The 195,617-nt window shown below is 67.5% G+C and carries 178 protein-coding genes; 104 read left to right on the top strand and 74 right to left on the bottom strand.

Annotated features, from left to right (window positions below):
* Nucleotides 1-139 precede the first annotated feature (139 nt).
* Together BMY69_RS00880 and BMY69_RS00875 are read right to left on the bottom strand one after the other, a co-directional pair.
* Nucleotides 140-2,194 carry a putative bifunctional diguanylate cyclase/phosphodiesterase gene (locus BMY69_RS00880; RefSeq protein ID WP_090175000.1) on the bottom strand — a complete coding sequence of 685 codons (2,055 nt, stop codon included), beginning with the start codon at nt 2,192-2,194 and terminating at the stop codon, nt 140-142.
* 90 nt (nt 2,195-2,284) lie between these two features.
* Nucleotides 2,285-2,725, bottom strand: coding sequence for a nuclear transport factor 2 family protein (locus BMY69_RS00875; RefSeq protein ID WP_090174999.1), 441 nt, complete (start codon nt 2,723-2,725; stop codon nt 2,285-2,287).
* Between the two features lie 263 nt (nt 2,726-2,988).
* Here BMY69_RS00875 and BMY69_RS00870 point away from each other — a divergent pair, with 263 nt between their 5' ends.
* Nucleotides 2,989-4,305, top strand: a complete 1,317-nt coding sequence (locus tag BMY69_RS00870) for an ABC transporter permease (RefSeq protein WP_090174998.1) — start codon at nt 2,989-2,991, stop codon at nt 4,303-4,305.
* Between the two features lie 10 nt (nt 4,306-4,315).
* On the top strand, nt 4,316-5,575 hold the full coding sequence (locus tag BMY69_RS00865; RefSeq protein WP_090174997.1) for an ABC transporter permease: 1,260 nt from the start codon (nt 4,316-4,318) through the stop codon (nt 5,573-5,575).
* 15 nt (nt 5,576-5,590) lie between these two features.
* Here BMY69_RS00865 and BMY69_RS00860 read toward each other — a convergent pair whose 3' ends face one another.
* On the bottom strand, nt 5,591-6,565 hold the full coding sequence (locus BMY69_RS00860; protein WP_090174996.1) for a GlxA family transcriptional regulator: 975 nt from the start codon (nt 6,563-6,565) through the stop codon (nt 5,591-5,593).
* Between the two features lie 355 nt (nt 6,566-6,920).
* Between BMY69_RS00860 and BMY69_RS00855 the strand changes: the two genes are divergently transcribed.
* On the top strand, nt 6,921-8,171 hold the full coding sequence (locus BMY69_RS00855) for a sensor histidine kinase (protein ID WP_090174995.1): 1,251 nt from the start codon (nt 6,921-6,923) through the stop codon (nt 8,169-8,171).
* Here BMY69_RS00855 and trxC read toward each other — a convergent pair.
* Nucleotides 8,168-8,608: a thioredoxin TrxC gene (trxC, locus tag BMY69_RS00850; protein WP_090175542.1), complete on the bottom strand. Its 441-nt coding sequence runs from the start codon at nt 8,606-8,608 to the stop codon at nt 8,168-8,170. The two genes, BMY69_RS00855 and trxC, sit on opposite strands and share 4 nt — an antisense overlap.
* A 71-nt stretch (nt 8,609-8,679) precedes the next feature.
* Nucleotides 8,680-9,291 carry a CGNR zinc finger domain-containing protein gene (locus tag BMY69_RS00845; RefSeq protein ID WP_090174994.1) on the bottom strand — a complete coding sequence of 204 codons (612 nt, stop codon included), beginning with the start codon at nt 9,289-9,291 and terminating at the stop codon, nt 8,680-8,682.
* Nucleotides 9,292-9,435: 144 nt separating this feature from the next.
* On the opposite strand from BMY69_RS00845, the gene BMY69_RS00840 reads away from it, so the two are divergent.
* From BMY69_RS00840 to paoC, 4 genes are all read left to right on the top strand, one after another.
* Entirely contained in the window at nt 9,436-10,290 is an 855-nt protein-coding gene (locus tag BMY69_RS00840; protein WP_090174993.1) for an alpha/beta fold hydrolase, read from the top strand.
* Nucleotides 10,291-10,462: 172 nt separating this feature from the next.
* Complete coding sequence (gene paoA / locus BMY69_RS00835; RefSeq protein WP_090174992.1) at nt 10,463-11,101, top strand: aldehyde dehydrogenase iron-sulfur subunit PaoA; 639 nt, start codon at nt 10,463-10,465, stop codon at nt 11,099-11,101.
* Complete coding sequence (locus tag BMY69_RS00830; RefSeq protein ID WP_090174991.1) at nt 11,098-12,054, top strand: FAD binding domain-containing protein; 957 nt, start codon at nt 11,098-11,100, stop codon at nt 12,052-12,054. The genes paoA and BMY69_RS00830 overlap by 4 nt, the downstream gene beginning before the upstream one ends.
* Complete coding sequence (gene paoC / locus BMY69_RS00825; RefSeq protein ID WP_090174990.1) at nt 12,051-14,249, top strand: aldehyde oxidoreductase molybdenum-binding subunit PaoC; 2,199 nt, start codon at nt 12,051-12,053, stop codon at nt 14,247-14,249. Before BMY69_RS00830 ends, paoC begins: the two co-directional genes overlap by 4 nt.
* A gap of 132 nt (nt 14,250-14,381) precedes the next feature.
* On the opposite strand, the gene BMY69_RS00820 is transcribed toward paoC, so the two are convergent.
* Nucleotides 14,382-16,148: an FAD-binding protein gene (locus tag BMY69_RS00820; protein WP_090174989.1), complete on the bottom strand. Its 1,767-nt coding sequence runs from the start codon at nt 16,146-16,148 to the stop codon at nt 14,382-14,384.
* A 183-nt stretch (nt 16,149-16,331) separates the two neighbouring features.
* Here BMY69_RS00820 and BMY69_RS00815 point away from each other — a divergent pair, with 183 nt between their 5' ends.
* Nucleotides 16,332-17,405: an NAD(P)H-dependent flavin oxidoreductase gene (locus BMY69_RS00815; protein WP_090174988.1), complete on the top strand. Its 1,074-nt coding sequence runs from the start codon at nt 16,332-16,334 to the stop codon at nt 17,403-17,405.
* A gap of 12 nt (nt 17,406-17,417) precedes the next feature.
* On the opposite strand, the gene BMY69_RS00810 is transcribed toward BMY69_RS00815, so the two are convergent.
* Nucleotides 17,418-18,218 (bottom strand): glycosyltransferase family 2 protein, encoded by an 801-nt coding sequence (locus BMY69_RS00810; protein WP_177191038.1) that lies wholly within the window; start codon nt 18,216-18,218, stop codon nt 17,418-17,420.
* 47 nt (nt 18,219-18,265) lie between these two features.
* Here BMY69_RS00810 and BMY69_RS00805 point away from each other — a divergent pair, with 47 nt between their 5' ends.
* The 7 genes from BMY69_RS00805 to BMY69_RS00775 all read left to right on the top strand — a co-directional run bounded on the left by BMY69_RS00805 (nt 18,266) and on the right by BMY69_RS00775 (nt 26,668).
* Nucleotides 18,266-19,297, top strand: coding sequence for a CDP-glycerol glycerophosphotransferase family protein (locus BMY69_RS00805; protein WP_090174987.1), 1,032 nt, complete (start codon nt 18,266-18,268; stop codon nt 19,295-19,297).
* Nucleotides 19,298-19,450: 153 nt separating this feature from the next.
* Complete coding sequence (locus BMY69_RS00800) at nt 19,451-20,464, top strand: HlyD family secretion protein (protein WP_255364427.1); 1,014 nt, start codon at nt 19,451-19,453, stop codon at nt 20,462-20,464.
* Nucleotides 20,461-21,999: a DHA2 family efflux MFS transporter permease subunit gene (locus BMY69_RS00795; protein ID WP_090174986.1), complete on the top strand. Its 1,539-nt coding sequence runs from the start codon at nt 20,461-20,463 to the stop codon at nt 21,997-21,999. The genes BMY69_RS00800 and BMY69_RS00795 overlap by 4 nt, the downstream gene beginning before the upstream one ends.
* 22 nt (nt 22,000-22,021) lie before the next feature.
* The gene (locus BMY69_RS00790) at nt 22,022-22,600 is read left to right on the top strand and encodes a TetR/AcrR family transcriptional regulator (protein ID WP_090174985.1); all 579 of its coding nucleotides are present in this window, start codon (nt 22,022-22,024) and stop codon (nt 22,598-22,600) included.
* Between the two features lie 35 nt (nt 22,601-22,635).
* Nucleotides 22,636-23,295, top strand: coding sequence for a M24 family metallopeptidase (locus BMY69_RS00785; protein WP_090174984.1), 660 nt, complete (start codon nt 22,636-22,638; stop codon nt 23,293-23,295).
* 167 nt (nt 23,296-23,462) lie between these two features.
* Nucleotides 23,463-25,571, top strand: a complete 2,109-nt coding sequence (locus tag BMY69_RS00780; RefSeq protein WP_143070364.1) for a TonB-dependent siderophore receptor — start codon at nt 23,463-23,465, stop codon at nt 25,569-25,571.
* 104 nt (nt 25,572-25,675) lie between these two features.
* Entirely contained in the window at nt 25,676-26,668 is a 993-nt protein-coding gene (locus tag BMY69_RS00775; RefSeq protein ID WP_090058189.1) for a glycoside hydrolase family 43 protein, read from the top strand.
* Here the strand turns inward: BMY69_RS00775 and BMY69_RS00770 are convergent, their stop codons facing one another.
* Complete coding sequence (locus BMY69_RS00770) at nt 26,669-27,670, bottom strand: zinc-dependent alcohol dehydrogenase family protein (RefSeq protein ID WP_090174982.1); 1,002 nt, start codon at nt 27,668-27,670, stop codon at nt 26,669-26,671.
* Between the two features lie 101 nt (nt 27,671-27,771).
* Here BMY69_RS00770 and BMY69_RS00765 point away from each other — a divergent pair, with 101 nt between their 5' ends.
* The 5 genes from BMY69_RS00765 (at nt 27,772) to BMY69_RS00745 (ending at nt 33,607) form a co-directional block, all read left to right on the top strand.
* Nucleotides 27,772-28,608, top strand: coding sequence for a LysR family transcriptional regulator (locus BMY69_RS00765; protein WP_218143102.1), 837 nt, complete (start codon nt 27,772-27,774; stop codon nt 28,606-28,608).
* 185 nt (nt 28,609-28,793) lie between these two features.
* Entirely contained in the window at nt 28,794-29,288 is a 495-nt protein-coding gene (locus tag BMY69_RS00760; protein WP_090174980.1) for a (2Fe-2S)-binding protein, read from the top strand.
* A complete protein-coding gene (locus tag BMY69_RS00755) occupies nt 29,285-31,558 on the top strand; it encodes a xanthine dehydrogenase family protein molybdopterin-binding subunit (RefSeq protein WP_090174979.1) in 2,274 nt (757 codons plus the stop codon). The genes BMY69_RS00760 and BMY69_RS00755 overlap by 4 nt, the downstream gene beginning before the upstream one ends.
* Entirely contained in the window at nt 31,555-32,859 is a 1,305-nt protein-coding gene (locus BMY69_RS00750; RefSeq protein WP_090058199.1) for a cytochrome c, read from the top strand. Before BMY69_RS00755 ends, BMY69_RS00750 begins: the two co-directional genes overlap by 4 nt.
* A gap of 163 nt (nt 32,860-33,022) precedes the next feature.
* Nucleotides 33,023-33,607 (top strand): TetR/AcrR family transcriptional regulator, encoded by a 585-nt coding sequence (locus BMY69_RS00745; protein ID WP_090058200.1) that lies wholly within the window; start codon nt 33,023-33,025, stop codon nt 33,605-33,607.
* On the opposite strand, the gene BMY69_RS00740 is transcribed toward BMY69_RS00745, so the two are convergent.
* Entirely contained in the window at nt 33,608-34,531 is a 924-nt protein-coding gene (locus tag BMY69_RS00740; RefSeq protein ID WP_090174978.1) for a patatin-like phospholipase family protein, read from the bottom strand.
* Nucleotides 34,532-34,641: 110 nt separating this feature from the next.
* Nucleotides 34,642-35,667: a class 1 fructose-bisphosphatase gene (locus tag BMY69_RS00735; protein WP_175472898.1), complete on the bottom strand. Its 1,026-nt coding sequence runs from the start codon at nt 35,665-35,667 to the stop codon at nt 34,642-34,644.
* A 131-nt stretch (nt 35,668-35,798) separates the two neighbouring features.
* On the opposite strand from BMY69_RS00735, the gene BMY69_RS00730 reads away from it, so the two are divergent.
* The 6 genes from BMY69_RS00730 to BMY69_RS00705 all read left to right on the top strand — a co-directional run bounded on the left by BMY69_RS00730 (nt 35,799) and on the right by BMY69_RS00705 (nt 41,001).
* A complete protein-coding gene (locus tag BMY69_RS00730; RefSeq protein WP_343124086.1) occupies nt 35,799-36,560 on the top strand; it encodes a glutathione S-transferase family protein in 762 nt (253 codons plus the stop codon).
* A gap of 69 nt (nt 36,561-36,629) precedes the next feature.
* On the top strand, nt 36,630-37,331 hold the full coding sequence (locus BMY69_RS00725; RefSeq protein WP_090058207.1) for a helix-turn-helix transcriptional regulator: 702 nt from the start codon (nt 36,630-36,632) through the stop codon (nt 37,329-37,331).
* A 50-nt stretch (nt 37,332-37,381) separates the two neighbouring features.
* Nucleotides 37,382-39,106 (top strand): DUF885 domain-containing protein, encoded by a 1,725-nt coding sequence (locus BMY69_RS00720; RefSeq protein ID WP_090058210.1) that lies wholly within the window; start codon nt 37,382-37,384, stop codon nt 39,104-39,106.
* 69 nt (nt 39,107-39,175) lie between these two features.
* Nucleotides 39,176-39,577 (top strand): MbcA/ParS/Xre antitoxin family protein, encoded by a 402-nt coding sequence (locus BMY69_RS00715; protein WP_090058212.1) that lies wholly within the window; start codon nt 39,176-39,178, stop codon nt 39,575-39,577.
* Complete coding sequence (locus tag BMY69_RS00710) at nt 39,574-40,275, top strand: RES family NAD+ phosphorylase (protein ID WP_090174976.1); 702 nt, start codon at nt 39,574-39,576, stop codon at nt 40,273-40,275. Before BMY69_RS00715 ends, BMY69_RS00710 begins: the two co-directional genes overlap by 4 nt.
* An 18-nt stretch (nt 40,276-40,293) precedes the next feature.
* Complete coding sequence (locus tag BMY69_RS00705) at nt 40,294-41,001, top strand: SGNH/GDSL hydrolase family protein (RefSeq protein WP_090174975.1); 708 nt, start codon at nt 40,294-40,296, stop codon at nt 40,999-41,001.
* An 813-nt stretch (nt 41,002-41,814) separates the two neighbouring features.
* Here BMY69_RS00705 and BMY69_RS00700 read toward each other — a convergent pair.
* Both BMY69_RS00700 and phhA read right to left on the bottom strand, forming a co-directional pair.
* Nucleotides 41,815-42,063 (bottom strand): hypothetical protein, encoded by a 249-nt coding sequence (locus tag BMY69_RS00700; RefSeq protein ID WP_090058218.1) that lies wholly within the window; start codon nt 42,061-42,063, stop codon nt 41,815-41,817.
* A gap of 71 nt (nt 42,064-42,134) precedes the next feature.
* On the bottom strand, nt 42,135-43,022 hold the full coding sequence (phhA, locus tag BMY69_RS00695) for a phenylalanine 4-monooxygenase (protein ID WP_090174974.1): 888 nt from the start codon (nt 43,020-43,022) through the stop codon (nt 42,135-42,137).
* Nucleotides 43,023-43,158: 136 nt separating this feature from the next.
* Between phhA and BMY69_RS00690 the strand changes: the two genes are divergently transcribed.
* From BMY69_RS00690 to BMY69_RS00645, 10 genes are all read left to right on the top strand, one after another.
* A complete protein-coding gene (locus tag BMY69_RS00690) occupies nt 43,159-43,638 on the top strand; it encodes an Lrp/AsnC family transcriptional regulator (protein WP_090174973.1) in 480 nt (159 codons plus the stop codon).
* Between the two features lie 83 nt (nt 43,639-43,721).
* On the top strand, nt 43,722-44,522 hold the full coding sequence (locus BMY69_RS00685) for a lysophospholipid acyltransferase family protein (RefSeq protein WP_090058226.1): 801 nt from the start codon (nt 43,722-43,724) through the stop codon (nt 44,520-44,522).
* Nucleotides 44,519-45,520 (top strand): YheT family hydrolase, encoded by a 1,002-nt coding sequence (locus BMY69_RS00680; protein WP_090174972.1) that lies wholly within the window; start codon nt 44,519-44,521, stop codon nt 45,518-45,520. The genes BMY69_RS00685 and BMY69_RS00680 overlap by 4 nt, the downstream gene beginning before the upstream one ends.
* Nucleotides 45,521-45,599: 79 nt before the next feature.
* Nucleotides 45,600-46,241 carry a YbhB/YbcL family Raf kinase inhibitor-like protein gene (locus BMY69_RS00675; RefSeq protein WP_090058231.1) on the top strand — a complete coding sequence of 214 codons (642 nt, stop codon included), beginning with the start codon at nt 45,600-45,602 and terminating at the stop codon, nt 46,239-46,241.
* Between the two features lie 109 nt (nt 46,242-46,350).
* A complete protein-coding gene (locus BMY69_RS00670) occupies nt 46,351-46,509 on the top strand; it encodes a DUF1328 domain-containing protein (RefSeq protein WP_046965775.1) in 159 nt (52 codons plus the stop codon).
* Nucleotides 46,510-46,637: 128 nt separating this feature from the next.
* Nucleotides 46,638-47,027: a DUF883 family protein gene (locus tag BMY69_RS00665; protein WP_139206129.1), complete on the top strand. Its 390-nt coding sequence runs from the start codon at nt 46,638-46,640 to the stop codon at nt 47,025-47,027.
* Between the two features lie 25 nt (nt 47,028-47,052).
* On the top strand, nt 47,053-47,532 hold the full coding sequence (locus BMY69_RS00660) for a phage holin family protein (protein WP_255364426.1): 480 nt from the start codon (nt 47,053-47,055) through the stop codon (nt 47,530-47,532).
* Nucleotide 47,533: 1 nt separating this feature from the next.
* On the top strand, nt 47,534-47,851 hold the full coding sequence (locus BMY69_RS00655; RefSeq protein ID WP_177191037.1) for a hypothetical protein: 318 nt from the start codon (nt 47,534-47,536) through the stop codon (nt 47,849-47,851).
* Entirely contained in the window at nt 47,848-49,011 is a 1,164-nt protein-coding gene (locus BMY69_RS00650) for an AI-2E family transporter (RefSeq protein WP_254779417.1), read from the top strand. Before BMY69_RS00655 ends, BMY69_RS00650 begins: the two co-directional genes overlap by 4 nt.
* Before the next feature lie 104 nt (nt 49,012-49,115).
* Complete coding sequence (locus BMY69_RS00645) at nt 49,116-49,631, top strand: Imm21 family immunity protein (protein ID WP_090174970.1); 516 nt, start codon at nt 49,116-49,118, stop codon at nt 49,629-49,631.
* 182 nt (nt 49,632-49,813) lie between these two features.
* Here BMY69_RS00645 and BMY69_RS00640 read toward each other — a convergent pair whose 3' ends face one another.
* From BMY69_RS00640 to BMY69_RS00625, 4 genes are read right to left on the bottom strand one after another with little or no spacing between them, the layout of a single operon-like run.
* Nucleotides 49,814-50,587, bottom strand: a complete 774-nt coding sequence (locus tag BMY69_RS00640; protein ID WP_090174969.1) for an SDR family NAD(P)-dependent oxidoreductase — start codon at nt 50,585-50,587, stop codon at nt 49,814-49,816.
* Nucleotides 50,584-52,017, bottom strand: coding sequence for an efflux transporter outer membrane subunit (locus tag BMY69_RS00635; protein WP_090174968.1), 1,434 nt, complete (start codon nt 52,015-52,017; stop codon nt 50,584-50,586). Before BMY69_RS00635 ends, BMY69_RS00640 begins: the two co-directional genes overlap by 4 nt.
* 3 nt (nt 52,018-52,020) lie before the next feature.
* Nucleotides 52,021-55,212, bottom strand: a complete 3,192-nt coding sequence (locus BMY69_RS00630) for an efflux RND transporter permease subunit (protein ID WP_090174967.1) — start codon at nt 55,210-55,212, stop codon at nt 52,021-52,023.
* A gap of 7 nt (nt 55,213-55,219) precedes the next feature.
* Nucleotides 55,220-56,425, bottom strand: a complete 1,206-nt coding sequence (locus BMY69_RS00625) for an efflux RND transporter periplasmic adaptor subunit (RefSeq protein ID WP_090174966.1) — start codon at nt 56,423-56,425, stop codon at nt 55,220-55,222.
* A 193-nt stretch (nt 56,426-56,618) separates the two neighbouring features.
* On the opposite strand from BMY69_RS00625, the gene BMY69_RS00620 reads away from it, so the two are divergent.
* Nucleotides 56,619-57,605 carry a LysR family transcriptional regulator gene (locus BMY69_RS00620; RefSeq protein ID WP_090058245.1) on the top strand — a complete coding sequence of 329 codons (987 nt, stop codon included), beginning with the start codon at nt 56,619-56,621 and terminating at the stop codon, nt 57,603-57,605.
* Nucleotides 57,606-57,702: 97 nt separating this feature from the next.
* Nucleotides 57,703-58,824: a serine hydrolase domain-containing protein gene (locus BMY69_RS00615; RefSeq protein ID WP_090174965.1), complete on the top strand. Its 1,122-nt coding sequence runs from the start codon at nt 57,703-57,705 to the stop codon at nt 58,822-58,824.
* Nucleotides 58,825-58,833: 9 nt separating this feature from the next.
* On the opposite strand, the gene BMY69_RS00610 is transcribed toward BMY69_RS00615, so the two are convergent.
* Both BMY69_RS00610 and BMY69_RS00605 read right to left on the bottom strand, forming a co-directional pair.
* Nucleotides 58,834-60,381 carry a winged helix-turn-helix transcriptional regulator gene (locus tag BMY69_RS00610; protein ID WP_090174964.1) on the bottom strand — a complete coding sequence of 516 codons (1,548 nt, stop codon included), beginning with the start codon at nt 60,379-60,381 and terminating at the stop codon, nt 58,834-58,836.
* A gap of 9 nt (nt 60,382-60,390) precedes the next feature.
* Complete coding sequence (locus BMY69_RS00605; protein WP_217642670.1) at nt 60,391-61,185, bottom strand: undecaprenyl-diphosphate phosphatase; 795 nt, start codon at nt 61,183-61,185, stop codon at nt 60,391-60,393.
* Between the two features lie 158 nt (nt 61,186-61,343).
* On the opposite strand from BMY69_RS00605, the gene BMY69_RS00600 reads away from it, so the two are divergent.
* From BMY69_RS00600 to BMY69_RS00590, 3 genes are read left to right on the top strand one after another with little or no spacing between them, the layout of a single operon-like run.
* Nucleotides 61,344-62,861, top strand: coding sequence for an efflux transporter outer membrane subunit (locus BMY69_RS00600; protein WP_090174962.1), 1,518 nt, complete (start codon nt 61,344-61,346; stop codon nt 62,859-62,861).
* Complete coding sequence (locus BMY69_RS00595; protein ID WP_090174961.1) at nt 62,858-64,273, top strand: HlyD/EmrA/EmrK family protein; 1,416 nt, start codon at nt 62,858-62,860, stop codon at nt 64,271-64,273. The genes BMY69_RS00600 and BMY69_RS00595 overlap by 4 nt, the downstream gene beginning before the upstream one ends.
* Nucleotides 64,274-64,276: 3 nt before the next feature.
* Nucleotides 64,277-65,824, top strand: a complete 1,548-nt coding sequence (locus BMY69_RS00590; RefSeq protein ID WP_090174960.1) for a DHA2 family efflux MFS transporter permease subunit — start codon at nt 64,277-64,279, stop codon at nt 65,822-65,824.
* A gap of 126 nt (nt 65,825-65,950) precedes the next feature.
* Here the strand turns inward: BMY69_RS00590 and acpA are convergent, their stop codons facing one another.
* On the bottom strand, nt 65,951-67,633 hold the full coding sequence (acpA, locus tag BMY69_RS00585; protein WP_090174959.1) for an acid phosphatase: 1,683 nt from the start codon (nt 67,631-67,633) through the stop codon (nt 65,951-65,953).
* Nucleotides 67,634-67,696: 63 nt separating this feature from the next.
* Nucleotides 67,697-69,517, bottom strand: coding sequence for a family 43 glycosylhydrolase (locus tag BMY69_RS00580; protein WP_090174958.1), 1,821 nt, complete (start codon nt 69,515-69,517; stop codon nt 67,697-67,699).
* Between the two features lie 244 nt (nt 69,518-69,761).
* Here BMY69_RS00580 and glnA point away from each other — a divergent pair, with 244 nt between their 5' ends.
* The 3 genes from glnA to BMY69_RS00565 all read left to right on the top strand — a co-directional run bounded on the left by glnA (nt 69,762) and on the right by BMY69_RS00565 (nt 73,311).
* On the top strand, nt 69,762-71,174 hold the full coding sequence (glnA, locus tag BMY69_RS00575) for a type I glutamate--ammonia ligase (protein ID WP_090058267.1): 1,413 nt from the start codon (nt 69,762-69,764) through the stop codon (nt 71,172-71,174).
* A gap of 85 nt (nt 71,175-71,259) precedes the next feature.
* Nucleotides 71,260-72,039: a glutaminyl-peptide cyclotransferase gene (locus BMY69_RS00570; protein ID WP_090174957.1), complete on the top strand. Its 780-nt coding sequence runs from the start codon at nt 71,260-71,262 to the stop codon at nt 72,037-72,039.
* A gap of 99 nt (nt 72,040-72,138) precedes the next feature.
* Nucleotides 72,139-73,311 carry an OprO/OprP family phosphate-selective porin gene (locus tag BMY69_RS00565; protein WP_090174956.1) on the top strand — a complete coding sequence of 391 codons (1,173 nt, stop codon included), beginning with the start codon at nt 72,139-72,141 and terminating at the stop codon, nt 73,309-73,311.
* A gap of 34 nt (nt 73,312-73,345) precedes the next feature.
* Here BMY69_RS00565 and BMY69_RS00560 read toward each other — a convergent pair whose 3' ends face one another.
* From BMY69_RS00560 to BMY69_RS00520, 8 genes are all read right to left on the bottom strand, one after another.
* Nucleotides 73,346-73,747 (bottom strand): alpha/beta hydrolase, encoded by a 402-nt coding sequence (locus BMY69_RS00560; protein WP_177191035.1) that lies wholly within the window; start codon nt 73,745-73,747, stop codon nt 73,346-73,348.
* Nucleotides 73,748-73,931: 184 nt separating this feature from the next.
* Complete coding sequence (locus BMY69_RS00555; protein WP_090174954.1) at nt 73,932-74,708, bottom strand: 3-hydroxybutyrate dehydrogenase; 777 nt, start codon at nt 74,706-74,708, stop codon at nt 73,932-73,934.
* Between the two features lie 93 nt (nt 74,709-74,801).
* Nucleotides 74,802-76,499: an alpha/beta fold hydrolase gene (locus BMY69_RS19200; protein ID WP_177191034.1), complete on the bottom strand. Its 1,698-nt coding sequence runs from the start codon at nt 76,497-76,499 to the stop codon at nt 74,802-74,804.
* A 22-nt stretch (nt 76,500-76,521) separates the two neighbouring features.
* Nucleotides 76,522-78,021 (bottom strand): alpha/beta hydrolase, encoded by a 1,500-nt coding sequence (locus BMY69_RS00540; RefSeq protein ID WP_177191033.1) that lies wholly within the window; start codon nt 78,019-78,021, stop codon nt 76,522-76,524.
* A gap of 277 nt (nt 78,022-78,298) precedes the next feature.
* Entirely contained in the window at nt 78,299-79,960 is a 1,662-nt protein-coding gene (locus BMY69_RS00535; protein WP_090174951.1) for an alpha/beta fold hydrolase, read from the bottom strand.
* Nucleotides 79,961-80,182: 222 nt separating this feature from the next.
* The gene (locus tag BMY69_RS00530; RefSeq protein WP_090174950.1) at nt 80,183-81,868 is read right to left on the bottom strand and encodes an alpha/beta hydrolase; all 1,686 of its coding nucleotides are present in this window, start codon (nt 81,866-81,868) and stop codon (nt 80,183-80,185) included.
* Nucleotides 81,869-81,985: 117 nt separating this feature from the next.
* Nucleotides 81,986-84,163, bottom strand: a complete 2,178-nt coding sequence (locus tag BMY69_RS00525) for a glycoside hydrolase family 3 N-terminal domain-containing protein (RefSeq protein WP_090174949.1) — start codon at nt 84,161-84,163, stop codon at nt 81,986-81,988.
* 164 nt (nt 84,164-84,327) lie between these two features.
* On the bottom strand, nt 84,328-85,137 hold the full coding sequence (locus BMY69_RS00520; protein WP_090174948.1) for a BUD32 family EKC/KEOPS complex subunit: 810 nt from the start codon (nt 85,135-85,137) through the stop codon (nt 84,328-84,330).
* A gap of 330 nt (nt 85,138-85,467) precedes the next feature.
* Here BMY69_RS00520 and BMY69_RS00515 point away from each other — a divergent pair, with 330 nt between their 5' ends.
* From BMY69_RS00515 to BMY69_RS00490, 6 genes are all read left to right on the top strand, one after another.
* Nucleotides 85,468-86,232, top strand: coding sequence for an ABC transporter ATP-binding protein (locus tag BMY69_RS00515; protein WP_090174947.1), 765 nt, complete (start codon nt 85,468-85,470; stop codon nt 86,230-86,232).
* Nucleotides 86,233-86,270: 38 nt separating this feature from the next.
* A complete protein-coding gene (locus BMY69_RS00510) occupies nt 86,271-88,622 on the top strand; it encodes an ABC transporter permease (protein WP_177191032.1) in 2,352 nt (783 codons plus the stop codon).
* A 37-nt stretch (nt 88,623-88,659) separates the two neighbouring features.
* Nucleotides 88,660-90,039: a sigma-54-dependent transcriptional regulator gene (locus BMY69_RS00505; protein WP_090174945.1), complete on the top strand. Its 1,380-nt coding sequence runs from the start codon at nt 88,660-88,662 to the stop codon at nt 90,037-90,039.
* Between the two features lie 7 nt (nt 90,040-90,046).
* On the top strand, nt 90,047-91,393 hold the full coding sequence (locus tag BMY69_RS00500; RefSeq protein WP_177191031.1) for a sensor histidine kinase: 1,347 nt from the start codon (nt 90,047-90,049) through the stop codon (nt 91,391-91,393).
* A gap of 498 nt (nt 91,394-91,891) precedes the next feature.
* The gene (lanKC, locus tag BMY69_RS00495; RefSeq protein ID WP_090174943.1) at nt 91,892-94,585 is read left to right on the top strand and encodes a class III lanthionine synthetase LanKC; all 2,694 of its coding nucleotides are present in this window, start codon (nt 91,892-91,894) and stop codon (nt 94,583-94,585) included.
* Nucleotides 94,586-94,748: 163 nt separating this feature from the next.
* Nucleotides 94,749-95,771 (top strand): L,D-transpeptidase, encoded by a 1,023-nt coding sequence (locus BMY69_RS00490; RefSeq protein ID WP_090174942.1) that lies wholly within the window; start codon nt 94,749-94,751, stop codon nt 95,769-95,771.
* A gap of 43 nt (nt 95,772-95,814) precedes the next feature.
* On the opposite strand, the gene BMY69_RS00485 is transcribed toward BMY69_RS00490, so the two are convergent.
* A complete protein-coding gene (locus tag BMY69_RS00485; RefSeq protein ID WP_090174941.1) occupies nt 95,815-96,717 on the bottom strand; it encodes a LysR family transcriptional regulator in 903 nt (300 codons plus the stop codon).
* Between the two features lie 233 nt (nt 96,718-96,950).
* Here BMY69_RS00485 and BMY69_RS00480 point away from each other — a divergent pair, with 233 nt between their 5' ends.
* The gene (locus tag BMY69_RS00480; RefSeq protein WP_090174940.1) at nt 96,951-98,789 is read left to right on the top strand and encodes a tetratricopeptide repeat protein; all 1,839 of its coding nucleotides are present in this window, start codon (nt 96,951-96,953) and stop codon (nt 98,787-98,789) included.
* A gap of 13 nt (nt 98,790-98,802) precedes the next feature.
* Here the strand turns inward: BMY69_RS00480 and BMY69_RS00475 are convergent, their stop codons facing one another.
* Together BMY69_RS00475 and BMY69_RS00470 are read right to left on the bottom strand one after the other, a co-directional pair.
* Nucleotides 98,803-99,567, bottom strand: a complete 765-nt coding sequence (locus tag BMY69_RS00475) for an SDR family oxidoreductase (protein ID WP_090174939.1) — start codon at nt 99,565-99,567, stop codon at nt 98,803-98,805.
* 90 nt (nt 99,568-99,657) lie between these two features.
* On the bottom strand, nt 99,658-100,560 hold the full coding sequence (locus BMY69_RS00470) for a hypothetical protein (RefSeq protein WP_090174938.1): 903 nt from the start codon (nt 100,558-100,560) through the stop codon (nt 99,658-99,660).
* A gap of 261 nt (nt 100,561-100,821) precedes the next feature.
* Between BMY69_RS00470 and BMY69_RS00465 the strand changes: the two genes are divergently transcribed.
* The 4 genes from BMY69_RS00465 to BMY69_RS00455 all read left to right on the top strand — a co-directional run bounded on the left by BMY69_RS00465 (nt 100,822) and on the right by BMY69_RS00455 (nt 103,300).
* Complete coding sequence (locus BMY69_RS00465) at nt 100,822-101,178, top strand: carboxypeptidase-like regulatory domain-containing protein (protein WP_090174937.1); 357 nt, start codon at nt 100,822-100,824, stop codon at nt 101,176-101,178.
* Between the two features lie 60 nt (nt 101,179-101,238).
* Entirely contained in the window at nt 101,239-102,507 is a 1,269-nt protein-coding gene (locus BMY69_RS00460; protein WP_090174936.1) for a flavin monoamine oxidase family protein, read from the top strand.
* 73 nt (nt 102,508-102,580) lie between these two features.
* Complete coding sequence (locus BMY69_RS19475; protein WP_175472906.1) at nt 102,581-102,739, top strand: hypothetical protein; 159 nt, start codon at nt 102,581-102,583, stop codon at nt 102,737-102,739.
* Between the two features lie 9 nt (nt 102,740-102,748).
* Complete coding sequence (locus BMY69_RS00455; protein ID WP_090174935.1) at nt 102,749-103,300, top strand: GNAT family N-acetyltransferase; 552 nt, start codon at nt 102,749-102,751, stop codon at nt 103,298-103,300.
* Here BMY69_RS00455 and BMY69_RS00450 read toward each other — a convergent pair.
* Nucleotides 103,297-104,184 carry an alpha/beta fold hydrolase gene (locus tag BMY69_RS00450; protein ID WP_090174934.1) on the bottom strand — a complete coding sequence of 296 codons (888 nt, stop codon included), beginning with the start codon at nt 104,182-104,184 and terminating at the stop codon, nt 103,297-103,299. The two genes, BMY69_RS00455 and BMY69_RS00450, sit on opposite strands and share 4 nt — an antisense overlap.
* A 52-nt stretch (nt 104,185-104,236) precedes the next feature.
* The gene (locus BMY69_RS00445) at nt 104,237-105,169 is read right to left on the bottom strand and encodes a PNPOx family protein (protein WP_090174933.1); all 933 of its coding nucleotides are present in this window, start codon (nt 105,167-105,169) and stop codon (nt 104,237-104,239) included.
* Nucleotides 105,170-105,332: 163 nt separating this feature from the next.
* Between BMY69_RS00445 and BMY69_RS00440 the strand changes: the two genes are divergently transcribed.
* Entirely contained in the window at nt 105,333-106,232 is a 900-nt protein-coding gene (locus tag BMY69_RS00440; RefSeq protein WP_090174932.1) for a LysR family transcriptional regulator, read from the top strand.
* Nucleotides 106,233-106,307: 75 nt separating this feature from the next.
* Here BMY69_RS00440 and BMY69_RS00435 read toward each other — a convergent pair whose 3' ends face one another.
* Nucleotides 106,308-108,446 carry a hypothetical protein gene (locus tag BMY69_RS00435; protein ID WP_143070362.1) on the bottom strand — a complete coding sequence of 713 codons (2,139 nt, stop codon included), beginning with the start codon at nt 108,444-108,446 and terminating at the stop codon, nt 106,308-106,310.
* Between the two features lie 213 nt (nt 108,447-108,659).
* Here BMY69_RS00435 and BMY69_RS00430 point away from each other — a divergent pair, with 213 nt between their 5' ends.
* The 3 genes from BMY69_RS00430 (at nt 108,660) to BMY69_RS00420 (ending at nt 112,822) form a co-directional block, all read left to right on the top strand.
* On the top strand, nt 108,660-109,127 hold the full coding sequence (locus BMY69_RS00430; RefSeq protein WP_090058331.1) for a hemerythrin domain-containing protein: 468 nt from the start codon (nt 108,660-108,662) through the stop codon (nt 109,125-109,127).
* Between the two features lie 133 nt (nt 109,128-109,260).
* Nucleotides 109,261-110,751, top strand: a complete 1,491-nt coding sequence (locus BMY69_RS00425; protein ID WP_090174930.1) for an ATPase domain-containing protein — start codon at nt 109,261-109,263, stop codon at nt 110,749-110,751.
* Complete coding sequence (locus BMY69_RS00420; RefSeq protein WP_090174929.1) at nt 110,720-112,822, top strand: hybrid sensor histidine kinase/response regulator; 2,103 nt, start codon at nt 110,720-110,722, stop codon at nt 112,820-112,822. Before BMY69_RS00425 ends, BMY69_RS00420 begins: the two co-directional genes overlap by 32 nt.
* 27 nt (nt 112,823-112,849) lie before the next feature.
* On the opposite strand, the gene BMY69_RS00415 is transcribed toward BMY69_RS00420, so the two are convergent.
* Both BMY69_RS00415 and BMY69_RS00410 read right to left on the bottom strand, forming a co-directional pair.
* Nucleotides 112,850-115,219, bottom strand: a complete 2,370-nt coding sequence (locus BMY69_RS00415; protein ID WP_090174928.1) for a DNA polymerase II — start codon at nt 115,217-115,219, stop codon at nt 112,850-112,852.
* A 96-nt stretch (nt 115,220-115,315) separates the two neighbouring features.
* Complete coding sequence (locus tag BMY69_RS00410) at nt 115,316-115,738, bottom strand: universal stress protein (RefSeq protein ID WP_177191029.1); 423 nt, start codon at nt 115,736-115,738, stop codon at nt 115,316-115,318.
* Nucleotides 115,739-115,888: 150 nt separating this feature from the next.
* Between BMY69_RS00410 and BMY69_RS00405 the strand changes: the two genes are divergently transcribed.
* From BMY69_RS00405 to BMY69_RS00395, 3 genes are all read left to right on the top strand, one after another.
* A complete protein-coding gene (locus tag BMY69_RS00405) occupies nt 115,889-116,788 on the top strand; it encodes a universal stress protein (RefSeq protein WP_090174926.1) in 900 nt (299 codons plus the stop codon).
* 40 nt (nt 116,789-116,828) lie between these two features.
* Nucleotides 116,829-117,395 carry a GNAT family N-acetyltransferase gene (locus BMY69_RS00400; RefSeq protein WP_090174925.1) on the top strand — a complete coding sequence of 189 codons (567 nt, stop codon included), beginning with the start codon at nt 116,829-116,831 and terminating at the stop codon, nt 117,393-117,395.
* A 61-nt stretch (nt 117,396-117,456) separates the two neighbouring features.
* Nucleotides 117,457-118,836, top strand: a complete 1,380-nt coding sequence (locus tag BMY69_RS00395) for an MBL fold metallo-hydrolase (protein ID WP_090174924.1) — start codon at nt 117,457-117,459, stop codon at nt 118,834-118,836.
* A 3-nt stretch (nt 118,837-118,839) separates the two neighbouring features.
* On the opposite strand, the gene BMY69_RS00390 is transcribed toward BMY69_RS00395, so the two are convergent.
* The 4 genes from BMY69_RS00390 to BMY69_RS00375 all read right to left on the bottom strand — a co-directional run bounded on the left by BMY69_RS00390 (nt 118,840) and on the right by BMY69_RS00375 (nt 123,246).
* Nucleotides 118,840-119,721 (bottom strand): universal stress protein, encoded by an 882-nt coding sequence (locus BMY69_RS00390; protein WP_090174923.1) that lies wholly within the window; start codon nt 119,719-119,721, stop codon nt 118,840-118,842.
* A gap of 8 nt (nt 119,722-119,729) precedes the next feature.
* Nucleotides 119,730-120,185, bottom strand: a complete 456-nt coding sequence (locus BMY69_RS00385; RefSeq protein ID WP_090174922.1) for a universal stress protein — start codon at nt 120,183-120,185, stop codon at nt 119,730-119,732.
* A 72-nt stretch (nt 120,186-120,257) separates the two neighbouring features.
* Nucleotides 120,258-120,680 carry a universal stress protein gene (locus tag BMY69_RS00380; protein ID WP_090174921.1) on the bottom strand — a complete coding sequence of 141 codons (423 nt, stop codon included), beginning with the start codon at nt 120,678-120,680 and terminating at the stop codon, nt 120,258-120,260.
* Nucleotides 120,652-123,246: a cation-translocating P-type ATPase gene (locus BMY69_RS00375; protein WP_177191027.1), complete on the bottom strand. Its 2,595-nt coding sequence runs from the start codon at nt 123,244-123,246 to the stop codon at nt 120,652-120,654. Before BMY69_RS00375 ends, BMY69_RS00380 begins: the two co-directional genes overlap by 29 nt.
* A 121-nt stretch (nt 123,247-123,367) precedes the next feature.
* Between BMY69_RS00375 and BMY69_RS00370 the strand changes: the two genes are divergently transcribed.
* Both BMY69_RS00370 and BMY69_RS00365 read left to right on the top strand, forming a co-directional pair.
* The gene (locus BMY69_RS00370) at nt 123,368-124,264 is read left to right on the top strand and encodes a universal stress protein (RefSeq protein ID WP_090174919.1); all 897 of its coding nucleotides are present in this window, start codon (nt 123,368-123,370) and stop codon (nt 124,262-124,264) included.
* Nucleotides 124,265-124,336: 72 nt separating this feature from the next.
* Nucleotides 124,337-125,188, top strand: coding sequence for a universal stress protein (locus BMY69_RS00365; protein ID WP_177191026.1), 852 nt, complete (start codon nt 124,337-124,339; stop codon nt 125,186-125,188).
* Between the two features lies 1 nt (nt 125,189).
* Here the strand turns inward: BMY69_RS00365 and BMY69_RS00360 are convergent, their stop codons facing one another.
* A complete protein-coding gene (locus tag BMY69_RS00360) occupies nt 125,190-125,627 on the bottom strand; it encodes a universal stress protein (RefSeq protein ID WP_255364455.1) in 438 nt (145 codons plus the stop codon).
* 158 nt (nt 125,628-125,785) lie between these two features.
* On the opposite strand from BMY69_RS00360, the gene BMY69_RS00355 reads away from it, so the two are divergent.
* Nucleotides 125,786-126,457, top strand: coding sequence for a Crp/Fnr family transcriptional regulator (locus tag BMY69_RS00355; protein WP_090174916.1), 672 nt, complete (start codon nt 125,786-125,788; stop codon nt 126,455-126,457).
* Between the two features lies 1 nt (nt 126,458).
* Here the strand turns inward: BMY69_RS00355 and BMY69_RS00350 are convergent, their stop codons facing one another.
* Together BMY69_RS00350 and BMY69_RS00345 are read right to left on the bottom strand one after the other, a co-directional pair.
* Nucleotides 126,459-128,477 carry a PAS domain S-box protein gene (locus tag BMY69_RS00350; RefSeq protein WP_090174915.1) on the bottom strand — a complete coding sequence of 673 codons (2,019 nt, stop codon included), beginning with the start codon at nt 128,475-128,477 and terminating at the stop codon, nt 126,459-126,461.
* The gene (locus BMY69_RS00345) at nt 128,474-129,205 is read right to left on the bottom strand and encodes a response regulator (protein WP_090174914.1); all 732 of its coding nucleotides are present in this window, start codon (nt 129,203-129,205) and stop codon (nt 128,474-128,476) included. The genes BMY69_RS00350 and BMY69_RS00345 overlap by 4 nt, the downstream gene beginning before the upstream one ends.
* A 188-nt stretch (nt 129,206-129,393) precedes the next feature.
* On the opposite strand from BMY69_RS00345, the gene BMY69_RS00340 reads away from it, so the two are divergent.
* Together BMY69_RS00340 and BMY69_RS00335 are read left to right on the top strand one after the other, a co-directional pair.
* Nucleotides 129,394-130,422 carry a zinc-dependent alcohol dehydrogenase family protein gene (locus tag BMY69_RS00340; protein ID WP_255364424.1) on the top strand — a complete coding sequence of 343 codons (1,029 nt, stop codon included), beginning with the start codon at nt 129,394-129,396 and terminating at the stop codon, nt 130,420-130,422.
* 13 nt (nt 130,423-130,435) lie between these two features.
* The gene (locus BMY69_RS00335; protein WP_090174913.1) at nt 130,436-131,197 is read left to right on the top strand and encodes an SDR family NAD(P)-dependent oxidoreductase; all 762 of its coding nucleotides are present in this window, start codon (nt 130,436-130,438) and stop codon (nt 131,195-131,197) included.
* On the opposite strand, the gene BMY69_RS00330 is transcribed toward BMY69_RS00335, so the two are convergent.
* The 4 genes from BMY69_RS00330 to BMY69_RS00315 all read right to left on the bottom strand — a co-directional run bounded on the left by BMY69_RS00330 (nt 131,194) and on the right by BMY69_RS00315 (nt 135,136).
* Entirely contained in the window at nt 131,194-132,459 is a 1,266-nt protein-coding gene (locus BMY69_RS00330) for an MgtC/SapB family protein (RefSeq protein WP_090174912.1), read from the bottom strand. The two genes, BMY69_RS00335 and BMY69_RS00330, sit on opposite strands and share 4 nt — an antisense overlap.
* 6 nt (nt 132,460-132,465) lie before the next feature.
* Nucleotides 132,466-132,903: a CBS domain-containing protein gene (locus BMY69_RS00325; RefSeq protein ID WP_090174911.1), complete on the bottom strand. Its 438-nt coding sequence runs from the start codon at nt 132,901-132,903 to the stop codon at nt 132,466-132,468.
* Between the two features lie 82 nt (nt 132,904-132,985).
* Nucleotides 132,986-133,777 (bottom strand): universal stress protein, encoded by a 792-nt coding sequence (locus BMY69_RS00320; protein ID WP_090174910.1) that lies wholly within the window; start codon nt 133,775-133,777, stop codon nt 132,986-132,988.
* A 72-nt stretch (nt 133,778-133,849) separates the two neighbouring features.
* Nucleotides 133,850-135,136, bottom strand: a complete 1,287-nt coding sequence (locus BMY69_RS00315; protein ID WP_090174909.1) for an arsenic transporter — start codon at nt 135,134-135,136, stop codon at nt 133,850-133,852.
* A gap of 89 nt (nt 135,137-135,225) precedes the next feature.
* On the opposite strand from BMY69_RS00315, the gene BMY69_RS00310 reads away from it, so the two are divergent.
* Nucleotides 135,226-135,591, top strand: coding sequence for an ArsR/SmtB family transcription factor (locus BMY69_RS00310; RefSeq protein ID WP_090058339.1), 366 nt, complete (start codon nt 135,226-135,228; stop codon nt 135,589-135,591).
* Between the two features lie 4 nt (nt 135,592-135,595).
* On the opposite strand, the gene BMY69_RS00305 is transcribed toward BMY69_RS00310, so the two are convergent.
* Both BMY69_RS00305 and BMY69_RS00300 read right to left on the bottom strand, forming a co-directional pair.
* On the bottom strand, nt 135,596-136,123 hold the full coding sequence (locus BMY69_RS00305) for an arsenate reductase ArsC (protein WP_090058340.1): 528 nt from the start codon (nt 136,121-136,123) through the stop codon (nt 135,596-135,598).
* A gap of 70 nt (nt 136,124-136,193) precedes the next feature.
* Nucleotides 136,194-136,832, bottom strand: a complete 639-nt coding sequence (locus tag BMY69_RS00300) for a DUF2238 domain-containing protein (RefSeq protein WP_090174908.1) — start codon at nt 136,830-136,832, stop codon at nt 136,194-136,196.
* Between the two features lie 167 nt (nt 136,833-136,999).
* Here BMY69_RS00300 and BMY69_RS00295 point away from each other — a divergent pair, with 167 nt between their 5' ends.
* The 3 genes from BMY69_RS00295 to BMY69_RS00285 all read left to right on the top strand — a co-directional run bounded on the left by BMY69_RS00295 (nt 137,000) and on the right by BMY69_RS00285 (nt 139,227).
* On the top strand, nt 137,000-137,206 hold the full coding sequence (locus BMY69_RS00295) for a dodecin family protein (RefSeq protein ID WP_090174907.1): 207 nt from the start codon (nt 137,000-137,002) through the stop codon (nt 137,204-137,206).
* A 19-nt stretch (nt 137,207-137,225) separates the two neighbouring features.
* Complete coding sequence (locus tag BMY69_RS00290; protein WP_090174906.1) at nt 137,226-138,344, top strand: hypothetical protein; 1,119 nt, start codon at nt 137,226-137,228, stop codon at nt 138,342-138,344.
* A 100-nt stretch (nt 138,345-138,444) separates the two neighbouring features.
* On the top strand, nt 138,445-139,227 hold the full coding sequence (locus BMY69_RS00285; protein WP_255364423.1) for an alpha/beta hydrolase: 783 nt from the start codon (nt 138,445-138,447) through the stop codon (nt 139,225-139,227).
* Between the two features lie 35 nt (nt 139,228-139,262).
* Here the strand turns inward: BMY69_RS00285 and BMY69_RS00280 are convergent, their stop codons facing one another.
* Both BMY69_RS00280 and BMY69_RS00275 read right to left on the bottom strand, forming a co-directional pair.
* The gene (locus BMY69_RS00280; RefSeq protein ID WP_090058344.1) at nt 139,263-139,553 is read right to left on the bottom strand and encodes a hypothetical protein; all 291 of its coding nucleotides are present in this window, start codon (nt 139,551-139,553) and stop codon (nt 139,263-139,265) included.
* Nucleotides 139,554-139,687: 134 nt separating this feature from the next.
* Nucleotides 139,688-140,494: an SDR family NAD(P)-dependent oxidoreductase gene (locus tag BMY69_RS00275; protein ID WP_090174903.1), complete on the bottom strand. Its 807-nt coding sequence runs from the start codon at nt 140,492-140,494 to the stop codon at nt 139,688-139,690.
* Nucleotides 140,495-140,575: 81 nt separating this feature from the next.
* Here BMY69_RS00275 and BMY69_RS00270 point away from each other — a divergent pair, with 81 nt between their 5' ends.
* Nucleotides 140,576-141,160, top strand: a complete 585-nt coding sequence (locus BMY69_RS00270; RefSeq protein ID WP_090174902.1) for a TetR/AcrR family transcriptional regulator — start codon at nt 140,576-140,578, stop codon at nt 141,158-141,160.
* Nucleotides 141,161-141,163: 3 nt separating this feature from the next.
* Here BMY69_RS00270 and BMY69_RS00265 read toward each other — a convergent pair whose 3' ends face one another.
* A complete protein-coding gene (locus tag BMY69_RS00265) occupies nt 141,164-142,012 on the bottom strand; it encodes a tetratricopeptide repeat protein (RefSeq protein WP_177191024.1) in 849 nt (282 codons plus the stop codon).
* A 196-nt stretch (nt 142,013-142,208) separates the two neighbouring features.
* Between BMY69_RS00265 and BMY69_RS00260 the strand changes: the two genes are divergently transcribed.
* Nucleotides 142,209-142,745, top strand: coding sequence for a hypothetical protein (locus BMY69_RS00260; protein ID WP_090174900.1), 537 nt, complete (start codon nt 142,209-142,211; stop codon nt 142,743-142,745).
* A gap of 35 nt (nt 142,746-142,780) precedes the next feature.
* Here BMY69_RS00260 and BMY69_RS00255 read toward each other — a convergent pair whose 3' ends face one another.
* Nucleotides 142,781-143,683 carry a helix-turn-helix transcriptional regulator gene (locus BMY69_RS00255; RefSeq protein WP_177191023.1) on the bottom strand — a complete coding sequence of 301 codons (903 nt, stop codon included), beginning with the start codon at nt 143,681-143,683 and terminating at the stop codon, nt 142,781-142,783.
* Between the two features lie 158 nt (nt 143,684-143,841).
* Between BMY69_RS00255 and BMY69_RS00250 the strand changes: the two genes are divergently transcribed.
* The 16 genes from BMY69_RS00250 to BMY69_RS19190 all read left to right on the top strand — a co-directional run bounded on the left by BMY69_RS00250 (nt 143,842) and on the right by BMY69_RS19190 (nt 157,016).
* The gene (locus BMY69_RS00250) at nt 143,842-144,387 is read left to right on the top strand and encodes a hypothetical protein (protein WP_143070360.1); all 546 of its coding nucleotides are present in this window, start codon (nt 143,842-143,844) and stop codon (nt 144,385-144,387) included.
* 72 nt (nt 144,388-144,459) lie between these two features.
* Entirely contained in the window at nt 144,460-144,834 is a 375-nt protein-coding gene (locus BMY69_RS00245) for a BlaI/MecI/CopY family transcriptional regulator (protein ID WP_090174897.1), read from the top strand.
* Nucleotides 144,831-146,393 carry a M56 family metallopeptidase gene (locus tag BMY69_RS00240; RefSeq protein WP_090174896.1) on the top strand — a complete coding sequence of 521 codons (1,563 nt, stop codon included), beginning with the start codon at nt 144,831-144,833 and terminating at the stop codon, nt 146,391-146,393. The genes BMY69_RS00245 and BMY69_RS00240 overlap by 4 nt, the downstream gene beginning before the upstream one ends.
* A gap of 40 nt (nt 146,394-146,433) precedes the next feature.
* A complete protein-coding gene (locus BMY69_RS00235) occupies nt 146,434-147,927 on the top strand; it encodes a serine hydrolase domain-containing protein (protein WP_090174895.1) in 1,494 nt (497 codons plus the stop codon).
* Between the two features lie 99 nt (nt 147,928-148,026).
* A complete protein-coding gene (locus BMY69_RS00230) occupies nt 148,027-149,217 on the top strand; it encodes a zinc-dependent alcohol dehydrogenase (RefSeq protein WP_090174894.1) in 1,191 nt (396 codons plus the stop codon).
* Nucleotides 149,218-149,449: 232 nt separating this feature from the next.
* Nucleotides 149,450-150,070: a MotA/TolQ/ExbB proton channel family protein gene (locus BMY69_RS00225; RefSeq protein ID WP_090174893.1), complete on the top strand. Its 621-nt coding sequence runs from the start codon at nt 149,450-149,452 to the stop codon at nt 150,068-150,070.
* Nucleotides 150,067-150,489 (top strand): ExbD/TolR family protein, encoded by a 423-nt coding sequence (locus BMY69_RS00220; RefSeq protein WP_177191022.1) that lies wholly within the window; start codon nt 150,067-150,069, stop codon nt 150,487-150,489. Before BMY69_RS00225 ends, BMY69_RS00220 begins: the two co-directional genes overlap by 4 nt.
* Before the next feature lies 1 nt (nt 150,490).
* Nucleotides 150,491-151,726, top strand: a complete 1,236-nt coding sequence (locus BMY69_RS00215) for a hypothetical protein (RefSeq protein ID WP_090174891.1) — start codon at nt 150,491-150,493, stop codon at nt 151,724-151,726.
* A 140-nt stretch (nt 151,727-151,866) separates the two neighbouring features.
* The gene (locus tag BMY69_RS00210; RefSeq protein WP_090174890.1) at nt 151,867-152,169 is read left to right on the top strand and encodes a putative quinol monooxygenase; all 303 of its coding nucleotides are present in this window, start codon (nt 151,867-151,869) and stop codon (nt 152,167-152,169) included.
* Nucleotides 152,170-152,273: 104 nt separating this feature from the next.
* Nucleotides 152,274-152,735, top strand: coding sequence for a phosphate-starvation-inducible PsiE family protein (locus BMY69_RS00205; protein WP_090174889.1), 462 nt, complete (start codon nt 152,274-152,276; stop codon nt 152,733-152,735).
* Between the two features lie 420 nt (nt 152,736-153,155).
* Nucleotides 153,156-153,734 carry an ABC transporter ATP-binding protein gene (locus BMY69_RS00200; RefSeq protein WP_218143099.1) on the top strand — a complete coding sequence of 193 codons (579 nt, stop codon included), beginning with the start codon at nt 153,156-153,158 and terminating at the stop codon, nt 153,732-153,734.
* Complete coding sequence (locus tag BMY69_RS00195; protein ID WP_090174888.1) at nt 153,731-154,531, top strand: ABC transporter permease; 801 nt, start codon at nt 153,731-153,733, stop codon at nt 154,529-154,531. The genes BMY69_RS00200 and BMY69_RS00195 overlap by 4 nt, the downstream gene beginning before the upstream one ends.
* A gap of 136 nt (nt 154,532-154,667) precedes the next feature.
* Nucleotides 154,668-154,865 carry a phosphate-starvation-inducible PsiE family protein gene (locus BMY69_RS00190; RefSeq protein ID WP_090174887.1) on the top strand — a complete coding sequence of 66 codons (198 nt, stop codon included), beginning with the start codon at nt 154,668-154,670 and terminating at the stop codon, nt 154,863-154,865.
* A 251-nt stretch (nt 154,866-155,116) separates the two neighbouring features.
* Complete coding sequence (locus BMY69_RS00185) at nt 155,117-155,614, top strand: hypothetical protein (protein ID WP_090174886.1); 498 nt, start codon at nt 155,117-155,119, stop codon at nt 155,612-155,614.
* Between the two features lie 639 nt (nt 155,615-156,253).
* The gene (locus tag BMY69_RS19195; RefSeq protein WP_143070359.1) at nt 156,254-156,604 is read left to right on the top strand and encodes a hypothetical protein; all 351 of its coding nucleotides are present in this window, start codon (nt 156,254-156,256) and stop codon (nt 156,602-156,604) included.
* A complete protein-coding gene (locus BMY69_RS19190; RefSeq protein WP_143070358.1) occupies nt 156,591-157,016 on the top strand; it encodes a hypothetical protein in 426 nt (141 codons plus the stop codon). Before BMY69_RS19195 ends, BMY69_RS19190 begins: the two co-directional genes overlap by 14 nt.
* Before the next feature lie 270 nt (nt 157,017-157,286).
* On the opposite strand, the gene BMY69_RS00180 is transcribed toward BMY69_RS19190, so the two are convergent.
* Together BMY69_RS00180 and BMY69_RS00175 are read right to left on the bottom strand one after the other, a co-directional pair.
* Nucleotides 157,287-157,766, bottom strand: a complete 480-nt coding sequence (locus BMY69_RS00180) for a hypothetical protein (RefSeq protein ID WP_090174885.1) — start codon at nt 157,764-157,766, stop codon at nt 157,287-157,289.
* A gap of 208 nt (nt 157,767-157,974) precedes the next feature.
* Nucleotides 157,975-158,559, bottom strand: coding sequence for a hypothetical protein (locus BMY69_RS00175; protein WP_090174884.1), 585 nt, complete (start codon nt 158,557-158,559; stop codon nt 157,975-157,977).
* A gap of 189 nt (nt 158,560-158,748) precedes the next feature.
* Between BMY69_RS00175 and BMY69_RS00170 the strand changes: the two genes are divergently transcribed.
* Genes BMY69_RS00170 through BMY69_RS00160 form a run of 3 tightly spaced genes read left to right on the top strand, consistent with a single transcriptional unit; the run spans nt 158,749 to nt 161,591 of the window.
* Nucleotides 158,749-159,759, top strand: a complete 1,011-nt coding sequence (locus BMY69_RS00170) for a two-component system sensor histidine kinase NtrB (RefSeq protein WP_090174883.1) — start codon at nt 158,749-158,751, stop codon at nt 159,757-159,759.
* On the top strand, nt 159,752-161,137 hold the full coding sequence (ntrC, locus tag BMY69_RS00165; RefSeq protein ID WP_090058391.1) for a nitrogen regulation protein NR(I): 1,386 nt from the start codon (nt 159,752-159,754) through the stop codon (nt 161,135-161,137). The genes BMY69_RS00170 and ntrC overlap by 8 nt, the downstream gene beginning before the upstream one ends.
* A gap of 4 nt (nt 161,138-161,141) precedes the next feature.
* Complete coding sequence (locus tag BMY69_RS00160) at nt 161,142-161,591, top strand: GNAT family N-acetyltransferase (RefSeq protein WP_090174882.1); 450 nt, start codon at nt 161,142-161,144, stop codon at nt 161,589-161,591.
* Nucleotides 161,592-161,691: 100 nt separating this feature from the next.
* Here BMY69_RS00160 and BMY69_RS00155 read toward each other — a convergent pair whose 3' ends face one another.
* A complete protein-coding gene (locus BMY69_RS00155; RefSeq protein ID WP_255364422.1) occupies nt 161,692-163,821 on the bottom strand; it encodes a putative bifunctional diguanylate cyclase/phosphodiesterase in 2,130 nt (709 codons plus the stop codon).
* Nucleotides 163,822-163,903: 82 nt separating this feature from the next.
* The gene (locus BMY69_RS00150; RefSeq protein WP_090058395.1) at nt 163,904-165,031 is read right to left on the bottom strand and encodes a hypothetical protein; all 1,128 of its coding nucleotides are present in this window, start codon (nt 165,029-165,031) and stop codon (nt 163,904-163,906) included.
* 188 nt (nt 165,032-165,219) lie between these two features.
* Here BMY69_RS00150 and BMY69_RS00145 point away from each other — a divergent pair, with 188 nt between their 5' ends.
* Both BMY69_RS00145 and BMY69_RS00140 read left to right on the top strand, forming a co-directional pair.
* Nucleotides 165,220-166,506 (top strand): acetyl-CoA C-acetyltransferase, encoded by a 1,287-nt coding sequence (locus BMY69_RS00145; protein WP_090174881.1) that lies wholly within the window; start codon nt 165,220-165,222, stop codon nt 166,504-166,506.
* Between the two features lie 42 nt (nt 166,507-166,548).
* Complete coding sequence (locus BMY69_RS00140) at nt 166,549-167,094, top strand: energy transducer TonB (protein ID WP_090174880.1); 546 nt, start codon at nt 166,549-166,551, stop codon at nt 167,092-167,094.
* A gap of 25 nt (nt 167,095-167,119) precedes the next feature.
* Here the strand turns inward: BMY69_RS00140 and BMY69_RS00135 are convergent, their stop codons facing one another.
* The 5 genes from BMY69_RS00135 to BMY69_RS00115 all read right to left on the bottom strand — a co-directional run bounded on the left by BMY69_RS00135 (nt 167,120) and on the right by BMY69_RS00115 (nt 171,111).
* Nucleotides 167,120-169,060 (bottom strand): phospholipase D family protein, encoded by a 1,941-nt coding sequence (locus tag BMY69_RS00135; RefSeq protein WP_177191021.1) that lies wholly within the window; start codon nt 169,058-169,060, stop codon nt 167,120-167,122.
* A gap of 58 nt (nt 169,061-169,118) precedes the next feature.
* Nucleotides 169,119-169,673: a YceI family protein gene (locus tag BMY69_RS00130; protein WP_090058405.1), complete on the bottom strand. Its 555-nt coding sequence runs from the start codon at nt 169,671-169,673 to the stop codon at nt 169,119-169,121.
* Between the two features lie 9 nt (nt 169,674-169,682).
* On the bottom strand, nt 169,683-170,156 hold the full coding sequence (locus BMY69_RS00125) for a SixA phosphatase family protein (RefSeq protein WP_090058406.1): 474 nt from the start codon (nt 170,154-170,156) through the stop codon (nt 169,683-169,685).
* 63 nt (nt 170,157-170,219) lie between these two features.
* The gene (locus BMY69_RS00120; RefSeq protein ID WP_090174878.1) at nt 170,220-170,852 is read right to left on the bottom strand and encodes a ParA family protein; all 633 of its coding nucleotides are present in this window, start codon (nt 170,850-170,852) and stop codon (nt 170,220-170,222) included.
* A 61-nt stretch (nt 170,853-170,913) separates the two neighbouring features.
* Nucleotides 170,914-171,111, bottom strand: a complete 198-nt coding sequence (locus BMY69_RS00115) for an antitermination protein NusB (protein WP_090058410.1) — start codon at nt 171,109-171,111, stop codon at nt 170,914-170,916.
* A gap of 175 nt (nt 171,112-171,286) precedes the next feature.
* Between BMY69_RS00115 and BMY69_RS00110 the strand changes: the two genes are divergently transcribed.
* The gene (locus BMY69_RS00110; protein WP_090174877.1) at nt 171,287-172,318 is read left to right on the top strand and encodes a hypothetical protein; all 1,032 of its coding nucleotides are present in this window, start codon (nt 171,287-171,289) and stop codon (nt 172,316-172,318) included.
* A 50-nt stretch (nt 172,319-172,368) separates the two neighbouring features.
* Here BMY69_RS00110 and speE read toward each other — a convergent pair whose 3' ends face one another.
* Nucleotides 172,369-173,223 carry a polyamine aminopropyltransferase gene (speE, locus tag BMY69_RS00105; RefSeq protein WP_090058416.1) on the bottom strand — a complete coding sequence of 285 codons (855 nt, stop codon included), beginning with the start codon at nt 173,221-173,223 and terminating at the stop codon, nt 172,369-172,371.
* A 316-nt stretch (nt 173,224-173,539) separates the two neighbouring features.
* Between speE and speA the strand changes: the two genes are divergently transcribed.
* Nucleotides 173,540-175,429 carry an arginine decarboxylase gene (gene speA, locus BMY69_RS00100; RefSeq protein WP_090174876.1) on the top strand — a complete coding sequence of 630 codons (1,890 nt, stop codon included), beginning with the start codon at nt 173,540-173,542 and terminating at the stop codon, nt 175,427-175,429.
* Between the two features lie 60 nt (nt 175,430-175,489).
* Nucleotides 175,490-176,350: an NAD(P)-dependent oxidoreductase gene (locus BMY69_RS00095; protein WP_090058420.1), complete on the top strand. Its 861-nt coding sequence runs from the start codon at nt 175,490-175,492 to the stop codon at nt 176,348-176,350.
* Nucleotides 176,351-176,398: 48 nt separating this feature from the next.
* Here the strand turns inward: BMY69_RS00095 and BMY69_RS00090 are convergent, their stop codons facing one another.
* The 7 genes from BMY69_RS00090 to radC all read right to left on the bottom strand — a co-directional run bounded on the left by BMY69_RS00090 (nt 176,399) and on the right by radC (nt 183,022).
* Entirely contained in the window at nt 176,399-177,007 is a 609-nt protein-coding gene (locus BMY69_RS00090; protein ID WP_090174875.1) for a hypothetical protein, read from the bottom strand.
* A gap of 171 nt (nt 177,008-177,178) precedes the next feature.
* Entirely contained in the window at nt 177,179-177,787 is a 609-nt protein-coding gene (locus tag BMY69_RS00085) for a hypothetical protein (RefSeq protein ID WP_090174874.1), read from the bottom strand.
* Between the two features lie 171 nt (nt 177,788-177,958).
* On the bottom strand, nt 177,959-178,495 hold the full coding sequence (locus tag BMY69_RS00080; protein ID WP_143070357.1) for a hypothetical protein: 537 nt from the start codon (nt 178,493-178,495) through the stop codon (nt 177,959-177,961).
* Nucleotides 178,496-178,690: 195 nt separating this feature from the next.
* Nucleotides 178,691-179,203, bottom strand: coding sequence for a hypothetical protein (locus BMY69_RS00075; RefSeq protein WP_090174872.1), 513 nt, complete (start codon nt 179,201-179,203; stop codon nt 178,691-178,693).
* 178 nt (nt 179,204-179,381) lie between these two features.
* A complete protein-coding gene (locus tag BMY69_RS00070) occupies nt 179,382-180,131 on the bottom strand; it encodes an SPOR domain-containing protein (RefSeq protein ID WP_090174871.1) in 750 nt (249 codons plus the stop codon).
* Entirely contained in the window at nt 180,132-181,820 is a 1,689-nt protein-coding gene (gene argS, locus BMY69_RS00065; RefSeq protein WP_090174870.1) for an arginine--tRNA ligase, read from the bottom strand.
* A 446-nt stretch (nt 181,821-182,266) separates the two neighbouring features.
* A complete protein-coding gene (gene radC / locus BMY69_RS00060) occupies nt 182,267-183,022 on the bottom strand; it encodes a RadC family protein (RefSeq protein ID WP_090174869.1) in 756 nt (251 codons plus the stop codon).
* A gap of 158 nt (nt 183,023-183,180) precedes the next feature.
* On the opposite strand from radC, the gene coaBC reads away from it, so the two are divergent.
* The 3 genes from coaBC to BMY69_RS00045 are packed head-to-tail and all read left to right on the top strand — an operon-like array spanning nt 183,181 to nt 187,204.
* Complete coding sequence (gene coaBC / locus BMY69_RS00055; RefSeq protein ID WP_090174868.1) at nt 183,181-184,386, top strand: bifunctional phosphopantothenoylcysteine decarboxylase/phosphopantothenate--cysteine ligase CoaBC; 1,206 nt, start codon at nt 183,181-183,183, stop codon at nt 184,384-184,386.
* Entirely contained in the window at nt 184,383-184,838 is a 456-nt protein-coding gene (gene dut / locus BMY69_RS00050) for a dUTP diphosphatase (RefSeq protein WP_090174867.1), read from the top strand. Before coaBC ends, dut begins: the two co-directional genes overlap by 4 nt.
* Before the next feature lie 56 nt (nt 184,839-184,894).
* A complete protein-coding gene (locus BMY69_RS00045) occupies nt 184,895-187,204 on the top strand; it encodes a phosphomannomutase/phosphoglucomutase (protein WP_090174866.1) in 2,310 nt (769 codons plus the stop codon).
* 6 nt (nt 187,205-187,210) lie between these two features.
* Here the strand turns inward: BMY69_RS00045 and BMY69_RS00040 are convergent, their stop codons facing one another.
* Together BMY69_RS00040 and pyrE are read right to left on the bottom strand one after the other, a co-directional pair.
* Nucleotides 187,211-187,864 carry a DUF4124 domain-containing protein gene (locus tag BMY69_RS00040; protein ID WP_090174865.1) on the bottom strand — a complete coding sequence of 218 codons (654 nt, stop codon included), beginning with the start codon at nt 187,862-187,864 and terminating at the stop codon, nt 187,211-187,213.
* Between the two features lie 99 nt (nt 187,865-187,963).
* On the bottom strand, nt 187,964-188,611 hold the full coding sequence (pyrE, locus tag BMY69_RS00035; RefSeq protein ID WP_090174864.1) for an orotate phosphoribosyltransferase: 648 nt from the start codon (nt 188,609-188,611) through the stop codon (nt 187,964-187,966).
* A gap of 111 nt (nt 188,612-188,722) precedes the next feature.
* On the opposite strand from pyrE, the gene BMY69_RS00030 reads away from it, so the two are divergent.
* From BMY69_RS00030 to BMY69_RS00020, 3 genes are all read left to right on the top strand, one after another.
* Nucleotides 188,723-189,493: an exodeoxyribonuclease III gene (locus BMY69_RS00030; protein WP_090174863.1), complete on the top strand. Its 771-nt coding sequence runs from the start codon at nt 188,723-188,725 to the stop codon at nt 189,491-189,493.
* Between the two features lie 77 nt (nt 189,494-189,570).
* Nucleotides 189,571-190,794 carry an AmpG family muropeptide MFS transporter gene (locus BMY69_RS00025; protein WP_090175531.1) on the top strand — a complete coding sequence of 408 codons (1,224 nt, stop codon included), beginning with the start codon at nt 189,571-189,573 and terminating at the stop codon, nt 190,792-190,794.
* 117 nt (nt 190,795-190,911) lie between these two features.
* Nucleotides 190,912-191,184 (top strand): hypothetical protein, encoded by a 273-nt coding sequence (locus BMY69_RS00020; protein WP_255364421.1) that lies wholly within the window; start codon nt 190,912-190,914, stop codon nt 191,182-191,184.
* Here the strand turns inward: BMY69_RS00020 and BMY69_RS00015 are convergent.
* Nucleotides 191,181-192,308: an anhydro-N-acetylmuramic acid kinase gene (locus BMY69_RS00015; RefSeq protein WP_090174861.1), complete on the bottom strand. Its 1,128-nt coding sequence runs from the start codon at nt 192,306-192,308 to the stop codon at nt 191,181-191,183. The genes BMY69_RS00020 and BMY69_RS00015 overlap by 4 nt on opposite strands.
* 3 nt (nt 192,309-192,311) lie before the next feature.
* Nucleotides 192,312-193,805, bottom strand: coding sequence for an OapA family protein (locus BMY69_RS00010; protein WP_090174860.1), 1,494 nt, complete (start codon nt 193,803-193,805; stop codon nt 192,312-192,314).
* Nucleotides 193,806-193,986: 181 nt separating this feature from the next.
* Between BMY69_RS00010 and tyrS the strand changes: the two genes are divergently transcribed.
* Nucleotides 193,987-195,192: a tyrosine--tRNA ligase gene (tyrS, locus tag BMY69_RS00005; protein ID WP_090174859.1), complete on the top strand. Its 1,206-nt coding sequence runs from the start codon at nt 193,987-193,989 to the stop codon at nt 195,190-195,192.
* Nucleotides 195,193-195,617 lie beyond the last annotated feature (425 nt).

Genomic DNA, 195,617 nt, shown 5'->3' with positions numbered 1-195,617 from the left:
CCACAGCGCGTTGTAGGAGCGGCCCTGGCCGCGACAGCTGTTCGCGTCAGTGGTGAAGCTGGCGCGCGAAGTTGGGAACCGGGTCGAGAAGCCGTGGTGGCCGGGTCCGCTCCCACAGCACAGCGGAGCGTGCGTGGGATCAGGCCATTGCCGCGGCGCTCCGCACGAGCTGGTGCGCGGGGACGGGGCTGCCGAGGAGGTAGCCTTGCAGGGCGTTGCACCCCAGGCGCGTGAGCAGCTCCTGCTGCTCGATCGTTTCGACGCCTTCGGCGACGATCTTCAGGCCGAGCGTCTTCCCGAGTCCGATGATCGCGGCGACGATCGCTTCGTCGTCGTTGCCGTGCGTGAGTTCGGTGATGAAGCCACGGTCGATCTTCAGTTCGTCGGCGGGAAGCTGCTTGAGGTAGAGCAGGCTCGAATAGCCTGTGCCGAAGTCGTCGATGGAAATGCCGACGCCGAGGGCGGCGACCTGGTTGAGGATGGCGAGGCTCGCCTCCGCGTCGCGCATGGCCGTGGATTCGGTGACCTCGAGCACGAGGTGGCGCGGATCCAGGTCATGTCGGTCGAGGGTCTCCTTCAGCACGTCGACGAGACCCGCGTGCGTGAGCTGCACCGTGGAAAGGTTCACCGAGACCGTCCAGTCCCCGTGGCCTTCGGCCTGCCATTCACGCATCTGGCGGCAGGCTTCGTCGATCACCCAGTTGCCGATGGGCACGATCAGCCCCGTGCGCTCGGCCACCGAGAGGAAGGCGTCGGGCGGCATCAGGCCGACACCGGGCTTCTGCCAGCGCAGCAAGGCCTCGACGCCGACCATCGGACCTTTCGGCGAGACGAGCTTCGGCTGGTAATGCAGCAGGAACTCGCCGCGATCGACGGCCCGGCGCAGGTCCTGCTGCAGCTGGAGCTGCTGGTGCACGTTGGCGTTCATCGCGCTTTCGAAGAAGCAGTAGCCGTTCCGGCCCTGCTCCTTCGCGTGGTACATCGCGGCGTCCGCGTTGACCATCAGTTCGTGCGTCGTGCGGCCGTTCTCGGGATAGATCGCGATGCCGACGCTGGCGGAGACGTGCACCGTGTTGCCGTCGATGTCGTACGACGCCATGAGCGAGTCCACCAGGCGCTGCGCGTGAAGCGCGGCGTCCTCGGGACGCGCGACGTCCAGCACCATGACGAACTCGTCGCCGCCCAGGCGCGCGACCGTGCCCTCGTCGGTCTGGGTGGCGAGGATGCGCGCGGATACCTGTTTCAGCAGCAGGTCGCCGATGTGGTGGCCGTAGACGTCGTTCACCGCCTTGAAACCGTCGAGGTCGATGAACAGCACGGCAAGCGGGGTCCGTTCCCTCGAAGCCTTCTGGATGGCCTGGTCCATGCGATCGCCCAGCAGGACCCGATTCGGCAGGCGGGTCAGGTTGTCGTGGAGGGCAAGCTGCACGAGTTCGCTGTTGGCGCGATCGAGCGACGTGGCAAGCGCGTCGGCACGGACGTCGAGGAGCGACACCACGAGCGCGATCGCGAAGACCGCCAGGCTGACGAGGATCACCACCACGGCCAGCCACTTGGGATCGATGCCGGTGTTGGCCGCGCCGCACCAGCTGCCCAGCGGAAACTGCGAGGCGGCCATGCCGGTGTAGTGCATGCCGACGATGGCGCAGCCCATCACGAGCGACGCGCCGAGGCGGGCGAACGCGACGCGCTCGCCGTCGCGGCGCAGGCGGAACGCGATCCACAACGCGGCGCCGGAGGCGATCACGGCGATCACGATCGACGCGGCGAACAGCCAGGGGTCGTAAATCACCCCGGGCTCCATCTTCATCGCCGCCATGCCCGTGTAGTGCATGGCGGCGATGCCTGCGCCCAGCAGCAGGGCACCCCCCGCGAGGCGGCGGCGCGGCAGCGCCTCCAGGCAGACCAGCCACAACGCGAAGGCCGAGGAGACGATGGCGATCACGAGCGACAGGACGGTCAGGCCCAGGTCGTAGCCCACCTGGATCGGCAGGCGGAAGGCCAGCATCCCGACGAAGTGCATGGACCAGATGCCGAAGCCCATGGCGACGGAGCCGCCCACGAGCCAGAGCGCAGACGCGCGCCCACGGGTGCTGGCCACGCGGCCGGCCATGTTCAGCGCCGTATAGGACGCCAGGACGGCCACGATCAACGAGAACACGACGAGGATGCCGCTGTAGCTGCTTGCGAGCATGGTGAACCTGCCAGGACCTGCCGACCGGCGGAGGCGGTCGTTCTGAGGATTTCGGCAGATTCGTCAAATTCTTGAGGTGGCGGCCGCTCGTCAGTGGCTGGGCGGCTTGGGCCGGTAAGGCGTGTACTGGGCGGAAAGCAGCCGCCAGCCGTCCTTGTCCTGCACGGCGACCAGGCCGACGGTGAGCTGCATCGTCCGGCCGGATGCGTCGAAGCTGACCCGGGTCGTCATCGCCGCGGTCGTACCGTCACTTTGCGTGGCGATGTCTCCGACCTTCACGACGGGCGCCGGGGCCTTCTTCTCGGGTGCGTAGAACGACAGCACGGCATCGTGCGCGTCGACCTCGCCCAAGGGACTGACTTCCACGAAGCGAGGATGCAGCACATCGGCCAGCGCCTTCTGATCGAACGTGTTCTCCGCCTGGAAATAACGGCGGGCCGCTTCCTCCGCGCTCGGCGCGGCGGCGAACGCGGCGGGAGCGAGCAGGAACATGGGCAGTGCGAGGACGAGCGGGCGAAGGTGCGACGACATGGCGTGATCTCCCCTGGGTTCGCAGGACAGTAGAACGTCGCCGCGATCCGGGGTATCGGCCGGAAGTCATCGGGTGTCCGTGCAAAGGGCCCTGTCCGGACAGGTTTGTCCGCGGACAGTCGACATGGCGCAGGCCGACCGCCGTGCCGGGCCGCGATCGGGTTGGCACGCTGCGTGCAGAGCCATGCTTCGGCCGCGCGACGCGGAGGATCCCGCGGGGTGTGCGGGTGGCAGGTGGATTCACCGATCGAAGGGAGCGTTGCATGTTCGGCTATTACCTGGAACTGGCCGTGCGCAGCCTGAAGCGCAGCCGGGGCCTCACCGTGCTGATGGTGTTCGCCATCGGTTTCGGCGTGGCGGCGTCGATGACGACGTATTCCGTCTTCCGCGCCGTATCGGGCGATCCCATTCCGTGGAAGTCGTCGCGGCTGTTCGTGCCGCAGATCGACGCGTGGGGGCCACGCAAGGGGCGCGAGGTCGCCGACCTGCAACAGGCGCTGACTTATACCGACGCCATGGCGCTGATGCGCGATCATCGCGCGAAGCTGCAATCGCCGCTCTACATGATCGCTCCGGCGATCATGCCGACCCGAGCCGGCGAGCATCCGGTCAACGTCACCGGCCACGCCGTGTCGAGCGAGTTCTTCCCGATGGTCGAGGCCCCGTTCGCGCATGGCGCCGGATGGACGACCGACGACGACCGCCGCCGTGCCGCGGTCGCCGTCATCAGCGAACGGCTGAACCGGAAGCTCTTCGCCGGCCAGGACAGCGTCGGCAGGACGATACGGATCGCCGGCAAGGATTATCGCGTCGTGGGTGTTCTGGGCGACTGGAATCCGCAGCCGCGCTACTACGACATCTACAACAGCAACGGATTCTCGACAGACCGGGACGACATCTTCATCCCCTTCGACCGGGCCATCGAATCGGCGGTGACGCGGGACGGCAGCAACAGCTGCTATGTCGTGCCGAAGGACACGGGCTTCGAGGGCCTGAAGAAGTCGTCCTGTGTATGGGTGCCCTACATGCTCCAGCTCGACGACGCGGCCGCGGTCGCGTCGTTCCGCCGTTACCTGCACGACTACGCCGGCGAACAGCAGCGTGCCGGCCGCTTCAACTGGGCGCCCAACGTCCGCCTGAGCGATATCCCCACTTTTCTGGTGTCCGAGGAAGTCGCGCCGCGCGACACGAAGATCTCCCTGATCGTCGCCATCGGGTTGCTGGTCGTCTGCCTCGTGAACACCGTCGGGCTGCTGCTCGCGAAGTTTCTCCGCCGCAGCGGGGAGATCGGCATCCGTCGCGCGCTCGGAGCGCCGCGGACGGCGATCTACGCCCAGTTCCTCACCGAGGCGGGCATCGTCGGGCTCGCCGGCGGCGTGCTCGGCCTCGTTCTGACGGGCCTGGGCGTGCTCGCCATGGGATGGCTGCTGCCCCGGCACATCGCCGCGCTGGCGCGGCTGGACATGCCGCTGCTCCTGCTGACCCTCGCGGTGGCCATCGCCTCGACGATCCTCGCCGCTCTCTATCCCACGCTACGCGCATCGCAGGTGCAGCCGGCGTGGCAACTGAAGTCGAACTGAGGAGTCGTCCATGAGGCTGCATCCCATCTTCGCGGCGCTTCGTCGGCACAAGGCGGGCGTGGTGCTGATCGCCCTGCAGATCGCACTCACGCTGGCGATCGTGTGCAACGCGATCTTCATCATAGGGCAGCGCGTGCAGATCATCGGCCGGCCGAGCGGCATGGACGAAAGCGACCTCTTCGTCGTCAGCCAGCAATGGGTGGGCGTCGACAACGTCGAGGACCCGGCCAGCGTCGAGAAGCTGGACGCGCTCCAGCGCGAGGACATCGCGGCGCTGCGCAACATGCCGGATGTCGCGGCCGTCACGCCGGCGAACTCGCTGCCGCTATACAACAGTTCCTGGACGGGCGCGGTGAGCGCGAATCCCGGCCACGGCGAGTACGACGGGTCGAGTAACGGCACGGCGCTGGTCTCTTATTACTACATGGACGAGCAGGCGCTGGCCGTCCTGGGCGCGAAGCTCGCCGAGGGGCGCTTCTTCCGCGCGGACGAGGTCGCGCACATCGGTCCGAAGGACCGGGCGCCATCCGGTGTGACGGTGATCTCGAAGCAGCTCGCGCAGAAACTGTTTCCCGGCGAGAGCGCCCTCGGCAAGCCGCTCTACATCGACGGCGCGACGAAGCCGTCGACGATCGTCGGCGTGCTCGACCGTCTCCAGTCTCCCGCCGTGGTGAGGAAGGTGCCCTGGGCGACCGTGGTGATTCCCGCGCGGCTGAACAGCCTTTTCTCCCGATACGTCGTGCGCGCGAAGCCCGGAAGGCTTGACTCCGCGATGAAAGCGACGCCGGGCGTGCTCTACCGGACGAACCCGATGCGCATCCTGGATGAGGACAACGGCCTGAAGACCTTCGCCACGATTCGCGGCGAGGCCTACCAGGCCGACCTCAGCATGGCGATCCTCATGGGCGCCGTATGCCTGATCCTCATCGGCGTCACGGCCGCCGGCATCGTGGGTCTCACCAGCTTCTGGGTCGGGCAGCGGCACCGGCAGATCGGCGTGCGGCGAGCGCTCGGCGCACGCAAGGTCGACATCCTCATCTACTTCCAGATGGAGAACCTCGCCATCGCGAGCGGCGGCGCGGCGCTCGGCACCGTGCTGGCGGTCGGCGTGAACTTCTGCCTGATGCGCGAGTTCGACATGGCGCGCCTGCCGCTGGCGTGGATCGCGGTGGGCATCGTCGCGGTGCTCGTTCTCGGCCAGGCCGCCGTGCTCGCGCCGGCGCGCCGCGCCTCGAACGTTCCACCCGTGGCGGCGACGCGCGGGAGCTGACGCCGGCGTTGGCCGTCACCGCCGGGATTCGCGCTCCTTCGTAGCGGGCGCGTCGTCCTGGTCCTTCGCGCGCCGGCGCAGCCGCAGGGGCGTTTCGCCGACCAGGCGGATGAACGCGCGGCGCATGCGCTCGGTATCGCCGAAGCCGCTGTCGCGGGCGACCGCCTCGACCGCGAGGCTTCCCTGTTCGAGCATCGCGCGCGCCTGTTCCAGGCGCAGCATCGCGATCGCGCGGGCGGGCGTGTGTCCCGTTTCGCCGCGGAACAGACGGGTGAACTGGCGGGGGCTGAGATTCGCGACGCCGGCGAGCTCCGGCAGCGAAAGCGGCCGGCGCAGGTTGCGCCGCGCATAGGCCAGCACCGTCTGCACCCGGTCGCTGCGGGCGTCGAGATCGAGCAGCGTCGAATGCTGCGACTGGCCACCGCCGCGGCGGTGGTGCATCACCATCCCGCGCGCGATGTGGCGCGCGAGATCGCGGCCGTGATCCTCCTCGACCAGCCCGAGGGCGAGATCCGTGCCGGCCGACATGCCGGCGGACGACCAGATCGGGCCGTCCTTGACGTAGATGCGGTCGAGTTCGACCTGGCACGCCGGGTACCGGCGGCGCATCTCGTTGCCGAAATTCCAGTGCGTCGTCGCCTTGCGGCCGTCGAGCAGCCCGGCGTCCCCCAGCACGAAGCTGCCGAGACAGATCGAGGCCAGGCGGCGCGTGGTGCGGGCGGCGTCGACGAGGAACGCGCTGACCGTGGGCGACGTCTCCGGAATCTCCATGCCCACGCCGATCATCAGGGTATCCAGCGCGTCCGCGCGCAGCGGCGCGCACGAGATCGCCTGTCCCATCGACGAGCGCACGGTGCCGGGCGACTCGGAGAGCAACTCGATGTCGTACAGGCGGGCGCCCGCTTCCTTGTTCGCCACCTCGAACACCGACAGCGCGGCGAAGCACATGATCTGGAAATCGGGGTAGACGAGGAGTCCGACGCGACGCATGGAACAGGCTCTGATCGTTGTGGGAGCGGGAAAGGTGCGGCCGTGATGCGGGCCATTCCAGCTTGCGGCGGCGGGAAATGTCCGGATTCGCGGCCTCTATGACCGTCGGTCCGTGAAGAGGTCGTATAGCCTGACCAGCTTACCGCCGAATGGTCCCGTAAAGCGCAGAGCGGACCTTCGTCACATTGGCGCCGCACGACGTGCTTGAAATCGCCAATCCGACGCCAGTGTGCAAGAACCGCCGGACCGGGACACGGCACGATCCAGATCGCGGGCGCGTGGAAGGCGCCGTCCGACCGGTGCCGTCGCTCGACGGCACGCCGCCCGCACGAACCGATGCACGGGATGGAGAACGATGACGACGAATGCGCGCCCGTCGGGCGACGGTTGCGCGGACGCGCTGGAGGCGCGACGCTTCCGCGAACTGTTCGATGCCACGCCCGCGGCGATCGTGGAGCTCGATTGCACGGGGCTCCACGCGATGCTGGACGAGCTCAGGAAGGACGGGGTCGTCGACATCCGTTCCTACATCGACGCGCACCCGGCGTTCGTCCTGGCGGCGCTGGAGCGGACCCGCGTCGTGGCGACGAACGAGCACTTCCTGACGCTGATGCGGGCCTCCACGCTCGCCGATGCCTGCATCCCGCTCATCGGTTACTGGTCGCCGTCGCCGCACGTGTACCGGCAGTTCATCGAGGCGCGTTTCGACGGCAAGCCGACGCACGAAGCCGAGACACGGATGCTGCGTGTCGACGGAACGACCATCGACTGCCTCGTCTCGTCGGCCTATGGCGCGGTGGCATCCCGTCCGTATTCGACCATCTCCGTCCTCGTCGACGTCGGCGCGCGGCTCGTCGCCGAGCGTGAGCTGGCGCGCGTCCAGGCCGAACTCGCCCATGCCGCACGCGTGACCGTGCTAGGCCAGCTCACCACGTCGATCGCGCACGAAGTGAGCCAGCCGCTGTCGACGATCGCGCTCACCAGCGAAGCGATGCTTCGATGGCTGGAACTGGACGAGCCCGATCTCGACGAACTTCGTGCGCTCGCGCGGTCGACGGCGGAACAGACGGCGCGGGCCGCCGACGTCGTCGGGCGCATCCGCCGCATGGCGCGACGGGCCGAGCCCCTGATGCGTCCCGTCGCGCTCAACGCGCTGGTGCAGGACGGTTGTCGCTTCCTCCACCACGAGTTCCTCCGTCGCGACGTTCAGGTCGAGACCCGGCTCGACCCAACGTCCCCGATGGTGCTGGGGGACGCCGTCCAGTTGCAGCAGGTGTTCATCAACCTCGCGCTCAACGCCATCCAGGCGATGACGAGCGCGCTGAGCGCCGTGCGGCGCCTGCGCGTCACCACGCGACTCACGGCGGGCGACTGGGTCGAACTATGGATGGAGGACACGGGACCGGGCGTCCCCGCGTGCGACGAGGCGCGACTCTTCCAGCGCTTTCACACCACCAAGCCGGACGGCATGGGCATGGGCCTGCCCATTTCGCAGACGATCGTGCAGGCGCATGGCGGCATGCTCCGCCTCGCGGAACGCCAGGAAAGCTGGGGCTGTCGCTTCGTGATGGAGGTTCCGGCGCACACGCGCGGCACGCCGGCCTAGGAGAGGTTGGCCCTCACCCATCCGACGATCTGCGAGGTGGAGACGGCGCCCGACTGGCGCGCGACTTCGCGCCCGCCCGCGAAGAGGATCATCGTGGGGATGCTGCGGATCCCGAAGCGCGCCGACAACGCGGGCTCCGCGTCCGAATCGACCTTCGCCAGGCGCACGCGCGGCTCGAGCTGCCTTGCCGCGGCCTCGAACTGCGGCGCCATCGCCACGCAGGGCCCGCACCAGGTCGCCCAGAAGTCCACCACCAGCGGCAGCTCGCCGCGCGTCGCGTAGGCATCGAAGACATCGGTCTTCAGCGCGACCGGGTGACCGGTGAACAAGGGCTGGTGACAGCGGCCGCACTTTGGACCTTCGCCCAGCCGTTCGGCGGCGACGCGGTTCATCGAGGCGCAATGGGGACAGGCGAAGACGATGGGAGCGGGGGACATGGCGACCTCGGCGGTGGGTTCCATGTTGCGATATCGGTTCGCCCGGCGCCTTGGACAAGACCGCTGTGGGCTCAGCCCCTTGCCTTGACCCGCTCGCGATGCGCGGCTTGTTTCGCCCGGTTGCCGCAGGACGCCATGCTGCACCAGCGCCGCGCGCGGCCGCGGGTGTGATCGGCGAACAGCAGCGTGCACGACGGCCCTTCGCAGGCCTTCACGTGCGAGAAGTCCTCGCCAGTCACCAGACGCGCCATCGCCTCGCCGATCGGCAGGAGCAACGACTCGGGGGACGACCAGCGGCGGCGGCGGACGAACGCGAGCCCGCTTTCGCCAGCGGTGACCTCGATGAACCCATCGTCGCGCGACAGTAACCGGTTCAGTGGCTCGAGATCGCTCAGGACCCCCGGCGCCAGCGGGCGCCCCATGTGGGCCCGCACGAACGCGGCGAACCAGTCGCGAAGGCTACGCGCCTGGTCAGCGAGCCGATCGAGCTCGCCCGGCATTGCCCGTTCGCGCAGGTCCGCGAGCACCTCCGCCGGCACCCATCCCGCCTGGGCAAGCCAGTCGACGAGCCCGTCGCCGTCCGCGATCCAGTCGACGGGAGCGTCTACGGGCGTGGCGACGGAATTGAGGAAATCGAGCCCGGGTGCGTCGGCGACGAACAGGGCGGGAGCGGAGCGGGTCATGGGCAAGGCATCCGGGAGCATGGGCAGACAGTAACCTTCAAAACGCCTGTTGACAAGTTACGTAGGCACACCTAACCTGAAAAACAACCGCTGTCCGGTTACTGGCGGCGGTCGCTCCGTGACCCCCATCCCGAGGAATCTCCCATGGCCGCCATCCATTACCGCACCGCCGACGTCGACGGATTCAACATCTTCTATCGCGAGGCCGGTCGCCCCGGCGCCCCGAAGCTCCTTCTGCTGCATGGTTACCCGAGCTCGGGTCACATGTTCCGCGACCTCATCCCCCTCCTGGCCGAGCGCTTTCACATCGTCGCGCCCGATCTTCCCGGCTTCGGCCAGTCGGACATGCCATCGCGCGACACGTTCGCCTATACGTTCGACAACCTCGCCGATGTCATCGACCGCTTCACCACCACCGTGGGGTTCGATCGCTTCGCGCTCTACGTGTTCGACTACGGCGCGCCCACGGGATTCCGCATCGCCAGTCGCCATCCCGAACGGATCACCGGCATCGTGTCGCAGAATGGCAACGCGTACCTCGAAGGACTCAGCGACGCGTGGAACCCGATCCAGGCCTACTGGCAGGATCCGACGCCCGAGAACCGGAGCGTGCTCCGCGACATGCTCAAGCCGGAGACGACGCGCTGGCAGTACGTGCACGGCGTCGCGGACGAATCGCTCGTGTCCCCGGACGGGATCGCCCTGGACAACCATTACCTTGCGCGCCCGGGAGCCGACGAAAGCCAGCTCGACCTCTTCGGCGACTACCGCACCAACGTCGCCCTCTATCCGACGTTCCAGGCGTATTTCCGCGAGCACAAACCCCCGTTCCTGGCGATCTGGGGCAAGCACGACCCGTTCTTCCTCCCGGCGGGCGCCGAAGCCTACAAGCGCGACATGCCCGACGCCGTCGTGCGGTTGCTCGATACGGGGCACTTCGCGCTGGAGACCCACGCGGCCGAGATCGCGGAGGCGATCATCGACCAGTTCGGCCGCTGAGGCGCCCATCGCTGCCGCTATCACGTGGCGTACATAACGCCGGCAGATGAAGAAATCGACATGATTTCTTCGGCATCGTGGCGACCTCTGCACACATGGCATGGCCTACTCTCGTCGGGCAAGACCAGCCCCGCCTGTCCAGGCCGAACCCAACAGTGCCGAGGTCTCCACGATGGACTTATCGAACGACTGGAAATTCACGCGTCGCGACGTGCTCAAGCTGGGCGCCGTCTCGATGAGCGCCCTCGCGATCCCGCGCATCGTCGCCGCGCCGGCGACCGAGGCCGCGCGGCCCCCCGTGGTGGCGAAGGTGGCGATGGAGGTCAACGGGAAGCCGCAGGCGCTCGACCTCGACACGCGCACCACGCTGCTCGACGCGTTGCGCGAGCACATGCACCTCACCGGCACGAAGAAGGGCTGCGACCACGGCCAGTGCGGCGCCTGCACCGTCATCGTCGACGGGCGACGCATCAATAGCTGCCTCACCCTCGCGGTGATGCACCAGGATTCGAAGATCACGACGATCGAAGGCCTGGGCACGCCGGAGAAGATGCACCCGATGCAGGCGGCGTTCGTGAAGCATGACGGCTACCAGTGCGGCTACTGCACGCCTGGCCAGATCTGCTCGGCCGTGGCCGTCCTCGACGAAATCGAGCGCGACATCCCCAGCCACGTGACCGCCGACCTCGGCAAGAAGGCCGCACTGAGCCGCATGGAGGTGCGCGAGCGCATGAGCGGCAACATCTGCCGGTGCGGCGCGTACTCCAACATCCACGACGCCATCGCCGATGTCGCGGGAGGTGCCGCATGAAGCCCTTCGGATACGAGCGCGCGGAAACACCCGCGGCCGCCGCCGCGAGCGCGGTCAGCCATCCCGGCGCGAAGTTCATCGCCGGTGGCACCAACCTGCTCGACCTGATGAAGCTCGGCATCGAGGAGCCGGCGTACCTGATCGACGTCAACGGCCTCAAGCTCGACGCCATCGAGACCGACGGCGACGGCGTGCGCATCGGCGCGCTCGTGCGCAACACCGACCTCGCCGCCGACGCGCGCATCCGTCGCGACTATCCGCTGCTTTCCCGCGCATTGCTCGCCGGTGCGTCGGGCCAGTTGCGCAACAAGGCGACGACGGCGGGCAACCTGCTCCAGCGCACCCGGTGTCCGTACTTCTACGACACCAACCAGCCGTGCAACAAACGCCTTCCCGGCAGCGGCTGCGCCGCGATCGGTGGTGTCAGCCGCCAGCACGCGATCGTCGGCGTGAGCAAGGCCTGCATCGCGACGCATCCCAGCGACATGGCGGTGGCGATGCGCGCCCTGGACGCGACGGTCGAAACGGTGAAGCCCGACGGGAGCAAGCGTCGTATTCCCATCGCGGACTTCCACACGTTGCCCGGCAACACGCCGCACATCGAGACGGTGCTCGAACGCGGTGAGCTCATCACCGCGGTCACCTTGCCGAAACCGGTCGGCGGCACGCAGCTCTATCACAAGGTTCGCGACCGCTCGTCCTACGCGTTCGCGCTGGTGTCGATCGCGCTGATCGCCCAGCCGGACGGCACGGGTCGTGTCGCCGTCGGTGGCATCGCGCACAAGCCATGGCGGGTCGACGCGGCGGATGCCGAACTGCCCAAGGGCGCGAAGGCCGCCTCGGCCAGGCTGCTCGCCGGCGCGCAGACGACGCATGACAACGCCTACAAGGTCACCCTGACGGAGCGCGCCCTCGCGGCGACGCTCGCCGAAGCGAAGGAGCGGAAGGCATGAAGTTCGATACCCCCGCCACCACCAATCCCATCGATCGGCTCAAGGTCGTCGGCCACCCCATCGACCGCGTCGAAGGCCCGCTGAAAACCACGGGCACGGCGCGATACGCCTACGAGCGCCACGACGTCGCCCCGAACCACGCCTACGGTTACGTGGTGGGCTCCGCCATCGCGAAGGGGAAGATCGTCTCCATCGACACGAGCAAGGCGCAGCGCGCGCCCGGCGTGCTAGCCGTGGTCACGGCGCAGAACGCCGGCAAGCTCGGGAAAGGCGACTACAACACGGCGAAGCTGCTCGGTGGTCCCGACATCCAGCACTATCACCAGGCCGTTGCGATCGTCGTCGCCGAGACGTTCGAGCAGGCACGTGCGGCGGCACAACTGATCAAGGTCGACTATGCGCGGACGGGCGGCGCGTTCGATCTCGCGTCGGAGAAGGACAAGGCCATCAAACCGAAGGACGGCGATCCGGACAGCGCCAAGGGCGACTTCGCTTCGGCGTTCGCCGCCTCGGCGGTGAAGCTCGACGCCACGTACACCACGCCCGACCAGTCGCACGCGATGATGGAGCCGCACGCGACGATCGCGGCATGGGAAGGCGACAAGCTGACCCTGTGGACCGCCAACCAGATGGTCGACTGGAGCCGCGGCGACGTGGCCAAGACGCTGGGCATTTCGAAGGACAACGTACGTCTCGTTTCGCCGTACATCGGTGGCGGATTCGGCGGCAAGCTGTTCGTGCGTGCGGATGCCATCCTCGCCGCGCTCGGCGCCCGCGCGGCGGGCCGTCCCGTCGCGGTCGCCCTGCAGCGTCCCTTGATCGTGAACAACACGACGCATCGCCCGGCGACGATCCAGCGCATCCGCATCGGCGCGTCGAAGGACGGAAAAATCGACGCGATCGCGCACGAGAGCTGGTCGGGCGACCTGCCGGGTGGCGGCCCGGAGACCGCCGTGCAGCAGACGCGCCTGCTCTACGCCGGCGCGAACCGCATGACGGCGACGCGCCTCGCCGTGCTCGATCTTCCGGAAGGCAACGCGATGCGCGCGCCGGGTGAAGCGGCCGGGTTGCTGGCGCTGGAAATCGCCATGGACGAGATGGCGGAGAAGCTCGGCATCGACCCGGTCGAGTTCCGCATCCTCAACGACACGCAGGTCGATCCCGAGCATCCCGAACGGCCGTTCTCGCAGCGCCGGTTCGTCGAGTGCCTGCGCACGGGCGCGCAGCGGTTCGGCTGGGACAAGCGCGCCGCGCGGCCGGGCAGCGCGCGCGACGGCCGCTGGCTGAAGGGCATGGGCGTGGCGGCCGCTTTCCGCAACAACCTCGTCCAGAAATCGGCGGCACGCGTGAGGCTCGAGCGAAACGGCCGGATCACGGTCGAAACCGACATGACGGACATCGGCACGGGCAGTTACACGATCATCGCGCAGACAGCCGCCGAGATGCTCGGCGTGCCGGTCGAGCGCGTCGACGTGCGCCTCGGTGATTCCAGCTTCCCGGTCTCGGCCGGTTCGGGCGGGCAGTGGGGCGGCAACAGTTCGACGGCGGGCGTGTATGCCGCGAGCATGAAGCTGCGCGAGGCGATCGCACGCAAGGTGGGCGTCGACCCGTCGAAGGCGTCGTTCGAGAACGGCGAGGTGGTGGCCGACGGCAAGCGGACTTCGCTCGCCAGGGCGGCGGCGGACGGCGAGCTCGTCGGCGAGGACGCGATGGAATACGGCGATCTCGCCAAACGGTTTCAGCAGTCGACGTTCGGCGCGCACTTCGTCGAGGTACGCGTGGACGCCGCGACGGGGGAGATCCGGATCGAACGCATGCTCGCCGTGTGCGCGGCGGGGCGCATCCTCAATCCCAAGACCGCGCGGAGCCAGGTCATCGGCGCGATGACGATGGGCGCGGGCGCGGCGTTGATGGAAGAGCTCGTCGTCGACAAGCGGCTGGGCTTTTTCGTCAATCACGACCTCGCGGGCTACGAGGTGCCGGTGCACGCGGACATCCCGCATCAGGACGTCGTGTTCCTCGACGAGACCGATCCGGCGTCCTCGCCGATGAAGGCCAAGGGTGTCGGCGAGCTGGGCATCTGCGGCGTCGGCGCGGCGGTGGCGAATGCGGTCTACAACGCGACGGGAGTGCGGGTGCGCGACTACCCCGTCACGCTCGACAAGATCATCGACAAACTGCCGCCGCTGGCCTGACGATCCACCGAGACGGGTAGGAGCGCGCCCTGCGCGTTTATGCCCTTTGGGTACGACAGCTTTTCGCGGAAAAGCTACAGGCCTTGTGGCTTTTGGCGAAAAGCTGTCGCGCCCAGGTGCGCTCCCACACGATCAGACGTTGGTTCCTTCGCTTCCGACCCCGTGGTGCACGACGAACACGCGCTCGGGGTCGTGCTTTCGTTTGATCGCGAGCAGCCGGGCATAGTTCGTTCCCCAGAAGGCGTCCTGCCAGTCCGGTTGGAAATAGTCGCTCTCCGATACGTAAGACCCCGCGCGTGGCGCGGCCCGGCGCAGGCGCCGATAAGCGGCATTCACATCATCGGCCCCGCGACGGGCCACGGCGGCGTCGACGTGCGCGGCCGGTAGCCCTTCATAGTTCGGCGCGCCGCTGTGGCCCACGATGGCGAGGGCGAACGCGTCGAGCACGGCGGGATTCGTGGCGGTGTCGCGGGAGGCGGCGATGGCGTCGGGCGGTGCGCCGTAGAGGCCCTTGTTGACGTGCAGTTCGACGCTGGAGTGTCCGGCGGCCTCGGTGATGGCGGTCGCGAGGCTGCGCAGGGCGTCGTCGCGCAGCAGCGCCGAAGGCAGCCACGCCGACGCGTAACCGTGGATGTACCAGCCGATCTGGTCCTGGTCGCCCTTCCAGACGAAGTGCGATGACGGTGCCCCCGGACGCCCATCCGGCACGATCAGTTGTGGCGCGTGCTCACGGAAGAACGCGGCGTCCCAGAAGTGACGGGCCTCCACGTCGAGCGCGCGAAGCGGACGACGCACCGCGTACGCCGGACGCGCGTTCACCCAGGCGACGAACGGTGCCCACGCCGCCTCGGCGGCGGCCTTGTCGATGCCCTGGAAGACCATGGACACGACGAGCCGTCGGTCGTGGGTGAAGCGGAGTTGTTCGCCCCAGGTCGGGTTGCACAGCGTCTCCCGGTAGAAGCGCAGCACCTCGTGCGTGAGCGCGAGGAAGGACGCGTCCGAGTCGGCAGCGATCTCGCCCGAGAGGCCGCCGAAGCGGTCGGGCAGGTCGTGCGTGCGCAGCGTCAGGCGGGTCACGACGCCGACGTTCCCGCCTCCGCCCCCCTTGAGCGACCAGAACAGATCGGGATCGGTGTGCGCGTTGACGACCCGGATCCGTCCGTCGGCGGTGACGAGCTCCGCTTCGAGCAGGTTCGACGCGGCGCTGCCGAAGCGCTTGGAGAAGCTGCCGAAGCCGCCACCGGTGACGAGCCCGGCCACTCCGACGGTCGTGCAGCCGCCGCCCTGGACGTAACGGCCGCCGCGGGTGGTCACGGCATCGTACGCGTCGATCCACATGGCGCCCGCGCCGAGGCTCACGGCGGGTTGCGGCGCCGTGCCCGGTCGGGCGCCCTCGGGGACGAACGCGTCGTGCAACTCGACCCGGTTCATCCGCCGCGTCCAGACCAATAGGGAATCCGGGGCGCACGAGGTGCCCTGGTAGCTATGGCCGCCACCCTTCACCACCAGCCGCACGCGATGCCGGCGGGCGAAGCGCACGGCGGCCGCGACGTCGTCGGCGCTTTCCGCGGCCAGGGCCCAGGCGCTCGGCCGCGAGTCCCATGCGCCGAACCAGCCGCTGGTCTGCGTGAGCGCCGGCTGGTCACCGATGTAGAACGCGTTGCCGCGTTGGGCGACGGCTTCGGCGCGGCTCGCCGCGTCGCCGAGAAACGGCGACGCCGGAACCGAAAGTCGGCCGCCGACCTCGCGGTTCAGGGCGTCCCACTGCTCGGCCGATGGCCATCCGGTGCCACCGGGACGGACTCGCGCGAACGGCGGGGCGGCGAACGCGTCGACTTTCAGCGTCCAGGGGAGGAGGGGCAGGGTGAGTGCGGCTTTGAGGAGGGTGCGGCGGTCCATGGGTGCCTCGGAGGTCGGGTGGGGTCCATCCTGCGCTGCGACGCGGCCTCCGTTGCGGATGCGGGGCCGAACCGACGTCTTCCGGGGACGAAGCGAGGCCCGGCCGGGCCGGGATGTCGGCGCGGCGACCGTCCGCGGATTATCCTTGGCCCGTCCCCGTTTCCTTTCCATCGTGAGATCGCCGTGCACGCCTGGACCGACCGCCGCCTCATCGACCTGCTCGCGATCGAGCATCCGCTGCTCCTCGCGCCCATGGCGGGCTCGGGCCTATCGGACCTGGCCATCGGTGTGGCACGTGCCGGTGGTCTCGGTGCGATTCCTTGTTCGTCGATAAGCACCGGGACGGCGACCGCCGAGGTCGCCGTGTTCCGGGCGAAGGTGCGTGCCCGGATCAACCTCAATTTCTTCGCGCATCGGCCGCGGGTGCCCACCGCCGAGGAGGCCACGCGGTGGCGGGAACGGCTGGCCCCGTACTACGCCGAGTTCGGTATCGAGGCATCGGATCTCCCGCCGGCGGGCGGGCGGGCGCCTTTCGACGAGGCGATGTGCGCCATGGTCGAGGCGGTACGGCCCGAGGTCGTGAGTTTCCACTTCGGGCTGCCGGACGAACCGCTGCTCGCCCGCGTGAAGGCGACCGGCGCCATCGTGCTTTCCTCGGCGACCACCGTGGCCGAAGGCCGCTGGCTCGAGGAGCGCGGCTGCGATGCCATCATCGCGCAGGGCTACGAAGCAGGCGGCCACCGCGGCAATTTCCTCACGGACGAGATGTCGGAGCAGCCGGGCACGCTCGCCCTGGTGCCGCAGCTGGTCGACGCGCTCCATGTGCCGGTGATCGCGGCGGGCGGCATCGGCGACGGGCGCGGCATGGCGGCCGCGCTGTGCCTCGGCGCGTCGGCGGTGCAGATCGGCAGCGCGTTCCTGCTTTCGCACGAATCCACCAGCGTCGACGTGCACCGGCAGGCGCTGCGCACCGCGCGCGACGACAACACCGCGATCACCAACGTGCTCACGGGGCGCCCGGCGCGCGGCGTGGTCAACCGGATCATACGGGAGATCGGGCCGATGTCGCCCGACGCCCTGCCGTTCCCCCTCGCGGGCGGGCCGCTGGCGCCGCTGCGCAAGATCGCCGAAGCGCAGGGGCGCGGCGACTTCCAGCCACTCTGGGCCGGTCAGGCGGCCTCGATGGCGCGCGAGTTGCCCGCCGAGGAGATCGCGCGCGGCATCGTCGACGAGGCGGCGCGCATCCTCAGGCTCTGACGCGGCGCGGTGTCAGGCCTTCTGGCCGTGCTGCAACAGCCAAAGCTTCACGTACTTCCGGCGCACGTACTCGACGCGTAGCAGCGCATAGACGATGCCGCGCCAGCCGTCGAGGAAGCCCGCGCGAAGCACGTAGCCGCGAAAGAAGCGCCACATCGGGCTGACGACGATCTGGCCGAGCGTCGCGCGCTTGCCGGCGGCGAACTCCTCGGTGGCCATCATGTGCGCGTAGCGTTCCTGCTTGGCCATCAGTTCGGACAGCGAACGGTACGGGTAGTGATCCAGGAAGCCCGGCAGCATGCGGACGTCACCATCGAGACTCACCGATTCGTGGATCTCGCGCGGCCCGCGCCAGCCGCCCTGGCGGCGATCGAACAGACGCAGCACCTTGTCCGCGCCGGCGTTGCCGTGGCGCATGAATCGACCGAAGAAGTCGTTGCGCCGGTGGAAGCGGTAGCCCGCCGCTCCGAAACCGGCATCGGCGACCTGCTCGATCGCGGCACGAAGGTCCGCGCCGACGCGCTCGTCGGCGTCGAGGCAGAGCACCCAGTCGTTCTTCGCCTGCGCGACGGCGAACGCCTTCTGGCTGCGGAAGCCGTCGAAGGGACGATGGATGACGCGCGCGCCCGCCGCCTCCGCGATGGCGACGGTGTCGTCGGTCGAGCCACCATCCACCACCACCATGTCGTCGCAGAACGGGGCGGCGGAAAGCAGGCAATCCCGGATGCGGTCGGCCTCGTTCTGGGTGATCACGCAGAGGGAAATGGGCCGTCGGGTCATCGGGATGCGGAAGAAGGGGTAGCGAGCCGTCATAATGCCACGTCACCCACCGCGGAGTGCCGCCCTTGGCCGCGTGCCTGATGTTCGCCACCGAAACCTACGCCCTGCCCATCCTGCGTCCGCTCGCGGCGGCCGCGCGTGCGCGAGGCATCGACGTGGGCTGGGTGGTGCCGGCCGCCATGGCGGCGAGCCTCACGCCCGACGAACGCCGCATCCGCAGCCTGCGCGACGCGCGCGCGATGAAACCCGAGGCCGTGTATTGCGCCGCCAACTGGGTGTCGCCGGCGCTGCCCGGCATCAAGGTCCAGGTGTTCCACGGGTTCAACGCGCAGAAGCGCGAACCGGACCGCGGCCACTTCGCGATCCGCGGCTTCTTCGATCTCTACGCCACCCAGGGACCGTCGACGACGGCACCCTTCGCCGAGCTGGCGCGCGAACACGGTTACTTCGCCGTGCGCGAAACCGGATGGCCGAAGCTCGATCCGCTGTTCGGCCCGGCACCCGCCGAAAGCGACATGCCCGCACGCGATGGCCGTCCCATCGTGATGTACGCGTCCACCTTCAGCCACCGGCTCAGCAGCGCGCCGGCGATGGTCGAACCGCTGCGCGCGATGATCGCGCGGGGCGACCGGCAGTGGCTGCTCACGCTCCATCCGAAGTGCTCCGATGAGCTGTTCGATGCGTACCGCGGACTCGAAGCGCCGAACGCGCGCTTCTTCACGTCCGAGCGGCTCGTCGAGATGGAGCGGGCCGCCGACGTGCTGGTATGCGATACCTCGTCCGTGATCCACGAATTCGCGGTGATGGGCAAGCCGGTCGTGACGATCGCCAACCGCGTGCCGCAGCCTTTCATGCTGGACGTCCCGACACCCGCCGACGTCGATGCCGCCATCGATCGCGCCCTGTCGCACCCACCGGAACTGATGGCGGCGATTCGCGCGCACGGCGACGACATCCATCCCTACCGCGACGGTCGTTCCAGCGAGCGCGTGCTCGACGCCGTGGCGGCGTTCCAGCGCGGCGAATTCGGCACGCTGAAACGCAAGCCGCTGAACCTGATCCGCCGCTTCAAGGCCCTGCGCGACATCGGCCAGCTCCTCGACCTGCGCTGAGCGCGTACCCGCTTTCCACAGGCGCCCTCGGCCGAGGCACTTGAAATGACGCGCATCATCCATAAAAGTATGATCGTAATTCATCTTGTCCCCAGGTGCCCCGTGTCCACCGTCGCCGAAGTCGCAGCCCCCGCCACCGGGCGCAGAAAGCCGTTGAAAATCATCGCCATGGCGGCGGTCGTCGTGGCCGTGGCGTCCTACGCCGGCCACTGGTGGACCACCGGGCGCCACATCGAGGACACCGACGACGCGTACGTCGGAGGCGACATCACGGTCATCGGGTCGAAGGTGTCCGGCTATGTGCAGACGATCGCTGTCGCCGACAACCAGCATGTGAAGAAGGGCGATCTGCTGGTCAAGCTCGACGACCGCGACTATCGCGCGGCCGTGGAAAAGGCCGACGCCGCGGTGGCGGCTCAGGAGGCCGCGCTACGCAACCTCGACGCGACGGTGACCCTCCAGCACAGCCAGATCGCCCAGGCACGGGCGGGCCTCGACGCGGCGCAGGCCGAGGCGACACGCTCCGAGCTGGACGACAAACGCTATCGCGATCTCGTCGTGCGTTCCGCCGTGTCCGTGGAAAGCGCGCAGCGCGCGACCGCCACGTTCCAGACCGCGCGTGCCGATACGCAGCGCGCGCTCGCGGCGGTGCATGCGTCGCAGCAGCAGCTCGACGTGATCGACACCCAGAAACGCCAGGTGCTCGCGGCCCTGGCGCAGGCGCGGGCCGAGGCCGACGTCGCCCGACTCAATCTGTCGTATACCGAAATGCGCGCGCCGGTCGACGGCGTGGTGGGAAACCGGCGTGCGCGCGTCGGCAGCTACGTCACGGCCGGGAGCCAGGTGCTCGTCGTCGTGCCCTCGCACGGGCTCTGGGTCGATGCGAACTTCAAGGAAGATCAGCTCGCCCACATGCGCGTCGGCCAGGGTGTCGACGTGCGCGCGGACGTCATGCCCGGCAAGGTGCTCAAGGGCCACGTGACCAGCCTCGCGCCCGCGACCGGGTCGCAGTTCAGCGTGCTGCCGCCGGAGAACGCCACCGGCAACTTCACCAAGATCGTCCAGCGCGTCCCCGTCCGGGTGACGCTCGACGGCAGCGATGGCGACCTCGGCCTCCTCCGCCCGGGCCTTTCGGTGACGGCGCGCATCGACACCAGGGCGCCATGAGCCCCGTCGCGCACCTGTCGCCGGGGCAGAAGATCTTCGCCTTCGCGTCCATGTGCCTGGGCATGTTCATCGCGCTGCTCGACATCCAGATCGTTTCGGCTTCGCTGCGCGACATCGGTGGCGGCCTTTCGGCGGGTGCCGACGACACCGCCTGGGTGCAGACGAGCTACCTCATCGCGGAGATCGTGGTCATCCCGCTCTCGGGCTGGTTGAGCCGCGTTTTCTCGACCCGCTGGCTCTTCGCGGCGTCGGCGGCGGGGTTCACGCTGACCAGCCTGCTGTGCGGCATGGCATGGGATATCCAGAGCATGATCTGGTTCCGTGCCGCGCAGGGCTTCCTCGGCGGCTCGATGATCCCGATGGTGTTCACCACGGCCTTCGTGTTCTTCGAGGGGAAGCAGCGCGTGATCGCCGCGGCGACCATCGGCGCGATCGCCTCGCTGGCGCCCACGCTCGGCCCGACGCTCGGTGGCTGGATCACCGACAACTATTCGTGGCACTGGCTGTTCTTCATCAACCTCGTGCCGGGCGCGTTCGTCACCGTGGCCGTGCCGATGCTGGTGAAGATCGACGATCCGGACCTCTCGTTGCTGAAGACGGGCGACTGGGCCGGCATCGCGCTCATCGCCATCTTCCTGGGCTGCCTCGAATACACCCTCGAAGAAGGGCCGCGCTGGAACTGGCTCGAGGACGACACCATCCGCGCCACCGCCTGGACGAGCCTGGTCGCGGGGCTGCTGTTCGTCTGGCGCGGCCTCACCGCCGCGCACCCGGTGGTGGACCTGCGCGCACTGCGCGAACGCAATTTCGCGCTGGGTTGCTTCTTCTCGTTCGTCACCGGTATCGGTCTGTTCGGCACGATCTACCTGACGCCGCTCTTCCTCGGGCGCGTCGAGGGCTACAGCGCGCTGCAGATCGGCAAGGCGGTGCTTTCCACCGGGATCTTCCAGATCCTCACGATTCCGGTGTATTCGATGCTGGCAAACCGCGTCGACCTGCGCTGGTTGCTCATGTTCGGGTTGCTGCTTTTCACGATCTCGATGTTCGAGTTCACGCCGATCACGCACGACTGGGGCGCACCGCAGCTGCTGCTGCCACAGGCGCTGCGAGGCATGGGCCAGCAGTTCGCGGTGGCGCCGACCGTGACGTTGACGCTCGGCAGCCTGCCGCCGGCCCGATTGAAACAGGCATCGGGCCTGTTCAACCTGATGCGCAATCTCGGCGGCGCCATGGGCATCGCGGCGTGCGCGACGATCCTCAACGACCGTACCAACCTTCACTTCTTCCGGCTGGCCGAACACCTCACCCCCGCGAGCGAGCCGATGAACCGGTTGCTGGACGGTCTGGCGCCGGACTCCGACGCCTATACGGCGGCGCTGAAGTCGCTGTGGCAACTCACGTTCCGCGAGGCGCAGACGATGACCTACAGCGACGCGTTCTACGCGATCATGCTCTGCTTCATCGTGGCCACCGTGATGGTGCCGCTCATGCGCAAGGTGCAGCCGCCGAAGGCGCCTTCCGCAGACGCCCACTGACCTGCGCCACAGAGGATCCGGCATGCGTTACGACAAAGAGCACAAGGAGCAGACGCGGCAACGCATCGTCGAGACGGCGTCGCGGCGTTTCCGGGAGCACGGCATCGAAGCGGAGGGCGTGAAGTCGCTCATGTCCGCGTCGGGGCTCACCAACGGCGCGTTCTACAACCACTTCGCCTCCAAGGAAGATCTCGCGCGGGAAGCGGTGACCGCGGCGATGGACGAACGCGTGGCCTACCTGCGACGCTGGATCGCCTCGGGCGAGGGGTTGCAGGGGATGATCGAAAGCTATTTCTCCATCCGCCATCGGGACAACCCTGGCCGAGGCTGCCCCACCACGGTGCTCGCCGCCGAAATCGCGCGGCATTCGGACGATGTGCGAACCGCGTACACCGAAGGGATGCTCGCGTTCGTGGAACTCGCGGCCACGCAGTGGCCGGCCCTTCCGGCCGACGAAGCGATGTCCCGCGCGATGTCGCTCTATGGCCTGATGGCCGGCACGATGCAGCTGGCGCGCGCGACGAGCGACGCGCGACTATCGGATCGGATCCTCGAAAGCGGCCGGCGCGCGGCGCTGGCGATGGTGGGCAGCCCGCCGTAACCGCCGTTACCATGAGGCATCCACGGGATTGAATCATGCCATCCTCGACCGCCCAGAACGTCGGTGCCTCCTTCTCCCACGAGCGCATGCTCGCCGCGCGCGAACGCTCATGGGCCGCGCTGGCCGCCATCGCCTCACGCATTATTCCCGGCATGACCGAGCCCGAAGCGGGCGAGATCGCGAAGGACCGGCTCGCCGCCGCCGGCATGCAGCGCATCTGGCACCCGAGCATCATCCGGTTCGGACCGAACACGCTGAAGACGTTCCGCCAGCGTTCGGCGCCGGACACGCGACTCGGCGAGGACGATATCTTCTTCATCGACCTAGGCCCGGTGTTCGACGGCCACGAGGGCGACGTCGGCGACACCTTCGTGACGGGCCACGACCCACAGATGAAGGCATGCGCGCAGGCGGCGCGCGACCTGTTCGACATCACCGCAAGGCGCTGGCGCGAAGGCGTGACGGGCGCCGATCTCTACGCCTTCGCCGACGACCAGGCGCGCGCGATGGGCTGGCGCCTCAACCACGCGACGAAGGGTCACCGCGTGGGCGATTACCCGCACGCCGTGCACAAGGCGGGCAACCTCGGCGACTTCGACGCGACACCGGTGCCGGGCCTCTGGATCCTGGAGATCCAGATCGCGCATCCGGACCGAGCGATCGGTGCGTTCTACGAGGACCTGCTGGTCGCATAGCTGCGGCGCGGGCACGGCGAGAGCGAGCCCGACGGGCAAAAGCAAATGCGAGTTATTCGCAATATTGCGCGGGGCGATGCTTCTGGGGCATCATGAAATGAGATTCATTCGCAATGGCGGCGCGGCGTAAGGGCGCCACGCCGCTGCCCCAGCCCCAGGAAAACGCCATGCTTCTCCGCAGGAAGACTCTGCCGTTGCTGCTTGCCAGCGCGTCGCTCCCGCTCGTCGCCTCCGCCCAGGAGACGGCTTCCGCCCAGCAGCAGGGGGGCGACAAGGCCGTGCAGCTCGCCCCGGTGGACGTGCGCGGGGTCAGCGTCGATGCCGGCTACACGCGCACCGACGCCAGCAGCGCGACCAAGACCGACACCCCGATCATCGAGACGCCGCAGGCCATCTCGGTCATCTCGAACGCGCAGATGCTCGACCAGGGCGTGCTGACCATCCAGGACGCGCTGCGCTACTCGGCCGGTGTGCGCGCCGACGCGTACGGCGTGGACAGCCGCGGCGACGACGCGTTCCTGCGCGGCACGTCGTTCGTGCAGTACCTCGACGGCCTGCGCCAGGCGTTCGGCTATTCGTATGCCCGCACCGAGCCGTACTTCATCGACCGCATCGAGATCGTCCGCGGCCCGTCGTCGGTGCTGTACGGGCAGGGCACCACGGGCGGACTCATCGCCCTCGCTTCGAAGCGCCCGCAGTTCACGGCATCCCACGAGATCGATGCGCAGTTGGGCAACAACGCCCGCAAGCAGGTCGCGTTCGACTTCACCGGCCCGCTCGACACCGCGGGTCACTGGGCCTACCGCCTCATCGGCGTCTATCGCGATTCCGACTCGCAGATCGACTACGTGCCCGACGATCGGAAGGCCATCGCGCCGTCGATCACCTGGATGCCGGACCAGGACACGCGATGGACTCTGCTTGCGAACCTCCAGTTCGACCACAACGGGACGTCGCTGAACTTCCTGCCGCACTCGGGCACGCTGCTGCCCAACCCGAACGGCCGCATCCCGACGCAGCGATTCGTCAGCGAACCGGGCTTCGACCGCTACGACACCGACCAGCGGTCGCTCACCTCGCTGTTCGAGCACCGATTCAACGACACGTGGAAGTTCGAGCAGAACATGCGCTACTCGCATGACAACGTGAACTACCGCTCGCTCTATCCGGACGTCTACTCGAACCCCGCTTACCCGTTCCTCGACGACACGGCGAGCACCGTCAACCGCTACAGCTACATCTCGATCGACCGGCACAAGCGCTTCGTCACGGACACGCACGCGCAGGCGGATTTCGACCTGGCCTCGATGCACCATCGCGTGCTCGTCGGGCTCGACATCGGCTACTCGCATACCGACAGCCGCCAGGGCTACGGTTTCGACGACGTGCCGTTCAACCTCTACGATCCCGTCTACCGCAACGGTTTCACACCGCCGGACGTGGCTCCGATCGCGTCCAGCCGCACGCGCCAGACGGGCCTGTACGTGCAGGATCAGATCAACTGGGGCGAGCACTGGATCGGCACGGTGGGCGTGCGCCACGACCGCGCGACGCTGACGACCGGCGACGACCGCTCGGTCGACAACGCGACGACCTCGCGCTTCGGCCTCATGTACCGCTTCGACAGCGGGCTGGTGCCGTACCTCAGCTATACGGAATCGTTCCAGCCGCTCGACAGCCTCGATTTCTACAACCGTCCGTACGAGCCGCTGCGCGGCAAGCAGTACGAGGCCGGCCTGAAGTACCAGCCCGTCGGTTCGCCAACGCTCGTCACGGCGACGTACTTCGACCTGCGCGAGGAAAACCGCCTCGCGCCCGATCCTCAGAATCCGCTCAACCAGATCCAGGCCGGCAAGGCGAAGACACGTGGCGTCGAACTGGAGGCGTCCACGCGCATCGCCGACCACGTCGACATGATCGGCACCTACACCTGGACCAAGGCACGACCCGACGACGGCAGCATCGTCGCCGGCCTGCCGAAGAACCAGGGTTCCGTGTGGGGCGTCTACCATGTGAACGACGCGGACAGCGATGGCTTCAGCTTCGGCATCGGCGCGAGGTACATCGGCAAGAACTACGACGAGACGGGCACGCTCGAGGTGCCGAAGAAGACGCTGTTCGACGCCATGGTGGCCTACACGCAGGGTCCGTGGCGCTTCTCGGTGAACGCGGCCAACGTCACCGACCAGGTCTACAGCGCCACCTGCCTCGCCCGCGGCGACTGCTTCTATGGCCCGCGTCGCAGCATCGTCGGGCAGGCGCGTTACCGCTTCTGACCGGCCGCGACCCGCGACGCAAGGTGGGAGCGCGCAAGGATTCGCTTTTGGACGTCCAGACCCGTTAGGATCGAACGTTCACACGAACGGATGGGGTCGACCGGATGGGGATTCGCAAGCTGCTCGGGAGCGCGGTGATCGCCGCGACGTTGTCCACCGCCGCGATCGCGGCGGCACCGCCGCCGGGCCACGCCGGCAACCCCGTCTTCCCGGGCTGGTACGCCGACCCCGAAGCGGCGATCTTCGACCATACGTACTGGATCTATCCGACGACCTCGCTGAAATACGCCGAGCAGGTGCATTTCGACGCGTTCTCGTCGCCCGACCTCGTGCACTGGACGAAGCACGCGAACGTGCTCGCGATGAAGGACATTCCCTGGGCGAAGAAAGCCCTGTGGGCGCCCGCGGTGGTCGAGAAGGACGGCAAGTACTATTTCTTCTTCGCGGCCAACGACATCCAGAGCGACAAGGAAGTCGGCGGCATCGGCGTCGCCGTGGCCGACAAACCGGCCGGCCCGTTCCGCGACCTCATCGGCAAGCCGCTCATCGACGCGTTCCATAACGGTGCGCAGCCCATCGACCAGTTCGTGTTCCGCGACGACGACGGCACGTACTACATGATCTACGGCGGCTGGAAGCACGCGAACATCGTGAAGCTGAAACCCGATTTCACCGGGCTGGAGCCGCTTCCCGACGGCACGGTCTACAAGGAGATCACGCCGGACAAGGCGTATGTCGAAGGCTCGCTGATGTTCAAGCGCAACGGCAAGTACTACTACATGTGGTCGGAAGGCGGCTGGACCGGCCCCGACTACTCGGTGGCGTACGCCATCGGCGATTCGCCGATGGGTCCGTTCAAGCGCATCGGCAAGATCCTCGAACAGGACCCGAAGATCGCCACGGGCGCCGGGCACAACTCGGTGTTCCACGACCCGAAGGACGACAGCTGGTTCATCGTCTATCATCGCCACCCGCTCGGCGACACCAACGGCAACCATCGCCAGGTGTCGATCGAGCGCATGTCGTTCGACGCGCAGGGCCGGATTCTTCCGGTCAAGCTGACGAACGAGGGCGTCGAAGCGCACCCGTTGCGCTGATCAGCCGATCTCCACGATCACCTTGCCGCCGGCGTCGCCGCTCTCGACCAGGTCGAGGGCGGCATTTCCATCCGCCAGCGCGAACCGCCGTGCCGACAGCACGGGTCGCAGCTTTCCCGCGTCCGCCAGTCGCTTGGCCTCGGCCATGATGCGGCCGTGGGCCGCTCGTCCGTTTCCTGTCAGCAACGGCACGAGGGTGAACACGCCCGAATAGGTGGCGGCGCGAAACGAGAGCGGCGCGAGCGAATGCGTGCCCCAGCCCAGGCTGCTGACGACGTGGCCGCCATGGCGTCGGGCGGCGACGAACGACGCGTCGAGCGTCGCCCCGCCGAGCGTGTCGTACACGACGTCGAAGCCCTCGCCACCGGTGCAGGTCTCGACGATCGACTCGATCGACGAGGCCCGGTAATCGAAAAAGGTGGCGCCCATCGCCGTGATGACGTCGGCCTGGCCGGCGCTGCCCGTCGCCACGACGCGCGCGCCCAGCGCCACGCCGAGCTGCACAGCCATGCTGCCCACACCGCCGGCGCCGCCGTGGACGAGGAGCGTCTGGCCGGCGCCCAGATGGGCGCGGTCCACCAGTCCTTCCCATGCGGTGATGAAGCCGAGGGGCAGGGCGGCGGCATCGGCAAGCGGGAGGTGGGTGGGAGCGTGCGCGAGCAGCGCGGCATCCACCACGGCGAATGGCGCGAGCGATCCCTGGATGCCGCCGACGCCGCCCGTCAGTCCGTAGACGGGATCGCCCGGCGCGAACCCGGTGACGTCCGTCCCCACGGCATCGACGATGCCGGCCATGTCGAGACCGAGGACCGCGGGCGCCGGATGTTTCGCGTGCCCGGCCTGGCCGGCGCGAATCTTCGCGTCCAGCGGATTGAGACCCGCCGCGACGACGCGGACCCGGACCTCGCCCGCTCCGGGCCACGGTACCGGAAGATTGGCGAGCACGAGCGCCGTGCCGGCGTGTTCGAGGCGAAGGGCGGTCATTAGGGGCGAGGCATTCATGGACGTTTTCCGGTAGAAGATGCATCCAAGGTAGGTCATGCGAATACGCATGAGAACGCCCGAAGTTGCACGCCTATCATGCAGAAATGCATAGTCGGCACATGGACTGGAACGACCTCCGCATCTTCCTGGCCGTCGCGCGCGGCGGCACGCTCGGCGCGGCCGCGCGCGAGCTGGGCCAGACCCAGCCGACGATGGGCCGTCGCATCCGGGTCCTGGAAGAAGCGCTGGGGCAGACGCTGTTCCAGCGCACCAGCGAAGGCTTCGTGCTGACGGACGAGGGGCACGACGTGTTCGCGCATGCGCTGCGCATCGAGTCGGAAGCCCTGGGCATCGTTCGGCGAGCGAACGGGCAGGGGGACGCGGTGGAGGGCCTGCTCAGGGTGTCGTCGTCCGACTGGTTCGGCGCGCATGTCCTTACCCAGGCCATCGCGCGCCTGCGCGAGAAACATCCCGGTGTGGTCGTCGAGCTCGTGACCGACGCGCGACTCCTGAGCCTCGCACGTCGCGAAGCCGACCTCGTGTTCCGCATCGCGCCGTTCGACGAGCCGGACATCGCGCAACGCAAGCTACTGCGGGTGGCCTACGCAGCGTACGCCGCCGTCGATGGGCCAGCCGTGCCCGATGCGGTGATCACCATGGATACGGCCTTCGGCGGCATGCCGGACGTGGCCTGGCTGCGCGAGCGCCTGCCCGATGCGCCGCTCGCCTTTCGCAGCAACAGTCGCGAAGCGCAGGCACGCGCCTGCGCGCTCGGTCTGGGCGTCGCGATCCTGCCTGTCGCGCTGGGCGACGTCACGCCGGGGCTGCGCCGGATCGATCTCGGCGACGAGCCGCCGGGAAGGGACGTGTGGATGGGCTACCACCGCGATCTCCGCCACCTGCCGCGCCTGCGTGCGTTCGTGGCGGAAGTCGACCGGCTCGTCGGTATGCCTTAGCGGTCCCTGTCGTCGACGCGGTTCCGGAGAATCCGGTCGAGTTTTCGACTAAAAAGGACACGGCAGTCGTTTTTTCCAAATTCGCGGGGTTAGGCAAAACCGGACGTCACGCGATCGTCGTAAGCTTCCTTTCGTTTCATCCGCCAGCGGAGCCGCCCGGTTCCGCCCAGCCCAGGGGAGTCTTTATGGTCACGTTGCGCGTCAATGGTGAGGACCGCCAGGTCGATGTGCCGCCGGACATGCCCCTGCTATGGGTGTTGCGGGACGTGATCGGGCTCACGGGCACCAAGTTCGGCTGCGGCATCGCCCAGTGCGGTGCCTGCACGGTGCACCTGGACAACCAGCCGGTGCGGTCCTGCCAGCTGCCCGTCTCCGCGATCGGCGACCGCGCGATCACCACGATCGAGGCCATCGGGCAGACGCCGGAAGGCGCGAAGGTGCAGCAGGCGTGGCTCGCGGTCGATGTCGTGCAGTGCGGCTACTGCCAGTCCGGCCAGATCATGGCGGCCGCGGCGCTGCTCGCGCGCGTGCCGAACCCGACCGACCGCGACATCGATACGGCGATGTCCGGCAACATCTGCCGGTGCGCCACCTATGTGCGCATCCGCGAAGCCATCAAGCAGGCGGCCACCGGCCAGCAGCACGGCCTGCAGGTCGTCGTCGACGGGAGCGCGGCATGAACGCGCGTCGGGATCAGGGCGACGCGTTCGACGCGGGCCGGCGCAACGCGCTGCGAGCGGCGGGAAGCGGCCTCGCCGTGGCCTTCCTCTGGACCGCCGGCATGGGACCGGCCGTCGCGCAGATGAGCCCGCGCCGCCAGGCGGCCGATGCCGCGGCCGCCGCGGCGGACGGCAATCCTGCCTTTGCGCCCAACGCCTTCGTCCGCGTCGACGCCGATGGCGCCGTTCGCCTCGTGATGCCCGCGGTGGAAATGGGCCAGGCGATCTACACCGGCATCTCCATGATGCTTGCCGAGGAACTCGGCGTCGGGCTCGACCAGATCCGTGTCGAGCATTCGCCTCCGAGCGACGCGCTCTACGGACAGCCGCTGCTCGGCGGCGGCCAGATCACGGGCGGCTCGACGAGCACGCGCGGCCAGTGGCAGGCGCTGCGCGAGGCGGGCGCCGTGGCGCGCGAGACGCTGGTCGCCGCGGCCGCCGCCCAGTGGCACGTCGATCCGACCAGCTGTTCGGTCGCGCGCGGCGTGATCACGCACGTGCCGTCGGGCCGCACGCTGGGCTTCGGCGCGGTGGCTGAGGCGGCCGGCAAGCTGCCCCAGCCGGCGACGGTCACGCTCAAGCAGCGCAAGGATTTCATGCTCATCGGCAAGCCGATGCGTCGCGTCGATTCGCCGGACAAGGTCAACGGCGGCACGCAGTTCGGCATCGACGCGAAGATCCCGGGCATGAAGGTGGCGTCGGTGATCACGAGTCCCGAACTCGCCGGCACGCTGGGCAAGGTGGACGACGCGAAGGCCCGCGCCATCCCGGGCGTCGTCGACGTGCTGCGCCTCGACAACGCGGTGGCCGTCGTCGCGGACAATTTCTGGCTCGCGCAGCGCGGGCTCGATGCGCTCGATATCGAATGGAAACATGGCGTCAACGCCAACCTCGATACGGAGACGCTCATCGCCGCCCTGCAGGAAAGCTCACGCAACGGTCCGGCGCTGATCGGCCGCAAGCCCAAGGGTGAGGCCGCCGCCGATGGCAAGCTGATCGAAGCCTCCTACATCTCGCCGATGCTCGCCCACGCGCCGATGGAACCGCTGAACGCCACGGTGCACGTGACGCCCGGCAAGTGCGAGATCTGGACGGGCACGCAGGTGCCGACCCGTTGCGTCGCGGAAGCCGCGCGCATCTGCGGCATCCCGGCCGAGGGGGTCGTTCTTAACGCGGCCTACCTGGGTGGCGGCTTCGGACGTCGCCTGGAAACCGACCAGGTCGAACAGGCGGTCGCGTTCGCCAGACAGGTGGGCTATCCGCTGAAGGTGATCTGGAGCCGCGAGGAGGACATCCGCCACGATCGCGTGCGTCCGCTCTACTTCGACCGCATCTCGGCCACGCTCGGTGCCGATGGCAAGCCGACATCGTGGAAGCATCGCATCACCAGCGGCACGGTGCTCGGGCGCTGGGCGCCGGGCGCGATGGGCAAGGACGGCATGGACAGCGACGCGATCGAATCCGCCGCCGACCTGCCATACGACATGGACAACGTCCTCGTGGAGTGGGTGCGCCACGAGATGCCGCCCGGCCTCGTCGTCGGCTGGTGGCGCGGTGTCGGCCCCACGCACAATCTGTTCGTGGTCGAGAGCTTCGTCGACGAACTCGCCCATGCCGCCGGCAAGGACCCGCTCGAATACCGTCGGTCGCTGATGAAGCCCGGCTCGCGCGCGCTCGGCGTGATGAACCTCGCCGCCGAGAAGATCGGCTGGGGCGGACAGCCGCTCCCGGCCCGTGTCGGACGCGGCATCGCCGTCGGCTCGCCGTTCGGAAGCCACGTCTGCGCGATCGTCGAAGCCGAAGTGACGGAGCAAGGCCAGGTGCGCCTGCGCAAGGCCGTCGTCGCGATCGACAACGGCATCACCATCAACCCCAGCTCCGTGCAGGCGCAGATGCAGGGCGGCCTGCTCTTCGGCCTGGGCGCCGCGTTGTACAACGGCATCACGCTGAAGAACGGCGCGATCGAGCAGAGCAACTTCCACGACTACCGCAGCCTGCGCATCAACGAGGTGCCGGAACTCGAGGTGTATTCCGTCGAAAGCGACGAGGTACCCGGAGGTATCGGCGAAGTGGGCACGGCGATCGCCGCACCCGCCCTGACGAATGCGATTTTCGCCGCGACCGGCATCCGTCTGAGGCGGCTCCCGGTGGCCCTGGCCCAGCTGGCCGCGTCGCCCGACGCGCTCAAGCGCGTCGCGGCGGTCGGCGGCGAGAAGGAGGACGTGGCATGAGGCGCTTCCTGATCATCGTCGTCGTCCTGCTGGCGGTCGGCGTCGGCGCGTACTTCTTCCTCAACCGTACCGATCCCGACGACGGCACCGCGCCGGTGCTGGCCGGCGCGCCCACGAACGCCGATCCGGTCGCGCGCGGCGAATACCTCACCACCGCGGCCGACTGCGTGGCCTGCCACACGTCGCACGATGGCGGCAAACCGTTCGCGGGCGGTCTGGCGTTCAAATTGCCGTTCGGCACGATCTACTCGTCGAACATCACGCCCGACAAGGAAACCGGCATCGGCACGTGGACGGACGACGAGTTCGTGCGCGCCGTGCGGGAAGGCATCCGCAAGGACGGCAAGCACCTGTATCCCGCGTTCCCGTACACGGCGTACACGCAGCTGAGCCGCGCCGACGTACTGGCGATCAAGGCGTACCTGTTCAGCCTGCCGCCGGTGCACCAGCCGGAGAAGCCGAACGAACTCGGCTTCCCGTTCAACCAGCGCTGGGCGATGGGCTTCTGGAACGCGGCGTTCTTCCGCAGCCAGCGCTTCCAGGCCGACGCGTCGCGGTCGCCCGAATGGAACGCGGGTGCGTACCTCGGCGGTCCGCTCGGGCATTGCGCCGAGTGCCACACGCCACGCAACTTCGGCTTCGCGCTGAAGCACGGCGAAGCGCTGGCGGGCGAGGTCGTGCAGGGCTGGCGCGCGTACAACATCACCTCCGATCCGACGCACGGCATCGGCAAGTGGAGCGACGAGGCGCTGACCCAGTACCTGCGTACCGGTCACGCCGAGGGCCATGCTTCCGCGAATGGACCGATGGGCGAGGCCATCGCGTACAGCCTGCAGCACTGGAAGCCGGAAGACACGGCGGCATTGGTGACGTGGCTGCGCACGGTGCCGGCGCGCGAAGGCGACGATCCCATCGTCGTCGACGCGGCACCGAAGGCGATGGTCGCGTCCAGCGCCGTGGCACCGGGCGGCGACGACGGCAAGGCCGACGCGGAAGGTCTGCGTCTGTTCGAAGGCGCGTGCGCGAGCTGTCACCAGTGGAACGGTGCCGGACAGCAGACGGCATACGCTGCGCTCGCGGGCACCCGCGGTGTCAACGATCCGAAGGGAGCGAACGTCACCGAGGCCATCCTGGAAGGCGTGAAGATGCGCATCGGCGACAACGACGTCTACATGCCCGCCTTCGGCCACGCCTATAGCGACACCGAGGTGGCGGCGCTCGCGAACTACGTGATCCGTCATTTCGGCGGCAAGCAGGGTGAAGTGACACCGGCCGACGTGGCGAAGCGCCGCGCGGAATGATCCACGAAAATTCGTAGATGTCTCTCTGGCGGGAGCGCGCCGTGCGCGCTCCCGCGCCGCTCCGCGTGTGCCGGAAGTACCGGGTTCGCCGACATTTCAATACGCAAGGATTCGCTACAATCGATCCCGGGCAGGGGGTACTCCCCAAGGGAGCGAAAGCAGCATGCGTTACGGGAAAGGTCACAAAGAGCAGACGCGGCAGAAGATCGTCGAGGCGGCCGCGCAGCGGTTTCGCGCGGACGGCATCGATGCCGTCGGCGTCGTCAGCCTGATGGGCGAGGTCGGTCTGACCCAGGGTGGTTTCTACAACCACTTCGAATCGAAGGAAGAACTGGTCCGCGAGAGCGTCGCCGTCGCGGCGACCGGTGCGATGGAACGGATGGCCGCCAGGGTGGCGGCGTCGCGCGGCGAGCGCTACCGCGCGTTGATCAACGCTTATCTGTCGGCCGAGCACCGGGACAACCCGGAAAGCGGCTGCGTGGCCGCGGCGCTCTCCGCCGAGATGGCGCGCCGACCGGTGGAAACGCGCGAGGCCTTCACGGATGGCTACGCGGAGATGGTGGAACTGATCGCCTCGACGCTGCCGGACGGCGTGCGAGGCAAGCGTCGTCGCACGCTCGCGATGGCCGTGTTCGCATCGATGGTCGGCTCGCTGTCGCTGGCGCGCGCCGTGGCGGAAGACCGGCTCTCGGACGAAATCCTCTCGCTCGGCCGCCAGTCCGCGCTGGAGCTGGTGCAGGCGGGCTGATCAGCGCGCCGGGACGGGCGGCTTGCCCATGGCGGCCGTCTTCTCGGCGATCTTCGCCCGGATCGCCGGAATCGCGGCGAGCGCCGCGCGCTCGCCCTCGAGGATCGCGACGTTCTTCTGATCGAAATCGGTGGGACCGATCTGGCCCACCTTCGGACGGATCACCACGTCCGCGCGCGCGATCTCCTGCTCGGCCAGCTTGCGTCCCATGATCGTGATCGACTGGCCCACGATGCCCATCATGCTGTCGGGGTTCTTTCCGTCGGGGCGCGCCGAGATGTCGACCGCGATGACGATGTCGGCGCCGAGCTGGCGCGCGGCATCCACGGGAACGGGACTCACCACGCCGCCGTCGACGAAGTGCCTGCCGGCGATGTCGACGGGCTCGAACACGCCCGGGATGCTGCTCGACGCGCGCACGGCCTGGCCGGTATTGCCGCGGACGAAGATCGCGCGCTCGCCGTTCTCGAGTTGCGTCGCCACCGCGGCGAACGGGATGCGCAGCTTTTCGATCGGCCGGTTGCCGACGAGCTGGTTCACGTAATCCTGGAGCTTCTGGCCCTGCACGAGGCCGCCGGAGAAGAGGCGCACGTCGCGGATGCTGGCTTCGTCGAGCGAGAACGCCTGCTCCTGCAGGCGGAACGCGTCCATGCCGCTGGCATAGAGCGCGCCCACCACGCTGCCCGCGCTGGTGCCGGCGACGACGTCGGGATGGATGCCGCTGGCCTCGAGCATCTTGATCACGCCGATGTGCGCGAAGCCCTTCGCGGCGCCGCCGCCGAGCGCGAGGCCGATGCGCGGTTTGGCCGCCAGCACAGGCAATGCGTTGTCGGGCCGTGCGTCGGGCTTCGTGCCGCCGAAGCAGCCGGCGAGCAGGGTCGCGAACACCAGCGGCAGCCAGGAACGGGAAGGGCGTGGAAACATGTCGGGACTACCGTGTCGGGGCTGGCGGATCATCGGGCACGCTCGCGGCGGCCGCGTGTCCGGGGAAGGGCGAAAACCGGGCGGCGGGCCGCCCGGTCCCGATGGAACGATCAGGCGCGGGTATCGTCGGCCTCGAGGTGGTAGCGGGTGACCACCTCGATCTCGTTCTTCGAACCGAGGAATACCGGCACGCGCTGGTGCAGCGCGGTGGGCTGCAGGTCCATGATGCGCTCGCGCCCCGTCGTGGCGGCGCCGCCGGCCTGCTCGACGATGAAGGCCATCGGATTGGCCTCGTACATCAGACGCAGTTTTCCGGTGCCGCCCTTGGCCGTGATCTTCGCATCCAGCGGATAGATGAACACGCCGCCGCGCGTGATGATGCGATGCACGTCGGCGACCATGGAGGCGACCCAGCGCATGTTGAAGTCGCGCCCGCGCGGGCCCTCCGTGCCGGCGAGAAGCTCGCCGATGTAGCGCTGCATCGGGGCTTCCCAGTGGCGCTGGTTCGACATGTTGATCGCGAACTCGGCCGTCTCCGCCGGGATGGCGATGTCGCGCCGGGTCAGCACGAAGCTGCCGTGCTCGCGGTCGAGCGTGAATTCGTGCACGCCGTGGCCGAAGGTGAGGACCAGCAGGGTGCTCGGGCCGTACACCACGTAGCCGGCCGCGACCTGTTCGGTACCCGGCTGGAGGAAGTCGGCGACCTTCGGCTCGGTGACGCCGTCCGGGCAGCGCAGTACGGAAAAGATCGTGCCGACCGACACGTTGACGTCGATGTTCGACGAGCCGTCGAGCGGATCGAACAGTAGCAGGTGGTTGCCCTTCGGATAGGCGTCGGGGATCGGCTGCGGATCTTCCATTTCTTCCGACGCGCACGCGGCGAGGTGGCCGCCCCAGGCGTTGGCCTCGAGCAGGATCTCGTTGGAGATGACGTCGAGCTTCTTCTGCGCCTCGCCCTGCACGTTGTCCGACCCGGCGTTGCCGAGCACGCCGCCCAGTGCGCCCTTGCCGGTGGCCACGGAGATGCGCTTGCAGGCGCGGGCCACGACCTCGATCAGCAGGCTGAGCTGGGCGTTGATGTGCCCCGCGCGCTTCTCTTCGATCAGGAACTGGATCAGGGAAATCGGTTTCGACATCGCAAGGGGCTCTGGGTCGGGAACACGCATTGTCCGCGTGGCACGTGAACCGCGCCAGAGGGACTGCTGACAGCACGTTGTCAGCAGCCCCCGCGCAGACTCTCCCCACCGATACGGAAGGGGCCACCGACATGACCAGCCTGTTCGAACGGTTCGTCGACCTGTATTCACCGCTCCGCCTGCGCGGACTGCTGATGGACGGGCCGATCCATATCGCCACCACCCACGTCACCACCGACAAAGGAACCGCTCGCATGACTCCCAGCCGGATCGTCTTCCACCACGCGCCCAACAGCCGATCGGGCAGCACGCTGATGCTCCTGGAGGAACTGGGCGCCCAGTACGACATGCACGTGATGGACCTGACCCGCGGCGAGCAGCGCGAGCCGAAGTTCCTGAAGATCAACCCGATGGGCAAGGTGCCGGCGATCGAGCACCTCGGTGGTCTGGTCACGGAGCGTCCGGCGATCTTCACCTACCTCGCCGACCTGCATCCGGAGGCCGGGCTGGCGCCGGGGATCGGCGACCCGCTGCGGGGCCCCTACCTGCGCTGGCTGTCGTTCTACGGTTCGTGCTTCGAGCCGGCGGTGATGGACCGCTTCATGAAGAACGCGCCCGCTCCGGTCTCCACCTGCCCCTACGGCAGCTTCGACATGGTGCTTGATCAGATCGAGGCGCAGCTGGCGCAGGGACCGTGGCTCTTCGGCGAGCGCTTCACGGCCGCGGACATCCTTTGGGCGAGCTCGCTCGACTGGACGATGAAGTTCGGCATCGTGCCGCGTCGCGACGTCTTCGAAGCCTACGTGGCGCGCCTGATGGTGCGGCCGGCCATCGTCCGCGCCGCGGCGCAGGACGCGGCGCTCGCCCGCGCCCAGATGCTGGCCGCCGCCTGAGCGCCCGGCGATGCGCGGTCGTGACCATCGTCGCTTCCCGCGCAGCCCGCGGGAGGCGATGATCCGGGGATGCGCCGCGCCGACCGCCTGTTCCTCATCATCAACGCCCTGCGCGGGCGGCGCACGGCGCTGCCCGCGCGCCAGCTCGCGAGCACGCTCGAGGTCTCGTTGCGCACCGTCTATCGCGACGTGGCGGACCTCCAGCTCTCCGGCGTACCCATCGAAGGCGAGGCCGGCGTGGGGTATCTCCTGCGCAAGGGCTCGGACATTCCGCCGCTGATGTTTTCCGCCGACGAACTCGAAGCGCTCGTCGCCGGCACGCGGTTCGTCCGCGCGTTCGCCGGCGAGCGGCTGGCGCGCGAAGCGCAGGCCGCGCTGATCAAGATCGAGGCCGTGCTGCCGCCCGACCTGCGCGAGCGTTCGGCGCAGGCGAAGATCTTCGCGCCCATCTGGCGCGACACGTTCCAGAACCAGATCGCCGCGATGCTCGACTGCCTGCATGAGGCCGTGATCGCCCATCGCGTGCTGTGCCTCGAGTACCGCGACGCGGAGGGCCGCACGAGCACGCGCGAGGTCGAACCGCTGTGCCTGTCGTTCTGGGGCGGCGCCTGGACGCTCGGCGCGTGGTGCCGTCATCGCCAGGCGTTCCGCAACTTCCGGCCCGACCGCATCGCGGAATGCCGCGAATCGGGCGAGACGTTCGAGGACGCGCCCGGCCGCGACCTCGAGGCCTACCTGCAGACCATGCGTGGGCATTACGCGGGCCTCTAGGGGCAACGGCATGCGATGATCGGGGATTCTCCCCGACACACGGAGCCCGCATGTCCCCCTGGATCCGCGCCATCGCCTTCGCCGGCCTTTTCGTCGGCACCGCGCACGCCGCCACCACGGCCGACGACGCCTTCAAGGCCATCTACACGAAGGAATGGACGTGGCGTAACGGACAGGCGGGCATCCTCACCTCGGGCGAAGCGCAGCCGGGCGACGGCCGGCTCGACACCGTGGACGCGAAGAGCCAGGCGGAGCGGCTCGCTTACTGGAACGACGTGCTCGCGCAGCTCGACCGCATCGACACGAAGACGCTCAGCGGCAGCGCGCGCGTGGACTATGCGGTCTATCGCGAACAGATCGGCAACCTCGCGGCGGCACAGCGCTTTGGCCAGTGGCAGATGCCGTTCAACAGCGACTCCGCCTTCTGGTCCGACATCGGGTATGTGCTGCATGGCGACAACCTGCGCACGCGCGCGGACTATGAGCACTACGTGGCGCGGCTTCGCCAGATCCCGCGTTACATGGACCAGGAGATCGCGAACATGCGCCTCGGCCTCGCGCGCGGATTCACCGTGCCGCGCGAGGTGCTCGACGGTCGCGACGTCTCCATCGCCGCCGTCGCGGAGCTGAAGGATCCCGAAGCCAGCGCGCTGTACGCGCCGTTCAAGGCGATGCCGAAGACGCTGCCGGCAGCCGACGCCGACGCGCTGCGCAAGGACGCCCGCGCGGCGATCGCCGATGGCGTCATTCCCGCCTACGGCAAGCTGCTGACGTTCTTCCGCGGCGAATACGTGCCGAAGGCGCGCAAGACGCTCGCGGCGGAATCGCTGCCGGACGGCAAGGCGTACTACCGCCAGCAGATCCGCGAATACACGACGCTCGACCTGTCCCCCGACGACATCCATGCGATCGGCCTGCGCGAGGTGGATCGCATCCACGCGGCGATGGTCGAAACGATGAAGGAAACCGGCTTCAAGGGCGATTTCCCCGCGTTCCTCGCCTTCCTGCGCACCGACCCGCGGTTCTACGCGAAGACGCCCGACGAACTGCTGATGCGTACCGCCTGGGTCGCCAAGCAGGTCGACGGCAAGCTCGACAAGTACTTCGGCCTGCTGCCGCGCCAGCGCTTCGCCATCGAGCCCGTACCGGCCGACATCGCGCCGTATTACACATCGGGACGCGGCGGTGCCGATGTGTATCTGGTCAACACCTACGATCTTCCGTCGCGTCCGCTGTTCAACATGCCGGCACTCACGCTGCACGAGTCGATGCCGGGACACTCGCTGCAGCTGGCGCTTTCGGCGGAGCAGCAGGGACTGCCGCCGTTCCGCCGCGACGGTTACATCTCGGCGTACGGCGAGGGCTGGGCGCTCTACGCGGAATACCTCGGCGAAGAGATGGGCATCTACCACACGCCCTACGAACACTTCGGTTATCTCACCTACCAGATGTGGCGCGCGTGCCGCCTCGTGGTCGATACCGGCATCCACCACCTCGGCTGGACGCGCCAGCAGGCCATCGACTACCTGACGCGGAACACGGCGCTGAGCGATCGCGAGATCGCCAACGAGGTCGACCGCTACATCAGCTGGCCCGGCCAGGCCCTGTCGTACGAGCTGGGCTACCTGAAGATCCGCGAGTTGCGCGCGCGTGCCGAGAAGCGGCTGGGCGAGAAGTTCGACCTGCGGGCGTTCCATGACACGGTGCTGGCGCTGGGCTCCGTGCCCCTGCCGGTGCTGGAGCAGCACGTCGACGCCTGGATCGAAGCGAAGTAGGGCGGGCGCCTACACCAAAAACTACACCGATGGAGTACAATGCGTCACAACTCCATAGGTGAAGCCGCGATGCAACCCGCCATCCATGCCGAACCGACATCCTCCGCCGACCTCGGCGGTCCGGCCCTCCGCGCGTTCTTCGCGCTGGCCGAGCGCTGGAAACTGCGCACGGCCGAGCAGCGGACGCTGCTCGGCGAGCCGCCGGAATCCACGTACTTCAAGTGGAAGAAACAGCAGGACGGCACGCCCTCGCGCGACGTGATCGAGCGCATCAGCTACCTGCTGGGTATCTGGAAGGACCTCCAGATCCTGTTCCCCGATCCGGCGCAGGCCGACGCCTGGGTACGCCGGCCGAACGACGCCCCGCTCTTCGCCGGCCGGTCCGCGCTGGACCGCATGCTTTCGGGCAACGTCGCCGACCTCTACGTCGTCCGCCAGTACCTGGACGCCCAGCGCGGCTGGAACGGATGAGCGCGACACCGCCGCTCCGCCGCATCCGCTGGAGCCAGGCCTATCGGATCGTGCCGAGCCGGTTTCCGCCGGTCGGCCTGTTCGACCGGATCGCCGATCCGAAGGACATCGACGCCGTCATGGCGGTCGAATCGCTGACCAACCCGCGCCTGCGCGAGGAGATGGGCGCGCTGCGCCTGACCCCGCCGGACCGGCGCGTGTCCGGGCCCGGCACCTCGCCGATCATGGCGGCCTTCACGCACATCCCGCCCGACGGCAGCCGTTTCAGCGACGGGCACTGGGGCGTGTTCTACGCCGCGCACAGCATCCCCACGGCGATCGAGGAGACCGTCTTCCACCGCGAGGCGTTCCTCGCCGCCACCCACGAGCCGCCGATGGACGTGCAGGTGCGCTGCTACAAGACCGCGATCGCCGGCCGCTTCCATGACATCCGCGGCGGCTGGGGCGCCGAGCACGATCCCGACTCCTACGCCGCCAGCGTGACGCTCGCCCGCCGCCTGCGCGACGAGGGCTCCAATGGCATCGTCTACGACAGCGCGCGGCATCCCGGTGGCGAGTGCGTGGCGGCGTTCTATCCCGACCTCGTCGCGCCGTGCATCCAGGCCGAACACTTCATCTACCGCTGGAACGGCACGCGGATCGAAGCGGTACTGAAGGTGACTCCCGTCCAGCGGCAGGGTTTACCCCACGGGTCCTGAGGGGGTACGGTCGGTCGGATGAAGAAGCTGACGATCCTCCTCACCCTGCTCGTCCTTTCCTTCGCCGGCCACGCGAAGGGTCCCGACCACAGCCAGTGGGAAAACGACATCCAGGCCTTCGAAGCCTCGGACAAGGCCAATCCGGCACCCGCCAACGCCGTGCTCTTCATCGGCAGCTCGTCGATCCGCATGTGGTCGACGCTGGCGGACGACTTCTCCGGCTATCGCGTCATCAACCGTGGCTTCGGCGGCTCCGACATCGACGACAGCACGGCCTTCGCCGACCGGATCCTCGCGCCGTACCACCCGGTCGCCATCGTGATGTACGCCGGCGACAACGACATCCAGAACGGCGACACGCCGGAGCAGGTGCGCGACGACTTCGCCGCCTTCGTGGCCAAGGCGCGGCAGGAACAGCCCGGCGTGCCCATCGCCTTCATCTCGATCAAGCCCAGCATCGCCCGCCTGTCGTTGCTGCCGAACATCCAGCGCGCCAACACCCTGATCCGTCAGTGGGCCATGACGCAGAAGAACGTGGCGTTCCTCGACATCGCACCCGCGATGGTCGACGCCAAGGGGCAGCCGAAGCCCGAACTCTTCCGCGAGGACGGCCTGCACATGACACCGGCGGGCTACGCGCTCTGGGTGGCCCAGGTGCGACCGTGGCTGGCGGATCACGCGACGGCGGCCGAAGTTAAACGGCAACCAAACGCGACCACCCCGTAATGCGGGAACTTCACGGCTCCGGCCCTATCTAAGTATTCGATCGCCGAGAGGCGACCTGTTGGCAACCGACGATCTTCGGGTCGAGCGGTTGTCCCGGGTCCCGCTATTTCCCCTGATAGCCTGGACCCGACGCGACCCCGGCAGCTCCTCCCCTGGCTGCCGGGGTTTTATTTTGCCCGCGATTCATGCCTGCCGATCGGCTCCCACCGTTCGGTAGCAGCCCCACCCGGTGAACGAGAGCAGGCCCGCTCTGGTGGGAGCCGATCGGATCGGCGATCCCGCGGCAGCGGGCAGGCTGACGGTGTCGCCTTGCCGTCAGGCCGTTGCGCGAGCACCCATCGCCGATACGATCGGCTCCCACCCTTCGGTAGTAGCCTCACCCGGTGAACGAGAGCAGGCCCGCTCTGGTGGGAGCCGATCGCATCGGCGATCCCGCGGCAGCGGGCAGGGTGCGGGTGTAGCCGCTCAGTCAGGCCGTTGCGCGAGTACCCATCGCCGATACGATCGGCTCCCACCCTTCGGTAGCAGCCTGACCCGGTGAACGAGAGCAGGCCCGCTCTGGTGGGAGCCGATCGCATCGGCGATCCCGCGGCAGCGGGCAGGGTGCGGGTGTAGCCGCTCAGTCAGGCCGTTGCGCGAGTACCCATCGCCGATACGATCGGCTCCCACCCTTCGGTAGCAGCCTGACCCGGTGAACGAGAGCAGGCCCGCTCTGGTGGGAGCCGATCGCAGCGGCAGCGCGCGGTCTCGCCAACGAAAACGGGCGGCCCGACTCGTCGCCGGACCGCCCGCCAGGTGAGCGAAAGCTTTGGATCAGACGTGATGCGTACGCGGCGCGTAGGGCCGGATCGACGTGTCGAACGCTCGCCACACGCCGTCGTTGCCTTCGATGTTCAGCACGATGTCCGACGCCGCGTTGGCGGCCTCGATGCGGCGGGCCTCGGCCAGCGCGCATTCGAGCGCATCGTCGCGCGAGCAGAACTCGCCGATCTCGAACTCGTTCTTCTGCAGGGCCCAAAGCCCCGGACCGACGGACTCGAAAGGAATATCGAAGACAACCACGATGGATCCACCCTGTTTATTGCTGGAGTGGGTCCATCGTAGGGATCCGTTCGTTAGGCCGCCGTTGAGTTTCAGTTGTCCGAACCGGAAGCGAAGCCTTCTTTCGAGCCGCGCTGGTAGACCATGTCGCTCTCGAGCACCTCGCCGGCCGCGACCGGCGTGCCGTTGGCGAGCCTCGCGTAGATCGGCGTGAAGTCGGGGCCGGTCGCTTCGAACAGCTGCGCGAAGTCGTCGATGACGAAGTAGGTCTGCTGGTAAGTGTCGATCCGGTAACGGGTATTCATCACCCGCTCGAGGTCGAAGCCGATCCGGTTCGGCGCCGGCGAGTCGATGGAATAGATGGACTCGCCCTTCGAGCTGACGATGCCGGCGCCGTAGATGCGCAGGCCTTCGCTCGTGCGGATCAGGCCGAACTCCACCGTGTACCAGTACAGGCGCGTCAGGTTCATCAGGGCCTCGGGCCCGATGGCGTGTGCCTTCATGCCGCCCTTTCCGTACGCCTGCATGTAATCCGCGAACACGGGATTGAGCAGCAGCGGGACGTGGCCGAACAGATCGTGGAAGAGGTCGGGCTCGGAAAGGTAATCGAGCTGGTCGGGCTTGCGGATCCACCAGCTCACCGGGAAACGACGGTTGGCCAGGTGGTCGAAGAAGACCTCGTCGGGCAGCAGGCCTTCCACGGCGACGAGCTGCCAGCCCGTGGCCTCGCCGAGCACCCGGTTCAGGTCGTCGAAGCGCGGGATGCCGCCATCGCCGAGCCCGAAGCGCTCGACGCCTTCGAGGAATTCCCGGCAGGCGTAGCGGGGCAGCAGCTCGCGCTGGCGGCGGTAGAGGGTGTCCCAGACCTCGTGATCGGTCTTCGAATAGCTGGCCCAGGGCTGCTCCACGGTGCCGGTCGCATAGACGGGCACGTATCCGCGGTCGGTCTGCTGGTGTTCGACGCGGCGTGGGGTGTCCATGACGGGCTCCTGGCGACTGTGGGATCGGTGAAGCAACAGGATAGCGATGCGAGGGCGCAAGAGGCTTGCTATCTTGCGCGATAGACGCCGATCTAAACAACTTTCAACCCGACCACGCCACCGAGGCGCAACAATCATGCAAGCCACGCTCGATCGCACCGACCTGCGCATCCTCGCCACCCTCCAGGCGCAGGGCCGCATCACCAATGCCGAACTGGCGGCGGAGGTAAACCTGTCGCCCTCGGCCTGCCTTCGCCGGGTGCAGCGGCTGGAGTCCGACGGCGTGATCGCCGGGTACGGCGCCCGGCTGGAACCGCGCGCCCTCGGCCTTGGGCTGCAGGCGTTCGTCCGGGTGCAGCTTTCCCGGCACGAGTCCGAGGCCATCGACTCCTTCACCGAGCGCGTGGCGGAATGGGACGAGGTCGTCTCCTGCTACGCCCTCACCGGCGACATGGACTACCTGCTTCAGGTCTACGTCGCCGATCTCGACGGATTCTCACGCTTCCTGCTCGATCGCCTGCTCAACGCGGCGGGGGTCGCGGACGTCAACACGAGCTTCGTCCTGAGGACGGTCAAGGCGTCCACGGCCTTGCCGCTGGGCGGGGCCCGATCGTGATTTCTTGCAAGCCTGTGTCTTCTAACGATAAAGAAACATTCCCCTAGCGGCAGGGCGCGCCCGTCGCTAATCTTGTGCGCTCGATGGAAGCCGCTACCGCCAACCCGACGCCTCGCGACCGCCTGCGCCCCTTGCGCTATGTGTGGCGGGTACCCTTGCTGCTTCTTCATATCGTCTTCGGCATCCTGGTCTGCGCGTTCATCCTCAGCTGGGCCGGCGGCGTCATGAAGAACGGTCGGGAGCCCCTGGCCCATCGCACGATCCGCATGTGGTCCACGATGCTGCTGCGGGTGTTCGGCTTCCGCAGCCTGCGTTTCGGCAAACCGCTTCCCGACCCGGTCCTCTTCGTCGCCAACCACACCTCGTGGCTGGACATCGAGCTGCTTCATTCGCAGCGCGCGGCGTGCTTCGTCGCCAAAGCCGAGATCGCCCGCTGGCCGCTGGTCGGCTGGATGGCGGCGCGTGGCGGCACGATCTTCCATCGTCGCGGCAACAACCATTCGCTCGCCTCCGTGATGGCCGCCATGGTCGAACGCCTGCGCGAAGGCCGTTCGGTAGCCGTGTTCCCCGAAGGCGGCACCGGTCACAACGGCGTGCTGCGCGTCTTCCATGCCCGCATCTTCCAGGCGGCGCTCGACGCCGAGGTGCCCGTCCAGCCCGTCGCGCTGCGCTTCGCCCGGCAGGGGCGGCGCGTGATCGACGCCGGGTTCCGCGATGGCGAGAGTTTCATGGCGAACTTCGTTCGCCTCCTCGGCGAGCCGCCGCTGGACGTGGAAGTGCACTTCCTCGAGCCGGTGCCGGTATCGCCGGACGGTCGCCGCCGCATGGCGGAGGCCTCGCGCGAGCGCATCGCGCAGGCCCTGGATACCGACACGCCGGCATGAGCCTGCCGAAGGGTTCCGACTTCAACCCGCCGTGGCCGCTGCGCAGCGGCCACATCCAGACCATGCTTTCCTCCAGCGGTATCCGCCGCAAGCTGCTGCCCCGGCGCGCGCATCGCGTGCAGGAAGACGCGCAGGAAGTGCTGGTGGACGTCGGCCACGGCGACCGGTTGAGCGGACGCTACACGGCGCAGCGAACGGGCCGCGAGTCGCGCGGCCTCGCGATCCTCTTCCACGGATGGGAAGGCAGCGTCGATTCCACCTACGTGTTGCAAACGGGCAGCCGTCTGCTCGAAGAGGGCTGGGACATCTTCCGGCTCAACTTCCGCGACCATGGCGACAGCCACGGCCTCAACGAAGCGCTGTTCCACTCGTGCCGTATCGACGAGGTGGTGGTGGCGCTGGGCGAGATCGCCAGCATGTTCCCGGCGCGCGTCATCGGCGTCGCGGGTTTCTCGCTCGGCGGCAACTTCGCGCTGCGCGCGGGGATGATGGCGCCGGCCAAGGGCGTCCCGATCGACTACGTGCTCGCCGTCTGCCCGATCATCGATCCCAGCGAAGGCCTGTTCTCGCTGGAAAGCGAGGCGCCGTGGTTCTACCAGGCGTACTTCATGCAGAAGTGGCGGCGCTCCCTGCGCATGAAGCAGCAGGCGTTCCCGCAGCAGACGTATTTCGAACTCGACGAGCTGCGCCAGAACATGCGCGACCTCACGCGTTCGCTCGTGCTGCGGCATACCGACTTCGGGTCGCTTGAGGCGTACCTCGAAGGCTATTCCGTGGCGGGAGACCGCCTGATGGACCTGCACCTGCCCGCCACGATCCTCACCTCGCGCGACGATCCCGTCATCCCGGTGGCCGCGTTCGACCAGCTTCGCCTGCCGCCGCACGTCGAGCTCGACATCGCGCCGTATGGCGGGCATTGCGGCTTCATCCGCGACTACGGCATGACCAGCTTCACCGACGACTACATCGCGGCGCGGTTCGACGCCATCGCGCGCTGACGAGCGGCCGTGCGGTAACACTGCAACGGCTACACATGGTCCATGTTGCAGTAGGGTCTGAACCAGCAAGGAGATTCCCATGCGACTCAAGAGCGACAGCATCGAGCACGGCAAGCCCATCCCCGCGAAGCACGCCTTCATGGAGCTCGGCGAGCCGGTGAAACCGGCCGGCAACGTCACGCCGCACCTGGCGTGGACCGAAGTCCCCGCCACCGCGAAATCGTTCGCCATCGCCGTGATCGATACCGACGTTCCCTCGAAGCCGGACGACGTGAACGTGGAGGGCCGGGAAGTGCGCCGCGACCTGCCGCGCGTGGAGTTCGTCCACTGGCTGATGGCCAACATTCCGCTCGAGTGCCGGGAGCTGGGCGAGGGCGCCTGCGGCGAAGGCATCGTGCCGCGCGGCAAGGGTAACGGGAAGATCAAGGACGACCTGGTCGGCCCGCCCGGCTCGGTGCAGGGCATCAACAGCTACACGGCCTGGTTCAAGGGCGATCCGGACATGGAAGGCCATTACCACGGGTACGACGGCCCGTGCCCGCCCTGGAACGACACCATCCCGCACCACTACCACTTCCACGTCTATGCGCTCGACGTCCCGAGCGTCGAGCTCGAGAACGGCTTCTCGCTCGAGGAGTTCCGCGACGTGATCAAGGGGCACGTGGTCGACGAGGCGGTGATCACCGGCACGTACTCGCTGAACCCGAAGGTCAAGGCCTGACCGGCTGGCCGCGAGACTGAACGCCCATTGAGCGGCGCGTCGCGGCTTCACGCGGCATGCGCGGGGCGCGGGACTAAATGGTTCCGCGCCATCCAAGGAGACCCCGACCATGCTGCACTATGCCCTCGTGTTCCTCGTCATCGCGATCATCGCCGCCGTCTTCGGCTTCGGCGGTATCGCGGGTACGGCGGCCGGCATCGCGAAGATCCTGTTCGTGATCTTCCTGATCCTGGCGATCATCTCGTTCTTCCGCGGCAGGAGCGTATAGCTTCGATCTTGCCGTAAACGCACCACCGGACGGCTCCGGGAGTTCCTCCCGGCGTCGCCGGGCCATGACCCCGGCGTCACTTCCCATCGCCTAACGTGTCCGACCCCAGCACCTCGGAGATAAAGCTTATGAACAAGCCCGCCGACCATGTCGCCAACGCCGCGACAGCCGCCGCGAACACCGTTTCGGCCGCCGAGCGCATCGACGCACGCGCCGAGCGAGTGAAGCAGGCCACGTCCGAGGCCGTCGACCGTACCAAGGACGCGGTCGACCGCGCCGCGGACAAGGTCGAGAGCACGTTGCACACCGCCACGGACAAGGCGGCTCATGGCGCGACCCGCGCCGCCGAGCGTGCCGAGGAAGCCAAGCTTCGCGGCAAGGAGGCCTACGGCGAGGCGGTGGACACCGCCAACGACTGGCTCGACACCGCGCGCGAGTACGTTCGCGAGAAGCCGGTTCAGTCGATCGCGCTCGCGCTTGCCGCCGGCTGGCTCGCAGGCCGTATCCTGCGCAACTGATCCAACCTTCCCAAGGGGCTAGAGCATGCTTGACGACGGTCCCTCGGGGCAGCACGGCGGCGGTGGGCCCATGCCGGGTGACGCGCCAAAGGCGTTGCCGCCGCCGGCGGCACCGTCGTGGCTGGACGACCTCAAGTCGCTGGGCGCCGGGTTGAAGCATCTGTTCGGCGCGCAGCTGAAGCTCGCGTCGGCGGAGCTCGGTCTGGCGAAGAGCGGCATCGTCATGATGCTTTTCATGGGGCTGGCCGCCATCGTGTTCGCCGTGGCACTCGGCTTCACGCTGCTGGCGCTCGCGGGTTGGGGGCTCGCCCAGTGGTTTGGATCGTGGGCCTGGGCGTTGACCGCACTCGCCGGACTGCAACTGGTCCTCCTGGTCGTGGCGATCCTCGTCTTCCGCCGGGCGATGCACTGGCTTACGCTCCCGGCCACGCGCGCCGAGTTCGCCATCCTGGCGAGGGAAGCGGCGAAGCAAGGCAAGGCGGAAAGCGAACGGACAGGGGAATAACGTGGGTATCTTCCGGAGTATCGCCAACGTCACCGAAGCCCGGGCCCGCGTCGTCGCGGCGCGCGAGGAAACGGTGCGTCCCGCCGCGGCGCTCATCGCCCGCGGTTACGAACATCCGTTGACCGTCGTCGGTGTCGCCGCCGGTGCCGGCTTCCTGCTGAGCAACGTCAAGCTCAATCCGCTTGCCGTTCCCGGCGTCAGCGGCATCGTCGCGGGAGGCGCGGCCGACCTCATCGCGCGTGGCGTATCGATCGCGGCGGGCAGCTTCCTCGGCGACCTGGCCGGCGCGGCGACCGATGTGGCCGAGCCCGTGCCGTGAGCGATTTCCCTAGTCCCCTACCCACACCCCTGCCTTCGACGGCGGCGCCTGGCGTCGCCGTTTCCACACTGGGTACGCGTTCCCGCCGCGTCGCGCGGAGCAGCCGAAGCACGCGACGCATCTCGCGCCACCTGAAAGCCATCCGGATCTCGCTCACGGGCATGATCCTGCTGGCGCTGCTCTACACGGTCGCCATCGGCAAGGGCATCCTCGTTCCCCTCGTGCTCGCCGCTTTCATCGGCCTCGCGCTCAACCCCATCGTGGCCTCCGCGGCGCGCGTCCACGTGCCACGCTGGCTCGCCGCGGTGGTCGTGATGCTGATGCTGGGAACCGGCCTCGTCTCGGGTGTCGCCACGCTCTCCGAGCCCGCGCTCAACTGGTTCCATCAGGCTCCGACCGCGATGCGCGCGTTCGCGCCGAAGATCAAGCCGATGACGCAACAGATCGAGGCCGCCAGCCGCGCGACACAGAACCTCGTCGGTGGCACCGTCGCGCGCAACGCGCCGCAGACGGCGAACGGCTTCGCGTTCACGGCATGGGACATCGTCGCCGGCGCGCCGAAGGTGCTCGCCAGCGTGCTGACCGTGGCGCTGCTGGTCTTCTTCTTCCTGGTCTACGGCGACGAGATCCTCCGGCGCGCGGTCGAGATATCGCCGACGTTCTCGTACAAGCGACACACCGTCAGCATCGTCCGCAACATCCAGACGGAGGTGTCGAGCTACCTGCTGCTCACCGCGGCGATCAACGTGACACTGGGCCTGGTCACCGCCGGCATGCTGTATCTCTACGACGTACCGGATCCCCTGCTCTGGGGCACCGTTGCGACGGTGGCGAACTTCATCCCCTACGTCGGCGCGATCACCACCACCACGGTGCTTGCCGTGGTCGGCGCGCTGCACTTCCAGGAACTTGGCCCTGCGTTGCTGCCGGCGGCGACGTTCGCCGGTATCACGGCGATCGAAGGCAACCTCATCACCCCTATGCTGCAGGGACGGCGCTCGCGCCTGAGTCCCGTCGCGATCCTCCTGTGGCTCTTGATCTGGGGCTGGCTATGGGGCATCCCCGGCGCCCTGCTCGCCGTGCCGATGCTGACCTGCGTGAAGCTGATCACCGCGAAGCTCCGCGGCTGGCAGTGGTTCGCGCACATCATTTCCCGCTGATCCCGAAACCAAGGGCCCCGACCCCACGACGTCGACGGGCGTCGGCCCCTTCGTAGGTTTCACATCCACGTTCGCCCGCCCCTGCCTGAGGATCCGGTACCACCATGACGTCACTATCTTGGGTCGAATCCTCTGGGGGGCCGTTGATCGTGATGCATCGATCGGAATTGCGGACATGGTGGGGCGCCTTTGGCCCCCAACAAGATCGTGACATACCCAGCAGTGGGAAGACGGACTACGCGCGAGCCTGCGATATCGAAACCGAGATAGGCGTATTGGGTTTGGCCGCGCCGCAGATACTGGTCATGGGCGAAGAGCCCGACCGCACGACCGCACGTATCGACGGGACGACCATCTTCCTCCTTCGTTGGAGAGCCGCCACGTCAGAAGTGACTCTCATGAGCGACTTCGAGAACCTATCGGCAAACCTGACCTTCGAGCCGGCTGGTACTTTCGAAACGGACGCTGGGGAGCATCTTATGTTCGATGCGGCAAATGTGGGTTGGCAGCCCGGCAACAGCCTTCGCATCGATTTAGGGGCGACGCGTTACGCGATCGGGACAGCTCTTCTGCTGACCGATCAGACTGAACTCCTCGTTCACAGGCTCGTTCCGACCTGACACAGCGCCTAAAGCAGCCGCTGCTGGCCCGAACCCGTATATGGCTGCCGCGGTCTTCATGCCTGTGGGAGCGGACCCGGCCGCGACAGCCTTTCGCGGCTGTCTTCATGTCTTGCGCGCGAGGTTGCAGACCGCCGCGAGAAGCTATCGCGGCCAGGTCCGCTCCTACTGCGGCGGCTTTGTTACCAGGGCAACCTGACGCGGTCGCGGAAGAACTCGCCCGTGGTCGATTCGCGGTCGGGCAGCAGTGCCGCCCAGACGACGCCTTCGGCGCTTTCGGTGACCGGGCGGCCACCGCCGCCGCCGAGGCGGGTCGCGGTCCATCCGGGGCAGACCGCGTTGACCACGATGCCGCTGCCCATGAGTTCGCGCGCGAGCACCTGCGTATACGCGTTGAGCGCCGCCTTGGACACGCGGTACGCGGGACTGTTCTCGCCGCACATCGCGCGCGCCGCGCATTCGCTCGACACGTTGACGATGCGTCCGTAGTTGTGACGCTTCATCAACGGCAACGCCGCGGACGAGAGGCTCCACGCGCCAATCAGGTTCACGTCCATGGCGCCGCGGATCGCGTCGACGTCGGCCTTCGAGGGCCTGCCGGTGGGATCGTAGAAGCCACCCGCGTTGTTGACGAGGATGTCGAGCCGGCCGAAGCGTCCTTCGATGTGCGCGATCGCGTCATCGATCTGCCGCTGTTTGGTGACGTCCAGCCGGATCGCGTGCGCGTCGCCACCCGTGTCGCGGATGGCACGGGCAAGCGCTTCGCCCTTCGTCGGCTCGCGCATGCCCATGAACACCGTGACGCCGAGTGCCGCGAGTTGCCGCGACACCTCGAGGCCGATGCCGCGGCTGGCGCCGCTGACCAGCGCGACGCGCTGGCCGAGCGGCGGTTCCACCGCGAGGGTGGTCTGGCGCTTCGCCTGCACGGGCAGGCGGTGGACCTTCGCGGAACTCATGGCACCTTCGCGACCTCGTTACAGGCGTTGTCGCCGCAGGCCTGCCAGCCGCCGCCGAGCGCCTTGTACAGCTGCACGGCACGGATGTTGATGCCGGCCTCGGCTTCCGCCAGCTGGTCTTCGGCCGAGAGCTGCGTGCGCTCGGCGTCGAGCAACTCGAGGTAATCGGTGCGGCCCGCGTCGTAGCGCAGCTTCGCCAGCTCCGCGGCACGACGGCTTTCCTTCGCCTGCACGATCAGCTTCTCGACGCGTTCGCGCTGGCGATTGAAGCCCACCAGCGAGTTGTCGACGTCCTCGAGCGCGGTGAGCACCGTGCGGTCGTACGCGGCGCGTGCTTCATCCGCGCGGGCCTGTGCGCCCTCCACGCCGGAGCGAACGCGCTGCACGTTGAGGCCGGACCACGAAATGCTCGGGGCGATCGACCACGCGCGAGAGTCCGCGCCACCGAAGTCGTTGCTGCGGCCGGCGAGGAAACCGATGAAACCGCCCAGCGAGATGTGCGGGAAGTAATCGGCCTTCGCCACGCCGATGCGCGCGTTCGCGGCGGCGAGTTCGCGTTCGGCGATGCGGATGTCCGGACGGCGCTGCAGCACCTCGTCCGCGCCGCCGATGGCGAGCGTGGTGTCGATCGGCTTGAACGTCGCCGCCGAAAGGTCGACGTCGAGTTCGCCCGGACGCTCGCCGAGCAGCACCGCGATGCGGAACTGATCGGCGCTGGCCTGCGTCTCGAGCACGGGGAGCTGGGCTTCCACGGCGGCGAGGCGTGCCTTCGCGCTGGCGAGATCCTGCTCCGCGCCCGTGCCGAGTTCGACGCGGGCGGTGATCACCTTGAGCGAATCGCGCTGGTTCTCGATGTCGCGCTTCGCGACGTCGATGCGCAGCTGCGTGCCGCGCAGGTCGAAGTAGTTGCGCGCCACTTCGGCGAACAGCGTGACCTGCGCATCCTGCAGCGATGCCTCGCCCGCGCCGGCATCGGCGCGCGCGGCTTCGACCGAGCGGCGGATGCCACCGAAGAGGTCGAGCTCCCACGACGCGTCGAACCCGGCCTGGTAGGCCGTGATTGTCTGGCGCTGGTCGCTGAAGCCCGGCTGCTGCTGTCGGCTGCGCTGGTACGAGACGCCGGTCTCGATATCCGGGATCTGCTGCGACTTCGCCGTGCCGAGCGCCGCGCGCGCCTGGTCGAGGCGGGCGAGGGCGATCTTCAGGTCCGGCGCGTTCTTCGCCGCGCGCACGATGAGCGTGTCGAGCGTCGGGTCGCCGAACTGCTTCCACCACTGCGCCTGGAAGTCGCCCGTCGACTGCGCGGCGGGATCCACACCCTGCAGGGTCACCGGCTTCTGCTCCGGCGCGTGGTAGTCCGGCCCCACGCTCGCGCAACTGGCGAGCACGAGGGCGGCGAACAGGGCGGTACTGCGGAACATCGTTTTCATGGATCAGGACTCCCGGGCCGCGTGTTCGAGGAGACGGCGCTCGCGGCGCGCCGCGCGGCGTGCCTGCGAACGCTCGTTCCACGCGCGGATCAGCACGTAGAAGAGCGGGGTGAAGATGAGGCCGAAGAACGTCACGCCGAGCATGCCGGCGAACACCGCCACACCCATCGCGTGACGCATCTCCGCACCCGCACCGTGCGAGGTCACCAGCGGCACGACGCCCATGATGAACGCGAAGGACGTCATCAGGATCGGGCGCAGTCGCAGCCGAGCGGCTTCCAGCACGGCATCGACGCGGTTCATGCCCTCGATTTCCGCCTCACGCGCGAACTCCACGATCAGGATCGCGTTCTTGCAGGCGAGGCCCACGAGCACGATCAGGCCGATCTGGGTGAAGATGTTGTTGTCGCCACCCGTGACGATCACGCCGGCGATCGCGGACAGCAGCACCATCGGCACGATCAGGATCACCGCCAGCGGCAGGCTCAGGCTCTCGTAAAGCGACGCGAGCACGAGGAACACGAGCAGCACCGAGAGCGGGAAGACGAGCACCGCGGTGTTGCCGGCGAGGATCTGCTGGTAGGTCAGCTCGGTCCACTCGTACGTCATGCCGTTGGGCAGGTTTTCCTTGACCAGCTTCTCCATCGCCGCCTGCGCCTGGCCGGTGCTGTAGCCCGGTGCCGCGCCGCCGTTGATTTCCGCGGTCGGGAAGCTGTTGTAGTGCTGCACGCGATCCGGACCGTTGGTCTGGCGCACGGTGAGGAACGAACCGAGTGGCACGAGGTCACCCGCGGCGTTGCGCGTCTTCAGGCCGACGATGTCCGACGGCTCGTGGCGGAACGACGGCTCCGCGGACACGTTCACCTGGTAGGTGCGGCCGAAGCGGTTGAAGTCGTTCACGTAGAGCGAGCCGAGATAGGCCTGCATCGTCTGGAACACGTCGCCCAGGTCGATACCTTCGGACTTCGCCTTCTCGCGATCCACGTCGGCGTCGAACTGCGGCACGTTCACCTGGTAGCTGGTGAACAGGTGCGCGAGTTCCGGCGTCTTCTGGCTCGCCGCGATGATGCCCTGCGTCTGCTTGAACAGTTCTTCGAAGCCGAGGTCGCCGCGGTCCTCGATCTGCATGCGGAAACCGCCGATCGTGCCGAGGCCGTTGACCGGCGGCGGCGGGAAGATCGCGATGTACGCATCCTGGATACCGGCGAACTGCGCATTGAGGCGTGCCGCGATGGCGTCGGCCGAGAGGTCGGCCGAACGGCGTTCCTCGAACGGCTTGAGCGTGACGAACGCGATGCCCGAGTTCGTGCTGTTCGTGAAGCCGTTGATCGACAGGCCGGGGAACTGCACGGCGCTTTCGGCGCCGGGGTCCTTCATCGCGATCTCGCCCATCTTGCGGATCACCGCCTCGGTACGGTCGAGCGACGCGGCGTCCGGCAGCTGCGCGAAGGCCACGAGGTACTGCTTGTCCTGCGGGGGCACGAAGCCGGTCGGCGTCTTCATGAAACCGAACACGCCCAGCGCGACGAGACCCGCGTAGAGCATCAGCACCACCGCCGAGAAGCGGAGGATCTTCTTCACGCCACCGACGTAGCCGTCCGCCGCGCGTTCGAACGTGCGGTTGAAGGGCCGGAAAAGCCAGCCGAGGCCGCGGTCCATCCACACGGTGAGCTTGTCCTTCGGCTCGTCGCGACCCTTGAGCAGGATCGCCGCGAGCGCCGGGCTGAGCGTCAGCGAGTTGAACGCGGAGATCACCGTCGAGATGGCGATGGTCAGCGCGAACTGGCGATAGAACTGGCCGGTCAGGCCGCTGATGAAGGCGGCCGGGACGAACACCGCGCACAGCACGAGGGCGGTGGCCACGATCGGGCCGGTCACCTCGGTCATCGCCTGGCGCGTGGCCATCTTGGGATCGAGCCCGTGCTCGATGTGTCGTTCCACGTTTTCGACGACCACGATCGCGTCGTCGACGACGATGCCGATCGCCAGCACCAGGCCGAACAGCGACAGCGCGTTGAGCGAGAAGCCCGCGAGGTACATCACCGCGAACGTGCCGATCAGCGAGACGGGCACCGCGACGAGCGGGATGATCGAGGCGCGCCAGGTCTGCAGGAACAGGATCACCACGAGCACGACCAGCACGATCGCTTCGAACAGCGTGTGCACCACGGCTTCGATCGAGCCGCGCACGAACACGGTCGGATCGTAGACGATGGAGTAGTCGACGCCCTGCGGGAAGTCCTTCTTCAGCTCCGCCATCTCCTTGCGCACTTCGTCCGAGATCGCGATCGCGTTCGAACCGGGGCGCTGGAAGATGGGAATGGCTACCGCTTCCTTGTTGTTGAGCAGACTGCGCAGCGCGTAGTTGTTGGAGCCGAGCTCCACCCGGGCCACGTCGCGCAGGTGCGTGACCGAACCGGAGGCGTCGCTGCGCACGATGATGTTGAGGAAGTCGTCCTCGGTCACCAGGCGGCCGCGCGTGTTGATGTTGACCTGGAACGCGTTGCTGCTCGGACCGGGAGGCGCGTTCAGCGAGCCCGCGGCGACCTCGATGTTCTGCTCGCGGATCGCCTTCACCACGTCACCGGTGGTGAGGTTGCGGATGGCGAGCTTTTCCGGGTTCATCCAGATGCGCATGCTGTACTCGCCGGCGCCGAACAGCTGGACGTCGCCCACGCCGTCGAGACGGGCGAGCTGGTCCTTGATGCGCGTGCGGGCGTAGTTCGACAGGTAGAGCATGTCGTAGCGGCTGTCCGGCGACGTGAGATGCACGACCATGGTCAGGTCGGGCGAGCTCTTGGTCGTCGTGACGCCGAGGCGCTGAACTTCCTCGGGCAGGCGCGGCAGCGCCTGCGACACGCGGTTCTGCGTCTGCACCTGCGCGTTGTCGAGGTCGGTGCCGAGCGCGAACGTGACGGTGAGCGTCATCGTGCCGTCGCTGGTCGACTGCGACGAGGTGTACAGCATGCCTTCCACGCCGTTGATCTGCTCTTCGAGCGGCGTGGCGACGGTTTCCGCGATCACCTTCGGGTTCGCACCCGGGTAGCTGGCCTTCACCACGACGGTCGGCGGGACGACCTCCGGGTATTCGCTGATCGGCAGCTTGAACACGGCGATACCGCCCGCGATCAGGAACAGCACCGACAGCACGCCCGCGAGAATCGGGCGTTCGACGAAGAATTGGGCGATTTTCATGGGTGGATCAGTCCTGGTTCTGCGCCACGGCGTCGACGCCGGCAGGACGCGACGCGACGTTGCGCGCGTTGTCCGGTACCAGCGACGCCATCGCGACACGCTTCGCGTTCACTTCCACGCCCGGGCGGACGCGCTGCAGGCCGTTGACGACCACGACGTCGTCGGCGGTCAGGCCGGAATCGACGACGCGGAGACCGTCCACCAGCGCCCCGGTGGAGACGCGGCGGTACTCGACCTTCTTGTCCTTGCCGAGCACGTAGACGAACTTGTTGCCGAGGTCGGTGCCGACGGCCTTGTCGTCGATCAGCGCGCGCGGCTGGCTGTTGCCGCTACGCAGTTCGACGCGCGCGAAGAGGCCCGGGGTGTAGGCGCCGTCGGCGTTCGGGAACACCGCGCGAAGGCGGATCGTGCCGGCGCCCGCACGCACCTGGTTGTCGATGAAGTCGATCTTGCCGGTGTGCGGATAGCCTTCCTCGTCGGCCAGGCCCATCTCCACGTCCGGCGCGCGGCCGTTCTGGCGGCGCAGGCGGTCCAGCTTGAGGAAGGTCTGCTCGTCGACGTCGAAGTACACGTACATCGGGTCGACGGTGACGACGCTGGTCAGCGTGTCGCTGGGCGTCACGAGGTTGCCAGCGGTGATCTGCGCATTGCTGACCTTGCCGTCGACCGGCGCGCGGACTTCGGTGAACGAGAGATTGAGGCGGGCGTTGTCGAGCGCGGCCTGTACCGAGGCGACCTGCGCCTTGGCGCTGGCGGCGGCGGTGTCGAGGCGGTCGGCCTCCTCGCGCGAGACGGCGTGCTGCTCGATCAGCTTGGCGCCACGGGCGGCATTCGCATCGGCGTTCTTCGCTTCGGCCTTCGCCTGGGCGAGATTGGCGGCGAGGCGGTCGACCTCGGCGCGGTAGGGGCGCGGGTCGATCGTGAACAGCAGGTCGCCCTTCTTCACCGCCGCGCCCTCGCGGAAGTGCACGGAGTCGATGTAACCGTTGACGCGCGGACGGATCTGGATCGTGTCCACCGCCTGGATGCGGCCGGTGAACGCGTTGGCGTCGGAAACCGGGCGGAGCAGGACCTGCGCCACCGTCACTTCCGGCGCCGGCGGGGCCGCGGCGGGCTCCGCGGCGCGGCTGGCGGTGCTGCCGGCGCTGAGCCAGATCGCCGAGACCACGGCGACCGCCAGGGCGGACGAACCGAACAGGATTTTCTTCTTCATGGGGAGGTCCTGGAGCTTCGAAAGAAAGGGGTGTGACGGACAGCGGGGGCGGAGCCTACGACCTCAAGCGCGCTCGAGGTCAAGACGGTCCGTCGCAGGTGGCGAAATCTAGGTCTTGACCGTCAAGCGAAAAATGGGTCTACAATCACCTCGCCTTTGACGCTCAGTCATGAATCAAACGATGGAGTCGGCGATGGAAGACTTTTCCGCTATCAGCGTTTTCGTCCGCGTGGTCGAGGCCAAGAGCTTCTCGGCGGCCGCCCAGCACCTGCAGATGACGCCTTCCGGGGTGAGTCGCGCCATTTCCCGCCTCGAAGAAAGCCTCGGCGCGAGGCTTTTCTTCCGCTCGACACGTTCGCTGCGTTTGACCGACGATGGCTCCGCGTTCTATGCACGATGCAAGGAGATCCTCGCCGACCTGACGGAGGCGACAGAGGCGCTCGGTTATGCGAAGACGAAGCCGGCGGGCAAGCTGCGCGTGGCGGCCTCCTCGGCCGTCGGACGCGCCGCGATCATCCCGAACCTCGCCGAATTCGAGAGCCGTTATCCCGATATCCGCCTCGAACTGACCATGTGCGATTTCCCGTTCGATCTGAACGAGGAAGGCTTCGATTGCGCGATCCGCATGGGCGAACTGGCGGATTCCAGCCTCATCGCCCGCAAGATCGGGCACTTCAGCAACGTGCTCTGCGCCGCGCCCTCGTATCTGGCGCGGCACGGCCGGCCGGTGTCGATCGACGACCTGAAGCGGCACAAGACGGTCAACTTCGTCCATCCCAGCACCGGCAAGCCGTATCAGTGGCAGTTCGACTCGCCGGGCGGCCGCGTCTCGGTGGACGTCGACGCGAACATGCTGATCAACGACGGCGAATCGGTGATCCAGGCCGCGATCGCGGGCCTCGGCGTCATCCAGGCCCCGCATTGCCTCGCCGCCACGGCGCTGGAGAAGGGCCTGCTCGAAATCATCATGACGGACACGATCTCCACCGGTTCCAACCTGTGGATCGTCTACCCGCAGAAGCGCCACCTCTCGGCCCGCGTGCAGGCCTTCATCGAGTGGACCAGCGAACTGTTCACCCGTACCAGCGAGCCCAAGTGCAAGCTGGTCGAGCAGCAGCAGGCCGAGCTGGCCCGGCTGCGCGCGAACCCGCCGGCGATGGAGATCGCGGCCGTCGCCTGATCCCCGATATGGCGCCTTCATGAAACTTCATCGCGGTTTCAGGCACTTCAGACGCCGTCACGGTTGACTCGGGGCTCCACCAAGGGAGTCCCGGACCATGCATCGCATCGCGCGTCACCTCTGCTTTATCACCCTGATTCTTGCGTCGTCCACCGCCGCGGCGGGCCGTTACGAGCCACCTCGGGCGGCGTCCGACGGCTGGGCCGTCGCGGACGCCGCCACGCTCGGCTGGAACACCGCCACGCTCGCCACCCTCGACGACAAGGTCGCCGACGGCACCTATAAGAAGATCACCAGCCTGGTCGTCGCCGACCACGGTCGACTGGTGTTCGAGCGCTACTTCAACGGAGGTTCGCCCGAACTGCTCAACGACGTGCGCTCGGCCACCAAGAGCGTCACGGCCATGCTCGTGGGCGCTGCGATCCAGCGCGGCGCCATCCGCGACGTGAAAGCGCCGGTCTACGCCTTCTTCCCGGAGGTGCGGCTCGCGCACCCCGATGCGCGGAAGGCCACCATCACCCTCGAAGACCTGCTCACGATGAGCTCCATCTGGGAATGCGACGACGAGAATCCGTTCTCGTCCGGTAACGAGGAGCGGATGTACGTCACCGAGCGGTGGCTCGACTTCGCGCTCGACCTCCCGATCCGCGGCTATGCGCCATGGGTGACGCGTCCGAAGGACTCGCCGCACGGCCGCACGTTCTCCTACTGCACGGCCGGCAGCTTCGTCGCGGGTGCCGTCGTCGAGCGCGCCACGAAGCAGCCGCTGGCCGCGTTCGCCCACGACGTGCTGGAGGCCCCGCTCGGCATCACGGCGGTGCGCTGGAACACGTCGAGCGAAGGCATCGGCATGGGCGGTGGCGGCACGCGTTACCGGTCGCGCGACCTGGCGAAGCTGGGCCAGCTCGCCGTCGACGGAGGACGCTGGCAGGGCAGGCCGGTGCTGCCAGCCGCGTGGATCGACGCGATGCTCACCGTCCGCGCACAGGCGCGGGACGATGCGGATTACGGCTACCAGTGGTGGCGGTTCCGCTTTCCGGTGCACGGCGTGGAAACGAAGGTATGGGCCATGAGCGGCAATGGGGGCAACTACGTCTTCGTCCTGCCCGAGCGCGGACTGGTCGCCGTCGTCACGAGCCAGGCCTACAACCAGGGCTTCGCGCATCCGCAGTCGCAGGGGATATTCCGGGACATCGTGCTCGCCGCGTTGCCGCGGTAAGGGCCTGGCTCAGTGCGACCCCAGCTCCGGCGGGCACCAGGGCGCCTCCCGAACCCGTTGCCGCTCCGCGGCGACGCGGCGTGCGATGGCATCCACGACGTCGTTGAACGCGGGCGCCTGGCGTAACGAGGCGAACAGGGGCGACACGCGCAGGTAAGCGGCGTCGCGCCAGCCTCTCTCGACCGCGTCGGACAGCGCCGCGACCGCGCCCTCGGTGTCGCCCGCCGCCTGGAGCAGCAGCGCGAGCTCCAGCCGGCTCGAGGGCCAGGGATCGTCGTGCAGCGCGGTGCGCAGCCCGGCGATGCGTTCGCGCAGCCACGCCGGATCGACCGGGGCCTCGCCATGCAATGCCGCGAGCGTGGCAGGGAGGGACGCGTCGGGCCGCAACGCTTTCGCTTCGGCGAACGCGTGGGCGGCCCCGGCGCGGTCGCCACGCGACAGCGCGAGTTCGCCGTCGAGCTGGGCGAGTTCGGCGCGCGCCGTGCCACGGGCGCGGGACTCGGCGACCGCCGTGCGCGCGTCGTCGAGGCGTCCCTGCGCGAACAGGAACGCGGGCCAGGCGATGTTGCCGAAGACGTTGTCCGGCGACAGGTCGAACACATGGCGGTAATGGGTTTCCGCCTGCGCAGTGAACCCGAGCAGTTCGTATTCGCGAGCCACCTGCACCTCGCGGAAGCGCACGCGCGCCGGATCGCCGCGCATGTCGAGGTTCGCGCGCAGCGCGTCCGCGAGGCGGCCCTGCTCCTGGTACAGGTAGGCCGCCGACGCGCGGCTCGCGTCGTCATCCGGATCGAGCCGGACGGCACGCTCGTAGCCGCCGATCGCGCCGGCGATGTCGCCGAGGCAATCGCGCGCGTAGCCCAGGGCCGACCACGCGTTGCCGCTGTCGGCCCGGACCGAGACGGCGCGCGACGCCAGCTTCAGCCCCTCGCGGGCCTCGTCGGCACTCGCGTTGTAAAGACATGTACGGGCGGAACGGGCGCGACTGGCGCCTGCGAGCGCGTCGACATCGTCCGGCGCGTCGCGTAACGCGCGCTCGTACAGGGCGAGCGCGCGTTCGTTGTTCTCCCGCTGGCCCATCGCCGCGTACCAGCGCGCACGATCGAGCACGTCGCGCTGCGCGCTCGCGGGGGGCTTGCGGTCGTGCGAAAGGAACGCCAGGGCGACGCCTCCGACCGCGAGCACGCCGACGGCGGCGACGGCGGGCCAGAGGAAGCGGCGATGCGCTCCACCGTTCGCCAGCGGCACGGGCGGCGCGCCCAGCTGGTAACCGCGTCCGCGCACCGTGCGCACGTAACGCGGCTGCCTGGCGTCGTCACCCAGCGCCTGGCGCAGCAAGCGCACGCGCTGCGTGACGGTCTCCTCGTTCACGACGGCCGGCGCCCAGACCTCGGCCATCAGTTCGTCGAAGCCGACGGCGCGGTCCGCGTGCTCCAGCAGGCAGGCAAGCAGCCGGAAGCTGAGCCCCGTCACGTCGAGCCACCGGCCATCGCGCTCGACCCGCTGGCGCGCGAGATCGATCGTCAGGTCCATCAGCCGGTAACGGGTGCTTTCCATGGAAGCGGGTCAGCCTCCGGCGGGAAGGAGCAGCAGCAGCGCGATGCCGAGCGCGATGCGGTAGACCGCGAACGCGGTGAAACGATGCGAACGGATGTAGCCCAGTAGCCACTTCACCGCCACGAACGCGACGATGGTCGAGACGACGAAGGCCACGCCGAGACCGGTCCAGTCCTCGCCCGCCGCGCCGCCGTGCGTGAACGTCTTCAGCAGCTCATAGCCGGTGGCGGCGTACATGGTGGGGATGCCGACGAGGAAGGCGAATTCCGTGGCGGCGGCGCGATTGTTGGTACCCGCGAGCATTGCGATGAAGATCGTCGCGGCCGAGCGCGACGTGCCGGGAAAGACGCCGGCCACGATCTGCGCGAGGCCGACCAGGATCGCCACCTTCCACGTGATGGCGGCGCGCTCGGGGCGGTTTTCCGCAAGCTTCTCCGCCAGCATCATCCAGATGCCGCCGGCGATGAGGGCCCAGGCGATGGGCGTCACGGTCTCGGGAAGCTTGAAGCCCAGCTTCGCGACGACCAGACCGAGCACGGCGGTGATCACGAAAGCAACGGAGAGCTTCATCAGGTAATCGCGCGTCTCGGGACGCCGCCAGTTGACGACGAAACTCCACAGCGTGCGCCAGTAGATGAAGGTCACGGCGAGGATCGCGCCGGCCTGGATCGCGATGTTGAAGAGGTCGGAGCGCGCACCGAGCCAGCGTTCGGCGATGAGCAGGTGGCCCGTGCTGGAGATGGGGAGGAACTCGGTGATCCCCTCGACGATGCCGAGGAGGATGGCGCTGAGCAGATCGTTCACGTGGCGGGGATTCCAGTGGGGGACGACGGCATAGCTTAGCCGCTGCACGCCCCGCACCGTCACGCGGCGCCCACGCGGGGCGCTGATATCGTCCCGATACGTGACGGAGGGCGCATCTCGCCCGTCCGGTTCGCAAGAACTTTCCATACGGACCTGCCATGGCGTTTCTCCTCCATTCGCCGGGCCGCCGACGCCGTGACCTGCGCGTCGCCGTCGTCGTCGCGGCGCTCCTGCTCGGCGCGTGCGCACCGCCGGTGCGGCCCCCGGCTTTCGTTCCGCGCGACGAGGTGCCCATCGCGGGCCTCCCCGGCGGCAAGGCGGGGTGGCCACCCGGCGAATGGTGGCGGAGTTACTCCGACGCACAGCTCGACCGGATCGTCGATGTCGCGATGCGCGGTTCGCCGAACATGGAGCAGGCCGAGGCACGCTATCGCGCGGCCTTGCGCGCGGTGGACACGGCGCGCGCGGAGCTGAATCCGCAGGTACGCGGTCTTCTGACCGGCAGCCACGGCTACAGCGACGTCGACGTGCGCGGTGAAGCGCCGGGTGCGGCGGGCAACGCGCAGGGCTTCCAGCTCAATCCGGGCAACAGCTGGAGCAACAGCGGCGTCGCGGGCGCGCTCGCGACGTGGGACCTGGATCTGTGGGGCCGGCAGAAGGACGCCGTCGCCGCGGCGGTGGGCCAGGCGCGCGCCGCGGAGGCCGAACGCGCCTCCGCCGCCGCGTCCCTGCAGTACAACGTGGTGAACACCTATTTCGACTGGCAGGCGCAGCAGGCGCGTCTCGCCGTCGCCAGGCACGCCGCCGAAAGCGCCGCGCAGTATCGCGAGCTGGTCGCGCTGCGGGTGCGTAGTGGCCTCGACGACCCGACGGCGCTCGATCAGGCCGATGGCCGCGAAGCGCAGCTACGTCTCTCGGTGGCGCGGCTCGAAGGCGCGGCGGAGCTCGACCTCGTCCAGCTCGCCGCGCTCGCGGGCGTCTCGCCGAAGGAACTGGGCACGCTCGTGCCGTCGCCCCTTCCGGTCGCGGACACGAGCCTGCCCGCCGACGCGCGTCTCGGCCTGCTGGCGCGTCGACCCGACATCGCCGCCGCGCGCTGGCAGATCGAGGCCTCCGCGAAGAACATCGACCAGGCGCGCAAGGCGTACTACCCCAACGTGAGCCTGACCGCGCTGGGCGCGTTCCTGCGCACGTATCCGGACCTCGGCTCCGGCACGCGGACGGATCTCACGCTTGGCAACATCGGCGCGTCCGTGCAGCTGCCGATCTTCAGCGGCGGACGTCTTCGTGCGCAGTACGAAGGCGCGCAGGCGCAGCTCGACACCGCCGTGGCCCAGTACGACGCCGCCGTCGTGCAGGCGGCCGGCGAGGTCGCGCAGGGCGTCGCCACGCTGACCACGCTGGCGGCGCAGCGCACGCAGGTGGACCGTCAGTACGAAGCCAGCGCCGCGCAGAAGGCCAAGGCGGCGGACCGCCGTTCGAAAGGCCTCATCGACGACCGTACCTGGCTCGACGCGGACATGCAGCTCGACCAGCAACGCGACGCGCGCCTGCAACTCGCCAGCCAGACGCTCTCGGCCAATCTCTCGCTCATCCACGCGCTCGGCGGCGGTTACCGCGCCGACGACCTGCCCGATCTTCCGGCCGCGGATGCCGGCAAGGACTCCACCCGATGACTCCCGAAAACGAAGGCCCGCGCGACGACAACGACGACACCCCGCCGCCGCAGCCGTACAAGTACCGCTACAAGTACCTGCACAAGTACGGGGACGCATCGCCGCGTGGCGAGCGCGACGACGACACGGACGACGAGAAGAAAGCCGGGAAGGGCGAGGACGAGAACGCCGGGAAGGATGGCGAGCAGGGCAAGGAAGAAAAGAAGGAAGATGGCAAGAAGGACGACGACAAGAAGGAAGACCCGAAGGCGAAGCGGAAGAAGGTCATCGTCCTGTCGGTGATCGCGGCCGTCTTCATCCTTGCCGGCCTCACGTGGCTCCTGCTGTACATCTTCGTCTTCTCGCAGCGCGAAACCACCGACGACGCCTACGTGAAGGGCGACATGGTGACGATCTCCTCGCGTGTCGCGGGAACCGTCGTCGAAGTGGCGGTGGAGGAAACCGACCGCGTCCACGCCGGGCAGGTGTTGATCCGGCTGGATCCGGTCGACGCACGCGTGAGCCTGATGAACGCCGAAGGCCAGCTAGCGCAGGCCGTGCGCGAGGCGCAGGCACGGATGCAGCAGGCCAACCAGGCCGACGCCGCGATTCCCCAGCGCCGCGCCCAGTACGAACAGGCACGCGACGAGTACAACCGGCGTCATCCGCTGCTCGAGCGCCGCGCCGTCTCGGCCGAGGAAGTCGACACGGGACGGCGCCAGATGCAGCAGGCGCTCGCGGCATTGCAGGCCGCGGAGCGCGAGGCGGCGGCCGCGCATGCGCAGGTCGACGGCACGACCGTGGAGGATTACCCGGCCGTGATCCAGGCACGCGCGCAGTTCCGCAACGCGTGGGTGAACAACGGGCGCAACGCGATCGTCTCGCCGATCGAAGGCTACGCGGCGCGACGCCAGGTGCAGGTGGGCCAGCGCATCCAGCCGGGGCAGGACCTGCTCACGGTCGTGCCGCTGCAGGATCTGTGGGTGGACGCGAACTTCAAGGAGACGCAGCTCGAGCACATCCGCATCGGCCAGCCGGTGAAGATCAGCACCGACATGTACTCCGACGTGGAGTACCACGGCAAGGTCGTCGGCCTCAACGCGGGCACCGGCAGCGCGTTCTCGCTGCTGCCGGCCGAGAACGCGACGGGCAACTGGATCAAGGTCGTGCAGCGCCTGCCGGTGCGCATCGCGCTCGATGCCGAAGACCTGCGCCGCCATCCGCTTCGCGTCGGCCTGTCGACCGACGTCAACGTCGATACCCACGATCGCGATGGCAAGGTGCTGGCCGAGACGCCGCGCACGAAGCCGCTGGCGGTGACCAACGTCTACGAGCGCGAGATGGGCGAGGCCGACCAGCGCGCGGAGGAGATCATCAGGGCCAACACCGTCGACGCCACACCGAAGCCGTTACCGGCCCGACGCGGCGCCTGACCGATGGCGCAGGCGAAGCAGGCACCGGCGAAGCCGCCGCTGAAGGGCGGCGCGCTCGCGTTGCTCACGGCAGGCGTCGCGCTCGCGACGTTCATGGAGGTGCTCGACATCTCCATCGTCAACGTCTCGGTGCGCACCATCGCCGGCAACCTCGGCGTGAGCAGCAACGAAGGCACCATGGCGATCAGCGCCTATTCGATGGCGAGCGCCGTGATGCAGCCCCTGACGGGGTGGATCGCGAAGCGCTTCGGCGAAGTGCGCACGTTCACGATTTCCGTGCTGCTCTTCGTCGTGTTCTCGGCCATGTGCGGGCTCGCGCAGAGCATGCCGATGCTGATCGTGTTCCGTCTCTGCCAGGGGGCGGTGTCGGGTCCGATGGTGCCGCTGTCGCAGACCCTGCTGCTCAACAACTACCCGGTGGCCAAGCGACCCATCGCGCTGGCGCTCTGGGCGATGACGGTGGTCGTCGCGCCCGTGTTCGGCCCGATCCTGGGCGGGTGGATCACGGACAACTACCACTGGTCGTGGATCTTCTTCATCAACATACCGGTCGGCATCTTCGCGCTCGTGATCACGTACGCGCTGCTGCGCGATCGCGAGTCGAAGACGGCGAAGATGCCCATCGACGCGGTGGGTCTGTTCCTGCTGGCGGTTGGCGTGGGCTGCCTGCAGTTCATGCTCGACAACGGTAACGACGACGACTGGTTCTCCTCGACCAACATCGTCATCCTCGCGATCGTGGCCGTCGTCTGCCTGACCTTCCTCATCGCCTGGGAGCTGATGCACAAGCACCCGGTGGTCGAACTGCGCCTGCTCACCAAACGCAACTTCCTCGTCGGTGTCCTGTGCCTGTCGCTCGGCATGTTCGCGTTCTTCGGTGGCACGGTGGTGATGCCGATGTGGGTGCAGGAGGTCCTGGGCTACACGGCCACATGGGCCGGCTTCGTCGTGGCGCCGATCGGCGTGCTCGCGATCATCATGTCGCCACTCGTTGGCGCCTTCCAGAACCGGTTCGACCTGCGCGTGCTCAATACCGTGGGCTTCGCGATCTTCGCCGGGGCGTCGTTCTACATGGCGAACCTGAGCACGAACGCGCCATACAGCGAGCTGGCCATACCGCGCATGTGCATGGGCGCGGGTGTCGCGGTGTTCTTCGTGCCCGTGAACCAGATCATCCTCGCGGGCCTGCGCGACGATCAGGTCGCGAGCGCGTCGGGCCTGTCCAACTTCTTCCGTACGCTCGCGGGCAGCATCGCCACCGCCGTGAGTACCACCATGTACTCGCATCGCACGACGTACCACCACGCCGTGCTGTCCGAGAACGTGACGGAAGGCGGACGCGCCACGACCGAATACCTCGACCGGCTGCAGACCTTCGGTGCGCAGGGACCGAGCGCCAACGCCGCGCTGAACCGCATCGTCGACCTGCAGGCGGCGACCCTCGCGGTGAACGACGTATTCTGGGTCTTCGGGCTGATGTTCGGCATCGCGATGATCGCGGTGTGGTTCGCCAAACCACCCTTCGCGCCGGGCGGCACGGGCGGCCACTGAACAGGAACCTGTGCGAGCACCCATCGCCGATACGATCGGCTCCCACCCAAGCAGCGCCGCTCTGGTGGGAGCCGATCGTATCGGCGATCCCGCGGCAGCGGGCAGGATGCCGGTGTAGCCGCGCCGTCAGGCCTTGGCCGGAAAAGCCAGCGTCTCGGTCAGATCACCCGGCGCCGGACCGCCGGCGGCCACCATCGCATCCTCGCGCATCTTGAGGCCCGGCAGCTTCTCGAGTCCGAAGCGTCGCGTGATGAAGCGTGCGATGGAACCCGTGTCGTAGATGGTGTGCTCGACGTGGCCCTTCTTCGCGAACGGCGAGATCACGAGCGCGGGAATGCGCGTGCCCGGTCCCCAGCGATCGCCCTTCGGCGGTGCGACGTGGTCCCACCAGCCGCCATTCTCGTCGAACGTCACCACCACGAGCATGTTCTTCCACTGCGGGCTCTTCTGCAGCGCATGCACGACGTTAGCGATGTGGCGGTCGCCAGCCTCGACGTCCGAGTAGCCGGCATGCATGTTGAGGTCGCCCTGTGGCTTGTAGAACGTCACGGGCGGCAGCTTGCCGGCGGCGACATCGGCCAGGAAATGGTTCGTCGACGCCGTCTCGCCAAGTCCGCCGTCGCGCAGGTGCCGCTTGCGCGCGTCGGTTCCCGGTGCGAGCGACACGAAGTAATTCAGCGGCTGATGGTGAGGCTGGAAGTTCGGCGTCTGCGGGAAGCTGGCGTCGTCGCCATCGCCCTTGCCATCGAGCGCGGCCTGGAACGCGCCGCCATACCAGGCCCAGTCGACGTCCTTCGCCGAGAGCATGTCGCCGATGTGCTTGTGCGTCTGCGCGACCAGTGTGTTGGCGCTCGTGGCATCCGCGAGCAGCGGGTTCGTGCGGTCGACGTTGAAGCCCGGCGAGTACGGCGGGCCGATCGTGTTCACCGCGTAGAAGTCCGGAGTCAGCGTGTTGTGGTGCGCGAACTTCGGCTTGCCGTCCATCGCGCTCTTCGGCGAATCCTCGGCCATCTTCAGGCGGAAATCGGTGGGGTCGCCGCTTTCCGTGACCGCGATGTTGAACTGCGCCGGGCTCTTGTCGGCATCAGGATAGAACGGCGGGCGGGCGGCGACGAGGTACTGGTGGTTGAGGAACGAGCCACCGAAAGCGCCCATGAAGAAGTTGTCGCACAGCGTGAACTGCTCGGCGAGCCGCCAGAGACGCAGATGGACCGGTGCGCTGGCGTAATGACCCATGGTCAGCGCGCCGTTGTCGCCCCAGGCGACGAAGCCGTCGTTCTTGCCGCCGTTGATCTGCAGCTGGTTGTTGTAGAACGCATGCACGAGGTCGCGCGTGACCAGGCCGTGCGGCAGCGGCGTGCCGTCGCCGGTGTGCAGCGCCCACGGCGCGTTCGGCAGGCCGGTGATGTCCTTCTCGCCGATCTTGTACGTCTTGTGGTCGACGACCTGTTCGTGCGGCACCATTCCGCCCCAGATCGGCGGCAGCGTCTTCAGGGGCGTCCCGTCGCGATCGCGCTGCACCAGCCGCTCGGCGGGCACGCCGCTCAGCGGCTGCTGAAGGCCGGGGAAGTCGCCGAAGAGGTTATTGAAGCTGCGGTTCTCGGCGTAGATCACCACGACGTTGTGGATGTGCTTCGCGAGCAGGGCGTCGAGTGCCTTGCCGCCCGGTGCCGGCGTCGGGGCGAGCTTGCCGTCGGCCGCCGCGGCATCGAGGCCGCCGAGCGCGAGCAGCGCGCCGGTCGTGGCCATGCCGCCAAGCAGGCGCCGACGTCCTTCGTCGGGCGTATCGTCGTCGTGTCGGTTGGTCATGCGAAAACCCAGGGAAGTGGAACGATTCCCGCCGTCGGGCGGGAGCGCGCTCGCGCGCGAAAGCTACGGAGCGATGACAACGGTCTGCGACAAGGCCGAAACGCCACGCTCGTCGAACGCCTCCACGGCCACGACATAGCGAACGCCCTTGTTCAGAGCACGAAGCGTAAACGATGTGGGCTGGTCCGCGAAACGCTGGTACGTGGAATGCAGGCGATCGGCGGCGAGGCCCCAGCGCACGTTGTAGCCCACCGCGCCCCCGACGGGCGCCCACGAGATCGTGGCCTCCCGGGAATCGGCGCCGCGTGTCGCCGTGACACGGATGGGCGCGGCGGGCGCAGGACCTTCCGCGTTTCCGAAGACCCGCAGGTCCGAGATCGCAAGATGCTTCCCGCCGGTATGTTTATGCACATAGCGCACGTAGCGCAGCTTCGTCGGGTGTGTCAGTTCGATGTACGCGTTGGGTCGATCGCGTGACTCGTTCGAGAGATCGGCGAGCACGTTCCACTGGCGGCCATCGAGTGAACCCTGAAGTACGAATTGCGTCACGAGATCGGGAGCGTCGCCGTAGCGATCCGATCGGTAGTCGGCGTAGTTCACCTGTACGGCGCGCACGGTGGGCGTGCCGCGTAGGTCGACCGTCAGCGTTTGACCGGCCGTGTTGTCGCGGGCCACCCAGAACGAGCGCGGGTTTTCGTCGGTCACGGTGGACGCGGCGTGGTCCGGCAGCGAAGAGGACGCGGTGACGGGCTTGCGGTACGACAGCAGCATCCATCCGGTGAACGTGCTTTCCCCGTCGCGCAGCTTGTGATCCGGCATGCGCCGGGGAAAGTCGCCGAATCGCGTATCGATCCACATCTGGCCGTCGTCATGCCAGCCGGCAGGGAACAGGTCGATGCGACGTTCGAACGTCCAGTTCACGCCGAGCCACGCGGTACCCGCGTTCCAGGCGTTGCCGAACGCGTCTTCGAACGTCGAGCCATGACCCGCGCCCGTGACGAAGCCGCCCGGCTTGTAGCCCACCGGGTTGTACGGGGCGTATTCGAACGGCCCGAGCGGCGCCCTGCCGACGTAAACGCCGGTGCCGTAGACGTTGTACTCGGTGCCGGGCGCCGCGTACTGCAGGTAATAGCGGTCGCCGTGCCGGTTCATCCATGCGCCCTCCATGTACGCGGGCCGGTCGCCCAAGGTGTGATCGGGGCCAAAGCGCTCCCAGCCGTGATTCGCGGGATCCAGGTGGATGAACGCCGCCGGTGTCGTCAGGAATGCGAGCCGCTTGCCTTCGCCCTCGTCGGAGTCGAGCCGGAAATCCACCCGCGCACCGTAGAGCGGGTGCCTGTCCGACGAACCCCAGTAGAGGTACACCTGGCCGTCGTCATCCCGGAGCAGGCCCGGATCCCACGGTCCTGGCGGCAGCGGTCCGTTCGCTACTCGCGTGCCGGTCTCGTCGTACTGCGTCGCGCCCGGTACCGGTGGTAACTGCCGCGTCCAGAACGACCAGCGACCATGCGCGGGATCGGTCGAGACCATCAGCGGGCGCGGCGCGAACGCGGACTGCATGAGGAACAGCTTGCCGTCGGCCACGAGCGTCGCCGGCGCGACCTCGCTGTCGAAGGGCCAGTGATCCGGCTTCACGAAGCGCCAGTCCACCAGATCCTTCGACATCCAGTACCCGTCGGCCAGCGTCTGGAACAGGTAGTACGCATCGTCGTACCGGACGATCGCCGGATCCGCGCCCGTGCGATACGAGATCCCCTCGTTCATCTGCTCGAAGTTGTAGCGGTAGTCGATGTCGATCGGGTTGGCCCAGGTGCGGGGCGCGGTTTCCGCCACGGCGGCGGACGTGGCGACAGCGATGAACGAGGCGAGGAGGGCGAAACGCATGGCGGCGGCCGGGGGCGGGAACCGCCGCATGGTGCCAGCGTAAACCCCGTTACGCCCCGAGGCGCCGACATCGGACCGGAGGAGGTGCAAGATTCGTCCCGTTGCACCATATCGGTGCATTTGCACATGGCCGCCCCGCCCGGTCTATGATGCCGGGGCTTGGCCCAGGCCGGTCCGCGAGACGCGGAAGCGCTGGCACAACGTTTGCTCCGTCCCCGAAGCCCAACACCCATTCGAGGTTTGTATGTCCGCCGTCTCCAAAGTGCTGAACCTGATCAAGGACGAGGAAATCGAGTTCGTCGACCTGCGCTTCGCCGACATCCTCGGCAAGCACCATCACGTGACGTTCCCCTCGCATGCCATCGACGAAGGCACCTTCGAAGACGGCAAGATGTTCGACGGCTCGTCGATCGCGGGCTGGAAGGGCATCAACGAGTCGGACATGGTCCTCATGCCGGACCCGGAAACGGCGCACCTCGATCCGTTCAGCGCCCACAAGCAGCTGATCATGCATTGCGACGTGCTCGAGCCGAGCACCATGCAGGCCTATGGCCGCGATCCGCGTTCCATCGCGAAGCGCGCCGAGGCGTACCTGAAGTCCACCGGCATCGCCGACACGGCGTTCTTCGGTCCGGAGCCCGAGTTCTTCATCTTCGACTCGATCCGCTGGCAGAACGACATGGGCCGCGTGTTCTACGAGATCAACTCGGAAGAAGCCGCCTGGGCCTCGCGTTACAAGTACGACGGCACCAACACCGGCCACCGTCCGGGCGTGAAGGGCGGCTATTTCCCGGTCAGCCCGGTCGATAGCCTCGGCGACCTGCGCGCCGACATGTGCAAGGTGCTGGAGTCGCTCGGCCAGGTGGTGGAAGTGCACCACCATGAAGTCGCGAACGCCGGCCAGTGCGAGATCGGCACGCGCTTCAACACGCTGGTGAAGAAGGCTGACGAACTGATGACGATGAAGTACGTCATCAAGAACGTCGCGCACCAGGCCGGCAAGACCGTGACGTTCATGCCGAAGCCGATCGTCGGCGACAACGGCTCGGGCATGCACGTGCACCAGTCGCTGTCGAAGAACGGCGAGAACCTCTTCGCGGGCGACCTCTACGGTGGCCTCTCGCAGACCGCGCTGTGGTACATCGGCGGCATCTTCAAGCACGCCAAGGCCATCAACGCCTTCGCCAACTCGACGACGAACAGCTACAAGCGCCTCGTCCCGGGCTACGAGGCACCGGTCATGCTCGCCTACTCGGCGCGCAACCGCTCGGCCTCGTGCCGCATCCCGTACGTGTCGAGCCCGAAGGGTCGCCGCATCGAGATCCGCTTCCCGGATCCGATGCAGTCGGGCTACCTGACGTTCACCGTGCTGATGATGGCCGGCCTCGACGGCATCCTGAACAAGATCGACCCGGGTGCGCCGGCCGACAAGGATCTCTACGACCTGCCGCCGGAAGAAGAGAAGAACATCCCGCAGGTCTGCGCGAGCCTCGACGAGGCGCTGGTCGCGCTCGACAAGGATCGTGAGTTCCTCAAGGCGGGCGGCGTGTTCACCGACGACTTCATCGACGGCTACATCGCGCTGAAGATGCAGGAAGTCACGCGCTACCGCGCGAGCACGCATCCGCTCGAGTTCCAGATGTACTACGCCATCTGATCCTCCCGGATCGCGTGCGTGCGACGAAAAGGGGCGCTCCGGCGCCCCTTTTTCTTACCATGCGCCGTCCGCCATGGAGTCTCTCGTGCCCAGGTTCCCGTATCTCCGCCTCGCCGCGGCCCTTCTATCCCTCGCGTGCGTCCCTTCGCTGGCCGCGGCGACGATCCCGGTCTACGGGTACAAGATCGTGCGCGAATTTCCGCATGATCCGGGCGCCTTCACCGAAGGTCTCTTCTATGAAGACGGGTTCCTCTACGAGAGCACCGGCGAACTCGGCGCGTCGACGGTGCGCAAGGTCCGTCTCGACACCGGCGAGGTGGTACAGCAGGTCGATACGCCGAAGGGCTATTTCGGCGAGGGCATCATCGCCTCGGGCACGAAACTCGTGCAGCTCACCTGGCAGGATGGCGTGGCCTTCGTCTACGACAAGGCCACGATGAAACTCGCGGGCGGCTTCCGTTATCCCGGCGAAGGCTGGGCGCTGACGCGCGACGCGACGCACATCTACATGAGCGACGGCACGCCGACCATCCGCGTGCTGGATCCGGCCAGCTTCCAGCGCACCGGGTCGATCGACGTCACCGCGAACGGGAAGCCTGTGCGGCAGGTCAACGAGCTGGAGTGGGTCAAGGGCGAGATCTACGCGAACATCTGGCAGACCGAACGCATCGCGCGCATCGATCCGAAGACGGGCCATGTCGTCGGCTGGATCGATCTCGCCGGACTGCTCGATGTCTCGAAGCTCGACAATCCGGTGGACGACGTGCTCAACGGCATCGCTTACGATGCCGCGCATGACCGCCTGTTCGTCACCGGCAAGCATTGGCCGAAGGTGTTCGAGATCCGGTTGGTTCCGAAACGCTGAGTCGCGCGCCGGATTGATCGGCGTCTTCCGCGCGGGGTAAGGTCGGGGGCTGACTCGCGCGCCAACCTCCGTAGCGCGCCCTGGAAGGGGCAAGGATCCTTGAAGACGTTCATCATCGGCGCGCTGGCGTTGCTGGCACCTTTCGCCGCCAGAACCGCCGATTTCAGCTGGCGCGAGCACTGGCCGACCCATCATGTCTTCGCCGACGGTACCGATCTCGGCCTCATGCTGAAGTACCAGTACGACGTCGATCGCTTCTCGCACGACGGCGATCTTTACGAAAATGCGCAAAGCTTCCGGCGGAAGGAGCTGGGATTCTTCGTGAAGAAGAAGGGCGTCTACGACGCCATGGGTCTGTTCGATTTCCAGGCGAAGGTGTGGCTCGACGTGTTCTTCCGGCTGCAGACCAAAGCCGTGGTCGGCAACGATCTCGGCGCCGTGCGCGTCGGCTTCACGAAGACACCCGTGGGCTTCGAAGGCAACACGAACACCGGCAGCACGTCGTTCCTCGAAGCGTCGATTCCCATGCAGGCCATTTACGCCAACCGGCGCGTCGGCGTGGACTGGGCCCTGACACGGAAGCGGTACCTGCTGCAGCTGGGTTACTACAACGGCGGCAATCTACAGGGGAAACTCGACGGCCGCATGGTGGCGGGGCGCGCGGCGTGGACGCCGCGCAACGATCCCGGCGACGTCCTGCATCTCGGCATCTCGGCATCGCGCGAAGTTCCCTATGGCAGTACCGACGGTCGCGGCCGTTACACGCCGCCCGGTATTCGTCTGCGCGCCGTGCCCGAGGCGGGGCTCGCCACCACGCGTCTCGTGGACACCGGTGTGCTCGCCGTCGCCGACCACGTCGACCGGCGGGGTACCGAACTTCTGTGGATCGGTGGCCCGTGGTCCGTGCAGGGCGAATACCTCGATGCCCGCGTGAAGCTCGTCGACAAACCGGCGTACAGGGCCCACGGCTGGTACGCGTTCGGAAGCTGGGTGTTGACCGGTGAATCGCGTGGCTACAGCGGTGGCAACAACGCGGACGTCGTTCCGAAAGGACCCTGGGGAGCGGTCGAGGTGCTGCTTCGCTACAGCACGCTCGACCTGGACGACGGCCTGGTGCTCGGCGGCACCGAGCACGACTGGACGATCGGCGCCAACTGGTACGTCACGAAATACCTGAAGCTGCAGGCCAACTATGTGCGCGCCGTGAGCGATCGGCGCGACATCCGCGCCGACCCGCGCATCCTCGAGGTGCGCGCCCAGATCATGTTCTGACGTTGTCGCACGAGTCGGACGCCGCCCGGCGAGATCACTTCGCCGGCGGATTCTCCGGTGGGCGGCAGTTCGTCAGCGGCATCGACGGCAAGACGCCTTCGCCGAGATAGCGCGCCACGGCGCCGCTCACACAGGGACGGTCGTGACGCGTGGCGACGGCGTGCCCGCGTAATCCACGCGCGACGACGAGCTTCGCATTGGCGTGCGCCTGCATCGACATGGCGGCGCCGCGCAGCGGCGCTTCGGCGTCGAACTCCGCGTGCACCATCAGGAACGACCGCATCAGCACCGGGACCGACGATGGCCCGAATGCGCCCGGCCAGTAGCTGCACACCATGCCCTGGAAGAGCTCGTTGCCGACGCTGCCCGGCCACGACGCGTCGAGTTCGCGCATGCGTTCGTGCCAGTAGTGGCTGTCGGCGCCATGGCGATCCATGTCCAGGGTGGACCCCGGCGGGCTTGCCGGCCGGAGGTGCCCGTGTGGGCGCCGGTAGCGTAGCGACCGCCGCGGCGAACACGCAGACGCCGACTTCTTTCGCGCGCGTCGTCCACGCCCCCGCGGCGATAGGACGGACGCCAGCACCGCGTCCGCCTGCGCCCGCATCGAAGATGTCGCGCGCCTACTGCATGTGCCAGCCGTGCGTGACGACGAGCGACTGGCCGGTCAGCGCGTTCGAACGGAAGCCGGCGAGGAACAGCGCGGCTTCGGCGATGTCCTCCAGTGTCGTGAACTCGCCGTCGACGGTATCGCGCAGCATCACGTTCCGCACCACCTCGTCTTCGCTGATTCCCAGCCCGCGCGCCTGTTCCGGGATCTGCTTCTCCACGAGCGGCGTGCGCACGAAGCCGGGGCAGATCACGTTCGAACGGATGTTGTCGGGCGCGCCTTCCTTCGCGATCACCCGCGCGAGGCCCAGCAGACCATGCTTGGCCGCGACGTACGGCGCCTTGAATTTCGATGCGACGTGCGAATGCGCCGAGCCCATCAGGATGATGGAGCCGCCTCGCCCGGAGGCGATCATCTGCCGCATCGCGGCGCGGCTGGTGAGGAACGCGCCGTCCATGTGGATGGCGAGCATGCGCTTCCAGTCGGCGAACGCGAATTCCACCAGCGGCGAAATGATCTGCACGCCGGCATTGCTGACGAGGATGTCGACGGGACCGATGTCGCGCGCCGTCCGCGCGAAGCCGTCGTCGACCTGCGCCTCGTCGGCGACGTCCATCGCGATGCCGAGGGCGCCGTTGGCCATCGACGCCGCCGCTTCGCGCGCGGCATCGATGGCCAGGTCGGCGACGATGACCCGCGCGCCCGCGTTCGCGTAAGCCGTCGCGATGGCGCGACCGATGCCGCTGGCCGCGCCCGTGACGAGGGCGACCTTGCCTTCGAGCTCTTTCATCGATGGGTTCCTGAGGAATGTCGCGGACGATTATGCGCGTCGCGCACCCCAGGTGGCATCGTACGAAGGTACGTGGCGGGACCGGCGACGGCGTCAGCTTCGCCGCAGTCGCTCGCGCAGGGTCTCGCGGATACTGTCGAGAGACGGCCAGCCGTCCGCCGCACGTTCCTCGCGGCCCGCGGCCCGCGGCACGAACGGGCACGCCGTGACGCGCTCGTCCGGGAGCGTGCCCGTCAGCAGGAAACGGCCGACCGTGTGCTCCACGCAAGGGGTGTCGGACATACCGAATACACCGTGACCCACCATGCCCTGCGCGACCACCATGCGAGCGTCGCGTGTGCCCTCGAAAGCGCGCAACGCACCGTCGATGGGCGTGATGACATCGAACTCCGCATGCACCATGAGAATCGGTGGAACCGATTCCGCGAGGCGCTGTGTCGGGATGGTCAGGCGCGGCGCATGGGGCCAGAACCGGCAGATGAGGCCGGTGAGTACGGGCCCGCCACCGTGCAGGGGATAGCGCTGCCCGAGCACACCGGCAAGGTGGCGAAGTTGCTTGAGGTCTTTCGTCCAGCGGCCGTCGCCGCAGGTGGTGCCGAAGTAGACGGCCATATCGGTCATGGACGACGGCGCCTGCGGCGAATCGAGCCGGTCGATGAGCTCGGCGGCGGCATCGCGGACTCGCGCGTCGGTCGCCGCGTCGGGACTGAACACGTGGTCTCGCGCGCGTCGCGTCAATTGCGCGGGAACGTCCGCCCACCGCTCGGCATCCGTCCATGTCGCGCGCACTTCGCGGATCCATTCCGCGAGCGAGAGCATGGCCACCAGTTCGTCGGGCGTTTCAATGCCGCCCAGCCATGCGCGGAGCGCTTCACCGGGTACGGCGCGAATGGCATCCAGCACGCTGGCTTCGGTTCGCTCGCGCCAACCGTAAGCAGGGTCGCGCAACGCGGGCCGTACCGCGCGGCGCAGGAGGAGGTCGTGCGTTTCGGGGGCAAGGCTGTCGATCTGCTGCTCGAACGTGCCGGTGTAGTCCATCGACGAGTCGAGCACCATCCGTCCGGCATTGCCTGGGAAAAGGGCGGCATAGAACGCGCCGACCCAGCTGCCGTAGGACACCCCCAGGAAATGGACCGTGGGCTCGCCGAGTGAGCGGCGCACCTTCTCCATGTCCAGGACGTGCGTATGTGTGTTCACCGTGCTCTGCACCGCGTCGGCGGAGCATGCCGTCGCGAACTCGCGCGCTTCGCGCACGAACGCCGACCAGTTCCAGTCCGCCAGGTCGATGGTGGGATCGGGGCCACCGCTGAAGCCGGGCGGTGTCCCGCAGGTGACGCGCGGACCGCCGCGCAGTCCGCGCGGAACGATCGCCAACAGGTCGTAACGGTCGGCAAGACGACGCTTGTCTCCGTCGATGGCGCTATCCGGCGAGGCGAGCGCCCACGTCGCAGCCACCTGCGGAAGGAAGTCGAGCGGGTTCGCACCGGGGCCGCCGAAATGGAAGAAGATCGTGCCCTGTCGTTGGGACATCTCACCCGCGCGGACGCGGACGAGACCGATGTCGACCGCGCCGGATTCGGGCGCGCCGTAGGCACGGGGCACGGAGAGGGTTCCGCACTGGAGCCTGGGTCCCCAGGCATCCCTCCACTCGGCGTCGACCAGGTCATCGGTGCAGGCCGCCCAGGTGATCCGTCCCGGAGCCAGTTGGTCAGTGGCTGCCATGCCGGCGACGGGGACCAGGGCCACGAGCGTGAGGCTCGCGGAGAGCAAGCGTGTTCTTAAGAACGTCATGAGGAACTCCTTTTCGTTTCGCTCAGCTATCGGCGAGGCGCGCGCGGAGGTCCTCGCGTACCTCGTGGAGGGTCCTTTCTTCGCCTTCGTCCCGCCGGGCTCGGACCGCCGGGCTCGGCACATAGTCGCAGTAGCTGAACCGCTCCGTCGGCAGGACGCCCGTCAGCAGGAACCGCGCGACGGACTGCTCGGCACAGGGCGTGGCCGACATGCCGAAGACGCCGTGGCCGTACATGCCACGCACAGCGACCAGACGGGACCCCGGCGAGACGTCGAAGGCGTTCAGCGCGCCTTCGAGGGGGGTCGCGGGATCGAATTCCGCCTGGAGCATCAACATGGCGGGCGCTTGCGCCAGCGAGGCCATCGACGCCGCGGGACGTGGCGTCGACTGCCAATGGCGACAGATCAGGCCGACGGTGACGGGGGCTCCGCCGCCCGTCGGATACGTCGCGGCGATCGTGTTCGCCATCGTGCGCAGGTCGCCGATATCCTTGCGCCACGGCGTGTCGCCACAGACGACGGCGTAGTACGCGGACAGATCGCTGCGCGCACCGGGACCCGCACGAAGCGGTGAGGCCAGCGCGATCGCGGCGGCCCGGATCTCGCCGTCGATCGCCGTGTCATTGCTGAAGCGATGCGTGCCGGCGCGCGTCAGGAGCCGGTCGCCGAGTGCCTGCCAGTCGTCGGTCTGCCACCCCGCCATGTCGTCGCGTGCCCAGTCCGCCAGTGTGAGCGTCGCTGCGAGCCGTGCCGGCGAATCGACTTTCGCCTGCCACGGTCCCTGCAAACGCGATGGCATGTTCGTCAGCCGTCGCATGATGGCCTCCTGATCCGTACCCAGGCCATACGCCGGGTTCGCGACCGCCCGCTCGAGAGCGAGGCGTTTGAAGAGCCCGTGTCGCGCCGGCGCGTGTCGCGCGAACTGGCTCTCGAACGTCCCGGAATAATCCATCACCGAGTCGAGGACGATTCGTCCTGTCGTCGTGGGAAATGTCGCCGCATAGCTCGCGCCCACATAGGTGCCGTAGGACACGCCGTAGAAGTTCAGTCTCGGTTCGCCGAGCGCGATACGAGCACGTTCCATGTCGCGGATGTGCTCGTACGTGCCCATGTGCCGGTGCATCGGTTCGGCGGTGCAGCCCTCAGCGAAGGTTCGCGTGTCGCGAACGAAGCCCGCCCAGTTCCAGTCGGCAAGGTAGACCGTCGAGTCGAGCCACGCTGGAATCGGCAAGGGCTGCGGGCAAGTGAACGGCGCGCTCCCCGGCAACCCTCGAGGCACCACGGCGACCAGATCGAATTCGCGGGGAATCCGCTGCCTGTCGATGTTCGCGTCCTGTTCGGAAGGCGACAGGCGCAGCAACAGCGCGAGGTCCGGAAGCATGCCCAGTGGGCTGACGCCCGGCCCTCCGAAGTTGACGAACAACGCACCCTGGCGGGTCGGAGAGTCTCGGGCACGTACCCGGATCAGCGTTACCTCGATCTCGCGCGAACCCGGTTCGTCGTAGTCCAGTGGAACGCGCATCGTGGCGCACTGCAGACGCGGACCGAATGTGTGTTGCCAGTGCGACTCGACGAGCGAGGCCGGGCACACCGACCACATGAGCGACGAGGTAGCCGGCGCCGTCGGTGTCGCGGAAACAAGGGGTGCGGATGCCGCCAGGCACAACGCAGCGAGAACAAGGGAATGGTGTTGGAGGTGCATCGAAGGGTCCACGGAAGCGGAGCGCTACCGTAGGTTCCCATCGCCGGGTCAGACAGAGGGCAAGGCCGAGAAATCGTGTCGGCCTTGCCCGAATCGCTTAGCTATGACGGAGCATCCGTCGCAGCTCGTCCTGAGCCATTCGCACGGCGTCACGCTCGTCCGAACGCCCCTCTTCCGTCGCGCGGACGGTCGGAACGAAGTCGCATTGCGTGTCGTGCGACGTGGGAAGCTTGCCGTCGAGCAGATAATCGCCGACCGAAGCCTCGATGCAGGGCGTGTCCGACATGCCGAAGACGCCGTGGCCAAACATGCCGCGCGCCGTGACCATGTATGCATCGTGCGATGCTTCGAATGCCTTGCGTGCGAGCTTCAGCGGCGTGGCAGGATCGAACTCCGCCTGCACGAGAAGCAATGGCTGCGCCTCCGACAGTGAACTGAGGAGCGGTCGCCACTGGGTGGGGTTGGGCCAGGCCCTGCAGGCGAGCGCGGCGCTGATGCCCTCACCCGAAGCCTCGGGCCTCGTCGTACCGATCTCGTTCGCCAGTGTCCGCAGTCCACGAAGGTCGCGCTGCCACGGTGTATCGCCGCAGATCACGCTGTAATACACGTTCCAGTCGATGAACGACGTGGGCTTCGGGCGGATCGTCGGTGCCAGCTCGATCGCCGCCTTGCGGATCTCGTCGTCGATGTCGGCTTCCTCGCTGAAGTGGTGCACCCCGGCGCGTTCGATGAGGTCGGCCGCCGTCACGCTGGCCTCGTCGCCGATCCAGTCGGCCATCGTGAGCGCCGCCGCCAGTTGTGCAGGCGTGGTGATCGACGAGGCCCAGGCCTCGCGCGCGAGTGGCGGCATGTCGCCCAGTCGTCGCATCACGGCATCCGGATCGCATCCGAGACCGTAGGCGGGCGTTGACGTGGCAGGCAGCAGTGCCAGACGGCGGAAGAGGTCGCTGCGTTCCGCCGGCTGGTCGTCGAACTGCTGTTCGATGGTGCCCGCGTAGTTCATCGAGGAATCGAGTACCATGCGGCCGGTGTGCTGCGGATAGGTCGCGGCGTAGAACGCGCCCACCCACGCTCCGTAGGAGACCCCCAGGAAATTCATCCTGGATTCGCCCAGGGCGACTCGTGCCCGCTCCATGTCTCTCACATGGCCCAGTGTTCCCGCGCTGGCGGGCATGCCATTTTCGCCGCCGCAGCCATGGGCGAACGCGGTGCCCGATTCGATGAACTGCAGGAAGTCGTCGTCGCTGCGGCGGACGGCGGGATCGTGCATGAAGTAGGGGTAGGGATCCTTGCACGTGAAGCGCTCCCCGCCGTGCATCCCACGCGGGATGACGGCGACGAGATCGTAGCGGTCGGCGATGCGACGTCGGTAGGCGGCGGGCGAGTCATCGTCCGGGGTTTCCGACCAGACGTAGCCGTAAAGCGGAAGGAAGCTGAGCGGGTTGCCGCCGGGCCCGCCGAAGTTGAAGAACAGGGAGCCCTGCCTCGCCGCGGGTTTGCCCGCCCGGATCCGCACGACGCCGACGTCGATGAGGCGAGGCAGCGCCTCGGCCTCGCTGAGCGGTGCCTTCATGACGCCGCACTCGAGCCGGTCGCCGAGGGCGTCGATGAACGTGGCATCGACGAATTCGGCCGCGCAGGAGGTCCAGGCGATGGCGGGATCCGCCGCGGTCGATGCCGCATCGGCGGCGCGACAAACCGTGAGCGCCAGCGCGGCGGCGGCGATGGCAAGGGAAAGAGGACGAACGCGTGGTGTCATGGGTGACGCTCCTTGGGGGGGAGCGCTCACCTTAAGGACGGCGTCGAGCCGGCGTCAGCGGCGAACGTGCAGCGCATTGGTACGAATGAGCCTCGTCGTTTCCGCGGGCGTCGCCGTCATACGACGTGACAGGCGAAGCACACCGGCGACGTGCGGGCGCCGAGCATTCGAAAGGCCGGGGCCGAGCGCTCGTCCCGGCCTCGGCTCCCGCGTTGCCTGGGCTCAGCTCTTCTCCAGTATTCGCCGCAGGCGCTCGCGCAATGCCTGCAACGAATCGCCCTCGCCCGTACGCTCGTTCACGGCGTCGGCCAGGTCCGGCTCGTAATCGCATTGGATGTCGTGCTCCTTCGGGAGCACGCCATCCAGCAGATAGTCGCCTACCGTCTTCTCGACGCAAGGCGTACTCGTCATGCTGAAGATGGAATGTCCGCGCATCCCCCGCGCCATCACCATGTACGCGCCGGGCGTCTCCGTGAATGCCTCCCGGGCAGTGACCAATGGCGTGGCGCCATCGAACTCGGCCTGTGCCATGAGCAGCGGCGGCGCAGACGACAGTGCGTTCAACGGTGGCCGCCACTGGGTGGCGATAGGCCACTGGCGACAGACGAGGTTCATGGCAAGGTAGGTCGCATGGGACTCCGGCTGTGTCTCTCCAATTTCCCGAGCGCGCTTTCGCACCATGCTGAAGTCGTGATTCCATGCGGAATCGCCACACACCACGCCGAAGTAGATGTGCTCATTGAACCAGGACGGCTCGTCCTCTTCCTGCTCTGACGACTTCGCCGACCCAACCGGTTGAAGCGTGGACGCGTACTCGGTAGCCGCGTCACGAATCGCTTCGTCGACGGCTGGCACCTGACTGAAATGGTGATGTGTCACCCGATCGATGACGGCCGTCGGTTCGATATCGGGATTCTCCGCCATCCAATCGGCGAGGGTGAGCGCGGCGGCAAGCTGAGCCGGCGTTTCGATGTCGGCGGCCCATGCTTTGCGCGCCGAAAGCGGCATGTCGCGCAGGCGCCGGATGATGTCGTCCGGGTCACTGCCGAGGCCGTACGCGGGATCCGCGAGGGCCGGGAGGAGCGCCTCACGACGGAAGGACGCGCTGCGCTCGTTCGTGACCGCTTCGAAGTGGTGTTCGAACGTGCTTCGGAAGTTGACGGAAGAATCGAGGACGACGCGGCCGGCATGCTCGGGATACGTAGCGGCGTAGAACGCGCCGACCCACGTGCCGTACGAGTAACCGAGGAAGTTCAGGGTCGGCTCGCCGAGCGCGACCCGGGCGCGCTCCATGTCGCGCACATGACCGAGCGTACCGACGCTCGCATGCATTCCGGCGGCGCAGCTGTCGGCGAAGCGTATGCCGCTGTGGATGGCCGTGATCCAATCCTCGTCGCTCCTGAACAACGAGGGGTCTCCGATGATCGCCCGGGGCTCGCTGCAGGTGAACTCAATGCCGCCACGCAGCCCGCGAGGAATGACGGCGACGAGATCGTAGCGATCTGCGAGCCGGCGCCGATAACCCCGGACCGAACCGTCGTCTTCCGTCTTCGACCACGCTCCCGCCAGCATCGGCATGAAGATCAGGGGATTGCCACTGGGACCGCCGAAGTTGAGGAAGAGGGAGCCCTGTCGGGCGGCGGCATTACCCGCCTTGACGCGTATGACGCCGACATCGACGAGCTGGGGCAACGGAGCGTCCTCGTCCAGAGGCGCTTTCATGGTGCCGCATTCCAGGCGGGCACCGAAATCGTCGATGGCGCCCTCGTCGACCTGCTCCGGCGAACAGGGGCCCCACGCTATGACCGGAGGGTAGGGGGTGGTCTCCGCCGCGGCGGTGCGGCACACGGTCAGCGCCAGCGCCGCGGCGGCGATGGCAAGGGAAAGAGGACGAACGCGTGGTGTCATGGGTGACGCTCCTTGGGTGGGGAGCGCCTACCGTAGGGAGGCTACCGAGCCGGCTTTAGCGGTGGCGTCGGATGGCGGCCGTGCGAGAGTCCCTCGCCGCGTCCGCGGGCGAAGCCGTCAGGAATCGCGGAGCACGAAGCGCGCGCTTTCGCCGGAAGCCGATGAGCCCGCAATCCAGACGTCGAACTCGCCCGGCTCGGCGTCGAAGGTGGTGCCGTCGCGGTGGGTGAACGCGAGGTCCCGTCGCGTGAGTTCGAACGACACGTCTTCCGACTCTCCCGGTGCGAGCATGATCTTCCGGAACGCCTTCAGTTCACGCACCGGCCGGACGCGACTGGCGACGCGGTCGTGGATGTAGAGCTGCACCACCTCTTCGCCGGCGACCTTGCCGGTGTTCGTCACGGTCGTGGAGACGGCGATGGTCTCGTTCCAGCCGATGCTGGCCTGTACCTCCGGTGCCGTGTACGCGAACGTCGTGTAGCTCAGGCCGTGCCCGAACGGGTACAGGGCGTCGAAGGTGATCTCGCGGTACCGCGACTTGAACGCCGGCGGTTGGTCGGCCAGTTCGGGACGACCGGTACGCGGGTGGTTGTAGAAATAGGGCTGCTGGCCGGCGTCCTGCGGGAAGCTGACGGGCAGGCGCGCCGCCGGGTTGTAGTCGCCGAAAACCACGTCGGCGATGGCCGGACCGGTCTGGCTACCGAGGAACCACGTGACGAGGATCGCGCTGGCGTCGCGCACCTTGCCCGTAAGCGCCAGCGCGCGGCCGTTCTTCAGCAGCACGACGACTGGCGTACCGGCCCCGATCACGGCGTCCGCGAGCGCCTGCTGCGCAGGCGGCACGATGATCTGCGTGCGCGACTGCGCTTCGCCGGAATAATTCTGCGGCTCGCCGATGGCGAGCAGCACGACATCCGCGCGGCGCGCCGCGGCGACGGCGGCCTCGATGCCGCCTTCGATCGCCGCCTCGATACCGGAGCCGGCGACCACCTCGATCGAGGCGTCGTCGCCGAGCGCGTCGCGGATGCCCGTCTCGATGTTCACGTGACGACGGGCATCGCCGAAGAGCGTCCAGCATCCTTCGAGGTTGTCGATGTCGGCACCGAACGGCCCGATCAGTGCGATCTTCGTCCCCGATTTGCTCAGCGGCAGCACGCCGTCGTTCTTCAGCATCACGATCGAACGGCGCGCGCCGTCGCGCGCCAGTGCCGCATGCGCCCCGTTCGTCGACGTGTCGGCCTCGACGGCGGGGTCGAGCGAGCGGTAGGGATTGTCGAACAGCCCGATCGCATCCTTTACCGAAAGGACGCGGCGGACACCTTCGTCGAGCACGTCCATCGGAACCTCGCCCGAGGCGACGAGGTCGCCCAGGTGGTCGGCGTAGAAGCCGCTCTGCATGCTCATGTCGACGCCGGCGAGGAAGGCGAGGCGCGTGGCGTCGCGCTCGTCGGCGGCGAAGCCGTGCGCGATCAGCTCCATGTCGGCCGTGTAATCGGATACCACGAGGCCCTTGAATCCCCACTCGCCGCGGAGGATGTCGGTCATCAGCTCACGATTCGCCGACGCGGGCACGCCGTTGATGTCGTTGAAGGCGCTCATGAAGGTGAGCGCACCGGCATCGAGCGCCGCCTTGAAGGGCGGAAGGTGCACGTCGCGCAGGGTCTGCGGCGCGATGTCGACCGCGTTGTATTCCATGCCGCCAGCCACGGCGCCGTAGGCGGCGAAATGCTTCGGCGTGGCGAGCAGCGCGTCGGACGCCTTGAGATCCGGGCCCTGGAAACCGCGCACGCGCGCGGCCGCGAACGCCGATCCCAGCACCACGTCTTCACCCGCGGCTTCCGCGACGCGGCCCCAGCGCTGATCGCGCGCGATGTCGACGGCGGGCGCGAACGTCCAGTGGACGCCCGCCGCGGTGGCTTCGATCGCGGTCGCGCGCGCGGTGCGCTCCGCGAGGTCCGGCTCGAACGACGCCGCCTCTCCCAGGGGAATGGGGAACACGGTACGCATGCCATGGATCACGTCGGCGCCAAACAGCAGCGGAATGCCGAGACGGCTCTCCTCCACCGCCACGCGCTGTGCTTCGCGACCTTCGGCGGCGCCCACGCCGTTGAACAGCGCACCCACGCGCCCGGCCCGCACCTGGTCGAGCACTTCGGCGGCGCCCTTCGCGTTGACCTCCGGATTGATGTCGGGCGCGAAGGGACGCACCGCATCGGCGAATACCCCCAGCTGTCCGATCTTTTCCTCGACGGTCATGCGGGCGATCAGGTCTTCGATGCGGGGGTTACGTTTCATGGGTAAGGCCTTGGGGACGGGATGACGCGGCGGCGGCGCGTCAGGCGGGCAAGGATACCGGCATCCGCACGTGAAGTGGGCACGTAAATGGCGTTACACGTAAACGATTACGGCCTTGGGCCGCAATGACTTCACGCACGTGAAATCGTGAGCCTCCGGAACGGTCAGATGGCGGCCTGGCGCACGGCGTCGACAACCGCGATCAGGACGTCGCAGTCCCCGTCGCTCAGGACATCCAGCAGCAGGGCGGCGATGGCCACGCTGGCGAATCCTTTGCGCATCGCGCCGACGGCAGCTCCGAGAACGCCCATCCGGCGGCCCAACAGGCGGCCGGTGCGTTCGAGAAACCCTAGCCGTCCGGCGATCCGTTGGACCTCGCGCGCCACCTGTGGCTCGACCTCGTGGGCTTCGTCGCGGATGAGGCCGATGAGCACGTCCATCCGACCGGTGTAGTAGATGCCGACGCCGGTGGTGAACATCACCCAGTCACGGGCCTGCGCCTGCGCGAGGCTCATGATTTCGCTGGGATCTTCCTCGAAATCGATGAAGCCGACACCCTGGTCGCCCACGGTGATGTTGCGCGCGAAGGCCTGGCCGTGATAGCCGCCCCGGCGGTGCAGCCTGCCGATCGCGTGCGCCGTCTGCCGGACAAGCATGTCGGCGTCGTTGGCGCTCTCGAGGCGCTTCAGGCGATGCGCCAGCGTCGGCCCCATGTCGCTGAGGATGAGGCTGCGCGGGCCCTCTCCGAGGATCCGGGGCACGGGAGCGCCACACGCACGCAGGGCTTCGAGGCGGCGCGCCTCGACTTCCTTCGCACGTTCGCCCACGTGACGCGGCGGCGATCGCAGCGCGTCGAGCCCGAGGCGACGGGCGAGACCATTCCAGAGCCGGACCAGTGCGGGGCGAAGCCAGCCGTCGGGGTCGTAGCGCTTCAGCCAGGCGGCGCTGCCGCCAAGGGACAAACGTTGAACCATGAGAGATCTCCGTGCGTCGGTACCTCGCCGCGGCGCCCCCGCTCGCGGTCCGGTTCCGACACGTCGAAACACCGCGCCGATCGAGGCGCGTTCCTCCCCATCAGCGAATTGTAAGGCGCGTCGCACTTTCTAGCGATACCGGACCTAGGATCAGCTTTCGTCACGGTTAGAATCTAGTTAAACCATGCGCCCCCGACCGCAGGGTTTTCCAATCGCTGTGTCTTTTCGGCAGCTTTGACCTTTAATTCGCCCGAAACGTGGTGCGCCCCGCGACACGCGTGAACGGCGGCGCTAGGCTTCATGCGAATCGCTCCCGAAGTGAGTGCGCCCATGCAAGCCCCGGATCGGCCCGTGATCGTCGAGATGAGAGGGGTCGGCAAGGTCTTCCAGACCGGGTCGGTCGAGACGCACGTGCTTACCGACATCCATCTCTCCGTGCGCGCTGGAGAATTCGTGGCGATCGGCGGCCCGTCCGGATGCGGCAAGACCACGCTGCTGTCGCTCATGGGACTCCTCGACGTGCCTTCCTACGGCGATTTCCGTTTCGCGGGCGAATCCATGCGCGGGCTCGGCCGAGCGGAGCGTTCGCGGCTGCGCAACCAGCACATCGGATTCGTGTTCCAGTCGTTCAACCTGATCGACGACCTCACCGTGGCCGACAACGTCGCGTTGCCCTTGGCCTACCGCAAGGACATCGGCTGGCGCGAGCGCACGAGGATGGTCGCGAGCGCGCTGGCCAGCGTGGACATGGCCCATCGCATGCGACACTTCCCCACGCAGCTGTCGGGCGGGCAGCAGCAGCGGGTCGCGGTCGCGCGGGCGCTCGTGGGCGATCCAGCCATCCTGCTGGCCGACGAACCGACGGGAAACCTGGATCTGCGCAATGGCGAGATCGTCATGGGCCTGCTCGCCCGCCAGCACGCCGCCGGCCGGACCGTCTGCATGGTGACGCACGACGACCGTTTCGCCGCGATGGCCGAACGTACGATCCGCCTCCTCGACGGCCGCGTCGTCGACGAGTCGACGTTCCAGCAGCTGCGCAGCGAGTCCGAGTCGGGACTGGAAGCCCTGCGCGCCGGCGATACGCTGTGGTGACATGGGCGACCGAGGTCGCAAGAGCGGGTGGTGCGCTCTTGCGCCAGCCCGCCTTCCTTGCGCTCGCTTCGGTCACTCTCTCCCTGGGCGTCGCCGCGTTGCTCGGTGCATTCACCTTGCTCGACGCGCTGTTCGTCCGCCCGCTCCCGTGGCCCAACCACGAGCGCGTCGTCATCTTCGGCGGGCGAACCGCGGGCGACCCGATGCGCGCGATCTCGCCACGACTCTACGCGGCCATCGCGCCTTCGCCCCTGTTGAAGTCGCATGGTCTTGCCTACATGCCCGAGCCGGTCAACGCGACATGGAACGGCCGTGACGAACTGCTGCGCGCCCAGCGCGTCGACGCGGGATTCCTCGATACCCTGGGGGTGCGTGCCGATGCCGGTCGTGTTTTTCGCGGCGGGACCGGCAACAGCGAAGTCATGCTCTCGCATGCCTTGTGGAAACGTGGCTTCGGCGGAAGCGGGGGTGCGGTCGGGAGCACGATCGTCGTCGACGGAAGCGCGATGCATGTCGTCGGCGTGCTGCCGCGTGACTACCGCTTCTTCAGCGATGTCGACCTGCTCATCCTGCCGGCCGCACCGCCCGTGGGCAGCGCCACCGCGGAAAACATGACCGCGGTCGGTCTGCTTGGCCCTGGGGTGGGTCCGGACGCCCTGTCGCGCGCCGTCGCCCTGGCCGTGAACCGCGATGCCGCGGCGTTGCACCTCGGTCCGGACGACATGCCGTGGTACGGGGCGACGCCGATCGACGATCTCGTCGCGCGCACCGGACGCGCACCGGTCTGGCCGTTCGTGTTCTGTGCCTGGCTGGTACTCATCCTCGCCGCACTGAACGTAGCGAACCTGATGCTCGTCCGCTCGCTCCGGCGTTCGCCGGAGATAGCCCTCCAGGTCGCGCTCGGGGCGAGCGGGTGGCGCCCCTTCATTCCCGCCTTGACCGAGGGCGCCATGGTCGCGATCGTGGCCACGCTCCTGGGCCTTCCGCTCGGCACGCTGGTCGTCGTCGTGTACCGCCCGTTCCTGCCGGACCTGTGGATCGCCTCCGCGGCGCCGCCCTTTCCCGAAGTTCGCACGGTATGCGCCACCTTCCTCGTCACGGCCGCGATCGCGCTGGTCGCCGCGCTCTGCGTCGCCGCGCGGCGGACGTCGGACGCGATCCTGCGACAGCAACTCGCCGCGAACGGCGCCGGTATCGGCAGCCCTGGCATGCGTCGCGCACGAGCGATGGTGACCCTCTCGCAGTCGGCGCTGGCGACGGTACTTCTGATCCTCGGCGTCGCCACCGTCACCCGATACACGCAACTCGAGGGCCTGCCGCTCGGCTTCGATCAGGCGAACACCGCCGTGGTCGAAGTGCATCCGGACCGGAACCGCTATCCCGAGACGAGGAACGTCATGAGCCTGCTGGATGAGATCAGGCGGAAGGCGACGGGGCTGCCGGGCGTCGCGATGTTCGGGTGGTCCAGCGAACTACCGCTCGGCACGCGCTTCGTCATGCCATTCCGTCGGGGCGACGGCGGCACCGACTACCTGAGGTTCGCGATGGTGACGCCGGGTGCCGCCAAGGCGCTCGGGTTCCAGAAGGTCGCCGGGCGCTGGTTCGACGAGGGTGACGTCGCCGGCGCGCCGGCGGTGGCGATCGTCAACCGCGCCTATCTCGAGAAGATCGACGGGCGAGGACTCGGCGCGGACCTGCGTCAGGCCGGGTCGGCGACCGGAACGGCCCGGATCGTCGGCGTCCTCGCCGATACCCGGCGATCGGAGAGCAGCGACGCCATGGACGGCGAGCCCCTGGTGGTGATGCCTATCGCCCAGGTGACGGCGTCATACGGCGCGGTGCGAAATCTCCTGCCCATCTACGCGGTCCTGCGCGGGCCCGGAGCGCGCATCGCGGCGCACGAAGCGTTCACCGATCTGGTGCGTGGCATCGCCCCCGGGCTTGCGCTCGGCCATGTACGCCCCCTCGACCGGATAGCCAGACTTGCGAACGCGGCTGCGCGACGCGATGCGGTCCTGTTCGCCACGCTCGCCGCGTTCGCGGTGTCGCTCGCCTGCGTCGGCCATTATTCGGTACAGGCTTTCGAGGTAGCCGCGGGAACGCGCACTCTCGCGATTCGTAGCGCGCTCGGCGCAACGCCCGCGGCTCTCGTGACACTGATCGTACGCCACGCGCTCGGCAACGCGGTGCCCGGCGTCGCGCTGGGCCTGCTGGGCGTTCTCGTACTCCGTCACTGGCTGTCGCCGACGCACGCCGGCGCGCAGGCCGTCGATGGTTCCGATGCCGCCACGGGTGCGGCGATCATGATTCTCTTCACGACGCTCGCCGTCCTCGGGCCGGCGCTTCGCGCGGCATCGATCGACCCGTGGCGCGCGTTTCGCCGCGAGTGACGCGCCGTGGCGTCACAACGTCCAGATGAGGTGTGCCATGAAGTTCGATGCCCACGCTGCGGGCGCCGCCGTGCTCGTCGTCGACGACCACCCCGATGTTCGGCTGGCCATGCGCATCCTGCTCCGCGCCGAGGGGATTCGCTCGGTCGAAGTCGACTCGCCGGCGGGCGCGATGAACGCGATCGCTCGTGAAGACTTCGGGTGCGCGCTCGTCGACCTGAACTATGCCGCGGACACGACCTCGGGGCACGAGGGCCTGGAACTCGTCACGCGCATGCGCCACGAAGCGCCGGATGTACCGTTGATCGCGATGACCGGCTGGGGGAGCGTCGACCTCGCGGTTCGCGCCATGAAGCTCGGCGCCGCCGACTTCGTCGAAAAGCCGTGGAATAACGCAAGGCTGGTCCACTCGGTCCGTAGCCAGATCGCGCTGCGGACGATGCGGGACGAAAACCGGCGCCTGCGTGAAGAAACGGCGCTCGCACGACAGGCGGGAGACATTCTTCGGGCTTGCGAATCCTCGGCCATGCGCCGGGTGGTGGAGCTCATCGACCGCATCGCCCGTGGTGACGCCCATGTGCTCATCAGCGGGGAGAACGGTACCGGCAAATCGCTGTTCGCGCGCGAGATCCACGCGCGCTCGCCGCGTGCGGAGGAGCCGGTCATCCGCGTGGACATGAGCAGCCTGCCGGAGTCGCGCTTCGCGGACGAGATGTTCGGCGAGGAGGGTCCCGTGTCGCGGCCCGGGCGCTTCGAACTGGCGAACGGCGGCACGCTGATCATGGAAGAAATCGGCAGCATCCAGCCTTCGCAACAGGCGAAGCTGCTGCGCGTCCTGGAGGAGGGCGAGCTCGAGCGTGGCGGCACCATGCGCACACGGCGTGTCGACGTACGCGTGATCTCCACCACGAACATGGACCTCGAGGCGGCCATACGCAGCGAGCGTTTCCGGAGGGACCTCCTCTACCGCCTGAATGCGATGCAGGTGAGATTGCCGCCGCTTCGCGAGCGCTCGGACGACATCGTGCCGCTCGCGCGCCACTTTCTGCTCTACGAGTGCCGGCGGCGGTCGCGCTCGGCCATGTCGTTCGCGCCATCGGCGGAGCGCGCGCTGCGCGGGTACGACTGGCCCGGCAACGTCCGCGAGCTCGAGCACGCGGTCGAGCGCGCGGTGCTCCTCGCGGCGGGAGACGAGATCGACGCCGATTCGCTCGGCCTGCACCGTCCGTCCGGCACCCCGCTGCTGCTCGACACGCTGACCCTGCCGGAAGCGGAGGACCTGCTGATCCGGCAGGCGCTGGCCCGTCATGGCCGGAATCTGCAGAGGGCCGCCGACGACCTCGGCATCTCGCGGCAAGCGCTGTACCGCCGTCTCGAGAAGCAGCGATCGCGTGGCACCTTCGAGTCCGTCGATTGAGGTCTCCATGACGCAGGACGCCAGCGGCATCGCACTCGTGGATGGACGCCTCGTCCGGCTCGGCGCGGCCGCATGGATCGGTGCGAGTCTGGCGCCGACGACGATCGCCGGCGCGACGCTGGTACTCATCGACAACCTCGGCTGGACGGATCGGCTACTCATCTTCTGCCTCGGCATGGGGGCGACGCTCCTGCTTGGCTGGATCGCGACGAACCGCATGCTCGGCACACTCACCACGGTGTCCGACCTGCTCGCCGCGATGAGCGAGGGAGACCTGGGCATCCGCGGTCGCGTACGGCCCGGCTACGACCCGCTGCAGCAACTGGTGCGCGACGTGAACCGTCTCGGCGACGAGCTGCGGGACGGGCGCCGCAAGCGCACGGAGGCATCGCGGTTCCTCGGTAAGACGCTGATCGCCTTGCAGGATCCGATCTTCGTGGTCGACGACCAGAACAGGTTGCGCCTCATCAATCCGGCGGCGCGTCGCCTGATCGGCGCGGAACGCACCTCGGTGGTCGGCCGCGATCTGTCGAGCCTCGCGCTCGGCGAAGCGCTCGAAGCGCCCGACAACGCCGTGATCTCCGGTCGCTTTCCCGGGGGGCATGGGCGCTGGGCGATCCGTCGCGCATCATGGCGCAGTAACGGGCGCGATCACCGGCTGATCATGTTGCGCGACCTCAGCGTCACGCTGGGTGAGGAAGAGCGCCGCGCATGGCAACGACTGATTCGCGTGCTGAGCCACGAACTCAACAACTCGCTCGGTCCCATCGGCTCACTCGCAGGAAGTCTTGCCTCGCTGCTCGGACCGGAGCTCGACGCGGCCGAGGAGATGCGTCTGGGCCTCGAGGCGATCGGACGCCGGGCCGATTCCCTCGGTCGCTTCCTTTCGGGCTATGGGAAGCTGGCAAGACTTCCGCCCCTGCGCCCATCCATCTTCCGGCTGGACCTGTCGCTGCTGCGCCTCGCGGTCCTGGAGCGCCGTCTACGCATCGTGGTCGAGGGGACGGCGCCTGTCACGATCCACGGCGACGAGGACCAGCTCGCCCAGGCGTTCATCAACCTGCTGCGCAACGCGGTGGAGGCGGCGCTCCCCCTGGGCGGCGGCGTCCGCCTCGACTGGTCGGCGGACGAACGCTTCGTCTGCGTCGTGATCGAAGACGACGGACCCGGGCTCCCGGATAGCGATGCCCTGTTCGTGCCGTTCTTCACCACGAAGGCGGAAGGCTCGGGTATCGGACTCAGCCTGGTACGGCTCATCGTCGAGTCGCATGCGGGCAGCGTGGATCTCGTTCCGCGCCGGGACGGCCGTGGCGCCATAGCGAGCGTCCGTCTTCCACTCGAACCCTTGCGATGACATCCGCGGCTGTCCGGAAGTGGACGGGTGCGTCCGCTTCCGGACGACCGTCTGACCGGATTCGATACGGTCGGCACAAAAACATCACGCGCCAGGCATCGATCGACGCGCAAACCGCAGTCAGGGTGTTGTCTGCCCGTTCCTGGCGGTCCTAGATTCTGCCCGCGCCCGCACCTTCCGCAGGCGTACGTTTCCAAACCAGCAACGGAGGCACGATGGAGCGGATACTCGATTTACAACGCCTGGAAGCGGACATGGGACAGGCGGACGAAACTGCGACGAACTACAGCAGCTGCAGCAACCGAGGCTGCTCGGCCGCCAACGCGGACGGATTCGAAGAGTAGGGGACGCGCCACGACGCGCGGGAAGCGTGATGTCGTCCGCTGTGGGTAGCGGCGGCGGCATCGACGGAAGACGGGAGGCGAAGGCGGTGGATGGGGCGGAGTCCTCGTCCGCCGCCGGGTTCCGGTCACAACACCAGGGGACGATTCGGCAGCCATGGAGCGACGCACCGAGCTTTTGCAGTACACGGCGGTAGATCGGGAATTCTTCGAACCCTTCGCACGACGCGATGTCGATACCGCCGACTTCATTGAACCCGTAAGACGCATCGTTCCCGGCACATGGACCTTCCACAGGTCGGGCATCTGGATGCAGTGCACACCACCGGGCGCCTGTCTGCCCACCCAGGGATGGAAAATCCACATCTCCAGCGTCGCTTCGACGGCCCGCATCGTGCTCGCCATCGCCGCGGCCACGCTGGTCGCCTCGGGAACGGCATTCAAGTTCGCCGCGGACTCACGCATGCACGCGGCCGTCAACGGCAAGCGCTGGCCGCGCGGCGGCTCGGGCAAGTTCATCACGGTGTACCCGCGCGGCGTGGAAGACTTCCGGCGCGTGATCGAAGACCTGCACGAAGCCTTGTCCGGCTATGCGGGGCCCTATGTGCTCAGCGACCGGCGCTACCGCGACTCGCGGGTGCTCTACTACCGCTACGGTGGGATCGCCGGTGAGCATCGCACCCTCGCGGATGGACGGCGCGAGTGGCTCTTGCGCCGGCCCGACGGCGCGATGGAGCCCGACGAGCGCAAGCCGCACTTCCACCTGCCCGAGTGGCTGCGCGACCCCTTTCCTCGCGACGACGATGCGAAGGGCATCCGCGGCGCGCACCTCGCGGGCGGCCGCTATCGGATACGCCGCGCTCTGACCTTCTCTTCCGCGGGCGGCGTCTACCTGGGCGACGATCTTGACGAAGGCCGGCCCATCGTCATCAAGGAGGCGCGGCCGTATGTCGGCGGTGGCGAAACCGCCACCGCGACGTTGCGCAAGGAGTTCCGTCTGCTTCGTCGCCTCGCGCCGTTGCACGTGGCGCCGCTCCCCGTCGCGCACTTCCAGGACTGGGAGCACAGTTATCTCGTCCAGGAGTACATCGAGGGCGATACGTTACGCAGCTGGCTCGCGCGCCGGTACCCGTGGCTGAAGACGCGCGCCGGGCGCAAGGACGTACTTGCCTACCTCGACGACGTCGTGCGGGTTTTCACGCGCATGGCGCAGGCGGTGGAGCGCGTGCATGCGGCGGGTGTGTCGCTGGGCGACCTGTCGTTCCACAACTGCATCGTCATGCGGGATGGCGACATCCGCCTCATCGACATGGAGGCGGCGGTCGAAGATGGGCTCGATATGCCCCTGGACGTGCGGACGCCTGGCTTCGCATCGCCGCGCCCCCGGCGTGAAGAACCGGTGGACACCCGCGCCGAGGACGCATACGCGTTCGGCTCGAACCTGCTCGCGGCGATGATGCCCATGAACGCGATGCTGCCGCTCGACCGCGACGCGGCGCTGCGTTTCACGCGCACGATGTGCCGCGACATGGGCTATCCGATGGTGTTCGTCGAGACCATCGACGCGCTGTTGTCGAGCGACCCCGCGCGGCGTCCGTCGCCGACGGCGGCGATGGCCACGTTGCGCGAGGCGGTCGAAGCGCTTCACCGCGATGACGGGCCGTTGCCTGCGCGCCCCGCGACACATCCCGGCGGCATGGACCCGGCCGGCGAGCTCTTCGCGTTCATCGACGCGATGGCGTCCGTGGCACGTCCGGACCGCTTCGTTCCCGCCGGTCCCGAAGTATTCGAGAGCCACCCGTGGGGCGTCGCGCACGGTGCCGCCGGCGTTCTCCATGCCTACATGCGCGGCGGCCGCCGTGCGCCAGAGGGTTTGCTTTCTTATGTCCTCGCCGGTGCGCGCAGCAAGCGGGACCGCGGGTCGAGCCTGATGTATGGCGACGCCGGCATCGCCTGGGTGCTGTTGGACGCCGGCGAGCGGGAAGTGGCGTTGACGTTGCTTAGGGCTCCGCTCGACGAGGCTATCCGGGCGCGAGCCGGGCTCTACGACGGCATGGCGGGGTGGGGCCTGGCGCGGCTGAAGGCCTGGTACGAGACGGGCGATCACGATTTCCTCGATGCGGCCATCGACGTGGGCGAAACGCTGTTGCACGACGCCGGTTACGACCGGGGTGGAGACGGCACGCTGCACTGGGATTCGTCCCGGCCACAGCCGGTCGGACTGGGGCATGGCGCCTCGGGGGTCGCGCTCTTCCTTCTTCACCTGCATGTCGCGGCGGGCGCGAACGCGCGCTTCCTCCGCGCGGCGCGGGAAGCGCTGGCATTCGACATCGCGCAACGCCGCGCGAATCCCGATGGCGATCCCAGCTGGCCGAAGCAGGTCGATGGGGTGACGCTGTACCCGTACCTCCGGCATGGCACGGCGGGTGTGGCGGCCGTCGCCGCGCGATTCCACGCGGTGACCGGCGAGCAGCGCTACCTCGATATGACGAAGGAAATGCAGCGTGACCTCATGCGACGGCACGCGATTTCGCCCGGCATGGCCGAAGGCCTCGCTGGCATCGGCGAGGTCCTGCTCGACCTCGCCATGCTGTTCCCGGATGGTGAGGAGGCCTATGTCGCCGCGGCCCGCCAGGTGGCAGGGGGCATCGAGCCGTTCCTCGTCCGGCGTGCCCAGGGGCTCGCGGTGCCTGGCACCGAACTGCTCCGCCTGAGTTGCGACCTCGCCACCGGCAATGCCGGCGTGGCCGCCTTCTTCGATCGACTGCGGCGTGGCGCCTCCGCGTCGTTCATGCTCGACGAACACCTCCCGATGGTCCACGTGCATCGTCAGGTCCACGCGGCCGCCTGACACGCGATGGCGCTTCCCTAGGCGTCGTCGCGCAAGACGGCTCCCACCGGCGCCGGTGCCGGTGGGAGCGGGACGAAGCGCGTGGACAATCGACGGCACGAACGTACTCGCACGCGTCCGCCGATGCGGCTAACCTGCGGCGCATCGGGGATCTGGAGTCGTTATGAAACGCTTGCTCATCGGCATCGCGCTGTCCGTCGCGCTCGCCTCGGCCGCTCAGGCCGCCGTACCCATCTGGGGCTCCCTCCAGTCGAGTCCGGCGGATACGCCGCCATCCGCGCTCAAGCCCGGGCAATGGATCTGGGGCGCCCGCGACAAGTCGCCTGGTCCGATGGCGGTGATCGTCAGCCTCACCGAGCAGCGCGCGTACGTGTATCGCAACGGCATCCTGATCGGCGTCAGCACGGTGAGCACCGGCAAGAAGGGGCACGAAACACCGACCGGCGTCTTCTCCATCCTGCAGAAGGACAAGGATCACCACTCGAAGAAGTACGACAACGCGCCCATGCCCTATCAGGAGCGCCTCACCTGGGATGGTGTGGCGTTGCACGCCGGTGGATTGCCGGGGTATCCGGAGTCGCATGGCTGCGTGCACATGCCGACGGAGTTCGCGCGCCTCCTGTTCGACACCACGAACATGGGCATGACGGTCGTCGTGGCCGAGGAAGGAACGGCGCCGGTATCCGTGGTGCATCCCAGCGCCGTCATTCCGATCGACCCGCGCAACGGCGCCGATCTCGCGCTGGCGCCGCTGGCGGATGGGCAGCCCTATCGATGGACGCCCGATGCGTCGCCGAGCGGTCCGATCTCCATGGTCCTGAGTGTCGCGGACGGCACCGTGATCGTGATGCGCAACGGCATCGAGATCGGACGCAGCCGCGTGCAGGTCACCGACCCACTGGTGGGCACGCACGCCTTCATCGTCGCCGCGGGCTTCATGCCGGAACGGAACGGCCTGCGCATGCCGAACTGGATCACCATCGGCATTCCCGGCCACGGTGACGAAGCCGGCAAGGTCGTCAGCGAGGCGCTGGTCGATCGCGTCGCCGTGCCACGCGAATTCATGGAGAAGGTGCTGCCCTTCCTTACCCCGGGTTCCGTCCTCCTCGCGACCGACGAGAGCATGCAGCCCGAATCGACGGGCCCGAAGGTCAAGGTCCTCGACTCGAACCCGCCGGGCGTCTGAGCGAGCATTCGTCTGGCCGCGCATTCGGCAAGGAAGCCGATCGTCAGAACTCGAAACCGTCGTCGCCGATGGCCTCGACGAGATACGAGACGAATGACGCGATGCGCGCCGAGATGGCGGTGTTGCGGTAATACACCGCGTTGATCGGCTGACGGTGCTCGGACCAGTGTTTCTCCAGCACGGGTACCAGTGCGCCCGATGCGCGATCGGCGCGTGTCATGAAATCGGAAAGGCAGACGATGCCGTTCCCTTCCAGGGCGAGATGCCGGAGCGTCTCGCCGCTGGACGAACTCAGCGTCGGCCGGATGTGCACGTTCTGCCCCTTCTGGTCGAGCACGGGCCAGTGGTTCAGCGAGTCCGGCTCGGTGAAGCCGAGCAGCGAATGCTTCGCGAGGTCGGCGACCTTGCGGGGCGTGCCCGCCTTCGCGAGATACGCCGGGCTGGCCAGGCAGCGCACGCGGCTCGTGGCGATGGGTCGCGCGTGCAGCGTGGAATCCCTCAGGCGCCCGATCCTCAGCGCGACGTCGGTGCGACGTTCGAGGAGGTCGATGTAGCCCTCGCTGCTGTGCAGCTCCAGCTCGACATCCGGGTATCTCGCGCGATAGCCCGCGACCAGCGGCACGACGACGTGGAGCATGAGGGGCGACGCGGCATCCACACGCAGTCGCCCGGCGGGACGACTGCGACGCGACGCCATCTGTTCCTCGGCGCCTTCCACGGCCGCGACGATTTCTCGCGCACGCTCCAGGAACGCCTCGCCCTCCTCGGTCAGCTCGAGACGGCGCGTCGTGCGTCGGAGCAGCGTGGTGGACAGTTTCTGTTCGAGCCGACCGAGGGTGCGGCTCGCGGCGGAGACGGTCTGGTCGAGTTGCTGCGCGGCGGCGGTGATCGATCCTGTGTCGACCACGGCGATGAAGTTCTGGATCTCGTCGAGCGTGATGTTCATCGTTGCCGCCTGCGTAAGGATGAATCGCTTATACGAGGCTTTTCGGGCAAAGGTAAAGCGGTGCGCCGAGACTTGCGCAAGAGAGCGCCGGAAACGTGCAATTCGCGTAAAGGTATGACGCGCGTCCCCCTTTATTGGTGCTAGGGTGGTTGCCCGCGACCGTCAGGGCCGGTCGCCCACGTCCGGCTTCCACCCCGTGTGGATGCCGACATCGGTGCAGGGAGCGCCAGCCCATGGGAACGACGCGCGTGACGATCCAGGCCGCCCCGGTTCCGGCATTCCGGTACCGCGTCTTCGTCAGCTACAGCCATCAGGACGACGGCTGGGCGCGTTGGCCGCACCGCGCGCTGGAGAGTTACGCGGTGCCGAGGAGGATGATCGGCCGTCCCACTGCGTTCGGACCGGTACCGCGAAAGCTTTGGCCTACCTTTCGCGTGAGCGACGAGCTGGGGCGCCGGGACGTACAGCGCCGGACGCGTCGTGCCGTCGCACTCGCCGTCGTCGCCGCCGGCGTCATGGCGATCACGAGCGCGCTCGCGGTGCAGGCTTGGCTCGCGCGGCACGCCGCCGAGCGTCGGCAGAAAGAGGCCGAGGATCTCGTCGCGTTCATGCTGGGCGACCTCAACGACAAGCTCGCACAGGTCGCGCGCCTCGACGTCATGGCCGCCGTCGACGATCGGGCGATCCGCTATTTCCAGGCGCAGCCTGCCGACGAGCTGAGCGCGCACTCGCTCGCCCAGCGCGTGAGCGCGCTGGAAAAGATCGGCAGCGTGCGGCTCGACCAGGGCCAGCCTGGCGACGCGCTCGCCTCGTACCAGGCCGCGCTGCCCCTGGCGGCGCGACTCGCGGGCAACAGGCCGCAGGATGCGGCCAGCCAGGCCGCGTTCGCGGAAGTGCATGGGTTCATCGGCATCGTCCACTGGCGGCAGGGCCGTCTCGACGACGCGCAGACGAGTTACGCCGCCGCGCAGGCGATCCTGCGACGCGCGCTCGAGCAGACGCCCGACGATCCCGCGCTCACGTTCCAGCTGGCCCTGGTGGACAACCACATCGGGCACGTCATGGAGATGCGTGGCCAGCTCGACGATGCCGATAAGCAGTACCGGCGCATGCTCGTGCTGATGCGGCGCCTCGTCGACCTGCAGCCGGCGAACGGCGAATGGGCCGAATCGCTCGGCATCGCGTACAACAACCTCGGCAAGCTCGCGTTGATGCGTGGCGACCTCGGGGACGCCGTCGCCAAGTACTCGCTCGACGAGCGCCTGCAGACCCGGCTATCGCTTGCCGACCCGAAGAACATCGACCGCCGCGGCAACCTGATCAGCGTCCAGGCGATCCTCGGTCGCACGCAGGCGCTCGCGGGCGACGTCGCATCCGGAATGGAGCGCCTGCAGCACGCCGTGGACGAAGCGACGGAACTGGCCGCGCTCGACCCCAGCAACGCCGACCTGCAGGAGCAGATCGCCTTGTATGGGACCCAACTGGCGCGGCTCCGCCGTCTTTCCGGCGACCTGCTCGCGGCGATCCGTCTGACCACGAAAGCCGAGTCGATCTTCCTCCGGCTGACGCGACAGGATCCGTCCAACGCCGCCTGGCAGCGGGAGTACGCGGAGACGCTTGTCGAGCGCTCGGCGCAGTGGCGCGCACTCGGCGATGCCGCCGCGGCGCGACAGCAGGCCCAGGCGGCGCTGCGCCTGCTGACTCCCCTTCGCACGAAGCAGCCCGACGACCGGGCGACGGTGCTGGCCATGGCTTCCGCGCGACTGGTGCAGGCCAACGCCTCGGCCGACCCGGGCACCGCGCATGCGCTGCGCGTCGACGCCTTCCGCGACACCGCCAACGCGAAGAGGGAGAAGGACGACCCGCGCCTGCTCGCGTTGCGCGCCGAAGCGCTGCTGGCGCTGGAGCGCAAGGACGACGCGGCGCCGCTGATCGAGCGACTGCGCGCCGGGGGATACCGCGACGCGGCGTTGCTCGCGGTGTTGCGGGATCACCGTGTCGATTACCCGGCCGACGAACCGCCTGTCCGCCAGGTGGCCACCGCGGACGGTGGAGCGTTGGGATCGCGATGAACGACGCGGTGACCTACCAGTCCACGCGGGCGAACTCGGACTGCGACAGCCAGGCCTGGAACCCGAGTTCGCCTCGCCTCGCGCCGTCGCAGGGCAACAACACGCGTTCCTTCACCCGCGCGCCGAAGTACGGGGCGTCTTCGATGGTGCGTACGTCGCACGGCGCTTCCATGATCGTGACGAAACGACGAATCAGGTCGGACAGGCGTTCCCGCTCCGGTCCGCCGATCTCCACCGAACCAAGGAGGGGATCGCCCGACGCGAGTTCCGCGATCACGGCCGCCACATCGGCGGCGGCCACCGGTTCGATCCACGCGGGCGCGAGTTCGACGATCTGCTCGCGCTCGGCCGACACGACGATCGCCACGAGAAACTCGTAGAACTGCGTCGCATGCACGATCGAGAAAGGAACGCCCGACTTGCGGATCCGCTCGTCCTGATAGCGCTTTCCGCGAAAGTAGATGCTGTCGTCGATGCGTTCGGTGCCGACGACCGAAATGGCGATGTGATGACCGACGCCGTTGATCCGCTCGGCCTCCAGGATGTTGTCGATGCCCTTCCGGAAGAAGTCGAACGTTTCTTGCGTGGTGTACGACGATGCGTTGGTCGCGTCGATGACCACGTCCGCACCTGCCAGCGCATCGACCAGGCCTTCGCCGGTGCCGATGTCCACACCCGTCGATCGCGACGCGACCGTCACGTCGTGACCCTCGCGACGCAGACGGTCCACCACATGGTGTCCCACCACACCCTTGCCACCCAGGACGACGATGTTCATGCCTACCTCGCAACGATGACCGGCGACGCGGAACGGCCGCCGGCATTCGATGCTATGCCGCCCGCGGAAGGCGCGATAGGCACGGCCGGGTCAAGGGGATGTTTCCCTGGAGGCACCAGTCGTCCGCGGATGTTCGCTCAGCCAGAACGCGAGATTGCGGACGTAGCGGTGCGTCGAGCGGAGCGCCTCGGGAAACGCGAGCATCTTGTCGCCGGGTGCCTCCGAGACGAACGACGGGCAACCCGCCTGCACGTCCCAGTTGTAGTCGGCGAAGTGGTGGAAGGTGGACTGCGCGATGGCACGGCCGCCCTCGTTCGATGCCTCGAAGGCGACGGCGACGTTGAAGTCGCGGCCGGTGGTCTGGCTCTTTCCGCGCAGGATCACGCGAGCGGACGGGTCGTCCGGCGGCGCGCCGACGGCGCCTTCGTGAGGATGCGCGGGGAGGAAACGGATCACGCCCGTCTCGGATTCCGGATCGGCCAGTACCGCGTGCGCCGGGCCTTCGACGAACACGTCCTGATAGTCGCCGTTGGCGCCCGAGTGGTAATTGGGCCACGAGATATAGGTGGTTTCGCGATCGTCGATGCAATGCCGGCTCGGATCCGGCTCCGGGTTTTGCGAGTGGAAGTGGTGCGCCGCGCCGACCCCACCGAGCGTGCAGACGGAGCTGCCGAGGTCCATGTGATCGCGTGTGACCATCAGCGCTCCGCCTCTGCGGCGGAACCGGCTGATGCCCTCGCAATCGTTGGCCGTGAGGCCGTGCCCGGTATCGACCGCGAAAAGCCAGAGCTGGTCGACATCCGACTCGTGCAGGCGCGACAGAACGCTGTCGTCTTGCGGCAGCGGATCGCGATTCCGGGCCGTGACGCGAAAAGCGACCTCGCCCGTTTCGTCCTGGAGACCCTCGAGATGGGCCTTCAGCAGGCTGAACCGTTCAATCGCCCAGTCGTTGTCGTCGTGTTCGATGGTCGTCTGCAGCAGTATGTTCTTCATGATTCCTACCTCGCGCGTCCACCGATCCTACCCCTTCGGACCCCCGAGTATTGGTTCATTGTGTGAAACACGGTCTGGGGGACGCCACCCGGTCGCTTCGAACCGAGGATCGCTTCCCTGGACGCACCATTCGCGGCCGTCCCGCCGCCGCATTCGTATCGTTTTGTAACAAAGCTCCAGACGAGGCCGATCCCGCTTTCCCGCGGCGTCCTCATCGCTTAGATTGCCGTGCGGGCAGCAAACGATGCATAGGGGGAACACATGAACCACATACTTTCGACGAACGGCATGCGCCGCGTGGCGCTCGTCGCCGCCGTCGCCGTGGGAGCGGCGATCTGCGCGCCGGTGCAGGCCCAGTCGACCGCTGGCACCATCGGCGGTCACGGTCCGGCGGGGGCGAAGGTCGTGGCGGTGAGCAGCGCGGGGTTGCACCGCGACACCACGATCGACAAGAAGGGTCGTTATCGCCTGGGCAACCTGCCCATGGGGACGTACACCGTCACGCTCGACAAGGACGGCACGACGGTGGATACACGCAAGAACATCCCGATCCGTGTCGGTGCCAACAGCCAGATCGACTTCGCTTGCGAGAACGACGTGTGCGAGGCCGGCGGCTGATCACGCGGCGTCGATGACTCCCGCGCCACGATAGTCTCGTGGCGTCCGGGAGATCATCGGGTGACAGGCAAGACGTTCGATGTCGACGTGGCGATCGTCGGCGGCGGTGCCGCCGGCATCGGCGCGGCACGTCGCCTTTCCGGGCAGGGTCTGACGGTGTGGTTGCTCGAAGCGTCGCAGCGCCTCGGCGGCCGCGCGTGGACACGCCATGTCGATGGCATGGCCCTCGACATGGGTTGCGGCTGGCTGCATACGGCCGACCGCAACGCGTGGCGGCCCATCGCCGAGGACCTGGGCTGGGAGATCGACCACCGCCCCGCGGCGTGGGACAAACCCCAGCCGCATCCACGGTTCTCCGCCAGCGAACAGGCCGAGGCCCATGCGGCGTTCCGTGCCTGGCACGATCGGCTCATGGCATCGCCGCCGGCGTCGGACAAGGCGTCCGACGCGCTCGCCGACGACGGACGCTGGAACGGTTACCTGCAGGCGATGAGCGGATACATCAGCGGGGCACCGCTCGAGCGCATCTCCGCGGCCGACTACAATGCCTACGAGCGCGCGGCGACCGAGAACAACTGGCGGGTTCCACGTGGATACGGCACCCTGGTCGCGGCGAGCCTGCCTCAGGACGTGGCGTGTCGCCTGGCGACACCGGTCGAGGCTATCTCGCTCGGCGCGCGGGGCGTCACGCTGTCGACGCCGTCCGGCGCCGTGCGTTGCCGCGCCGCGATTCTGACGATGTCGACCAACGTCCTGACCGGCGACACCCCGCGGCTTCCCGACGCGCTCGACCCATGGCGACACGCGGCCTCGCACCTTCCCCTCGGCTGCGACGAGAAGCTGTTCCTGCGCATCGATGGCGACATCGACCTGCCGACGGAAACCGCCCTGATCGCCGATCCCCACGACCCGGACAGTCCGGTGTTCTACCTGCGCCCGCTCGACCGTCCGGTGATCGAAACCTTCCTTGGCGGCCGGAGCGCATGGCGCGTATCGGCCGAGGGCGAAGCCGCGACATTCGACGCTCTTCTCGGGATGCTGGAGGGCCTGCTCGGCAGCGACGCGCGCCGTCACCTGCGCCCCCTGGTCGCCTCGTCGTGGAGCAGCGAGACCTACGTACGTGGCTCCTACAGCCACGCGCTGCCGACTCATGCCGGCGAGCGCGCCGTTCTGGCCGCGCCATTCGAGGACACGCTGTTCTTCGCGGGAGAGGCGACGCATGCCGCGTCGTTCTCCACCGCCCATGGCGCACTCGAGACCGGCACACGCGCCGCGGACGAGGTTCTCGACCGATTGCTGCATCGACGGGCCGGACCGGGCGCCCGCTGACATCGTGCGAATCTTCACCGAACCCGCATCGGGCGGGTGCTCCACTCGGTGCATCGAGACACGGAGACACGACATGGCCAAGCACGACCCACGCGTGACGCACCAGGCGGAGCCCGACGAGACACCGAGCGACGTGGGCGCGTCCGTGCTCGGGCGGCTCGCGGCGGTCGGTCTCGCGGTGCTGGTCGTCGTCGCCGTGCTGGTACTGGCGATCTACTTCGTCGCGAAGTAACGTTTCCGCATGACCAGAACCGCGCGTCTCCAACTGCGGCCCGTGGCCTCCGGCGACGCGGCATGCGTGTTCGCCATCTACGGCGACCCGGCAACCAACACGTTCAACCCCGCGGGCCCGTTGCCCGACCAGGCGACGGCCGATCATGTCCTGGACACCTGGCTGGCCTGCTGGCGGAATCATGGTTTCGGCCCCTGGGCGGTCTCGACCAACGACGAGCCTGCGCACGTCATCGGGTTCGGCGGCCTGTCGCATTACGACTACGGCGGCGTCAACCGCATCAACCTTGGCTACCGCTTCGCTGTCGAGGCGTGGGGGAGGGGATACGCGACGGAAGTCGCGCGTGTGGCCCTGGAAAACGCCTTCGGCGCGCTCCGGCTCGACGACGTCTATGCGCTCGTCAGGCCGGACCACGCCGCATCGATCCGCGTGCTCGAGAAGGTCGGCATGCGCCGTTTCGGCACGCTCGACGATGCGCCGCCGCTTGCCGAAAGCCTCGTCTTCGTCGCGGCCCGGGCGGCATTCCACCCGGGCTCGACGTCCTCGCGGACGGCATCCTAAGCGAGCTTGCGATCCAGGAAATCCCTGATCATCGGAATCACCTCGTCACCGCGGTCCTCGAGGACGAAGTGGCCGGTCGGGATGAGGTGGAACTCCAGGTCCTTCAGGTCGCGCTTGTACGGGTGCGCACCATCGGCGGGGAAGATGACATCGCGCTCCCCCCACACCAGCAGCGACGGCGGCTGGTGCTCGCGCAGCAGACGCTGCACCTCGGGATACAGCGGCACGTTCTTCCGGTAGTCGTACATCACGTCCATCTGGATGTCCTCGTTACCCGGCCGGTCGAGCAGCGCCTGGTCGTGGATCCAGTTGTCGGGCGAGATGCGCTCCTTGTCGTCGACGCCGTCGGTGTACTGAAAGATCGTGGTTTCGAGCGACACGAGGTTGCGGATCGCGTCGCGACTCTCCTTCGAGCCGTCGGCCCAGTACTTCTTGATCGGATCCCAGAAACCCTTCAGCCCCTCCTCGTAGGCGTTGCCGTTCTGGATCACGAGCGCGGTCAGCTTCTCAGGATTCTTCAGGAACAACTGCCAGCCCACCGGCGCGCCATAGTCCATGACGTACATCGCATAACGCTCGACCTCGAGGTGCGCGAGCAGCTTGCGGACGAGGTTGCCGAAGTTCTCGAACGTGTAATCGAACGTCGATCGATCCGGCGTGCCGCTTTCACCGTAGCCCGGGTAGTCCGGCGCGATCACGTGATAACGGTCCGCGAGGGCCGGGATCAGGTTGCGGAACATGTGCGACGACGTCGGGAAGCCATGCAGCAGGAGCATCACGGGACCGTCGGCGGGGCCGGCTTCGCGCCAGGCGACCTTGACGCCGTCGATATCGACGTGGCGATGGAACGTGACGGGGAGTTTCTTCAGGTTCGTGGTGCTCATGGCGGTTTCTCCGTGTGCTTTGAGGGTGTGCGCGAGGTTCGTAGAGAGATGGTCAGGGTGCCGAGCTATGCGGGTTGAACGGCGACGCGTCGAGGTATTCCCACTCCGCGCGTGGCATCGCGTCGCGAAGCACCCACCGATCGACGTGGAACTCGAGGAACCGTCCGGTGCCGCCGGTTTCGTTCGCGGCGTCCGGACCGTCCCACCGCACGGACGCCCGTCCAGTCAGTTGCAACAACCGGCCGCCGGCGAAGTCGGGGATCGCGAGGCCGGCGCGCGGGTCGACGCCGAGGTTGCCGAGCGTGTTGAAGAGGCTGTTGCCCACGAAATCGGGTATGCGCAGCGTCGCCTCATCCACGACGCGCACGAATCCGGCGTCGCCACCGCGATGCGACACGTCCGCGCCGTGTTCGGCATGCTGGCTCGCGATGAAAAGGGTGTCGGCGGCATCGACGACATCGCGGACGCTGCCACGGAGCACACGGCCCGAAGCCGCCTGCGGGGCCGCTGCGACATCGGCGAACCCACGCAGTTCGCGTCGCTGGATGTATTTCGGGCAGTTGGGAAACGCTTCGTGCACGGCCATCTCGATCCCTTCGTCGTCGACGCGAAGCACGGTGCCGTTGACGCGATACCGGCGACGCGTGCCGAGTTCGATGAACAACATGGCCAGGTCGTTGCCCGGAGCGACACCGCTCCAGATCGGATCCATCGGGTCACGCGCCTGAGCGGCCAGAGTCAGGTGGATGGATCGACCGTCGAGGGTTTTCGCGAAGCCCGGCTGGCCATACAGCACCGAGGCCCAGACCTTTCCGGATGCGTCGACGTTCCCGACGATCACCATGAACTGCTGCGCGATGAAGGGTCTTGCACCGGCTACCACGGAATTGGCCACGATGGCCCGGTTGCGCATCGCGATGGCGGACTCACCGGCCCGTTCCTGCGCCGAGCGTTCACCGGGGTGGAAGGAGAAGGAATCGTTCATGGCCGTCGTTTCGCCTGGAATGGGTTCATTCTGGCCAGCGGCCCGAGCGGGCGGAACGTGGCGAGGCGTAATTGACTCTTTCGCCCTGCGGAACGATGCCGCCAGCTACCTCTCGCCGTCGCCTTGCGAAATAATCGGACCGTCGCCCGTCCGGAACCGCACGATGGATCAGCTCCACCTCATGAAAGTCTTCGTGGGCGTCGGCGAGGAAGAGAGCTTCGCCGCGGCATCGCGACGCCTCGACCTGTCGCCCGCCGCCGTGACGCGCGCCATCGCGTCGCTGGAAGAGCACCTCGGCGTCAAGCTGCTGGCACGCACCACGCGAAGCGTGCGCCTCACCGACGCGGGCCGGCGCTACCTCGACGACAGCCGCAACATCCTGGCCAGCATCGCCGAAGCCAACGAGGCCGTCGCCGGCGTCAACGCCACGCCCAGGGGGAATCTCGCCATCACGGCACCGGTGCTGTTCGGCAAGGCGTACGTCATGCCGTGCATCGTTCGTTACCTGAAGGACTTTCCCGAGGTCGACATCGCCGCGTACTTCCTGGATCGCGTCGTCAACATCGTGGACGAGGGCATGGACGTGGCGATCCGCATCGGGCCGCTGCCCGACTCCGGCCTGCGCGCCACCCAGGTGGGACGCACACGTCGCGTGCTATGCGCGTCGCCGGAGTACCTGGCGCGCCACGGCACGCCCGACCATCCCGCCGACCTGCTTCGCCACACCATCGTCGCCGCGAGCGGCGTCTCGCCCCGTGTGGACTGGAAGTTCGGCACCGCCGACGACCCGACGATGGTGCACATGCATCCGCGACTCACCGTCACCAGCAACGACGCGGCCATCACCGCCGCGGTCGCCGGCCTCGGCATCGCACGCCTGTTGTCCTACCAGGTCGCCGCGGAGCTGGAGGAGGGGCGGCTGGTCGTCGTGCTGGCGGAGTACGAGGAAGCCCCCTGGCCGATCCACGTGCTCCATCGGGAGAGCAAGTTCGGGTCGATCAAGGTTCGCCAGTTCATCGACCGGCTGGTCGAATACCTGCGCGCCCATCCACACCTGCACTAGCCGGCACGCGATCCGGTCAGACTTGGCCGAACAGGCGACGCGCGTGCTCGTATTCCCGACGCATCTCGTCGGCGCTCAATGCCCGTTGCCACACCGCGACGTAGCGCGTGAGGATCGCCCCATGCCGCCCGCGTCGCCGCCGTCCTTCCACGCGTTCACGAGCACCTTGCCGTTGAGCGGCCGCGTCGCGAGCCCGCCGTAAGCCTCTTCCCGTAGCTCACCTTCGACGGCCGGGCAGTAGAAACGTACCGTCCCCCTCGCCGCGTCGATGGACACGATCGCGAAACGCGGCTCCGCGCGGGTCGCCACCGGTTGCGGCGTCGCCGTTGTCAGGGCCTTCACTTCGTTCGTCAGCGCCAGGCGGAAGCCGGTGCGCCCGGAGTCGTCGACCGCGGCGTCGTAGGAGTGTTGCAGCGTCGAACCCGCGAGCCGCGGCGCGAAACCCTGGAACGTCCCGAGCGCGCGACCGGCGTTACTGGCCGGACCGACGCCGACCGGCGTGCTGAACACGGCGGCGTAGGTGATGCTCGCCGTCTCGTCGATGTCCGTCCGGAAGCCGTGGGTGTTGTTGGGCGAGAGCGCGCCACGACTCGTGAATGCCGGCCGGCCGATCGGCGCGAGCGCGGCGGCGCCGGTTCCCGATCGGTCGATGAGGTCGTTGCGCGCATCGCCATCGAAATGCCATTCGCCGTCCGGCTGAGTCCGCGCCATCCAGACGAGGTCGATGTCGCCGACTAGCGCGTAGTTGTGCATCGGCCGCGTGCTGCCGTCGCTGGCGATGTAGACGTCGACGTCGCCCGCACCGTCACGGATGTTGGTGCGCGGTCCGCCGACACGGCCCGCGATGCCGGCGGGCTCCGCGACGTCGCCCCAACCCAGCGTGACCTTGCGCGCATGGTCAGGCAAGTCGGTCTTCAGGCCAAGACGAATCATGTCGACAGCGACGACCTCCACCGTGTCGATCAGGTTGTCGTCGGCGTCGTCCGCCATCACGAGCGCGTCGTTGGCGTCGCGCACGTCGAAGCCGGCGTTGCGCGTCGCGCCGACCCAGCCCGTATCGATCGTCACGCCACCCGCGGGGACGTTGAAGACGATGTCGATCGTTCGTGCGTCGACTCGGACGGCCGCGACCATGTCCAGCGCCGGATGGCGTAGCGGGACGCCGGCGGTGCGGTCCCGGATCAGCTGATGGATGGCGCGTGCGAAATAGCGGCCCTGCCAGCGGTGGCTCTCGTTGGTCAGGTGGAGCATCGGCTGGTCGAGGGACGATTCGTCGACGTAATCGAAGACGTACTGCGGGTTCACCATGCGGAGGTACGGGCTGGACGCACAGGCGTCGCGCTGCGCGAGCGCGATGAAAGGATTGCAGAACGCCATGCTCGTCGCGCCGTAGCTGTTGTGGCTGCATACCTGTGCGACGAGCCAAAGCGGGCGCCATGCCTGCTCGGGCAGGTCGACCTGACAGAGCTTCAGCCAGTGCGCGCGCTCCAGCGCCACGAGCTTCGTGCGGTAGCTGGCACGCGTTTCGGTGAGACCCGTTGAATCCGTTTCCCCCTGCTGCCATGTCGTCGCGAGCCAGCCGATGCTGGTGCCGTCGCGCCGGCCTTCCTCGCGCATCAACGCGAGCATCGCCTTCAGACGCGTTTGGCTGTTCAGCCAGCCCTGGTAACCACCGGGGTTCGTATCGTCCAGGAACGTCGCGAAGTAACCGATCGGCCGGCCGCCCTCCGCGCTGGTGAAGGCGCTGTAGCGGCTGTACTGCGCTTCGTAGGGAACGCCATCGAGCGCGGCGGTGTATTCGACGAGCCCGTCCGCGCAGGCGTTCGTGCCCACCTCGCCGCCGGTGCCGTGACCCCCGTCGTACTCGACCAGTGGCGCGAGGCTCGTCATCGCCGTGGTATCGGTGCCCGGGCGCACGCCGCCGTTGAAGGTGACGTTGGCATAGATCTGCTGGAGCGTCAGCGCCGGCCGGCCGCCCGTACCCACGGCATTGGACTGGCCGTGGAACATGATGAGCTCCCGGCGCGCGCGGACGATCGTTTCCACGGCCGGCGCATCGGCGGCGACCGCGGGCGTCGCGAGCAGCCAGGACCATCCGGCGCCCGCAAGGCCGAGGCCGCCAGCGACGGTGGCACTCCGGAGAAGAAACGCGCGTCGCGAGACATCGGTCTCGTCGTGCGCGACCGCCTGTGCCGTTGTCTGTGGTGTCTTCATGGCGTCATTGAAGAAAGCGCCGTGTCGACGAAACGGCACGCGGGCGGCCTTCTGGCCGAAATTGACTAGCGATCGATCGCGACACGCCAACCCACGCCATCGGGATCGCCCTTCCGGGTCAACTTTTCGTCGTCGGCATAACGGTTGGGCGCTACGCGACCGTCACCGTGTCGCTGTGAGGCTAGACCTCCCCAGCCATCGCCAGGAGAACCCATGGATGCCATCGCATTGCTCAAGCAGGACCACCAGGTGGTCAAGCAGCTGCTCGAAGAACTCGCCGAGTCCACGACCCGTGCCGTGAAGAAGCGTCAGGAGCTTCTTCAGAAGATCCACGTGAACCTCAAGGCGCATACGACCATCGAGGAGGAGATCTTCTATCCGGCGTTCAAGGCCGCCGGCAAGAAGGACGAGGAAAAGATGTATTACGAGGCCCTCGAGGAGCATCGTGCCGCGGAAGACCTCGTTCTGCCCGATCTCCTGAACACCGACCCGTCGACCGAGCAGTTCTCCGGTCGCGCCAAGGTCCTGAAGGAACTGATCGAGCATCATGTCGAGGAAGAAGAGGGCGACATGTTCAAGGATGCGAAGAAGCTCCTGAGCAAGGAGGAGCTGCAGGACCTGGGAGCCCGCATGGAGGCTCGCAAGGCCGAGCTGCTTGCCGAGCTGAAGGCGGCGGCCTGACGATGCGATGCGAGCGCCCGACCCTGGTGGCGGGCGCTCACGTCGCGCTTACTCACGCCGGGCCACGATACACAGCGCTCCGCGCCGGTCATGTACCGGCTCGTCCTGTCGCCTCATAGTCCGGTAGCCGTCCATGCCCCCAAAGCGCGTTTCGACCGGTACCAGCGGTCTCGATACCATCCTCGGCGGTGGGCTCCCCGCCAACCGGCTCTATCTGCTCGAAGGACAACCCGGCTCGGGCAAGACGACGCTTTCATTGAGTTACCTGCTCGACGGCCTGGCCAAGGGCGAGAGCTGCCTCTACGTCACCCTTTCCGAAACAGCCGACGAGCTCGCCGAAGTCGCCGAGGCGCATGGCTGGTCACTGGAAGGCCTCCACCTGTTCGAGCTCGCGTCGGCGGAAGCCGTTCTGGGCGACGGTCGCCAGCAGTCGGTGCTGCATCCCTGGGAGATGGAACTCGACGGCACCGTTCGGTTGATCCAGACCGAAGTGGAACGTACCAATCCGAGCCGGATCGTCTTCGATTCGCTTTCGGAATTGCGGCTGCTTGCGCAGGATCCGCTTCGCTACCGGCGCCAGGTCCTGGCCCTGAAGCAGTTTTTCGCACCGCGCAACATCACGGTGATGCTGGTGGACGATCTGACGGGTGAGGGCGGAGGACGCGACGCCCACCTGCACAGCCTCTGCCACGGCGTCATTTCGCTCGAACGCCTGACACTCGATTTCGGCGCGGCCCGGCGCCGGCTTCAGGTCCAGAAACTACGCGGCGTCGACTTCATGGCCGGCTATCACGATCTTGCCATACGCACGGGTGGGCTCGAGGTGTATCCCCGTCTCATCGCTTCCGCTTACCACGCGCCTTTCGTCGGCGAGCCGGTGCTCAGTGGGATCGCCGAACTCGACGAGCTCCTCGGCGGCGGCCCCCTGCGCGGTACTAGCACCCTCCTCACCGGGCCTGCGGGCTCAGGCAAGACGAATCTCGCGTTGCAGTACGTCGCGGAGGCCTGCCGTCGCGGAGAAGCATGCGCCATCTTCGAGTTCGACGAACGCACGGGGACGCTGCTGACGAGAGCGGAATCGCTCGGCCTGGATCTTCGGCCGCATATCGAGAGCGGATTGCTCACGCTGCGCCAGATGGATCCCGCGGCGATCTCGCCCGGCGAGTTCGCCTGGACGATCCGCCGCGCGGTGGAGGATGGATGCCGGATACTGGTGATCGACAGCCTCAACGGGTACTTCACGTCGATGCCGCAGGAAAAGCAGCTGATGTTGCAGGTGCACGAGCTGCTCTCGTTCCTCAACCAGAACGGCGTCAGTACGATCCTGATCCACCCGCAGCACGGACTGGTGGGATCGATGTCGGTGGGTGACATCAATGTCAGCTACATGGCGGACACCGTGATCCTGTTTCGCTTCTTCGAGGCACAGGGCCGTATCCGCAAGGCCATCTCGGTCATCAAGAACCGTAGCGGCGCGCACGAGGACACGATTCGAGAGCTGCGCGTCGACGATCACGGACTGCGCCTCAGCGCGCCTCTGGATCAGTTCCGCGGCGTGCTGACGGGCACGCCGCAGTTCGTCGGTGCCGCCGATGCGCTCCTGGAGCAGCGCGGTGCCGGCTAGCAAGCCCGTCTATATCGCGGCGCCTTATCGCCGCGATGCGGACACGATCGCCGACGTGCTCCGCCGGGCCGGCTACCTTTCGACCGTCCATCCGTCGCTGGAGGCGATGGCGCCGGCGCTGGACGAACGCGTCGGCGCCGTCGTGCTGACCGAAGAAGCCATATCCGGCGACCTGTCGGTCCTCGTGGCGGTGCTCCGAAGTCAGGAGGCATGGTCGGACATTCCCTTCATCCTGCTGCGTCCCGCGCGTGCACACACGCTGGCGCACCGCGCCGCGTTGCCGCCCGAGGTCATCAACCTCGTCGAACTGGAACGGCCCTTGGGCGAGGCCTCGTTGGTCAGCGCGGTGGCCGCGGCGCTGAAGGCCCGGCAGAGGCAGTTCGTCATCCGGGATCAGATCCTCCGTCTGGCGGCGAGCCAGGCGGCGCTTGCCGCGAGCGAAGCCGAGCTCCGGCTGATCGCGGACTCGCTCCCGGTGTTGATCGCCTTCATCGATCGCGATCTCGTCTACCGTTTCGCCAACGCCGCGTACGAATCCTGGCTCGGGAAGCCGCTGAGTGAGATCGTCGGGCAAAAGGTCGAGGACGTCATCGGACCCGAGCCCTGGGCCACGCGAAAGGACGCCATCGCGCAGGCTCTGCTCGGGCGCCCCGTGCGGATCGAGGTGAGCTGGCCTCACCGCAGCGGCCAGCGGCGCGACGCCGAGATACGGTACTTGCCCCGGCACGCCCCCGACGGCAGCGTCGACGGCTTCCACGTGTTCGCCACCGACGTGACCGCGAGGAAGGTCGCCCTGCAGGCCATCGAGCACGAGGCGGCGCGGCTGGAGGCCCGCGTGGCCGAGCGCACGGCCGAGCTCGAGGCGGAGATGGTGGCGCGCGAACGCAGCGAGGCCGCGCTGCGCCAGGCGCAGAAGATGGAAGCCGTCGGCCAGCTGACCGGCGGCATCGCGCACGATTTCAACAACATGCTCACGGGCATCCTTGCGGCCATGGACGTCATGCGGATGCGTATCGCCCAGGGTCGCACCGACGATCTCGGCCGCTTCATCGACGTGGCCAGCGGTTCGGCCGAGCGGGCGGCCGCGCTGACGCAGCGGTTGCTCGCGTTCTCGCGCCGTCAGTCGCTGGACCCGAGGCCGGTCGACGTGGCCGGGCTCGTGCGTTCGCTCGAGGACCTGCTTGCGCGCACGCTTGGCGAGCGGGTGCGCCTGACCGTCACCCTCGACGACGATGTTCCGAAGGCCATGGTGGACCGCAACCAGCTCGAGAGCGCGTTGCTCAATCTTGCGATCAACGCCCGCGACGCCATGCCCGAGGGCGGTGATCTCTGCGTCGCGGTGGGCGCCCGGTCGGGCGTGGTCGGTTGTAGGGAGGTCGCGGACGTGGCGACGCGGTGGGACGTCCCCGAGGGCGAGCACGTGGTGATTTCCGTCACGGACACGGGCGTCGGGATGGACGAGGACACGCTGTCCCGCGTGTTCGAGCCGTTCTTCACCACGAAACCGATCGGCCAGGGCACCGGCCTCGGCATGTCCATGATCTACGGATTCATCCAGCAATCGCAGGGACACATCCGCGTCCATTCGCGACCCGGCGCCGGGACCACCGTCGCGCTCTATCTGCCGCCATGCCATGACAAGGAAGCCGCGGAGCGAAGCACGCGCCAGGACGCCGCCGTGTCCGACGGTCGTGGCCAGCGCATCCTTCTCGTCGAGGACGATCCCCAGGTGCGCGTGCTCGTGGCCGACCTGCTCACCGAACTCGGCTACCGGGTACGGACGGCCGACGCGTCCGATGCCGCGCTCGCGACGCTCGCGGACGATCCCGCGATCGATCTGCTGATCACGGACGTCGGCCTCCCGGGGCGCAGCGGCCGCGAGCTCGCCAGCATCGTTCGCCAGTCGCAGCCGTCGCTACCGGTGCTTTTCATGACGGGGTATGCGCAAGGCGCCGCGACACGCTCGGCGTTCCTCGACCCCGGCATGAGCATGATCCTCAAGCCGTTCGAACTCGCGGCCTTCAGCCAGGCGGTGAACGGCATGTTCGCCCGCGCATCGACGGCCGGGTGAAAGCGCGACGCCCGTGCTCAGCCGGGATCAGAACAAACCCGGCTGGCGGTTCGTCAGCGCCGCGAGGCTTTCGCCCAGAGGCGCCAGGATCGCGTCGGCGATGGGTTCCAGCTGGTTCGACAGGTAATGCTCGTGATCGATGGCCGAGGCGCGCGCCTCAATGGGCTCGGGACCGGCCAGCGTCATCACATAGCTGATCCATCCGCCGTTCTGATAGCGCAGCGGCCGGCCGTGGCGCGCGTTGTACTCGTCGGCCATGCGCGCTGCGCGCACCTGGGGTGGAGTGGTGCGGTCGTACGAGTCGAGTTTTCCGCGCAGACGCTTGCGGTAGACGAGCTGGTCGTCGAGCTCGCCGGCCTGCAGGCGGTTCACGTAATCGACGACGTAGTCGGCATACGGCTCGCGACGGAAGATGCGCCCGTAGAGCTCGCGCTGGAAGCGCTGCGCCATCGGTGTCCAGTCGCTGCGGACCGTTTCGAGGCCGCGGAAGGCGAGCTCCTCCTCGCCGTCATCGTTGACGAAGAGGCCGGCATAACGCTTCTTGCTTCCCGCCTCGCCGCCGCGAACGGTCGGCATGAAGAAGCGGGCATAGTGCGTGTCGAACTCGATCTCGAGGTGGTTCTCGATGCCGTGGGCGGATGCGAGCGACGTCTTCCACCAGTCGTTGATCCGCTGCCGCAGCCGGTCCGCGACGGCCATCGCCTCGGTCTCGTCGTGCGCGCGGCCCAGCCAGATGAAGATCGAATCGGTATCCCCGTAGATCGCCTCGTACCCTTCGTCCTCCACGAGCCTGCGCGTGCTGCGCATGACTTCGTGGCCGCGTAGCGTGACCGCGGCCGCGAGCCGGGGATCGAAGAAGCGGCCACCGGACGCGCCGAGCACGCCGACGAACGCGTTCATGAGGAGCTTGAACGCCTGCGACAGGGCCTGGTTGCTTTCGGCCTTGGCCTGATCGCGCCGCTTCCATAGGTGGTCGATGATGCCAGGAAGGCAATGCCGGGTACGCGAGAAATAGGTGTCGTTCGGTCCGGGCACGGCGTTCGACGGGTCCAGCATGCCTTCGGCCAGCCCGATGGGGTCGACCAGGAAGGTGCGGATGATCGAGGGATACAGGCTCTTGTAATCGAGCACGAGGACCGAGTCGTAGATGCCCGGCCGCGAATCCATCACGAAGCCGCCGGGATAGGACTCGCCATGCGCGGCACCGGCGCTCGGTGCCACGTAGCCTTCGCGATGCATGCGCGGCAGGTAGTGGTGGCTGAAGGCGGCGATGGAGCCGCCGGACTGGTCGGCGGGCAGGCCCGTCGCGTTCGCGCGTTCGAGGACGAAGTCGAGCAGCCGCGTCTTCGCGAAGATGCGCGTCACCAGTTCGCAGTCCACCAGGTTGTAGCGTGCGAGCGCCGGTTTGTCCTCGCGGAAACGACGCTCGATCTCGTCCATGCGATGGTACGGATCGTCGACGTCCTTGCCTTCGCCGAGCAAGGCCTGCGCGACGGATTCGAGGCTGAACGAAGGGAACGACCACATCGCCGAACGCAGCGCCTCGATGCCGTCGATGGCGAGACGACCGGGGATCGACGCGAACACGTAGTTCTCCCGGCGCCCGTGTTCGCGCCAGTCGACCGGTCGGCCACCGCGGCCCAGCGACAGCACGAGCCCGTACTGATCCGCGCACGCCTGCAGGAGCCGAAGGTCGAACTGCACGAGGTTCCAGCCGATGATCGCATCGGGATCGTGCTCGCGGAACCATGCGTTGATGGCGTAGATCATCGCGCGGCGGTCCGCGCAGTACGTCAGGACGAAGTCCCGCGGGCCCGGTTCGCCGGCAGGTGGCTCGCCGAGCATGTAGACGTCGCGCCGCCCACACCCCTCGAGCGCCAAGGAATAAAGCTCGCCCATCGCACTGGTTTCGATATCGAGCGACACGATGCGCAGCGTCGGGCGATGGGGCTCGCCGGGGCGAATCCGCGGATTCACGAGGACGGCGTGCGCGTCGTCTTCAGCCGCTTCGACCGTCACCGAGGCGGTGATGAAGCGTTCCATGAGATACCGATCCGTCGGCCGGACATCGGCTTCGATCAGGGCGATGCCGCGTTCGGCGAGCCGCTTCTCGAGCCGCAGCATGGCGCGGTAGTTCCGGGCGTACAGCCCCACCACGGGCTCCTGGTCCAGGGTCTTCATCGCCAGGGGCCTGAGTTCGAACACCGGGTCGTTGCGGACCGCCGCCTCGACTTCGCCGCGTTGCGATTCCCGCACGAAGGCGACCGCCGTCTGTCCATTCACCACGACGTGTCGCGGGCCGTCGTCCGTCGCCAGCCAGAATTCGAGTTCCACGCCATCGCGCGTGTCGCGCCAGTGGCGCGTGAGGATGTAGCCACGTCGAGCGGGGGAAACCATCGCGCGATTTTACAGCGGCGCGGGCGGAGGAAACCGCCGGACGGGCGTGGTCTGCTGACAGCGTGCCGTCAGCAGGGACGTCATGTGTGGCGTCGGTTACGGAAACACCATCACGGGCGTATCGCCATCCAGTACGACGTTCCGGGCCACGTGACGCAGCGATCGCGAGTCCTGGGGGTGTCCGTAGAGCACGACGAGGTCGCATCCGCCGTGGTCGGCGGCGTCCACGATCGCCACCGCATGGCGCGTGTCGATGATGTACCGCGTGGTGACGGCGACGCCCTGCGCCGTTGCGATGGCCGCCACGTGCTCCAGTGCGTCCTGCGCGTGGGTGATCGCCCGGCGCTGGCAGGCGTCGGGGCCGATGAAGTCGGCCAGGCGGGCGACCGCGGGCAAGGGCGACATGACGAAAACCACCTGCAGGCGGCTCGACAACGCGCGGGCAAGGTCGACGCAACGCCCGGCGCATCGGTGCGCCCCTTCCGAATTGTCGATCACGAGAAGGATGTTGCGGAACATGGATGCATTCCCGCCGACGGCGGCCGGCGTCGACACCACGTTGCCAGACCGCTGCGCCATCCACTTGACCTGGATCAAGGCGAGCGTCTGCCCTCCCGGGGACACTCCAGTCGTCGAAGCATATGGCCCACCGACGGAGACGAGATCACCATGTCCACGACCACCGCAAGCAAGCCATCCACCGCACCCGCGCTGGGTCAGCCCGCATACCGCGACATAGCCGTCGCCGTCATGGACATGCCCGCCGATGGCGCCGCACTGGCGGCGGCCGCGGCGCTCGCCAGGAACCACGGTGCCGAACTGGACGTCCTTCAGGTTCTGCCGATGCCGCTGCCGGCCGTTGACGCGTGGGCACTCATCCCCGACCCATCATTGACAGAACGGTACTCGGAGCTCCGCGCCGCGGCGGCGAAGCATACGACCGAACTGGAACGGCGGCTGCCGACGCTGGGCGTGCAGGGCCGAGTGCAGGTTCTCGAGGCATTCTACGAGTCGCCGACCAGCGTCCTCGCGGCCGCGGCGCGTCGCACCGACATCAGTGTCCTCGCCCGGCCGGTGAACGCCCCCGCGTCCACCGCCCGCGTCCACGCGCAGTTCGCGGGTCTGCTGCTGGAGTCGGGGCGCCCCGTCATCGTGGTGCCGGCGGAGCTCGACACGCCGTGCTTGCCGCCGCGGCACGTGACCATCGCGTGGGCCGATACGTCGGAGTCGGCGCGCGCGGTACACGATGCGCTGCCGCTGTTGAGAACGGCCGAGAGCGTCGACGTCGTCATGGTCGACCCTGTCGCGAGCCAGCTCGAAGAAGCGGGCGCTTTCGGCGACACGCTCGCAGCGCACCTGAAGCGCCACGGCGTGAATACACGGCTTCATGTCGAAAAGTCGAGGGGACGGCACGTGAGCCGCGTCATCCTCGATCGCGCGAGCCGCTCGCGCGCGCATCTGATCGTCGCGGGTGGCTACGGGCACAGTCGCCTGCGCGAATGGGTCGTGGGCGGTACCACGCGCGCATTGTTCCACGACTCGCCCGTCCCGCTGTTCTTCTCGCACTGATCGCCCGCGCAGGCCCTCCCGAACACTCCCGGAGAACGCGATGTCAAACACCAGCGCCGCAACCACGGACAAGCCGCCCGCCTTCGCCTCGATCAACGGCGATCACTGGATCGAGACGCTGCTGGACGGCAGTCACGTACTCATCCGTCCGCTGCAGCCGGAAGATCGCGAGCGCGAGGCGGCGTTCATACGCCGCTTGTCGCCGGAAGCGAAACGTTGCCGTTTCCTCGGCGAACTGCGCGAAGCTTCGAAGGAACTTCTCGACAACCTCATGGAAGTCGACTACGTGCACGCGATGGCCTTCGTCGCACTCGTGCATGACGACGGTGAACTCCGTGAGGTCGGCGTCAGCCGCTACGCGGCATCCGACGACGGGACGCGATGCGAGTGCGCGGTCACCGTCGCGGACGACTGGCGCCACCGAGGTCTCGCCGTCGCGCTGATGCGCCATCTCATCTCCGTCGCGCGCAGCAAGGGATTCAAGACGATGTACTCCATCGACCTCGCCGAGAATGGCGAGATGGAAGAGCTCGCGCGCTATCTGGGATTCACGCGCATGCGCGACCCCGAAGATGCGACGCTGGTGATGCATTCGCTGAGGCTCTGAGGCCGCGAACACGGTACACGCGCCTGGCCGGCGATGGCCGGCCGTCCAAGGAGAACGTCGCATGATCGTGTACGCGTGCCACGGCGCCGCGCTTGGCGTGACGGGATCGTGCCATCTCGTCGAATGTGGCGAGAGCCGGGTGCTCATAGACTGCGGCCTGTTCCAGGGCGGACCGGACGCCATGGATGCGAACGCTCGCGGCTTCGGATTCGAGCCGCGGAGCATCGACGCCGTGCTGCTGACGCATGCACACCTCGACCACTGCGGCCGTCTGCCCAAGCTGGTGCGCGACGGATTCACGGGTTCGGTGTATACCACCTCCGCGACGCGTGAACTCGCCCGTATCGTGCTGCTCGACGCGGCTTCGCTGCAGGAGGAAGAAGCGCGGCGCGCCGCCGCCCACGGATCGTCGGCGAGGCCGGTCTCCGATCTGGCCGACGCGTTCCGCGCCCTGGAGTCGTTCGACCGCGTCGCCACCTACGACGAGGCGATCGAGGTCGCACCCGGCATCCGCGCGACGTTCGTCGACGCGGGCCACATTCTCGGTTCGGCCTCGATCGTGCTCGATCTCGACGACGGTAAAAGCCAGCGGCGCATGGTCTTCTCCGGCGACCTCGGTCACCACGGATCAGGCATCCTTCGCGAGCCGCGGCCCGCGCCGGATGCCGACGTGGTGGTCATGGAGACGACATACGGCGATCGGCCACACCGTTCGTTCGAAGCGACGCGGGCGGAGTTCTACGGAGCCGTCGCGCACACCCTGGCCGCCCGAGGCAACGTGGTCATTCCGACGTTCGCGCTCGAGCGCGCGCAGGAGATCCTCTATTGCCTGCACCGCGGCGTGCGGGGCGGCATGTTACCGTCCACGCTTTCCGTGTTCCTCGACTCGCCGATGGCGATTTCGGCCACCGAGGTGTTTCGCCGGCACGGGGAAATGTTCAGCGACCGCTTCCGCGACGAACTGCGGCGCGAGGACCCCTTCGCCACGCCGCACCTGCACTTCACCCGCAGCGTCGAGGAATCGATGGCCATCAACAACATCGAGGGTGGCGCGATCATCCTCGCCGGTTCGGGCATGTGTACCGGCGGCCGCGTTCGTCATCACCTGCGCCACAATCTCACGCGTAGCCGTTCGTCCGTGGTGTTCGTCGGCTACGCCGCCGAAGGCACGCTGGCGCGCGAGATCGTCGACGGCCGCACGAGCGTACGCATCGGACGCCACGACATTCCAGTCCGGGCGAAGGTCTGGACGATCAACGGATTCTCCGCGCATGCGGACGCGCCCGAGTTGCTGGCGTGGCTGGGCGACGCACGCCGCCAGCGGGTGTTCCTCGTCCATGGCGAGGCGACGCGCGGCATGGCCGCGATGCGCGATACGCTACGCCACCGCGGCGTGTCCGTGGTCTGTCCCTCGTTCGATACGGCGTGCCGTCTGGCGTGAGTGTCAGTGACAGAGAAAGGTGGCGATCGACCCGTGCTCCAGGACGTGACGGGTCGCGCCGCCGAACAAGCGCTCGCGCAGCGGCGCATGGCCATAGGCACCCATCACCAGGAGGTCGGCCTTGAAACGGCGGCACCGATCCAGCAGGGCGGTGCCGGCGACCGCCGGCGCCGCGCTGAGGCGGCCGCGTGTCGTCTCGATGCCGTGACCCGTCAGGAAGGCCATCGGGTCGAAGACCGGCAGATCGTCGGGCGCCTTCTCCATGCCGCCGACGAGTAGCAGGACCTCCCTGGCGGCGGAGAGGAACGGGAGTGCCGCGCGCACCGAACGCGTGGCGGGCTGACTGCCGTCCCATGCGACGACGACGCGGTCGAAGACACCGGACGGCGCGCATACGGTCGGCAGGATGAGACAGGGAACGCCGAGCCGTACCAGGTGGCTGAGGCCATCGAGCGGCTTCAGATGCGGATCGCCAGGCCGCTGCACGACGATGAGGTCATGCCAGGCGGCCAGTGAAGCGAGACGCCGTGCGACGTCCACCTCCGCCGTCGTCCATCGTGCCGACGACGTGCCGACCGTGCGGGCGAGCTGGAGAAAGCAGTCGCCATCGCCCCCGGGCTCGAGATCACGTGCGTGCACGGCTTCGGGCGGCCGGTCGAGCAGCGAGAAGATGGTGGCGTCATGGCTCGGCTCGTGAGCGCCGAGGAAAGCCGGCGACACGACCAGTCCGGTCACGGAGCCCTTGTTGCGCGCCGCCAGGCGGCTGGCGACGAATGACGCGGCATCGCGCGGCGCGCCGACGATCGCCAGCACATCGCCGACGGGCTGGAGGCATGTGTCCATGCCGGTGAGCGACGGACTGGGTGCGGAGGTCTGCTTGGTCATGGGGAGCCTCAGTGGGCGACATGTGGGGCGCGACAGACGAGGACGGGAAGCTGGGTGGTCAGGAGGATCTTCTGCGTCTCGCTGCCGAGAAGCAGGCGTTGCAGGCCACGTCGGCCATGCGACCCGACGACGAGGAGGTCGCACCCGCGAGCTCTCGCGACCTCCTCGATCGTGCAATGGATCGGCGCACCGATCTCGCAGAACGTGTGGCAGGTCACGCCGGCAGCCGCGGCGGCACGCTCGACGTCGAGCAGGTAACGCGCCGCGTCGTTGCGTGCGGTATCGAGGTACGTCGTTTCACAACCGGGGAGCATCATCTCGCCGTAGGTGGTCGCACGGAATGGCTCGATGACGTGCACGGCCGTGACGGATGCGCCGCACGCCTTCGCAAGGCCCATCGCGGTACGTATGGCGATGGCGGCGACGGACGAGCCATCGGTCGCCACGAGCAGGTGCTTGAACATGAAGAGGCCCTCGTCGGTCTGGACCGATCGTCTCTCGGCGCCCGGCCTGGCCTATTGACGTGGATCAAGCGACTAGCGAACCACCAGGACGGGAACGCGCGAATGTGAGAGCACCTTGAGCACGACGGAGCCGAGCAGCACGCTGCCGACCGCGCCACGTCCATGCGACCCCATGGCCACGAGGTCGAAGCGTCCCTTGCGGGCGAACTGCACGATCTCCACGGGCGGATCCCCGACGAGCATGGCTTCTTCATGGGCCCGGCGCTCCCGGGCGAGCAGCCTCCGCACGCCACGCATGGCGTGCGCGTAGTTGTGCGCGTGGAACTGCGCCACCGCCACGGCGTCGAGGTAACCGCTCACGTGCGCACTGAGAGGGGGGTCGACATACAGCAAAGTGAGATCGGCCGCGTTCCTGGATGTTGCCCATTGGCGGAGCACGAACCGCAAGGCGCGCGCGCCGTATGGACTACCGTCGACAGCAATCAGGATCTTCATGGCGAGGTCTCCTTTCGTTCCGATGGAAGCCGGCGACCGTCGCGTAGCCCGTATGGTTCCGGGCCGGCGCGGTGCCGAAGGCGAGCGCGACGACACGGTGCATCGCCACGAGCCAGCCGGCTGTGAGGGTGAGGACGCCGCCGACCTGCGCGACCGTGGCGAGCGTCGGTGGACCGAAGCCGAGCAGGGCGCGCAAGGACGGAATGCCGCAGACCGCCGCGCCGATAAGTCCCGTGACCAGTGCCAGAACGGCGAGCCATGGCGAACGCGAAGGGTGCCGGACACGGGCACCGGCCATCACGAGAAGCAACGTGACGGCGAGAATGCCGAGGAACGACGAAAGCGCGGCGGTGGAAGGCGCCACGCCAGCGGCGAGGGCCATGCCATGGCCGGCCACCAGCGCGGCGGAAGCGCCCACGCCCTGGAGCATGCCGGTGGAAACATTGCGCCAGCCGAACGGCGAGTCGGAGGCGCGGCGTGGCGGCCGTCGCATGATGCCGGCGCGTTCGGGCATCGCCTCGAACACGACGGAACACGCCGGATCGATGACCATTTCGAGCAGCGCGATCTGTACGGGAAGGAGCAAGGGAGGCCAGCGCAGGATCAAGGGCACGACGGTGAGGGCGAGAACGGGCACGTGCGCCGCGGCCACGAAGCGCATGGCGTGCCGCACGTTGTCGAAGATCCGCCGGCCGGAGCGGATACCCTCGACCAGCGCCGCGAAGCGGTCGTCGAGAAGGACGATGTCCGCCGCGTCGCGTGCGACATCGCTTCCGCGACGGCCCATCGCGATACCGACATCGGCGGCGCGCAACGCAGGTGCATCGTTCACGCCGTCGCCCGTCATCCCGACGACATGGCCTGCACGCTGCAACGCCCTGACAAGGCGTAGCTTCTGCGTCGGCCGGACACGCGCGCACACGTCCACGTCGCGCATGCGTCGCGCCAGTTGCGCGTCGTCCATCGCATCGATGTCGTCGCCGGTCAGGATGCTGCCCGGCCGCAGCCCCGCCTGCGCCGCGATCGAGCAGGCGGTAGCCGCGTGGTCGCCCGTCAGCATCACCACGCGGATTCCGGCCTGGGCGCATTCGCGGATCGCCGAAGGGACTTCGTCGCGGAGGGGATCGGCGAGCGCGACGAGGCCCGCCAGGCGGTATGTCGCCACGGACGGGTCGTCCGGCAGGCGCGGCGAGCATACCGTTGCCGTGGCGACCGCCAGCACGCGCTGGCCGCGCGACGCCATGGACGCGGCGAGTTCGCCGATGCGGTCCCGGTGGTGCTCGTCGGCATCGCAAAGGCGGAGCACCGCTTCGGGGGCACCCTTCACCACGGACGTCCAGCGACCGCCACCGGGGACGCCGAAGACGCGCGCGGTGAACGGACGGTGTTCCGCGACCGGGAACTCTCGCGCCGGAGCGTGCGCCGGCACGGCGGTGCCCTGCCGATCGAGGCGGTCGCGCGCGAACCGGGCGATAGCCTCGTCGGTGGGGTCGATCGATCGCGGTGGAGTCGCATCGATCAGCGTGGCGACAAGATCGCGTGGCGCCGCGCCTGTCGCATTCACCACACCGTCCGCGCTGGCGACGGCGACGACCGACATCCGGTTGCAGGTCAGCGTCCCGGTTTTGTCCACTGCCAGCAGCGAGATGGCGCCCAGGGTCTCCACGGCCGCCAATCGTCTCGTGAGGACCGCCCGACGCGCGATACGGTGTGCCCCGAGCGCGTAGAACACGACGAGGATCACGGGGATCTCCTCAGGCAGCATCGCCATGGCCAGCGCGATTCCCGAGAGCGCGGCCTCGGAGGGCGGACGCCCAGCCCACCACCACGACCCGACGGCGACGCCGGCGGCGAGAAACAGCGCGATGATGGCGAAGAACCGGACGATCCGGCTGGCGGCACGCTGCAGCGCGGACGCGACGGTACGCGCGTCTGCGAGCGAGGTGCCGATGCCGCCGAGCATCGTCCGCGTTCCGGTCGCCGTGGTCTCCATCCAGCCGCTGCCTGCCAGGACGAGCGTGCCAGCGCGAAGCGGCGGCCCTCGCTGACCGGGTTCGTGTTCGACGGGGATCGATTCACCCGTCAGCAGCGATTCGTCGACCAACACGTGCCCCTCGAGGAGAGCGCCGTCAGCGATCACGCGTTCGCCTTCGGAGAGCAGGAGAACATCGCCACGGACGACCTCGCGAGCCGGGATCGTCCGCAGCACGCCGGAGCGGAGCACCCTTGCCGATGGTGCGGCGAGCCGCCTGAGTGCGGCCAGCGCACTGCGTGCTCGCCACTCCTGCACCGCGGAGATCGCGACAACCAGCGCGACCGATGCGCCCAGGAAAATGGCTTCCGCGGCGTCGCCGAGCCAGGCGTACACGGTCGCGGCGAGGATCAGCAGAAGGAACATCGGCTCCCCGACGATGCCGAGCAGCACGGCGGAACAGCGACCTCCGGCGCCTTCTGGAAGGTCGTTCGGGCCGTCCTGCGCGAGGAGACGGCGTGCTTCAGCGTCGTCGAGCCCGCGCCGTTCGGGCGGGTTCCTTCCGGAACGGTCGTCGTGCTGCGCCGCGGCCACGGTGGGTCCCTCTGGTGGGTGTGGCCATGGTCGCGATGTCATGCGATGCCACCTTGATCCACATCAAGGCCAGTCGGACGCCCGCGACTATAACGAAAGCCCGAGCAAGCGGACTCCCGCCATGACCGAATCGACCGCGCACGAAACCGTCGAGGCCTCCCAACACGTGGTCGGCCACGCCTTCCGCGATATCGCCGTGGCGCTTACGGGCGTCCCGGGCGATTCGTCCGCTTTCGAGGCAGCCGTCGATCTCGCACGGCATTTCGGCAGCCGGCTGGAGCTGCTACAGATGCTCCTGATGCCCACGCCGTTCGTCGATGCATGGTCGCTGGTGCCGGACGCGAGTTTCTACCAGGTGTACGACGACATGCGGCAGCTCGCGCGGAAGGAGAGCGAAGCGTGGCGTGGGAAGCTCGCGGCGCAGCGGGTGGAAGGCGATGTCCGTGTGCTGGAAGCGCTGTACATCGAACCGTCCGCGCTGGCGGCGCACGCCGCGCGCACGACGGATCTGGTCGTGCTGTCCTTGCCGTTCCGGGCGCCGATCGACACCTCCGTCGTGCACGCGTATTTCAGCGGACTGCTCGCCGGTGCGGGACGTCCCGTGCTCGTCGTCCCGTCGACCTCGACCGCCACGCTGCCGCCGCGTCGCGCGATGGTCGCCTGGACGGACGCGCCGGAAGCCGCGCGCGCGGTGAACGACGCGCTGCCGCTTCTGCGCGGCTGCGACGCCGTCGACATCGTCTCGGTTCGCCGCGACCCGGCGGTGCCCCCCGCGGGGCGTCGCCTCGACGACCTGTGCAGGCACCTGCGGCGCCACGGCGTGGACGCACGAAGCCTCGTGGTCGACCCGGGCGAGTCGACGGTCGCCGCCACATTGCTGTCGCACGCTTCCCGCACGCGCGCGCAGCTCCTGGTATCGGGCGGCTACGGACATTCGCGTCTGCGCGAGTGGGCCGCCGGGGGCGTGACGCGCGAACTCTTCCTCGACGCACCGATTCCCATCCTCTTCTCGCACTGAAAGGGCGCCGCCATGAGCACGACCTCCGCACCGCCCTCCACGGAGCCGGTCCCATCATCGCCAGCCGGTGCGATGCAAGCATCCTGTTTCGCGGACGTGCTCGCGCTGCTCACCATGGATCCGCAGGATGGTGCGTTGGTCGAGGCGGCGGTGGCGATCGCGGACGGCATGCCGGCGCGAGCGATCTTGCCCGTCGGCCTGCCGGACCGTGTTCGCTGTCCCTGGGGTGTGTCGCCGCAGAGCGCGCTTCTCGCCGATCATCGCGCGCGTCGCGAGGACGCGAGCGCGCATCTCGCCATGCTCCGGCGCACCGCGACGCGTTGCGGTGGCATCGTCGATTGCCTGGCACTCGAACATGCCAACCATGGACTGATTGGCAGCATCCTGTCGGTGGCTCGGACGGCGCGCCTCCTGGTGCTGGGCGTGCCGGCGGACATCGGTCGCACGCTGACACCGGATCGCCGCTTCACGGACGCGCTCGTCGCCACCGGCCGGCCGCTGCTGGTGTTGCCACGCAAGGCGAATCTCGTGACGAGGCCACGACGCGTACTCGTCGCATGGCGTGACGGTCCGGCGTCGAGTCGCGCCGTCCACGAAGCGCTGCCCTGGCTCCGCTCCGCGCACGCCGTCCGGGTGGTGACCGTGCTCGGGCCATCGCTTTCCCAGGCGGAGCGGGAATCCGCGGCGGGCGAGGCGCGGCTTCGTGGCCACCTGGCGCGCCACGGCGTGACCGCGACCGTTGCCTGCGTCGACGCGCAGAACCGGCCGCCGGAACACGCGCTGATGGACGAGGCGGGGGCGATGGGCGCCGACCTGATCGTGACGGGCGCCTATGGGCATCCGCGTGCGCTGGAGTTCGTGTTTGGCGGCACGACGATCAACCTCCTCTCGCGCTGCCGCTTGCCGATCCTGATGGCGCACTGACTCAGCGGCACAGAAGCAGGTCCGCCGCTAGAGGACGGCGTAGCCGCGGCTCGTCCTCCAGGCGGGAACCGGAACGGACGATCACGAGGTCGCAGGCCTGTGAATCGACGGTCGCGGCGATCAGTACGCTCTCATCGCTTCCGAACGCGAAGCGAAACGCGTGCTCGACCCCCAGGGCCTTCGCGACACGACGAGCGCGCTGAAAGAGCGTGCGCGCGTTCCCGACGCCGATGCGCGACGCACCGGGCGCCGGGGCGCCCGGCACCGGCCGCTTCAGGACGATGAAGAGGATCGTGACACGCGCGCCGAGACACCACGCGAGGCGCATGCCGACGAGTACCGCCCGGAACGACTCCGGACGACCATCGACGACGACGAGCAGGTGTCGGAACAAGGAAGCATTCCCGTGGCAGGCATGGACGGTATGACATCCCGCCACGACCGTGCCGACGTTGATGCCGGTCAATCACCGTGAGGTTCACGCCGGCCGCCGTTACACGCCGTTACACGCCGTTACGCGGCGTCTTCCCGCAGTCATGCTGCGGGAGTCCTCGCTCCATAAGCTCGTAGCCGAATGGTGAATCCCCGGGAGGGAGCATGAACACCGGTCGCCCGTCCATCGCTTTGCCCGCCATCGATATCGACGCGCTCTGCCGTGCCTTCCCGCTGGCGCGACGGCGCCACGCCTGTGGACAGCACCTGTTTCGCGCGGGACAGCCATTCCGCGCGATCCACCTCGTGCACGAGGGCTCCTTCAAGGTGTCCGACCTCACCGAAGACGGCCGCGAGAAGGTGGCCGCGTTCAAGATGAAACACGAACTCGTCGGTGTCGATGCGATCGGACTGGCCGACTACGTGAGCGATGCCGTCGCCCTGGAAGACAGCGAGACGTGGGCGCTTCCCTATCCCGCCGTGCTGAAAGCCGCCGCCGATATTCCCGGACTGCAGGAGCAGATCCACGCCGCGCTCGCCGCGGAGATCCGCTTCGATCACGCATGGATGCTCCTGCTTGCCACCCTTGCCGCCGAGCCGAGGGTCGCGGCCTTCCTGATCGACCTCGCGGCTCGCCAGGCGCGTCTCGGCATGAGTGCCAGCCATTTCGTGCTGCGCATGACACGGCTCGACATGGCGAGCTTCCTCGCGCTGAAGCACGAGACCGTCAGTCGTGTCCTCGGCAGGCTCGTCGACATGCGCTATATCGACGTGCGGCGTCGCGAGGTGCACCTGCTCGACATCGACGGCCTGCGAGCCATGGCGCAGGCCGCATGACTCAAGGATCGCCATCGAGCACCCGTCGCAGCGCCGCCGCGAGCTGCTCGCGGCGATAGGGCTTGCGCAGCAGCATGCCCGGCAAGGGGGCATTTGCGTCGTCTTCGCTGGATCCATGCTCGTATCCCGACGTGAACAGCACGCGCAGCGCAGGATGACGTTCACGCAGCTCCGCGGCGAGTTCGAAACCCGATTCCCCCTCGCCGAGCGCCACGTCGGTGAACAGCACATCGATCCCGGGGTGGATCTCCAGCGCCGCTCGCGCGGCCGTCGCGCTGGCCGCCTCGACGACCTCGTATCCGAGACCACGCAGGAAGGCGACCGCGATGCGCCTCACGCCCGCTTCGTCTTCCACCACGAGCACGGTCTCCGTGCCCTGCTGGATGTCGCAGGGTGGCGCGGTGGCATCCGCCGCGTCGACTGCCCCGGGCAGGAAGAGTTCGACGCGCGTGCCGGCACCGGCCTGGCTGTGAATCGCGAGGCGGCCGCGCGACTGCGTGGCGAACCCGTAAACCATGCTGAGTCCGAGCCCGTTGCCGTGGTTCGGCCCCTTGGTCGTGTAGAACGGTTCGAGCGCGCGTGCGAGCACCTCCGGCGGCATGCCTTCGCCCGTGTCGACCACTGAAAACACGACGTAGCGCCCGGGCGCGAGGTCGCCGCCGCCGTGTCGTTCGTCGTGTGTCCGCGCGGATATCGTCAGCTTGCCGCCGCGCGGCATGGCGTCGCGGGCATTCAGTGCGAGGTTGACGATCGCCGCTTCGAGCTCGCCGGGGTCGGCATAGACGGAGGGCAAGCCCTCCGGGCATTCGGCGACGAGCGCGATTCGTTCGCCCAGCGTGCGGCCGAGCATGTCGTTGAGGTCGGCGAGCAGGAGTTCGCAGCGCACCGGCTGGGGATTGAGCCGTTGCCGCCGCGAGAATGCGAGCAGCTTGCGCGTCAGCACGGACCCACGCTCCACCGCACGCGACGCGCTGGCGATCGTCTCCTGTACCTCGGGATCCACGGGCATGTCGCTCTCGAGCAGTTGCAGGTTGCCAGACACGATCGTCAGCAGGTTGTTGAAGTCGTGCGCGATGCCTCCGGTAAGTTGTCCCAGTGCGTCGAGCCTTTGCGCGTGCGCCAGCTGCTCCTCGCTGCGGCTGCGCTGGATCGTCGCGGCCAGGATGTTGGCGACGGACCCGAGGAAATGCTTGCGGTCCCAGTCGAACGATTCGTCGGCCGGCACCCCGACGACGATGTATCCCGCCGGTGCCTCGCGATCGGGCAGAGCGGCCCAGACGCCGTCGCGGATGGCGGAACGCTTGCCCGCTTCGTCGGACGGATCGGGAAATGGCAGGCGGGCGGTCGGATCGGGCCCCAGGGCCGGAGGCAATAGCGCGGCAAGCGTCGCGACATCGATGCGTCGCGCGAAGTTCTCCAGCGCGTCCAGGTCCACCCCCGTGGCCGCGGGCACACGGAATCCCGCCCGTGTCGGATCGGGAAGCAGCAGCGCGACGACGCTCACGGAAAGCGCCTGCGCTACGAGGGCGGGGATGCCCTCCATCGCAGCCTCGACGTTCGCGGCGAGCAGGATGCGCCGACTGATCTCCGCGAGTCCGCCGTCGTATCGGGCTCGCGCGAGCGCCTGGCGTGCGCGCTGCGTCTCGGAGATGTCGCGGATCGACGCGGCGAACAGCGGCGTGGCGCCGCCGGACACTGGGCTGAGCCCGATTTCCACGGGGAACGCGGTGCCATCCGCGCGAACGCCCGTCAGCTCGTAGCCTGCCCCCATCGGACGTACGCGCGGATTGCGCATGTATGCCGTCCGGTGCGCGACGTGCACGTCACGCACCGCACCCGGGAGCAGGTCTTCGATCGGGTGCCCGCGCAGTGTATTCGCAGCGTAACCGAACAGGACGTCCGCCTGGGGATTGGCCAGGACGATCGTACCGTTCCGGTCGACGACGACCATCGCATCGGGCGCGGTGCGAAAGAGCGCCTGGTAGAGCTCGGTGTCGAACACGGGCGCCGGCGCGGTCATGTGCTGCGCACCGTGGGCGTGAAGACATAACCCGTGCCGCGCACGGACTGGATCAGCCGGGGCCGCTGCGGATCGGTTTCGATCTTCCGGCGCAAACGGCCCACCTGGGCGTCGATGGCGCGGTCGAACGGACCGGTGTCGCGCCCGTGCAACTTCGTCATGAGCTGGTCCCGTGTCAGCACGTGGTTGGGATGGTCCACCAGCACGCGCAGCAGCGCGTACTCGCCGGTCGTCAACGCGATGGGGCGCCCGTCGGGCGCATGCAGCGTGCGCGCCGCGGTATCCAGCGTGAACCCGGCGAAGGCGAAGGCCGGCGGGGTGTTTCGCGCAGGGGCCTGCGACGCCTGCCTCGCGCGACGCAGCACGCTACGCACGCGGGCCAACAGCTCGCGGAGGTCGAAGGGCTTGGTGACGTAATCGTCGGCCCCGAGCTCGAGCCCTACGACGCGATCGACCGGCTCGCCGCGCCCGGTCACGATGACCACCGGACCCTGCCAGGCCTCGCGAAGGTAACGGGTGATGGAGAGGCCATCCTCGCCCGGTAGCCCGAGGTCGAGCAGCACCAGATCGACACGGCTGCGCTGCAGGTGTTCGCGCATCTGCGCGCCGTCGGCCGCTGTCGCGGTGGCGAATCCTTGCGCGTTGAAATAGCGCGCGAGCAGGTTCCGCACGTCGGGCTCGTCGTCGACGATCAGCAGGCTGTCGACCGGCATGTCGCTGGACTTCATCGGGCCACCCTTCTCGGAGCCGTCCGTCGAACCTCTGGATGCCGTACCGCGGCGCGGTACCCCGTCGCCGCCCCGGACCCGATTACGATAGCGCCAACCGCGACGGCCGTGCCACTTGATGCTGGTCAAGGCGTGCGACACGCCGTCACGGCATCCTGCCCCGCATCGACGATGCGCGGAGGTGCCGGATGGCGGTGGGACCGATCACGAACGACGCCGGTTGCCGTATGGAAGCGCGCGCGATGGTGCAGCGTCGGCCGGGGGAAGCGCTGTCGCTCGAGTACATGCCACCCGGCGTACCGTCGGCTGGCGAGGTGCTGATACGTATCGAGGCCTGCGGCGTCTGCCGCACCGACCTGCACGTCGTGGACGACGAGCTCCCCGGCATCGTGACGCCCATCGTTCCCGGGCACGAGATCGTGGGGCGGGTGGAATCGGTCGGCGGAGGCGTCGAATGGCCGACCGCGGGCAGTCGCGTGGGCGTGCCCTGGCTGGGCAGCACCTGCCAGGTCTGCGGTTACTGCCGTAGCGGTCGGGAAAACCTGTGCGATGCGGCGGAGTTCACCGGGTATACGCGGCCGGGCGGCTTCGCGACGCATGTGGTCGCGCGCGCGGCCTATTGCATAGCCCTGCCCACGCATCGCGAAGCCGTCGCGCTCGCGCCGTTGCTCTGCGCGGGCCTGATCGGATGGCGCGCCTTGCGGCGTGCGGGCGACGCCCGGCGTCTGGGCCTCTATGGCTTCGGCGCGTCGGCGCACATCGTCGCCCAGGTGGCGATCGCGCAGGGCCGCGAGGTCCTCGCATTCACCCGTGATGGCGACGCCGCGGGGCAGGAGTTCGCGCGCTCGCTCGGCGTCGGTTGGGCCGGTTCGTCGCTCGACGACCCGCCTGTGCCGCTCGACGCCGCGATCGTCTTCGCGCCCGACGGTAGCCTCGTGCCGCGCGCGCTTCGTCAGCTCGCGAAAGGCGGCACGGTGGTCTGCGCGGGCATCCACATGTCGACGATACCGGCGTTCGACTATCGCTGGCTGTGGGAAGAGCGTTCGATCGCCTCGATCGCCAATCTCACGCGTGACGACGCACGCACGTTCTTCGCGTCCGATGAATCCGCGGGCGTCGTCACCACTACGCGGGCTTATCCGCTGGAGCGCGCCAACGAAGCACTGGACGACCTTCGGCACGGGCGGATCCGTGGCGCCGCGGTCCTTGTTCCCTGACGGAGTACGAACCATGAAAAGACTCAACGGCAAGGTCGCGGTCGTGACCGGTGGTTCCGTCGGTATCGGCGCCGCGTGCGTCGAGCGCATGGCTGGCGAGGGCGCGCGCGTCGTGATCGCGGACATCCATCGGCCGCCGGATTCGGTCCTCGATCGCCTGCAGGCATCGTCGGTGAGCTTCATCCGTACCGACGTGTGTCGCGAGCAAGACGTCGCCGGCGCGGTCGAGCACGCGCTTTCCCTCTACGGGCGGCTGGACGTGATGGTGAACAACGCGGGGATCACCGGCGCGAACAAGCCGACGGACGAACTCTCCGAGGATGAGTGGGACCGCGTACAGCAGGTGAACGTCAAGGGCGTGTTCTTCGGCACGAAGCACGCGATACGGCCGATGCGCGCGGCGGGCGGCGGCAGCATCGTCAACCTGTCGTCGATCTACGGACTCATCGGCGCGCCGGACCTTCCGCCTTACCACGCGTCGAAAGGCGCCGTGCGCCTCATGTCGAAGACCGACGCGCTGCTTTACGCGAAAGACCGCATCCGCGTGAATTCGGTCCATCCCGGGTTCATCCGCACGCCGATGGTGGAGGGCCACGTGGCGAGCATGGGCGGCGACGATGCCGCACACTTCGAGGAGCTCGCCGCGCTGCATCCGCTGTGTCGTCTCGGTACCGCCGACGAAGTGGCCTGGTGTGTCGTCTTCCTCGCCTCGGACGAATCCTCGTTCGTCACGGGGGCGGAACTGGTCGTCGACGGTGGTTACACCGCCCGCTAGCGGCGTATCTCGTCGAGCATCGAGGGGAGGAACACGCCGCCGGCGAAGACGAGCACGATGAACGCCACGCCGGGCACGACGCCGAGGGCGAAGCGGCGTCCGCCGCGCCACGCCGCCAGCGTACATTTCAGGGTCGCGTTCGCGGCGAGCGCGGCGGTCATGTTGGCCGCTGCCGCGCCTGGGTCCAGGTGCGCTCCCGAGACGGCTCGTGCCAGCGACGCGCCGGCAGCATGCACATCGACGATGCCCGAGACGACCATCACCCACGGGAGGCTCGCGTCGCCGAGCTCGTCACGTGCGATGGCGACCAGCAACGTCACGCCACCGAGCAGGGCGACGAAGCGCAACACCTCGCCGAGTTCGAAGGGCCGGCCGCCATCCAGCGTCGACAAGGATTCGCCATGGGATGGCGAACGCCACCCGGCCGCGAGGGCGACCACGACGGCCGCGCCGCCGGCGGCGGCGAGCGGCACGGCAAGTTGCCGTGCCAGGACAGGCGACACCGCGGCGACGATCACGCCCAGCTGCACCAGCGTCCCGACGTTCGACATCAAAGCCGCGCCTATCGCGAGGCGGGTCGCGGCTGGTGTGCTCTTCGCGCGATCGCCCATGGCGGCGACGGTCGCCGTGCTCGAGACGAATCCGCCCGCCAGTCCCGCGATCACGAGCCCGAAGCGCGGTCCGAGCAGCCGTAGCGAGAGGTACCCGAGCGAGGCGATGGCCATGATCGCCACCGCCAGCATCCACAGCTCGCGCGGATTGATCACGGCCCAGGGGTCGATGGGGCGGTCCGGCAGCAACGGCATCACCACGAACGCGGCCGCCGCCAGCGTCAGCAGGTCGCCGAGCTCCTCTTCCGACAGCCACTGGCGGGACAGACGATGGAGGCGACGACGGTTGGCCAGCAGTATCGCCGCGACGACACCGGTGCCGCCTGCGACGGCGGGAGCGGACACGGCGAGCAGTCCGAGCAGGAACGTGACCACCATGGCGACCTCGGTGGTGAGACCCGCGTCGGACGGCTCGGCGGCGGCATGCTTGAGGGCCGCGACCAGCACCACGAAGGACCCCGCGACGTACACCGCGGGTAGACCGATGAGGCCCGCGATCGCTCCCGCGAGCGACAACAGCGCGAACGTCCTGACACCGGCCTGGTCCACGCGCGAGCCGTGGCGTTTTGCCCGCTCCCTCTCGAGACCCAGCAACAAACCGACCCCGAGCGCGACGCTGAGCGCGGTGACTTCCGGTGGGAGCGGGAACACGACCGCTCAGGCGTAGGGGCGGTCGGCGAGCGCGTCGGGTGCGAGCGCCCTGGCCAGCTCGCCGAGAAGCTCGGCGACCGCCGCTGTCACATCCGTCGCCGACACGATCCCGGCCAGGCGGTGGAGATCGTCGACCAGCGGAAGATGGCCGACGCCACCGCCCGCCATCGCCTGGACGATGTCCGCGAGCGAGCCGTCGACGTGGCAGACGACGGCGGGCGTGGACATGATCGCGGCGGCGGTGAGATGCGTCAGGTCCGCGTCGGGTGGCATGCCGCGCATCACGATGTCGCGTTCGCAGACCACGCCCTCCGGCCTGCGGCTCGCCTCCGCGACGACGATGCACGAGACCTGGTGGTGGCGCATGAGGTGGACTACCTCGGTCACGGGTGTGTCGCCCGCCACTGTCGGCACGTGGCGCCGCCCGATATCGATCGCTCTCATGGACGCTCTCCGGAATACCGCGACGCACCGAGTGTCCGCCTCGCATCTCGCGTGGCGTTGACCGAAATCAATCGGAAGGCCCTCACGCCGAGAGGAAGAGCGGGACCGACGCGTTGGCGAGGAGGTGGCGGGTCGTGCCGCCGAGAGCGAGTTCGCGAAGCCGCGAACGACCCCACGCGCCCATCACGATCGCGTCGGCCCGGGCTTCCGTGGCATAGCGGCAGATCGCTTCGCCCGCCGCCACCTGCGCCGGCAACTCGATCCAGTCGCACACGATGCCATGCCGCTCCAGCCACCCGCGCAGCAACGCGTCGGCACCTGTCCTGAGTCGTCCCGCTCTGTCGCCGGCCAGAAGGGTGATGTGGCGCGCGCGCGTGAGTACCGGCAGGGCGGCCCGGATCGCACGCGCGGCGACCGCGGAACCGTTCCATGCGAGGAGGAGGCGTCTGGGCAGCGCGCCGGAACAGGCGTCGGGAACCAGGACCATCGGCGCGACGCGGGTCATCAGCACGCGGGCGAGGAGGCCGGTCCCCAGCGGTATGCCCGAGCCGCTTCCTGGCAGGCGCCCGACGAGGAGGTCGGCGAAGCTCGCACGGCGCACGAGTACGCGCCGGTGCACGCCGCGCTGCACTTCCCAGCTACCAGCCACGCCGTGGCGACGGCAGGCGGCGTCCCACCATTCGTGCCGCTGGTGCGCCACGTTCTCTTCGTTCTCGAGGACGATCAGCGGATCGGGCAGGGCGACGACCATGGCGTCCATCGCGATCACCTGCAGGCCCGTCACATGCGCGGCAAAGCTACGGGCGAGCGCGAACGCGAAGGCGATGTGCGGGGTGTCGCGCTCGCTGGACTGGATGTCGATGAGGATGTCCATGGCGGGGCCGTCGCGTGAGTGAGGGCGCCATGATGGTTCGTCGCCGAGGGCCGGCTTTGACCTGGATCAACCCTATCCCGGATCGAGACGCCACGCGAGGGCGAGCAGGGTAACAAGGAGGATCGGTACGGTGAGCGCGACCCCGACGCGGCAGTAATAGCCCCATCCGACCATGAGGCCCTTGCGCGCCAGCACGTGCAGCCACAATAGCGTGGCCAGCGATCCGATGGGCGTGAACTTCGGGCCGAGATCGCAGCCGATCACGTTCGCGTAGATCATCGCCTCTTTCACGGCGCCGCTCGCGTGCGTGCCATCGATCGCCAGTGCTCCGACGAGTACCGTCGGCATGTTGTTCATCACCGACGAGAGGACCGCGCTGATGAGCCCGGTACCTACGGCGGCGATCCAGACACCACGTCCTGCCAGCCAGTCGAACACCACCGAGAGATAGTGAGTCATGCCCGCATTGCGCAGCCCGTAGACCACGAGGTACATGCCGAGCGAGAACAGCACGATCTGCCACGGCGCGCCACTCACGACCTTGCGGATGGCGATGTGCCCACCACGCGCCGCGACGGTCAGCAGCACGATCGCGCCTGCCGCGGCGACCACGCTCACCGGCACGCCCAGGGGCTCGAGGAAGAAGAATCCGCCCAGGAGCAGCGCGAGTACGGCCCAGCCCGTGCGAAAGGTCGCGCGGTCCCGGATCGCGGAGGCCGGCGATTTCAGCAGTGCCATGTCGTACGTCGTGGGAATGTCGCCGTGGAAGCGAGCCAGCAGCACGGCGAGGGTCGCCGCCACCGCGACGACCGTGACCGGCGCCATGACCGCGGCATAACCGTTGAAGCCGAGACGGAAGAAATCGGCTGAAACGATGTTCACGAGGTTCGACACCACCAGGGGCAGGCTGGCCATGTCGGCGATGAAGCCGGCAGCCATCACGAACGCGAGCGTCGCCGCGGGCCCGAAGCCGAGTGCGCCGAGCATCGCCATCACGATCGGCGTGAGGATGAGCGCAGCGCCGTCGTTGGCGAACAGGGTGGACACCGCGGCGCCAAGCAGCACGATCGCGACGAACAGGTAACGTCCGTTTCCGCCGCCCCAGCGTGCCACGTGCAACGCCGCCCATTCGAAGAAACCGGCTTCGTCGAGGATGAGACTGACGACGATGATGGCGACGAAGCTCGCCGTGGCGTTCCACACGATGTGCCAGACGACCGGAACATCGCCCGGATGCACCACGCCGAGGGCCAGCGCGAGGATCGCGCCGCCTGCCGCGCTCCAGCCGATGCCGAGCCCCCGGGGCTGCCAGATGACGAGTATGAGGGTCAGGACGAAGAGCGCGGTGGCAACGAGCATGCGGATCCGGTGTGCTGAAGGTGAGGGAAGCGCGGCGACGGCGCCGCGCGCGCATTTGTTACACTGGCCATTCGTTGCCGGCCCATTCGATGAAGACGCCCGAAGCCATCAAGGTCCTCTCCGCACTGGCTCAGGAATCGCGCCTGGCCATCTTCCGTCTGCTGATCGAGCAGGGGCCGGACGGCCTTCCCGTGGGCGCGATCGGCGAGCGTCTGGGCCTCGCGAACGCCACGCTTTCGTTTCACCTGAAAGAACTGCTTCACGCCGGGCTCGTGACGAGCCGGCAGTCCGGCCGGTTCATCTATTACGCGCCGGTGATCGCCGCGGTGGACGGGCTTGTCGCGTTCCTCACCGAGAACTGCTGCGCGGCGACTGGCGGCGACTGCCTGCCGGCAAAGCGCGGCGCGAAAGCCGCCGGTGAAACGCCGAAGAGGCGGCACGCTGCCACGCGCTGATTCGTCATCCGTTTCCGCGCGCCAGCGGCGAAGCGCCTTCGCCCTTTCCGATGCGGACCAGCTCCTGCCGCATGGCAAGCGCATCGAGCCGTTCCGTCGGCAATGCGACGAGCGCGCCGATGCGTTGTCGCAGGTAACGTAGCGCCGTGACGAACGCACGCTTGCGATCGACCGGCGAGCCTTCCACAGCGGACGGGTCTTCGATGCCCCAGTGGGCGGTCACGGGCCGTCCCGGCCAGATCGGACATGTTTCGCCCGCCGCGTTGTCGCAGACGGTGATCACGATGTCCATCGTCGGCGCGCCTTCCGCCTCGAAGGTGTCCCAACTCTTGGACTCGAGCCCCGTCGTGGGGTAACCGAACTCGTCCAGCACCTCGATCGCCATGGGGTTGACCGACGTCCGGGGCGAGCTACCCGCGGAGAACGCCCGGAAACGTCCGGCACCCTCCTTGCGCAGGATGCTCTCGGCAAGCACCGAGCGAGCCGAATTGTGGGTACACAGGAACAGCACGTTCAACGCGCGCGTGGTCATGGTCGTGCTCCGCAGGCCGTTATGCACCACAAGGCTACTACATTTCTATAAATATCGATATGTCGATATGTCAGCGTCGCCCGACCAGCGGCGTCCAGCGCATGGCCGCCAGCAGGGCCATGCCCACGATGGCGCCCAGCGCGGCCAGGGCCATGTCCTTTTGCGCATCCCACGGGTCGCCCTGTGATCCGAGATAGGCCTGGCCGAGGTCGCCGCCGAACGTCACGGCGGCGCCCCATTCGACCAGCTCGTAAACGACCGAGTGCGCCATGATGAAGGTCAGAGGAAGGATCCATCGCCAAAGCCCCCTCGCAGGCGCGCGCCACGCGAACAGCTCGATGGCGGCCGGGATCACCAGCAGCCCATAGCAGAAGTGCACGAAGCGGTCGTAGTGGTTGCGCGCGTCCGTACCTGGGCCGTGAGACGGCGCGATCGGTACGATCCAGTCGCCATAAGGCACCTCGGAATACGTGTAGTGCGCCCCGATCTCGTGCAGGCAGAGAAAAAGCAGCAGCGCGCCGTAACTGAGCAGGGTGAAGGGCATGCGCGCATGCCCTCGCACGAAAAGCGGAAGCGCCACGGCGACGAGCGCATTCTCAAGGAGCCAGTCCTGCACGTCCCAAGGACGCCAGGCGGAGATCGCGACGACGACGAGAGCCGCCGTCAGCATCGCGACGAGGTATGGCCGCTGTGTGGAGCCGTTGCGCATCGCGTCGTTCCCGGCAGGGTGCATGGCAGCGTATTGGCTTTCGCGCGCGGCGCCAATCGCCGGCGGTTGACCGGGGTCAATGTCCGCGCCGGGTGGGGTGGGCAGACTTGGCTGAAATCCCTCATGCCATTCGTCCTCCAGGACGATCTCTCGACGGGAGCCCCGACATGAACACGTTCGCCAAGACCATCGAAATCGTCGCCGAGTCGTCGAGCAGCATCGAGGACGCCGTGCAGCAGGGGCTGACGCGCGCGGCGAGAACCCTCGACGGCATCAAGGGCGCCTGGGTGAGCGACATCAAGGCACGCACCGGCCCGGATGGCCAGATCACCGTATGGCGCGTCTGCATGCGCGTGAGCTTCGTGCTCGACTGATCGCCGGCGGAGGGACGCCATGGCCGGCGACGAAGGTCATACGACACCGCTCCCTGCGGGTACCGCCACGTTCCGCATCCAGTCCGGCCGTGTCGTCGTGCAGCGCCTGGTCGACGTCGCGGACACGATCGACCTGGGAGCGGTGCGCGGCAGGACGTCCTCCGACGAAGATATGAAAGCCGCACCGGGGGACCGGATCGTCGACCTCGAGCCGCTCGCGGTGGTGCTCGGCTATGCGACATGGCCCGCAGGAAGCCGTGGCATCGAAGGGCACACGACGGCGCGCCTCTACGAATTCGGCGTCGCCGCGCTGTCGTTCTCCTGTGAGATCGTCGATCTCGACTGGGACGGACTGCTGTCGCTGGTCGATGCGCTGAATCCCGTCGCCGCGACGGGATGGCCGGCTGGCGTCTGGAATCCTGCGCTGCGCCGGCTGCTCGATACATGCGGCGTACCTCCCCGGCGCGACGAGCATCTTCTCGCCGAGGAACATCTGATGGTCGTCGTCACGGCCACCGCCGGTCGCGACGCTCCCGACGACACGCAGCTCGCGCGCCTGCTCTCCGGCGATGCGGGCGAGCTCTCCGGGCCGGCGCGGGAGCGGCTGCTCGAGCATCGCTATTCGCATCACGCGGACGACCTGCTCGCGCTGGGGGCATCGCGGAGCTACATGCAGGGCGCCGCGTGGGTGCCCGGGATGACCGATGTGCTCGAGGCCGCGCACGCCCGCGTTCTCGAACTGCGCTTCTACAACACGTTGCTCTACGACGAACTCCCCCGCATGTACGCGCTGGTCGCGCGCGCCCACGAGCGGTTCGCCGCGCTGGCGCCCCGGCGGATGGCGACGCTGGCCCGCAGGCTCTACACGCTGGTGGGCGAAGTCACGGAACTGATGGAGAAGCTCGACACGAGCATCGAGGTGCCGGGTAGCCCCCACCTCGCGATGGCGTATGCGAAGGCGCTCGAGTTGCTCCAGGTGCCAGCGCTTGGCAGCGCGGTCGACCGGAAGCTCGCCATCGTGCGCGACACCTATGCTGCGCTCTACGACGAAGCCGCGGCAAGCCGTGCCGGGCTGCTCGAACTCATCATCATCGCCCTGATCGCGCTCGAAATCGCGATGACGATCGCGCGGTGGTGACCTGGGGCACGACAGCCGCTAGAGTCGAAGGTCGCGCTCAGGGGACGCTTTCATGCCACGGACCACCGTTATCGCCCTCGTCGTGCTTGCCGCCACGTTCGTGGCCCATGCCGACGACGTCCCGCCGGCTCACGAGAGTTTCTCGCTGGCGTCGGCATCGCCGGCCGAGACGCGGCGCATCAACGTCTACACACCGCCGGGTTACGCGACATCGGCCCGCCGGTTTCCCGTTCTGTACATGCCGGACGGCGGCCTGCAGGAGGACTTTCCGCATCTCGCGCGGGCGCTGGACGAAGGCATCCGGGCCGGCGAGATCCAGCCGCTGATTCTGGTGGGTATCGAAAACACGGAGCGCCGGCGTGACATGACCGGTCCGACGGCCGTCGCCGATGACAGGAAGATCGCGCCCCGGGTGGGAGGTTCGGCGACGTTTCGTGCCTTCATCGCGAAGCAGCTCGTGCCCGAAATCCAGAAGCGTTACCGGGCCGACGCACACCGTGGTGTCATCGGCGAGTCGCTCGCCGGCCTGTTCGCCATCGAGAGCCTGCTTCACGAGCCGGCTCTCTTCGATACGGTCATCGCCATCAGCCCGAGTCTCTGGTGGAACGATGCGGGCATCGTCCGCGATGCCCCGGCGCTGCTGCGGAGTTTGCCGGCCGCTTCGCGGCACCTCTTTCTGACATCGGCCGACGAGGAAAACATCGCACCGAACGTCGCGGCCTTCGATCGCGCGCTGCGCGCGGCGAAACCGCCAGGGCTGGTGTGGACGTACGTTCCGCGCCCGGAGCAGCGGCACGACACCATCTATCGTGCATCCGAGCGGGCGGCCTTGCGGTGGGCCTATCCGGCGTCTCGCGCCGGCGACGACGACCCGGCGCGATAGTTACCGGGTCGTCGCGGCCGTGGCGCGATGAAGGTTCACTTGCCCTCGGGCACCAGGTTCGCGAGCTTGCCCTTCTTGTCGAACTCGCAGGTGAATTTCTTCTCGCCGTCGATGCCCGCGTTGGCGACGCCGGCGATCGAGTAGCCCGAGTCCGCGGCTTCGAGCGGCTGCAGCTTGATGTAGTCGTTCTTGACGTCGAACTTCTTGCCCGCGGCGTCGAGGCACTTGTTCGTCAGCTTGCCCGGATCGGGACGGTCGGAAGCGAAGGCGCCCGAGGCGAGGACGAGACCGAGCGAGGCGGCCATGAGCAGGGTGGGAGTACGCATGGATCTATCTCCGTACGAGGCACGAGGCCGGAATCAACGTCACCGGAGTCTGCCTTCCGATTCCTTGCGGCAGGATGAATCGTGCAAGCAGGTTTCGTCTCGTCGTTGCGTGCGACTGCGCCGCGGCATCGGCGTCAGACGGTCGGCGTGGCACCGCCGTCGATGCGGAAGATCGTGCCTGTCATGAAGTCGTTGAGCGGGCTGGCCAGCAGGCAGGCCGCGATCGCGATGTCCTCCGGCATGCCCAGGCGATCCACGGTCTGTCTTACCACGTTGCGCAGTACGTACTGCTTGCCGACCTCGGGGTCGTCGCTGCCCAATTGCTTCGCGGTCGTGGCGAACCAGTGATCGAGCTGCGGGGTGTAGATGAGTCCCGGCATGATCGCGTTCGCCGTCACGCCGGATCCTGCGAGCGATTTCGAAAGGCTGAGCGTAAGGTTGTTGAGCGCCGCCTTGGCGGCCCCGTAGGCGGGGAATTGCGCATGCGGGGAAATCGCGTTACGCGACGATATCTGGATGACGCGTCCCCAGCCGCGTTCGCACATGGCGGGAACGAGGGCGCGTGTGAGGCGCACGGCGGCGAGGGTGTTCGCGTTGTAGTTCTCGGCCCACTCATCCACCGAGGCGCCGAACCAGTCGGCATGCGACGTGTCGGACGAGCCGCCGACGTTGTTGACGAGGATGTCGATGTGTCCGAAAGCGGCACGCGCCACATCGGCAACGCTTTCCGCCTGCGCGGCGATTGCCAGATCGCCGAGGGCCATGGATGCGCGGCCCCCCGCCGCCTCGATCGATTCCACGACGGCCGCTGCGCGGCCGGCGTCGCGACCGTGGACGACCACCGACACACCTTCCGCGGCGAGCATCCGGGCGATCGCCGCGCCGATGCCGGAGGTGCTGCCCGTAACGAGTGCGGTTTTTCCGCTGAGACGAAGATCCACTGTAGCCACCCCATCATGATGTCTACACCAGTATACTTAGGCGGCAACCCTTGTCTACACCTGTTTACTTAGGATCCCGCCATGACGTCCTCCGATGTTCCGAGAAAGCGCGACGCCGCGGCGACGCGGGCTTCGATCCTGGCCTCGGCGCGCCACGCGTTCGCGACCTTCGGCTACGACGGCGCGGGCGTTCGCGACATCGCGCAGCAGGTCGGCGTCACCGCGATGCTGGTCAACCGCTATTTCGGTTCGAAGGAGCAACTGTTCGCAGAGGTGGTGGCGACGACACTCGCCGAGCCGCAGATCCTGCGCGACGACGTGCTGGCTTCCAGGGAACGAGGCCGCGATCTCGCGAGTGCGTTGATCGAGCGGACAGCCGGCGACGTATCCCGACTCGACGGCTTCCTCATCCTGCTCAAGTCGGCGTCGAACGAGCGCGCGGCGGCCATCTGTCGCGAGCAGGTGGAGGAGCACCACCAGCGCACCTTGGCCTCGTCTCTCGGGGGCGAGTCGGCCGAACTCCGCGCCGGCGTGGCGCTCGCGCTGATCGCGGGGTTCCAGTTCATGCGGCAGATGCTGGGCATGCGGGCGCTCGCCGAAGCGTCTCCCGAGGCCCTCGCGGCCATCCTCGCCCCGGCCTTCGACGCCATCCTGGCGCCGCGCTGACGATCACCAGTTGTTGTCGTCGGAGGAATCGTCGTCGCCCGACGAGCCGTCGCCCCAGGAGCTATCGTCGTTGCCCATGTCGATGGGACGGTCGCGCAGGTCGTCGTAGGCCTGACCCGAGGGGTCGCGGTCGTCGCGGCTCACCGGCGTCACGTCGCGCGGCTCGGTGCTTTCGCCGTGCGAGCGGAGCGCCTCGTCGAGCAACATGCCCGCCGCGACGCCGCCCAGTCCGGCGGCGACCGCCGTGCCGACGCCCGAGTGAGGCGCCTGCGGCTGTGGGGGCATGGGCGGATAAGGACCGTTCGACGTGTAGCCGGAGTACGGCGGCACGCCATCGGTGGGAGGCGTCCCGGCATACGGGCCCGGGACAGGCGTGGCATCGCGCTTCTTCCGCATCAGCAGGATGAGGGCGAGGATCACGACACCACCGATGACGAGGATCGTCGTGAAGTGCGACGAGCCGCCCGAGCCGGTCGCGGATCGCGCGTCATCCCCGAAACGAGCGGCGGTATCGCCGCGTGGTGCCTGCGTCGTGGACCCGAGCGCCGCGTCCAGCTCGCGCTGGAACGCCTGGAACTTCGCAGGGTCGGTGAATCGCGTGGAGGGATCGAGCGTGACGGCCTTCGTCGCCTCGGCCTTCGCATCGGCGATGTTGCCCCGGTGCGCCAGCACCTCCGCGAGCACGTAATGCGCCTTCGCGCTCTGCGGGTGCTCCGCCACCGCCTCGCGCAGCATCGCTTCCGCGCCGGCATAGTCGCCGCGGGCAATCAGCGCCTGGACGTCCTTGGGAGAATCCGCGGCATGTGCCAGCGACGCACCCAACAAGAGAAGAAACAAAACCAGCCTGGCCATGACGGTGCCGCTCGATGAGGACTTGGGCGGAAGCATACGCCTCGTAATTTTCAACGGCCTTTCTTTCGGTTCGCACAGCCGAAACGTTCCACGCCGATGATTTCGTTCCACGATTAACTGCAATGCGGTTACGCCAAGAACGTCCGCGTTCTCGCAGGGAGAATCTCGTCACACCCTTCTCCACGAGAACCCCGTCATGTCCGATAACGTCCTTTCCCGCTCCGCCTACAGCGCCGTCATCAATCTGCCCGTCGACAAGGTCGACATCGCCGAATGGCTGTTCAGCTTGCCGAGCGATGAGTACAAGCGTTGCTGCCCACCCGATCACATCGCCGCCGGCTCCACCTGGACCGACGACGGCCGCCGGATGTCGATCAATGTCGAGATGATCGGCAAGGGGCTCGTGATCCAGCAATACGTCGCCGAAGTCGCCGAACCGAATCACTGCCGGATGGTGTCGCTGTCCGACGTCTTCGCGCCGCAGGGCCGTAGCCGCGTGCAGGTGATCTGGGATCTGTCCGTCGAGGCCATCGACGAGACGAGCTGCAAGTACACGAACTCGGTCGTCTCGTCGGCGCCGCCGGAGTACGTGGCGTGGCTCGCCGAGAACGGCATGACGATCGAGCAGGCGGCCGCCGCGCGGCAGTCGGCATCGAGCGATCACAACAGCCGCGAGACGCCGCTCTTCGCCGCCAGCATCGAGCGCCGCGCACGCGCCAACGCGGGCAAGTGACCGGGGTACGACCGCCGCGACGGATCGCGGCGGTCTCAGGCAGCCGGGCCTCGCACGCTGCGATACGCGCCCGGCGTGACGCCGGCGATCCGGAGGAACACGCGCGTGAAATGGCTCTGGTCCGCGAAGCCACACGCGGACGCTACATCGCTCAGTGCGTCCGTCGAGCCGGCGAGCAGTTGCATGGCGACCTGGACACGTCGCCGCTGCAGCCACCGGTGCGGCGGAAGGCCGGTGGAGACCTTGAACCCCTTGATGAAATAACCGCTGGAAAGGCCGCAGGCGGCGGCGATGTCAGTGATGGAGAGCCGCCCCATGAGATCGTCGGCGAGCATCTCCGTCGCCATCCGGAGCTGCGCTGGCGCGAGGCCGCCGGCATGTCGCGTCGGCACCGGCGCGCTGGCCCCGTAGCGCGTCGCGAGATGGACCAGCAAGGCCATCTCCACGTGGTCGGTGAAGACGCGGCTGGCTTCCTGCGGGGCGACGGTGGCAGAAAGCAGGGCGCTCGCGAGGTTCTCCACCACCGTGTCCCGGACGCTCACGCCCGGGGCGACGTCGAGCCGGTCGACGGGACGTCTCAGCTCGAGCGCCGTCGCGTCGAAAGACGACAACGGAACATGGAAGTTCATGCAGTCGAACCGGCTGAGCAGGTTCGCCCGCCAGCGTTCGCGATAGTCGTAGACCGTGAACTCGCCCGCGCCGAACATGCGCGTCGGCACCCTTCGTCCGTTCCGCCAGAGTTCGCCGCGATAGTCGGCCAGCTGAAGCGCGACGAGAAAAGCGCCTTCGAGCGCGTGCGGATCGCTGGGGCCGTGCCCTTCGCGCGCGCACGTCAGCCGGCTCACGGTGAGCCCGCTGCGGTTCATCGCCGCGTATCGCAGTTCGGTGTCGTCGACGCGCAGGTAGCGCATCGACCGGTTGGTCGTCGAGGCGGACATCGAGGCGCGGTACGCTCCCTGAAGATGGTCTGTCGAAAAAATCACACCCCGCGGCCCCACGCAATCATCCATAGGGATGGCGCATCGTTGCGGGCTCGCGCCGTCTCGGGCTAAATGGTCGCCGGACGTTCGGTGGCCGCGCAACGGCGGTGTGCTACGTGGCCGGAACCACCCATTCGATAAAGGAGTTCACGGTGCGCGCAGCGGTGGTGTCATGGCTGAGCCTCGGATTGTCGTCGATCGCGGTCTGCTTTTCGGCGGCCGCTTTCATCGCCACGCAGCGAGGCGATCGAATCCTGCACGCGAGGGGCATCGTGATCGACGATGCGGCCGGTATCCCTCGCGTCGTCATCGGGGCGCCCGTACCGGGACCTACGATCGACGGGAAGACGGGCACCCGGGCGGGTGACCTCTCGGGTATCGTCATCAACGGCCCGGACGGCACCGAGCGCGGGGGGTACGGCACCGTCGACCAGGGCGGTGAAGCCGTGCTGACGCTCGATTCCGCCAACGGAAAGGTGGAGCACTTCAAGGTCGTATCGAATGCCGCGTCCGGCGCGAGCCTGTTCATCGTCACGGGCGATGCGCGCAAGGCGCTCATGCTGAGCACCTACAGTGGAGAGCCCAGGATCTCGGAACTGTCGGATGACGGTGAAGTCGGGACCTACGAAGCGAAGCGCCCTCCCGCGTCATCTACTAAATAATTAGTTGACGCGGGCGGCCCTTCGGGCGTATCACTACTACATCTTTAGTAGATATCGCCGCAGGGGCCGTGCATGAAGATCTCCCTCACCGACCGCGAGGCTGACGTCATGCAGGTGCTGTGGGAGCACGGGCCTTCCATGGTGGCGGACGTTCGCGAGAAGCTGAGCGACAGGCTCGCCTACACCACCGTACTGACGGTGTTGCGCACGCTCCAGGCGAAGGGATACGTCGGCTACGAAGAAGAGGGACGGGGCCACCGCTACTTCGCGAGCGTGAAGCAGCGGGCCGCTCGGAAGAACGCGTTGCAGCACCTGACGGACAAACTGTTCAAGGGCTCGACGGAACTCCTTTTCTCTCACCTGGTCTCCGAGCAGAAGCTCACGACCGAGCAGATCGGCCGCATGCGCAAGCTGCTCGCCGAGCACGCCGACAAGGACACGAAATGATGCTGGCCTGGATGGTGTATGCCGTCCTCGTCGCGATGGCCCTCGGCGCGGCGGCCCTCATGACCGAAAAGGCGATGACGTCCCGGCGAATGCCGAAGCGCTGGCCGTGGATGGCCGCGATCGTCGCCTCGGTGGCGCTGCCGATCGGCATGGCGACGGTTTCGGTGCCCAAGCCCGCAACGCCGACGCGCGCGGCGTCCGCCATCGCCTTGCGGGACACCACCTCGATTCCCCTGGCATCGGTCGCAATCGACTGGAGCGGAGCGAGTGCTTACACGGCATCCCCGTCGGTGAACAGGGCGGCGATCGACATATGGGCCGCGAGCTCGTTCACTCTGGTCGCCTTCCTGTCCGCCAGCGCGCTCATCCTTCAGCGACGCAAGCGCCGATGGACCACGGGCCAGCTGTGCGGCGTTCCCGTGCTGGTTTCAGACAGCGCCGGCCCCGCCGTGGTCGGCCTCATCCGCTCGCGCATCGTGGTGCCGGCGTGGGTGATGCGCGAGTCGGTCGGGCAGCAGCGCTACGTCATGGCCCACGAGCAGTCGCATCTGCGGGCGCGCGATCCGCTGCTCGTCGCCGGCGCCCTGGTGCTGCTCTCAGCCATGCCATGGAATCCGCTGCTGTGGTGGCAGTTCCATCGCCTTCGCTGCGCGATCGAGGTCGATTGCGATGCGCGCGTGCTGCGCTCGGGTGGCCAGGTGCAGGAGTACTGCGAGACGCTGATCCAGGTAGGGCAGAACCAGTCCGAATTCATCGGTTCGGTCACCGCCATGTCGGAATCGCGATCGTTCCTCGAACACCGGATCAGGATCATGCTTTCGCAGCCAGGACGCTGGGCACGCGCCACCGCGTTCGCCCTGATCAGCGTCGCGCTTGGCATGGCGGTGTTCGCGGCACAGGTGACGCCTCCCGCCACCGCCGTGCCGGCCACGAACGGGGCCATCCGGATCAGCCCGGATCTCCTCGATGCCTACGCCGGCGAGTACGAACTCGGCGACTACTCGCTGGTCACCGTGGCGCGCAAGGGCGACGACCTGACGGTGACGCCGATCGGCCAGTTCATGGCGCAGGGGACCATCGACGCACCCGCGGTCAGCGAAACGTCGTTCGTGATTCCGGTGCTCGACGCGCGGCTCGAATTCACCCGCGGTGCGGGGGATCGCGTCGAGGCCATGGCGGTCTACATCCACGGCGCGCTGGCCGCGACGGCGAACCGCGTCGACGAGGCGCGTGCCGAAGCGATCCGGGCAGCGCTCGCCGCGAGGATCCGCGAACAGACACCGTACCCCGAGAGCGAAAAAGCGCTGCGACTCGTTCTGACCAATCCTCCCACCGACGCGGGCACGCGCTCCGGTACGCCGCCGAAGAGCGCGGCGCAGCGCGAGTCGCTGGCGAAGTACTTCGACGCGCTCGGTCCCGTGCAGTCGTATCGATTCAACGGCGTCACGGACTATGGCTGGGACAGCTACGACGTGCAGCACGAACATGGGGCCGAGCAGGTGTTCTTCCTGCTCGACCGCGACGGCCTGATCGTCAGCAGCGTGGTCCGTCGTCAGTAGGACGTCTGCCACCCCGATACCCCCTGAAAGGACACGAACGATGCGAGGCATCGAAAGACTCGTCATGCGTGGAGCGATGGTCGTGGCCGGGTTCGCCGCGGCGCCGGCGTTCGCCCTGTGTCCCGAGCCTGCCGCTTCCGCGGGTGGGCCGGACAACGCGCACACGCGCTACGTGGAATCGCATCTGTTGCCGCCCGTCATCCGGAAGGGCGACAAGCCCGTTACGCTGGCCGAGCGGATGCGCCAGTACGGCGTGCCCGGCATCAGCGTCGCGGTGATCCACGACGGCAAGCTCGCCTGGGCGCGCGGGTGGGGCGTGCGCGATGTCGTGAGCTGCAAGGCCGTGACGCCCGACACGGTGTTCCAGTCAGCCTCGATCAGCAAGGTCGCCACCGCCGTACTGGCGTTGCGCTTGGTCGAGCAGGGAAAGCTCGGGCTGGATGCGAACATCGACGACGCGCTTCGTTCCTGGAAACTTCCGGCGGACCCGGCGCTGGCGCCGCACGGCGTCACGCTACGCCAGTTGCTCAGTCATACGTCGGGGCTCGGCGTCCATGGCTTCATCGGCTACATGCCCGGCGTGCCGCTGCCCACGCCCGAACAGATCCTGGACGGCGTGCCGCCCGCCAACACGCCCGCCGTGCGCAGCGTGCTTCCCGCCGGGCAGACGTTCGAGTATTCCGGCGGTGGCTACGTCGTGACGCAGGTCGCACTCGCCGACGCAGGCGGTGCACCGTTCGCCGAGCTTGAGCGACGCGAAGTGCTAGGCCCGCTCGGCATGACACGCAGCGCCTTCGCCATGCCGCCGTCGCCCGAGCTGGTCACCAACCTGGCGTTCGGGCACGAAAACGGCAGCGTCGTTGCCGGCAACTACCGCCTCCAGCCGGAGCTCGCGCCCGCGGGCCTGTGGACGACCGCCGCGGATCTGGCCCGCCTTATCATGGACATCCAGGCCTCCGCCCAGGGCAAGACGGGTCATCGTCTGTCACCGGCGATGACGCGGCAGATGCTCACCGCGGTCAGGGACAACTGGGGCATGGGCGTGGCCGTCTATCCGAACGGTCCGTCGCGCTTCATGCACGACGGTGTCAACGTCGGGTATTACGTGTTCATGATCGCCTATGCGGACAAGGGCGAAGGCGTCGTCGTGCTGACCAACGGCGGTGACCGGCGAATCGTGGCCGATGTCGTCCGGGCGGTGGCCACCGACTACGGCTGGCCCGACATCGCCGCACCGGCGAGCGAAGAGAGAACGCTCAGCCTTGCCGAGTACGCCAAAGCGGCCGGGCACTTCGTCGGCGGCGGACTCGATGTCGTCCTCGAAGCCCGGCCGGACGGTCTTTACGCGCATGCCGGTGCGCCCATCGCGGAGCGACTCGTCACGCTCTCCGGACGACGCTTTCGCTCCGAATCCCTGGGGATCACGGTCGAATTCACGCGCGACTTCTCGAGCTTCACGATGATCGAAGGCTCGCCGCCGATGAAGCTGGTGCGGGTGGAGGCACCTGCGTCGCCCGTGAAGAAGGCGATCTGACCGCGCGGACGCGGACGATCATCGGACGGCGACAGTTTGCGGGCCGGCCGTTCACGGCCCGACCGATAACGTCGTGGCTCTCACATGCCGGAGTATCTTATGAAAGCCATCGTCTTCCACGGGACAGGCGACATCCGCCTCGACGACGTGCCCGAGCCGACCATCGAAGCCGACACCGACGCCATCGTCCGGCTGACCAGCTCGGCGATCTGCGGCACCGACCTGCACTTCATCCGCGGCACGATGGCGGGCGTCGAGCCGGGAACGATCCTTGGACACGAAGGCGTCGGCGTGGTGGAGAAAATCGGCTCGGCCGTGCGCAACCTGAAGGTCGGCGACCGCGTAGTCATCCCGTCGACGGTCGCGTGTGGCTATTGCTCGTATTGCCGCGCAGGTTATTCGGCGCAGTGCGACAACGCCAATCCGAACGGTCCGGGGACCGCGTTCTACGGTGGCCCGAAGGAAGCCGGCGGCCTGAATGGCATGCAGGCGGAGAAGGTCCGTGTGCCGTTCGCCGGCGTCAACCTGGTCGGCCTGCCGGACGAGGTCAGCGACGACGAGGCGATCCTCATCTCCGACATCTTTCCTACGGGCTATTTCGGTGCCGACCTTGCCGGCATCAAGCCGGGTCACCTCGTCGCCGTGTTCGGCTGCGGACCGGTAGGGCAGTTCGCGATCGCATCCGCGAAGCTGATGGGCGCAGGTCGCGTCTTCGCGATCGACCAGCATCCGGATCGGCTGGAGATGGCGAGGAACCAGGGCGCGGAAGTCATCGACTTCTCGAAGGAAGACCCGGTCGAAACGATCAAGCAGCTGACGGGCGGCATCGGTGTCGACTCGGTCATCGACGCGGTGGGCGTGGATGCCGAACACGCGCACGAAGGACCGGCGAAGAAGTCGAATACGCCCGAGACGGCGAAGCAGGCGTCGCCCGCCGCGCGCGAGGACGCCGACCACTTCCAGGCGGGCGACGGACCGATGCAGTCGCTGGCCTGGGCCGTCGACGCCGTGGCCAAGGCGGGCACCGTGGCCATCATCGGTGTCTACCCGCCCTCGGATAACCTGTTTCCCATCGGCGCGGCGATGAACAAGAACCTCACCGTGCGCATGGGCAACTGCAACCATCGCAAGTACGTGCCCATGCTCGTCGAGCTCGTGCGCAGCGGGCAGGTCGTTCCGACGTCGATCCTGACCGAACGCGAGCCACTGAGCGACGCACTGGCGGCCTACGAGCAGTTCGACCAGCGGCAGCCCGGGTGGATCAAGGTCGAACTCGAACCGTCATCCTGATGCCGAATTCGTCGACTTGGCCTGGACCGCTGCTGCCCGGTGGGCGGCAGTGCGTTCGCGACCCTAACCCTGGTCCGCGAGAAGCGGGAAATCGACCTATACTCGGCGCACTCGCTGATGAACGGACGCCTATGAATCGTCGCCTGTTTGCCTGCTCTGCCGGCTCGATCGTCCCCGACTTCCCTGCGTCTCACCAGCTGTCATCGGCTTATGCCCGGCCGGGGTTTCCGTGATGGGTGAGCTGAGAGAAGGGGGGCTGGCCATCCTGGTCTTGCTGGCGATGTCGGTGATCGCGCTCTTGGTGGCTATCGAGAGGTTTCGGAGCGTTCGCAAGCGACTTGTCGTCCCCGAGGGCCTCGCGCGCCGGGCGGATGTCTTGTGGCAAGAGGGCAGGATCGACCAGGTCCAGACGTTGATCTCGAGCGATCCGAGTACGCTCTCGCGCATGCTGCGCTACATGCTGGACTATCGTGCGCACGATCTGGCGTCGATCACGAAGGGCGTGGAAGACATCGCCTCCATCGAGCTTCGCGACCATCTTCGCCGTATCTATCCCCTGGCGATCATCGCTACCGTTGCGCCAATCGTGGGCCTCCTCGGCACGGTGGCCGGCATGATCGAAGCATTCCATGCGCTCGCCTTCTCCGGTCCCGTCGATCCGGCATTGCTCGCGAGCGGGATTTCGAAAGCCCTGGTCAACACGGCGGCCGGCCTTTGCGTGGCTCTGCCGGCGCTGGCCTTCTACCACGGTTTCAAATACCGCATCACCGCCTTTGGCCTCGAGCTGGAACGGCAGGCGGGCGCGCTCCTGCGGACCCACTTCATGGGCACGACGAGCGGCGCGACATCGTGAAGATCGATCTGGGGGACGATCATGAGCCGGAAATCGGGCTGGTGGCTCTGATCGACTGCATCTTCTTCCTGCTGATGTTCTTCATGGTGGCGACCACCTTCAAGGCGAACCAGGACAACAAGCGCGATCGGTCCATTCCCGTCGATCTTCCGAAAGCCGCGGCGACCTTTCGCGCGGACGAAGCATCGACGACGGGCATGGTCATCGCCGTGGCGCGCGACGGAGCGATCTACGTCGATGGCGTCGCGACGACGCAGAACCAGTTGCACGATCGTCTGCGCGACCTCGCGGCGCGCGATGCGCATGCGGTGATTCGCATCGACGGAGATCGCCATGCCCCGTTCGAAGACGTCGTAAGCATCATGGATCTGTGTGCCTTCGAAGGGCTCACCAACCTCGCGGTCCACGTCCGGAATTAGCATGGCCAGGCGATCGTCGTGGGATCCGTATCGCCCGATCCGAAACGAAAGCCCGGCACGCGATGTGCTCTGGTCCATCCTGACGCACGCCCTCGTGCTGGGCCTGGCGTACTACCTGACTCAGCTCCGCCCGGCCTCGAACGACGTGTACGGGCGGGTGCAGGCGACCCGCAACGCCGCCTTCCGGGCGGCGGCGACCCAGCGTCTGAACGACCTGTCATCCGCCGAGGCTGCACTTGCGCAGCGTTCGCAGGACACCGCGCCACGTCCGTTCCGCCCCATTCATTCGGCGCGAGACGCTCTCGAGCAAGCGCGAGCGCGCTACGACGCCCTGAAGAAAAAGCATGCCGAGCTGCCAGCGCTGCCGAAGATGCCGCGCACGGAGGCCGAGGCACTCGCGCAACTGGCCCAGCTCGAAACCCAGCTCGCCGCGACGTCGATGCGCGACGCACAGTCGGGATCGCCCGGCGCCGCATCAGCGGCCGGGGACGCTAAGGGTGGGCCGGGAGGCGCCCGATTGGCCGGTTCTGCAGGGGATGCCGAGCTGACCCCGTTCGATGTCGCCACGGTTCGTGGGCGCGGCGCGGACGTCGTGCCGCGGGGACGGTTCTCGTCCATCCCGCCCCTCGATGCGCCGGTCCGGGCGGCAGGGGGCCGCAGCGTCGGTCCCGGTGGCACGTATGCCAACCGCCTGTACGTCGACACGTGGTATGTCGTGGGGCCATTCGATGCGATCGGCGACCAGCCACTGGAGCATCCGGAGCTGCCGGAGCTGGCCGTCGATCTCGACGGAACCTACGCAGGAAAGTCGGGCAGAACGCTCACGTGGCGCTATGTCCGGGCAAGCGAATACCCGTTGTTCCTCCCCGACCCTTCCGAGAGCGCCGTTTATTACGGCTACACCGAGTTGAGGCTCGACCGCGACAGTGAACTATGGGCGTGGATCGGCGCGGACGACGCGGCGAAAGTGTGGGTGGACGATCGACTCGTCTGGAAAGGCGGCGCGCCGGTAAAGCCCTGGTTTCTGCGGGATGCCCGATCGATGAAACGCGAGATCGCCGATTACAACCTTAGCGAGGGCAAGATACGCCTTCGTCTCTCCGCGGGCCGCCATCGGGTGCTCTTCAAGCTGTACAACGGCGCCGAGGTGATGTTTTTCTCGTTGGTTCTGAGCGACGCGCAGGAGCGAAGCACCGAGGCCGTCACGACGCGCACCCGTGTGGCGACCAGCCGTTGATACCACCTGGTCGACCGGGAATAAAGGTCGAACTCGTCCCGCGATCATGATTCGCTCTTCATCGTGACGCGGCACGTGCATCCTGTCGCCAATCGGCGCAGTATCGAGTCGTTCGGATCTACCACCCACCGGAGATCGACATGACGACCAAGAGCCTCTACGTTGAACTGCACGCGAAGCCCGGCCGCGAAGAAGACGTTGCCTCCTTCCTCGAGAGCGCGAAGGGACTCGTCGATGCCGAACCCGGCACCACCACCTGGTTCGCCGTGCGTTTCGACTCGAGCACGTTCGCGATTTTCGATGCCTTCGGCGACGACACGGGCCGCGACGCCCATCTGAACGGCAAGGTCGCCGCGGCGCTGATGGACAACGCGAGCGAGCTGCTCGCCAGCGCACCGGTGATTCGCAAGGCCGATGTACTGGCCGACAAGCTGCCCGGCTGAGGGGGCCAGTCAGTTCGGATCGAGGGGGCCGCATCGAGTTCTGCGAGCTCCTTCGAACCTTCGCATTCGCTGCCAAGGCCGGCGCCCGGTAGAGGATCACCTCCATGCAATCGAGTCGATTGAAACAGCTCACCGTCAGCTGGTCGCTTCTCGGTTATTACCAGCGTTTCGAAGCGCTCGTCGCGCTGGCTCTCACCTTCCTGATCAGCGTGATCATCATCGTCGCCCTGGTTCGCCTTGCGATGGGCGTCGTGAACGGCCTGGTGTTCAGCGCGATGGATCCACTGGACCACGCGGTATTCCAGACGGTGTTCGGCGAGATCATGACGCTGTTGATCGCCCTCGAATTCAATCACACGTTGCAGTACATGGTCGCGCGACAGCAGAGCATCGTGCAGACATCGGTACTGTTGCTCATCGCCATTCTCGCCCTTGCGCGGAAGTTCATCCTGCTCGATCTCAAAGCGGTAAGCGCGTCCCAGGTGCTTGCACTGGCGGGTGCGACCTTAGCCCTGGGGCTGACCTATTGGTTCATTCGCGCCCGTCGTGACGCGGACGGTGGGTAGGCGTCGAGTTCATCAAGGCGGTGGACCCGCATCTTGAAGAGCGGCTACGCTCGCATACGCATCGAGTTACCGACGCCAAAGTCGACGTGAAGACGCTCGGTCGTTATCGTGCCGAGAACGATGCACTGGATCCGACACCTCGATACCTGGATCGTGCGAGATTCTCCAGCGCTCCCGCCGGCTTCCACGTGGAAGCCGGCGCTGTGAGGTTCCACTCTTTGTTAGCGAAAGCACGTGGATGCAAGGCGGAGGCAGCCCTCCTCCACGGCCTGTTAACCTCGGCGCAAGGAAAACCTAAGGCTGACAGTTCAGGCTGGAACAAGCCGCCTTGGAAACGTGCCCGTGCCTTTTGCCAGCCCAGCGTGTCACCCGTCCCCGCCATGTCGAAACGAGCATGCGAACGGACTAACAGTTGAGCAGTTGAGCGCTGCGCGCATCGGGCCTCTGTCGTTCGTGCTCGCTCCCAAAGATTGCGTGGCGGTCATGGGACCATCGGGTGCCGGAAAGACGTTGCTGTTGCGCCAATTGGTCGATCTGGATCCGGGAACCGGCCACGTCGCCTTGAACGGTCGCCTCCGCGAGACCTATTCCGCCCCCGAATGGCGCCGTCGGGTCATGCTTGTTCCCGCGGTGGCTGGCTGGTGGGCATCGACGGTCGCGGAGCATTTTCCGGACGAAGGAATCGACGAAGCATCGCGCCTGTGCGCCGCAATGCGGCTGCCGGCAGGCGTCATGGAGCGGAGCATCGTCGAGCTCTCCACGGGAGAACGTCAACGTCTGGCCCTCGTGCGGGCACTCATTGCAAGGCCCGACATACTTCTCCTCGACGAGCCAACCAGCGGCTTGGACGGAGATACTTCCATGGCGGTGGAAGGATGCCTCAGGAACGTCCGGGAGGCGGGCACGGCGATGTTGCTCGTGACCCATGACCTGGCACAAGCACGGCGGCTCGCCAGCACGATCTATCGACTCGAAGGTGGCGTTCTACGATCAGCATGACTGCCCTTCCGCTCAATGCCGGCGATATCGCCATAGCCACCGTCGTAGTGGTGCTGGACGCGGTGCTGTCAGTCATATTGCGGCTCCAGATACATCGTGCGTTGGTGATCGCGTCCCTGCGGATGCTTGCGCAACTCGTCGCCTTGGGATTCATCCTCCGCATGGTCTTCGCGCTTGATGCCGCTTGGTTAACTGCGACTCTTGTGCTCGCTATGACCTTGGCTGCGGCACGCGAAGCCGCAGCGCGGCCGCGGCAGCGGCTGCGTCACGGTCACTTCGTCGTCGGCCTGACAAGCGTTGCCGCGCCGGCTGTTCTCACATCCCTGTTTGCCTTCGCTTGCCTGCTTCCCCGTGGCGCCCATTGGTCGCCTCAGTTCATCGTCCCGATTGTCGGCATTCTCCTTGGGAATGTGCTCAACGCAGTAAGCATCGGTATGGCCAGCGCGCTCGAATCCGTGGCGCAGGACGCGCCCGGGATCGAGGCTCGCTTGATGTTGGGACAGACATATCGCACATCGACCGCTGCGCTTCAGAGGCGCTCCGTATACCGAGCGATGGTTCCGCTCGTTAATCAGATGAGCGCCGCCGGCATCATCACCATGCCAGGCATCATGACAGGCCAGGTTCTCGCCGGCGTCGATCCGCTGCAGGCCGCTACCTACCAGATCACACTGATGTTGCTCCTCGCGGGCGGCAGTGGGCTGGCAGCCATTCTCTCGGTCCGCCTTGCGTTGACGCGTCTGACCGACGAGCGTCAGCGCCTGCGGCTCGATCGACTGGGGCGCGTTAAGAGCTGATCGCGTCATCAGGTGGCAATCATTTCGCGCTTCGTGACATCGACGATGACGGCACAGCGGGGCCGGACCTGGGGGAAGAACGCGGCGATTGTCCTGTCGCCACCTACGGCGCAAACATGAGTCAACGACGCAGTACATGGTCGCGCGACAGCAGAGCATCGTGCAGACATCGGTACTGTTGCTCATCGCCATTCTCGCCCTTGCGCGGAAGTTCATCCTGCTCGATCTCAAAGCGGTAAGCGCGTCCCAGGTGCTTGCACTGGCGGGTGCGACCTTAGCCCTGGGGCTGACCTATTGGTTCATTCGCGCCCGTCGTGACGCGGACGGTGGGTAGGCGTCGAGTTCATCAAGGCGGTGGACCCGCATCTTGAAGAGCGGCTACGCTCGACGCCTCGGGCCGAGGGGCGTCCGCTCGCTTGGCGACGGCCGTGGTCGGCGGCCATGCGTCGGCGAAAACGGCAAAGACTTGACTGATCGACCCTTGGCGGATAGGGCCGCGGAGACCACGAAGGGCACGACGATTTCGGTAATATCGAGACGACGTACGAAGACCGGAACTTCAAGACGCCTTGATGGAGTAAGCGTATGACCATCGGCTATTTTCTCATGCATACGCATCGCATTACCGACACCAATGTAGACGTGAAGATGCTTGGTCTTTATCGTTCCGAGAAGGATGCACTGGATGCGATACCTCGATACCTGGATCGAGCGGGATTCTCCAGTGCTCCTGACGGCTTCTTCGTGGACCGCCATGTCGTGGGGGAGCGACGATTCGCCTCTGGGTTCATCCATGGTCAGCCCGTCGAGCCTGACGGAGATGTCGTCACGGATTCCCCCGGGTCGGTCCTGGGGTCGGAAGGCTTCTTGCTGATTCACGACTACGAGATGCCCGAGGAAGTCGACAACGAACGACTGGTCGGGTTGTTCGCCACGAAGGCTGATCGCGAGAAGGCGAAGGCGCAAGCGCTGATACTTCCTGGCTTTTCTTCATTCCCAGACGCGTTTAGCGGTGTGACGATGGAGGTCGGTAAGGACTACTGGGAAGAGGGCTATGTCACGCTTACGCCTGAAGAGATGTGACGGTGGTCGACAGCTGGGTGGGGGTCTGCGCGCTGCAGCGGATCGATTGTGCAGTCCATCCATGTGTTCGTCTTGGCGGTAATTGGGCTGCGCGCCGCATCAGGGAGGCTCCAGCTGGGGCTTTGATGTGCATCTAGGCCCTTGGGGTCTATGACTTTGACATCCCATGGGACCGACCCGTCCGGACGTGTGCCGACATGGGGCACCGAGAAGCTACGCGGCAGGAGGCGGCATTCGATGTATGGATTCGTCGCAGGCGAACACTGAGAACGGATGTCGAAGAGTGAAGTTCCTCTCTCTTTTTGTTGCGTCACTCTCTCTCGTCGGTTGCGGCGGGAAGATAAATGACGAAGACGCTAACGCTCTAAGTTCGGCTGCGGCTGCTCGCACGCGAAGATGTGAGGCTCCACTTTTTGTCAGTAAAACGACTTGGGTCCAGGGCGGAGGCTCTCGGTTCATTTGGGCATGCAAGAAAGAGTCTGACGGCAGTCAGAAATTGGTATACGTTGACGTCTCGGAAACAGGCGACGTTGAGGTGAAGACAAGAACGTCTTCGCTTGATGATCCGGTGGAATAAATCATTGGATCGTAACGCGACATGCAGACAGTGTCTGGAAACTTTTAAATGACGTGCAAACCATGAAAAGAGCTGAACTCGTTTCTGCGACGTTGCTTATAGCGGTTGCCTCCGGCGCGGCTTTCATTGCTGGGCGTCATTGGCAAGGCAACACCGGCGAAAGGAAGCCAACTAGCGGGCTTGGCATACCGCTTGCGTGCGAGGCCAGTGCCCTGGAAGGCAGCATCGCCGTTGCATCGCTCCTGGATAACAATCAGGTCGGCCTGGCGAGGGATGTCTTGATTAGCCACATTCGCTCCAGCGTTACTAAGCTAAAGTCGTTTGAACCGTATGCAGCCAAGAACGAGCGAGCTATGGTTTCTGATTCACTGAAAGACGGCGATGCATACTTGTCCACCCATGGTTCTCGTTGACATCAAGGTCGGATATCGACGTCATAGACATTCGATGAAAACATTATATTTCACTGCCGGGCTTCTAGTTCTATGGCTGCTCTCGCTATGGATCGCGTTCTGGCTCGGATTTCTCAAGAGCCAGGAGGTCTCTTTTGTGAGCCGCCGCTTGGACGATCAGCGCGTTCTACTCGATCAGAGAGTGATGCTTGAGCAACTTAAGGAGGGCAGCGTCACCTTAGTACAGGCAAATCTCGCTCGACGGGTCGATATCGGTGAAAAGTCTGCCAGACTGATGCAGCCTGCACCTTACGGCTTTGTCGAATCTCTATCGTATGCCCTCTATCCGAGAGAGGCTCTGACCTTGCTTGAAGTCGCGCGACTGCAGGCCGAGCGAGCGGGCAGAAACGATTCACAAGAGAACGCACGCTGAGTCAGAGATGCCGATTGATGCACGCTCGTCGTGTTGAACGCGGCGATCCCCTTGGATGCTGCGCCGCGACGTCTGAGCCCGATACCGAGGGCTCGAACCCGAAGGCATCGAGTTGGGAGCGGAAAGGCAGTGTAGTGCATGCCTTCGGTGTTGATGGCGCGAGATATCCCTGCAGAGTATCAGGTGAGGTGGCGCTCACGTACGAGCCACGGCTTTGGAGAGTTAGCCCAGCTGGCACGCAAATGACGACGGACTGAGCTGGCACCTTTCTCAACTGCGCACTTGTTCGTACTGCCGAACACTTTCGGATATCGCGATAAACACACTCGGCGCTTGCACGCGAATATCGACAACATCGCCGCGACCTTCACGGATGCAAGCCATGTGAACGACCGAATCATCTTTCACAAAAATCTGAAGCAGTAGTATCAGCCCAGACCTCGCCCACTTGTCCCACTTTCTCAAGAGATCTGCCAGCCCCACCGTTTGAGACGTTTCAACATCACTGTCGACGGGAAAAGCATTGGTTACGGCGCCTTCCAACCCACTCGTTTCTGCCTGAAAAATATGATCATCCGAACCTGCGCCGAAGACGATCACGGTGTAGATCCTGCCGTTGGTGCGCTCACCATCGAACTTGATGAGCGCTGAGGTGTGTTCACGGATGACCGTATTCTTTGCCGCTTCAATGTGCTTGGCGATCAGCAACCAATCGACTGACGATCCATCTATCCCTTGCCCATGGCTCATCTCATTTAGTTCCCGACGCGTGAAGTACCGTTCATAGACGAAGGCCTTCGCCAACCTCCCGCTAGCCGACGATCGCCTCGTCTTGCAGCCCGCAGTCACTCGGTGCAAAACGTGGGGCGTTGCGCTCGACGGGGGCGAGGCGGACGGCGTGGCCATCATCAACTGTGCCCGAATCCAGGACTCCCAGTGTACGCCCCGGCCACTGACGCTAATGGCTCCTCGGGTCCGCCTGCGAGGGGAGGATTTTCCAGCGTCCAATTTCCTTCGCTAGCGCTGGGTCATGTCGTAGCTCGTCGATAAGGTTCGCTACAGCCGGGTCCCTGCCTCGGCGCTTCTTGAATGGTGTCAATAGAAGGACTCGGTGCGGTAGTCGTTGGTCCTTAACGAGTGTCGCCAGATCGCCGAGGCGATTCTTCGGGCACGCAGCAGCGACCGCGGCGGCGAGAGCCATTGGCAAGTTGCCGGGTCCAGTGGAAGCCCGATCCGGGGACGCCTTATAGATGGCAACCAGCTCATCCCAATATTCGCTTGCCTCCTGCGTAGCAAGCGACCGGGCCAACGATGCAAGCGTGCCCTCCGAATATTCACGACGCAGGTGCCTCATGAGGATCGGCAGCGCCTGCACGTAGTCCGAGGTGGGGACGTTGGGCAGCTCATTGACCATGTCAACGTGAACGCCTACTTCAGCTAGCTGCCCCAGCATTTCCCGTTGTTCGACCTTGAAGGCAGCGATGCGCTCTGCGATCTCCGCGTCGAGAGTGGCACGCCGTCGTTTTCCTTCGTCAGTCAACATGTGGCTTCCATCACTGGTCGAGTCACTAAATGGCTACCGCGTAAGCATCAATGGATTCTTGCAACGGATCGACTAGCAGCCTGGGTTTTCCAGCATCTGATAGCAAAGTGCACACACTTTGCCATTCCGTCCGAACGCGTGCTTCCAAGCGGCTTGCGCTTTCACCCCGCCACTCCCTAAATTGGTGCAATGCATGCACCCGATCAGACAGACCTTCTGACCCTGCTGGGAACCGGCCTCGCCGTCGTGGGCCTCGACGGGCGCGTCGCCTGGCTGAATCCCGCGTTGGGCGAGGTGCTCGATGTCGGGCCGCGTACGGCGCAGGGGCAGGAACTGGCGGTGCTGATGCGGGCGCCTTCGCTCTCGGCGCAGCTGGCGCGGGTGCTGGCGGAGGGGCGGGGATTTCACTTGCGCGGTCTGGCGCTCGGTCTGCGAGGCCGGGAGGTCAGCGCGGATGTGTCGCTGCAGCCGATCGACGACGAGCGGGTGCTGGTGGAGGTCCATCCGCTGGCGCATGACGTCGCGTCGGGCGCCACGCCCCTGTCCGCCACGTTGCGTGGCTTCGCCCACGAGGTGAAGAACCCGCTGGCGGGTCTGCGCGGCGCGGCGCAGCTGCTGCAACGCCGGGTGGGCGACGACGATCTGCGTCAGCTCGCGGGCATGGTGATCGCGGAGGCGGACCGCCTGGCGGCGCTGGCGGATGGCCTGCTGCGGCATCGCGGGGCGGCGCGCATCGGCCCGGTCAGCGTCCACGAACTGCTCGACCGGCTGGAAGGCCTGGTGGTCGCCGAGCCCGATGCGCCACGCGTGCGACACGACTTCGATCCCAGCCTGCCCGACAGCGTCGGCGACACGGATCGCCTGATGCAGGTGCTGCTGAACCTGACGCGCAACGCCGGACAAGCCGGCGCATCGACGATCACCCTGCGCACGCGCGTGGAGCATGGCGCGCGTCTGGGCGATCGTACGGTGCGCGCGGCGCTGCGCATCGACGTGATGGACGACGGGGCAGGCGTGCCCGACGATCTGCGCGATTCGCTGTTCCAGCCGCTCGTGTCGGGCCGCCCCGACGGGACCGGCCTCGGCCTGGCCCTCTCGCGTGAGATCGCGCTCGAACACGGCGGCGACCTGCGTTACACGAGCCGCCCGGGCGAAACCGTCTTTTCGCTGTACCTGCCGATGGAGCGCACGCATGAGTGAAGTATGGATCGCCGACGACGATCGCGGGGTACGGTTCGTGCTGGCGGAGGCGCTGCGCGACGCCGGCCACGCGGTGCGCGAATTCAGCGCGGGCGACGCGGTGCGCGCGGCCCTCGACGAAAGCCGCCCCGCTTTGCTCGTCACCGATGTCCGCATGCCTGGCGAAGACGGCCTGCATCTCCTCGAGGACCTCACCCGGCGCAACATCGGGCCGGTGATCGTCATGAGCGCGTTCACCGACGTGGCGACGACGGCCGCGGCGTATCGCGCGGGTGCGGCGGATTACCTCGCGAAGCCCTTCGATCTCGACGGCGCGGTGGAGGCGGTGGAACGCGCGCTCGCCGCCGCGAACGAAGAGGTCGTCGTGCCCGCCACGCGCTCGGACACGAACGCGCTGCTCGGCGAGAGCGCGGCCATGCGCGAAGTGTTCCGCCTGATCGGCCGCGTCGCGGCCAGCGACCTCAACGTGCTGATCACCGGCGAGACAGGCACGGGCAAGGAGTTGGTCGCCCGTGCCCTGCACGATGAAAGCGCGCGCAGCGGCAAGCCGTACGTCGCGCTGAACACGGCGGCGATTCCGTCGGAGCTGCTGGAAAGCGAGCTGTTCGGTCACGAGGCTGGCGCGTTCACTGGCGCGACGCGTCGTCACGCGGGACGCTTCGAACAGGCCGACGGCGGCACGCTGTTCCTCGATGAAATCGGCGACATGCCGCTCGGCCTGCAGACGCGCCTCTTGCGTGTGCTCGCGGGAGGCGAGTTCTACCGCGTGGGTGGTCGTGAACTGATGCACGGCAACGTGCGGATCGTGGCCGCCACGCATCAGGACCTCGACGCGCGTGTCGCCGCCGGTCAGTTTCGCGCCGACCTGAAACACCGGCTCGACGTCGTCCGCATCGCGCTCCCGGCGCTGCGCGAGCGCCGCGGCGACATTCCTCTGCTGGCGCGGCACTTCCTCGCGCAGGCGGCCGCGGACCTCAACCTGCCGCCGAAGCGTTTCTCGCGCGGTGCGATGAAAGCCATCGAGCAGCGCGAATACCCGGGCAACGTGCGCGAACTGGAAAACCTCTGCCGCCGGCTAGCGGTGGTCGCACCGGGCCTGGAGATCCAGGCCGGCGACCTCGGCAGCCTGCCGGGTACGCCGGCGCGCGGCGAGGAATGGACGGAAGCCCTTCGCGTATGGGCGCAGGACGCCCTCGCTCACGGCCAGGCCGACGTGCATGCCCGCGCGCGCGACGCGCTGGACAAGACCTTGCTGCAGGTGGCGCTCATCGCGAACGATGGCCACCGCCAGCATGCCGCCGCGGCGCTCGGCGTCGGCCGCAACACCCTCACTCGCAAACTCGGTGCGTCGCGCAAGCGGCGGCCGCCCCATGGATAACGCCATGCCGCTCGAAATCCGCCGCGCCGCCCCGGACGACGCCGATGCCATCGCCCGCTGGAACATCGCCATGGCGTGGGAGACCGAACAGAAGCGCCTCGACCCCGACATCATCGGGCGCGGCGTGCGCGCCGTGTTCGACGAGCCCCGCCGGGGATTCTACCTCGTCGCCGAACTCGATGGCCGCGCGGTGGGATGCCTGCTGGTGACCTACGAGTGGAGCGACTGGCGCGATGGCGATTTCTGGTGGGTGCAGAGCGTGTACGTGGCGCCCGAGGCGCGGCGCGCCGGCGTGTTCCGCGGGATGTACGCGCACGTGAAAGCGATGGCCGAGGGCGCGGGCGCCGTGGGTCTGCGCCTCTACGTCGAGCTCGAGAACGAGCGAGCGCAGGCGACGTATGCGGGGCTGGGCATGGAGCGCTGCCATTACTTCATGTACGAGGCCCCGTTGTAGGAGCGCGGCTTTCGCGTTCGTGTTCCTTGGGTACGTGCGACGAACAGCGGCTGGGCCTGTTGCTCGAGGCCTCAGAACATGTCGCGCGCAGGGCGCGCTCCTACGGGTCGACGGTGGGGTCGCCGGTGTCGACGACCGCGATGCGTTCTTCGAACTCGCGCGGGGACATCGCCTTGCCGAAGAGGAAGCCCTGCATCTGCGAGCAGCCCACGGAGGACAGGAAGCTCGCCTGTTCCACGCTCTCGACGCCCTCGGCGAGCACGTGCTTGTTCATGCCCTTGCCCATGGTCACGATGGCGCCGACGATGGCGGCGCTGTCGTTGTCCCAGGCGACGTCGCGAATGAACGCCCGATCGATCTTGAGTGTGTCGACAGGGAAATGCTTCAGGTAGGAGAGGCTGCAATAGCCGGTGCCGAAATCGTCGAGACTCAGCGACACGCCCAGCGACTTGACCTTGCGCAGCAGCTCGACGATGTGGTCGCCGCCTTCCATCACCGTGCGCTCGGTGAGTTCGAGTTCGAGCAGGGTCGGATGCAGGCCGGTCTCGTCGAGGACCGACTGCAGCGATTCGAAGAACCGCGTGTGCTGGAACTGCAGGGCGGAAACGTTGACCGACACGGATAGCGGGCGGTACATGCGCGCCCATCGCTCGGCGTGGAGGCAGGCCGAACGCAGCACCCACTCGCCGATGGGAACGATGAGCCCGCAATCCTCGGCCACCGGAATGAAGTGCTCGGGCGTGTAGACGTCCTCGCCATCGACCTGCCAGCGCAGCAACGCTTCGGCGCCGACGATGGTTCCGAGCTCGGTATCGACCTTCGGCTGGAACTGCAGGGTGAGCTCGTTGCGCGCGAGCGCCTTGCGCAGATCGACCTCGATGCGCACGCGCGCGGTGCTGCGCTCGTTCATGCTCGCGTTGAAGAAGCGGTAGCCGTTGCGGCCCTGCATCTTCGCCTCGTACATCGCGGTGTCGGCGTTCCGCAGCAGCGATCCGGCGTCCTCGGCATCGTCCGGATAGACGCTGATGCCGATGCTGAAGCTGATGCTCAACGCCGCCGCATCGAGGTTCACGGCCTGGCTGCACGCGGCCAGCACGTTCTCCGCGACTTCGCTGGCATCCGCGGGTGTCTCCACGTGGGGCAGCAACACCACGAATTCGTCGCCACCGAGCCGGCCCACGGTGGCGTCCGCGCGCACCGCGGCGCGGATGCGCCGCGAGACGTTCTGCAGCAGTGCGTCGCCGGCGGCATGACCGAGCGAATCGTTGATCTGCTTGAAATGGTCGATGTCGACGAAGAGCAGCGCCGCCCGCTGGTGCCGTCGCGCGGCGACGGATACGGCGAACTCCAGGCGCGAGGTGAGCAGTGCCCGGTTGGGCAGGCCGGTGAGGGTGTCGTGGTGCGCCTGGTGAGCCATCTTCAGCGCGAGGGCGCGCGTCTCGCTCACGTCGTGGAACACCACGACGCCGCCGACCACGTTGCCGGCGTGGTCGTGGATCGGTGCCGCGGAGTCCTCGATCGGGCTGTCGAAGCCATTGCGATGGATGAGGATGGCGTCGGTGGTGAGGCCGACGATGCTGTTCTTGTCGATCGCGACGAGCAGCGGGTTGGCGATCGGCTGGCGGGTGAGCGGATCGCGCAACTGGAAGATCTCGTCCATGTGCCGGCCCACGGCTTCGTGGCTGGGCCATCCGGTCATCGCCTCGGCGATGGGGTTGAGCGAGGTGACGATCAACCGGGGATCCGTGGTGATCACGGCGTCGCCGATCGACTTCAGCGTGACTTCGGCGAGCTCGCGCTCGCGGAAGAGGGCGTCTTCGAAAGCCTTGCGCTCACTGATGTCCTGCATCTGCGAGATGAAATACAACGGTTCGCCTTCGTCGTCGCGCACCAGCGACGCGCTCAGCTGCGCATGCACCACGTGGCCGTCACGATGGATGTAGCGCTTTTCCATGTGGTACGAGGCGCACTCGCCGGACATCAGCTTGCCGACCAGGGCGAGGTCCGCGGCGAGGTCGTCGGGGTGGGTGATGTCCTGGAAGGTGAGCGACATCATCTCCCGCTCGGTGTAGCCCAGCATCGCGCACAGCGAATCGTTGACCTGCAGCCAGCGGCCTTCGGGCAGGACGAGCGCCATGCCGATCGCGGCGTACTGAAAGGCCTGCGCGAACCGGCGCTCGCTTTCCTTCAGCTGGGTCTCGAGGGGAGAGGAAGACGGGGTGGATGGCACGTGGGTCGCCGATGAATTGACTCGCCACCCACTCTAATTCGTCGTCCGCCGCCCGTATATCGAACTATTCGGGGATTTCCGGCTAATGCAGGGCAGGTGCGGGCGCCGTGAGCGCGCCATCGGCGTCCAGCATCATCCGCCCCAGCGCGTGGACTTCGCTGGCGGCGCCATACCGCTCCGCCAGGGCGTCGAGGAGCGGCGCGAGGGCATCCGGTGCCAGCGGGTAGCCATGCGCGAGCACGCGTGCCTTGCCCGGGACCGGCTGGGCCACGGTGATCGCGGCCATGCCGAGGCCGGCAGCCTCGTGCGCGTAGAGCAGGGGTGCTGGCTGGGCCGGATCGGCGTCGGCGACCGGTTCGACGAGGTAGCCGGCGGTGCGAGCCGCTTCGCCTTCCAGGTGCAGGGGCACATGGTGCGCGGCCAGCAGGGCCGCGTACTGGCGCAGTTCGAACAGCGTGCCGGCGAATTCGTGCACGGGGTTGGCGCCCTTGTTCCCCGCGCGCGCGAACCAGTCGGCGATGCGGGGCACGCCGACGCGGCCCTCGGCGTAATGCAGCGGCAGGCCGCGCGAGCCGAGCGCGGTCTCTTCCTTGTACGGCGTGAGCAGCGCAGCTTCGAGCATCGTCCACAGCGGCGCGAGGTTCACGTGTTCGTACTGGACGCAGGTCAGGGCCATCAGGTCGTCGCGGCTCAGGAAACGGGCGTGCTCCAGCCGCATGCCCAGCGTGCGCATGAGGAAATCCGCCGTGGCGGTGCCGGCTTCGCCACGGCCGACCAGTTCCACTTCCATGCGCTCGGCCAGTTCGTCCGCGATATCCGCGGGGGCGAGCAGCATCCAGGGGATCAGCCGCATCGGGCCGCCGGCATAGGCTGGGTCGGGGACCAGCGGCTGGGCGGGCATGTGGCCGTCGCTCGTGCCGAAGGCCACCACGCCGCCCGCCGTCGTCACGCGCGGGATGCGCCGCGCCAGCTCTTCGAGGGTGGCGAAGACGGGAAAGCCCGGACGCAGCAGCTCCACGCCGTCGAACAGCGCCCCGGCCACGGCCAGTCGCGAGGCTTCGACGCCGGGCAGGAGGGCGCGCAGGTCGTCGGCGATCAGCCCGGCGAGCGTCTGTGCCTCGTCGCGGGTCAGTTCCAGGCGCTCCGGCGTCTCGCCGGCAGCCAGTTCCAGCGCCAGGACGGCGGGACGGGCGATCAGGGACTCGTTCACGCAGGTTTTTCCGAACGGCAAAGGAACGCGATTCTACCATCGGGCCACGACGGGCTTTCGCCCGGAGGGGATGCGGGTTAGCCTTGCCGATACGCGTTCGTCGGCGATCGTCGGCGTCCGCGATCCCTTCGTCATCGCATTTGGGCCCGCCAGCGGGCAAACCCCTCGGTCTGGATCGTTCTTCAAGCATGGATAAGACGCAAAAGCGCGTGGGTGTGGTCGGCGGCGTCCGCATTCCCTTCTGCCGCAACAACACCGCCTACGCCGATGTCGGCAATTTCGGCATGTCGGTCAAGGTTCTCGGGTCGCTGGTGGAAAAGTTCGGCCTGCACGGCGTGGAGCTGGGCGAGGTCGCCATGGGCGCCGTCATCCGCCACTCGTCCGACTGGAACCTCGCTCGCGAGGCGCTGCTGTCGTCCGGGCTGGCCCCGACCACTCCGGGCATCACGACGGCCCGCGCCTGCGGCACCTCGCTGGACAACGCGATCCTCATCGCCAACAAGATCGCCACGGGCCAGATCGATGCCGGCATCGCGGGCGGCTCGGATACCACGAGCGATGTTCCCATCGTCTACGGTCAGAAACTTCGTAAGCGCCTGCTGGCGCTGAACCGCGCGAAGACGCTGAAAGAGAAATTCCAGGTCGCCACGCGTGGCTTCGCGCTGAAGGAACTGAAGCCGTCGTTCCCGGGCGTGGCCGAACCGCGCACCGGCAAGTCGATGGGCGACCACTGCGAGCTCATGGCCAAGGAGTGGAAGGTGGGCCGGCTGGAGCAGGACGAACTCGCGCTGGCCAGCCATCGTAAGCTCGGCGCGGCCTACGAGGCCGGCTTCTTCGACGACCTGGTGGTGCCGTTCCGCGGCCTGAAGCGCGACGGGTTCCTCCGCGCCGATTCCACGCTCGAAAAGCTGGGCTCGCTGAAGCCGGCGTTCGACAAGACCTCGGGGCAGGGCACGCTCACGGCCGGCAATTCCACGGGCCTCTCCGACGGTGCGGCGGCGGTGCTGCTCGCCAGCGACGACTGGGCGGCTTCGCGCGGCCTGTCGATCCAGGCGTACCTCACCCACGCGCAGGTCGCCGCGGTGGACTTCGTCCACGGCGAGGGCCTGCTCATGGCTCCGACGGTTGCCGTGCCGCGCATGCTCAAGCAGGCAGGCCTCACGCTGCAGGACTTCGACTTCTACGAGATCCACGAGGCCTTCGCCGCGCAGGTGCTGTGCACGCTGCGTGCATGGGAGAGCGAAGACTATTGCCGCAACCGGCTGGGCCTCGACGCCCCGCTGGGATCGATCGATCCGGCGAAGCTCAACGTCAACGGCTCCAGTCTCGCGTCCGGCCACCCGTTCGCGGCGACCGGCGCGCGCATCGTCGCCACGCTGGCGAAGATGCTCGAGCAGAAGGGGTCGGGCCGCGGCCTGATCTCGATCTGCACGGCCGGCGGCATGGGCGTCACGGCGATCCTCGAACGTCCCTGATTCGATGAAAGGCGGTGCCACGGCGCCGCCGCTGCAAGGCTCATGCTCGCACTACGTACCAGTACCTCCCTGAGCGCACTCGCCCTCGTGATCGGCATCGCCGGCACGAGCTGGCTGACGGCGCTCACCTATGAGCGCGCACCGATGACGCGCCGCCTCGCCGAGGTGACGCTGCCCACGGCCGCTCCCGCGCTCGTGTCGAAGACGGTGTCGCGGTTCGCTCCCCCGAAAGCCGCGGAGGCGACGCCGACGGCACGCGTCGCGTCGCGTGTCGCACCCCGTGCGGAACGGCCCGTCACGGCGGCTCCGGCGGCGTCGGCGCCGCTCGAGCCCGTCTATATGCCGTCGCCCCGCTATCCCATGTCCGCGCTTCGCGCACGGCGCGAGGGGAAGGTGGTCCTCAGCGTCACCGTCACGCCCGACGGCGACGTCACCAGCGTCACCATCGGCCGTTCGTCGGGCGACGACGATCTCGACCGGGCCGCGCGCGAGGCCGTGCGCGGCTGGCGTTTCGCGGCCTCCGACGACCGCCCGCAGCGCTTCACGGCGGAACTGCCGGTGAATTTCGAGCTGACGCAGCGGTACTGATCGGGGCCGCACCGGGCCTCCAAAATCAGAGGATGCCGGCGGCCGATGAGCCGAAGGCCGTGATCATGCGCGTGTAGATCAGCTTCAGCGACACGTCCACTTCCGGGAAGTCGCCGACGGGCTCGTAGCACTCGAAGAACTTCGGGTCGGTCCAGCGCATGGGGATGCAGCCGGGCTTGATCTCGTAGCTGGTCGCGTAGCGGAACGGCCACAGGTCGAAGAACGGCAGACGTTCCGAGACGTCGCCGATGAACTCGTTGACCGACGACAGGACGGGGATGGTCTTCTGACGGGGCGCGATCACCCACGCGTTTTCGGGCTGCGTGTCCTGGAGGATCGAATCGCGCAGACGGTCGGCGAACCGCTTGTCGTAGACGATCACGCCCGACTCGGTGTTGTAGTGGTCGGAGCGCGGATCGAAGTTGTGCGTGCCCACCATGGCGAAGGTGTCGTCCACGACGATCGACTTCGCGTGCAGGCCGAAACGCACGCCGGCGGTGAGCAGCGGGGCGGGGCGGTTGCGCGGACCGCGGCCGGCGCGGCTGCCCATGGCGAGGAAGCCCGACGACTCGGACGGCGTGCCGGCGGCGGCCTGGGCCGCACGGTCCGAACGGCGCGTGCGCCCGCCGCCGCTGCCCTGGTGCGCGACAGCGACGGGCGGCGTCTCGATGCTGACGGATCGTCCTTCGAGGGCATCGGGATCGCCGTTCGCCGGGTGCGGCTTCATTTCGTAGATCTCGAAGCCGTAGTCGGTGAGGTAACGCTTGCGATGCTTGTACGACAGGGCGTAGACCGCGAACGCGTCCGTCGAGGCGAGCGAGTTCGTGGAGACGACCACGCGCGGAGGGTCGGGGCGCTTGCGCAGGCCGCTGAAGACCTTCTGTGCCGGCTTGCTCATCACCAGATACGGCGTCTGCAGGACGATTTCGCTCTTCGCGTTGCGCAGCAGGCCGATGATGTGCCGCGTCAGGGCGCGGACCTCGCGACGCTTGGGCTCGTCGGTCTTGCCGGGCAGGTCGGAGAGGTATTCGACGCGGTTGAGACGCAGCGTGGCACGTTGCAGACGGGTGGCGATCCAGCCGGCATCCGTCGCGTCGGCGATCATCTGGTTCACTCGCTCGGGGTGTTCGTACGTGGGCGGATCCCAATGGCGGGGATCGTCGGTGTCGGCCATCAGCTCGCGATTCACGTCACGCAGGTGCGTGAGCGGGACGGAGCGCTTGTGGTTCCAGAACTGGTCGAAGCTGGCGCCCATCGCGCGGGCCGCCGGTCCGCCGACCATGACATCGCGGTCCACGTAGTCGAAGGCGCCGTCCCAGTCGAAGTAGCGGTCTTCGTAATTCCGCCCGCCCGTGATGCCGATCAGGTCGTCCACCACGATCAGCTTGTTGTGCATGCGCTGGTTGAACTTGTAGAAGCAGCACAGGATGCCCGCCGCGAACTCGAGGGGCGGCGTGCGCGCGCTCTGGAACGTGGGGTTGTAGAGGCGGATCTGCATGTGGTCGCTGGCGCGCGCCAGCCGCGCGAGCAGGCCCGGGTCGCGGAACGAGAACAGCTGGTCCGCCAGGATCCGCACTTCGACGCCGCGCCGGGCCGCATGCACCAGCTCGTCGAGCACCAGCTTGCCCGCGTCGTCCTGCTCCCAGATGTAGGTCTGCACGTCGATCGTCTTCGTCGCCGCGCGGATCAGGCTGATGCGCGCGGCCATGGCGCTCTCGCCGTCCTCGAGCAGGGTCGCCACGTGGACGGGGCGCTGGACGGTCGACGCGCCGTTGGCCTCGATGGCCGCGTCGATCAGCGGCGAGGGGACGGCGCAGCGGGTGGCGTCGGAGGACGGGCAGGCATCCTGGCGGTCGACGGTCAGCGTCACCACGGCGTCGGCCTTGCGGATCCGCTCGCGGGACAGGGAACAGCCACCACTGGCGAGCGTGGCGGCGAGGAGCAGGATCGTAAGGAAGCGGCGCATGCCGGCGATGATAGGCGACGCTCAACAACGCCACGTGAGTTCCGCGGCGTTCCCGGTCTCAGGGATTCGTCAGGACTATCGCCATGCCCAGACTGACCCGGTCGGACAGCGCGCCGCGCCGCCCGCGCATCTCGTAGTCGGTCCGATCGATCATCCCCTGCAGCTGGAGGACGCAACCCGCCATGCCGTGGGTGGGACACCGCGTGGGTTGCAGCCGGAACGACACGGGCTGCGTGACGCCACGGATGGTCAGCCTGCCCTGCACGTTGCCGCCCTGGCTCAGGACCTCCAGGGCGGTAGGCGAGGATTCGAAGTGGATGCGCGGGTGGTGACCCGCGTCGAAGAACTCGGGGGCCAGGACCCAGCGACGCAGGCGGGCGGACTCCATCCGGATGCTCTCGGTGTCGATGTCCGCGTTGACGACGGCCGTCTGCGTCGGCGGGTCGATGGTCACCTCACCACGGATGCCGTCGAAACTTCCGGTGACCGTGCTGACCCAGAGGAGGCGCACGCTGAATTCGGCGCGTGAGCGCACGGGGTCGATGCGCAGGTCGGCGGCGGACAGGGGCGTCGTCGCCAGGAGCGCGACGAACGCCGACAGCAGGTGGCGCATGGAGAAAACTCAGTTCGGTGGCGACCAGAAGGTCTCGAGCTTGGCTTTGCCGGGTTCGAGCGGGCCATGGGGGAACGTGAGGCGCGCCAGCGCACCTGGCGGCATGCCCCGGTAATCTTCGGAGCGCCCCTCGACGAGGAAGGCTACCAGTTGCTCGATGCCGGGATTGTGACCGACGAGCACCACGTGCTCGGCGCCCTGCTGCTGGTCGAGCAGCTCGAACAGGTCGCCCACGGTGGCGTCGTAGATGCCGTCCACGTATTCGGGTTCGACCTGGCCGAGGGCGAGGGCGGCGGTTTCCTTCGTGCGTTCGGCGGGTGAACACAGGACGCGGTCGTAGCGGACATGATGGGAGGCGAGCCACTCGCCGGCGGCGCGGGCCTCGTTGCGGCCGTGTTCCGTGAGTTTTCGCTCGCGGTCGTCCTTGCCGTCCTTGCCTTGCGGCGCGGCTTCGGCGTGGCGTAACAGGATGAGCTCTTGCATGGGTGTCGCCCTCCTCGATGCCACCGGTGGTGGCGTGACTGCCGACGCGTTGCCCTTGCGACTTCAGGTGCTTCGTTTGATCCAGCGAAGCAGTTTCGCCCAGTCGTCCTGGTGTCCGCGCACGTTTTCCGAGTGATAGTCGAAGATGCCCTTACCGAGCGCCGTGAGCAATACGTACGCCTGGGAGTCCCGAAGTTCCGCAACCACGGGAAACGGCGCACGCTCGCCGAGTTCCGCGAGTGCGGACTGGCTGGCGTTGGTCCAGGGTTTAAGGCGGTTGCCGACGAGCCCGACGGGGAGCTTGCCGCGTTTCACGCGGCCGATACCCTTGAGCACCTTGAGGAAATCGAGCGTGGCGTCGAGATCGAAGTGGGAGGGCAGCACGGGCACGAGGATCACGTCCGCCTGCTCGATGTAGGGTTCGAGGTCTTTCTCGTCGACGCCGGCGGGCGTATCGACGATGACGCGCTCGACGCCGCCCGGCAGCCGGTCGAAGGCGCGGCGGCTGCCCTCGATGGCGGCGATCGCCGGTGCGTTCTCCGGACGGCGCTGAGCCCAGCGCAGGCTGGAATGCTGCCGGTCCGCATCGACGATGGCCGTGTGCTTGCCCGCGTGCGCCCAGTGGGTCGCCAGCTGGGTCACCACCGTCGTCTTGCCGCAACCGCCCTTGCTGCTTGCCACGAGCGTCGTAAGCATCCGCGCGCACCTGCCATGGGGAGTGTTCCTAATCTACACACCCCCAGGCATGGGTCCAAGCTCAGAAGATCTTCGTGCGGACCTTGGGCATCACGACGAGGATGAGGGTGGCGATCGGGCCGAGGATGAGCGAGAGGAACCACCACAGCAGGCCGCTGCGGTTCTTTCCCTGGGCGAGGCCGGCATTGATCAGCGCGAGCGTGCCCCAGCCGACGAAGAAACCAGCGCCCCCGCTGGTGAGGAAGGCGAATTGATCCACGATAAGCTCCTGTTCTGTCGCAGGATTGAGTGTTGCGGTCGGTCGTGTGTCGGCCCGGAATCCCCCCGTGCAGGCTTCGATAGTAACAATCTCGTGCAAGATGGGGCCGGTTCGGCGCAGCTTCCGTTCATGGTCGAACCGTATCCTCTCGTCTTTTATGTCACGGAGATGGCCCATGCGGGGACGCCGCGTAGCGACACTGGCCCTGGCCGGCCTGCTTTCCCTGCCCACCCTGGCAGCCACGCCCTGGCCGGGCGCCGCGAAGGACCCCGCGAAGGGGCCGGTCGCGAAGGACCAGAGCAAGTCCCTCCTGCAGTTCCAGAAGGACCTCGCCAGCGTGCTGGCGCTGCGGACCGAGTCGGAGCCGCTGCTTGCCGCCGCGCTCCTCGCGCGGCCGCTGTCGGGCGTCCCGGAAACGCTCACCTATCACTCGCTGCTCGAGCGCGCATCGCGCAACGCCGACGCAGGTCCCCAGGTCGCGTGGGCCCAGCTGGCCGACTGCGACGCCAGGGCGGGTAACTGCCCCAACCCCGAGGCCGTGACGGCGCTGCAGTCGAAGGCATCGGACAACGCGGCGTTCTGGCTGCTGAAGCTCGGCATCGACGAGCATGCCGGGGCGAGCGACGCCGTTCGCACGGACCTCGCGAAGGCCGCCAACGCGAAGCTCTACGACGATTACCTCGGCGCGAGCCTCAAGGCGCTGGCCAATCACGTGAGCCAGCTCCCACCGCCGCCCGATACGTTCAACGCCCTGCAGGGTTCGGGCGCCGCGGGCGTGCAGATGGTGCTCGTGTTCGGCCTCGCCAGTGCGCAGCCGATGCCGGGCTTCCAGGTCGCCGCGAAGTACTGCGACGACAACAAGTCCGATGCTTCCGTGGTCGCCGACTGCCTGAAGCTTGCGAAGGTGCTGGAGTGGGGGAGCAGCCCGCTGGGCCGGTCGCTCGGCCTGCACCTGCGCGAGACGCTGTCGCCCGACGCGGCCGACCAGCAGAGCGCGAAGAACGCCCGTCTCAATCTCGTCTGGCAGATGCAGCAGTTCGCGCGCCTGAACGTGCAGGCGCAGGGTGACAAGGCCACGGCGCAGAAGCTGCTGTCGCTGGCCCGCACCGGCGGCACGGAGATGAGCGTCGTCCTCGCCTCGCTCCGCGCCTACGGCCTTCCGCCGGAGGCGCCCGCGGGCTGGGAGCCGGCGAAACTGGAGAAATAAAAAAAGGCGCCCATGGGGCGCCTTTTTTCTTTGCGGGGAATCCGGGGGTTTCAGTCGCCCAGCTGCTCGCGCATGAACTCCGGCTGCGCCAGCGCGCCCTTGTGGACGTCGGCGTTGTAGTACTTCGTGGCGAAGTTCTTGCTGATCGCGCCGCGCTCGCGGAAGCCCGACAGATCGCCGTCCTTGCGCGCCATGGTGCAGCTCCACCAGCCGGTGGGGTAGCACGGCTGCGGGAACGGCAGGGTGCGCACCGCCTTGAAGCCCGAGGTGCGCATGGCCGAACGCATGGCCTTGATCAGCTCGATGTGCGCCAGCGGCGATTCGGACTGCTGCACGAGGATGCCGCCATGACGCAGGGCCTTGTAGCAGCTCGCGTAGAACGCGGCGTTGAACAGGCCTTCCGCCGGGCCCACCGGGTCGGTGGAGTCGACGATGATGAGGTCGATGGACTCCGGCTCGGCCTCGGCCATGTACTTGATGCCGTCGATGAAGAGCAGCTCGGCGCGCGGGTCGCCGTTCGCATCGCACAGCTCCGGGAAGTACTGCTCGGCGAGGCGCGTGACGCGCTCGTCGATCTCGACCTGCGTGGCCTTCTCGACTTCCTCGTGCTTGAGCACTTCGCGCAGCGTGCCGCAGTCGCCGCCGCCGATGATCACCACGCGCTTGGCGCGCGCATGGGTGAACAGCGCCGGGTGGGTCATCATCTCGTGGTACAGGAAGTTGTCGCGGCTCGTCAGCATGACGCATCCGTCGATCACCATGAGATTGCCCCAGTCCGTGGTCTGGTAGATCTCGATGGTCTGGAACGGGGTCTTCTCGGCGTGCAACAGGCGCTCGACGCGGAAACCGATGGAAGAGCCCGAGGCCTGGTGGGCTTCGGTGAACCAGCTGAGCTGCTGCGACATGACGCTTTCCTGAAAACGGGTAGGGGGCTAACCGGGCATTGTACCGGCTCCGGGGCGCCGTGCGGCCACGTCCTTGCCCGGGGCGGCCTGTAGGCTCATTCCGACCCAGCGCCGGGCGGGTTACCCCCCTGTCACGAGCGGCCGCTACAATAGGCGGTCTGCCGCCCCGTCCGGGGCGCGCAGCACCAAGTCTGGTCGGCCCCGCGGCGTGCGAGGCTCCCGGCCGCCAGGCCCGCTTCAGGTCAAGGTTCGCCGCTGCGACTGTTCCGCGCCCCCCATGGGGACACGACACAATCACTTGGAGATCGTCACAGCCATGACGAACTGGACCACCGATCGCGCGAAGCTGACCTACGCGATCCCCCATTGGAGCGACGGCTACGTCGACGTCGCCGGCGATGGCCACCTGACGATCCGCCCGCGCGGCAACGGGGGCCCGGCCCTCGACCTGCCGGCGATCGTCGACGCGGCCACCCGCGAGGGCCTGCGCCTGCCGCTGCTCGTGCGTTTCCCGGACATCCTCGCCGACCGCCTCGCGCGCCTCCAGCAGGCCTTCGCCAAGGCGATCGACGATGCCGATTACGCCGGCACGTACACGGCCATCTATCCCATCAAGGTGAATCAGCAGCGCGGCGTCGTCAGCGAGCTGGTCGCCGCCGGGGAGCAGGGCTTCGGCCTCGAGGCCGGTTCGAAGCCGGAACTGATGGCCGTGCTGGCGCACGCGCGCCCGGGCAGCATGGTCGTGTGCAACGGCTACAAGGATCGCGAATACGTCCGCCTCGCGCTGATCGGCCTCAAGCTCGGCCTGCGCGTGCACATCGTCATCGAGAAGCTTTCCGAGCTCGACCACGTGTTCGCCGAAGCGAAGGCGCTTGACGTCGAGCCGCTGCTCGGCGTGCGCGTGCGTCTGGCGTCGATCGGCGCCGGCAAATGGCAGAACACCGGCGGCGACAAGGGCAAGTTCGGCCTGAGCCCGGGCCAGGTGCTGGAGCTGATCGAGCGCCTCGAAGCGGCCGGCCTGAAGCACACGCTGAAGCTGCAGCATTTCCACATGGGCTCGCAGATCTCCAACGTGCGCGACATCGCCGCGGGCATGCGCGAGGCCGTGCGCTATTTCATCGAGCTGCACCGCCTGGGCGTGCCCATCGAGGTCGTCGACGTGGGCGGTGGCCTCGGCGTCGACTACGAAGGCACGCGGTCGCGCAGCTACAACTCCATCAACTACAGCCTCGGCCAGTACGCCGCCAGTATCGTGCAGCCGCTCGCCGAGGCCGTGGCCGAGCACGGCATGAAGGCGCCGGTCATCTTCACCGAATCCGGCCGCGCGATGACCGCGCACCACGCCGTGATGGTCGTCAACGTCAGCGAAGTCGAACCGGTGCCGCAGGGCGCGATTCCGGCCGAGCGCGCGGGCGAGCCGGCGGTGTTGCGCCACCTGCGCGAGACGCACGCGGAGCTCGACCATCGTCCGGCGCTGGAGCTGTTCCACGAGGCCCAGCACCACTTCGCCGAAGGCCAGGCGCTGTACGCGCTGGGCCAGCTCGACCTGCGCGACCGCGCCCGCCTCGACGAGCTGTTCTACGCCATCGCCAACGCCGTGCGCCCGCGCCTGCTGCCCGCCGAGCGGGCGCATCGGCAGGCGCTGGACGATCTCGACGAAAAGCTGGTCGACAAGTACTTCGTGAACTTCTCCGTGTTCGAGTCGGTGCCGGACATCTGGGCCATCGACCAGATCTTCCCGATCGTGCCCATCTCGCGCCTCGACGAAGAGCCGACGCGCCGCGGCGTCATCGCGGACCTCACCTGCGATTCCGACGGCCGCATCGATCACTACGTCGACGCCGAGGGCGTGGACGTCAGCCTGCCGCTGCATGATCTGAAGGACGACGAGTCGTACCGGCTAGGCATCTTCATGGTCGGCGCGTATCAGGAGACGCTGGGCGACATCCACAACCTCTTCGGCGACACCGATGCGGTGAACGTGCGCGCGACGGACGACGGGTACGCGTTCGCGCATATCCGCCGCGGCGACACGACGGACCTGATGCTCGACTACGTCGGCTACGACCTCAAGGCGCTGCGCCAGTCGTATGCGGATCGCCTCGCGGCCGCCGGCATCGCGGGAACGGAGGCCGAGACCCTGGCCGCCGCGCTCGACAAGGGCCTCACCGGATACACCTACCTCGCGGAAACCGCAGGCCGCTGACCGGACGGTGCGGCGCCGCTGCGCGCCGCACCGCGTTTCCTCTTTCTTCCAGGCACGACCATGACACTCAAGGCAGCTTTCATCGGACTCGGCGCGATGGGCGCGCCCATGGCCGGTCACCTCCACGCGAAGGGCCTGCTGGCCGCCGTGGGCAATCGCACACAGGCCCGGGCCGATGCGCTGGCGGGCGAGCTCGGTGTCGCCGCGCCTTCGCTGGCGGAGATCGCGGCGTCCTGCGACGTGATCGCGCTGTGTGTCAGCGCGGATGCCGACGTCATCGGCGTCGTCGAAGCGCTCGCTCCCTCGCTCAAGGCCGGCGCGATCGTGATCGACCATTCGACCGTCGCGCCAGCGACCGCGACGAAAGCGGCACGCCTGATCGCCGAGGCGGGCGGGTCGTTTCTCGACGCACCGGTTTCCGGCGGTGTCGAAGGCGCGAAGAACGGGAAGCTGTCGGTGATGGTCGGCGGCGACGCCGATGTGCTCGACCGCGCACGACCGGTGCTCGAGGCCTACGGTGCGCGCATCACGCACATGGGCAAGGTCGGCAGCGGCCAGGCGACGAAAGCCGTGAATCAGGTGCTGGTCGCGGGTATCGCCCACGCGGTCACGGAGGGGCTGGCGCTGGGTGAGGCGCTGGGTCTCGATGCCGATCGTCTGATCCCGACGCTCGCCGCGGGCGCGGCAGGCAACTGGTTCCTCGACAAGCGCGGCGCCACGATGCTGCGCAACGAGTTCTCGGTGGGCTTCAAACTGGCGCTGTTGCACAAGGATCTCGGCATCGTCCGTGGCATCGCCACCGACGCGGGCACGGATCGCACGATCATCGAGCAGTCGCTGGCCGATTTCGCCGAGCTGATGTCGCAGGGCTATGGCGACGACGACATCTCGGCGCTCATCCGCCTGAAGCGCGCATCCTGACATGACGCGTGCGCCGGGCTGTCGCCGGCGCACGCGAGGGGACTGCGGTTACGGCGTCGGCGCCTCCCGCGGCGGGACGTCGTAGTTCGGGCCGGAGAAACTGCCGCTCTTCACCACGCGGGTACCGAGTTCGTCATCGAACGCGACGAACTCGAACGTCACGTCCACGTGTGTCCGGTCCGGGCTGAACTGCACGTCGACCCAGCCTTCTTGCGTGTCGAAGGCCCTGACACCAATGTACCCGGGCGGAGCGGGGATGTTCTCGGAAAAGGTAGCGAAAGCGGTGCCAGGGCCTTCCGGCCCGCCTAGCTGATACCGCCCGCTGACGGCGTGTGGCTCCCCGACGGGTGGAACGACGCCCAGGGTTACATAACCGCCCTTCCCGTCGTACGTTGCGAAGAGCCCCGAAAACGGCTGGCCCAACCAGTACTGCTCAACGAAATATCCCTGTCGTCCTACAAGAAGGTTGCCATTGACCAATGCCTTCAGGACCCCGTCGGACCGGGAGCTGAGAGTCGTCGTCTCGAAGGTCCGGTTGGCGAACTCTTTGATGGAGTACGTGGGGTTGTCGGCCATCGCCGGCATGGCGAAAGCGCCGGTGGAAAGGGCAAGAGAGAGAGCAGCGCGCGACAGGCGCGAGCGGAACGATCCGTACATGAAGCCTCCGTGGTGTGTGTGTCGGGACGCGCTGTGTATCCTGCCGGGTACATACCTACGAAAAAATCAGACCATTCTGAAAAATCCGACGATTCGCGTGCCGCGTGCAGGCCAAAGAGAAGACCGCCACGAGGGCGGTCGTCTGGTCGGGCGACCCTCGCTGAAATTCGGTTAAGGCGTCCGCACGTCTTGCGGCGGAAGGTTTGGTGCACCGGAGAAACTGCCGCTCTTCACCACGCGGGTACCGAGTTCGTCATCGAACGCGACGAACTCGAACGTCATGTCCACGTGTGTCCGGTCCGGGCTGAACTGCACGTCGACCCAGCCCTCCTTGATGTCGAAGCTCGCGATACCACCAGTGAATCCCGGCGGAGAGGTAATGTCCTCGATGAAGCTGGCGAAAGCGGTGCCAGGGCCTTCCGGTACGCCGAGCTGATATCGGCCGCTGACGGCGTGCGGCTCCCCGAGTGGCGGAACCACGCCCAGGAGAACATAGCCGCCTTTGCCGTCGTAAGTTGCGCGAGACGTCGTGAAACTTTGGCCCATAAACCATAGCTCCATCGCATACGCCTGGCGTCCTACAAGAAGGCTGTCATTGACCAACGCCTTCAGGACCCCGTCGCCCTGTACGCTGAGAGCCGATGCCTCGAGGGTTCGGGTGGCGTAGTCCTTCACGGAATACGTGGCGTCGTCGGCCATCGCCGGCATGGCGAAAGCGCCGGTGGAAAGGGCAAGAGAGAGAGCAGCGCGCGACAGGCGCGAGCGGAACGATCCGTACATGAAGCCTCCGTGGTGTGTGTGTCGGGACGCGCTGTGCATCCTGCCGGGGATATACCTACAAAAGAATCAGACCATTCTGAAAAATCCGACGATTTGCGTGGCGCGTGCAGGTCAAAGAGAAGACCGCCACGAGGGCGGTCTTATGGTCGGGCGATCCTCGCTGAAATTCGATTAAGGCGTCCGCACGTCTTGCGGCGGAAGGTCGTAGTTCGGGCCGGAGAAACGGCCGCTCTTCACCACGCGGGTACCGAGCTCGCCGCCCCGCGCGACGAATTCGAAGGTCACGTCCACGCGCGTCCGGTCGGGACTGAAATGTACGTCGACCCAGCCTTCCTTGATGTCGAAGGACGTGAAACCAGTGAATCCGGGCGGCGCGGGAATCCACTCTCTGTAGGTGGCGAAAGCTGTGCCAGGGCCTTCCGGAACGCCGAGCTCATACCGGCCGCTGACGGCGTGCAGCTCGCCGCGTCGTGGGATGACGCCAATGGTTATCGAGCCTCCCTTCCCGTTGTCTGTTCCGTAAAGCGTCGAAAACGGCGTGCCCTGCCAGGTCAGCTCCCTCATATATGCCTGCCGCTCCATGAGAAGGCCGCCATTGACCGACGCCGTCATGATCCCGTCGGACCGGGCGCCGAGAGCCGACGCCTCGAGGGTCCGGGTGGCGAAGTCCTTGATGGACATCGTGGCGTCGTCGGCCATCGCCGGCATGGCGAACACGGTGCTGGAAAGAGCGGAAAGAAGGACGGCCCGCGACAGGCGCGAGCGGAACGATGGGTGCATGAAAACTCCGTGGTGTGTGTCAGGACGCGCCTCGCATGCTGCCCGGCCCACACCCCGGAAAGAATCAGACTTGTCTGAAAAATCCGTCGACTTACACGTCGTGAAGCGACGCACAGGTTCGCGCTAAGGCGCGTTGGGGTCCGGGAGATCGGCGTAGGGGAGGAAGAACTTGCCGCGGCGGATAAATCGATTGCCCTCGGTGTCGTTCGTGGCGTCGAACTCGAACGTGCCCTCGACGCTCGTGCGATCAGCGGCGAACTCAATCTCGATCCAGCCGCCGGTCGGGAGAAACCTGATGAATCCCAACGGCCATTCTTCGAAGTAAACGGCTTCGCCGCTCCCGGGCTGTTCCGATAGGCCAATGTCGTATCGGCCGCTCGCCGCGTGAGCATGGCCGGCGGCCGGGAACGCCAGCAACTGGATCAGCGCGGAACGCTCGGTCCATGCGTCGTCCACCATGAAGAAGCGATCGCCCGTCAACGGGTGCAGATCCTCTTCAGCACGCGCGACGGCACTCATCACGAACACGTCGTTGACGGTACATGAAAATCCCCATTCGCTCCGATGGCGCGTTTCGAGCCGCGTCGCGAGCGTATCGATGAGGCGGCCGGCCCCTTTCGTTCTGGCGTTGCGCATGACTCCTCCTTGAGCTTGGCAACCGCGGGTGTCCTCCCTGGATACCCATCGGTTCGCGCAGGTCTACGCCGGGATCCCACTGGCGTCAACGGGCACGAAAGCGGCAACCGCGCGCCGTTCCTTGCAAAGAAAAAGACCGCCACGAGGGCGGTCTTTTCGTCGCGCGGGCCACGACGGATCAGCTGCCTTCTTTCAGGGCGATGGCGCTGATGCCGGCGGACTGCAGGCGCTGTTTCGTGCTCTCCAGATCGGTGGCCGACTTGAAGGGGCCGAGGCGGACGCGGTTGTAGGTCTGCGCACCGACCTTGACCGACTGAACGTTGGCCACGAAACCCTGCAGCGCGAGCTTTGCCTTGAGAGCCTCGGCATCCGCCGCGCTCGGGAACGCGCCCACCTGGAGCAGGTACCCGGAGCTGCCCGACGCCGCGGCTGGTGCCGGCTGCGACGGCGTCGCGGTCACCGTCTGCGTCGTCGCCTTCGGCAGGTTCGCCGCCGCGGCGGTCGTCTGCGCCTGCTGCTGCGCCTGCGCCTGTGCCTGTTGCGCCGCCGCGGCCTGTGCCTGCGCCTGCGCGGCCTGTTGCTGCTGCTTCTGCTGCGCTTCGGCGCTCGCCTGCGCCCGGATCTCGGCGTCGGGAATGCGGACCTCTTTCTCGGAGAGCACCGAATAGAAATCGTACGAGGGCTTCTTCGGCTTCTCCGCCTCGGCCTGGTCGACGACGCCCGGATCGCTGCCCTTCTGCGCGGTGGCCTGCGGGTTCGGTTCCGGGCCCTGGTGCTGGCGCATCATCGGCATCCACGTGCCGCGCATCGCGAAGGCCATGAGCAGGGCGCCGGCGAGGATGCCGATCAGCGCCCAGCTCCAGCCTGGCATGCCGCTCGAGCCGTTGCGGACGGCCTGGCGGCCCTTGCCCTTCTTGCGTGTTGCCATTTACATGCTCTCCGGGGCCGAAATGCCCAGCAGATCCAGACCGTTCCTGAGCACCTGCTGCGTGGCGGCCACCAGCGCGAGGCGCGCGTCACGCAGATCGGCGTCGTCGACGATCCATTTGTGCTCGTGATAGAAGCTGTGCAGCGCGCCCGCGAGTTCGCGCAGGTACTGCGCGATCAGGTGCGGTTCCAGGTTCGCCGCGGCGGACTCCACGATCTCGGGGTAGCGCGAGAGCTCGACCATCAGGATCGACTCGTGCTCCGTGTCGAGACGGCCAAGCTTCGCGATCCCGTTGCCGCGATCGGTCGCCAGGCCGCGCTCCGCCAGTTCGCGGAACACGCGGCTGGCGCGGGCGTGGGCGTACTGGATGTAGTAGACGGGGTTGTCGTTGCTCTGCGAGCGGGCGAGGTCGATGTCGAACACCAGCTGCGAATCGGCCTTGCGCGCGATCAGGAAATAACGCGTGGCGTCGCGGCCGGCCTCGTCGATGAGGTCGCGCAGCGTGACGTAGGAGCCGGCACGCTTGGAGATCTTCACCTCCTCGCCGCCGCGCATCACCGTCACCATCTGGTGCAGCACGTACTCGGGCCAGTTCTTCGGAATCCCGGTGTCCAGCGCCTGCAGGCCGGCCTTCACGCGGGCGAGCGAACCGTGGTGGTCGGAGCCCAGCTCGGTGATGGCGCGCTCATAGCCGCGCTGCCACTTGGTGCGGTGGTAGGCCACGTCGGGAAGGAAGTAGGTGAACGTGCCGTCGGACTTGCGCATGACGCGGTCCTTGTCGTCACCGAAGTCCGTCGAGCGCAGCCATAGCGCGCCGCCTTCCTCGTAGGTGTGGCCGTGGGCGACGAGTTCGCGAACGGTCTCGTCGACCTTGCCTTCGCCATATAGCGACGACTCGAGGTAGTAGACGTCGAAGCCGACGCCGAAGGCCTTGAGGTCGAGGTCCTGCTCGTGGCGCAGGTAAGCGACGGCGAAGCGGCGTACGTCGTCCAGGTTGTCGGCATCGCCGGTGGCGACGACGGTTTCGCCGTCGGCCTCGACCGATTCGCCGGCCAGGAAGGCACGCGCCACGTCGGCGATGTAGTCGCCACGGTAGCCGGATTCCGGCCAGCCCGCTTCGTCCGGGGCGATGCCCCTGGCGCGGGCCTGCGTGGAAAGCGCCAGGTTGGCGATCTGGACACCGGCGTCGTTGTAGTAGAACTCGCGGAACACTTTCCAGCCCGCCGCATCGAGAAGACGCGCGATGCTGTCACCGATGGCCGCCGCGCGGCCGTGGCCGACGTGCAGCGGGCCCGTCGGGTTGGCCGACACGAACTCCACGCCCGCGGTGCGGCCGGCGCCATCGCGGTTGCGGCCGTAGCGGTCGGTTTCCGCGAGGGCGCGCTCGATCTCCGCGTGGAACGCGGCCGGCGCCAGCGAGAAATTGATGAAGCCCGGTCCGGCGATCTCCACCTTGCCCACCCGGACCGAGGCCGGCATGGCCTCGACGAGATCGGTCGCGATGTCGCGCGGCTTCCGGCCGGCGGACTTGGCCATCATCATCGCCGCGTTGGTCGCGAAATCGCCGTGCTCGCGGTTGCGGGTCCGCTCGATCACGAAATCCGGGGCCACGAAGTCGGACGGCAGTTTGCCGGACTCCCGCAATGCGCCGATGGCCTGCAGGACGAGTTGTTTCAGCTCTTGTTTCACGGGATGGGCGACGCGGATATGGAACCGGCAATCCTATCAGATGGCGCGCGGCCGTCGGCCGGCCGGGGGAGCCCGTCCATCCACAGCCTGTGGATAACTCTGTGGGCAAGACGGAGCCGCCAGGACGGCGACAGGCAGGTACGCATCGTGACATGACCCTGCAACACATGAAAATCATTTAAATCAATGCATTGCAATCCTGACTTGCGCCGGGACAGCAACTGTGACGGCCAAGTGGGAAAAAGCGCCCGTGTGCATAACTTCGACGGCGCAGTGGCGAAGCAGGCGCGAAAGCGGCACGTCACGGCGCTGTCATCGCTCATCGTCACAATGTCTCTCGTGCCCGGTGTCTCCCCGGCCCAACGGCACGACGGTCGCCCACCCCTCCCTCGAAAGGTGACCCCCAGACGGCGCGAGCGGCACTCGCGCCGTCTTTTTTTGGCCGCTCAGCGGCTCCTGGCCAGCAGCAGGCCCCGCTCCGCCATGGAAACGGGTTCGCCCCGTCCCACCACGATGTGATCGAGCACGCGAATGTCCATCAGGGCGAGCGCGTCGACCAGGACCTGCGTGATGTCGCGGTCGGCCCGGCTGGGCTCCGGGACGCCCGAGGGGTGGTTGTGGGCGAGGATGACCGCGCTGGCGTGATGGCGCAGGCATGCGCGTACCACCTCGCGGGGATAGACGCTGGCACCGTCGATGGTGCCGCGGAACAGTTCCTCATACGCGAGGACCCGATGCCTGGTGTCCAGGAAGAGGCAGGCGAACACCTCGTGCGACAGGTGACTCAGTCGCGCCTGCAGGTACTGCGCACTGTCGCGCGGGCTCTCGATGCGGGGCAGGTCGGTCAGTCCTTCGCCCAGGGCGCGACGCGCCAGCTCCAGGGCGGCGACCAGCCGCGCCCGCTTTACCGGGCCGACTCCCGGCACGGGCGGCAGGTGGTCCGGCTCGGCGAGGAGGCGGCCGAGGCTACCCGCGCGGGAAAGCAGGGCGCGCCCCGTCGCGACGGCGTCGCAGCCCGCCGTGCCGTTGCCGATCAGAACGGCCAGTAGCTCGGCGTCGGACAGCGCCGCCGCACCGTGCGCGTACAGCCGCTCCCGCGGCCGGTCGTTGGCGGCCCATTGCCGGATCGGCGGCTGGCGATACGCGACGGGTGGCACGGTGGCATCGCGGACCGTGGAGGGCGGATTCGTGGGCGACTTCATGGCTTCCCTTCGATGAGGGCCGCACGGGGGTTGCGGCACGATGTACAAGGTAGGGTTGCGATCGCGATGTGGCGATAGAACGATTCTGAAAAATCGCTCCGGAAGTGCGATGGTGGAAATCCGTTAAGCTAACGTGCCTTCCGAACCGCCGTCCCGCCATGAGCCTTCGCCAGCGTCGCATCCTGATTGGCGTTACCGGTGGTATCGCCGCGTACAAGATCTGCGAACTCGTGCGGCGCCTCCGCGACCTCGAGGCCGAGGTGCGCGTCGTGATGACCGAAGGCGCCACGCATTTCGTCACGCCCACCACCTTCCAGGCACTTTCCGGCCAGCCGGTGCGGGTGAGCCTGTGGGACGAGCAGGGCGAGGCCGCGATGGGGCATATCGAGCTCGCCCGCTGGGCCGAGCGCGTCCTGATCGCGCCCGCGAGCGCCGACACCATCGCGCGCCTGGCGCACGGCCATGCCGACGACCTTCTGACGACGGTCGTGCTGGCCACCGCGGCGCCGGTGTACGTGGCGCCTGCGATGAACCAGCAGATGTGGGCGAACCTCGCCGTGCAGGCCAACGTCGGCACGCTTCGCGTCCGCGGCGTCGGCGTCCTGGGCCCAGCCGACGGCGACCAGGCCTGCGGGGACATCGGCTCCGGCCGCATGCTGGAACCGCACGAACTGCGCGACATCCTCGTGGCGTCGTTCGGCGAGCAACCGCTGCGCGGTCGGCGCGTCGTCGTCAGCGCCGGCCCGACGTATGAAGACATCGATCCCGTGCGCTTTATCGGCAATCGGAGCTCCGGTCGCATGGGCTTCGCGGTCGCCGCCGCGGCGCGCGACGCGGGGGCGTCGGTGACGCTGGTGGCCGGCCCTGTGTCGCTTCCCACGCCGCCGGGCGTCGAGCGCGTCGACGTCCGCAGCGCGCGCCAGATGCACGACGCCGTCGTGGCGGCGTGCGCGGGTGCCGACATCTACATCGGCGCGGCGGCGGTGGGCGACTATCGCCCCGTCGAAGCGGCGGACCACAAGCTGAAGAAGGCGGGCGGCGTGCCGCTGCGCCTCGAGCTCACCGAAAACCCGGATATCATCGCGGCGCTCGCCGCTCAGTCCGTGCGCCCGTACCTCGTCGGCTTCGCCGCGGAGACCCGCGACATCGAGGGGTACGCGCAGGGCAAGCTGGCCCGCAAGGGCATCGACATGATCGCGGCGAACGATGTCACGAGCGGCAAGGGTTTCGAGGTGGCGGACAACGCGCTGCACGTCTACTGGCATGGCGGTGACGAAGCGCTTCCCGAGATGCCCAAGACCGAACTGGCCCACCGGCTCGTCGCGCTCATCGCCGAACGATTCCTCACCGGAACCACGCCTTGATAGACATCGAACTGAAGATCCTCGATCCGCGCCTGGGCAGCTCCATTCCGCTGCCGGAACCGGCCACCGCGGGCAGCGCGGGCATGGACCTGCGCGCGGCGGTGGATGCGCCGCTGACGCTGGTACCGGGAGAGAGCGTGCTGGTGCCCTCGGGACTGGCGATCCACATCGGCGATCCGGCATGGTGCGCACTGATCGTGCCGCGCTCCGGCCTGGGTCATAAGCAGGGACTCGTGATGGGCAACCTCGTCGGCGTCATCGACGCGGACTACCAGGGCCCGTTGATGATCTCGTGCTGGAACCGCGGAAGCGCGCCGGTGACCATCGCGCCCGGCGACCGGATTGCGCAATTATTGCTCGTGCCGGTCGGCCGAGCGCGCCTCCGGGTGGTAGAAGGGTTCACCCCCTCGCAGCGGGGCGAGGGAGGATTCGGCTCGACGGGTGTTGGCTGATTCTGCCGGGGTAGCGAAGGGGCGACATGGCATCGAAAGAGGGAGGGGCGGGACGCATGTCCCGTGTGGATCTGCGACGTTTGCTGCCCCTGGCGGGCGCGACGTTGCTGCTCGTCGCCGGCGTTTTCTGCGCATGGCAGACCTGGCTGATCGCCGATGAGGGAAGTGCCGCCGAACGCACGCATGCGGCCCAGCGGGACACCACGCGTGAACTCGGCGCGCTGATCGCGGGCAAGCGCGAGGCCCTGCAGCGCGCACTCGTGGCGGGCGGCATCGCGACGTCCATCGACGATCACGCCGCGGCCGCGGAACGGCTGCGCGCCGCGCTCCCTTCCGTCCGCGTCGTCGAGGTCTACAGCGGCGGCCTGGACGAGGTGGTGCGTGCCAACTACCGGGAGTTCGGCTACGCGAAGGCCGCGCAGCTCATGGCCGCCCTGGGCGGCAGCGGACCGCCGCGGGCGTCCACGTCGCTGAAGGACGGCGAGCGACGGCTATCCATGGTCGAGCCGGTGGCGGGCGAGGGCACGGTTCGCGCCTGGATCTGGCTCGAATACCCCTTCGACGACATCGCGGCCCGGTTCGATGCCGCGTCGCCGGGCGGTGGCCGCCTCGAGCTGCGTCAGGGCGAGGGGCGCGAGAGCCTGCGCCTGCTGGACGTCGGTTCCCGGTCCGCCGAACTCGAAGCCGAAGGGCAGCGTGTGGAGGGCACGTCGCTCTTCGTGTTCGCCGCGATGCCCAAGGCCTTCATCGTCATTCCGCACTCGGAGGCGCTCGGCGCGTTGCTGTCGCTGGTGGGACTCGGCGGTGGCGCCTTACTGCTCTGGGGGCTGCGTCGCCGCCCGGCCGTCGAACCCGAGGCGATGCCCGAGCCGGACGTGATGGTGGCCGACATCGTGCGCAAGCCGAGGCTGCCCCCGACGCCCACGCCGGCCGCCGTCGTGGCGCCCACGCCCGTCGCCGCTCCGCCGGCCGGCGAGCCGTCGCTCGATCCGGCGATTTTCCGCGCGTACGACATCCGCGGCGTGGTCGGTAAGACGCTCACCGCCGACATCGCCCATCGCATCGGCCAGGCCATCGGCGCGCGCATGCTCGACGCCGACCTCCGCGAGATCGTCGTCGGGCGCGACGGGCGGCTCTCCGGTGCCGAGCTGGCCCACGCCCTGTCGGACGGCCTGCGGGCCGCCGGCATCGACGTGATCGACCTCGGCATGGTGCCGACACCGGTCGTCTACTTCGCCGCGTACCACTTCGGCACGGGTTGCGCCGTCTCGGTCACGGGCAGCCACAATCCGGCCGACCACAACGGCTTCAAGATCGTGATCGGCGGCGAGACGCTCTCCGAAGACGCGATCGCCGACCTGCATCGGCGCATCGTGGCGGGCAATCTGCCCAGCGACGGCGTGGGCACCTGGCGCGAGCAGTCGGCGACCGAGGCATACGTGGCCCGCATCGCCGGCGACGTCGCCGCCGAGCGGCGCCTCAAGGTCGTCGTCGACGCCGGCAACGGCGTGGCGGGGGCGGTGGCCCCGCGCGTGCTCGAGGACATCGGTTGTGAAGTGATCCCGTTGTACTGCGATGTCGACGGTCAGTTCCCGAACCACCATCCCGATCCATCCGATCCGCGCAACCTCGCCGACCTCATCGCCGCCGTGCACACGATCGGCGCCGACCTCGGCATCGCGTTCGACGGCGACGGCGACCGGCTGGGCGTCGTGACGCAGGCGGGCGAGATCGTGTGGCCCGATCGCCTGCTGATGCTCTTCGCGCAGGACGTGCTCGCACGCAATCCCGGCGCCACGATCATCTACGACGTGAAGTGCACCGGCCACCTGCGTGGCGTGATCCAGCAGTCGGCCGGCGTGCCGCTGATGTGGCGCACGGGGCACTCGCTGATGAAGGCCAAGCTGCGCGAGACGGGCGCGGCGCTCGCCGGCGAGATGAGCGGCCACTTCTTCTTCGCCGACAACAATCGCTGGTACGGTTTCGACGACGGTATCTACGCCGCGGCGCGCCTGCTCGAGATCGTCGCCGGCGACGTGGAGGAACGCAGCGTGGCGGAGCTGTTCGACACGCTGCCCAAGAGCGTCTCGACACCCGAACTGCGTCTGCCCATGGAAGAGGGCGCGCACTTCCGTTTCATGGACGCGTTCCGCGCGTCGGCGACGTTCGACGATGCGCGGATCACGACGATCGATGGTGTTCGCGTGGACTGGGCGGACGGCTTCGGACTTGTCCGGGCGTCCAATACGTCGCCCGCACTCATCTTCCGGTTCGATGCCGATAGCGCCAGGAGTCTCGAGCGCATCAAGCAATCGTTCCGCCAGCGCGTGCTGGCGGTCGACAAGTCCCTCGCGTTGCCTTTCTAGCGGCGGCTACTGCGGGCCGCTCGCGGCGCTGGCGGCCTTCAGTTCCCTGTAGTGGCGGAGCTGGGCGTCCAGGCTGGCCTTGGCCGATTCCTTCGCCGCGAGCTGGCGCTGCAGCGTGGTACGCAGCGACGCCACCGTGTTGCGCTGCTCGGCGATGCGGTCGTTGAGGTACTTGGGCACCGGCTGCTTCGCGCGTTCGAGGTCGCCGGCGCGGGCGAGGAGATCGGCGAGGGCCTTCTCCTGCCCCTGCAGATTGAGGCGCGTGGTGCGCGCCGCCTGCTCGAAGTTGTCGAGCTCGGCGCCCTTCGCCGCCGCGAAGGCGGCCTCGTTCGGGTACGCGTTGAGCATCTGGGCGTCTTCGCGCTGGCGCTGCTGCTGAGCCTGCAGCGCCGCCGCCTGGGCGTCGGCCACTTTCCGCGCCGCGGCGCGTTCGTCGGCCGTCAGCTGGCGATCCACATGGCGGACGACCATGCCCTGGGCGTTGACGATGTCGTAGCCGGCCTTCATCGCCTCCGGCGAGAGGCTGTCGCTGAAATACGAATGCCCGGTGGCATCCTTCCAGCGATACCGGTAGGCGTTGTTGTTCGTGGTGTTCTGGGCGAACGCGGCCGTGCCGATGCACAGGGCCGCCCCCGCCAGGATGTATCGCGCTGCTCGCATGCTTTCCCCTCCTGTCGACGAAGTATAGCCAGCGCGGGCAGGCGGATTGCGCGCGGCCGGCAAGCCGCGCCGGCCGCGTGACGCAATCGCCGTTTTCCCTCAGCCGCTCACGCCGTAGCGGTCGCGGTAGGCCACCAGCCGGCCATGTTCGGCGGCGAGTTCGGGCCGTTCGCCGGCGTAGGCCAGCACGTCGGCCAGGCTGGCGATGGCGATCACGGGGATGCCGAACTGGGCCGCGACTTCCTGGGCGGCGGAGCGGTCGCCCTGGCCGCGCTCCTGGCGATCGAGCGCGATGAGCACGCCCGCGGGCTCGGCGCCCTGCGCGCGGATCAGTTCCAGGGATTCGCGCACGGCGGTGCCGGCGGTCATCACGTCGTCGACGATCAGCACGCGGCCTTTCAGCGGCGCGCCGACCAGCGTGCCGCCTTCGCCGTGATCCTTGGCCTCCTTGCGGTTGTAGGCCCAGGGCACGTCGCGGTCCTGGGTGTCGGCCAGCGCGATCGCCGTGGCGGCGGCGAGGGCGATGCCCTTGTACGCCGGGCCGAACAGCATGTCGAAGGGGACGCCCGAGCGCACCGCCGCCTCGGCGTACGAGCGCCCCAGGCGGGCCAGCGCGGCCCCCGAGTCGATCCGGCCCATGTTGAAGAAGTACGGGCTGCTGCGTCCCGACTTCAGGGTGAACTCGCCGAAGCGGAGGACGTCGCGGGCGAGGGTGAGTTCGATGAATTCGCGTTGGTAGTCGTGCACGGGCGATCTCGGGCGGGAGCGATGGGAGACCGCCATGGTACAGCCGGGTCCGAGGGGCGGCCCACCCGCGGGTTATCATGGGCGGATCGCCGAACGCATCGACAGGGCCCCATGCGCATCATTTCGTTGAACGCCAACGGTATCCGCTCCGCCGCCACCAAGGGCGTGTTCGAGTGGCTTCGCAAGCAGGACGCCGACGTCGTCTGCCTGCAGGAAACCAAATCGCAGGAATCGCAGCTCACCGACCCGATGTTCCGGCCCGACGGTCACCATTGCTTCTACCACGACGCCCGCAGCAAGAAGGGCTACAGCGGCGTGGCCATCTATTCGAAACGCGAGCCGGACGAAGTGCGCGTGTCGCTCGGCCGCGAGGACTTCGACTGCGAGGGCCGCTACATCGAGGCCCGCTACGGCAACCTGAGCGTCGTCTCGTTCTACATCCCGTCGGGATCGTCCGGCGACGAACGGCAGCAGTACAAGTTCCGGGTGATGGAGTGGCTGACGCCGATCCTGCGCGAGTGGGCCGCCAGCGGCCGCGACTACGTGCTGTGCGGCGACTGGAACATCGTCCACACGAAGAACGACATCAAGAACTGGACCTCGAACCAGAAGAATTCGGGCTGCCTGCCCGAGGAACGCGCCTGGCTCGACCTGCTGTTCAACGAGATCGGCTGGGTGGACAGCTTCCGCGCCATCAAGCCCGACGCCGTCGAGTACACCTGGTGGTCGAACCGGGGCCAGGCACGGGCGAACAACGTGGGGTGGCGGATCGATTACCAGATCGTCACCCCCAGCCTGCGCGACCGCCTGCGCGACTGCTCGATCTACCGCGACGAGCGCTTCTCGGACCATGCGCCGTTCACCGTGGACTACGCCGAGTGAGCAGCGGCGGGGAGGCCGCGCGCTACAAGGGCTGGCATGGTCTGTTCGCGGCGTTCGCCCAGCCGGGCGCGGTCATCATGCTGTTCTTCGGCCTCGCTTCGGGGCTGCCGTTCCTGCTGGTGGGCAACACGCTGTCGGCGTGGCTGAAGGAATCCGGCGTCGATTATGGCGCCATCGGCATCGCCAGCTATGTCACGTTCGCCTACAACTTCAAGTTCCTCTGGGCGCCCGTGGTCGACAGGTTCCGGCTGCCGATCTTCGGGCGCCTCGGCCTGCGCCGTGGCTGGCTGATGTTCGCGATCCTGTTGCTCGGTGCCGGGCTGCTGGGCATGGCGGCGATGCCACCCACCGCGTCGCTGCCGCGGTTCATGGGCATGACGTTGATCGCGGCCATCGCGGGAGCGACGATCGACATCGTCGTGGACGCGTACCGCGTGGAGATCGCGCCGCAGGAAGCGCAGGGCGCCCTGGCCGCCACGTACACGCTCGGCTATCGGCTCGGGCTGATCGCCGGCGGCGCGGGCATCCTGATCGTGGCGGACGCGTTCGGCTGGCAGGGCGGGTACGTGGCCATCTGCGCGCTGCTCGTGGTGCCCTTCGTCACGGTGCTCGTGGCACGCGAACCCGAGCATCGGGTGCGTGAGCGAGTGCCCCTGCGCGTCGCGGTGCAGGAAGGCTTCGTCGGGCCGTTCCGCGATTTCCTCGCGCGGTTCGGTGCGCCCCTGGCCCTTGGCCTGCTCCTGTTCGTGGCGCTGTTCCGGCTGCCGGACCAGATGCTCGGTGTGATGGCGTATCCGTTCTATCTCGACGCGGGATTCAGCAAGACGCAGATCGCCGAGGTCTCGAAGGTCTACGGCGTGGTCATCGGCATCCTCGGCGCGCTGCTGGGCGGCTGGGCCGTCGTGCGTTTCGAGATGCGCCGGCTGCTCGTGGTCGCCGCCATCGGCGTGGCGCTGTCGAACATGCTCTATCTGCTTATGGCCGCGAATCCCGGCCAGACGTGGGCCTTCGTCGCCACGCTTTCCGGCGACAACTTCGCGCAGGGCTTCGCCGGGCCGGTGCTGGTGGCCTTCATGTCCGGCCTGGTCAACCGCAGCTTCACGGCCACGCAGTACGCGCTGCTGAGCGCGCTGGCGAACCTTCCGGGCAAGGTCATCGGTGGATTCTCGGGATTCCTCGTCAAGGATTCGGGCTACGCGTCGCTCTTCGTGGTCAGTACCGTCTCGATCGTGCCGACGCTCATCGTGCTGGCGTGGCTGTGGAAACGGATGCCGCGGCCTGAAGGCGGCGACGCGACGTAAGCCGAATGGCCGATCTTCGCGTCATGCCAGAAATGTGTACCATCGGCCCCACAGGGGGCATGCGCGAGGAGGGTCACGCACGTGCCAGATATAGTGGTGAGACATATCGACGAGCAGATGGCCGAGCGGATCAAGACGCTCGCCCGTGAACGGCGCTGGTCGATCAACGAAGTCATTCTGCACGCGTTGCGCTACGGGCTCGGTCTGAGCCCGGGCGACGTGTTCAACGAGCTTTTGCTCGAACCGGGGGACATCGCGCATCTGACGGGTGCGTGGGACGCCGAGGAACAGGCCGCGTTCCAGGAAGCACTGTCCGCGCTGGCGCAGGCGTCGCCGTCGACGCTGGCCGATGCCGGTGCGCGGCCGGTGAAGGCTCCGGAGACGTTCTAGCGCGATTCCTGCGGTGCGGCGTAAACCGCACCCAGCAAGCGAAGGCCCCGCGCACCGGTCACCGCCGGAAGATTCCCCGGCTCGCCGCGGACGCGGCGATACGCCAGCCATGCGAAGGCCATCGCCTCCATCTGGTCGGGATCCATGCCGAATTCGGCGCTCGAACGCAACACGCGACCTTCGAGGCGCGCCGTGAGCGCACGCATCAGTGCCGTATTGTGCACCCCGCCGCCGCATGCGACGACGTCGACGGCGTCCGGCGCGTAACGCGCGATGGCGTCGCCGATCGAGGCCGCGCTCAACGCCAGCAGCGTCGCCTGCACGTCCTCTGGACTCAGATCGGCCACGCGCGGATGTTCGTCGAGCCACGCCAGATGGAAGTGTTCCCTGCCGGTGCTCTTGGGCGGGTCGAGCACGAAATAGGCGTCGTCGAGCAGCTCGGCCAGCAAGGCGGCGTCGACCGTACCCGAGGCCGCGAAAACGCCGTCGCGATCGAAGGCTTCGCCGCGGTGGCGAAGGCACCAGGCGTCCATCAGTCCGTTGGCCGGACCGGTGTCGAAACCCGTGACGTCGCCCTCGGGCGTCAATCGCGTGACGTTGGCGATCCCGCCGAGGTTGAGCACGACGCGCGAGCCCTTCGACGGACGCAACACCGTGGCGTGGAAGGCGGGTACGAGGGGCGCGCCCTGACCACCGGCGGCGACATCCGCGCGGCGGAAGTCGGCCACGGTGTCGATGCCGCTGCGCTCCGCGATCACCGAGGCATCGCCGATCTGCAGGGTGAACGGGTGCGTGCCCGACGGGCGGTGGCGGATGGTCTGCCCGTGCGAGCCGATGGCGGTAACGGACGATGCCGGCACGCCGGCCTTCGCGATCACGGCGCGGGCGGCATCGGCGAACGCCATCCCCACGGCGACGTCGAGGCGCCCGTAGGCGTCGAGGTCGAGACGGAGCTCGTTCTGCGCGACCGCGAGGATCCTCGCGCGGAGCGCGTCCTCCCAGGGATGCGTCAGGCCCGCGACGAGTGCGGGCCGTCCGTCGGTGAAACGGACCAGGGCCGCATCGATGCCGTCGGCGCTGGTGCCGGAGATGAGGCCGAGGTAGAGGCCGTCCGTGGTCGCCACGGATCAGCCGCCGTCGTTCTTCGCGGTCTCGTTGCGGGCGAGCTTCGTGTTGTTGTCCACCTGGTTCAGGCGAGCGAGCTGCGGTCCGACGATCTCTTTCTTGAACTTCGCCAGCTGCGCGGCGGGGAGCGGCTCCGGCTTCGGCAGCGTGACCGTCTGCGGATCGCGCTGCGCGTTGTTGACGCGGAATTCGTAGTGCAGGTGCGGGCCGGTGGCGAGGCCGGTCATGCCGACGTAGCCGATGGTGCTGCCCTGGCTGACGCGCTGGCCGACGCGCAGGTTCGCGAAGCGCGACATGTGGCCGTAGGCGGTGCTGATCGACGCGTTGTGCTGGATCACGACGAAGTTGCCGTAGCCGTTCATCCAGCCACGGAACTTGACGACGCCGTCGCCGGCCGCGTGGATCGGCGTGCCCGAGGGAGCGGCGTAATCGACGCCCTTGTGCGCGCGCATCTTGCCGAGGATCGGGTGCATGCGGCCCGCGCTGAACTGCGACGAGATGCGCGTGAAGTCGACCGGGATGCGCAGGAACGAACCCTGCAGAGGACGGCCTTCCTCGCTGTAGTAACCCACCTTGTCGCCGTTCTTGTAACGGTACGCGGTGTAGCGCTTGCCCTGGTTGATGAACTCGGCGGCGACGATGTCGCCTTCGCGCATGAACGCGCCGTCGCTATAGACGTCGTCGTAGACGACGGTGAAGTTGTCGCCGACGCGGAGATCCTGCACGAAGTCGATGTCGAACTTGAAGACCTCGGCGAGCTTCAGGACCATCGCGTTGCTCATGCCGGCCTTCGACGCCGCGCCGAACAGCGAGCTGTCGATGAGGCCGTGCGCGATGTGCTCGCGACGCTGCACGTCGCGCTTCTGCGTGGTGAGTTCGGCCTTGCCGCTCGTGAAACGCAGCGTGGCGACGCTCGTTTCGTCCTGGTCGAACCGCACGCCCTCAAGCGTGTGGTCGGCGTTGACGAGGAACTGGAATTCCTGGCCGGGCTTGATCTGGTGGAAGACCTTCGTGCCGCCGGCGGCGTCGATGACGCGTTGCAGATCGGTCATCGACAAGCCCTGCGCGACGAAGATGTCCGCGAGCGTCTGGCCGGGTTGCACCTGCACGGTGTTCCAGGTTTCCACCGGCGGGAGGGGCTTCACGCTGGCGGGATCGAGGCGCGGCACGGCGAGCGGCACGACGGCGAGGGCGACGTTCGACTGCACGTCGGGGCGCGGGATGTCCGTGTTGACGCGTGGCAGCGCGGTGGCGACGGTTTCCTTGCGCATCGCGCCGGCCCAGGCCGGAATCACGAGTGCCGAAAGGATGACCAGAAAGAAAGCGGTGCCGGCGAGGATCCAGCGCTCGCGCGACCAGCTCAGCGGCTCGGCCGACGCGTTGCGACTGAAGGACCAGTGGGCGCGGCTGTCGTAGAAGTGCGAATGACGGCGCTGCGCCTTGCGCCGGATGGCCTGCTTGCGAGCGCTGTGCGCTCCGCGGTTCACATCACCCATTGTCTTTATTGTATCCGCTCGCCCCGAGTTGTCGCGTACCATAACGGCCATGTGCAAAGGCCGTCAACGCCTTTTCCATCAAGGCTTTGCATCACATCTTGCGGTTAACGCACAATTAACCCCCACGGCGTTTTCACACACGAATGTGAAGGCCGTCGATCCCCCTATATAGAGAGCAAGCATGAACGAGCTGGAGCAGGCCCTGGCACTGATCGCCCGCGGCGCCGACGAGATCATCAAGAAGGAAGACCTCGAGGCTCGCCTGAAGACCGGGCGCCCCCTGCGCATCAAGGCGGGGTTCGATCCGACGGCGCCGGACCTGCACATCGGCCATACCGTGCTGCTCAACAAGATGCGCCAGTTCCAGGACCTCGGGCACCAGGTGATCTTCCTGATCGGCGACTTCACGGGAATGATCGGCGACCCGACCGGCAAGAACGTGACGCGCAAGCCGCTGACCCGCGAGGACGTGCTGGCGAACGCGGAAACCTACGCCGAGCAGGTCTACAAGGTGCTCGACCGCGAAAAGACCGAACTGCGCTTCAATTCCGAGTGGTTCGGCAAGATGGGCGCCGCCGACATGATTCGCCTGGCCGCGCAGCACACGGTGGCGCGCATGCTCGAGCGCGACGACTTCGCCAAGCGCTACAAGGCCGAGCAGCCCATCGCCATCCATGAATTCCTCTATCCGCTGGTGCAGGGTTACGACTCCGTCGCCCTCGAGGCGGATGTCGAACTCGGCGGCACGGACCAGAAGTTCAACCTGCTGATGGGGCGCGCCCTTCAGGAACATCACGGCCAGGCGCCGCAGATCGTGCTGACCATGCCGCTGCTCGAGGGACTGGACGGCGTGGCCAAGATGTCCAAGTCGCTGGGCAACTACATCGGCATCAACGAGCCGGCGATCGACATCGTCACCAAGACGATGAAGATCGGCGACGACCTCATGTGGCGCTGGTTCGAGCTGCTCAGCTTCGAGGTGTCGCTCGACGAGCTGGCGACCATGAAGGCGGATATCGCCTCCGGCGCGCTGAACCCGCGCGACGCCAAGCTGAGGCTCGCGCGCGAGTTGGCCACGCGTTTCCACGACGCGGGCGCCGCCGAACAGGCCATCGCCGGCTGGCATGCGGTGGTGCGCGGGGAGGGCGATACCTCGCTCCTGCCGCTCACCGACATCGCGGCGCCTGCCGAAGGCTTCCGTCTGGCCGCCCTTTTGACGGCCGCGGGCGTCACGCCGAGCAATTCGGAAGCGAACCGGAAGCTGAAAGAGCGCGCGGTGCGCATCGATGGCGAGGTCGTGGAGGACGCTTCGCGGGTCTTCACGGCCGGATTCGAGGGCGTGCTCCAGGTCGGCAAACGAAACTTCGCGCGTATCCGGCTGATTTAACGCAGGTTTCAAAAAAACTTCACGAAAGGGGTTGCGGCATTCTTAGGAATCCGTATTATTCGCCTCCCCGCAGCGGCCCACGTCGAAAGACGAACGCTACGGCAGCTGTATCGCCTGGTCGGCGACCTCGAAAAAAAGTTTCACGAGGGTGTTGACGGAAACGAAAAACGATATAGAATGGGCGGCTCACCTCGGGACGAAATGTTCAGAGGGCATCAACGAAAGATGATGCAAGTGATTGATCTTTGACAGTGTGCGCAGGTGAATTGTGTGGACGCCTTGCGGTGGATTGACGATGTCAACCAAATGCAAGTGTCCCACTAGAAAGAAGTCAGCAATGAGTTTTTTCTTGTTGGGGTTAAACACTTCAGAAAGATAGATCGTCTTTTAGACGGTCGAAAACTTAAGTGAAGAGTTTGATCCTG

The sequence above is a fragment of the Luteibacter sp. UNC138MFCol5.1 genome, from assembly GCF_900110505.1.
Classification (GTDB): Bacteria; Pseudomonadota; Gammaproteobacteria; order Xanthomonadales; family Rhodanobacteraceae; genus Luteibacter.
The sequence above is the reverse complement of the archived record's forward strand: the minus strand, read 5'-3'. Positions and strand labels throughout refer to the sequence as shown.

Bases quoted from the DNA above. Each gene is read 5' to 3' on its own strand.
- BMY69_RS00620 (WP_090058245.1), top strand. From the start codon at position 56,619: ATGGAAGACTTTTCCGCTATCAGCGTTTTCGTCCGCGTGGTCGAGGCC.
- BMY69_RS00020 (WP_255364421.1), top strand. From the start codon at position 190,912: ATGGCCGAGCGGATCAAGACGCTCGCCCGTGAACGGCGCTGGTCGATC.
- BMY69_RS00070 (WP_090174871.1), bottom strand. From the start codon at position 180,131: ATGGCAACACGCAAGAAGGGCAAGGGCCGCCAGGCCGTCCGCAACGGC.
- radC (WP_090174869.1), bottom strand. From the start codon at position 183,022: ATGAAGTCGCCCACGAATCCGCCCTCCACGGTCCGCGATGCCACCGTG.
- BMY69_RS00075 (WP_090174872.1), bottom strand. From the start codon at position 179,203: ATGCGCAACGCCAGAACGAAAGGGGCCGGCCGCCTCATCGATACGCTC.
- BMY69_RS00590 (WP_090174960.1), top strand. From the start codon at position 64,277: ATGGCGCAGGCGAAGCAGGCACCGGCGAAGCCGCCGCTGAAGGGCGGC.
- BMY69_RS00760 (WP_090174980.1), top strand. From the start codon at position 28,794: ATGGTCACGTTGCGCGTCAATGGTGAGGACCGCCAGGTCGATGTGCCG.
- BMY69_RS00795 (WP_090174986.1), top strand. From the start codon at position 20,461: ATGAGCCCCGTCGCGCACCTGTCGCCGGGGCAGAAGATCTTCGCCTTC.
- BMY69_RS00755 (WP_090174979.1), top strand. From the start codon at position 29,285: ATGAACGCGCGTCGGGATCAGGGCGACGCGTTCGACGCGGGCCGGCGC.
- BMY69_RS00245 (WP_090174897.1), top strand. From the start codon at position 144,460: ATGAAGATCTCCCTCACCGACCGCGAGGCTGACGTCATGCAGGTGCTG.
- BMY69_RS00295 (WP_090174907.1), top strand. From the start codon at position 137,000: ATGAACACGTTCGCCAAGACCATCGAAATCGTCGCCGAGTCGTCGAGC.
- BMY69_RS00780 (WP_143070364.1), top strand. From the start codon at position 23,463: ATGCTTCTCCGCAGGAAGACTCTGCCGTTGCTGCTTGCCAGCGCGTCG.
- BMY69_RS00640 (WP_090174969.1), bottom strand. From the start codon at position 50,587: ATGAGTTCCGCGAAGGTCCACCGCCTGCCCGTGCAGGCGAAGCGCCAG.
- BMY69_RS00520 (WP_090174948.1), bottom strand. From the start codon at position 85,137: ATGGTTCAACGTTTGTCCCTTGGCGGCAGCGCCGCCTGGCTGAAGCGC.
- BMY69_RS00705 (WP_090174975.1), top strand. From the start codon at position 40,294: ATGAAGAAGCTGACGATCCTCCTCACCCTGCTCGTCCTTTCCTTCGCC.
- BMY69_RS00120 (WP_090174878.1), bottom strand. From the start codon at position 170,852: ATGCTTACGACGCTCGTGGCAAGCAGCAAGGGCGGTTGCGGCAAGACG.
- BMY69_RS00600 (WP_090174962.1), top strand. From the start codon at position 61,344: ATGGCGTTTCTCCTCCATTCGCCGGGCCGCCGACGCCGTGACCTGCGC.
- BMY69_RS00290 (WP_090174906.1), top strand. From the start codon at position 137,226: ATGGCCGGCGACGAAGGTCATACGACACCGCTCCCTGCGGGTACCGCC.
- BMY69_RS00445 (WP_090174933.1), bottom strand. From the start codon at position 105,169: ATGAACGATTCCTTCTCCTTCCACCCCGGTGAACGCTCGGCGCAGGAA.
- BMY69_RS00140 (WP_090174880.1), top strand. From the start codon at position 166,549: ATGCTCGCACTACGTACCAGTACCTCCCTGAGCGCACTCGCCCTCGTG.
- BMY69_RS00030 (WP_090174863.1), top strand. From the start codon at position 188,723: ATGCGCATCATTTCGTTGAACGCCAACGGTATCCGCTCCGCCGCCACC.
- BMY69_RS19475 (WP_175472906.1), top strand. From the start codon at position 102,581: ATGGCCAAGCACGACCCACGCGTGACGCACCAGGCGGAGCCCGACGAG.
- BMY69_RS00810 (WP_177191038.1), bottom strand. From the start codon at position 18,218: ATGACGGCTCGCTACCCCTTCTTCCGCATCCCGATGACCCGACGGCCC.
- BMY69_RS00435 (WP_143070362.1), bottom strand. From the start codon at position 108,446: ATGAAGACACCACAGACAACGGCACAGGCGGTCGCGCACGACGAGACC.
- speE (WP_090058416.1), bottom strand. From the start codon at position 173,223: ATGTCGCAGCAGCTCAGCTGGTTCACCGAAGCCCACCAGGCCTCGGGC.
- BMY69_RS00400 (WP_090174925.1), top strand. From the start codon at position 116,829: ATGTCAAACACCAGCGCCGCAACCACGGACAAGCCGCCCGCCTTCGCC.
- BMY69_RS00490 (WP_090174942.1), top strand. From the start codon at position 94,749: ATGAAACGCTTGCTCATCGGCATCGCGCTGTCCGTCGCGCTCGCCTCG.
- BMY69_RS00145 (WP_090174881.1), top strand. From the start codon at position 165,220: ATGGATAAGACGCAAAAGCGCGTGGGTGTGGTCGGCGGCGTCCGCATT.
- BMY69_RS00615 (WP_090174965.1), top strand. From the start codon at position 57,703: ATGCATCGCATCGCGCGTCACCTCTGCTTTATCACCCTGATTCTTGCG.
- BMY69_RS00305 (WP_090058340.1), bottom strand. From the start codon at position 136,123: ATGACCACGCGCGCGTTGAACGTGCTGTTCCTGTGTACCCACAATTCG.
- BMY69_RS00515 (WP_090174947.1), top strand. From the start codon at position 85,468: ATGCAAGCCCCGGATCGGCCCGTGATCGTCGAGATGAGAGGGGTCGGC.
- BMY69_RS00580 (WP_090174958.1), bottom strand. From the start codon at position 69,517: ATGCGTTTCGCCCTCCTCGCCTCGTTCATCGCTGTCGCCACGTCCGCC.
- BMY69_RS00690 (WP_090174973.1), top strand. From the start codon at position 43,159: ATGCAAGCCACGCTCGATCGCACCGACCTGCGCATCCTCGCCACCCTC.
- BMY69_RS00785 (WP_090174984.1), top strand. From the start codon at position 22,636: ATGCCATCCTCGACCGCCCAGAACGTCGGTGCCTCCTTCTCCCACGAG.
- BMY69_RS00350 (WP_090174915.1), bottom strand. From the start codon at position 128,477: ATGACCGCGCCGGCGCCCGTGTTCGACACCGAGCTCTACCAGGCGCTC.
- BMY69_RS00240 (WP_090174896.1), top strand. From the start codon at position 144,831: ATGATGCTGGCCTGGATGGTGTATGCCGTCCTCGTCGCGATGGCCCTC.
- BMY69_RS00255 (WP_177191023.1), bottom strand. From the start codon at position 143,683: ATGTCCGCCTCGACGACCAACCGGTCGATGCGCTACCTGCGCGTCGAC.
- BMY69_RS00485 (WP_090174941.1), bottom strand. From the start codon at position 96,717: ATGAACATCACGCTCGACGAGATCCAGAACTTCATCGCCGTGGTCGAC.
- BMY69_RS00210 (WP_090174890.1), top strand. From the start codon at position 151,867: ATGACGACCAAGAGCCTCTACGTTGAACTGCACGCGAAGCCCGGCCGC.
- BMY69_RS00160 (WP_090174882.1), top strand. From the start codon at position 161,142: ATGCCGCTCGAAATCCGCCGCGCCGCCCCGGACGACGCCGATGCCATC.
- BMY69_RS19200 (WP_177191034.1), bottom strand. From the start codon at position 76,499: ATGACGTTCTTAAGAACACGCTTGCTCTCCGCGAGCCTCACGCTCGTG.
- BMY69_RS00385 (WP_090174922.1), bottom strand. From the start codon at position 120,185: ATGTTCAAGCACCTGCTCGTGGCGACCGATGGCTCGTCCGTCGCCGCC.
- BMY69_RS00180 (WP_090174885.1), bottom strand. From the start codon at position 157,766: ATGAGCCATGGGCAAGGGATAGATGGATCGTCAGTCGATTGGTTGCTG.
- BMY69_RS00500 (WP_177191031.1), top strand. From the start codon at position 90,047: ATGACGCAGGACGCCAGCGGCATCGCACTCGTGGATGGACGCCTCGTC.
- BMY69_RS00405 (WP_090174926.1), top strand. From the start codon at position 115,889: ATGTCCACGACCACCGCAAGCAAGCCATCCACCGCACCCGCGCTGGGT.
- BMY69_RS00555 (WP_090174954.1), bottom strand. From the start codon at position 74,708: ATGAAAGAGCTCGAAGGCAAGGTCGCCCTCGTCACGGGCGCGGCCAGC.
- paoA (WP_090174992.1), top strand. From the start codon at position 10,463: ATGGACTTATCGAACGACTGGAAATTCACGCGTCGCGACGTGCTCAAG.
- BMY69_RS00845 (WP_090174994.1), bottom strand. From the start codon at position 9,291: ATGACCCGCTCCGCTCCCGCCCTGTTCGTCGCCGACGCACCCGGGCTC.
- BMY69_RS00270 (WP_090174902.1), top strand. From the start codon at position 140,576: ATGACGTCCTCCGATGTTCCGAGAAAGCGCGACGCCGCGGCGACGCGG.
- glnA (WP_090058267.1), top strand. From the start codon at position 69,762: ATGTCCGCCGTCTCCAAAGTGCTGAACCTGATCAAGGACGAGGAAATC.
- BMY69_RS00450 (WP_090174934.1), bottom strand. From the start codon at position 104,184: ATGAGCACCACGAACCTGAAGAAACTCCCCGTCACGTTCCATCGCCAC.
- BMY69_RS00225 (WP_090174893.1), top strand. From the start codon at position 149,450: ATGGGTGAGCTGAGAGAAGGGGGGCTGGCCATCCTGGTCTTGCTGGCG.
- BMY69_RS00080 (WP_143070357.1), bottom strand. From the start codon at position 178,495: ATGCCGGCGATGGCCGACGACGCCACGATGTCCATCAAGGACTTCGCC.
- BMY69_RS00365 (WP_177191026.1), top strand. From the start codon at position 124,337: ATGCAAGCATCCTGTTTCGCGGACGTGCTCGCGCTGCTCACCATGGAT.
- BMY69_RS00725 (WP_090058207.1), top strand. From the start codon at position 36,630: ATGCGCCGCGCCGACCGCCTGTTCCTCATCATCAACGCCCTGCGCGGG.
- BMY69_RS00630 (WP_090174967.1), bottom strand. From the start codon at position 55,212: ATGAAAATCGCCCAATTCTTCGTCGAACGCCCGATTCTCGCGGGCGTG.
- BMY69_RS00110 (WP_090174877.1), top strand. From the start codon at position 171,287: ATGCGGGGACGCCGCGTAGCGACACTGGCCCTGGCCGGCCTGCTTTCC.
- BMY69_RS00045 (WP_090174866.1), top strand. From the start codon at position 184,895: ATGTCCCGTGTGGATCTGCGACGTTTGCTGCCCCTGGCGGGCGCGACG.
- BMY69_RS00185 (WP_090174886.1), top strand. From the start codon at position 155,117: ATGACCATCGGCTATTTTCTCATGCATACGCATCGCATTACCGACACC.
- BMY69_RS00315 (WP_090174909.1), bottom strand. From the start codon at position 135,136: ATGCTCGTTGCCACCGCGCTCTTCGTCCTGACCCTCATACTCGTCATC.
- BMY69_RS00675 (WP_090058231.1), top strand. From the start codon at position 45,600: ATGCGACTCAAGAGCGACAGCATCGAGCACGGCAAGCCCATCCCCGCG.
- BMY69_RS00190 (WP_090174887.1), top strand. From the start codon at position 154,668: ATGGTCGCGCGACAGCAGAGCATCGTGCAGACATCGGTACTGTTGCTC.
- BMY69_RS00595 (WP_090174961.1), top strand. From the start codon at position 62,858: ATGACTCCCGAAAACGAAGGCCCGCGCGACGACAACGACGACACCCCG.
- BMY69_RS00680 (WP_090174972.1), top strand. From the start codon at position 44,519: ATGAGCCTGCCGAAGGGTTCCGACTTCAACCCGCCGTGGCCGCTGCGC.
- BMY69_RS00475 (WP_090174939.1), bottom strand. From the start codon at position 99,567: ATGAACATCGTCGTCCTGGGTGGCAAGGGTGTGGTGGGACACCATGTG.
- BMY69_RS00370 (WP_090174919.1), top strand. From the start codon at position 123,368: ATGACCGAATCGACCGCGCACGAAACCGTCGAGGCCTCCCAACACGTG.
- BMY69_RS00750 (WP_090058199.1), top strand. From the start codon at position 31,555: ATGAGGCGCTTCCTGATCATCGTCGTCGTCCTGCTGGCGGTCGGCGTC.
- BMY69_RS00560 (WP_177191035.1), bottom strand. From the start codon at position 73,747: ATGGATCGCCATGGCGCCGACAGCCACTACTGGCACGAACGCATGCGC.
- BMY69_RS00420 (WP_090174929.1), top strand. From the start codon at position 110,720: ATGCGCTCCTGGAGCAGCGCGGTGCCGGCTAGCAAGCCCGTCTATATC.
- BMY69_RS00820 (WP_090174989.1), bottom strand. From the start codon at position 16,148: ATGGACCGCCGCACCCTCCTCAAAGCCGCACTCACCCTGCCCCTCCTC.
- BMY69_RS00320 (WP_090174910.1), bottom strand. From the start codon at position 133,777: ATGGACATCCTCATCGACATCCAGTCCAGCGAGCGCGACACCCCGCAC.
- BMY69_RS00855 (WP_090174995.1), top strand. From the start codon at position 6,921: ATGACGACGAATGCGCGCCCGTCGGGCGACGGTTGCGCGGACGCGCTG.
- BMY69_RS00740 (WP_090174978.1), bottom strand. From the start codon at position 34,531: ATGTTTCCACGCCCTTCCCGTTCCTGGCTGCCGCTGGTGTTCGCGACC.
- ntrC (WP_090058391.1), top strand. From the start codon at position 159,752: ATGAGTGAAGTATGGATCGCCGACGACGATCGCGGGGTACGGTTCGTG.
- BMY69_RS00215 (WP_090174891.1), top strand. From the start codon at position 150,491: ATGGCCAGGCGATCGTCGTGGGATCCGTATCGCCCGATCCGAAACGAA.
- BMY69_RS00745 (WP_090058200.1), top strand. From the start codon at position 33,023: ATGCGTTACGGGAAAGGTCACAAAGAGCAGACGCGGCAGAAGATCGTC.
- BMY69_RS00280 (WP_090058344.1), bottom strand. From the start codon at position 139,553: ATGCGTACTCCCACCCTGCTCATGGCCGCCTCGCTCGGTCTCGTCCTC.
- speA (WP_090174876.1), top strand. From the start codon at position 173,540: ATGACGAACTGGACCACCGATCGCGCGAAGCTGACCTACGCGATCCCC.
- BMY69_RS00470 (WP_090174938.1), bottom strand. From the start codon at position 100,560: ATGAAGAACATACTGCTGCAGACGACCATCGAACACGACGACAACGAC.
- BMY69_RS00685 (WP_090058226.1), top strand. From the start codon at position 43,722: ATGGAAGCCGCTACCGCCAACCCGACGCCTCGCGACCGCCTGCGCCCC.
- BMY69_RS00260 (WP_090174900.1), top strand. From the start codon at position 142,209: ATGTCCGATAACGTCCTTTCCCGCTCCGCCTACAGCGCCGTCATCAAT.
- BMY69_RS00125 (WP_090058406.1), bottom strand. From the start codon at position 170,156: ATGCAAGAGCTCATCCTGTTACGCCACGCCGAAGCCGCGCCGCAAGGC.
- BMY69_RS00430 (WP_090058331.1), top strand. From the start codon at position 108,660: ATGGATGCCATCGCATTGCTCAAGCAGGACCACCAGGTGGTCAAGCAG.
- BMY69_RS00195 (WP_090174888.1), top strand. From the start codon at position 153,731: ATGACTGCCCTTCCGCTCAATGCCGGCGATATCGCCATAGCCACCGTC.
- BMY69_RS00535 (WP_090174951.1), bottom strand. From the start codon at position 79,960: ATGACACCACGCGTTCGTCCTCTTTCCCTTGCCATCGCCGCCGCCGCG.
- BMY69_RS00720 (WP_090058210.1), top strand. From the start codon at position 37,382: ATGTCCCCCTGGATCCGCGCCATCGCCTTCGCCGGCCTTTTCGTCGGC.
- BMY69_RS00870 (WP_090174998.1), top strand. From the start codon at position 2,989: ATGTTCGGCTATTACCTGGAACTGGCCGTGCGCAGCCTGAAGCGCAGC.
- BMY69_RS00730 (WP_343124086.1), top strand. From the start codon at position 35,799: ATGACCAGCCTGTTCGAACGGTTCGTCGACCTGTATTCACCGCTCCGC.
- BMY69_RS00095 (WP_090058420.1), top strand. From the start codon at position 175,490: ATGACACTCAAGGCAGCTTTCATCGGACTCGGCGCGATGGGCGCGCCC.
- BMY69_RS00830 (WP_090174991.1), top strand. From the start codon at position 11,098: ATGAAGCCCTTCGGATACGAGCGCGCGGAAACACCCGCGGCCGCCGCC.
- BMY69_RS19195 (WP_143070359.1), top strand. From the start codon at position 156,254: ATGAAAAGAGCTGAACTCGTTTCTGCGACGTTGCTTATAGCGGTTGCC.
- BMY69_RS00040 (WP_090174865.1), bottom strand. From the start codon at position 187,864: ATGCGAGCAGCGCGATACATCCTGGCGGGGGCGGCCCTGTGCATCGGC.
- BMY69_RS00665 (WP_139206129.1), top strand. From the start codon at position 46,638: ATGAACAAGCCCGCCGACCATGTCGCCAACGCCGCGACAGCCGCCGCG.
- BMY69_RS00880 (WP_090175000.1), bottom strand. From the start codon at position 2,194: ATGCTCGCAAGCAGCTACAGCGGCATCCTCGTCGTGTTCTCGTTGATC.
- BMY69_RS00530 (WP_090174950.1), bottom strand. From the start codon at position 81,868: ATGACACCACGCGTTCGTCCTCTTTCCCTTGCCATCGCCGCCGCGGCG.
- acpA (WP_090174959.1), bottom strand. From the start codon at position 67,633: ATGACCAACCGACACGACGACGATACGCCCGACGAAGGACGTCGGCGC.
- BMY69_RS00265 (WP_177191024.1), bottom strand. From the start codon at position 142,012: ATGGCCAGGCTGGTTTTGTTTCTTCTCTTGTTGGGTGCGTCGCTGGCA.
- BMY69_RS00480 (WP_090174940.1), top strand. From the start codon at position 96,951: ATGGGAACGACGCGCGTGACGATCCAGGCCGCCCCGGTTCCGGCATTC.
- coaBC (WP_090174868.1), top strand. From the start codon at position 183,181: ATGAGCCTTCGCCAGCGTCGCATCCTGATTGGCGTTACCGGTGGTATC.
- BMY69_RS00135 (WP_177191021.1), bottom strand. From the start codon at position 169,060: ATGCGCCGCTTCCTTACGATCCTGCTCCTCGCCGCCACGCTCGCCAGT.
- trxC (WP_090175542.1), bottom strand. From the start codon at position 8,608: ATGTCCCCCGCTCCCATCGTCTTCGCCTGTCCCCATTGCGCCTCGATG.
- BMY69_RS00410 (WP_177191029.1), bottom strand. From the start codon at position 115,738: ATGTTCCGCAACATCCTTCTCGTGATCGACAATTCGGAAGGGGCGCAC.
- BMY69_RS00765 (WP_218143102.1), top strand. From the start codon at position 27,772: ATGGACTGGAACGACCTCCGCATCTTCCTGGCCGTCGCGCGCGGCGGC.
- paoC (WP_090174990.1), top strand. From the start codon at position 12,051: ATGAAGTTCGATACCCCCGCCACCACCAATCCCATCGATCGGCTCAAG.
- BMY69_RS00865 (WP_090174997.1), top strand. From the start codon at position 4,316: ATGAGGCTGCATCCCATCTTCGCGGCGCTTCGTCGGCACAAGGCGGGC.
- BMY69_RS00790 (WP_090174985.1), top strand. From the start codon at position 22,022: ATGCGTTACGACAAAGAGCACAAGGAGCAGACGCGGCAACGCATCGTC.
- BMY69_RS00775 (WP_090058189.1), top strand. From the start codon at position 25,676: ATGGGGATTCGCAAGCTGCTCGGGAGCGCGGTGATCGCCGCGACGTTG.
- BMY69_RS00130 (WP_090058405.1), bottom strand. From the start codon at position 169,673: ATGCGCCACCTGCTGTCGGCGTTCGTCGCGCTCCTGGCGACGACGCCC.
- BMY69_RS00235 (WP_090174895.1), top strand. From the start codon at position 146,434: ATGCGAGGCATCGAAAGACTCGTCATGCGTGGAGCGATGGTCGTGGCC.
- BMY69_RS00860 (WP_090174996.1), bottom strand. From the start codon at position 6,565: ATGCGTCGCGTCGGACTCCTCGTCTACCCCGATTTCCAGATCATGTGC.
- BMY69_RS00455 (WP_090174935.1), top strand. From the start codon at position 102,749: ATGACCAGAACCGCGCGTCTCCAACTGCGGCCCGTGGCCTCCGGCGAC.
- BMY69_RS00340 (WP_255364424.1), top strand. From the start codon at position 129,394: ATGGCGGTGGGACCGATCACGAACGACGCCGGTTGCCGTATGGAAGCG.
- BMY69_RS00465 (WP_090174937.1), top strand. From the start codon at position 100,822: ATGAACCACATACTTTCGACGAACGGCATGCGCCGCGTGGCGCTCGTC.
- BMY69_RS00335 (WP_090174913.1), top strand. From the start codon at position 130,436: ATGAAAAGACTCAACGGCAAGGTCGCGGTCGTGACCGGTGGTTCCGTC.
- BMY69_RS00875 (WP_090174999.1), bottom strand. From the start codon at position 2,725: ATGTCGTCGCACCTTCGCCCGCTCGTCCTCGCACTGCCCATGTTCCTG.
- BMY69_RS00425 (WP_090174930.1), top strand. From the start codon at position 109,261: ATGCCCCCAAAGCGCGTTTCGACCGGTACCAGCGGTCTCGATACCATC.
- BMY69_RS19190 (WP_143070358.1), top strand. From the start codon at position 156,591: ATGGTTCTCGTTGACATCAAGGTCGGATATCGACGTCATAGACATTCG.
- BMY69_RS00310 (WP_090058339.1), top strand. From the start codon at position 135,226: ATGAAGACGCCCGAAGCCATCAAGGTCCTCTCCGCACTGGCTCAGGAA.
- BMY69_RS00770 (WP_090174982.1), bottom strand. From the start codon at position 27,670: ATGAATGCCTCGCCCCTAATGACCGCCCTTCGCCTCGAACACGCCGGC.
- lanKC (WP_090174943.1), top strand. From the start codon at position 91,892: ATGGAGCGACGCACCGAGCTTTTGCAGTACACGGCGGTAGATCGGGAA.
- BMY69_RS00380 (WP_090174921.1), bottom strand. From the start codon at position 120,680: ATGAAGATCCTGATTGCTGTCGACGGTAGTCCATACGGCGCGCGCGCC.
- BMY69_RS00625 (WP_090174966.1), bottom strand. From the start codon at position 56,425: ATGAAGAAGAAAATCCTGTTCGGTTCGTCCGCCCTGGCGGTCGCCGTG.
- BMY69_RS00090 (WP_090174875.1), bottom strand. From the start codon at position 177,007: ATGTACGGATCGTTCCGCTCGCGCCTGTCGCGCGCTGCTCTCTCTCTT.
- BMY69_RS00505 (WP_090174945.1), top strand. From the start codon at position 88,660: ATGAAGTTCGATGCCCACGCTGCGGGCGCCGCCGTGCTCGTCGTCGAC.
- BMY69_RS00610 (WP_090174964.1), bottom strand. From the start codon at position 60,381: ATGGAAAGCACCCGTTACCGGCTGATGGACCTGACGATCGATCTCGCG.
- BMY69_RS00230 (WP_090174894.1), top strand. From the start codon at position 148,027: ATGAAAGCCATCGTCTTCCACGGGACAGGCGACATCCGCCTCGACGAC.
- BMY69_RS00710 (WP_090174976.1), top strand. From the start codon at position 39,574: ATGAGCGCGACACCGCCGCTCCGCCGCATCCGCTGGAGCCAGGCCTAT.
- BMY69_RS00085 (WP_090174874.1), bottom strand. From the start codon at position 177,787: ATGTACGGATCGTTCCGCTCGCGCCTGTCGCGCGCTGCTCTCTCTCTT.
- tyrS (WP_090174859.1), top strand. From the start codon at position 193,987: ATGAACGAGCTGGAGCAGGCCCTGGCACTGATCGCCCGCGGCGCCGAC.
- BMY69_RS00415 (WP_090174928.1), bottom strand. From the start codon at position 115,219: ATGGTTTCCCCCGCTCGACGTGGCTACATCCTCACGCGCCACTGGCGC.
- BMY69_RS00805 (WP_090174987.1), top strand. From the start codon at position 18,266: ATGTTCGCCACCGAAACCTACGCCCTGCCCATCCTGCGTCCGCTCGCG.
- BMY69_RS00660 (WP_255364426.1), top strand. From the start codon at position 47,053: ATGCTTGACGACGGTCCCTCGGGGCAGCACGGCGGCGGTGGGCCCATG.
- BMY69_RS00635 (WP_090174968.1), bottom strand. From the start codon at position 52,017: ATGAAAACGATGTTCCGCAGTACCGCCCTGTTCGCCGCCCTCGTGCTC.
- BMY69_RS00325 (WP_090174911.1), bottom strand. From the start codon at position 132,903: ATGAGAGCGATCGATATCGGGCGGCGCCACGTGCCGACAGTGGCGGGC.
- BMY69_RS00840 (WP_090174993.1), top strand. From the start codon at position 9,436: ATGGCCGCCATCCATTACCGCACCGCCGACGTCGACGGATTCAACATC.
- BMY69_RS00355 (WP_090174916.1), top strand. From the start codon at position 125,786: ATGAACACCGGTCGCCCGTCCATCGCTTTGCCCGCCATCGATATCGAC.
- BMY69_RS00525 (WP_090174949.1), bottom strand. From the start codon at position 84,163: ATGAAACGTAACCCCCGCATCGAAGACCTGATCGCCCGCATGACCGTC.
- phhA (WP_090174974.1), bottom strand. From the start codon at position 43,022: ATGGACACCCCACGCCGCGTCGAACACCAGCAGACCGACCGCGGATAC.
- BMY69_RS00670 (WP_046965775.1), top strand. From the start codon at position 46,351: ATGCTGCACTATGCCCTCGTGTTCCTCGTCATCGCGATCATCGCCGCC.
- BMY69_RS00205 (WP_090174889.1), top strand. From the start codon at position 152,274: ATGCAATCGAGTCGATTGAAACAGCTCACCGTCAGCTGGTCGCTTCTC.
- BMY69_RS00300 (WP_090174908.1), bottom strand. From the start codon at position 136,832: ATGCGCAACGGCTCCACACAGCGGCCATACCTCGTCGCGATGCTGACG.
- BMY69_RS00345 (WP_090174914.1), bottom strand. From the start codon at position 129,205: ATGAAGTCCAGCGACATGCCGGTCGACAGCCTGCTGATCGTCGACGAC.
- BMY69_RS00175 (WP_090174884.1), bottom strand. From the start codon at position 158,559: ATGTTGACTGACGAAGGAAAACGACGGCGTGCCACTCTCGACGCGGAG.
- BMY69_RS00170 (WP_090174883.1), top strand. From the start codon at position 158,749: ATGCATGCACCCGATCAGACAGACCTTCTGACCCTGCTGGGAACCGGC.
- BMY69_RS00440 (WP_090174932.1), top strand. From the start codon at position 105,333: ATGGATCAGCTCCACCTCATGAAAGTCTTCGTGGGCGTCGGCGAGGAA.
- BMY69_RS00025 (WP_090175531.1), top strand. From the start codon at position 189,571: ATGCTGTTCTTCGGCCTCGCTTCGGGGCTGCCGTTCCTGCTGGTGGGC.
- BMY69_RS00390 (WP_090174923.1), bottom strand. From the start codon at position 119,721: ATGACCAAGCAGACCTCCGCACCCAGTCCGTCGCTCACCGGCATGGAC.
- BMY69_RS00715 (WP_090058212.1), top strand. From the start codon at position 39,176: ATGCAACCCGCCATCCATGCCGAACCGACATCCTCCGCCGACCTCGGC.
- BMY69_RS00010 (WP_090174860.1), bottom strand. From the start codon at position 193,805: ATGGGTGATGTGAACCGCGGAGCGCACAGCGCTCGCAAGCAGGCCATC.
- BMY69_RS00735 (WP_175472898.1), bottom strand. From the start codon at position 35,667: ATGTCGAAACCGATTTCCCTGATCCAGTTCCTGATCGAAGAGAAGCGC.
- BMY69_RS00540 (WP_177191033.1), bottom strand. From the start codon at position 78,021: ATGCGCGTTCCACTGGACTACGACGAACCGGGTTCGCGCGAGATCGAG.
- BMY69_RS00395 (WP_090174924.1), top strand. From the start codon at position 117,457: ATGATCGTGTACGCGTGCCACGGCGCCGCGCTTGGCGTGACGGGATCG.
- BMY69_RS00645 (WP_090174970.1), top strand. From the start codon at position 49,116: ATGACGTCACTATCTTGGGTCGAATCCTCTGGGGGGCCGTTGATCGTG.